Origin of the sequence: Micromonospora sp. NPDC047670 (genome assembly GCF_043204915.1) — a bacterium.
Taxonomy (GTDB): Bacteria; Actinomycetota; Actinomycetes; order Mycobacteriales; family Micromonosporaceae; genus Micromonospora.
Genome location: NZ_JBIDDA010000008.1, coordinates 55,992 through 238,642 on the forward strand (window position 1 = coordinate 55,992; position 182,651 = coordinate 238,642).

Here is a 182,651-nt window from a genome sequence, read left to right on the forward strand (position 1 = left end):
GCCAAGGTCGCGCTGCTGTGGGCCGCCCGGCACCAGCTCGGCCTGCTGTCGCTGGCCGAGCTGCGCGGGCGGTGCGCCGAGCTGCTGGGCAATCCGCTGGTGGTGCCCGCCTTCCCGCAGTACCTCAGCGGCTTCGTGCAGGCCCTGGAGCCCGCGCCGGGGCTCGCCCCGTTCGTCGTGGAGGTGATGTCGTCGGCGTTCGCGCGGCTGCCCGACCCGGTCCTGCTGCCCTGGCTGCCGACGCTGATCACCACGCTGCGCGACCACGGCCCGGAACTGGTGCCGCTGCTGGTCCGGGAGGCGGGCCGCACCTTCCCCGGGTCGCTGCCCGCGCTGGACGCCTGGGTGCCGCCGTGGGCGGCGTCGGCGGCCCCGGCGGCCCCGGCGCTCCCCGCCGTCGCGTCCGGGCCGGTGACCGCCCTGCTGTGCGGCCACCCGGAGCCGGTCGACGCCGTCGCCGCGCTGCTGGGCTGCGACGGCGGATGGCGTTCGCCGGACGACGCCGGCACCGCCGTCCCGGCGGGGCTGACCGCGCTGCTGTCCGCCCACCCGGAGACCGCCGGAGCGGTGGCCGCCCTGCTCAGGGCCGGGTCGTGACGGCGCGCGAACGACCCGGCGAGGCGTCGGGGGTGCCGCGTCGTGAGGATCGGCGAACTGGCGCGGGCGACCGGCGTCAGCGTCCGCGCGCTGCGCCACTACGAGCAGGAGGGGCTGATCCGGCCCGCGCGCGGCGGCAACGGCTACCGCGACTTCGACGACGGTGCGGTCGAGGCGGTCCGGCCGATCCGCGGCCTGATCGAGGCCGGCCTGCCGACCCGGCTCATCCGCGAGATCCTGCCCTACCTCGACAGCCCGACGGACCTGCCGCCGCAGGTGCCCTGCACGCACATGATCTAGCAGGTGACCCGGCAGCGGGACCAGCTCGACCGCCGTATCGGGTGCCTGACCCGCGACCGCGACGCCCTGGGCGCCTACCTGCGGGTCGCCCGGACGGCCGCCGGCCTCGCCGGGGACTGTGCGGACGCCGGATGCGCCGCACCGGCCGGCGAGCCGGTCCCGGCCCGGTCGGAGGTGAGCGTTCGACCCTGAGCCGGATGGAGGAGGCGGCCCGGGCATACCGGACAGTCGCCGAGCGGACGTGCAACGCGGCCGAACGCGCCTTCCTGTCCGGGCGGGCGGCCTCGGCGTACCCCGGCGGATAGCGCCCCAACGGCGGCGAGGGCCCGCGGGGGACGTCCGGTCCGGCGCACGACGTTCCGGCGGCCCGCGGTCCGGCGCGTTTCCGGTGCGGCGGGCCGGGAACGCGGGTTGCCCGCCAGTGCGACGCCCGGCGCGTCGCCCGAGGAACGGACGCCGACCGCCCATGACGTACCGTCCGGCAGTTGCCACCACGGTGCCCGACCTGGCCGCCCTCACCCTCGGTGTGGAGGAGGAGTACCTGCTGCTCGACCCGCGCACCGGGGAGAGCCTCCCGGTCGCCGACCGGGTGCTCGCCGCCCTGTCCGGCGCCGCCCGGGACCAGAGCCGCCAGGAGTTCCGGCACAGCATGGTGGAGATGGTCACGCCGGTCACCGCCGACCTGGCGGAGTTGCGCGCCCACCTCGTGGCGCTGCGCCGCTCTGCCGCCGACGCGGCCCGCGGCGCCGGGGCCCGGCTCGTCGCCGTGGGCGCCACGCCAGTGCACGAGCCGCACCGGACGGTGCCGGACAAACCGCGCTACCACGCCATGTCCCGGCGTTTCGGCCCGGTCGCGCACGATCCGGCCGTCTGCGGCTGCCACGTCCACGTCGGGATGCCCGACCGGGAACTGGCCGTCCAGGTCTGCAACCACCTGCGTCCCTGGCTGCCGGTGGTGCAGGCGATCACCGCGAACTCGCCGCTGCACGACGGCCGCGACACGGGGCACGCCAGTTGGCGTTCGATGCAGCTGGAACGCTGGCCCAGCATCGGCCCGACCCCGCACTTCGAGTCGGCCGCCGACTACGACGCGACGGTCGACGAACTGATCGGCGCGGGGATCATGCTCGACGCGGCGATGGTCTACTGGTACGCGCGCCCGTCGGCCGCGTACCCCACCGTCGAGATCCGGGTGGGCGACGTGTGCCCGGGGGTGGACGACGCGGTGCTGGTCGCGGGGCTGGTCCGGGCGCTCGTCGCGACGCTGGCCGACGACGTCCGGGCCGGGGTCGCCGCTCCCCGCATCCGGGACTGCCTGGTCTCCGCCGCGCACTGGCGGGCCGCCCACGACGGCCTGGAGGGCGACCTGATCGACCTGCGCTCGGGCGGTGCCCGCCGGGCCTGGGACCTGGTCGACGATCTCGTCGCCACCGTCTCGCCGGCCCTGGCGCGCCACGGCGACCTGGACTACGTACGCGACCAACTGGCCCGGGTGCGCCGGGACGGCAACGGCGCCACCCGACAGCGCCGCGTCATGGCGAGCACCGACAACGACGTGCGCGCCGTCCTGGACCACCTCGCCGTCGAGACCCTCGCCTGCTGAGCACCCCGCGCCCCGCCCGGGCGGCCCCAGGTCGGTCCGGGCGCCCTCGGGCGGAGGCGGCGGTCCGGGCGGGGCCGGTCGGCGGATGCCGGGGGCCGGAGCAGGGGCGGGTCAGCGGATGTCGTGGGACTGGAGCCAGAGTTCCAGCAGGCCGAGCTGCCAGAGCTTGTTGCTGCCGGCGGCGGCCTGGGCCCGGTCCGGCTCGGCGAGCAGCTCGTCGACGTACTCGCGGCGGAACAGGGCGCGCTCGCGCGCGGCGGGCGCGGCGAGGGCCTCGGTGACGAGCCGCCGGACCGGGCCGTCGACGTTGCGCAGCGCCGGCACCGGGAAGTAGCCCTTCGGCCGGTCGACCACCTCGGCCGGCAGCACCTCCCGGGCGATCTCCTTGAGCACGCCCTTGCCGCCGTCGGCCACCTTGTGCCCGGGCGGGCAGGCCGCGGCGAGGGCGACCAGGTCCTGGTCCAGGAACGGGGTGCGCACCTCCAGCCCCCACGCCATGCTCATGCTGTCCACCCGCTTCACCGGGTCGTCGGGGAGCATCAGGTGGGTGTCCAGGCGCAGCACCGCGTCCAGCGCGGTGTCCGCGCCGGGCCCGGCCAGGTGCGCGGCGAGCAGCTCCCGGCTGGCGTCGCGGTCGCAGGCGTACGCGGGGCTGACCACCCGGCTCAGCTCGGCGTGGTCCCGGTCGAAGAACGCTTCGGCGAAGGCGTCCGCCGCGCCGTCGCGGGGCACCCGGGCCAGCGGTTGGTGGTAGCCGTAGCCGGCGAAGACCTCGTCGGCGCCCTGGCCGGACTGGGCCACCTTGACGTGCCGGGCCACCTGCTCGGACAGCAGGTGGAAGGCGACCACGTCGTGGCTGCCCATCGGCTCGGTCATCGCCTGGACGGTCCGGCGTACCGCCGGGACGAGGTCGTCGTCGGGGAGCTGGATGCGGTGGTGGTCGGTGCCGAAGGCGCGCGCCACCAGGTCGGAGTAGTGGAACTCGTCGCCGGCCTCGTCGCCGCGGCTGTCGAAGCCGATGCTGAACGTCTGCAGGTGGTGCTGCCCGGCCTCGGCGAGCAGCGCCACGATCATGCTGGAGTCCAGGCCGCCGGAGAGCAGGACCCCGACGGGGACGTCGGCGACGAGCCGCCGCCGTACCGCCGTGCGCAGCGCGTCCCCGACCGCGGCCCGCCAGTCCCGCGCGTCCATGCCGGCGTGGGCGGGGTCCCGGACGTAGTCCGGCTGCCAGTAGACGTGCTCGCGGCTGCGCCCGTCCGCCTCGACGACGCGCAGGGTGGCCGGGGGCAGTTTGCGCACGCCGCGCAGGACGGTCCGGGGCGCCGGCACGATCGAGTGCCAGGAGAGGTAGTGGTGCAGCGCCACCGGGTCGATCGAGGTGTCGACGTCGCCGGCGCGCAGCAGCGCCGGCAGGGTGGAGGCGAACCGGAGCCGGCCGGGCGACTCCGCGAGGTAGAGCGGCTTGATGCCGAGCCGGTCCCGGGCCAGCACCAGGCGTCGCCGCGGCCGGTCCACCAGCACGACGGCGAACATGCCGACCAGGTGGTCGACGAAGCGCTCGCCCCACTGCGCGTACGCCACCAGGATCACCTCGGTGTCGCTGGTGGAGTGGAACGTGTGCCCGGCCTCCCGCAGCTCCTCGCGGAGCTGGGGGTAGTTGTAGACGCAGCCGTTGAAGACCAGCGCCAGGCCGAGGTCCTCGCGCAGCATGGGCTGCGAGCCCGCCTCGGACAGGTCGATGATGGTGAGCCGGCGGTGCCCGAGGGTCACCCAGCCGTCGCTCCAGAGGCCCTCGCCGTCCGGGCCCCGGGACCGCATCGCCTCGGCCATCCGGGTCACCGCGTCGGCGTCCGGCGTCGCCCCGTCGAACCTCGCCTCGCCACTGATGCCGCACATCGTCAGCGACCACCCGACTTGCGGCGTACCGGACCCACCGTCACCACTCCCGTCGGCCTCACAGGTGCCGGACCACCCGCTCGCGGGGGCCCGGTCCCGTCCGCAGGACGGGGCGGCTCGGCTACCCGGCGCCGGCCGCGTCAAACCCGGACGGCGCCCCGGTTGCGGGCGTCGGCCGGTGCCGGGTCGTGGGCGGCCGGTCAGTCGCGCAGCGTACGCAGGATGCGGGCGAGTTGTTCCCGGTCGGCCGGTGCGAGGCTCCCGAAGAGGTCCTCGGCGGCGCCGCGGCGGGCGGCGTCGATGGCCGCGCCGGTGCGCGTACCGTGCTCGGTCGGCGCGACCAGGGTGGCGCGCCGGTCCGCCGGGTCGGGCCGGCGCCGCACCAGACCGCGCGCCTCGAGGTCGTCCACGACCTCGGTGGCTGAGCGCGGGGCGATGCGGAGGTGCTCGGCGAGCGCGCTGAGCCGCAGCTCGCCGTGCCGGATCAGCACCTGGAGCGCCCGGGACTGGCCGGGTGTGACCTCCCAGGGCGCGAGCGCCTCCCGGGTGCGGTGGCGCAGCCGCCGGGTCACCGCCCAGAACGCGTCGGCGAGCCCGTCCGCCACGCCCTCCGCGTCTCCGGTCACGGGAATACGGTAGCAGCAGGTGCCGTTGTTTCCTCATGTTGAGGCAACCTCAGCATCCCTACGTGAGGAATCGACTCTTGGAACCCACCCCCGTCGGCCGCGACCGCGGCCCCCGCAAGGTCAGCGCTGCCGAGAAGGCCCAGGCCCGTCAGGTGTCGCTGCGGCGCGTCGGCGCGCTCTTCACCCGGCACCGTGGCCCGCTCGCCGCGGTCACCGCGATCATCGTGGTGTCCTCGGTGCTCGCCATGGCATCGCCCTTCCTGCTCCGCGCGGTGATCGACCGGGCCCTGCCGGAGCGCGACCTGGCCCTGCTGGTCTGGCTCGTGGCCGGCATGGTCGCGGTCGCCGCCGTCACCTCGGTGCTCGGCGTGGCGCAGACCTGGATCTCGACCCGGGTCGGGCAGCAGGTCATGCACCGGCTGCGCACCGACGTCTTCACCCACCTGCAACGGCAGTCGCTGGCGTTCTTCACCCGCACCCGCACCGGCGAGGTGCAGTCCCGGATCACCAACGACATCGGCGGCATGCAGAGCGTCGTCACCTCGACCGCGACCTCGATCGCGTCCAACCTGACCACCGTGGTGGCCACGGCGGTGGCGATGGTCGTCCTTTCCTGGCGGCTCTCGCTGGTCTCCCTCGTGGTGCTGCCACCGGCCATCTGGCTGACCCGCCGGGTCGCCCACCTGCGCCGCGAGATCACCGCGCGCCGCCAGCGCGAGCTCGCCGACCTCAACGTCACCGTCGAGGAGGGGCTGTTGGTCAGCGGCGTGCACCTGGCCAAGACCCTCGGCACCGGCCCGGTGCTCGCCGCGCGTTTCGCCGCCTCGTCGGCCCGCCTGGTCGACCTGGAGCTGCGCTCCGAGTTGGCCGGCCGCTGGCGGATGGCCTCGATGAACGTCGTCTTCGCCGCCATCCCGGCGGTCATCTACCTCAGCGCCGGCCTGCCCGGCGCCGCCGGCACGCTCAGCATCGGCACCCTGGTCGCCTTCACCGCGTTGCAGGGCGGCCTGTTCCGGCCGCTGATGGGCCTGCTCAACGTGGGCGTCTCCGTGACCGCCTCGCTGGCCCTGTTCGCGCGGATCTTCGAGTACCTCGACCTGCCCGTCGAGGTGGCCGACCCCGCCGACCCGGTCGACGTCGACCCCCGCCGGGTCCGCGGCGACCTGCGCTTCACGGACGTCACCTTCAGCTACCCGGGCAGCGACACCGCCGCCGTCGCCGGGATCACCCTCGACGTGCCGGCCGGCACCGGGCTGGCCCTGGTCGGCGAGACCGGCTCCGGCAAGAGCACCCTGGCCGCGCTGGTCAGCCGCCTGTACGACCCGACCAGCGGCCGGATCACCGTCGACGGCGTCGACCTGCGCGACCTGCGCCTGGCCGACCTGGCGGCGATCGTCGGCGTGGTCAGCCAGGAGACCTACCTGCTGCACACCACCGTGCGGGAGAACCTGCGCTACGCCCGCCCCGAGGCCACCGACGCCGAGATCGAGGCCGCGGCCCGCGCCGCCCAGATCCACGACCTGATCGCCGGCCTGCCCGACGGGTACGACACGGTCGTCGGCTCGCGGGGCCACCGCTTCTCCGGCGGCGAGAAGCAGCGCCTCGCCATCGCCCGTACGCTGCTGCGCGACCCGCGCGTCCTGATCCTCGACGAGGCCACGAGCGCGCTGGACACCGACACCGAGCGTGCCGTGCAGCGGGCGTTCGACGAGGTGGCCCGCGGCCGGACCACCATCACCATCGCCCACCGGCTCTCCACCGTGCGGGGCGCGGACCAGATCGCCGTGCTCGACCACGGCCGGATTGTCGAGTCGGGCGACCACGACAGTCTGCTGGAGCGCGCCGGCCGCTACGCCACCCTCGCCGCCTGACGGCGGTCGCCGCGATCCTCGCCGCGTGACGGCAGTCGCCGCCATTTTCACCGCCCGACCGCGGCCGACGCCGGCGGCGGTGTGCCAGCCACCCTCCCCGGGCTGCCGGACCGACGCGCGGACGATCACAATCATCCGGTGCAGCGGCGGGGGTGGAGACGGGGCCTGCTCGTCGTCGTGGCCGCCGTCGCGACGGGCGGGACCGCCTGGGTCTGGCTGCGGTACGACTTCGAGAAGGTCAACTGGACCTGGGGCGTGATCGCGGGCGTCATCGGCGTCTACGTGGTGCTCGACCAGATCCTCACCAACCGGCAGGCCGCCTCGGGCGCGGCGGCGGTGCACCGCCGGGCGGCCGCGGACGAGCTCCTCGAACTGGTGCGGCGCGAGCCGACCGACGAGGCCCTGCTGCGGGCGGTCGACGAGCCGTACCCGCTCCCGGTGACCTGGCACACCGCCCCGGAACGGCTGCTGCGTCCTGGCGGGCCATCGGCCGGTCCAGCGACGCCGGCCCGATGGACCTCTCCGGCCGCCACGGGGCACTGTGGAGCCGCTACCGCGGCATCCCGTCCGGACGCCTGCTGGTGCTGGGGCCGCCCGGATCCGGCAAGTCCATCATCGCGCTGCGGATGGCGCGGGAGCTGCCGCCGCACCGGGACGCCGACGCGCCCGTACCCGTGCTGCTGCCCGTCGGCTCGTGGGATCCGACCGCCGAGACGTTCCACGACTGGCTGGTGGACCGGCTCGCCCGGCGCTACACACCGCTCGCGCCCAGTCATCCGCGCCGGGTGGCGGTGCTGCGGGACCTCGTGGAGACGGATCTCGTCGTGCCGGTCCTCGACGGGCTGGACGAGGTGCCCGAGGAGCAGGTGACCGCCTGTCTGGAGGAACTCAACCAGCTGCCGACGCAACGCTTCGTGCTGACCTGCCGGACCTCGGTCTACGAGAAGCACCTCGTCCAGGGTGAGAAGGTGCGTGGCGCGGCGGTGGTGGTCATCGACCCGTTGGCCCCGGACGACGTGGCGGAGTACCTCGTCGACGCCGCGCCCCTGCACCAGGCCGAGAGCTGGACCACCGTGGCGGCGCGGATCGGCGGCGACGCGGAGCTGAGCGGGGCGCTGTCCACGCCGCTGATGGTGGCGATGGCCCGGAGCGCGTTCGACCAGCCGGGCACCGATCCGCGCGACCTCGTGCCACTGGCGGCCAGCCGGGGACGCGGCTCCGTGGAGGACGAGTTGCTGTCCCGTGCGGTCGACGCCGCGCTGCGGTCCCGCCGGGGCGCCCAGGGACTGCGCCGGTGGGAGCCGGCGAGGGCCCGCCGGTACCTGGCCTTCCTCGCCGCGCACCTGGAGTCGCTGGACGTGCGGGAGTTCCGCTGGTGGCAGTTGCCGTCGGCGCTGCCCCGGCTGTTCTGGGCCGCCGTCGACGGTCTGCGTACCGGCCTGGCGGTCTGGCTGACCCTCGCCCTGGCGGGGGAGGGGCTCAGGTCGGTGGCCGCGGTGGTGACCGATCCGAGGACCGACGAGCTGCTCACCGCGCTCGCGGCGCATCCCGCGGACCTGGCGGTGGCGGCCGCGGCCGTGGCCGTGGCGGCCGCCGCGCTGGGCATTGGCGGCCGGGAGCCGGGCAGCCGCCCGTCCCGGGCGGTGTTCGTCGGCGGGTGGGGCGCGCTCCGCGAGGGGGCGCTCGACGGGCTGTTCCGGGGCGTGTTCTGGGGCTTCCTGACCTGGTTCGTGCTGTGGCTGTTCACCCCGCCGCCCGCGCTGGCCGCCCAGCTCGACCGGCTGCCCGGGCTGACGGGGTGGCCGGTCGAGGTGCGGGCCGCGGTCGTGCTCGGCGTCGCCTGGCTCGTCCTCGTCGCGCTCCGGTCCGCCCTGCGGATCGACTTCGCGGCCCCGGCCGCGGAACTCGGGGCCACCGGCGTGGTCGAGACCGTCCGGGCCGACCGCGCGGCGACGATCGCGTCGGTGGTGCCGGCCGTCGTCACCGCGCTCGCCGGAGTGCTGGGCGGCGTCGCGGTCCTGTGGGTGACCGGTCTGCTGCCCCGGATGCCACCGCCGCGGGCCCTCGGCTACGCCGGGGTGGGCCTGGGGGTGGGCTGGTGGGTGCACACGCGCGGGGGCGGCGCGTGGGTGCGGTTCTGCGTGGCCCGGCTCGTGCTCGCGGCGCGCGGGCACCTGCCGCACCGCCTGCTGGCGTTCCTCGACCATGCCGAGACGGTCGGCCTGGTGCGGCACGGCGCCGGCGCGTACCGGTTCCGGCACGGCCGCGTGCAGGGCAGGCTGGCGGCCGGCTCGCTGGCGGGGCGGCGGGGCAGCCGGCTGCGGGAGGAGTTCGGCGTCGAGCTGGCCCGGGCCGGGTACTGGTCGGAGGCGCTCGGCGTGTTCGCCGCCGTCACGCGGGCCCGCGCGGCGAGCGTCGGGCCGGCCGACGACCGGACGCTGACGTCGCTGCGCAGGGCGTTGCTGGTGGGCGCGGCGGCCCGTGAGTGGGCCGGCTGGCGGAGCTGCTGGCCCCGGTGCCGGTGCCGCTCGCGCCCGTCGAGGGAACCCCGCTGTGGGAGCAGCGCCGGCGGATCGCCGACCTGGTCGCCGGCGGGGCGCCGCTGGCGGAGCTGCGGACCGCCGGCGACGAGTTGGTCCGCGCCGAGGACCGGGCGGGCCGGCCGGTGGTCGCCACGAGGGAGTTCCTGGCGGTCGTCCGCTACGCCGAGGGCGACGTCGACGCGGCCCGGGCGGACCTGGGGCGACTGGTCGTGGCGGACAGCGCCGGCGACGCCCAGGGCCACCCGGCGCCTGTCGGCGCGGGGCTGCTGGCCCGGACCATCCTCGACGCGGACGGAGACGTGGCCGCGGTCGTCGCCATCTGCCACGAGCAACTGCTGTTGGCCGACGACCGCGGCGACCCGACCGACCCGCTGGTGCTCGCGCAGACCTGGGGCTGGTCGGTGGCGGTGATGCGGCGGGTCGTCGACGAGCGGGCGGAGCTGCGCGACCGGGTCCGTGCCGCGCTCGCCGCGCAGCGGGCCCGCGCCCGGCGCATCCAGCTGACCCGGCGGGAGCTGGCGGAGATCGGCTTGCAGGCCTGCCACGCGGTGATCGGCCATCCGACGCTGGGGGCGCTCGCGGTGGCTGCGGCCCGCAGGCTCGCCGACGTGCTGGACGCCCCGGAGATCGTGGCGCGGACGGTGCGCCGCGGCGCACCGATGTGGCACGACGACTGAGCCGCCGGCGCCGGCCCTATCGTCTCAAAATCATCTCGTAATCCGTCTCATTATTGCGCCGACGCGGCGTCGAGGTGGCGGTAGACGGTGGCCCGCGAGACGCCCAGGGCGGCCGCGATCTCGTCCGCCGAGTGGCTGCCCTCGGCATGCATCCGCCGGGCCGTCTCCACCTGCTCCGGGCTCATCGCCCGCGGCCGGCCGGGCCGGCGCCGGCCCCTCGACGCGCCACCGTCCGCGGGCGCGCCGGCGCCCGACGGCGGCACGCCGTCCAGCAGGCGGTGCATGCCGTCGAGCATGTCGGCGCGCAGCACCTCGTCCGGCACGTCGGTGAAGAAGACCACCGGGTCGCTGCACGCCGCGACCGCCTGCACCGCCCGGACCCGCTCCCGCCGGCCGGCGTCCGGCCCGGCGATGAGGTCGTTGGCCCGCATCGCGATCCCCATCAGACGGTGGTACGTGTCCCCGCGCGTGATGAGGGCGATGTCGTGGAAGAGCATGCCGAGCGGGCGGCGGTGGGCCAGCATGGTGTCCACCCAGCCCTCCAGCACCACCCGGCGGGCCCGCTCGGCCGGTAGCCCGCCGGCCCGGTCCAGAAGCGCCTCCAGGTCGGCGAGCAGCGGCTCGACCAGGGCCGCGAGCAGGTGCTCCTTGGCGGGGAAGTGGTAGAGGATCGCGGCCTTGGTCAGCCGCAGCCGCTCACCGATCTGGCGCAGCGAGGTGCGCTGGTAGCCGTGTTCGGCGAACAGGTCGAGCGCGGCGCGCAGGATCCGGGTCCGCGTGTCGTCGGGTGCGTCGACGGTCATGCCGGCAAGGGTAGCCGCGTCTGACCGGTGGGAGGCAGCACTGTTGATCCGCCTGACCGGCGGTCAGTACAGTGGGGGTGGTCTGCACCGCCAGCGGCAGGAGGGGTCATGCCCGTCATCTCCATCGACAACCTGGTCAAGACGTTCGGCAGCGTCCGGGCGCTCGACGGACTGGACCTGCGGGTCGAGGCGGGGGAGGTGCACGGCTTCCTCGGCCCCAACGGCTCCGGCAAGTCCACCACCATCCGCATCCTGCTCGGCCTGCTGCGCCGCGACGCGGGCGACGTGCGGGTCTTCGACGCCGACCCGTGGCGGGAGGCGGTCGCCCTGCACCGCCGGCTGGCGTACGTCCCCGGCGACGTGAACCTGTGGCCGAACCTCTCCGGCGGCGAGGCCATCGACCTGTTCGGCGAGCTGCGCGGCGGGCTCGACCGGCGCCGCCGCGCCGCCCTGCTGGAGCGCTTCGACCTCGACCCGACACGCAAGTGCCGCACCTACTCCAAGGGCAACCGGCAGAAGGTGGCCATCGTCGCGGCCTTCGCCTCGAACGTCGAGTTCTACGTGCTCGACGAGCCCACCTCCGGGCTCGACCCGCTGATGGAGGCCGTGTTCCAGGACGAGGTCCGCCAGCTCAAGCGCGACGGCGCCACAGTGCTGCTCTCCAGCCACGTGCTGGCCGAGGTCGAGGCGCTCTGCGACCGGGTCAGCATCATCCGCGAGGGCCGCACCGTCGAGTCCGGCACCCTCACCGAGCTGCGCCACCTCACGCGTACGGCGGTGACGGTGGAGACCGCCCGGCCGGCGACCGGCCTGGCGGACCTGCCCGGCGTCCACGAGGTGCGCGAGGTCGACGGGCGCACCCACCTGGAGGTCGAGCCCGCCCACCTCGACGAGCTGCTCGGGCACCTCGTCCGCTTCGGGGTCCGCGCCCTCACCAGCGCCCCGCCCACCCTGGAGGAGCTGTTCCTGCGCCACTACGGCGACGAGCGCGCCGCCGTCGCCGCGCGACCGTCCGGACCACTGACGGACCGGGACGACCACCACCGGGCGGGCGCCGACCGGCAGGCGGACGCCCGATGAGCGCGTTCACCGGCACCGGGCGGCTCGCCCGGCTCGTGCTGCGCCGCGACCGGGTCCGGCTCGCCGTCTGGGTGCTCGGCACGCCCCTGCTCGGCTACGCCCTCGCCGGCAGCGTCAAGGGCTTCTACCCGGACGGGGCGGCCCGGGTCGGGTACGCCACCACGTCGGCGTCCAGCCTGGTCGCCCGCGCGTTCAACGGGCCGATCGCCGGCACCGACCTCGGCGCGGTGGTGGTCGCCGAGTCGTACGTCACGCTGGCCCTGCTCGCCGCGCTGCTGAGCACCTTCGCGGTGGTCCGGCACACCCGGCAGAACGAGGAGACCGGCCGGGCGGAGCTGCTCGGCGCCTCCGCCGTCGGCCGGTACGCGCTGCTCACCGCCGCCCTGCTGGTCGTCGTCGCGGCGAACGTGCTGGCCGCGGCCCTGCTCGCCGTCGCCCTGGCCGGCGCCGGGCTGCCGCTCGCCGGGTCCGTCGCCGCGGCGGCCGCCGTCGGCGGGGTCGGCGTGGCCTTCACCGGGGTCGCCGCCGTCACCGCCCAGATCCCCGTCACGTCCCGGGGCGCGAACGCGCTGGCCGCCGCCGCCGTCGGGATCGCCTTCCTGCTCCGCGCCGCGGGCGACGTGCTGGGCGAGCAGACCGACGGCGGCACGCGGGTGGTCAGCGCCTGGCCGTCCTGGCTCTCCCCGCTCGGCTGGGGCAACCAGGTCCGCGCGTTCGGCGGCGAACGGTGGTGGACGCTGGCGCTGCCCGTCGCGCTGCTGGCCGCCGGCGTGGCGCTCGCCTACGCCCTCGCCGAGCGGCGGGACGTCGGCGCCGGGCTGGTCGCGCCCCGGCGGGGGCCGGCGACGGCCGCGCCCCGGCTGCTCAGCCCCGCCGGGCTGGCCTGGCGGTTGCAGCGCGGCGCGCTGCTCGGCTGGGCGATCGGGGTGGCGGTGCTCGGGTTCTCGATGGGCATCGCCGGCGACGAGTTCAACGCCATGATCGAGGAGAACCCGGCCGCCGCCGAGGCGATCAGCGCGATGGGCGGCGGCGCGAGACTGATCGACGCGTACCTGGCGGCGATGCTGGGGCTGTTCGCGCTGACCATCGGGGCGTACGTCGTGCAGGCGCTGCTGCGCACGCGCGGCGACGAAACCGACGGCGTGTTGGAGGCGGTGCTGGCCACGGCGGTGAGTCGCACCCGCTGGCTGACCACCCAGGTGGTCGCCGCGACGCTCGGCGCGCTCGCCCTGGTGTTGCTGGGCGGCCTCGCCACCGGGCTGGGCTACGGCGTCGTGACCGGGGACCCCCTCGGCCAGGCGGCGGAGCTGGGCGGGGCGGCGCTGGTGCGACTGCCGGCCCTGCTGGTGGTGGCCGGGGTGGTGACGGCGCTGTTCGGGCTGCTGCCGCGTTGGTCGGTGGCGCTGTCCTGGGTGGCGCTGATCGGGTTCCTGCTGCTCGGGCAGCTCGGCGCGGTGCTCGACCTGCCGCAGGCGGCGCTGAACCTGTCGCCGTACACCCACGTGCCCTCGGCGCCGGCGGTCGACCCGGCGGCGCTGCCGCTCGTCGTGCTGACCGCGATCGCGGCGGCGCTGCTCGCGGCCGGCCTGACCGGCTTCCGCCGCCGCGACGTCCCGAGCTGACCCGGCCGCGCCCGCGCTGCGCGGCCCACCCGGCCGACGCCGCGCGTCGGGCACCGGCGGGTCGCGTCGGGTCGCGTCGGGTACGCGTCGGGGTCCGCAACTTCGGGGAAATAGTTGTCTCGCGGGCTGTCGGAGGCCGCTATCTCCCCGAAGTTGCGCGCAGCACGGGATGGACGCGGATCACCAGCACATGCGTCGTCCGTCCTGGCCGCCACTTCTGATCGAGGCCGTTCCGAGGGTCGCAGGAAGGCGGTCGGACGTCCTTCGGCGGCCCGCGCTCCACGGCCGACCTGCGGTCGATCCGGCGTGACGGGTAGCCGACAGTGGCGACGTACGTGCACCGTGTGTGTCACACCGGCGCGGGAAGCTGGGTGCCCGACCCCTGGGAGGTGCCCCATGCCGCATGTGAGGTCGCACGTCCGCCGCAACGGAGCCCGGGTGCGGGCCCACTACCGCAGGCGGCGGCCCGCCCGCGGCGCAAGGCCCGCGCGGCGTGGCCGTTGGGGGAGCCACTCGGGGAACGGCTGGGTTCTCGCCCTCGGCGGGGCGGCCGTCGTCGCCGTCGTCCTGATCGTCGAGTTCGTCGAGCAGCACCCCTACTGGTCGGCTCTCTCGGCCGTCGTCGCCGTCGGGGTCGCCGCCGTCCTGGTGTCGGTCCGGGCCAGGCAGGTGGCACGTCGGCGGGCCCAGCAGGCCGAGCGTGACCGGGCCGTCGCGGTGACCGACGCGATGACCGGGGCGGAGTTCGAGCAGTGGTTCGCGAGGCTGCTCGAAGCGTCCGGGTTCCGGCACGTCCGGGTGCGGGGCGGCGCCGGGGACCGGGGAGCGGACGTCACGGCGATCGCTCCGGACGGCCGGCGCGCCGTGGTGCAGTGCAAGCGGCAGAGCCCCACGAACCGGGTGGGCAGCGCCGCCATCCAGCGGTTCGCCGGCACCTGCCGCCAGGTGCACGGCGGCGAGCTGTGCATGATCGTCACCAACGGGTTCTTCACCGCCGGTGACGGCGTGCGGCTCGCTCGACAGCTCGGCATCGTGCTGGTCGACCGGCGCGTGCTGGAGACCTGGGCCTGGACGCGTACGCCGCCCCCCATCCTGGGCGGGTGAGCGGGACGGGCGGCCCGGGCCCCGCACCCGAGGCGGGCGGGCCCCCCGGCCCTTGCCACCGGCTGGCAGGCTCGCAGCCATGGGAAGCGTCACCGCGCAGTTGCCCGCCCTCATCGGCGTGCTGATCGGCACCATCGGCACGATCGTCGCCACCTCCGTCGCCGACCGCACCCGGTGGAAGCGGAACCAGTCCGTTCGCTGGGACGACCGGCGGCTCGACGCCTACATCGAGTTCGCGCGGGTGATCAAGGAGATCCACGCCGTCGCCGTGCGCATGCTCGCCGATGAGCGACCCCACTCGCGCGGGCACCGGATGGACCGGGAGGAAGGCCTTGCCCGCCTGGCCGACGCGGACGTCCGGCACACGCTGGCCTGGGAGAGCGTCCTGCTACTCGGGGACGCCTCGACGGTGTCGGCGGCCCGCGACTGGCGGGACGCCGTGTGGCGGATCGAGCGGGCGGCCCGCGGGCTCACCGAGGGAGACGACCACGCCGACCTGCTGCACCGGGCCAACGAGGCGCGCGACCACTTCTACCGCGCCGCCCGGTCCGGCCTCGGCGTCCGTGGCGGTTCTGTCGCCCAGGCGACGGTGCTGGAAGCGAGGCTTGACGAGATCCGGGCGAGCGGGGCGTCGCGGCGGACGCCGGAGACCTCCGCACAGGCTTGACCCTCGGGGTTTGCCTTGGTGCGAAGGGCGAGCGGCGGGTCGGCGCCCGCTGTTCGGTGCCGGCCTGATCCCTGGGCGGCACGGCGACCGGCGGCGGCGCTGGCGGCGGCCGGTCCCGCCGTGGCCCGCCCGAACGGGTGGCGGGTACGGCAACGGCCGCCCCGCCGCCGGCCACGGGATCACCTTCACCCGACGTCAGCCGGGGTAGCGGGTCCGCCAGTAGGGATCGGTCGGGGGGAAGTACTCGCCTCCCGAAGGGCTGTCCACCAGCTCGGTGACGAGGTCGCGGGCCAGTGTGTCAGCCGTCCAGGCCAACTCCAACCGGGACAGCCAGTCGACGGGGAGCGCGTCCGGCCCGTGCGCCGTACCCAGCAGGGCGCCGGCCACCGTCGCGGCGTGGCCGCCGTCACCGGCCGAGGCGGCGAACGACAGGGCCTCGCGCACCGTCTCCCGCCCCGGGAAGCAGGCGACGGCATAGACCCCACCGGCCAGCGCGGAAGCCGCCCTCGCGTCGGGTGCGAGGCGGGTCAGCTCGCCCAGCGCGGCGGGGCCCGACCCGGCGGCGGCCAGGGCAGGAGCCAGGGACCGCTCCGCCGTCTCGGGCCAATCCCCGGGGTCACGCACCACGCTCTCCAGGGCCGCCACGAGTTGACCTCCCGCGGCGAGGAGACGAACCACCGCCCCAGCCAGCCCGGCCGCGCCCACGGCGTCACCCGCGTGCGTGAGGGCGGCCATCTCCGCCGCATCGCACGGGTAGAGGCTGACCGGTAGGGTCCGGGTGAGTGCGTGCGCCCCGGTGCTCGTGCCGTTGGGATCGTCGATCGTGCCGATCTTCCGCCGTTGCAGTGCCGCCACCGTCGCCGGCGCCGATCCGCGCCGCTCCGCCAGCGCCGGCACCTTCGCCAGCCAGCCCGCCGGCCGATGGCCTTCGCCGCTGACCTCGAAGCCGGGGATGCCCTGGATCGCAGCCCAGCCCCGGTACGACTCCCACACCATGCTCGGCGGGTGACAGATGCCCCGGTGCCTGTGGCGGACGTGGGCGCGGATCAGGCCGTCGACGGTGAAGCAGGCGAGCTGCCCGGCGCTGGTCGCCCGCAGCGGCCCGGACGCCGGCACCCTGCCGCCCGTCGCGCCGACGGCATCACCGAGCATCAGCCCGAGGACGCAGCCCCGAGCGGTCGCGAACTGCTTTGCCTTCACCTTGGTCACTTCGGGAAGCATAGGAGCGGGTGTCACGGTCTGCCGCAGCCTGGCATCTCACGGCACCGCTTGACCTTGACACAGTGACAAGGCCTTCACTGTGACCGAGGAGGTGGTCCGACAACCATGTCGAAACAGGACACGGATGCGATTCGAGCTCTCCAGGCGCTGGAGCACAGCAGCTCGTCAGTGCGGCTGCGGGCAGCGCTGGCGGTCGGCACGACCCCAGACCCGCGGTTCATCGACAAGCTCATCGAACGATGCGCGATCGAACCCGAATTCTACGTGCGCGAAATGCTCACGTGGGCACTCACCCGGCACCCGGCATCCATGACGGTTCCCAAGCTCGTCGACGAACTTCGCTCGGAGCGGGCGCGGGCACGAAGCCAGGCGTTGCACACGCTGTCCAAGATCGGGGATCGGCAGGCGTGGCCGGCGATCACCCGGGCGCTGCTGGCCGACGCCGACGACGAGGTGGCGCGGAGCGCGTGGCGAGCAGCGACCGTACTCGTGCCCGAGGGTGAGGAACCGGAGTTGGCCGGAGTGCTGGCGACACAGCTCGGGCGCGGCGAGCGTGAGACGCAGTTGAGCCTCAGCCGGGCGCTGATCGCGCTCGGTGAGGTGATCATGCCGATCCTGCGCGCCGCGACGACGGATCCCGACCCGCATGTGCGTCAGCACGCGATCGCCACCGAACGGCTGTTGCGCGACCCGGATGCCGGATTCGAGTTCGCCATCGAGGAGGCCAAGCGCATCGTGGCCCTCGGCAGGACCAGCCAGGAGGGATGAGAGGCAGTGTTGATCGGTGAGGTGGCACGACGGTCCGGGGTCAGCGCCCGCATGCTCAGGCACTACGACTCCCTCGGCCTGGTGCGACCGACGGGCCGTACCAGTGCCGGCTATCGCGAGTACTCCAGCGAGGACATCCAGCGAATCTTCCATATCGAGAGCCTGCGGTCGCTGGGGCTGTCGCTGCGTGACGTCAGGCGCGCGCTCGATGATCCCGGCTTCACGCCCTCGGAACTCGTCGACGACCTCATCCGCCGGACGCGAGAGCGCATTGCGGCTGAGACGGAGTTGCTCACCCGACTCCGTCGGATCGGTGCCGCGGAACCCGCCGCCTGGGAGGACGTCCTCCAGATCGTCGCGCTACTGCAGGCGTTGGGGTCGGAGAGCGCCGGGAAGCGTCAGCGCGCGGCCCTGTCCTCGGTCGAAGAGGTTCCGGTGCCGGTGGAAGCACTGGTCGATGCGGCGTTGAGCGAGACGGACCCGAACGTCGCCGGAGCCCTTCGATGGGCTCTGGCGCGATCGGGCGACGGCGGACTGGCGCTGCTGGCCGAGGGCCTCCGCTCAGCCGCGGCCGAGGTGCGGAAACGTGCCGTCCAGGCCATCGCCGAGATCCCGAACGGGCAGGCGACCGCACTGCTGCAGGAGGCCCTCGCGAACTCCGACATCGTGGTCCGCAGGCATGCGGCTCTGGCGCTCGGGGCACGTGGCGAAGCCGACGCGATCCCGACGCTCATCGACATGGTCGTCGAGGAGGCGAATGACGTCGACGCAGCCGATGCGTTGAGCGCGCTGGCGAGTGATCCCGCGTTGGCGGACCAGATCGCTACCAGGCTCGTCGACCGCCTCGCCCACAGCGCCGTTCACCCGTCTGCACGTCGACGGCTGACACAGGCGCTCGCGGACATCCCGGGGACCACGGCGTCACGTGCCCTCGCAGATCTGTCGCGTGACGAAGACCGCGCCGTCGCGCTCACCGCGGCGTACGTCCTCAAGCTACGCAGCGCGCGGTGACGAGCTCTCGGCGGTCGGTTCCGTCGACGCGGCGAAGCTTGGCGTGGCCGCCACTCCAGGCTCCGCTCGGGCGGAGGGGCAGCGGACGGATGAGCAGGTCTTAGGATCACTGGCATGCAGGAGGGCCGGTGGACGACGATCACGCCGTCGCAGTTCGCGCACGAGCGGGAGGCGCTGGCGCACATCCAGGCGTTGCTGCCCGACACCGAGCCCTACCGCGCCTGGTCGAACTTCACCTTCACCGCCCAGACCGGCCACCCCTACGAGGTGGACCTGCTGGCGGCGGGCCCGGGTGGCCTCTACCTCATCGAGATCAAGAGTTTGACCGGCCGGCTGACCTCCAGCGGCTCCAACTGGATCCTGCACGGTCCGAGTGGCACCCGCACGTTCGACAACCCCCTGCACCTGGCGGACCTCAAGGCCAAGAAGCTCAAGTCCCTGCTCCAGGTGGCGGCGAGCCAGCGCAAGGGCCCGCCGGTCAGGATCCCGTTCGTGCAGGCGGCGGTCTTCCTGTCCAAGCCCGGTCTGATCGTCAACCTCGCCGAGCACCACCTGCACGGCATCCACGGCCCCGAGCCGCTGCCCGGCCACCAGCCGGGTCCGCTGCCGGCGATCGGCTCGCTGCTCCAGCGCCCGCCGCAGGACGAGCGGCAGCGCGTCACCAAGGAGATGTCGGCCGCACTGCCGGAGCTGCTCAAGGCCGTCGGCATCGCCCGTAGCCGCAAGCACTACCAGATCGGGTCGTGGGAGCTGGAAACCCGCCCGTTCGACCTGGGCCCGACGTGGCAGGACCACCACGCCCGCCACCGGGACCTGGAGCGCGAGCACCGGCGGATCCGGATCTACCTGGTCGAACGCAACGCCGTGCAGGCCGAGCGGGCGAGCATCGAACGCGCCGCCAAGCGCGAGATGACTGTCCTGCACGGCATCAACCACCCGGGCATCGTGCGGGTCGACTCGATGGAGTCGCACGAGGCCGGCCCGGCCCTGATCTTCCGGTACGACCCCCGCTCCATCCGGCTGGACCACTACATGGCCCAGTACGGCGACCGCCTCGACGCGCTGAGCCGGCTCGCCATGATCCGTCAGCTCGCCGAGACGGTCGCGTACGCGCACCGCCGGCGGCTGCACCACCGCGCCCTGTCGGCCCGCAGCGTGCTGGTCAGCCCAGGGCGACGGCGTCGGGGCGGCAGCGAGGACGAGGCATGGCTGGTGCCCCAGTTGCAGATCAGCGACTGGCAGGCGGCGACCCGGGGCGCCGACACCGCCGGCGGCAGCAGTGGCGACCCGGTGACCCTCTCCTCGCACGCCGCCTCACACATCGAGCGTTCCGCCGAGGCGTACCTCGCGCCCGAACTGACCGCCCCGACGCCGGACGCGGTCGCGATGGACGTGTTCGGGCTGGGCGCGCTGGCCTACCTGATCCTGACCGGCGAGCCCCCGGCGACCAAGCGTCCCGAGCTGCTCTCCCGGCTGGCCCGCGACAACGGACTGCGGGCCACCGCCGTGGCTGACGGGATCAGCCTCTTCGCCGACGAGCTGATCCAGGCGGCCACCGCCCCGGTGCCGACCCAGCGGCTCACCACCGTCGCCGAGTTCGTCGAGATGCTGCAGGTCGTCGAGGACGAGCTGACCGCCCCGCCGCCCGCCTCCGTGCACCCGGAGGAGCCGGAGCCCGAGCAGGTCGACCCGCTGGAGGCGCGCGGCGGCGACCGGGTCGGGGAGTGGACGATCAAGAAGAGCCTGGGCACCGGCTCGACCTGCCGCGCGTTCCTCGCGCACAACGATCGCACCGGCAAGGACGAGGTGCTCAAGGTAGGCCTGTCCGACGAGAAGGGCGCCCGGCTGGCCCACGAGGCCCGGGTGCTCGGCCCGCTCACCGACTCCCGGGTGATCCGACTGGCCCGGCCCGAGCCACTGCAGCTCGGCAACCGCACCGTCGTGGTGCTGGAGCACGCCGGCGACCACACCCTGGCCCGCAAGCTGCGCGACGACGGCCGCCTCACCGTCGACGAGCTGGAGACCTACAGCGACTACCTCTTCGGCGCGCTCGACTACCTGGAGGGCGAGGGCGTCTACCACCGCGACATCAAGCCCGACAACATCGCCATCCGGATCCGCCCCAACCGCACCCGGCAGCTGGTGCTCTTCGACTTCTCCCTGGCCGGAGTCTCGGTCAAGGAGATCGCCGCCGGCACCCCCCGCTACCTCGACCCCTTCCTCGGCAGCGCCACCCGGCAGGTCTACGACAAGCACGCCGAGTGGTACGCCCTCGCGGTCACCCTGCACGAGATGGCCTCCGGCGAGCTGCCGGTCTGGGGCGACGGCGGCACGGAGCCGCAGCTCACCGAGGGTCCGCCGGTGCTGGCCGTGGAGGCGTTCGACCCGGCGATCCGCGACGACCTGGTCGACTTCTTCCATCAGGCGCTGCACCGGAACCACCGCGAGCGGTTCGCCTCGCTCAAGGACATGCGCGACGCCTGGCATCAGGTGTTCCGCCGCTCCGACGCGAGCGCCCCCGTCGGCACCGACCACCCCGAGATCGAGGCCGACGAGCCGGACGAGAAGGTCGCCGAGGCGGCCCGCGACGAGGCCGCGACCAGGGCGACCCGGGCCACCGCGCTGGAGGCCGCCGGCCTCACCCCACGCGCCGTCTCGGCCGCCCACCGGCTGGAGGCCACCACCGTCGGTGAGCTGCTCACCGTGGCGAACAGGCTCGCCACCCTCCCCGGCCTCGGCGCGCGGACCCGCAAGGAGCTGCAGCGCCGGGTCAAGGAGTGGCGGGGCAGGCTGGGGGAGCGGGAGACCATCCCCACCACCCCCGCCGCCCGCAGGGCGGCCACCGCCGAGGTGGCCACGGAGACCGCCGCCGGCCACGGGGACGCCGATCTGGTACGCGTCGGCCTGGACGCGATCGCCACGCTGCTGCTGCCGGCGAAGAACGGCCGCAACGGCACCGAGATCGAGGGCACCCGACTGCTGCTGCACCTGCCCGACTCCTCCGGCGCGTTGCCGGCGCTGCCGCCCTGGCCGCAGCAGCCGCAGGTCGCCGCCGCGTTGGGCGTCACCTCCGGCCGGGTCGCGCAGATCCTCGGCAAGCAGCGCAAACGCTGGCACGACATCCCCGTCGTCGGCAGCGTGCGTACGCAGATCATCGAGCTGCTGCGCGACGGCGGTCGAGTGATGGGCGTTCCCGAGCTGGCCACCGCGCTGCTCGGCAGCCGTGGCTCGGTGCGCACCGGCGACGCGCTGCGCCGGGCGGTGGCGCTCGCCGCGGTGCGGGCCGCCGTGGAGATCGACGCCCTCGCCGACGAGCCGCGCCTGCTGCTGCGCCGGCACGGCGAGCGGCTGCTGGTGGCCCTGGAGGCGGGCGAGGACGACGCCCCGGACACCCCGGCCGCGCCGGCCCTGCTCGACTACGCCGACGCGCTCGGCAAGGCCGCCGACAAGCTCGCCGCCAGCGAGGTGCTGCCGAGCCCGGCGACGGTGCTGCGTACCCTCGCCGCGGTGTCCGCGCCCGGCGGGGCGGCCGACGCGATCGACGACCGGCGCCGGGTGCTGCTCGCCGCCGTGGCCTCCGAGCGGGCCGCCGCGACCGCGCGGCTGGAGCTCTACCCGCGCGACCTCGACCCGGTCCGGGCGCTGCGACTCGCGCAGGCGGGCGTGGTGCCCCCGGCTACCGGCCCCGACCGGCGTGGGCTGACCCCGGCGCAGGTCGCGGACCGGGTGGCCGCGCGGTTCCCGGAGCTGGAGCAGTTGCCGCCGCACCCGAAGCTGGACCGGCTGCTCGCCGAGGCCGGCTTCGAACTGCGTTGGGACCGCGACCGGTACGTTCCGCCGCCGCCCCGCAACGCCTCCTCCTCGGTGTCGATCCTGCAGCGCCGCCCGTCGGCGACGGCGGCGCCGAGCCGGTGGACGGCCGAGTCGCCGGAGCTGGCGACGGCGATGCGCGCCGAGGAGCGGCTGATGGGCGCCCGGTCCGCCGGCGGCTTCCGGGCCCTGACGGTACGTCTCAACCGGTACGCCCTGGCCCAGGAGGAACTGGTCCGGCGCTTCGACGCCCGGCCAGTGAACGTGGCGGCCCGTTTCCTGGCGCACCTGCACGCCCTGGTCGACGCCCGCCCGAAGCCGACCTGGGAGACGGTGCTCGGCGCGGACGTCGCGGAGCCGGGCTCCCGGGCGGCGATCAAGCTGGGCGAGTACGTCGAGCAGGCGTGGCAGCTCGCCGCGCCCGAGCTGCGCGCTGAGCTGCGGGCCGGTGCGGGGCCGGTGCTGCTGAACGACGCGGCGGTGCTGGCGCGGTACCGGGCGATGGATCGGCTCTACGAGCTGGCCGACGCGGCGCGCGGTGGAGCGGGCGACGTGTGGCTGCTCTGCCCGATGGAGGACCCGGCGTTGCTGCCCAAGCTGGACGGCGCGGTGGTGCGGGTGGGCGACAACGAGTGGATCGCCCTACCGGACGCCTGGGTCGTCAACGCCCACCGCAGCGCAGCCCTCGCTTGACGCCCGGGCATGCGCCGTGGGCTCGACGCTTCTGGCCACGTCGTTGCCGGGTGCCTGAAGGGTCGTGCCCGTGTAGGCGGGAGCCTCGTGGGCGAGGGCATCCATGTTCTCCGGCGCGCGGGCGACGGCGAGGGCCGGTGAGCCGTGCAGGCCCCACACGCCGGCCTCGACCCAGCAGAGCTGGCGGTATTTTCCCGGTGCCATGGACTGCGAGCCGAAGTCCCAGCCGACTGCTGACACGGGCTTGCCGGCGAACTGCCGTCGCGCCCGCTCGCGGTAGGCGTCCCTGGTGACGGTCGCGGGGTGCAGGAACGACAGGTTGAATCCGTTCTCGGCGAGCCCGAACGCGGCCAGGCCGAAGAGCATGGTGCACTCGATGCCGCTGTCGGCACAGTAGTCGGCGATGCGAGCCGCACCGTGCAGAGCGCCCGCATACGACAGCACGTACAGGCGGCGGACCGGGTGGAACCGCTGGTATTCCCGCAGCGCCGCCACGATCGTCGCGCCGGAGGCGACGGTGTCGCCGATCAGCAGCGTCGAGCCGCCGGCGTCGAACCGCGCGTAGGACACCTCGACCGTGGCGTCGTCGGAGGCGACGGCCACCCTGCTTGTGGAGACCAGATTCGCCGGCAGGTTCCGGCCCGCCTCTAGAGCGACCGCCTCCGCGAGCTGGTAGACGAGGCCCTTGCTCAGGACGATCAGCTCGGCGATGTCGGCGCCGTCGAGCTCGTCCCGGATGTGCCGGACGAACTCCCGGCTGCTGGCGAGGCACGCCCGCCGAAACGGCAGGTCCGTCAGGTTGCGGTCGAACAGCAGCGTTTCCAGGTGCCGGTTGTGCACCAGGTGGAGACCGGTGACACCCGTCCTGGTGCCGATCGGCTCGACGGCGCTGGACCCCGTGTCGGCGATCATGCCGTCGTGCTGGGCACTCGCGGCGCGCCCGCCCTGATCCTTCTGAGCGCATCGAGCATCGGTGCGTCGATGTCGAGCACGTTGTTCTCGTACTCGTCCAGTGCGGCGGACAGCCAGGCAGGACGAGGTTGGGCCGCCTTGGGTCGGTCGGCCAGCGCCACGAGGGCGCGACCGGCGGCGGCGAAGTCGTCGACCACCTCGGTGGCGAGCGCCGCCACGTGCGGGTGCACGTAATCGGTCACCCGCACGCCGCGATATTCCAGGACGTCACTGCGGTACTGCGAGTTGCGCGGAGCGACCACGACCACGGGCGTTCCCAGCGTGACCGCTGCCGCCATCTCGACACCGATGCCGATACCGCGGCGTACCCGCGCGTCGACGATGACCGCCGTCGCCACCATCACCTGGTACATGTCCCGGCCGAACTGGCCCAGCGTGTTGCCCGCGTCCGGTATCGGATCGTCGGGGTTGAGGAAGACGACGTCGCAGGGAGCCGCCCCGCCCGCGACCTCTTCCCGCTCCACATCGGTCCAGCAGAGACGATGTTGGTCGCCCCCGCCCTTGATGATCGATCCGGAGCAGTAAACGGAGATCAGCATCATCGTGCCCTTCGGTCGGGGTCTGCCTGGTTCAACGTGACATCGAGCCTGTTGGCGACGACGGCCACCACAGTCAGTGCCTGCTGGATGGTCGCCGCGTTCTGGAACCGGAGGCGCTTCCGCCCGCGGATCACCGCCTCCCGGAGCCGGGCGCGCAGCACCGGATGCTGCGTGGCGGTGGCGACGGTGCCGAACTCGGGAGTCGAGCGCAGAGAAAGCAGATCGGGCCAGCGGGCGCTGCGGTGGACGAAGTCGTGGATGCCGAGCCATCGCAGGCCGAGGTCGAACGAGCGGGCGGACAGCACGCGGTCCGCGAGGGAGGCCCGCATCTGACGGATGCCGCAGGAGAAGTCGCCGAAGTCGAAGTCGGTGACGATGGCGGCGTCGAGGTCGCGAAGGTAGCTGGCGAGGTATTCGCGGGACAGGAACATGTCGATCCTGGCCCGCTCCTCGCCTCCCAGGGGCACCGGCACCGTGGCCCGGACGAATCGGCTGATGAACGCCTGCCCGTCGAGCCGTTCGGGCACCTCATGCAGGTGCGTCTCGACGTCACCGGCCCTCGGGGGCCAGCGGCGGGCGATGCTGGCGAGCGTCGCGGCCAGTTCGCCGTCCGGCTGCAACGCGGTGCCCCAGCTCTGGCCGATGTCGGTGGCGGTGTTCTGCGCGTAGCGGGGCCGCCAGACGAGGCCATCGGTGAGGCTGCGGTGCGGGGGCAGCTCGTAGGGGTTGCGGGCGTCGCCGCGGTATTCGAGGGCCTTGTGTTCCACGTAGGAGTCGAGGTCGGCGATGTGCGACGAATAGTGGACCACGCCGCGAACCACGAGCGACCTGATCCGGGTGAGGAAGACCGACAGGCTGGGCACCTCGAACAGGTACGACGCGGGAAGGATCAGGTGTTCGTCGGTGGCGAGCACGGCCAGCCGCGTCGCGTGCAGCACCTGGGCCAGATCCGTCTCGGTGAAACGGGCCGTCTGCGGGCGGCCGTAACAGGACCGGATCTCCGGATTCAGGTACTGCACGAAGATCGGCCGTGCGCGGTCATAGGTCAGCGGCGTCGCGAAGCGTTCCTCCGGATAGAGACTGAGCTGCTGCCCCGCCACATGCAGGTGCAGGTCCCGGCCTGCGACATAGCCGTCGCGCCGTGCGCTGACATCCTGCTGGGGCACGGTCACGCGTCACTCATGGCGCCCGGTCGAGGCGGCCCACGGTGAGGTCACGGCCTGCTGTGTACGCATCCCGGCCGGCGGTCACGTTCTGCTGCACAGTGGTCGACTGAGCGACGTTTCCGCCGGCCGCCCGGGCTGCGGCGATCAGGTCCCGTACCGCGACGGCGAAGCCCGGGTCCTCGTCGAGCCGGGCCTGCAACCGGCCCTCCCATCGGGCCGCCTCCAGGGCGGAAGCCGTATCCCTGCCGTCCGGCGAGGCGGTCAACACCCGTTCGCGCGAATCCTCCAGGACCCGCTCCGCGCGGGCCACCGACTCCGACTCGTCGCGACCGAAAATGCGTGCCGCGTGATCCTTCACGTTGAGCCACACGTCCGAGGCCATGGCCTGGATCAGAGCCGCGCTCGCTGCGGCGGCCAGGCCTGCTGCCGACAGGTCGTCCATGGATCACCGCATCTATTGCATCGTGCACGCGGGGGAACGGGCACCGCCCAGTATGCCAACGCCAAATGCCTGTCAAGCACAGCTCGAGACGATCAATTGTCTGCGGAAAGCCGCACTGCTGAGGCCGGTCGCCCATAGTTCTCCCGATAGCGGGTCAGTTGTGCTCGCGCGACACGCCGCGCGTCGGCGTGAGCCTCCGCCTTGACGAGCCGGCCGGTCGCCCACATCCTCGCGATCTTGGCTAGGGCGTCGGCACCCTCGTTCAGGGGATGTCCAGTGTGCCCTCGAACTTTCTCGACGCTTATCCGGCTGGCATTCTCTGCCACCAGCTGCGCGAGTTGCAGCATGGTGGCCTTGCGCTCGCCCGCACGCTCCAGCGTGTAGCCCGGCGGCATCTGCTCGCTCCCGGCGCGCCATTGCTCAACCACGTCGAGTGCGTCCTGAGAATCGCTCAGGATGCGGACATAGTGTGTCCTGACGAGACGCCTGAGCGACCACCATATGGGACGGAGCTCGGCTTGTAGGACCCGTTGACCGATCATGCGGTGCGGCATTCTCGCGGCACCGAGACCGTACAGCCCGTTCGACGCCAAGAAGCCCCAGCAGATTGGCCTCTGCCGGATATCAGGGCCATCGACATGTCGGTAGGAGCCGTCAGTGCCGACATGAATCGTTGCGTCGGGATCGACGAGGTAATCCTCAAGTTCGCGAATGTGGAAAAAGTCGTCCTTGCGGACGTCCGAACCCCACCCGGCTCGCACCTCCCGAGCTTTTGCGAGGCGGCCTGGCGTCGGCGTTTCGCAGTGTCGCTGTGGAAACTTCTCCAAGACCCACGCCGGATGCTGCCACCGAGATTCTGCCTCCACGAGGATGCCGTGGCAGCTCTCGCAGAGCCTGACCTCTGTTCCCGGCTGCATCAGATCCACAGGCTGCCTCCTCCGGGTTCGTCGTAACCGCATAGAAGCCGCTAACCACACTAGGAAGCGGCAGAGCAGACCTCGCTCTGGCGTCGGCATTCCGACACCATGCGGGAGACGACGCGAAGGCCGGCGAGCTGGACGTAGATCTCGCGCTTCGCCGTGGCCTGGCCGCGACGGTCTAGGACGTAGCCGGTCAGCCAGATCCAGCCGGCGTACGTCGGTTGGTCGCACACCGAGACGACGCGGAAGGTCAGCGCGCGGTCCCCGGCGAACTGCACTGAGGCGCGGCCGTCGACGACGAGCAGGTCGCCGGGGGAGGGGCGCGCGGTCACCAGCGACCGGAGTTGCGATGGTGCTCCTCCGGCGGCCGGCACTCCCGCGCGTGCATGGTCTGCCAGTCGCGAAGCGCCCGCCTGATCCGGTCGTTCTCCTGCGTGAGCAGCCGTACCGTCTCGTTGAGCATCGCCAGCTCGTCGGAGACCCGGGCCTGGAACTCGCGTACCTCATCGGGGTCGACGCCGCGCCGGCGCGCGGCGAACTCGCGGGTGCGCACCTCGTGCGGCGTCAACCGGCCCGGATAGCCGGCCGGGTAGGGCTGACCGCCCCGATACACCTGAGCCACGACGATCCTCTCTGCGGGCGGGCGGGAGCGCGCAGGCTCCGCGCGGTGGGTCTGGAAGGGCGGGTCGTCCGCGAGGGGGCCGCGGACGACCCGCCCGCTCGGCCGCCGCAGCTCGATTCAGCGGTACGACAGCAGAGCAGCCCGGCGGGTCGGGACGGGCACGGGCACCCGCCCCGACCAGGGGGATGAGCCGAACTCGTTGCCACGCGAGGAGCGGCCCGCCGCTAACACTAACGACTTACTCGTGTATGTCAACCACTGGTTGTTGTCGTTCGTGGGCGGTTCGTGATCGAATTGGCGAGCCACGCAAGGAGCGCCATGCCTACAACACCCGACTACATCCGTATCGCCGACGACATCATCGCCGGCGTCAGGGCCAAGAGGCTCAAGCCAGAGGACAAGCTGCCATCGATCGCACAGATGGCGGCGGACTACAAGGTGGGCACGTCCACCATCCAGATGGTCTACGTCCGGCTGGAAGCGCTGCGAGTGATCCGACGGCATCAGGGCAAGGGCATCTTCGTCACCGATCCGAAGACCTGGATGCGGGAGCCCTGAAAGATACTGCGGCCGGTCGGCGGCCCGCACCCAATGGGTGGCCACTAGGCTCACTGCCTGTGGCACCTGATGTTCCCTGGTGCAGCGTCGAGCCGCTGCCCGAGTTGAATGGCGATGTCGCCGAGTTGCTTTCGGCGACCGACAGCCTCCGCGCAGTGTGGGAGGACAATCTCCAGCTCGCCACGCCACAGGAAATCGAGGCGGCGCGCAAACGCAGCCTGCGCAGGCACGCCATCGAGACTGGCATCATCGAGCGGCTTTACGATCTCGACTGGGGCGTGACCGAAGCGCTCGTCGCCGAGGGCCTGACCCTCGACGTCGCTGCGGGTGAGGGTGAGCTAACCGAGGACACGCTCGCCGTGATCCGGGATCAGTACGCTGCGTTGGAATATCTCGCCGACGCGGCGCGCGGAGACTCGCCGTTGTCGCTGCACTTCATCCGGGAACTGCATGCGCTGGTAACCCGCCACCAGCCCACCTATGAGGCACAGGACCAGTTCGGACGGGTCGTCCGTGCCACCCTGCGTCACGGCGAGTGGAAGTCCCAGCCGAACTCGGTTACGCGGGAAGACGGCACCCGCATCCACTTTACGCCTCCAGAGCACGTGCAGACGGAGATGGAACGACTCCTCACCCTGCACGAGGCAATGTCCGCGACGGCGCATCCCATCGTGCGGGCGGCTTGGCTGCACCACCGGTTCATCCGAATCCATCCGTTCGCAGACGGCAACGGGCGCGTCGCGCGAGCGCTTACATTGCTCGTGCTTCTCCAAGCGCGCTACGCTCCGCTGGTCGTGGACCGGCGCCAACGCGGCGACTACATTGCGGCGCTCGAACAGGCGAACGACGGCGACATCCGGCCACTCGTGCGCTTCTTCGCGCGGTTGGAACGCCACGCCCTAACGTCGGCGCTCACTGGATCGGTGGAGATCGCACCAGCCGGAGCCGGTGCGGTGGACGTCGCCCGCGCCTACGCCGAGCGCCTTCGTTCGCTGGTGCACGGACGAGACGACCGACAGAGGCAGCAGACGCGCACGCTGGCGGATGAACTGCACGTGCGACTGGTTGAGTACCTCAGCCAGGTGCGGGACCAGTTTGTGGAGGCGTTCCGGTCAGCCGACCCGGCTGCGGAGGCCCGGGTAACGCAGGCAACGCCTCCGCACGAGAATGCGGCCTACTGGCGTGCGCAACTCATTCGGACAGCGAACGCCGTCGACTTCTATACCAATCTGCGTGAGGGAAGTTGGTGGGTCCAGTTGCGGCTCACCGTGCTGGGGCAGACCATGCGCCACGTTGTTGCCGTACAGAAGGTGGGCCGGGGTGAGACCGGCGTTCTTGCCGTCACGGTGTTCGCCGAATCGGTGGAGAACCATGTAGCGGGCGAGCCGACTCGGCACGTACCGCTGCTCAATCCCGGCCCCGATGACAGCGTCACCCTCATCTACACCGACTCGGCAACGGACCGCTGGCAGGAAGTCTGCGAGTTCGTGGACCGAACCTTGGCAGCGAGCATCGCCGGCTTCAGCAACAGCCTGGGCTGATCCGTCCGGCGCTTGCCACGGCGTGGCTATCCGGTGCAGATAACCGACACCCTCGTTGGCTGAACGTCCACCCCCGTCCCGCGGGCGGGACGGCTAGAGTCGTCGGGTGATCGACCGGAAGCTGCTCTTGTCCGACCTGCAGAAGCAGGTCAAGAACCTGGAAAAGGACCTGCGGGAGCAGGCCGAGTCGGTCGAGGAGGTGCGCCTCAAGCTGCGTGGCGAGTACGACCACGCCTTCAAGGTCGGGCGTACCGCCGCCACTTGGGCGGCCTGGCGCGACGAGCGCGTCACCCAGGTCGCGGTTGCCTGGGTGCTCGGCACCGTCTTCGTACGCTTCTGCGAGGACAACGGGCTGCTGCCCGACCCCTACCTGGCAGGTCCGGGCGACCGGCTGGTGCTGGCGGAGGAGGCCGAGGCGCAGTTCTTCCGCGACCAGCCTGACAAGACGCTGCGCGACTGGCTGCACCAAGGCTTCGACGCCATCGCCAGCACCCAGGCCGGCAAGTCGCTCTTCGACAAGCGGCACAACCCGCTCTACCAGATCCCGCTGTCCCACGACGAGGCCAAGAACCTGATCGGCTTTTGGCACAGGCGCGGCGAGACCGGTGGCCTGGTTCACGACTTCACCGACCCGGAGTGGGACACCCGCTTCCTCGGCGACCTCTACCAGGACCTATCCGAGGCGGCCCGCAAGACCTACGCCCTGCTCCAGACGCCGGAGTTCGTCGAGGAGTTCATTCTCGACCTGACTCTGACCCCGGCGATCGAAGAGTTCGGCCACGACGTGGTCAAGATGATCGACCCCACCTGTGGCTCGGGCCACTTCGTCCTCGGCGCGTTCCACCGCCTGCTGAAGGAGTGGGAGCAGCACGCCCCCAACCGCGACCCCCACGAGCGAGTACGCCTCACCCTCGACGCCGTCCACGGCGTCGACATCAACCCCTTCGCGGTAGCCATCGCCCGCTTCCGCCTCCTCGTCGCCGCCCTCCGCGCCTGCGGGGTCAAGACGTTGGCTGATTCAGCCCCCTACGTGTTCCGGACGCACCTTGCTGTTGGGGACTCTCTCGACAGGGAGGAGCAGTTGGCGATGATCAGCGAGACCGGCGAAGTGATTGACCGGAATTACTCGACGGAGGACGTGCAGGAGCACATAGGGATCTTGGATGCGGGTCGCTGGCACGTTGTCGTCGGTAACCCGCCCTACATCACGCCGAACGATGATGCGGCCAACCGGCGCTACCGGCAGGCGTATCCAGAGGTGTGCCATCGGCAGTATGCGCTGTCCGTGCCTTTCGCTCAGCGCTTCTTCGACTTGGCGAAGTACCCCACCCCAGATGGTCGCGGCGCTGGCTATGTCGGTCAGATTACCGCAAATTCGTTTATGAAGCGGGAATTTGGCAAGAAGCTGATCGAGCACTTTTTCGCTAACAAGGTAGACCTTACTCACGTCATTGACACCTCTGGGGCATACATCCCCGGACATGGCACGCCGACAGTCTTGTTGATTGGTCGAAACACGGCCAAAAATCGGAGAGACACGGTCAGGGCTGTGTTGGGTATCCGAGGAGAGCCGGGTGCTCCCATTGACCCTGCGCATGGGTTCGTTTGGAGCGCCATCCGCGACCAGGTGGGGGCACCGGGGTCCGATAGCGAATGGGTGAGTTGCCGCGACCTTCCTCGGGATGCTCTAGCTAAGTTCCCATGGAGCTTGTCGGGGGGTGGGGCGAGTGGACTGCTCGCGGCACTCGACGCTATGTCCGCGAAACTCGATGTGATGGTCGAGGTGATTGGTCGGACGACGCATACAGGGCTTGACGAGGCCTTTTACATGCCTAAGGTCTCGGCGCGTGCGCGCGGCATGGATCCCTCCATCGTGCCAGTTGTTCGTGGGGAGGATGTCCGTGACTACTTGCTTGACTCGCCCATCTGGACGGCATTCCCGTATGATCCTGATGCGAATGCACGGGTGATCGACCTTGCCGAGGAGCGATTCTATTGGAGGACCAGGGCTGCTCTTTCTCGTCGCGTCGACTTTGGGCAGACGCCCGAGCAGAGAGGGCTTCGCTGGTTCGACCATAGTATGTTTTTTCCGAAGAGGTACGCGGAACCTCGCTCTATCGGTTTCTCTTTCGTCGCGACCCATAATCAATTCGCGCTTGACCGCGGCGGTAAAGTGTTCAACCGCACTGCGCCGGCAATCAAACTTCCGAAGGGATCGTCCGAAGATGATTACCTGCGGCTGCTCGGTCTACTCAACAGTTCCACCGCCTGCTTCTGGCTCAAGCAGGTTAGCCATAACAAGGGCAGCACGGTGGACTCTAGGGGGGCACGCCAGACAACGATTCCGTGGGAGGACTTCTACGAGTTCACGGGAACCAAGCTGCAGGAGTTTCCGCTGCCGTCGGCGTACCCCCTTGAGTTGAGCCGGCAGATTGACGGCGCGGCGCAGCGGCTTGCCACCGTGAGCCCGGCGGCGGTCGCGGGCTCCGGGGTGCCGACCCGCGACCGGCTGGATGCCGCCAGCTACGAGTGGCACTACCTGCGTGGCGCGATGATCTGCTTGCAGGAGGAGTTGGACTGGCAGGTCTATTCGCTCTACGGGCTGCTGGACGAGGACCAGACCGCCCCGGAGAGCGTCCGGCCGCCGATGCTGCAGCTCGGGCAGCGGGCGTTCGAGATCGTGCTGGCCCGCAAGATGCGCGACGAGGGCCTGGAGACGCAGTGGTTCGCCCGGCACGGGTCGACGCCGATCACGGAGCTGCCGGCGTCCTGGTCGGCGGAGTACAAGGCGGTCGTGGAGCGGCGGATCGCGCTCATCGAGTCGAACCGCAACATCGGGCTGATCGAGCGGCCGGAGTGCAAGCGGCGCTGGGCCACCGAGGGCTGGGACGCGATGCAGCGCAAGGCGTTGCGCGACTGGCTGCTGGACCGGTGCGAGGCGCGTGAGCTGTGGTACCACCACGTCGACGGGCTGGAGCAGCCGCGCCCGCTGACCACCGCCCAGCTCGCCGACGAGCTGCGCCGCGACGCCGACGTGCTCGCTGTCGCCAGCCTCTACGCGCCCGGCCAGGATCTCGGCAAGGTGATCGCCGACCTGGTCGCCGACGAGCACGTGCCGCACCTGGCCGCGCTGCGCTACAAGGACTCGGGGCTGGCCAAGCGCGCCGACTGGGAGCACGTGTGGGACCTGCAGCGGCAGGAGGACGCGCTGCCCGACGAGGCGGCGAAGCGGGAGTTCCGCAAGCAGATTCCGGTGCCGCCGAAGTACACCTCGGCGGACTTCCTGAAGGGCAGCTACTGGAAGCACCGAGGCAAGCTCGACGTGCCCAAGGAACGGTTCGTGTCGTACCCGGGTGCCAGCCGCGACGGTGACCCGTCGCTGCTGGTCGGCTGGGCCGGCTGGGACCACCGCGAGCAGGCCCAGGCCCTGGCCACCCTGATCGTGGCCCGCGAGCAGGAGGACGGCTGGGCCGCCGACCGGCTGCTTCCGCTGGTCGCGGGGCTGCGCGAGATCCTGCCTTGGGTACGCCAGTGGCACGGCGAGTTCGACCCGGAGTGGGGCACCTCGCCGGCGGACATCTACGACGGCTTCCTCGCCGAGACCACCAACCGCCTCCACCTCACCGACGAGGCGCTCACGTCGTGGCGCCCGCCCAAGGCCACCCGCGGTCGCAAGGCCAAGGCATGACGACGGGCGTCGAGCCAACCGGTTGGTGGAACACGGCTGATGTCAGCGAGTTGACCGATCTGCTGGCCGGGCGAATGCGGTCTCGACTGTGGCATCACACCGAACCCGCCGAGTTGGCCGCATGGGTGTTCGACACCCCGAAGCCTGCCCCGCTGGCTCCGGCGCCGGCCGTCGTTGAAGGTGACTGGCGCGACGGACTGGACCAGCGGCAGCAGTTGTCCTGGGCGCTGGCGGGCTGGGTTCTGCGGATGGCAGTGCCGGAGGTGCTGGCAACGGCGGGTAATCACTGGCTGCTGTCCCGGGTGCAGGAGGCGGGGCGGCAACGGCTGCGCTTGACGGTCGGCCCGGTGGCCTTCCTCCGGCTGAACGAGCGCGGCGACGAGGTGCGACTCAGGCTGGCCCTGGCTCCTCTCTACGCCGCACGGGAGGCTGGAGCGCTGGACGACGAGGAGTGGGAAGAGCGCGGCATCGAGCTGCCGGACGACACGACCAGGACGTTCGAGGAGGAGAAGATCCTGCTCCGCTGCCCGGACGTGGAGACTGCCCTCTGGCTTCTGAAACAGCCGCCGATCATGGTGGCCGCGCGGATGCTGGCCGCGCGGTTGGCCACCAGGAATTTCCCCTTTCACGAGGACTATCGGCCCGAGGTGGCGGCACGGGCGTGGGTCGCCGCCGAGGCGCTGCTCGACGGTGAGGCCGCCACTGCCGTCGGCCCCGGTGGCCAGCGCAGCTTCGATCGGCCGTACACCCAACCGACTGTCGCTGCCGGCCTGCCGATGCAGCGGTCGTTCGACGCGGACGCTTACCGCGCAGGGGTCAGCGAACACGATCGGCTCTGCCGGACTCTGATCGACCACCTCGCCAGAGATGGCATACGAGCCGGGTCAGGACTACACGGCGTGCCAGTGGACTTGGCCTGGCGGGACGCCGACGGGCGGCAGTTCATCGCCGAGGTGAAGAGCGTGGTCGGAGATAACGAGGTCGAGCAGCTCCGGCTCGGCCTCGGCCAGATCCTCGAATACCGCCACCGCCTCGCGGTGCGCGGAATCGTTGCGACGCCCGTCCTGGTCGTATCGAGATGCACGGACGAGGCTTGGCCGGCCATCTGCGGTGACAACCACGTCATCCTGCTGCAGGGTCGGGGCACTTCGGATTGGACGGCTGCGCTGACGAAAGGCGGCCAGCCCGACGCCGGTGGCGGTACCACCGCCTATGGGGTGGATGTAAGTTCGCGGAGGGGATAAGGCGTGACCATCGATAACAACGCTCCCGTGCCAGTATGGCCACTCGCCACGGAGGCCGTGAGCGTGCCGAACCTGCTGGGCGATGAGGGCATGACACCGGCCCGGCTCGCAGAACTGAGAACAGCCCTGGCAACACTTGCAGATTCCCCCATCGCGACGCTGGAAGCGCATCCGATATCAACCAAGCGCGAGCGGAACGGCGGGATTACGCTTCATGCAGCCAGTCCGCTCGCTCAGCAGTTGTCGCAACTCGTGGCTCAGACAGCGAAGTCGGCGCCTCCGACGCTGAACGTCGCCGCCACCGGTGACGTGCTCTACCGAATGGTGGTACCGGCAAAGGTCGCCGCACAGGTCGGTAAAGGACTTGTCCGGCCGATGGTTGCCAAGGCATCTGCAGGCGGTATTCGCGGCGCGCTGGTCAACTCCACCGGCGGCATCGCAGCCCAGGCCACGTTTGTGCCCGTTGCTGGCAAGGCCGCTGTCGCGGGTGCGGCAACCGGCTCGGCCACCACAGCCGGTGTGGCCGCGGCCAGCGCCGGAGCGTTGACAGTGGCCGCGCCACTTGTGCTGATGGCCGTCGCGGTCGGCGTCAGCGCCTACGCTGATCACCAACGCCAGAAAGCAATCGAGCGGATCACCGACCTCCTGGAGCAGTTGAACGAAGACAAACTCGAGAACGAACACAGCGAGTTGGACGGTTGTCGGGACGCGATCGACAAGGCAACGTCGGTACTCCTCGACCAGGGTAGGATCGGCCTGTCGCTAGGGCTGGATTCTTCGTCGTACGCGATCAACACGGCGATCGAACGAACCAAGCGTCGGCTCCTCAAATGGCAGGATGCGCTAGCTGCGCTGCCCGACGGCCCGGTTGAGATCGGCGCGTTGACGAAAGCCTTCCCCGGCATCGACGAGGAAGGCGGAGCATTCCGCGCGCACCTGGAGTTTGCCCGGCTCGCCATCGCTCTCAAACGCCGAGTGCTCGTCCTTCAAGCAGTTGAACACGCTCAACTGGTGGAGACGAACAATCCGTTCAAGAGCTTCATCGGAACCTTGCAGGACGACGAGCGTCGCGTCGAAGAGTTGGAATCAGGCCTCAACTCGGTCCTCCTCCGACTGTCGACTCTCGAGCTCAGGCGTCCCGGCGGTTTCCGAAGCATCATGTTCACGCAGGGCGAGGTCGACGACCTGCTCAAAGCCGTATATCGCCTGCGTGCCTTGGGTGATGGCCTCAACGTGGGGAACCACCAGGCTGACGTTGCGATTGAGATCGAACGGAGCAGTGACGGGTCGCTCGTAGTGTTCCCTGCACTCGCTGCCTAACCGGACGCGGCGCGCAAAGTGACTGACCACCGCGATCTCAGCAAGCGCCGCCGCGAGGCCGAGGCTCCCTCGACCCTAAAGGGGCCTCGTGCCGTACGTCAGGTCACCCACCAGGAAGAGGTGCCGCGCGCCAGCCAACTCGTACCACGACAGTGGTTCATTCCGATCACTGATGGCGCTGCTTGCCTTCGCAGCAAATAGACGGCGCACGTGGGCGGCGATAACCCTTTGGTACCGCGGTCCTAGCACGACAGCTGCTGAGTACGCCGCGAGGCAGCCTCTACCGAGATCCGTGTGCAGAGCCATTACGAGATGCTGACGACTCTCCAGGCGTCGCCCGCCCTTGGGTCTTCAGATGTTCGGCGAGAATGTCGAACGAGGTGGCCTGCTCGTAGGCATCGCCGTTGCGCAGTCTCTCACCGAGCAGATCCTCCAGCCGCTGCGCGGCGGCCTGCTGCTCCGCGATGAGATCCTGAACCACGGCGGCAAGTCTTTCGTTGGTCAATCGTGCCGCGCCGCCCGCGACAGGGCTTTCGACCAATTTCTCGAGAATGGACAACCACTGCCGGCTGAGCCGCTCGGCATGCTGTGCCCGCTTCACATCCACGTCGTACTCGCAGTCGAGCTTGATGAGTTGTTCCCAGTACGGTCGGATAGTCTGCTTCACGCGGTCATCGAGCTCTACCCAGACGTACGGCTGGCAGATCACCTGTACGCCACCGCGCTCGTACCGCCACGGCCCCGTCTCCGTGAGCGCACGTTGCAGTTCCACCTCCAGCTCCCTGGCCCGGTGCGCGGCGAAGTTGCGGGCGCGGGAGGCGGCGAGGCGGGTCAGCACGCGAATGGCATACGGCATGAAGTACTGGGCGGAGCCGCTCAGGATCTCTCGGGGGATCCCGTCGGACGACCAGACGAACGCGGCGCGGATGTGAAAGGTGAACACGTATCCCCGCGCGGGGACGACGATCGGTGCCGCGACGTCGCGGCGCTCGGTCAAGCGTCCCGGTGGAGGCGGAGGCGGGGAAGATAGCGGGGGCGGATCTGGGATGGGCTCCGGCCCCCGCAGCGTCGCCAGCAGGCGGTGCCACAGCATCAGCAGCCACGATCCGAGCCGGCGCCACGGTTTGAAGGGGGGGCGTCCCGTGCTGGCGGTGTCTGTCATGTCACCACTTCCTCATCGCGGATTCGAGCCACATCGGCAATCCGTCTTCGAATTCGGCCAGCCGCACGAGGTGGAACCGCAGCCGGCGCCGTAGGGCTGGCACGGCGGCAAGTTCGTTGAGCAGCGCCTCGATGGGCTTGCGGAACAACTCCTCCGAGTCGGCTTGGCGTAGCCAGTGGCCGAGGACGAACCAGGCGTGTCGAGACAGTTCGGTGGCGAGCAGCGACACCCGCCAGAGGCGGACGAGGTCCCCACCGTCGACATCGTTCGTCGCAAGGCGTGTCACCAGGTCGGGCGGGCCGCCAGGAGAATCGTCAACCGGCCTCATAGCCAGGTTGAGCAGGGCGCTGCCAGCGTGTCGCTGCAACTGGCGGTCATCCGACCACTGAGCCAACTCAAAAATGATCTGATGTGCTCTGTGTGGCGTGTAGAGCTGGTAGATGCCCTCGGCCACCGTGGACGTGTGCTGTTGCATCTGGTCCTCGGCGATACGACGCAGGTCCGCCAAACTCCAGCTCAGGTCCGGCTGTTGCAATCCGCTGGCGTAGACGCGGGCGGCTGCGTCGCGCTGATAGTTCCGGCGACCGCCTGCCCATTCCCGTACCTGCCTGCGGACAAGATGGTCCACCTGGCCGCCCATGTCTGCCGCGACCATCGCCCAGGCCGCTGCCTGACGCACCCGAGCCTTGGGTGACGATGCCCAGTCGTCGACTAGGTCCGCGCAGACCCGCTCGAAGTCGTGGTGGGCGAGCAACCCGGCAACCTCGGCGGCCGCTCGTTGCACCGGCTCCTCGTTATCCGACACCAACGTGTCAAGCCACTTGAGCAGCGCGGGTCTGGTGCTGTCGAACTCGTGCCAGGCCTCGTCGATGATGACGCCGCGCATCGCGCCGTCGTGCAGCCAGGCCGAGCGCGACGAGGACCCGTGCGATCGAGCGGCTTCACGGCCTTCCTGCCAGTCGACGTCGAGGGGCCCGAGTAACTCCGACACCGGATGCTGCAACGCCAGCCGGCCCCAGTCCGGTCGCTTGGCTTGACCGTCGATCTCTTCGAGCAGGAGGCCCGCCGCCTCGAAGACGTAGTGCAGCGGTTGTCGGGCGAAGACGGCGTACGCGATCCTGAATGCCCGCTCGTGCTGGTCGGCCCGGCGGGGCCGTCGTGCGTCGCCCCCTGCGTCGGAACGGAGAATCGCTGCCGCGTACGCCCGTCGCCTCGGTTGAGAGATCCGTAGGATTCCGGCGAGGACGTCGTCGTCAGCGGGATGCCGATCCACGACAGCCTTCGCGATCGGCACGACCTCTCGAGGTCCGTACGTGTTCCGCAGTGCCTGAACAAGATCGCCATGCTGGAGGTAGCTATCAGCGTGCAGGCCGCTCTCTTCTGCAGTCAGCTTCCGCTGGGCGCGCAGGCCGTACTTGAGATGAGCACGGAAAACGGCCAGCGGGTCAGGACGTCGGTGCTGCACCTCCGCACTGTGCCGACCACCGGCGCGCGAGTCGTCGTCCCTGATCAGGAGCAGGCTCGCTGCACGTCGCCGGAAGGTATCCGTCAGCAGCCGCATCGCCTGGCCGTGTCCGTTGCCAGGTAACCGCAGGATGTAGCCGTGGCCTTCCAGGAGACTTTCGGCCGCCCGATGAAGAACCTCCGGTCCAACGCCGGCGGGCAGCATGACCTCGTGTACGCGATCTGCGCCGTGGCGTCGGGCCAAGGCGACGCACGCGGTGCTGAACCGGCCCGTGTTCGAACGGCCAGCCAGGCATGCGGTCGGCCTGTCGCCTAGCTTCGTTTCGAGCTCGGCGTCCGCGCTCGCTCCGGCGTACACCCGCAGAAGCTCCGGTACTTCCACAAGGTCCCTGATGATGGGCTTGGCGGGTGGCTGGCCCTTGTAGTTGATGACATGGATGGTGTTGTTGTTGCCGAGGGCGTTCACCCCTCGGGCGTTCACACGAGAGTAGGTGGCCGAGAACTGGGCGCCGTACAGTTCTTCGCCGACCCGTGGATCCATGCGGAGCGAATCCGGCCGAATCTCGTCTTTTTGGTCGCTATCCGACGCGGTGCCCTCTGGCTCGGTCGCCGGTTCGCCGGGCCCCGGTTCGGCCAACGCAACGACCTTGTGCTCAACGTCGTCCACGGAAAAGGAAGCGGGCGGCGTCGTAGCGCCGGTGGGCTGCTCCTCACTCATCAGTACGCCCGCCATGAATCACCGGCATCGTGTGAGCCTGTCGTTGAGATGACATTTCCGTTGCCGTACGCGTTGACCCCATGCGACGTGATGTTGTGGAACACCTGCCCGTCGCCGCTCGGTCGCAGGCTGGTGGCAGGTCTGCGCTGGGCAGAGCCGTCGCCATCGTCGTGGCCGGTAAGAGGATCGGCACCGTCACAACCGACATCGGTGCGGAGTCCATCCCCGGCGACGTCCTCGCCGGGTACGTAGATCCAGGCCACGGCCTCGAAGGACTTTTCCGGCAGCCTGGCTGCGACGCGTCGGAAGTGTTCCGGTCGGAGGTCGTGGTATTGACGAACGATATCCTGGTAGATCCGGTCTGAAACGATCAGCGCGACCGCGGCGCCGGGGAACTGCTGCAGCGCCGCCTTCAACTGCGGTGAGTCGACCAGCCGGCAGACCGTCACGACAGCGTCCCCGGGGTATCCGTTCGCGCCGTCGAGATGTACCAGCCCTTCGTGTACGCCAATGCGCAACCGTATTCGTGCCTCCGGACTGAGGCCACGGTTGTGCTCTCGCAGCAACCGGTCGACCGTGGGCGTCAGCCGGGTAACGACGGCCCGTTCGCTCGTCCCCTGCGGCAGGATGGCGAGTTCGCCGTCGCCGCCCTGTTGGATCAGCCAATTGACACGGTCGAAGCCCAGTTCGTCACAGGCCTCTCCCATGATCTTCTGAAAGGCGAGTTGAGCCCGATACTGCAGGACGTTGTCCCGTCCGCTGTACCGTTCCATGTCCACGGCGACAAGGACCCGCCGGTCCGGATCTGCGAAGTCAGGCACGCGCTCCATCCCTTCGATGGCAAGGTGAATCAGTCAGGTCATCTCTACCGGTCGGGTGCACTGGAAATTCCATACAAGTACGGGTTGTGGCCCACCGTCGGATGGCTGACAACCCGTACTTCGACTCCATGCAGGTAGTGGCATCAGCCTTCACTTCATGCATGGGAGGAACACGGCGAACGAGCAGACGATCACACCTCGACCCTTGGCGCGACCTTCAAGTCGGCCTGGCCGCAGCTGCCTCGGTGCAGACTTCGATACGCCACGCGGACACCAAGGCGACCGCGCTGCTGACGATCAACGGGGCGGTGGCCACAGCGATTGTGGACAGGGTCCTGCCACTGGCGGTGGGTGGTGGCGAACAGTTCGCCCTCTCCCTCGCTGCGATCTTGGTCACCTGTTTCGTAATCGGCCTGGTAACGGGGAGTTGGCAGCTTGTGCTGGCGCTTCAACCCCGCCTCGACGGACCGAGTGGTCCCAACCGCTTCGGGTTCCCGAACCTTGTGAGGATGGGGCGGCCGTCAGTCGCATCACCTCGACGGCACAGGGACGAAGCGTGGGACCTCGTCACCGCGTTGGCTCGCATCGCGATGGCGAAGCACCTGCGGATACGCCGGAGCATGCCATGGTTCATCGTGACGATGACATCTGCCAGCGCTTTGATGATCGTCACGACCCTCAGCATGCCGGCGACATCTTGACCGCCACAGCAACCAGTAGCGAGATCGACGCCCGACGTGAATGATGATCTCGTGTGGAGGACCGGAGGTGGTGCGTGGAGGACGTGACCTGGCTACCGGGAACCTTCCTCGGTCGCCTCGGGAAGGCGGCGCGAGATCAACTACTGGCCGTCGGGGTTCGTCGATCAGTGAGGGAGTCCCAGGTCGTACTGCGGGAAGGTGCCCTCGAGTCCCACGTCATCGTGCTCGACGACGCGCTGGCCAAGGTCACCGTCGCCATGGCTGACGGTAGACAAGCGCTCTTGGCGATCCGCATGTCCGGCGACATCATCGGCGAAATCTCAGCTCTCAACGGCACACCGAGGACCGCTACCGTCACGGCCTGCCGGCCCTCGATCATTCGGATCATCCACCGCAATGCGTTCCGTGCCTTTCTCCGCTCCAACCCGGATGCCGCCATGGAGGTCGCGGGCATCGTCGCGGACCGTCTGCGCTGGGCAAATCGCCGACGGGTCGACTTCGCCTCCTACCCAGTGAAGGTCCGCTTGGCGCGCGTGCTGTGGGAAATCGCGAACGCTTACGGCAGGCGAACTCCCCGCGGTCTTGTCATAAGCGTCAGGCTCACCCAGAGCGAACTGGCGACCCTGTGCGGTGCAGCGGAGATCAGTCTGCAGAAGGCGCTCGGCAGTCTGCGCGGTGCCGGCATCATCGCAACGGGCTATCGCGAGATCGTGGTCCGGGACACCGATGGGCTGCTTTCCGTCGCTGATCTCGCCGAGGTTTGAACGTCCGGCCCTCGTAGTGCACCGACCCGACCTGGCGGGAGATCTGCGCAGGCAGCGGAGTCCAGCTCTGGACAGGCCAGGGCTTGGATCAGCTCGGGTTGCTGGTGGGTCAGGCCCCGGGGACGCCCTGAAGGTCGACCTTGAACATGAACGGTCGACAGGACGAGCGGGCGGTTTCGGCGTCCACGATCAACAGCTCCGGGTCCGTGAGGGCCTTGGTGACCACTGCGAGGCGCCATCCGCTCTCTACTCGTGCCGCCCGCTCCTCGTTCGGCGTGAGCAGAATGGCGGGGCGCAGGCCGCTGACGCCCTTGACCTCGATCTTCTCCACGTCACCGTCCGGCGACGTGCACGTCAGATCCCAGCCGAGGTTGTCCTTGCTGACATCCTTGACCACCCAGCCGCGACCCTCGTAGTCACGGGTCACGGCCTCCATGGCGGCCGCCTCCACCTGAGCGTTGGTGACGGGATTACCGAAGCCGGCGCCGGAGGCGGTCACCGTCACCTTGACGGGCTGTGGCGGCAGGTGCTCGTCAAGAGCGGCCAGTTCTTCCTTGGTGACGAAGAGCGGGTTGCCCATCTGGGGTTGGCGGAAGACCTCCATGCCGCTGAGGCGCGAGTCGGCCTTCAGCACGTGCCGTGGCACCGGGCTCGTTATGAGCTGCACGTCCATCGGCGCGAAGTGCCTCGTCCTTTGCTGCTGATCCTCGTCGAGCCAGTAACCGGTATCGCCGTCGGCCTTCGCTTCGTAGACGGGGCCGACGATGACGCCCGAACCCCACAAGCCCGGCTCCAGGTATGCCCCCTCCTTGCCGGTGACCCAGAACAGGATCCGCTGGCCCGGACGGATCAAACCAGCTCGGTAGTTCGGGACCACCGACCAACTGGTGATCGTCTCTCCACCGTCCGCAAGGAAGCTGACCAGGTCCCAGACCTCGGGGTTGCATTTGACCAGCCAGGCGCCCAGATTGTCGGAGGTCACGAGGTTTCTGGCCGTGCTGCCGTGGGCCGCAGCGGATCGCGTCTCCGATTCACCTGTCGCGTTCTCGGCACGCAGTCGGCGTACCTCGCTCCACCAGATGCTGAAGTCGTCGCCAGAGCGGTTAAAGGGCCGCCGGCGCGCCATCCGGTGGAAGCCGCGGGAGGGTTCGGTTGGCTTGCCGTCAGGTCCTTGCTTGACGACCAGAGCGGAGATCATCCCTCGGTTCTCCGCGTCTTCGCGCTTCGACGCCTCTTCGAGGATGTACGGCATCGGCCCGCCGTGGTACGGAACCTGTAGGTCCTGTTGCGCCAGCAGTTCGCTGAGCTGTCGATAGGTGATCAGGGCATCTGTTTCGTCACGTGAGTCCCGCGCGATCCCTCGCAGGATCTCCGTCGCCGCCTCGACGGCCCGATCGAACTCCGGCTCCCCAGCTCGCATTCGCTCATCCTGCCGTCTCGGGCTCGACGACGGCTGATCGCGCAATGACGGCTATCTGACTCGGCGGTCAGATCAACGACCCTGCGAGAACCGATAGTGTCACCGTGAGCGTTGCTCTGATTTCGCGACGTGATCGCGGGCGGATCATCGTATGGGGGTTCCGGATGGCACCGAGCAGACGGCGGGCGGTCCTGATCGGGGTGAACCAGGGCGGGCACGACGTGCATCTGCCCGCGCTGCGCTACGCGGAGCGCGACGCCCAGGCGATCCGGGGCGTGCTGCTCGACGAGACAATCGGGACCTTCGACGACGGCGACGTCACCATGTACATCGGCGCCGACGCGAACTGGCGCGGCATCAAGACCAAGCTTCGCGAGCTGGCGCTGGATTCGGGTCCTTCCGACGTGCTGCTGGTGTACTTCGCCGGTCACGCGTTGGTGCCTGAATGGAGCAACCAGCTCGACGCGTATCTCGTCACGGCGGACCTCGACCCGGACGGCCTCCGACGTGAGCCGGACAACGGCCTGCGGATGGCCTTCCTCAAACGCGACGTCTTCGAGACCTTCGCCGGCGCGTCCTTCCTCATTCTCGACTGCTGTCAGGCGGGGGCCTACCTCGACGCCGACCTGCGCCACACGGAGGCGATGCAGACCTACCGCACCCAGGTCGACCGGCACAGCGCCCTGCTCGCCTGCCGTAGTGGCTCGGCCGCTCGGGAGAGCGAGGAGTACGCCCATGGGGTCCTGACCCATCATCTGCTGCGTGCGCTCCGCGGTGCGGCCGCGGACGACAGCGGGCGCGTGTCGTTCGGGCAGATGGCGACCTTTGTGGCCGAGCAGGGGATCGAGCCGCCGCCGGTCCAGCTCGTACAAATGTGGGGTCCGACCACCGTGCTGGCACAGCCGCCGGTTTCCCGACACGACCGCCAATCGCTCAGTTCGCCGGCCAACCCGGGCACCACGCGGCCCTGCAAGAGTCCGCTCGAAGACCAGTCCAGTTCCATCCTGCAGCTTCTCGGCCGGGTGTTCCGGTCGGAGACCCGCCCGACCCAGCCGCCGCAGCAGACCGGCTACGCGGACCGGGTCGAAATCATGCGGTACGCCCTGGGGGCGGAGTCGGTGGCGGCGGTGGAGTTCTCCGGCACGGCCATCCGTGTGGTCAATGCGACGCCGCGCTTCGACAAGGAGGAGCTGCGGCCGTTGTTGGAGCTCAGCTCCGCCGATGCCATGAAGTATCGGACCGGGATGCCTGGACACATCGTCTCCAACGACGAGGGCCGGCGGATCCTCTGCGTCCCGCTCCTTCACGAGGACGACAAGGTGCTGGCGTTGACCCTGGTCGACCCGGCCCCCGCGTTGCTCGACATGGGGGAGCCACTCGCCGTGATGCTGCGGGCGATGTGCGACGCCAACTTCCTCGGCGACCCGCTCCAGGCCGAGATGCGGGTGATGACCGCGCTACGTACCGCCTTCGGCCGGCTGCCGCTGAGCCTCTACGAGTACGCCTTCAGCCTCTACCAGAAGCTGGTCGGCTCCATGTTCATGGTGTTCCAGCCCGTCGTCGAGCTGGCCCTGCGGCCGACGGGAGTGAGCATCCAGAGTTTCGAGGCCCTAGCGCGCCGCGGAGACCACGAGACCCGCGCTCCGCTCGGCGCCCTGCAGATGGCGTACGCCTGGGGAGATCGCTTCATCATCGAACGGGACGCCCTTCTGCTCACCAAGGCGATCCACTCCTACGCCGCTGCGGACGCCGCCACGTCGTATCAAGGCACGAAGCCGCTGTCGGTCAACGTCGCGGTCCGCTCGCTGCTCAGCGACGCGTACCTGGCCCAGGTGAGCAAGGCCCTCATCGAGGCCGACATGAATCCACGGACCCTCACGCTGGAGATTTCCGAACAAGACGCGATCGAGCCCGGGCCGGGTGAGCGATGGCTGCAGGAGCCGCTTGTCTACTTCCACCGCCGGCTGACCACCCTGGCGCGGGACCTCCGGATCACCTTCGCCGTCGATGACTTCGGCGTCGGGTACGCCTCGCTGGCCCGGATGGCGGAGCTGCCGCTGACTCAGATCAAAGTCGACCGGGCGGTGCTCCACCATCCCCTGGTCATGGAGGAGCTCGCGCTGGTGGCACGGGTGGCCCGGCATGCTGCCGACCTCGGACACGCGCACACCCCACGGCCCGTCATCGTCGAGGGCTACGACGACGCCGCGCCGGTCAGCCTCAGGCAGATCTACGACCTGGGAATCCACCACGTGCAGGGCTTCTTCTGCGGGAACACGGCGTCGACGTCGCTGCATGACCTGGATGAGTCGGTCCGTGAGCGAATCGCCAGCCTGGTGAGAGGTGAGAAATGACGAGCATCAAACTGATGTTGCCGGCCGAGGTCTTCGACGAACTCGACCTGCCCTACGAGGGTGTCCGGGACGTCTCGGCGGTGACCCTCGCCATCGAGGGCGTCAGCGTACTGGCGAACCTCGCCACCCTCGCGACGCTGCAGCCGCAGTTGGGGGCCCTGGCCGCCGCGATCCGCAACTGGCGGCTGCGGGAGCCTCGGCCCTCGGTTGTCCTGACGGTCAAGGGGCCGGGCATCGACCTGAAAATCGACCTGCCGCGCAACGTCAGTCGGGCGCACGTGCTCGATCAGCTTCGCCCGCTTCTCGACGCCGATGATTGACCACATCCGCAGGGGATCGTTCTGCGTCGCTTCCTTTCGGTAGGGTGGCGCCTCCATAACGTACGAGAGGATGCGACGTGGACAAGCCCGGCAGTGTTTTCTGTGTAGAGGGGCAGTGGGGCGACGACCTGGCTGAGCGCGGTTCGGTGCTGCCGACGTTGGAGCTGTTGGAGCGACTGCGCAAAATCCGCTTCATCCATCGGGACGTGGCAACGCCTGACGAGCTGCGCTTCTACCTCGAACAGTGGTTGTCCCGGAAGTACACCGCCTACAACGTCGGCATCTTCGCCATAGACGGAGGACCCGGCCGCCTCTGCCTGTCAGGGCGGCATGAGCTCGATCTCGCCGAGATCGTGGGATGGCTGCGGGGCCGATGCGGGGGCAAGCGGCTTTACTTCGACTGCGGCTCGATCCTGCGGATTTCTGAGGCCACCCTCGTTGAGATCCTGGAGGAGACGGGAGCGTCGATGGTGTGTGGTTTCACCAAGACCATCGACTGGATCGAATCGTCCGCGTTCGACACCGTTCTCGTCGACCGGCTGGCCAACGGCCGTAAAACCAACAGCGTCGAACAGTTGGTCCGGTCCGCCCGCTGGGCGCCCTTGGTACAGCATCTCGGATTCCGCATGGTCTACCAGCACTCTCAAGGGCCACGCGTACCCGCGATGAGGCGACCGGAGCCGGCCGTGCCTGCCTGAACGTCGAATAGGCGCGGTCCGCTCAGCTTGAATCGGGCGCAGGGACGAAGCGGACCCGCCTGTGGGCGAGGTCGGGGTGTGCGGTGTATCCGGCATCTCCCCACGACCGGCTGTGTGAATGTGTGCTGTCACCGTTAGCCCACCAGGCGGAGTGCCGGTAGGCGGAGGGCGGTAGCCCTCCGGGCACCAATTCGTCGAGCTGCTCAAGGCTGTAAGTCACCTCACCGCTTCGTCGGCGGAGGTGATCACGCAGCGCGTTGTACTTCGACATGTCGTCCTCCGGCGACTACCGGTGAAGCTGCCGTACACGGGCGTGCCGATCCGCGTGGCGAAGCTCCGCAGACCCGGCAGCGGCTGACGGCGGTCAGCCTCACCCAGCGGCGGGCTCGGGCGTGTTGAGGACGTCCAAGATCGCGGCGGCGACCTGCTCGATGTAATCGATCGTCTGCGTGGCGCCGGCCCCATCGATCGGGCGCTTCCGATTGGGACCCTCAAGGTCCTCGTCGTACTCGTGGGCGATCTTGTGGCGGCGCTGCACGATCTGCCGGAGCTGCTCCTGCACGTCCTTGCCGGTGAAGGCAACTCCGTCACCGCTCTGCTCCGTGAGCACCCGAGCCACCCGATCCCAGAAACCTTTCACGTCGTGGACGAGACCGAAGCCTTCGCGAATCTTGTCCGGGTTCTGGTAGACGAGGTGGCCCTGATCGCGCAACTGCTGATCGAGGGCTTCCACGAGCGTCTTCGTGCCGAGGTTAACCTGCTCGACCAGGCCGAGCGAGATCTGGAAAGCCATGAACGCTTTGGGCTTCTGGGCGTTGGGCTGCGCAGCCAACTTCAGCATCCGTGCCCGGATCTCCTGTCGGACCCAGTGGTCGAGGGCCGCGACGCTCTGTACCCAGGCTGCCCGGAACACGTCCGAGACCTCGAATGCCCCTACCTTGAGCTGGTCTAGGTGCTGGCCTGCGGTGGCGAGGCTACGTGCGTAGTCCAGGTTCCGCCGCAGGTTCGTGAACGGCCCGGAGCCGTCGTCGGAGCTGACCGGCGTGGCGGTGACGGGCTCGTCGGCAAGCACCGCCGCCGGTGTATTGAAGCCCAGAAGTCGCTCGAGTCGGGCGACGCTGTCGGCCTGGTTGATCCGGTAGACGGTCGTCAGCGACGGCAGGGCGAGTACCTCCCGCTCCACCGATGCCCGAGGGATGTCCGTGCGGGACCACCGGACCGACCGCGCGTGGCGGATTCCCGAGGGTAGGTCGGTCCGGTACTCGTAGGGCCCGGTAACCCGGCCGACGGCGACGTCAGGGCTGGTCCGTCGGAGGAAGAGCACGATGTCGCCCTCGGACATCTTCGTTCGAAACGCGACCAGTTGGATGGCGTAGTTCTCCACCGCGCGTCGCTCGACCTCCGGGTAGGCGGCCCGGACACGCTCGCGGATCTCGGTGGCGGACGTGGTTTCCGTGAGATCTCCCGCAGTCGACCAGCCGACCGCGATAAGACTCTTGTCGAGGGCCAGTGCGTCGTAGCTGTCGTCACGGCCGGCCCGTACGATCCATGCCTTCGTCATCAGATCTCCCATTGAGAGGCGCGTGCCGGTCAGTCCGTGCTGGTGATCGGGAACTTGATCGGCTCCCCGTCCCACTGCTTCGCTTCGATCGAGGGCAGCCCGGAAAGCGGCTGGGACGTCTCGAGCTCCCGGTCGAAGACCGTGCGCCACTCCTCGGGCGTTCCGGTGACCAAGAATGGACCGATTTGCACCTGCAATGAATCCTCGATCATCTCGACCGGAACGGACTCACCGGCGATCGTCACGTCGCTGTCGATGCCCGCGACGCGCGCGGACTCGATGGCGCTGTCCAGCTCGGCCATGCTGGCCCAGCCCGCCCAGGAGATACCGTCACCGGACGCCGTGAAGACGATCCTGCCGCCGTCGCGGAGGCTGCCATAGAGTGCCAGGTCGAGTGACAGGCCGGCGCTCGGGTCGGCGTTCTCGGATGGCACCTCGTCGAGGAAGGACGGCCGGAAACGGTCCAAGAGCGCGTTCATGGCCTCCGCGAGGAGTGCTCGGCGGTTGTTGAGGAACCGCTGGTAGCCGTCTGCGTTTCGCAACGATTCGTCGAGCGGCACAAGATGTGCCCGCAGCTCGTCCTCGCCCAGGGTGGGGAAGTACTCGGCCGGACTCCGACCGTTGATCTTCTTGTTTGCCTGGGCGGAGATGAACACCAGGTTGGCCAGATCGTTGACCATGCCCTTGTCGAACCGACGATCGTCGAGGGTCGACGGCGGGTGAACGTGGTGGTGCTCGAGCTTAGGCGCGTCCTCGGTGTCGGGAAGGATGTCGGAGCCGTACCACCAGTCGCGGGCATCCCTTGCCATGGCCACGAGCAGGCTGAGGAAGAAGTAGGGACTCTCCTTCGTGCGGCCCCGCAACGCACGCTCGGTCACTTCGGCGCGGGAGTTCTCGACGTTGAGGCCCTCGAGCAGCGCGCGGACCGGATCTGCCTGCCGAGCGGCACGAATGTCCTGGCTCAGCCGTGTGTCGGTGGAGCCGCTGTAGCGGGTCCGGATCGTGGCGAGCAGGAGCCAGTAGATGATTCCGTTCGAAGTCTCCTGGTCGACGGTGTCGTCGGTGCGCTCACCGAGAAGCACGACCAGCGGGATCAGCACGATCATCGAGGGCAGCGGATCCGATCGGGTCAACTTGAGGTGTGTCTGCAGCAGCGGAACCAACCGGCGAAGACCGCGCTTGACCACCTCCCAACCCCGCTCGAGTTCCGTGTCGCCGGTCTGCCGCAGCTTGCTGTGGGACCACACCGACAGGCCTCGGCCCAGCACGACACCTGCCAGCGCCCGGGAGAGGAAGTTGACGTCGATGTGCCCGTAACCATGGCGGAGCCAGTGCTCCGACTCGCTCTGCAGCTTGGTCAGCACCCCCGTCCACCGCGTCGACAGGGTCGCCATCGCCAGGTCGAGGGTGCCCAGACGGCGGCCGCCGCTGTTGACCCGGACGAAGATCTCCGCGACCTCCTCGTACGGGAAGCCCTTGAGAACCTCCATGACGAACCGCCGGTTGCGCAGCTCCTTGATCTTGCTGAGTCGCTCCTCGATCTCGTGGTCCTCAAGGGTGGAGCCCGCGTCGAGCAGCCGCTGGGTCAGGCGCAGCATGCTGGCTTTCGGATCGAGCACATCCGCCACCTTGACCCATTTCGGGTCGCGCTGGGTGGCTGCGCTCTGGTTCTGGAACTTCTGGTTCTCCACGTGGAAGACGACCTGCGCCTCGGGGTGATCGGTGAACACCCGATGCAGTGACGTGAGGCGTTGCTGGCCGTCGAGAAGAAACAGCGGCGGCTTCGACGGGGTCGGGTCCGGCCCGTTGACGGACATCTCCCGGGTCTCTGGGGCTTCGTCGGTTTCCCAGAACAGGAGTGAGCCGAACGGGTAGCCCCGGTATATGGAGTCCATCAGCTTGGCGACCTGTGTCGGCTTCCAGACATATTCACGCTGAATCTCGGGAAGCAGGATCTCGGCATCTGAGATCTCGTCGATCAGTTTCCCAATGGACCGTTCGATCCTGTCGACGTGCATCAACTCAACCTCTTCGTTGCCGCTGGTGTCCGGGAATGCCGAGCAGGGCCCATACGTAGAGGACGGGGGCGACACATTTCGACCCCTGCGGGTGGGCGAGGGGATGGGTGCGACGCGGGTGGGCCCGACTGATGTCCTACCGCTGTCCTACCGCGTGGCGTATGGCCCTGTCCACCCCATGATCGGCTGTTCCTGTCTGCCATGCGCTGACTGGGTGCTTTATCCGGTTGCACCGCACCCAGCCGAGGGGTCGAGCCCTTTGCTCAGGATGCGCGCCTGCTCCAACGTGGCCGGCGCCGATCGGTACGGTGTGCAGCATGTCTTCGCCCACCCCCGCGCCGCTGCTCCGGGAGTTCATCGACATCCCGGAGCGCACGAGCACGAGCGACTTCGTGCTCAAGCTCGCCGACAGCGTCGCCGACGCCGACGCCACCCTCCGCGACTACGTGGTCACGGATCGGCTGCTCGGCAACTTCGACGAGGCGCTCGGGCTGATCCGCTCCGCGGTCGAGGGGCACGCGTCGAAGGCCGCCTACCTGCACGGCTCCTTCGGCTCCGGTAAGTCGCACTTCATGGCGGTGCTGCACGCGCTGCTGCGCGGCGAGTCCGTCGCCCGGGGGCGCGACGAGTTCGCGCCGCTGGTCGCCAAGCACAGCGTCTGGCTCGACGGCCGCAAGTTCCTGCTGGTGCCGTACCACCTGCTCGACGCCCGCTCCCTGGAGCAGCGGGTGCTGGGCGGCTACGTCGACCGGGTCCGCGCGCTGCACCCCGAGGCGCCCATCCCGGCGGTGCACCGCACCGACGCGCTGCTGGACCAGGCCGCCTCGCTGCGGGAGAAGATCGGCGACAAGCAGTTCATCGACGGACTGCCGGGCGGGGACGTCGAGGACGAGTGGGGCGAGAGCGAGACCTTCTGGACGCCCGAGCGGCTCGACCAGGCGTTCGCCGGCGCGTACTCCGACGAGCTGCGCCGCAAGCTGGTCAACGACCTGCTGACCAGCTGGAACAAGGGCTTCTTCAGCAACGCGCGCGAGGACGCCGAGGCGTTCGTCTCCCTCGACCGGGGTCTGACCGAGATCAGCCGGCACGCCAAGGAACTCGGCTACCACGGCCTGATCCTCTTCCTCGACGAGCTGATCCTCTGGCTGGCCAACTCGATCGGCGACCAGCAGTTCGTCTCCCGCGAGATCCAGAAGATCACCAACTTCGTGGAGGGCGGCGACACCCGCCGGCCCATCCCGGTGATCAGCTTCATCGCCCGCCAGCGTGACCTGCGCGAACTCGTCGGCGAGGAGGTCACCGGCGCCAACGAGCTGAGCTACCAGGACACCCTCAACCTGGCCAGCGGCCGGTTCGACGTGATCAAGCTGGAGGACCGAAACCTTCCGGAGATCGCCCGCCGCCGGCTGCTCAAGCCCCGCGACGCCACGGCCGGCGAGGCCATCGCCCGGGCCTTCGACGCCACCACGAAGGTACGCCGGGAGGTCTTCGACACCCTGCTCGGCACCGACTCGGGCAGCGGCGCCGACATCGACGCCTTCCGGTCGACGTACCCGTTCAGCCCCGCGTTCCTCTCCACGCTCGTGCACGTCTCCAGCGCGCTGCAGCGCTCCCGGACCGCGCTGAAGCTGATGCGGCAGCTGCTGGTCGACCGCCGTGACACGCTGCGCCTCGGCCAGCTCGTTCCGCTCGGCGACCTCTACGACGTGATCAGCAGCGGGGGCGACCAGCCCTTCACCGAGAAGCTCAAGGCCGAGTTCGAGATGGCCCAGAAGCTCTACGACCTGAAGCTGCGTCCCTACCTCCTCGGCCAGTACGACCTCACCGACGACGACCTCGACGCGGCCCGCCGCGGCGACCCCCAGCCCGCCGAGTCGACCGGCCGGATCCGGGCCTTCACCGGCGACGACCGGCTGATCAAGACGCTGCTGCTGGCGGCCCTCGCGCCCAGCGTGCCGGCGCTGCGGAACCTGACCGCCCGGCGGCTGTCCGCGCTCAACCACGGCAGCATCACCAGCCCGATCCCTGGCGGCGAGGTCGCCCAGGTCAGCCGCAAGCTCGCCGACTGGGCGGGCCGGTTCGCCGAGATCCGTATCGGCGAGGGCGACGACCCGGTGGTCTCCCTGGAACTGGTCGGCGTCGACGTCGACAGCGTGCTCGCCACCGCCAAGCACTACGACAACGAGGGCGCCCGCAAGCACATGGTCCAGCGGCTGCTCTGGCAGCAGCTCGGCGTGCCGTGGAGCGACTCGTTCTTCGCCGAGGCGGGGCTGACGTGGCGGGGGAGCCGCCGCACCATCGAGCTGGTCTACGGCAACGTCCGCGACCCGCACGACATCCGGGACGAGGCGTTCCACCCGAACGACCCGGCCGGCTGGCGCATAATCATCGACTATCCGTTCGACGACGGCAGCCACGGCCCCGCCGACGACCGGCAGCGGGTGCAGGAACTCATCGGCCGGACGAGCTCCCGCACCGTCTGCTGGATCCCGGCCGCCCTCACCGTCGAGCGCCGCACCGAGCTGGGCAAGCTGGTCATCATCGACAAGCTGCTCGAGGGCCAACGCTTCGAGAGCCACGCCGAGCACCTCAACCCCGACGACCGGCGCCGTGCCCACGCCGCGCTGACCAACCAGCGCAGCGCGCTGCTGAACAAGATGCAGGCCGTGCTGCGCCAGGCGTACGGGCTGGCCGGTAAGCAGCCCACCGACGTGCAGCTCGGGTTCGACGACCACCTCCAGTCGCTCACCCGCGCCCTGGAGCCGAAGCTGCCCATGGGTGCGACCTTCAACGACGCGCTGCGCAGCCTCGGCGACCAGATGCTCAGCCAGCAGTTCCCCGCGCACCCGGACTTCGATCCCGACCGCAAGGGCGAGGCGGTCCGCCTGCCCGACGTCAAGGTCGTCCTCGACCACGTCCGGCGAGCGGTCGAGTCGCCCGAGGGCCGCGTCGAGGTGGAGCGGGCACACCGGCAGACGCTGCGCCGCATCGCCAACCCGCTCGGGCTCGGCACGATGCACGAGGCGGCGTTCGTCATCGAGGGGCAGTGGACCCAGCACTTCCAGCACAAGGCCGCCACCGAGGGCATCAAGGGCGAGCTGCGGGTGGCCGACCTGCTGCGCTGGACCGACGAGCCGCAGGCGCGCGGCCTCGACCCGATCGTGGCGCAGCTCGTCGTCGCCACCTTCGCCGAGCAGACCGACCGTGCCTTCTACCTCCACGGCAGCGAGGTCGTCCCGGCCCCGGAGGTCGGCAAGATCGGGGCGGACCACACCCTGCGCGAGGAGCGGCTGCCCAGCCAGGAAGACTGGGACACCGCGCGCGCCCGGTCCGCCGCCATCTTCGGCTTCCAACCGATCGCGTTGCGGCGGGGACGGCTGGTGGCGATGTTCGGCCGCGACCTGACCACCCAGGCGAACCGGTATCGCGAGGCGGCACACGGTCTGGTCGCCCGGCTCGACCAGCACGCGAAGTGGCTGGGAATCGACAAGGATTCGGCCAGCGGTCGACTGGGCACCGCCCGCGCCGCCGCCGATCTGCTGGAGGGGCTGGCCAACGCACGATCGGCGGTGGACACCGTGGAGCGCCTCGCCCGGGCCGAGCTCGGTGGGCCGGCCGACCGGACCGGGAAGAGCATCAAGAGCGCGGCCCAGGTGTCGGCCGACCTGGCCGGCGTTTCGTGGGACAACTTCGAGATCATTGGCGGCCTCGGCGCGCCGTACGCCACCGAGGCGGCGGCGATCCTCACCGAGTTGCGCCGGGTCGGCCAGGCCGACGAGCTGACCGCCCCACTGTCCCCGGCCCTGCGCCGGGCCCAGTCCGACGCGGTGGCGCTCATCCGCCGAGTGACACGCAGCCGTGAGCTGATCGACGACCGGTCTCGTGACGCCGTGATCCGCGATCCCGCTGAGAAGGTCCAGCCGGGCGGCGGCGACACGATGGTCGCCCCGAGGAGCGAGGTGGCTGTTCCTGCGGCCGACGTCGACCGGGCGGTCGAGAAGCTCCGCTCCTTCGCGGCGGACCACCCGGACGCCATGCTCGAGGTGAGCTGGAGAATCGTGCCGTGACTCAGGCACCCGCCCCTGCCCAGGCGCTGCGGATCAGCCCGGTGGCGTTGCGTCAGAAGGTGGCGCAACAGCTCGACCGGCACCGCAACGGCGACGCGTACCCCGTGCTGGTGGTGCGCGCCGAACCGGCGTGGCCGCACGATCCGACGATGCTGTTGCCCGACGGCCGGCGCGCCCGGATCGTGCCGTGCGTGTCGCCGCTCGCCGTATGGGAGCACCTCGTCGCGGATCGCGGCGACGAGGTGCTGGTGCTGCTGACCGACATCCCGGAGTCCGTCCTGCACCACGGCGTCCGGAGCCGGATCTTCCGGCAGCGGGTCCTCACCGTCGAGCCGTGGGACCTCGTCGTGGACGCGTTCGGCGCGCAACTGCCGGACACCGCTCTGGAGCGGGAGTCGTGGGCCGGCCTGGCGTTGCTCGACGCGATGCCGGCTGCGGGCTGGCCCAAGCTGGCCACCGCCGTGCTGACCCGCGATGTCGCGCTGCGACACCTGGCCGCCGTGCGTCTCGGCCTCGACCGGCGGGGCGAGGGCCCCGACGACCTCGACGTCGCCGCGCTGCTGCGGTGGAGCGCCCAACCGGGCGCGGTCGAGGCGTACGGGCTGCTGCGCGAGGAGGAACAGGACGGGCTGGCCCGGTGGCTCGTGGAGCAGTTCGGCCGGCCGGCGAAGGCCCTGTTCGCGCTGATCGCCGCCGGTCACGGCATGGAGGCGCTGCCCCTCGGCCTGGTCTGTGACGCGTTGTGGAGCACCGACAGCGCCGACGCGGTACGCGCCCAGGGCCGGGTCGACCAGTACTTCGGCAGCCTCAACGACGACGCGACCGTCCGAGGCTTCGCCGAGGCGGCCGTGCAGGTCGTCACCGGCCTGCTCGCCGCCTCGAAAACCGACGTGCGGCGCCAGGGGCACGCGGTGCTCGACCGCGCCGAGGAACTGCTCGTCCAGTTCAACGCGGCCGGCAGCGCCGGGCACAGCCCGATCCTGCGCACAGGTTTCAACCAGCGGATCGGCGTCGCGGCCCGGGCCCTGCTCGCCGGGCTTCACGACGCGGCGGACACCGCGCTGGAGCGTTCGGTCGAACGCCTCGCCGAGCACCGGCTGGCGGAGGCGGAGACCGAGCGGATCACGCGGATCCGGATGGCGCAGCGCCTCGTCCGCTGGCTCGGCACGGACGTGCCGCCGCCCGAGAGCGTCGCGGACGGAGTGGAACGGCAGATCGCTGAGTGGGGCTGGGTCGACCTGGCGCTCAACCACGTCTGGGCCGGCGAGGACGCCCACCCCGAGCTACAGCAGGCGTTCCGGGCGATCCACGATCGCGCGCAGGCACGTCGCCGCGAACTCGACGGCGCCTTCGCCGGACGCCTCGGCGCCTGGGCGACCGCCGGGCCGGGCAACGACGGCGGGCTGCTCACCGTGGAGAACCTCCTCCCGCGCGTGGTCGAGCCGCTGATCCGCGCCGACCGGCCGGTGCTGCTCGTCGTCCTCGACGGCATGAGCGCCGCCGTCGCGGTGCAACTCGCCGACGAGCTGTCCCAGCACTGGGTCGAGTACGACCCGCTCGCCGGGCCCGGCGCCGGACGCCGGCGGGGCGTCGTGGCGGCGCTGCCCACGCTGACCGCCGTCTCCCGCACCTCGCTCTTCGCCGGCGCGCTGCGCAGCGGTAACCAGGAGCACGAGAAGAAGCTCTTCGCCGACGGTCGATGGGGCAGGGGCTCGCAGATCTTCCACAAGGGTCCGGCCCGGGGCGGCGCGGGCGAGGTGTTCGCCGGCGAGCTGTCGGCGGCGGTCGCCGGCCCGGCCCCCGTGGTCGCGGTGGTGATCAACACGGTGGACGAGTCGCTGGCCCACGGCCGGGAGGGCGGCGAGGCCGGGTGGCAGCTCGACGACGTCGGGTTCCTGCGCAGCCTGCTCGACCAGGCGCGGTCCTCCGGCCGCGCGATCGTCGTCACCAGCGACCACGGGCACGTGCTGGAACGCGGCGGTCAGCACGTCAAGGCCGCCGACGCCGCCTCGGCGCGGCACCGGACCGGCCCCGGCCCGACCGCGCCCGGCGAGATCGAACTGTCCGGCCCCCGCGTCGTCGCCGACGGCAAGCGAATCATCGCGCTGTGGGACCCGCTGCTGCGGTACCGACCCAGCAAGGCGGGCTACCACGGCGGCGCCTCGCTCGCCGAGGTCACCATCCCGCTGCTGGCCTTCCTGCTGCCGAACGTCGCCGAGCCGCCGGCCGGCTGGGCACCCGTCGAGACCCGCGAACCGGAGTGGTGGCGGGCGAGCGCACCCGCCGCGTCGCCACCCGCTGCCGTGGCGTCGGCACCCGTGCCCAAGCCGCGCCGGAAGGCCCCCGCTGCCACCGGGGACGCGCTGTTCGACGTACCGGAGGCGACGCCCGCGACCGCGGCGGCGCCGGCGGCTGGCGACGGCGACCTGGTGGCGGCGCTGCTCGCCACAGAGTTGTTCGAGGCGCAGCACGGTCTGACGCCGCGTCGGGTGGAGCTGCGGAAGATCGAGGCGGCGATGCGTGCGTTGGTCGACGCCAAGGGTGTGCTGCCGGCGGCGGTGCTGGCCCAGCGGGCCGGCGAGGTGCCGGCACGCGTGACCGGCTTCGTCAACGCCCTGCAGCGGATCTTCAACGTGGACAACTACCCGGTGCTCTCGCTGACCGACAACGGTCGCACGGTACGGCTGGACCTGCGGCTGCTGCGCGAGCAGTTCCGCCTACCGGCAGGCCCCTCGTGAGCGGCGTCAGCCCGGCCCGCCGTCGGGAAGTCATCGACGCTCTGCGGCGAGGCGCCGTGCCCTCGGCCGGCCTCGACCTCTTCGCGGTCGGGCTCGACCGGTTCGGCGCCGCGATCGGCGAGGATCTCGACACCGTCGCCGCCGGCGGGTCCGTCTTCAAGGCCGTCCGCGGCGAGTACGGCTCCGGCAAGACGTTCTTCACCCGGTGGATAGCCGAACGCGCCCGACGGGCCAACCTCGCCACGGCGGAGGTGCAGGTCTCGGAGAACGAGACCCCGCTGCACCGGTTGGAGACCGTCTACCGGCGGCTTACGGAGCGGCTGAGCACCTCGACGTTCCCGCCGAGCGCGCTGCGGCCCGTCGTCGACGGCTGGTTCTACGCGCTCGAGGAGGACGTCCTCGCTGCCGGCGAGATCGCGCCCGACGAGGTCGACGCCCTCGACCGGGCGGTCGCCGCGCTGCTGGACCAGCGGCTCGCCGCCGTCAGCCGGAGCGCCCCCGCCTTCGCCGCCGCCCTGCGCGGCTACCGCCGCGCGACCCTTGACGGGGACCCGGCGACGGCCGACGCGGTGCTCGCCTGGCTCGGAGGCCAGCCGCACGTCGCCGCGGCCGCCCGCCGGGTCGCCGGCGTCAAGGGCGATCTGGACCACTTCGCCGCGCTGAGCTTCCTGCAGGGGCTGCTCGCCGTGCTGCGCGACAGCGGCCATCCCGGCCTGCTGCTCGTGCTCGACGAGGTGGAGACGTTGCAACGCGTCCGCTCCGACGCCCGGGACAAGGCCCTTAACGCCTTGCGTCAGCTCATCGACGAGGTGCACTCGGGGCGGTTCCCCGGGCTGTACCTGGTCATCACCGGCACGCCGGCCTTCTACGAGGGGCCGCAGGGCGTGCAGCGGCTCGCGCCGCTGGCGCAGCGGCTCGCCGTCGACTTCACCACCGACGCGCGGTTCGACAACCCGCGCGCGGTACAGATCCGGCTGCCCGGCTTCACCGTCGACTCCCTGGTCGAGCTGGGCGGACGGGTGCGCGACCTGTACGCGGACGGGGCGGCGGCCCCGGACCGGGTGCGCCACCTCGTCGACGAGGGGTATCTCAGCGACCTGGCCCGCGCGGTCGCCGGCGGGCTCGGTGGCAAGGTCGGGGTGGCCCCGCGCCTGTTCCTCAAGAAGCTCGTGGGGGAGGTGCTCGACCGGGTGGACCAGTTCCCTGAGTTCGACCCCCGCCAGCACTACGCGCCGACCCTCACCGCCACCGAGATGACCGACGTAGAGCGCAACGCGAGCAGCGCCGACGCGGTCCCGCTCGAGCTGTAGGAACACATCCGGTCATGACGAGTGGTGCCGAGCTGCTGCATCCGGTCGTGCTGCACCACGTGGTCAACACGCTGCAGTGGCCGGCGTTGCGGCCCCTGCAGGACGCGGCCGTGCGTCCGCTGCTGGACGGCGAGGACGCCCTGCTCCTCGCGCCCACGGCCGGCGGCAAGACCGAGGCGGCCGTGTTTCCGCTGCTGTCCCGGATGGCGCAGGAGAACTGGTCGGGCACCTCCGTGCTCTACGTGTGCCCGCTGAAGGCGCTGCTCAACAACCTCCTGCCCCGCCTGGAGGCCTACACCGGTTGGCTCGGTCGCCGCGCCGCGCTCTGGCACGGCGACGTGACGATGGGACGGCGCCGGACGATCCTCCGGGAGCGGCCTGACGTCCTGCTCACCACGCCGGAGTCCCTGGAGTCGATGCTGGTCAGCACCGCCGTGGACCACGACGAGTTCTTCGGGCAGCTTCGGGCGATCGTGGTCGACGAGGTGCACGCGTTCGCCGGGGACGACCGCGGCTGGCACCTGCTGGCCGTCCTGGAGCGCCTCTCCAGGGTGGCCGGTCGCCCGGTGCAGCGGGTGGGGCTGTCCGCGACGGTGGGGAACCCCGACGAGCTGCTGGGCTGGCTGCAGGGTTCTGGACGCGACCTTCGGCCGGCGCGGGTGGTGGCGCCCGGCATCGGCGCGCCGGCCCGCGCCACGACGGCGGCACCGGCTCCCGCCGGCGAGGTCGAGCTGGACTACGTCGGGTCCGTGCACAACGCTGCCAAGGTGATCGCGGCCCTGCACCGGGGCGAGAAGCGGCTGGTGTTCTGCGACTCGCGGGCTTTGGTCGAGGAACTCGGCCAGCGGCTACGCGCGCTCGACGTGACGACGTTCCTTTCCCACGCCTCGCTCTCCGTCGACGAGCGTCGGCGGGCCGAGGAGGCGTTCGCGCAGGAGCGGGACTGCGTCATCGTCGCCACGAGCACCCTGGAACTGGGCATCGACGTCGGCGACCTCGACCGGGTGATCCAGATCGACGCCCCGCGTACCGTCGCCGCGTTCCTGCAGCGCATCGGCCGGACCGGACGGCGACCTGGCAGCAGCCGGAACTGTCTCTTCCTCGCGTTGGACGGCGAGGGGCTGTTGCACGCCGCCGGACTGCTCCACCTCTGGTCGCAGGGCTGGGTCGAGGCCGTCGTGCCGCCGCCGGAGCCTCGGCACATCGTGGCCCAGCAGATGCTGGCGCTGTCGCTGCAGCGGCACCGCGTCGGCGACCAGGTGTGGCCGGGGGAGTGGAACGGGCTGGCGCCCTTCGACAAGAGCGCCGAGGTGATCGTGCGGCACCTCGTCGATCGTGGTTACCTCGACGTCGACTCCGGGATGCTCTTCATCGGGCCGGAGGCGGAGCTGCGGTTCGGTCGCCGGCACTTCATGGACATGCTGGCGGTCTTCACCGCCCCGCCCCAGTTCACCGTGCTCTCCGGCCGTACCGAGATCGGTCGCACCGACCCGGCGCTGCTCACCGCGAAGGTGCATGGCCCCCGGCTGCTGCTGCTCGCCGGGCGCAGCTGGCGGGTCACCTACATCGACTGGAAGCGCCAGCGCTGCTTCGTGGAGCCCGCCGACGGCGGCGGCAAGGCGGTCTGGATGACCGGCGGCTCGCCGCAGGGGCTGTCGTACCGGATGGTGCGGTCGATGCGCGACGTGCTCCTCGGCGCCGACCCGCCGGTTGCCCTCACCGGCCGGGCCAGCACCAGGCTCGCCCAGTTGCGAGAGGACGCCACCCCACTCGTCCATCCCGGCGGCACGGTGGTCGCCCGCGACGGCGACGGCGAGATGCGGTGGTGGACGTGGGCAGGCTATCGCGCCAACGCCACTCTGATCGCCACTCTCAGCGACCTGGCTGACCCGACACAGCGGTACGACGATGCCTCGATCCGGCTGCGGCCGGACGCGGACCGCGAAATGGTGCGAGCCGCCATGGCCGATGCGGTGGATCGGATCTGCCTACCGGACGTGACCGAGAAGGCTCTCGCCGGTCTCAAGTTCAGTGTTGCACTGCCGGAGCGGCTCGCCGTGGCGACCCTGGCCGCCCGGCTCGCCGACGTGCCCGCAGCTCGTTCGGTGCTCTCCGAACCCACCCGAGTGACGTACCTGCCACCGGTGTGAACCACCGCCAGACCGGCCGGCGGTCTCGTCCGCGTCGTCCTCGCCGAACAGTCCCCACGTCAGGAACGGTCCGGCATTGCCGATGAGCTGCGGGAACTCTGGCCCATAGCACGGCCAGCCCGTCCCGCGGAGCCTGTCCACAGGCGGCCGCGTCGTCCACACCTGGCACCGGCCGGGCTGGTGGGGGAGCGGACGGCACGGCACCGTCGGGGCATGGACTCCGTCATTCAGGCGCTGGTCGACCGTGGTGGTGGGCTGGTGACCCGGGAGGACGTGCTCCGATGCCGACCGCGCTCGACGCTGGAGAGCGCCTGCCGCTCGGGACGCCTGCTCCGACTGCTGCCCGGCGTCTACGTCGACGCCGCCCTCGTCGACAATCCGCAGAGCACCTCACCGCCCACCCAGCCGACTGCGCCGCCGCTCGCCCGGGTCACTCCGGCTCTGGCCCGACGAGCGGCGCTGGCGTACGTCGATGGGCGGGGCGCGCTGAGCCACCTCACCGCGCTCGACGTGTGGGGCCTGCGGCGGCAACCCCCCGGCGAGCCGCTGCACATCGACGTGCCGATCGCGTCCGGGCTGCGCGACCGTCCGCACCTGCTCGTGCATCATCGGCGCTGCTTCGCCCCGCAACCACCCCACGTGCTGGTCCGAAACGGCGCGCCGGTGACCCGGCTGGACCGGTCGCTGGTCGTCGCCTGGCCACTGCTGCCCGCGGTCGATCGCGCCGGCACGGTCATCCGCGCCGTCAACGACCGGCTGACCACACCGGAACGGATCGTCGCGGCGCTGGAGGGCGTACCGAGACTGACGGACCGGGCCGCCCTGCGTGGGCTGCTGGACCGGCTCGCCGCAGGCTGCCGCAGCCCGCTGGAGATCTGGGGCCACGACCGGGTCTTCACGGGCCCCGGCATGCCGGCGTTCCGCCGCCAGACGCGAGTGCGGTTGGGAGACCGCGTCGTCTACCTCGACCTGTACGCCGAGGCGGAGCAGGTGAACATCGAGCTGGACGGCGCAACGACCCACGGCAACCCGCGCGAGCGCGAGATCGACCTGCGTCGGGACGCTCTGCTCGCCACCCGCGGCATCCTCGTGGTCCGCTTCACCCACCGCCGCTTGCTGCACCACCCTGACGACGTCCGCCGCGAAACCCTCGCCATCCTGGCCACCCGACGCCAGGCTCCCATGATCAGTTGATCGGAAGCCGTTCGAATGCATGCATCGGCGGCGGTTTTCCATCAACTGATACATGGGCGGCGCAGGTCCCGCGCCGTGCCGCAGTGGGCCGCGCAGCGTGGCGGGACTGGTCAGTTCGGTTGCGCCGGCTGGTCGAGGATGGCGCTGAAGCGTTCCTCGGCCAGGTCGAGTTGGTCGAGGATGTGCCGCTTCACCGGCGCCGACAAAGGAGTGTCCGGCCGGGTGACGAGGTCGCGGTAGACCGGCACCAGCGGCCGGTACTTGCGGGCGGACGAGGTCACCTTCGGCCCGACGGTGTGGATGACGCCCACCCCGTTGTCGGTGAAGTCGGAGATCTTGATGACCCGCGCCCACGGCTCCCGGTCCAGGCTGGCCGCCACGTGCTCCCGGTACTGGGCGTGCTTGTCGCGCGCCGGGTCGTACGCCGGATTGGTGACCGCCGCGACCAGGCGCGCCACCCGCGGACCGAAGCGCTCGGCGAGGACGGCCAGCGCCACGGCGGTGGCGTCGCCGGCGGGCGCCCCGGCCGTCTCGCCGCAGGACGAGGCAGCCAGCTCGTCGGGGTGGTCCTCCACGGCGTCGTGCAGCAGGCCGGCGACGATCACGTCGACGTCGCGGACCTGGTAGTGGTGCATCATCCGGATCGCCACCCGCAGCAGGTGGTTGAGGTAGGGCTCGCGCACCCGCCGGTCCTCGCGGTGCAGCTCGGCGGCGAGGTCGAGGGCCTCGGTGAGCCGCCCCCGGGCGGCCTCGTCGAACGCGCGTACCTCCAGCCGGAACCGGGCCAGCAGGCCGGGCTCGCCGTGGATCTCGGTGATCGCGTGCATCGGCATGGTGGCCAGGTAGGCGGGAAACTCCATGCGCCACTTATAGCCGATCTTCACCATGCCGCGGGCCCCTGGCGTCGCCCACCCGACGCGCCGGCCCCGGGCGACACCCATCCGACGCGCCAGCCCTGGCCGCCACCCACCCGACGCGCCGGCCGCGGTCGGCGCCCACCCGACGCGCCGCCCCGGCCGTCGCCCACCCGACGCGCCGGCGCCGGGCGGCACCCGCCCGACGGGCCGCGCCCTGCGGGAGCGTCAGGCGGCCGAGACACGCTTGACCAGGCGTACCGTGGTGCCGTCGGCGCTGCCGTCGACGGTCGCCTCGTCCATCAGGCGGCCCATGATGAGCCGGCCGCGGCCGCGGTCGCTGTCGCCCGGGGTGGCCTCCCGCCAGCCGCCGGTGTCGCTCACCACCACCTCCAGCCGGTCGGCGCGCAGCCGCCCGTGGACCGTGACCGACGCGCCCGGGGCGAACCGGTAGCCGTGCTCGATCGCGTTGGCGCACGCCTCGCCGGCCGCGATCAGCACCGCGTCGACGTCCGCCGCGCCGATGCCGAGGCCGCCCAGCCACTCCCGCAGGGCCTGCCGCGTCGGCGCGAGCTGTCCGGGGTCGGCCGTCAGCGCCGCGGCGAAGGCCGAGGGCTCGCGGTGCCGGTAGACCAGCACCGCCACGTCGTCGTTGCGGGTGTCGGGCAGCAGGTCCCGGACCATCCGGTCGGCCAGCTTCCCCTCGGGCAGCTCGCGGCCCTGGGTGAGCGCGGCGACCGCCCGGGAGATGCCGGCGTCGATCAGCTCCCGCCGCCGCTCGATCAGGCCGTCGGTGTAGAGCAGCAGCGTCGAACCGGGCCGCAGCCGCGCGCCGGCCTCCGGCCGCCCGGGCACGGCGACGCTGGCCAGCGGCACCGAGCCGGCACGGGTCAGCAGGTCGGCGGAGCCGTCCGGGTGCACCAGGATGCCCGGCGGGTGACCCGCCGACGAGTAGCGCAGTACGCCCAGCGCGCGGTCGATGATCGCGCAGAAGACGGTGGTGCAGGCGCCGCCGGGCACCATGCGGGCGAAGTCGTCCAGCGCGGACAGCACCTCCGCGGGGCTCTTGGCCTGCAACAGCAGGGCACGGGAGGCGCTGCGGAGCTGGCCCATCACCGTGGCGGCGGGCAGACCGCGCCCCACCACGTCGCCCACCACCACGCCCACCAGGTCGCCGGGGAGCTGGACCACGTCGTACCAGTCTCCGCCGACCTCCAGCGGCGCCACCGCCGGCTGGTAGCGGGTCGCGAAACCGGCCGGCAGGTCGACCGGGCCGAGCATCGCCCGCTGCATGGCCAGGGCCACCGTCCGCTGCGTCTCGAACGCCCGCGCGCGGACCAGCGCCTGGGCCAGCGCGGCGCAGAGCTGGCGCACCAGCGGCCGGTCCACCGTGGGCACCGGCCGGGGCGGGTCCAGCTCCAGCCACACCCCGCCGGGCGCGCCGCCCGGCTCGATGCGGGCGCCGAGCGCGCTCACCCGGCCCGCGTCGTCGAGGACCAGCCGCGGTTCGCCCTCGGCGGCCAGCCCGTCGAGGGCCCGCTGGACGGGCTCGGTCAGCGTCAGCCCCTCGGTCACCACCAGCGGGGTGCCGGCGGCGTCGGCGCAGACGGCCAGGCCACGGGTGCCGGCCAGCAGCGTGCACAGCTCGGACAGGCCGGCCTCGAGCACCTCGGCCACGTCGGTGGCGCGGGCGAGCCGGCCGGAGAGCGCGGCCAGCGCGGACTGCCGCGCGGTGGCCTCCACCTCGGCGGTCACGTCGCGCAGCGTGGCGACGTAGAGGCGACGGCCGCTGCGCGGCTCCCGCAGCGAGTTGTAGACCGCCTCGGCCCAGACCCGGTGCCCGTCGGCGTGCCGCAGCGGCAGGGTGACCCGCCCCCGCTCGGTGTCCCGGGCGGCGCGCAGCACGCCGGTGAGGCGCCGACGGTCGGCCGGCTCGGCGTCGGCCTCCGGCCACCAGGGGTGCGGCGGTGCGACCGGCGTCGCCAGCCGGGCGACGCCGACCAGGCGGCAGAACGCGTCGTTCGCCTCGATCAGGGTGCCGTCGGCGTCGATGACGGCGAACGCGTCCTGCAACGACTCGATCAGCGCGGCCCGCCAGCTCGCCTCCTCGGTGCGCAGCCGGGCCAGCTCCAGGTGCGCGCCGACCCGGGCCAGCAGTTCGTCCGAGAAGAACGGCTTGGCCAGGTAGTCGTCGGCCCCGGCCCGCAGCCCCTCCACCGCGGCCTCCTCGCCGGCCCGGGCGGAGAGCATGAGGATCGGCAGCCCGGCGGTGCGCCGGTCGTCGCGCAGGGCGCGGACCAGCCCGAAGCCGTCCAGCCGGGGCATCATCACGTCCGTCAGCACCAGGTCCGGCACCCGCTCGGCGATCCGGTCGAGCGCCTCCCGGCCGTCGGCGGCGGCGACCACCCGGTGGTGTGGCGCGAGCAGGCTCGTCAGGAACGCGCGCACGTCCGCGTTGTCGTCCACCACCAGGACGGTGGCGGCGTCCCGAGGCCCGTCGCCGGCCGCGTCGGCGCCCGCGGGCGCGGCCTCGGGAAGCCAGCGCAGGGCCCCGGCGAGGTACGGCTCGCGGGCCGGCTCGTCGGCCGTCGAGGCCCCGCCGGCGGTTGCGTCGCCACCCGCGCCGGCGGCCCCGACGGCGGTGGCCCGGCCGTACGGCAGCCGGACGGTGAACGTCGAGCCCTCGCCCTCCACGGAGCGCACACCCACCTCGCCGCCGTGCAGCCGGACTAACTCCTGCACCAGGGCCAGCCCGATGCCGGTGCCCTCGTGCGACCGGCCGCCGGCGCCGCGCACCCGGTGGAACCGGCGGAACAGCAGCGGCTGCTGGTCGGCCGGGATGCCGACACCGGTGTCCTCGACGGTCAGCGTGACGTGCCGGTCGTCGCCGCGCAGCCGCAGCCGCACCGCCCCGGCGAGGGTGTACTTCAGCGCGTTGGAGAGCAGGTTGACCACGACCTTCTCCCACATGTCGCGGTCCACGTACGCGGTGCGCGGCAGCGCCGCCGCGTCCACCTCGTAGCCCAGCCCGGCCTGGCGCATGGCGTACGCGAACGACTCGGCGACGCCGACGGTGAGCGCCGGCAGGTCGGTCTCCACCCGCTCCGGGTCCAACCGGCCGCCCTCGATGCGGGCGAAGTCGAGCATGTCGTCGACCAGCTTGCGCAGCCGGCCCGTGTTGCGGTGCACCAGCTCCAGCCGTTCGCGCTGTGCCGGGGGAAGCGGCTCCCGCCGGTCGGCCAGGCTCTCCCGCACCGGACCGGCGATCAGGGTCAGCGGGGTGCGCAGTTCGTGGCTGACGTCGGTGAAGAACTCGGTCTTCGCCGCGTCCAGCTCGGCCAGCGCCGCGGCCCGCCGCCGCTGCGCCTCGTACGCCAGCACGTCGCTCAGCGCCGTCGAGACCCGGTTGGCCACCAGGTCGAGGAAGTGTCGGTACGGCTCGTCGAGCGCCAGGTAGGGGCTGACGCCGACCACGAGCACACCGACCGGCCGGTCACGCCCCGTCGCCAGCAGTGGCAACGCCAGCGCCTGCTGCACCGGCTCCGGGCCGCCCGTCCCGCCGGGGTGCGGCGCGTCACCCGCCCGACCCGCCAAGCCGGTGACCATGCGCGGCCGTCCGGCACGCAGCGCCTCCGCCACCTCGGGCAGCCCGTCCAGGGCGGCCGGCCGTCCGGCCGGGCCCGACGCCCCGAAGCCGGCCACCGGGCTCGCCTCGTCGCTGGTCAGGAGCAGGCCGCCCTCCGCCCCGTCCGGCGGCCGCTCGTCGCGCAGCAGGATCGCGCCGACCGGGATGTCGGTGGGGCTGCCGGTGAGCACCCGGACGACCGCCCGGGCCGCGTCCCGGGCGCTGTCGGCCTCGGCGACCGACAGCTCGCCCAGCTCGCGCAGCAGGGCCAGCCGCCGCTCGCCGACCACCCGGGCGGTCACGTCGGAGGTGGCGACGAAGACGCCGACGACCCGCCCGTCGCCGGCGTGGATCGGGCTGTAGGAGAAGGTCCAGTACGACTCCTCGAGGTAGCCGTGCCGGAGCATCAGCAACAGCTGGTCCCGTGAGTAGACGGGCTCGCCGGCGGACGCCCGCTCGGTCATCGGGCCGACCACGTCCCAGATCTCCGCCCAGCACTCCCGGGCGGCCTGCCCGATCGCCTCCGGGTACTTGTCGCCGAGCAGCGGCGTGTACGCGTGGTTGAAGATCTGCACCAGCTCCGTGCCCCACCACAGCAGCATCGGGATCTTCGACGGCAGCACGGTGCGCACGGCGGCGCACAGCTCCGCCGGCCAGCCCGCCACCGGCCCGAGCGGGGTGGCCGCCCAGTCGGTGGCCCGGTGCGCGGCGCTGGTGGGATCGTCGCCGGGGAACAGGTCGTGGACGGACGCCCCGTCGACCGGTCCGACGCGCTGCTCGAAGTCCACGTCCGGCCCCCTGCCCCCTGCTGATTCCCGGGTCGCAAGCAGCCGCACCGTGCCCCTCACCGTCCCGCCGGAGGCACATTTCCCCACCGGGGCACCGGTTGAACCGTCCACCGACGTGACCCGACCCGCACCCGGGGACGCGTTCACGCCGTTCGTTTCCCGGCGTACCGGATCGGGCGGACCCTGCCCCGCGCGGACCCGGTAACGCCGCCGCGTGGGCGGGGTCAGCCGCCGGAGCCTTCGACGGCGGCGCCGGTGACGCGGACCGCCTTCACGACGGCCGGAATCGACCCGATGAGCAGCACCAGCCCCCAGACGAGGGCGACCACGGCGAAGAGCAGCGCCCCGAGGTCGTCGACGACGCTGACCAGGATCACCGGCACCAGCCGGTGCAGGAACTCCAGCACGACGGTGCACAGCAGCGTGGTGAGGGCGAGCAGCACCAGTCCCTTGTTCTGGGCGAAGCGGGGCTGGGCCGCCACGAGCAGCCCGGCCCAGGCGAGCTTGAGCAGCAGCACCAGCCCGAGCAGGACCGAGGCGTCACCGACCGGGAAGAACCCCCACAGCGCCAGGTAGGCCAGCGTGCCGAACGGCGGGGCCAGGAACAGCGACACCATGACGGTGAGCTCGACGAAGGCGACCAGCAGCGCGACGAACGCCACGACGATCAGCACGATCGAGAAGACGAGCGTGGCGGCGCCCTGCACCCGGCCCTGGACCCGGTCGGGCAGCACCAGGCTCAGGCAGAACAGCCCGGTGGTCCAGACGGCGACCGCGTCGACCAGCGCCAGGTAGCCGGTGCCCCGGCCGGACGGCTCGCGGACCCCGGACACGTCGGTGACCTCCACGCCGAGCGCCCCGGCGCTGTCCCGCAGCGCCGCGCCGGCGTCCCCGCCGCCGGTGAGCAGCCCGGCGCTCAGCTCGACGCCGAACGCCAGGCCGACGGCGAGCATCGCCAGCAGCAGGAACGGCTTCCGCAGCTCATCCATGTCGCGCCTCTCGATGGTCAGGACGTGGCGACCGTGACCGTGCAGGTGCCGAGGCCGGGGCAGCGCAGCAGCACGTCGGTGGCGCGGTCGACGGCGATCCGGGCGACCGCCCCGGTGCCGTCCCCGGCCGGCGTGACCTCGTCGCGCACGGTGAACTCGGCGTCGCCGGGCGCCGGCGCCTCGACCGTGAACGACGCCGCGCTGCGCAGGACCAGCGTCCGCAGCTCGCCCGGGTCGGCGACGCGCAGCACGCAGCCGCCGGCGAAGACCAGCCGCCCGCCCTCGGCGCAGTCGGCGCCGACCGTCGCCGGGTCCACCGCGGCGCGCTCGCCGCCGAGCCGGCCGAGCCGCTCCACCAGGGCGGAGCGGGCGACGGGATCGCCCCGGTCGTCCCGGCCGGCGCCGACGGCGACCGCGAACAGCGCCACCAGCAGCACACCCAGCGCCGCGAGCAGCGCCTTCTGCCCGCCGCTCATCGGGCGTCGGCCGGCGCGACGACCTCGGTGAACCGGATCGCGTCGACGCCGGCGAAGTAGCGGTCCGTGCCCTGGGTCTTGCCGACCACGACGAGGGTGACCCGGTGCGGTCCCCTGGTCAGGGCGACGGTGCCGACGTCCAGCCAGTCCGTCCTCGTCACCGTTGGGGTGAAGCCGAGAAACGCGCCGCCGACCTGCGCGCCGTCGACGGTGAAGACCGTGTTGGCGTAGTCGAACGACGTGGTCCGGATCGCGGCGAGCCGCCAGGTGCCGTCGGCGGGGATGTCCACCGTCACGGTCACCTGGTCGCCGATGGCGAGACCCAGGAAGAACAGTTGCGCGTCCTCCGACCAGGTCACCCCGCAGCAGTTCGGCTGCACCACCGCCTTCGCCGCCGAGCCCTGCGGCGAGCGCACCTCGGCGCCGGGCACCAGCCGCTCCGCCTCGACCGTGACCACCCGTGGCTCGGCCGGCGCCGGCTCCCCGTCGCGGGCAACCAGCCACACCACCGCCGCGCCGACGACGAGGACGAGCGCCGCCGCCGCGGCGATCCACGGCCACGGCGTACGCCGGGGCGGGGCGACCGCCCGGACCTCGTAGGTGACCCGCCCGCTGGAGCGGGAACTCTCCTCCGGCGCGGTGTTCGCCGAGTACGCGAACCCGGTCATGTCGTAGCGCCGCGGCGCGGTGCCGGGCGGCACGGCCAGCCGGACCAGGAACGAGACGGAGCCCTGCCCGGGCACGACCCGCTGCGGTTCGGTGACGGTGAACCAGGACCGCTGCGAGCCCTCGCCGGGCGCCACGTCGAAGACGACGGTGTCCGGGGCCGGGCCGGGGTTGGAGACGGTGAAGGTCAGCTCGCCGGTGTTGCGGGCGTCCAGGGTGAACTGCTCGGCGGCGGCGACGACCGCCCACTCGGTGGTCATGGTGGCTCCTCTGCGACGACGATCTCGGCGGTGGTCGACGCGGGCTTCTCCGCCTCGACGACGCGGGTGATCACGGCGAGCTGCCCGGCGGCGGCCGGCGGCACGGTGACCACGACGTGGAACGGCCGGTCGGCCGGCTCCTCCAGCGCGAAGCCGGTCAGCCCGGTGGCGACCTCCAGGGCCCTGCGCATGCCGTACGGGGTGCCCCGCCAGCGGGCCAGCAGCGCGCCGTGGGCCACCAGGTCCCGCAGCCGGCCCGGCGGCAGCGGCGCCGGGGCGTCCGGCCGGGGCGCGGCGGCCACGTGGTCCATCGCCACCCAGCGGGCCAGGTACGCGACCATCCCGTCCGGCGCCCGGTACGGGTCGAACAGCGCGTCGACGTCGGCGAGCACCGCCTCGTCCGGGGCGTGCAGCGCCTCCATGACGTCCAGCAGCGCCCACAGCACGCTGCCCGGCACGCTGGCCCGCTGGTACGCCGCGGGCAGCAGCCGCTCAATCGCCGCGCGTCGCATCCTGGCGCACCACCTCGATGTCGTGCTCGCCGGAGCAGAGCAGCCAGGTGTCGGGGACGGTCACCACGTCGGCGGTGGCCTGGTTGGCGCTGGCCGCCCAGTCGACCCCGTCGGCGCTGCGGTGCACGCCGCGCTCGCCGCCGGCCAGGATCAGCCGGTCCGGCCCGCCGGTCGCGGCGACGGCGTCCACCGGCACGAACCGGGAGCGGTCCCGCAGCGGCAGCCCGCAGTTGACCATCACCGGCGCCCACTGCGGCACGGCGGCGAGGGTGTCCAGCCGCAGCACCCCGCCGCTCTGCGTCGCGGCGAGCGCGAGCGGGCCGGCGAACGCGAGGTCCCGGCAGGTGCCGCCGACCCAGCCGGCCTGCACCGCCTGCCACCGCACGTCGGATTCGAAGAGCCGGGCCCGCCAGCAGCCCTGCCCGGGCTTCTTCGGGTCCGGCTCGCCCGCGCCGCTCCACAGCAGGGTGGCCGGGCCGTCGTACTGGACGGCGAGCACCCGGTTGTCGACGTTGGCCAGCCCGACGTGGGCGAAGCTGCCCGGGCGGCCGGCCTGCGTGGACAGGTAGACCCCGAACCCGGCCTGCGCGGCGACCGCCACCCCCGGCGCGCCCCGCTCCGAGACGAACGCGCGGACGGCGTAGAAGCCCCGGTCGGCGTCGCCGGGGTCGACCAGGATCTGCAACGGCACCGCGCCGGGCAGCAGGGAGACCTCGTACAGGCCGGTGTCGGTGGCGACCAGCAGCGCGCCCGCGCCGTCCCGGTCGATCCAGGCGAGGTCGGTGATCCGCGAGTCCAGATCGGTCAGCAGCGACCAGGTCTCGCCCAGGTCGGTGCTCAGATGCACCCGGGACCCGCCACCGGCGCGAACGGTGGCCACCGCCACCGAGCCCGGCCGGGGGACGACGCCGGGACGCGTCGGGGCGGGGGCGGGCGTCACCCGCAGCACCGTCTCGCCGTCGTCGAACCGGCCGGCCGGCTCCCAGCCGGCGCCGGCGTTGGTGGAGCGGAACAACACCGGCCCGCGCCCGGCGTACCAGGTCCGGGGCTGGTACTGGTCCACGGCGAGGGTACGCACCTCCGCGTCGGGCGCCTCGTCGACGACGAAGCGGACCGACTCGACGTAGCGCACTCCCGGCTCGGCGTGCTCCAGCAGCCGGTACACGTTGGACGCGCGCAGCGGCTCACCGAACGCCCAGCCGGCCGGGTTGACCGGGTTCGGCAGCGGGTTGAGCGTGGAGTGCAGCCGGTCGTGGATGCGCCGGCGGACCGCCTCGACGTCCTCCTCCCGCCGCACCACCACCCGGGCCCGGACCGACACCGCCTTGTAGCGGGCCCACGTCGCCCGGCACGAGGTGCCCAGGGCGCGGCGGCGCTCCAGGTCCGCCTCGACCCGGGCGCGGGCCTGCTCCACCTCGTGCTCCCGCAGCACCGCCACCGGCAGCCGCCCGCCGGGGCGGGCCGCCTCCGGCACGTACGGCACCAGCACCACCTCCACCTCGCCGGGCCGGGCGAAGCTGTAGACGGCGGCGCGGGTGAAGGCCCGGGCCCGGGCGACCGCACCGGAGCCGGTGGCGAGCACCTCGAAGTCCCGGGCGGTGACCGCCCGCTGCTGCGTGAAGAACTCGTACGGGCCGCGCAGCAGCGCCGACTCCATGGACTCCATCTCCCGTCCACCGGCCGCCGGCGCGGGGTTGTCGACCCGGACGCCGGGCAGCGGGTCGCGCAGGCTCGTCAGCGTCCCGGCCGCCACGTTGCCCGCCGGCCCGCCGCCCGCCCGGTACCAGAGCCGGACCTGCCGGCCGGCCGGCGGCACGGCGGCCACGGTCACCGGGCCGTCGGCGGCGGGGGCGGCCGGGTCGCGCAGGTCCAGGGCGGGTGCGAAGGTGACCGTCCCCGAGCAGCGGTCGACCAGGTAGACCCGGTCCTGTGGGCCGAGCCCGGCGAAGCTGTCCACCGGCCGCCAGATCTCGAAGGTGCGGCCGTCGTGCTCCCGGGCCGCCGCGCCCAACTGGACCGTCCCGGCCGGCACCTCGACGCCGAGCAGCAGGTCGAGCGGCTCGGCCGTGCGCGCCAGCGGCGCCCGGGCGGCGCGCAGCACCTGACCGGGCTGCCCGGTGCCGACCCCGAGCAGCTCCGCCGCCACCGGCTCACAGTGGTGCATCCGGACGGTGACCTCGTGCTGCCCGGCCGCCAGCAGCGCCGGCTCGGTGGTGACGAAGACGACCGGCCGCGGGTCGGCCCCGCGCGCGGCGGCCACCCGGGTGCCGGCGGGAATCGGGACCGGCCCGCGGTCACCGCCGCCGGCCCGCGTGAACCGCACGTCCGCCCAGGCCACCGTGGGGGCGTGCCGGGCCACCCCGAGCAGGTTGAGGAACGCCACGTACGCCTTCTCGGGCAACTGGTTGAGCCGGTAGATCATCACCTCGGTGAGGTGCGCGAACGCCTCCAGCAGGGCGACGCCCGGGTCGTGCGCGGACAGGTCCGTCCAGTCCGGGCAGGACTGCCGGATCCGCTCCCGGGCCTCGGTGACCAGGTCCAGGAAGGCGCGGTCGTCCAGGTGCGGCACGGGCAGCGTCATGACGCCCCTCCCTCCGGTGGCACGCGACCGGGCGGCGGCGGGCCGTACGCGGCGTCACCGGCCCCCTGGTCCGGGTCGTCGCCGGCGGGCAGCAGGTCGACGGAGAACACCAACTGCCCCGGCGCGAGGCTGGCCCGGATCCGGTAGTCGAGCCGGATCACCAGCCGCCACGGGGCGGCCGGGTCGGGACCGGCGTCGACGTCGAGGACCTCCACCCGCGGCTCCCACCGGGCGACGGCCGCCCGCACGTAGTGGATGGCCAGCCCCGCCGTGGTGTCGTCGTTCGGCGCGAAGACCAGCCGGTGCAGCCGGGAGCCGTAGCCGGGACGCATCAGCCGCTCGCCCGGGGTGGTGGAGAGCAGCAGGAACAGCGCCTGGCGTACGGTCTCGTCGCCGTCGGTCATGGCGAGGCCGCCGGCGGCCGTCAGCGCGAGCCCGCCGCCGCGACCGGGGTCGAAGCCGGCGCCGACGAACCGGAAGGCCCTCACCGGTCCGCCCCCAGGAAGCCCTGCCGGGGGTCGCGCACCCGGTGGTGGACCAGGCCGGGCGGGTTGCCGTCGGTGAACCCGTCGAGGTGCGACAGGACCACCCGGTGGCCGCCGACGCGCACCCAGTCGCTGTAGCCGACCCGCACCCGCAGCGTCTTCGCGCACGGCTTGACCGTCGGCCCGTAGTTCGGGCAGGCGGTGATCTCCCGCCCCTCCGGGTCGTCGTCCACCAGCACCGGCACGCCGGCGACCGTCACCCAGTCCTGCGAGGCCCGGTTGCCGACCCGCCCGTCGTGGTCACACCTGATCACCGAGTCGCGGTGGATCCAACGCATCAGCCGCCTCCTTCGTGGTGGGCGCGGGCCAGCGTGCGGGCCCGCCGCGCGGCGGTGGCCGGATCCTCGGTCGCCTCCGCGTGCAGGAAGTCCACGCTGCGGGCCCGCACGACCATGGCCCGGCCGGGCGCGGAGAGCACCAGGTCCGTCGCCGCGTGCAGGGTGGCCAGCTCGGGGGTCAGCTCCAGCCAGCTGCCGCCCTCGGTGGCGAGCCGCAGGCTCTTCGCGGCGTCGTCGAGCACGATCGACTGGCCGCCCGCCGTCCGCAGCGACCAGCGCCGCGCCCGAGCGTCGTCGATCCCCGCGTCGTACGCCCCGGCGGCGCCGAACAGCGCGCCGAGCACGATCCCCGACGCCGGCTCGCCCCCGGGCAGCACCACCAGCACGGCGTCCTCGGGGTCCGGCAGCGCCACCAGTCCCTTGCCGGGGCCGGCCCCCGGGCAGAGCACGGCCAGCCACCCGGCGTCGAGCCCTCCGTACGCGGGCAGCTCGACCCGGGCCCGGCCCAGCCCCTCGGGGTCGGCCACGTCGGTGACCCGGCCGAGGGTGACCACGGCCGGGGCGGGCGGCTCGGCCGGCGGGGCGGGGGGAGGGGCGGTGGAGAACCGGCTCAGCTGGCCGCCGGCGTCGACGGTGTGCACCACCTCGGTGAGCACGTACGTCCCCGCCACGGCCGCGGGCACGCCGGTGAGCGCGATCCGCCGGCCGGGCCGCAGCGCCGGGTCGGCCTCGGCCACCCCCTCGGCGGTGACCAGGGCGGCGACCCGGGCGTCGAGCCGGGCCTGGGCGAGCGCGGCCAGTTCGTCGTCGCCGCGCCCGGGCTGGTCCACGGCGGTCCGTACGCCGTCCGCGCCGACGTCGGCGGGGTCCGGGTCGGCGGCGATCCGCCGGCCGCTGCGGGCGGTGGCCGCCTGCTGGCTGATCGGCTCGGCCCGCTGCGGGTGCCAACCCAGCGCCGCGCTCTCCCCGCCGGCCGCGTCCAGGTTGGTCGACAGCCGCAGCGAGTGCAGCCCCCGGCCCAACTCCAGGCCGATCGGCTCGCCGTGGCCCTCCAGGGTCAGCAGGCGCAGCCGGTCGCCGTCGGCGACCACGTGCAACCCGGCCCGGCCGGTCACCTCCCGCAGCAGCTCCAGGTCGCTGTGCCGGTGCTGGGACAGCCGCTCCAGCCGGGGGCCGTCGGCCTCGGGGTGCACGGTCAGCCCCACGTCCCCGCACAGCTCGCGGGCCAGGTCGGCGGCGGTCACCGCCTCGAACACCCGCAGCCGCTGCCGCCGGCGCAGCCGGTGCAGCGCGTCGTACGCCCGCACCCGCAGCAGCGCCGCGCCGTCGGCCGCGTACTCGACCTCGACGCAGGTGACCTCGCCGTCGAACAGCGCCTGGGGGTGGCCGTCCAGGCGGATCTCCAGCCCCGCACCGGTGGGCACCGGCGGGGTGAGCGCGGCGGCGCCGGGCGCGGTGGTCAGCGCGACCTCGCACTGCGTCGGCCGGTCCAGCCGGGCCGCCACCCGCACCGACACCAGCCGGCGGGCCGCCCCGTCCGGCAGCGGCGCGCCGTCGAGCAGCACGGCGAGCGCGCGCGGGGCGGTCACGGCGCACCCGCCCGACGGGCGGCCGACGTCGGCAGCGGCGGCACCGCCAGCGGCGTGCCGGGCGGCACGGTGAGCGGATCGGTGATCCGATTGTGCTCGGCGAGCAGCCGCCACCGGAGCGGCGAGCCGAGCGCGTCGTGGGCGAGCAGGTCGAAGCGCACGCCGGAGTGGTCGGGCCCGGTCGCGCCGTCGCCGGCGGCCACCACGGCGCTGCCCGGCGCGGCGGTCGGGGTGCTCGCCGCGGCCAGTTCCTCCGCGAAGCCCGCCCGCGCCCGGTCGGCGTCCTCCGCGACCCGGACCAGTTTCAGCCGCAGCCAGGACCGGTGCGGCGAGCCCGTCGCGGTGAACGCGTCGAAGCGCTCGGCCACCGCGACGACGACGCCCGGCACGTTCCAGGTCTTGCCCCAGACCAGCCGGACCAGCGGCGGCCGCAGCGAGCCGTGTTCGGTGGCCGAGTTCTCGGCGAGCAGCCACAGCGGCCGGGTGAGCGCCCGCACGTCGGTCGGGCGGACCTGCCCCTCGGCGAAGTCCACGTCGAAGAGCAGGTCCAGCACCAGCTCGGTGCGTCCCCCGCCGGTGAAGACCAGCGGGTCGTCGGCGAGCCCGGCGCCGGTGAGCTGTCCGCCGGCGGCGCTCCGGTGGCGCACCCCGGCCAGCCGCGTCACCTGTACGGTCTCCGGGTTGAGCAGGCAGTCCACCCGTTCGCCGGTGGCGTCGACGAGGAAGGCGACCCGTTCCATCAGCCACCCGCCTGTTCCCGGTCCAGCCGGCGGACGCGTTCGTCGTCGACGTCGGCCGCGGGCACCGTCCACAGTGGGTGCTCGTCCGGCAGCGCCGGCCACGGCCCGCCCTGCCTCGATGCGCCGGATCCCACCCCGCCGCCCGGCCCGGCCCCGTCGGCCGGCGCCGGGCCCGCCCCGCTGGCCGGTCCCGCGCCGTCGGGGCCGGGCAGCGCCGGCCAGGGCGCCGTCGCGGCCAACCGCCCCGACGGCGGTACGCCGAGCCGCCCGCCCCCGCCGTCCCACCGGCCTGCCTGGCCGTCCCACCGGTCTGTGTCGTCGTTCCACCGGCCTGTGTGGCCGTTCGACCGGCCTGCGAAAGCGTTCCACCGGATTCCGGGCCCGTCCGACTGTTCTTCGGGAGTGTCCCAGCGGTCTTCCGGGCCGTCCCACCGGACCGCGCGGCCGTCCCGGCGCTCTGCGGACCCCATCGGGCCCCGTGTCTCCGCTCCCGCTTCGGCTCCCGGCCCTGCCCCGTCGAATGCGGTCACCCCGGTCGTGCCTACCGAGGACGCCGCGGATCTCGGTACCGTACGGCCCCTCCAGGGGCCGTTTCCTGCCAAGATCTCGGGCGACAGCCCGCCCGCGCCGGTCGGCGGGGCGGGCCGGGAGTGGGCCGCCGCGGTACGGGTCGCCCACGCGTCCGGCGCGTCCGTCAAGGCGTGGGCGCGTCGGTCGCCGGCCGGCCGGGCGCCTGTGCTGCCGGCGGTCGGGTGGTGGGCAGCCAGTGTGGCGGGGCGCGTCGCGGCCCCGGACGGGGGCAGCGCCGGTCGGAGTACGGGCCAGCCGGCCGACGCCGAGGGACGGCCGACCGCCCCAGCCTCTCGTTGACCGGCCCGGCTCCCGGTCGTCGACGGGTGGCTCGGGAAGCCGCCGTCGGCCGCCACCGGGCCGCCACCCGACAGGCTCCGGCCGCCTGCGCGGGCGTCGCCACCCGGCGACCCGTGCCCGCCCGGCCCGTCGTTCCCGGCCGGTGATCCGTGCCCGCCCGGCCAGTCGTTCCCCGCCGGCGATGCGTGCCCGCCCGGCCCGTCGTTCCCGGTTGGTGATGTGTGCCCGCCCGGCCGGTCGTTCCCGGTTGGTGACGTGTGCCCGCCCGGCCGGTCGTTCCCGGTTGGTGATGTGTGCCCGCCCGGACGGTCGCCTCCGGTCGGCGATGCGTGCCCGCCCGGCCGGTCGTGTGCGGCCGGCCATCCCGATCCGACGGCTCCTACCGGTCGGACGTCCTCCTGCCGGCGGCCCGACCGTGCCGCCTGCGGGTCGGCAACGGCCGCACCCGTCGATTCCCACCCGCCCGCGTCGACGGGCGAGCGGCGGCCGGCCGTCGACGCCGGGCGGTCCAGAGACGAGTAGGTGACCGGCCGGACTCCGCCGTGGTCCGTGTCGACGTGCGGCGGGACAGCGGTGCCAACCGGGCCGAGGTCGAGGTCGCGCAGCAGACCGGGGGCGTGCGCGGAGACGATCCGCAGCCAGTGTTCCGGGGGTTGGCCGGGGCGGCGTGCCACCCCGGTCCCCGCGGCGGCGGCCGGGTCACGGTCCTCGGTCGGGTGCCGGTCGGCGGTCGGGTGCCGGTCCTCGGGCGGGGCGGCCAGCCCGGGCGCGGCGGAGGCGGCGTCCACCAGGCGGGCCAACTCGCCGACCGCCGTGGCCGTCGCGCGCAGCCGGGCCGCCAGCCAGCTACGCGGTGGTCGGCGCGGCGGCACCGCCGGTCTCCAGTTCCAGGCTCTCGTAGCGCAGGGTGAGCGCCGCGATCGCGAGTTCCTGGCCGAGCGTGTTCAGGTGCGCTCCGCGCCACCTCGTCGGCCAGGCGTTGATCAGGTTCCAGCGCAGCACCTCCGACGTGCCGGCCGCGTCCAGCAGCACGATCGAGACGTTGCGCCGGCTCGTCGTGCCCCGGGCCACCGCGTACACCCAGTCCCACAGCTCCCGCGAGGCGGTGAGCCCGAAGTGCAGGGTGACCGGCGCGTACTCCACCTGGCCGGGGACCATCCGGATCCGGTCGTTGCCCTGCTCCCGGTACGGCACCCCGGGGATGGTCATCTCCAGGCCGCTGACCTCGGTGAAGTGGCCGTTGGTCACGCCGTTGACGAGGAGCTTGAAGTTGTAGGCCCGGTACGGGTCGACCGGGACGCCCGGCTGCGGGGTGGCCGTGGTCGGCATGTCAGCCTCCGATCGTCTCGGTCTCGGTGCCGCCGGCCCACTGGCTCAGCCTGAACACCACGAACTCCGCCGGCTTGACCACCGCGATGCCGATGTGGGCGACGACCATGCCGGCGTCGCGGACGTCCGCGGGGTTGGTCTCCTCGTCGCACTTGACGAAGAACGCCTCCTCGGGCGTACGCCCCAGCAGCGCGCCGTCGCGCCAGACCCGGGTGAGGAACGCGCCGATGTCGCGGCGGATGGACCGCCAGAGGGTGAAGTCGTTCGGCTCGAAGACCATCCACCGGGTGCCGTTGGCGATCGCCTGCTCGATGGCGATGCAGAGCCGGCGCACGTTGAGGTAGCGCCACTCGCTGGCCTCGGCGGCCAGGGTGCGGGCGCCCCAGACCCGGATGCCCTCACCGGGGAAGTACCGGATCACGTTGACCCCCTTGGGGTTCAGCACGTCGTGCTCGGGCCGGGTGACCAGGTGGGCGAGGTCGACGGCGCCGCGTACGGGCTCGTTGGCCGGCGCCTTGTGCACCCCGCGCAGGGCGTCCGTGCGGGCCCAGATGCCGGCCATGTGTCCGCTCGGCGGGGTGAGCACCAGCTCGCCGGTGAGCGGGTCGCGTACCCGCAACCAGGGGTGGTAGAGGGCGCCGAAGTCGGACTGCCGCGGCCGGCAGGCCGTCGACGCCTCGTCCGCCGAACCGGACCGGGCTCCGGAGCCGCCCGAGCCGGACCCGCCCGACCCGCCGGACTCACCCGAGCCGCCCGAGCTGCCCGAGCCGGCGGAGCCCTCGGCGGGCTTGGGCGGCTTGCCGGTGGACGGGGTCGCCACCCTGGTCAGCGCCGAGATGTCCGGGACGTCCGGGGGCGGGTCGCAGATCGCCACCATCGTCCGCATCCGCTCGGCCATGCTGAGCAGCGCCTCGTGCGCGACCGCGTCGTGGAAGCCGGGCGCGGCCAGGATGGAGACCTCGTCGACGGCCTCCAGCAGTTGCAGGCCGCCGCGCCGCTGGCCGGTGCCGGTGATCTCGCCTCCCTCGCCGACGTTGACGACCCAGCAGCGGCTGCCGCCGTTGTCGAGGAAGCCGAAGACCGCCCGGGCCAGCGGGGTGCTCTCCAGGCGGTCCCCGTTGGCGTAGAGCCGCAGGAACTCCGTCCAGTTGTTGACCGCGACGGCCCTGCCGAGCTGGGCGGTGGGGTCCGGGGCGATCCCGACGAAGGCGGCCGTGCTGGTGCTGGCCGGTCCGATGGGGCGGGCGCCGCCGGGGACCTCCTCGACGTAGATGCCGGGCGAGAAGTAGGTGGGCATCGGTCCTCCCGGTGCGGTTCGCGGCCGGCGGCGTGGGACGTCCGCCGGAACGGGGGTCAGCGGGGCGGGGGTGCGCAGACGATGACGATGTCGGGCTCGGTCGGGTCGACCTCGGCGGTGAGGACGCGCCCCCGGCCGGTGAGCCGCAGCCGTACCGGCCCGGGCCGGTCGGGGTCGTGCGGCACCCCGACGACGCGGAACCGGCCGGCCGGGTCGGTCGTGGTGGCGTACGCCGTGCCGACGACCTCGATCCGCACGGCCGCGAGCGGCTGCCGCTCGGGGCCGACCACCCGGCCGTCGAAGGCCAGCAGCTCCAGCTGCCGCAGCCGCAGCGGCCGCAGCACCGGCGGCGCCGGCGGCGCCGGGTGGGCGACCTGGGCCGGTACGTCGATGAGCAGGGCCGGCCGGGGTCCGGTGCCGAACGCCGCCCAGAGCCGAGGGTCGCCGGCCTCCAGCACGACGGCGCGCTCCCCGCCGGCGGTCGCGGCGGCGAGCACCCGGTCCAGTCCGGGTAGCGCCGCCGGCCCGCCGGCGCAGAGCAGGTAGCGGACGGTGAAGCGGTACGGCTCGCGCCCGCCGCTGCCCCGGGTCTGCCGGGCCGGGCGCAGCTCCATCGGCCAGAGGGTGAGCCGGGCGGGGTCGTCGTCGGGGCGCGGTGGGCCGACCGGGACGGGTTCGCCCGCCGCCCCGGCCAGCCAGGCGGCCAGCTCGGCGGTGGCCGACTCGATCGGGCCGCGCCCCGGCGTGGTCATCGCGGCGGCGTGCCCTGGACGCGGTACGCGATGGCCTCGTTCCACACGTGCGGGTAGACGCCGATCTCGAAGTACCGGGTGAAGCGGTTGATGGGCGCGTTGGTGTGGTCGTGGTAGAGCAGCCAGACCGGGGCGATCGTGAACAGCACGTAGTTGGCGAGCACCAGCGGGATGTAGAGCGGGCCGAGGATGCGCGCCTGGAGGATGTGCACGTCCTCGTGCCGCTGGATGCCGGGCCCGGAGCCGGCGCAGACCGTGCCGATGGTGGTGGCGTACCGGGGGGACACGCCCTCGACCACGTTGACCCGGCAGCTGTGCTGCGAGGTGGCCCGGTCCAGCGAGTGCCCGAAGAGCACGTGCGCGGCGAGGTAGACCGCGCCGACGACGGTGTTGAGCAGGCTCCAGGTGTGGTCGACGACGAAGAGGAAGACGCCCTTCGCGTCCGGGCCGTAGACGCGGGCCGAGGCGACCGCCCAGCCGAAGATCCCGCCGACGAGCAGGCCGGCGACCGCCCCGATCAGCAGCCCGACCGTGCCGCCGGCCAGTTGACCGAGGACCGCGCCGGTGGCCACGTGCGCGACGGTGCTGAGGATTCCGTAGATCATGATGGCTCCCCTCATACCCAGGAGCGGAGGATGCGGGGCTCGCGTCCCTGCGCGACTCGGCTCGAGGTCGCCTGCCGATTGCGGGGCGGGAGCTGGTTGACGCCCAGCGCCGCGGAGAAGACGACCAGCCCGTTGAAGAACGCGATGATCCACTTCTCGGCGCCGGCGTCCGTGGCGAACGCCGCGGTGAGGTAGGACAGCGCGAGCGCGATGCCCAGCGCGATCCACTTGCGGGCCTTGTCGCCGTTCGGGCCGATCAGCCCGCCGATGACGTTGGTGGCGAGCAGCGTCGCGGCGCTCGCGCCGGTGAGGCTGCCCAGGGCGGCCCAGGTGAAGAGATCGTTCATGGCCGATCTCCCTTCGTTGTGCGGTGGTGCGGCCGGGGTGTGGTGGTGGTGCGGCCGGCGGCTCCGGGGAGTCTCCGACGGGCCCGGTCCGCCGCCGGGCGGCGGGCGGGAGCGGACGGGACCTCAGGCGGGCCCGGACGGGCCGGCCGCCGTGGGGTTGCCGGTCGTCGCATCCGGCGCGGTCGCCGGGCCGGTCGCCTGGCCCGGCACGACCGGGCCGCCGGCCACCGGCGCCGTTCGCCGACGCCGCAGCAGCAGTACGGCCACGGCGGCGACGAGCAGCAGGAGCGCCGCCGCGCCGGCCACCAGCAGCCAGGGGAACCCGCTGCCGTCGTCGCGGCTCGCGGCGGCGGAGGCGGACGGCCTCGGCGGGGCCTCCGCGAGCGCCCGCAGTTCGGTGGGCTTCTCCTGGTTGCTGCCGACCTGCCAACTGACCGACCGGCCGTTGACCGTGCCGTTGGTGTCGAGTACCCGGCCGGGGAAGGTCACCGATATCTCGAACGACATCAGTCGCATGAACGCCTGTTGATTCTGCGGATTCTGTTCGGCCACCTTCCCGCCGTATTTCTTCGGGTCGAGGGGCAGGGTGAACCGGTAGAGACCGTCCTCTCGGACGAGCCGCACGCTCTCGCTGTTGAAATCGCGCAGCGGAACGTTTCGATAGGTGATCTGGGAACCGAACAGCTTGCCGTCCTCGTATCGGGTCTCCTCACCCGCGGGGAGGGCCGGAATGTTCTGCCGCAGCTCGGCGAAGCCGGCCTCGACGGTGCGGTTTCCCGAGGTCAGCACGGTCTTCTGGGCGGTCAGCAGGAGTTGGCCGTTGACCGTGTCGTCGGCGCTGACGGTCAGCCCCAGATTCAGTTGCATGCAGCCGGTCAGCGCGGCCGGCAGAACGAGACACGCCGCGACGCGGAGTGCCCTGCCGCGGATGGGTCCCGAATTCATGTGGATAGTGTGTGTGATCCGGATCACTGCGAGCAGTCAGCGATCAGTCACAACGAAGTCGCCGATCTTACCGACGCACTGTCCCCTTCGGCCGAGGCCCGGAAACGCTGAAATGGATATCCTGAAGGTTTCGCCCCAGGGGTGATTCCGACCGCGGGGGCGGCCCGCCGGCTGTCCGTGCGAGCGCACCGGACGCGTCGGATCGGGGGCCCGGTCAGGGCGTCTCGGGCGCGACCCGTTCGGCGGGGGCGGGTGGGGGCTCGGGCGGCCGCCAGTCCGCGTACCGGGCCATCGAGCGGAGCGAGGCACGGGCCGGGGTGAGCCGCAGCAGGGTGTCGCGCAGCGCGACCGCCGCCGGGTGGCGCAGTTGCTGTCCGAACCGCCCGGTCCGGAAGGACGCCCGGGCGACGGCCTGGCTGCGGGGGCGCCGCTGCCGGTCGTACGCGGCCAGCGCCGCGGGCACCGTCCCGGCCCCGCCGGCGCACACCGCCCCCAGCGTCACCGCGTCCTCGATCGCCTGGCAGGCGCCCTGTCCCAGGTTCGGCGTCATCGCGTGCGCCGCGTCGCCGAGCAGCGCCACCCGCCCGCGCACGTACGACGGTAGTGGCGTGGCGAGGTGGTGGATGTCGTTGCGGAGCACCGCCTCCGGCGGGGTGGCCGCGAGCAGCGCGGGGATCGGGTCGTGCCAGGAGCCGAAGCGCTCCCGGACGGCGGCCAGCTCGTCGGGCGCGTGCCCGCCCGGCGGGGCGGTGACGGCGCCGAACCAGTAGAGCCGCCCGTCGCCGATCGGCACCGTCCCGAACTCGGCGCCCCGGCCCCAGCTGATCGCGGCCGGGACCGGCTCGGCGAAGCCGATCACCGCCCGCCAGGCGGTCGTGCCCGCGTACGCCGGGGGCGGGGTGCCGGGCCAGAGCCGGGCGCGCAGCGCGCTGCGCAGGCCGTCGGCGCCCACCACGAGGTCGGCGCGGAGGCGGGCCGGCTCGCCGTGCCGCCGGTAGCGCACCTCGCCGGCCTCCGGGTCCACGTCGGAGACCTCCGCCCCGGTGTGCACGGCCTCCGCCGGCAGCGCGTCGCGCAGGATCCCGTGCAGGGTCGCGCGGTGCACGCCCAGCGCGGTGGTGCCGAGCAGCCGGGTCATCTCGTCGGCGTCCAGGCGAGACAGCCAGCGCCCGCGCGCCGTGCGGATGCCACCCGCCGTCCCGGTGTCCGAGCGCGCCCGGACCGCCGCCCCGACGCCGAGCGCGTCGAGGCCGCGCACCGCGTTCGCCATCAGGGTCAGCCCGGCGCCGACCTCGCGCAGCTCGGCGGCGCGTTCCAGCACGGTGACCCGCCAACCCCGTCGGTGCAGCGCCAGCGCCGCGGCGAGGCCGCCGATCCCGCCCCCGACCACGACCGCGTGCGACTCGCCCATGACAGCCCGCCCTTCTACGCCTGTAGAAGGGCATACTACATCCGTAGAAACGACGCGGGGGAGGGCGTGTGGCCGGGCGGACGAACCGGGTGGCGCTGCTGGCCGACGCGGCCATCGAGCTGCTCGCCGAGGGCGGCATGCGGGCGCTGACCCACCGGGCGGTGGACACCCGCGCCGGCCTGCCGCTCGGCAGCACGTCGGCGTACCTGCGGACCCGGCAGGCGCTGATCGAGGCCGTGGTCCAGCGGCTCGCCGACCTCGACCGGGCCGACCTGGCCGGGCACGAGCTGCCCACCGGGGCGCCGCCGCCCGCTCCGGGCCCGGCGCTCAGCGGGGAGGACCTCGACCGGCTCGCGGCCGGGGTGGGCGACCTGCTGGACCGCTGGCTCACCGTCGGGCGCAGCCGCACCCTCGCCCGGTACGTTTGCCTGCTGGAGGCGGTGCACCGCCCCGAGCTGCGGCGGATCCTGGGGCACGGCACCCTGCTCCGGGTCCAGGCGCGCGACCTGCTCGCCCGCGCCGGCGCCCCGGAGCCCGACCGGCGGGGCGACCAGCTCGTCGCGTTCGTCGACGGGCTCCTCTTCGACCGCCTCGTCGGCGCCGGCGCCCTCACCGCCCCCGCGCCCGGCACCCCGGCCAGCCGCGCCGACCTGGCCGCCGCCGTCCGGGTCCTGCTGCGCGCCCTCACGGCCGCCTGACCCCGCCGCCCCGGCCGCACGGCCGACCACGCGTCTCGGGCAGGGTGGGGAGGCGGGCGGTCAGGAGGCGGCGAGGCGGTGGTCGCGCGGGGTGACCCCGCGGACCCGGCGGAACGCCGTACTGAGCGCGAAGGGGCTGCCGTAGCCGACCTTGCGGGCGACCGCGCCCAGGGTGGCGTCCGGCTCGCGGAGCAGGTCGGCGGCGAGCGCCAGCCGCCACCCGGTGAGGAACGTCATCGGCGGTTCACCGACCAGCTCGGTGAACCGGCGGGCCAGCGCCGCCCGGGAGACGCCCACCTCGGCCGCGAGGGAGGCGACCGTCCACTGCCGCGCCGGGTCGTTCTGCAGCAGCCGCAGCGCCGGGCCGACCACCGGATCGGCGGCGGCGACGTACCAGGCGGGGGCGGCGCCGGGGCGGGCGAACCAGGTGCGCAGCGCGGCGATCAGCACCAGGTCGAGCAGCCGGTCGAGGACCGCCTCCTGGCCGGGCGCGTCCCGGGTGACCTCCTCGGCGAGCAGGGGCACCAGCGGGCTGCGCCACTCCTCGCCGCCGACGACGAGCAGCGGCGGCAGAGCGGTGAGCAGTCGCCGGCTCAGCTCCCCCGGGAGCTGGTAGGTGCCGGTCAGCAGCACGGTCGCGCCGTCCGTGCCGGTGCCCCAGGTGCGTACGCCCAGCGCCATCGTCTCGGCCAGCGGCTCCCCGCGCAGGGTGGTGCACCGCTGCCCGGGGTGGATGACCACCTGCGGCGGGGTGGCCGGGTCGTCCGCCACGAGGTAGCCGTCGGGCCCGCGTAGCACCGCCACGTCCCCCGGCCCCAGCCGGTGCGGCGCGCCGTCGTCGGGGACCACCCAGGCCGCCCCGCGGACCAGGGCGACCACGGTCAGCGGGGCGCGGTCCTCGATGCGCAGCGCGAACGGCGGATCCAGCAGCGACCGGAGCAGGAAGGCGCCCCGGGCGCGGGGCCCGTCGAGCAGCCCGGTGAGCGGATCCATGCCGCGAGCGTAGACGATCGCGCATGGCTCCAGGCGCGTGCGCCATCCAGCGTCTCGATCACGACCGCTCCGACGTCAGTGGGAGGCCGTGGACCGGGGCGCCGACGGCGCGGCGCTCGCCGTCGAACAGCGAACGTCTCGACGACCCGAGGTCAGGCACGGGGTCCGAGGAACAGCCCACCGCTCGCGTCGATGACCTGCCCGGTGATCCAGCGCGCGGCGTCGGAGGCGAGGAACGCGACGACCTCGGCGACGTCGTCGGGGCCGCCGAGGCGATCGAGCGCCGTCATTCCGGCGATGAGTTCGGCCAGGCCCGGAGCTTCGAAGGCCGATCCGTTGGTCGCCGTCCGGGTGGCGCCGGGAGCAACCGCGTTCACCGTGATCTGCCGGGCCCCGAGCTGGTTGGCCAGGGTCCTGCTCATCGTCTCGACCGCGCCCTTCGTCATGGCGAAGGACGTCTGGGTGGGATTGGCCATCCGGGTCGCCACGGACGAGATCGTGACGATGCGGCCACCGTCGCGGAGCAGTGGCAGTGCTCGCTGGATGATGAAGTACGGCGCTCGCACGTTCACCGCGAAGAGGTGGTCGAACTCCGTCCGTGTCGTGGCTCCGAGCGGGCCGGCGGGCGCAGCCGCCGCGTTGTTGACGAGAATGTCGAGTGGCCGCCCGGCCAGGCCGTCCTCGACTCCCGCGAAGAGGGTCTCGACGTCGTCGTCCACGCCCAACTCGGCCCTGACGGCGAGCGCGGTCCCACCGGCGCGTTCGATCTCGTCGACCGTCGCCGTCGCGCCGTCCCTGTCCGTGCCGAAGTGCACGAAGACCGCCGCCCCCGCTGCCGCCAGCCGGGCCGCGATCGCCCGCCCGATGCCGCGCGACGCTCCGGTCACGAGAGCTGTCCTGCCGGTCAGGTCGCCCATGCCAACCACCTCCACGATGTGAGTCACTACCGAACTGGTAGTGACTACCAATGAGGTAGTGTCTATCACATGTCCGATCAGCACTCGACCCTGCGTGCGCACCGGCGAGCCGAGACACAGCGGGCGATCCAGGCGCACGCGGTGCGACTCTTCGCCGAGCGTGGATACGACGACACGACCGTGGCCGACATCGCCGCAGCCGCGGGCGTATCCCCGATGACCGTCTACCGGCACTTCCCCACCAAAGAGGACCTCGTGCTCATCGACCAGCACGGCCGGCTTGTCGCCGAGCGGGTCGCCGCGTCACCCGCCGCGCAACCCCTGGTCCGTCGCATCGGCGGCGCGCTCGTCGACTCGGCCGCGGCGTTGACCGGTGGCCGCCGGGGAACCGACCTGACCGCGAACGAGCAGTTCCTGCTCGCCCGCCTCCGGCTCATGATCTCGACGCCGGCCCTGCGGGCCCGGCACCTGGACAACCACTACGCCCTCCAGCAGGCCATCGTCGACGCCCTCGCGCCCGGCGGCACCGATCCGGACACGGCGTTCCGCGTCCGAGCGGCGGCCAGCGCCTGCCTGGCCGCCATGCACACGGCACTGGTGCGCTGGGCCGAGGACGACGGACGGACCGAGCTACCCGACCTGATCGCCAGGGCGCTCGCTGCCGCCTTCGGCGACGACACCGTCGGCGCCGGCCCGAACGCGTGAGAAGGCCCCGCCGGGGTGCCGTGACGTCCCCTCCGCGCACTGTCCCAGGCGTGGGCCGGCGGGGTCACTCGGCGACCGTCAGCCAGTCCGCGGCGCGGTGCCGGATGTCGGCGGGCACCTCGTGCGGGCCCGGGAACTCGTCGTAGGTGACGTCGTAGCCGAGCGAACGCAGCCGGGGGACCAGGCGGCGGCTGCACACGTCGACCGGCAGGACCGGGTCCGCCGCACCGTGCGAGACGTAGACCCGGGGCCGGCCGTGCGTCATCAGCGGCGCGGCGAAACCGGGGGAGAAGGCCACCACCGCGTCGACCAGGTCGCCGTTGGTCAGGCCCAGGGAGAGCGCGTACGAGGCGCCGTCGGAGAACCCGCCGAACGCCACCTGCCCGACCGGGTAGCCGGCGAAGACCGTGGCGAGCAGCCCGTCGATCCGCCGGACGTCCACCCCGAAGCCCTCCACGATCAGGTCCCAGCTGCTCGACGCCGCCTGCGGCGCCACCAGCAGCAGCCGGTGCGCGTCGGCGACGGGCAGCAGCAGGTCCAGGCCCTGCCGGGCCGAGCCGCCGGCGCCGTGCAGGAGCAGCACCAGCCGGTACGGTCGGTCGGCGGCCGGCTCCGGGGCGTACACCATCGCCAGCGGCCCGCCCTCGGCGTCGGTCAGGGTGACCATCCCGGTGGCCGCCCGGGTGGCCGGCGGCGCCGGACGCGCGGTGAGCCGGCCGTGTCGCGGGTTCTCCTCCGGCTGCCGGTGCGGCGCGGCGGGTTCGGCCACGGGATCACCGCTCCTCGTCCTCGGCGGGCATGCGCCGGCGGTTACCCCGCTGCCCGGCGGTTAACCCCGCCGGCGGGGACGCGGCGGCGCGGCCTCCCCGGGCCGCTCAGCCGCTGACCCGGCGGACCAGCCGGGACGGGAACACCGTCGCCGGCGGCACCGGCCGCCCGGCCAGCACGGCGGTCGCCGCCGCCGTGGCGATCTGCGCCACGGGGTGGGTCGCCGTGGTCAGCGCGGGAGTGGTCATGGCGGCGAGCGGGATGTCGTCGAAGCCGGTCACCGCGACGTCCCCGGGCACCTGGACGCCGCCGCCGCGCAGCCCGTCGATCACCCCGAGCGCGGTCGCGTCGCTGCTGCCGACGATCGCGTCGGTGTCCGGCCAGCGCGCCAGCACCTCCGCGGCCGCCGCCCGGCCGCGGACCGCGCTGAAGTCTCCCCGCACCAGCCGCACCGGCAGACCCGCGGCGCGTACCACCCGCCGGTACGCGCCGACCGAACGGCCGGCGCAGGAGAGCCAGCGGGGACCGGTCACCATCGCGATACGGCGGCGACCGGTGGCGTACAGGTGCCGGACCACGGCCTCCGTGCCGCCGCCGTTGTCCACGTCGAAGGCGGGCACGAGGGCCGAGCCGATGCCGATCGAGGCCACCCGGCCGCGCAGCGCCGCCGGAACCGCGTCGAGCACCGCCTCGGTGGTGTTGACCAGGACGATCCCGCCCACGCTGCGGTCCTCGGCCAGCCGGCGGAGCCCGTCCGGCGCCCGGGTGGGCAGCCAGTGCAGCGCGACCCCGAGCCCGTACGGCGCGCACACCCGCGCGGCCGCGCCGAGCACCCGGTCGACGTACGGGTCGTCGAGGACCGTCGGGGCGGTGCCGGACACCACGACCACCAGCCGGACCCCGGTGCCCCGGACCAGCGCGCGGGCGGCCAGGTTCGGTGCGTACCCGAGCCGGTCGGCGGCGGCGGTCACCCGGTCGCGGGCGGCGGGCGAGGCGTAGCCCGTCCCCGCGATCACCCGCGAGGCGGTGGCCCGGGAGACCCCCGCCGCCAGGGCGACGTCGTTCAGGGTCGGTGGTCGGTGTGCCGTCGTCATTCCTGTCCTCCCCGTGGCCGGCCGTTCTGTGCGCGGCCGGCCGTCGCATCATCCTCCTGCCGGGCCGCCGACCGTAAGGGGCGGAACCGGGTTGTCCTGATAGCGCTCTCAGGTGTGCGATCGAGCGGCAGGCCGCCAGAGGCGAGAGGACACCACCGTGAGCCGCTCCACCGTCCCGACCACCGCGCCGACCCCGGCGGCCGTGCCTCGGGCCGTGCTGGCCGCCCGCACCGGCGTGGCCGTGGTGTTCGCGCTCAACGGCCTGGCGGTGGCCACCTGGTTCTCCCGGGTGCCCGCCGTGCGGGACGCGCTCGGGCTCAGCGCGGGGCGGCTCGGGCTGCTCCTGCTCGCCATGTCCGCCGGTTCGCTGCTCGCGATGCCCACCGCCGGCCTGGTGGCCCAGCGGCTCGGGGCGGTCCGCACGGTGGCCCTCGGCTGCGCGTTCGTCGCGGCCGGGCTCACCGTGGCCGGGGTGGCCGCCCCGGCGGGTTCCCTGGTCGGCGTCGCGGTGGGGCTGTGCGCGTTCGGCTACGGCTCCGGCATCTGCGACGTGGCGATGAACGTCGAGGGTGCGGCGGTCGAGCGGCGGCTGGGGCGCACGATCATGCCGCGCTTCCACGCCGCGTGGAGCCTCGGTTCCGTGGCCGGCGCCGGGTTGGGCGCCGCCGCCGCCCGCCTCGGCCTGCCGGTCGCCGCCCACCTCGCCGCGCTGGCGGCGGTGGTGCTCTGCGGCACGCTGCTGGCCGTCCGGTCGTTCCTGCCGGCGGCCGGGAGCGGCACCGCCGCCGCGTCGGCGGCCCCGGCCGAGCGCCGCCGCGACCTGCTCGCCGCCTGGCGGGAGCCGCGCACCCTGCTCATCGGCGTGCTGGTGCTGGTGTCGGCGTTCGCCGAGGGCAGCGCCAACGACTGGCTCGCCGTGGCCTTCATCGACGGCCACCACCTCAGCGAGGCGGCCGGGGCCGCCGTCTTCGGCGTCTTCGTCGTCGGCATGACGCTCGGCCGGACGGTGGGCACCGTCGCGCTGGACCGGTGGGGGCGGGTGCCCGTCCTGTCCGCCACGATCCTGCTCGCCACCGTGGGGGCGGGCGTGGCGGTGCTCGCCGGCTCCGGGCCGGTGGCGGTCGTCGGCGTCGCGCTCTGGGGGATCGGCGCGTCCCTGGGCTTCCCGGTCGGGATGAGCGCGGCGGCCGACGACGAGCGGCGGGCGCCGGCCCGGGTCAGTGTGGTCGCCGTGATCGGCTACACCGCCTTCCTCGCCGGCCCGCCGCTGCTCGGCCTGCTCGGCGACCGGGTCGGCACGCTGCACGCCCTGCTCGTGGTGCCGGTGCTGCTGCTGCCCACCCTCGCCCTGGTGCCGGCCACCCGCCCGCCGTCGCGCTGACGCCACGGGCACACAGGGCGCCCGCCCGCCGGCGCGCTGGCGCCACGCCCGCCGCCCACCCGCCCGCCGACGCCACGGGGCGCAGGGCACTCACACCCGGCTCGCAGCCGCCTCCCAGGCAGCGGTGCTGCACTGGGGGAGGACGCCGAGAAGAGGGGAGCGGGGGATGGGCTGGTTCAGTCGACGGTCGCGCGGCACCGAAGCGGCGCCCACGAAGCTCGACCGGGAGGCGACCCGCGAGGACCTGGCCGCGCTGGAGGCGTTCGTCACCAGCCGCCGGGGCGTCGAGTTCTACCTGGAACCGGAGACCACGGCGACCGACACCACCGTGGTGGCGATCGCCCACGACGGCGAGTGGATCCGCCGCCGCACCGGCTCGCCGCGCGCCGCCGGGTCGATCGCCCGCAAGCACGCGGTGCCGTTGTACGAGGCCGCCCGCACCGGCTACCCGGAGCGGATGCGGGCCTGGAACCGGGCCCACCCGGAGCGCCGCGCCCGCTGACACGGTCTCGGGCCCACCCGGAGCGCCGCAACCGACGACCCGGTCTCGGCACCGGTGCGCCCGGTCACGCCCCGGCGGCCACCGCCTCGCGGGCCTCGGCCAGGGCCATCGGCGGAGCGTGGCTGGAGACGTACCAGTCGACGTCGTCGGTCAGCAGACGGCGCACCAGGGCCAGGTCGGGCCGGTCGTCGGGGGTGCGCAGGTGCGCCGGCGGCGGGTAGTAGCAGTCGCCGAGCAGCAGCACGCCCGAGTCCGGCACCGCCACCACGGTCGAGTCCGGCGCGTGGGCGCCCCCGACGTGCGTCGCGGTGACGCCCACCGGGAGTTCCAGCGCGTCCGTGAACGTCCGGGTCGGCGGCAGCACCGCGAAGTCGTCCCACGAGTCGACCGCCAGCGCGCGGGCCCGGAAGCTGGGGCCGAGCCGTGGGTTCGCCCGCACCTGCTCGCGCAGGTACCGGTGGCTCCACGGCCGGGCGGCCTCCTCGCGCAGCAGCCGCTCGCCGGCGACGTGGCCGACGATCTCCACATCGGGCCAGGCGCAGGCGCCCCAGACGTGGTCCCAGTGGTGGTGGGTGTAGACCAGCCAGCGCGGCAGCGGCAGCCCGGCGGCGCGCAGGGCGGCCTGGATCTCCCGGGCGTGCGCGGGGCTCTGCCCGGCGTCGACCAGCACGCTGCCCCGCTCGTCGGCGACCAGCGCGACGCCGGCCTGCACGCTGGCCGGATCCGGGTCGCCGGGGCAGATCCAGACGCGCCCGGCCAGGTGCTGGAAAGCCATGTCGACGATGACGCGTCCCCTTCCCGTCGACGGTGGACATCCGCCCACCGTCGTCGTTGATCATAGGCCCGGCCCTCCGGCCCTCCGGATCGCGCCCTACGCTGGAGTTCCGAGACTTCCGTTCCTCGCCCGGCAAGGGGTTTGCGCGCGGTTGACCCGATCGGCCACGCTCTTGCCCGTGCCCTCCGCCTCGACCACCCGCCGCGTGCTCGCCGTGTCGGTCATCGCGTCGCTCACCCTCACCGGCTGTCAGGCCCCCGACGACGCCGACCCCGCGCTCGGGCAAGCCGACCGGGCGCTCGACCTGGCTGACGACCTGGCCTCCCTCCTGAACCGGACGATGGAGCTGACGTACTCCGCCGACTACCTGCTCGCCAGCGGCCAGACCGCCACCATCGCCCAGACGCAGGACCCGGCCCGCTCCACCTACAGCTGGCCCGGCGGCAGGCTCATCGTCACCTGGCGGGCCACGACCCACTGCGAGACCGCCGCCGGCCGGGCCACCTGCACCCTGAAGGCCCCGCCCGTGCCCGACGTGTTGAACACGAACACGCCGATGACGGTCCTGCACGCCGAGACGAAGCGACGGGGGCTCGTCGCGCCGCTGTTCGTCATGCAGATGCTGACCGATGCCGCGCTGGACCCGGACGCGGTCGTCACCCGACGCAGCACCACCCTCGCGGGCCACCGCGCCACCTGTTTCGACGTGCGGCGGTCCGCCGACGACTTCACCGCCTGCATGACCGCGGAGGGGGCGCTGGGTAGCTTCAGCGGCCAGGTCGACGGCAAGCCCGTCGAGCTGACCCTGACCCGCTACCACGAGACGGTCGACGACAGCGCGTTCGACCTGCCGGCTGGCGCAGCCGTGGTGGACGGCCGGACCGCCACGTGACCGATCGACCGGGTTCCCGTCGACGGTGGACATCCGCCCACCGCCGCCGTCAGGCGCGGCCGAGTCGCACGAGCCGCGCCACGAGCACGGCGGCGCACCCGAGCGTCGCGGTGACCAGCAGCACCATGAACGTCGGATAGATGTACGCCACCTGGACCCAGGCGACGTCGCGGCCCCGGTAGAGCCAGCCGACCACCCGGTGGACCGAGGCGAGCAGCAGCGGCGGCGCGAGCAGCGGGAGCAGCCGCACCAGCGTCCAGGGGCGCACCGTCCGGCCGGCGGCCCAGCGGCGCGACCGGCGCACGCCCCGACCGGCGAGTACGGCGGCGGCGACCGCCAGCACCAGCAGCGCCGCGTCGACGGCCACGAGCGGCGTGCCGGCCGAGGGCGCAGGCGCTCCCTCGACCATCGCGACGAGTCGCTCGGCGAGGGCCGACGCGTGGCCGTACGCCAGCCCGGTGTTCGCCATGACCGCGATGCCGTGGCCGGACGTGGGCAGCAGCGCCTGGTACGCCGTCGAGGTGAACAGGTCGCCGCCGTGCGCGACCATCGGCGCCCCCGACGCGGTCCTCTCGACGAACCAGCCGAGGGCGTAGGAGCCGGAGACCGCGGACGGGCGGTGCAGCGTGGCGAGGCCCGCGGGGGAGACGATCGCCGTGCCGTCCGGGCCGCGACCCTGGTTGCCCTGGGCGATCAGCCACGCGGCCATGTCGTGCGCCGAGCTGAGCACGCCGCCCGAACCGTTGCCGAAGGCCGGCGGTTCGGGCACGGCGACGGCCGCGCCGAGGATCATCAGGTGCCCGCGTGCGCTCGGCGGCAGCTCGCGGGCGACGTCCAGGGTGCGGCTGTCGGCCATGCCGAGCGGCGCGAAGACCCGCGTCCGCAGGTACTCGTCGAACGGCAGCCCGCTGACCACCTCCACCAGGCGCGCGGCCACCTGGAAGTTCGGGTTGTGGTACTCCCATCTCGTGCCGGGGTCGGCGGCCAGCCGCGCCGTGCGCATCCCCGCCACGGCCTCCCGCAGCGAACCCGGCTGCCGCCTGCTGAACGCGGGAAACGTCGTGTCGGACATGCCGGAGGTCTGGTCCAGCAGCTGCCGCACGGTGATCGTCGCCGCGCGGGGGTCGGCCATCGTGAACTCGGGCAGGTGCCGGTGGACCGGGCCGTCGAGCCGGATCCGCCCCGCCTCCACCAGCTGCAGCACGGCGAGGGCGGTGAACGACTTGCTCACCGACGCCACGGCCATCGGGGTGTGCGCGGTGACCGGGTCGCCGGCCGGGGTGTGGCCGTACCCGGCGGCGTGCACCACGGCCGTCCCCCGGGTGACGGCGACCGCGACGCCGGGCAGGCCGGTCTCCTCGCGGTACTCGCGGACGAGGGCGTCGACGGCGCCGGCGTCGATCCCCGCCGGAGGGTCGACCGGCGGCGCCGGGGTCGGCGCGGCGGCGAGCGCCACCGCACCCGCCAGGACGAGAAGTCGCGTGATCATGAACGGAGTCTCGGCCGCCGGGGCGTCCCCGCACGTCGGACCGCGGTCGGGCGCGGGCGTCGGACCGTGGTCCGATGCCCCGGGCCGCACCCGTGGATACGGTGTGCTGGTGGTCACCTGGGAACGGCTCGGGCCGCGGCGGCTGACGGCGCTCGACGCGCTGCCGGGGGTCGCCCTCGTGCTCCTGACGGCGGTCCGGACGCCCGCGCCGCTCGCCGTGGGCCTGGCCCTGCTGTTCGGGCCGCCGCTGGCCGTGCGCCGCCGCCGGCCGGTGCCGGTGCTCGTCGTCGTGGCGATCGCCGGGTCGGTGGCGGCCGCCGTCGGCACCGCCGGTGAGGCCGTGGTGTTCGCGATCGCGTACGCGCTCTGGCCGGTCGCCCTGTCCGCCCCCACCCGGCGGGCCGTGTCGGCGCTCGCCGGGGTCGCCGCGGCCGTCACGGCCGCGGCGGTGGTGGGCGCGACGGTCCCCGGACTGCCGGTCGTCCCGACCCCGGCGGGACAGGAGTCGTTCGCCGCCACCCCGGTGCCGGTCCTGCTCTACGCCGCGACCGTCCTCGCCGGCTCGTGGGCGCTGGCCCGCGCGGTACGCGCCCGGCGGCGGCACGCCGCCCAGGTCGCCGAGCTGCGCGCCGGCCGGGCGGTGGCCGAGGAACGGCTGCGCATCGCCCGCGACATCCACGACGTGGTCGGGCACAGCCTCAGCCTCATCGCGATGAAGGCGGCGGTCGCGAACCACCTCGCGGAGAGCCATCCCGGACAGGGCCGGGCGGCGCTGGCGGCGATCGAGCGGGTCAGCCGGACGGCCCTCGACGACGTCCGGGTCGTGCTCGGCGCCCTGCGCGACCCGGCCGACACCGCACCGAGCTTCACCGAACTCGACCGGCTGGTCGGGGACGTCCGTGCCGCCGGCGTCACCGTCGACGTCGACCGGGCGGCCGACCTGTCGCGGGTGCCGGCGGCCGTGCGGGCCTCGGCGTACCGCATCGCGCAGGAGGCGCTCACCAACGTGCTGCGCCACGCCGGCCCGGCGCGCTGCCGGCTCACCGTCGCGACCGAGCCCGGGGCGCTGAGCGTCGCCGTCGTCGACGACGGACGGGCGGGGCGCGGGTTGGGACCCGGCCACGGCCTGCGGGGGATGCGCGAACGGGCGGCGATGCACGGCGGCACCCTGGAGGCCGGCCGCGCGCCTGGCGGCGGGTTCGCCGTCCGCGCCCGGCTGCCGTTCACCCCGGCGGTGCCGGACGATGGGTGAGCCGGTGCGCGTGCTCCTGGCCGACGACGAGGCGCTGCTGCGCGGCACCCTCCGCCTGCTGGTCGACGCCACCCCCGGCATGACGGTGGTGGCCGAGGCGGGCACCGGGCGCGAGGCCGTCGAGCTCGCGAGGACACACTCGCCCGACGTGGTCCTGATGGACGTCAGGATGCCCGAAATGGACGGCATCACCGCCACCGGGCAGGTCACCGCTGGCCGGGACGCGCCCCGGGTGCTCGTCCTCACCACGTTCGACCTCGACGAGTACGTGTACCGGGCGCTGCGGGCCGGGGCGAGCGGCTTCCTGCTCAAGGACACCCCGCCCGTACGGCTGCTCGACGCGATCAGGGTGGTCGCCGCGGGCGAGGCGTTGCTGGCCCCGAGCGTCACCCGCCGGCTCATCGCCGAGTTCGTCCGCACGCCGGCGGCGCGCCGGGCGCCGGGGAGGCTCGACGGGGTGACCCCGCGGGAACGGGACGTGTTGACGTTGATCACCCGAGGGCTCTCCAACGCCGAGATCGAGCAGCACCTGCACCTCAGCCGGGGCACCGTCAAGACGCACATCGGCCGCCTGATGACGAAGCTGGCCGCCCGTGACCGGGCGCAACTGGTGATCGCGGGCTACGAATCGGGGCTCGCCGACCGGTGAGAAGTGGCATCGGCAGCCGTGAACGCCGCGACCCGTGCCGGCGGCGGGTGCCGGATCCCCGTACGCCGGAGCACCCCTGGTGGGAAGGCGGAACGACCCCGGTACGCCCGGCGCGGGCGGGGGCGGAAGGGCGCGGCGCGGGCGGGCCGTTCCCCGTTGCGCGTCGTCGGTTCCCGGCCCGACGGGAATTGCCGACCGATCGACCGACGACACTGCCTGAACGGGCGCGGTCGAACGGTTGATCGCCGTCCGTCGATCGAGTGGGGGCCTCCCGCCCGGGTGGGGTGACGTTGACCGGCTGCCCGGGGGTGTGGCAGCATTCGCGGCCTGACGGCAGTGAAGGAAGCCGGTGCGATTCCGGCGCGGTCCCGCCACTGTCACCGGGGAGCGATCCCCCCTCGTGAGTCACGGCCGTGCGTGCGCGGTTGGAAGACCGGGGGTGAGCGTCGATCCGGGAGCCAGGATACTTCGGCCGTCGGGAGTGACCCCAGGGCGTGGACACCCGAGGAGGACCCGATGACGCACCCCGTCTCCGCCGTCGACGACCATCGTCGCATCGTGCCCCGGCGCGACAGCGCGCCGCCGAGCAGCCGCAGCTCCGCAGCCCCGTCCGGCCGTCGCGCCACGCGCCCGGCCCGGCGTGGTGTGCCCACCCCCGGCCGCCGCGCCGCCCGTCCCTGACGCCCGTACCGCGCCGCCCGATCCCGCCGGCCCGCCGGTGAGCCGCGTCCCGGCCCGCCGGAACCGCTGAACCGCGCCCACCCCTCGCCTCGCCCCGGTCGTCCCCGCGCCGGCCCGGGCGTCACTCTCCGGAGCTGTCCGTGCGCATCCTGCTGTTGTCCACCGCCGACACCGACCTGCTCGCCGCCCGCGCCAGCGGCGCCGACTACCGGCTCGCCAACCCCGCCCGGGTCGCCGCCGACGACGTGCCGGCGCTGCTCGACGGCGCCGACCTCGCGGTCGTACGCCTGCTCGGCGGCCGGCAGGCGTGGCCGGACGGGCTCGCCACGGTCCTCGCCTCCGGCGTGCCGACGGTCGTGCTCAGCGGCGAGTCCCTGCCGGACGCGCAGCTGATGGCGGCCTCCACCGTCCCCGCCGGCGTGGCCACCCAGGCGCTGGCCTACCTGGTCGAGGGCGGGCCGGAGAACCTCGCCCAGCTCGCCCGCTTCCTCTCCGACACGGTGCTGCTCACCGGCGAGGGGTTCGCCCCGCCCGCGCCCACCCCGACGTACGGCGTCCACGGCGACCGCCCGGCGCATCCCGAGCGGCCGACGGTCGGGATCGTCTTCTACCGGGCGCACGCCCTCGCCGGGAACACCGGGTTCGTCGACGCCCTCGCCGACGCGGTCGACGCGGCCGGCGGCAACCCGCTGCCCATCTTCTGCGGCTCGCTGCGCGGCCTCACCGCCGGCGCGGGGCCGCTCGGGCTCTTCGCCCGCTGCGACGCCCTGCTGGTCACGGTGCTCGCCGCCGGCGGCACGGTCGCCGCGGACGCCTCGGGCGGGGGCGACGAGGACGCCTGGGACGTGGGCGCCCTCGCCGCCCTCGACGTGCCGGTGATCCAGGCGCTCTGCCTCACCAGCACCCGTGAGCAGTGGGCCGCCAGCGACGCCGGGCTGTCCCCGCTGGACGCCGCGATGCAGGTGGCCATCCCCGAGTTCGACGGCCGGATCGTCACCGTTCCGTTCTCGTTCAAGCGGATCGACGCCGACGGGCTCTCCAGCTACGTCGCCGACCCGGAACGGGCCGCCCGGGTCGCCGGCATCGCCGTGCGGCACGCCCGGCTGCGGCACGTGCCCAACGCCGACAAGCGCCTCGCCGTCGTGCTCAGCTCCTACCCGACCAAGCACTCCCGGGTCGGCAACGCCGTCGGACTGGACACCCCGGCCTCGGCGGTCCGGCTGCTCGCCGCGCTGGCCGAGGCCGGCTACCACCTCGGCGACGCCCCGGTGCCCGACGACGGCGACGCGCTCATCCACGCGCTCATCGCCGCCGGCGGACACGACGTCGAGTGGCTCACCCCCGAACAGCTCGCCGCCGCCGAGGCGCGGGTGCCCGGGGAGGTCTACCGGCGCTGGTTCGACCAGGTGCCGGCGGAGCTGCGGGAGCGGATGCTCGCCCACTGGGGGGAGCCGCCCGGCGGGCTCTACACCGACGACGGGGACATCGTGCTCGCCGGGCTGCGCTTCGGCAACGTGGTGCTGCTGATCCAGCCGCCGCGCGGCTTCGGGGAGAACCCGATCGCCATCTACCACGACCCGGACCTGCCGCCGAGCCACCACTACCTGGCCGCGTACCGCTGGCTGGCCGCGCCGGCCGCCGACGGCGGCTTCGGCGCGGACGCGGTGGTGCACCTGGGCAAGCACGGCACCCTGGAGTGGCTGCCCGGCAAGGGCCTCGGGCTGGCCGCCGACTGCGCCCCCGACGCCGTCCTCGGCGACCTGCCGCTGGTCTACCCGTTCATCGTCAACGACCCCGGCGAGGGCACCCAGGCCAAGCGCCGGGCGCACGCCGTCGTCGTCGACCACCTGGTGCCGCCGATGGCCCGCGCCGAGACGTACGGCGACCTGGCGAAGCTGGAGCAGCTCCTCGACGAGTACGCCACCGTGCAGGCGCTCGACCCGGCCAAGGTGCCCACCGTGCAGGCCCAGATCTGGCAGCTCGTCCGCGCCGCCGAGCTGCACCACGACCTGCACACCGAGGACATGCCCGCCGCCGACGACTTCGACGACTTCGTGCTGCACCTCGACGGCTACCTCTGCGAGGTCAAGGACGTGCAGATCCGCGACGGCCTGCACATCCTGGCCGCCGCGCCCACCGGCGAGCCCCGGGTCAACCTCGTCCTCGCCGTGCTGCGGGCCCCGCAGGTCTGGGGCGGCGCCCGCGCCCTGCCCGGCCTGCGCCAGGCCCTCGCCGCCGCGTACGGGCTGGACGAGCAGGCGCTGCTCGCCGAGCCGGGACAGCGACTGGCCCTGCCCGGGGCGCTGACCGAGGCCGTCGACGGGCCGGCCGGCACCGCCGCCGACGCCGTCGACCTGATCGAGGCCCTCGCGCGCCGGCTGGTCGTCGGCATGGAGACCCTCGGCTGGGACGCCGACAAGGTCGACGCGGTGGTCGAGGAGGTCACCGGCCGGGCCGTCCCGGACGCCGCCGCCGTGCTCCGCTTCGCCGCCACCGAGCTGGTGCCCCGGCTGGACCGCACGACCGACGAGATCGACCGGGTGGTGGGCGCCCTCGACGGGCGGTTCGTGCCGCCGGGCCCGTCCGGCTCGCCCACCCGGGGCCTGGTCAACGTGCTCCCCACCGGCCGGAACTTCTACTCCGTGGACCCGAAGGCCATCCCCAGCCGCAACGCCTGGGACGTCGGGGTCGCGCTCGCCGACTCGCTGCTCGCCCGGCACCTCGCCGACACCGGCGAGTACCCGCGCTCCGTCGGCCTCACCGTCTGGGGCACCAGCGCCATGCGCACCCAGGGCGACGACATCGCCGAGGTCCTGGCGCTGCTCGGCTGCCGCCCGACGTGGGACGACCGCTCCCGCCGGGTCACCGGGGTCGAGGTGGTGCCGACGGCCGAGCTGGGCCGTCCCCGCGTCGACGTGACGGTGCGCATCTCCGGCTTCTTCCGGGACGCCTTCCCGCACGTGGTCGCGCTCATCGACGACGCGGTGCGGCTGGTGGCCGCCCTGGACGAGCCCGCCGAGGAGAACTTCGTGCGCGCGCACGTCGCCGCCGACCTCGCCGAGCACGGCGACGAGCGACGGGCCACCGCCCGCGTCTTCGGCTCGAAGCCGGGCGCGTACGGGGCCGGGCTCCTGCCGCTGATCGACGCCCGCAACTGGCGCAGCGACGCCGACCTCGCCGAGGTGTACGCCGTGTGGGGCGGCTACGCCTACGGCCGGGGGCTGGACGGGCGGGAGGCGCGCGCCGACATGGAACGCTCCTTCGCCCGGATCGCGGTGGCGGTGAAGAACCAGGACACCCGCGAGCACGACATCGTCGACTCCGACGACTACTTCCAGTACCACGGCGGGATGGTGGCGATGGTCCGCCACCTCACCGGCGCGTCCCCGGCCGCGTACGTGGGGGACTCGGCGATGCCGCACGACGTGCGCACCCGCACCCTCGGCGAGGAGACCCGCCGGGTGTTCCGGGCCCGGGTGGTCAACCCGAAGTGGATCGCCGCGATGCGCCGGCACGGCTACAAGGGCGCGTTCGAGCTGGCGGCCACCGTGGACTACCTGTTCGGCTACGACGCCACCGCCGGCGTCGTCGACGACTGGATGTACGAGCACCTGGCCGCCGCGTACGTCTTCGACGAGACCACCCGGGAGTTCCTGGAGCAGTCGAACCCGTGGGCGCTGCGCGGCATCACCGAGCGGCTGCTCGAGGCGGCCGACCGGGGCCTGTGGGCCGCCCCCGACCCGACCACCCTGGACCGGCTGCGGGAGGCGTACCTGGCCAGCGAGGGCGACCTGGAGGACCGGCAGTGAGCGCGAGGAGTGAGCCGGTTCTGCGAGCCCCGCAGTCGCGAACGGAGGCGAGGCAGTGAGCACCTACCCGTTCAGCGCCGTGCTGGGCATGGACGACATGCGGCTCGCCCTGCTGCTCAACGCGGTCTCCCCGGCGATCGGCGGGGTGCTCGTCCGCGGCGAGAAGGGCACCGCCAAGTCGACGGCCGTACGGGCCCTGGCCGCGCTGCTGCCGCCCGTGGACCGGGTGGCCGGGTGCCGCTTCGCCTGCGACCCCGCCGCCCCCGACCCGTCCTGCCCGGACGGCCCGCACCCCGACGCGCCGGCCGCCGAGCGACGTCCCGCCCGGCTGGTGGAACTGCCGGTCGGCGCCGCCGAGGACCGGGTGGTCGGCTCGCTCGACCTGGAGAAGGCGCTCGGCGCGGGCGTCCGTGCCTTCGAGCCCGGCCTGCTCGCCGCCGCCCACCGCGGCGTGCTCTACGTCGACGAGGTCAACCTGCTCCACGACCACCTGGTCGACCTGCTCCTCGACGCGGCCGCGATGGGCCGCTGCCACGTGGAGCGCGAGGGCGTCTCGGTCAGCCACGCGTCGCGGTTCCTGCTGGTCGGCACGATGAACCCGGAGGAGGGGGAGCTGCGCCCGCAGCTGCTGGACCGGTTCGGGCTCACCGTGGAGGTGGGCGCCAGCCGCGACCCGGCCGTACGCGTCGAGGTGGTCCGCCGCCGGCTCGCCGCCGACGCCGACCCGGCCGGCTTCGCCGCCCGCTGGGCCGACGCCGACGCGCAGGTCGCCCGCCGGGTCGCCGCCGCCCGCCAGCGGCTGGAGCGGGTGCTGCTGCCCGACGCCGCGCTGCGCCAGATCGCCGAGGTGTGCGCCGCGTTCGACGTGGACGGGATGCGCGCCGACATCGTCACCGCCCGCACCGCGCTGGCGCACGCCGCCTGGCACGGCCGGGACGTGGTCACGGTGGAGGACGTCCGGGTCGCCGCCCGGCTGGCGCTGCCGCACCGGCGCCGCCGGGACCCGTTCGACACGCCGGGGCTGGACGAGAAGCGCCTCGACGAGGCCCTGGACCGGGCCCGCGACGACGACCCCGACGACGACCCGGGCGGTCCCGGCGGTCCCGGCGACGACCCGCGCGACCCCGGTCCGCAGGGCGGCCCCGGTGGCGCCGGTAACGCCCCCGACGACGGCGGATCCCGGGACGACGGCGGCCCCGGACCGGACGCGGCGGGCGACGCGGACGGGCCGGGTTCCCGGCGCGACGGCGACGCCGGCCGGGACCGGGCTGAGGGCAACGGGCCCCACGGCGCCCGGCCCGACCGGTCGGACAGCACGTGGCCCGACCGGTCCGGCGGCGACCAGGCAACCGGCCGGGCCGACGACGCGGCGGCCGACGCCGGCGTCGACGGCGGGACCGGCCGGACCGCACCGGCGCCCGGCCGGCCCGGCGCGGGCGGGCAGCCGGTGGCCGTACCCCGGCAGGGGCTGAGGGCGCGGCTGCTCACCGCGCCGGGGATCGGTGACGGGGTGCCCGGCCGGCGCTCCCGCGCCCGCACCGGGCGGGGCCGCACCACCGGGGCGCGGGTGCCGGCCGGCCGGGCCGGGGCGCTGCACCTGCCGGCGACCCTGCGGGCCGCCGCCCCGCACCAGGGCGCCCGGGGGCGCGTCGCCGGGCCGCTGCGGCTGCGCCCCGACGACGTCCGCGAGGCCGTCCGCGAGGGACGCGAGGGCAACCTGGTGCTCTTCGTGGTCGACGCCAGCGGCTCGATGGGCGCCCGCGCGCGGATGGCCGCCGTCAAGGGCGCCGTGCTCGCCCTGCTCACCGACGCCTACCAGCGCCGGGACAAGGTCGCGGTGGTCGCCTTCCGGGGAGCCGCCGCGCAGACCCTGCTGCCGGCCACCTCATCGGTGCTGGCGGCCTCCACGAGGCTGGCCGAGCTGCCCACCGGCGGGCGTACGCCGCTGGCCGAGGGGCTGCTCGCCGCCGCCGAACTGCTGCGCGTGGAGCGGCTGCGCGACCCCCGCCGCCGTCCCCTGGTGCTGGTCGTCACCGACGGCCGGGCCACCGCCGGGGAGCGCCCGCTCGACCGGGCGGCCCGCGCGGCGGCCGTGCTCGCCGCCACCGGCGCCCCCTGCGTCGTCGTGGACTGCGAGAGCGGCCCCGTCCGCCTCGGCCTGGCCCGCCGCCTCGCCGCCCAGCTCGGCGCCGACCACCACCGCCTCGACGAGGTGGCCACCGCCCCCCTCACCGGTCTCGCCGCCGGCCGCCCCACCCCCGCGGCCAGACCCCGTCCCACCCCGCACGCCCGGTCCGCCGCAGATCTTGGCGAGGGACGGCCCCCAGGGGGGCCCTCTCCTACCAAGATCGCCGCTGCCCCCGCCACCGCCGCCGCGACCGCCACCGCCGGTGGCGGGCAGAACAGGAGTGTTGCCTGATGCCGCAGGGGAAGCCTTCCCACGTGCCCGCCGACGGGTTGACCACGCGGCAGCGGCGCAACCGTCCGCTGCTGGTGGTCCACACCGGACAGATGAAGGGGAAGTCGACCGCCGCGTTCGGGCTGGCGCTGCGCGCCTGGACCGCCGGCCTGCCGATCGGGGTGTTCCAGTTCGTCAAGAGCGCCAAGTGGCGGGTGGGCGAGGAGAACGCCTTCCGCGCCCTCGGCGAGGTGCACGAGCGCACCGGGCAGGGCGCCCCGGTGGCCTGGCACAAGATGGGCGAGGGCTGGTCCTGGATCCAGCGCGGCGGCGAGGCCGACCACGCCGCCGACGCCCTCGAGGGCTGGCGGCAGATCCAGCGCGACCTGGCCGCCGAGCGTTACGGCCTGTACGTGCTCGACGAGTTCACCTACCCGATGAAGTGGGGCTGGGTGGACGTCGACGAGGTGGTCGACACCCTGGCGAACCGCCCCGGCTTCCAGCACGTCGTCATCACCGGCCGGGACGCCGACCCGCGCCTGGTCGACGCCGCCGACCTGGTCGCCGAGCTGACCAAGGTCAAGCACCCGATGGACGCCGGCCAGAAGGGCCAGAAGGGCATCGAATGGTGACCGGCCCGACCCGGCGTACCGACCAGCGTCGCCCAGACGGGCCCACCGGGCCGGGTGGACACCCGCCCGCCGGTCCGGCCGGTGGCGCGCCGCCGGCCGACCCGGCCGCGCCGTGGGCGCTGCCCCGGGTGGTGGTCGCCGCGCCCGCCAGCGGGCACGGCAAGACCACCGTCGCCACCGGACTGCTCGCCGCGCTGCGCCGCCGCGGCCTGACCGTCAGCCCGCACAAGGTCGGCCCCGACTACATCGACCCCGGCTACCACGCGCTCGCCGCCGGCCGACCCGGCCGCAACCTCGACCCGTGGCTGGTCGGCGAGGAGCGGATCGCGCCGCTGCTGCGGCACGGCGCCGCCACCCCGACGCCCGCCGACATCGCCGTGGTCGAGGGGGTGATGGGGCTGCACGACGGCGCGGTCGGCCGCCGCGGGTACGCCTCCACCGCGCACGTCGCCCGCCTCGTCGACGCGCCGGTGCTGCTGGTGCTCGACACCACCGCGCAGGGCCGCTCCGCCGCCGCGCTCGCCCTGGGCATGGCCGCGTTCGACCCCGGCGTGCGGATCGGCGGGGTGATCCTCAACCGGGTCGGCTCGCCCCGGCACGAGGCGCTGCTGCGCGACGCCCTCGCCGAGGTGGACGTGCCGGTGCTCGGGGCGGTGAGCCGCGCCGCCGAGGTCGCCGCCCCGGCGCGCCACCTCGGGCTGGTGCCGGTCGCCGAGCGGGCGCCGGAGTCGCTGGCCATCGTGGCCGCCCTCGCCGACCTCGTGGCGGCCACCGTGGACCTCGACGCGGTGCTCGACCTGGCCCGCACCGCCGGGCCGCTGCGCGCGCCCGCCTGGGACCCGGCCGCCGCCGTCGGCGGCCCCGCCGGCGCCGAGGGCCCGGTGGTCGCGGTCGCCGGCGGCCCGGCCTTCACCTTCTCCTACGCCGAGACCGCCGAGCTGCTCGCCGCCGCCGGCGCCACCGTCGTCCCCTTCGACCCGCTGCGCGACCCCGGCCTGCCCGCCGGCACCCGCGCGGTGGTCGTCGGCGGCGGCTTCCCCGAGGCGTACGCGCCGCAGCTCGCCGACAACGCCACGCTCCGCGCGGAGCTGGCCGACTTCGACGGTCCGGTCGTCGCCGAGTGCGCCGGCCTGCTCTACCTCGGCCGGTCGCTCGACGGCGTGCCCATGTGCGGCCGGCTCGACCTCACCGCCCGGATGACCGACCGGCTCACCCTCGGCTACCGGGACGCCGTCGCCGTCACCGAATCCCCGCTGCACCGCCCCGGCGACCCGGTACGCGGCCACGAGTTCCACCGCACCGCCACCGACCCCGGCCACGGCGACCGGCCGGCGTGGCGCTGGGACGGCGCCGACCACGGCTTCGTCGCCGGCCGGGTGCACGCCTCCTACCTGCACACCCACTGGGCCGGCCACCCGCACGCCGCCCGGCGCCTGGTCGAGGCGGCGAGCCGGTGACCGCGCGCGAGGGCGCCGCCACGCTGACCGGGGTCGGGGTCGGTCCGGGCGACCCGGAACTGCTCACCCTCCGGGCGGTCCGGGTGCTGGCCGAGGCCGACGTGGTGTTCGTACCCGTGCTGGACCGGCTCGCCGCGGACGGCGACGCGCCCCCGGGCCGGGCCGAGGCCACCGTGGCCGCGCACGTCGCGCCGGGGCGGCTGCGCCGGCTGCCGTTCGCCCTCGACGACCGGGGCGGGGTGACCACCCGCCGGGAACGCGCCTGGGACGACGCCGCCCGAGCGGTGGTCGACGCGGTCGACGGGGGCGCCCGCGCGGTCGTCTTTGCCACCATCGGCGACCCGAACGTCTACTCCACCTTCGGCTACCTCGCGCAGAGCGTGCGCGCCCTGCGCCCGGCGGTCGAGGTGCGCACGGTCCCCGGGATCACCGCGATGCAGGATCTCGCGGCGCGCAGCGGCGTGCCGCTCTGCGAGGGCCGGGAGCCGCTGACCCTGCTGCCGGCCACCGCCGGGCTGGCGCTCTTCGCCGACGCGCTCGCCGGCCCCGGCACCGTCGTGACCTACAAGGGCTGGCGGCGGCACACCGAACTGGTCGCCGAGCTGCGCCGGCAGGGCCGCCTCGGCGACGCCGTGCTGGGCCGGGGCCTCGGGCTGCCCGGCGAGCGGATCGGCCCGGTCGCCGACGCCGCCGACGACCTGCCGTACCTGTCGACGCTGCTGGTCCCGGCCCGCCGGGACCGTAGGGGAGGAAAACTGTGACCACCGCGCCGATCGCGGACCGCGCCGACGGCGGCGGGCCGACCAGCACGGGCAAGGTGTGGTTCGTCGGGGCCGGCCCCGGCGCGGCCGACCTGCTGACCCTGCGCGCCGCCCGGGTGATCGGCGCCGCCGACGTGGTGGTCTGGGCGGCCAGCCTGGTGCACGCCGACGTGCTCGCCCACGCCCGCGGTGACGCGGAGATCGTCGACTCGTCGCGGCTGCCCATCGAGGGCGTGCTGCCGCTCTACCAGCGGGCCGCCGCCGACGGGCTGACCGTGGCGCGGATCCACTCCGGCGACCCGGCGCTGTGGGGCGCGGTGCAGGAGCAGCTCGACCTGTGCCGGGCGCTCGGGCTGGCCGTGGAGATCGTCCCCGGCGTCTCCTCGTTCACCGCCGTCGCGGCGATCGTCGGCCGGGAGCTGACCATCCCCGAGGTCGCCCAGTCGGTGATCCTGACCCGGCTGGAGGGCGGGAAGACGCCGATGCCGCCCGGCGAGCGGGTCCGCGAGTTCGCCCGGCACGGCACCACGATGGCGTTGTTCCTCTCCGCCGCCCGCTCCGGGCAGGCGCAGGCCGAGCTGCTGGCCGGCGGGTACCCGCCCGACACGCCGGTCGTGGTGGCGTACCAGGCGACCTGGCCGGACGAGCTGGTGGTGCGGTGCGCCCTCGGCGACCTGGAGGCCACGGTCAAGGAGCACAAGCTCTGGAAGCACACCCTCTTCCTGGTCGGCCCGGCGCTCGCCGCCGCCGGCACCCGCTCGCACCTCTACCACCCCGGACACTTCCACACGTTCCGGCGCGCCGAGCCGGCCGCCCGTGCCGACCTGCGCCGCGCCCGGGCCGCCAGCGCGACACCGGGGGACGGGCACGCCGGATGACGTACGCCGAGCCGCCGCTGCGCGAGCCGGACCTGCCGCGTACCGCGAAGGTCCGGCCCACCGCGCTGCGCACCGGCTGGACCACCGGCGCCTGCGCGACGGCGGCGGCCAAGGCGGCGGTGACCGCCCTGGTCACGGGTGTGCCGCAGCGGGAGGTGGAGATCGGGCTGCCGGCCGGCCGGCGGGTCACCTTCCCGGTGGCCCGCTGCGAGGTCGACGCCGGCACCTCGGCGGAGGCCGTCGTCGTCAAGGATGCCGGCGACGACCCGGACGTCACGCACGGCGCCGAGCTGACCGTCACCGTCGGCTGGCGGGACGAGCCGGGGCTGCGGCTCGACGGCGGGCCGGGCGTCGGCACGGTCACCAAGCCGGGCCTAGGGCTGCCCGTCGGCGGACCGGCGATCAACGAGACGCCACGCCGGATGATCGGCCAGGCTGTCGCCGAGGTGGTCGACCTGGCCGAGGTGGGCGTCCGGGTGGTGGTGAGCGTGCCGCGCGGCGAGATCATGGCCCGCAAGACCACCAACCGGCGGCTCGGCATCGTCGGCGGCATCTCCATCCTCGGCACCACCGGCATCGTCCGCCCGTTCTCCACCGCCTCCTGGCGGGCCAGCGTGGTGCAGGCGGTGCACGTGATGGCCGCGCAGGGGGAGCGGACCGTGGTGCTGTGCACCGGCGGGCGCACCGAGCGGGCCGCCCGCGCGCTCCTGCCGGAGCTGCCCGAGGTGTGCTTCGTCGAGGTCGGCGACTTCACCGGCGCGGCGGTCACCGCCGCCGTCGGCGACGAGATGACCAGCGTGGTCTTCGTCGGGATGGCCGGCAAGCTGGCCAAGCTCGCCGCCGGCATCCTGATGACCCACTACACCCGGTCCAAGGTGGACCTGTCCCTGCTCGGGGAGGTCACCGCCGAGGCGGGCGGCGGGCCCGACCTGGTGGCGGCGGTGACCGCGGCGAACACCGGGCGGCACGCGTACGAGCTGTGGGAGGCCGCCGGGCTGCTCGGCACCGCAGGCGACCTGCTCTGCCGCCGGGTGCGGCAGGTGCTGCTCCGGTTCGCCGGCGGCGCGGTCACCGTCGACGTCGCGATGGTCGACTTCGCCGGGGACCGGGTGGTCGCGTCCTCGGGCCGGTGGGCGGCGTGACCGGCGACCAGCCGGCCGGGGGCACCGGGCCGGCGGTGACCGGGGACCTGTCCGCCGTGGACGCCGGGCCGGCGGTGACCGTGGTCGGGATCGACGCCGCCGGCGGGCCGCCGCACCCCGCCGCCGCGCCCGTGCTCGCCGGGGCCCGGCTGGTGGTCGGCGCGGCCCGGCACCTGGCCGCCGTACGTCTGCCGGCCGACGCCGAGACCGTCGCCCTCGGGCCGCTCGCGCCGGCGCTGGACCGGCTGGCCGCCGCCGTCGCCGCCGGCGCGGACGCCGTGGTGCTGGCCAGCGGGGATCCCGGGCTGTTCGGCGTCGTCCGGCGGCTGCGGGCGGCCGGGCTGCCGCTGCGGGTGCTGCCGGCGGTCTCCAGCGTCGCCGCCGCGTTCGCCCGCGCCGGGCTGCCCTGGGACGGCGCGGCCGTGGTCACCGCGCACGGCCGGGACCCCCGACCGGCGCTGAACGCCTGCCGGGCGCTGCCCGCCGTCGCCGTGCTCACCGCCCCCGGGGCCGGGGCCGCCGAGCTGGGCGCCGGCCTGGTCGGCTGGACCCGCCGGCTGGTGGTCGCCGAGCACCTCGGCACCGACGCCGAACGGCTCACCGAGACCACCCCCGAGGCGGCCGCCGCCCGCGACTGGGCCGACCCGCACGTGCTGCTCAGCCTCGCCGGCGAGCCCGGCGCGGCCGGGATGCGGGCGGACAACCAGCCGGCCGCCGCCCCGGCCGGCGGCTGGGCGCTGCCCGAGGCCGCCTACGCGTACCGCGACTCCATGATCACCAAGTCGGAGGTACGCGCCCTCGCCGTCGCCCGGCTGCGCCCCCGCCTCGGCCGGCTGGTCTGGGACGTCGGCGCGGGAAGCGGCTCGGTCGGCATCGAGTGCGCCCTGCTCGGCGCGGCCGTGGTCGCCGTCGACCGCGACCCGGCGGCGCCGGTGCGCGCCAACGCCACCCGGCACGGCGTCGACGTCCGGATGGTCGTCGGGGCCGCCCCCGCCGCGCTGACCGGGCTGCCCGATCCGGACGCCGTCTTCGTGGGGGGCGGCGGCGCCGACGTGCTCGCCGCCGTGGCGCAGCGCCGGCCGGAGCGGGTCGTGGCCACCCTCGCCGCCGTCGACCGGGTCGCCCCGGCGGTCCGGCTGCTGCGCGCCGCCGGCTACGCCGTGGAGGGCGTCCAACTCTCCGCCGCCCGCCTCGCCGACCTGCCCGGCGGGTCCATCCGACTCGCGGCCACCAACCCGGTGGTCGTCCTCACCGGGGAGCGCTCGTGAACCACCCGCCCACCGCCACGGACCAGCCGGCCCTCCGGGCCGGCTCCGGCGCCGCCGGACACCCCGGCTCGGCGACGACGACGCCCTCACCACGGCCCGCCCCGGCGACGACGCCCCCGGGCGAGGCCGGGCCGACGCCGCCCGGCGGGGACGCGGCCACCGTCGGGCTCGTCGCCGCCACCGCCGCCGGGCGGCGGCACGCCCGCATCCTCGCCGACGCCTGGCCGCACGCCCGCCTCGTCACGGCGGACACCGTCGCGGACGCGCTGCGCGCGGCCTGGGCCGGCTGCGACGCGGTGGTGGCCTTCCTGGCCACCGGGGCGGTGGTGCGTATCCTCGCGCCGCTGCTCGGCGACAAGCACACCGATCCGGCCGTGGTGGTGGTCGACGAGGCCGCCCGGCACGCGGTCGCGCTGCTCGGCGGGCACGCCGGGGGCGCGAACGACCTCGCCGCGCGGGTCGGTGCGCTGCTCGACGCGCGGCCGGTGGTCACCACCGCCACCGACGCGGCGGGCCTTCCCGGCCTGGACACCCTCGGCTGGCCCGTCGAGGGCGCGGTGGCCGCCGTCAGCCGCGCCATCCTCGACGGCGAGCCGGTCACGCTGGTCGCCGACGCCGCCTGGCCGCTGCCCGCCCTGCCCGACAACGTGCGCCCCGCCCCGGCGCCCGAGCCGACCGCGCCCGCCGCCCCGGTCGCCCCGCCCGGGGCCGGGGAACCGGCCGGCCCGACCTCGGCCGGACCACGTGTCGAGGCTGGCGCCGGAGCAGCCGGACCGCCGGCCGGCGGCGGGTACCGGCTGCTGGTCACCGACCGGCTCGTGCCGCTCGACGCCCGGACGGCCGTGCTGCGGCCCCCGTCGCTGGTCGCCGGGGTCGGGGCCAGCCGGGGCGTGCCCGCCGCCGAGGTGCGCGGCCTGCTGGACCGGGTGCTCGCCGAGGCGGGGCTCAGCCCGGCGAGCCTGCGGCACCTGGCCAGCGCCGACATCAAGGCCGACGAGGCGGGCATCCGGGCGACCGCCGACGCGCTCGGCGTACCCCTGGTGACGCATCCGGCGGCGCAGCTGGCGGCGGTCGACGTGCCGCACCCCAGCGAGGTGGTCCGCGCCGCCGTCGGCACCCCCAGCGTCGCCGAGGCGGCGGCGCTGCTCGGCGGCGACGCCGAGCTGCTGGTGCCGAAGACCGCGACCGCCATGGCCACCGTCGCCGTCGCCCGGCACGCCCCGCGCGGCCGGCTCGCGATCGTCGGCCTCGGCCCCGGCGCGCCCGACCTGCGCACCGCCCGCGCGGTGACCGAACTGCGCCGCGCCGCCGTGGTCGTCGGCCTCGACCAGTACGTCGACCAGGTCCGTGACCTGCTGCGCCCCGGCACCCGGGTGCTCGCCAGCGGGCTCGGCGCGGAGGAGGAACGGGCCCGCGCCGCCGTCGCCGAGGCCACCGCCGGCCACGCCGTCGCGCTGGTCGGCTCCGGCGACGCCGGCGTGTACGCGATGGCCAGCCCCGCCCTGGAGTACGCCGACGAGCGGATCGACGTGGTGGGGGTGCCCGGGGTGACCGCCGCGCTGGCCGCCGGCGCCCTGCTCGGCGCGCCGCTCGGCCACGACCACGCCTACCTGAGCCTGTCCGACCTGCACACCCCGTGGGAGGTCATCGCCCGCCGGGTGGCCGCCGCCGCCGAGGGCGACTTCGTGGCGCTGCTCTACAACCCGCGCAGCCGTGCCCGCGACTGGCAGCTCGGCGCGGCGCTGGGGGTCTTCGCCGCGCACCGGCCGGCGGACACCCCGGTCGGGGTGGTGCGCAACGCCAGCCGCCCCGACGAACGGGTGCACCTGGCCACCCTCGCCGATCTCGACCCCGCGCTGGTCGACATGTACAGCGTCGTGGTGGTGGGCAGCAGCCAGACCCGGATCGTCGCCGGCCGGATGGTCACCCCGCGGGGGTACCGGTGGCGGCGGTGACGATCGGCGCCTGCCAGGGCTGCGGCGCGTGCCTGCTCACCTGCCCGACACACGCCATCCGGCCGACGCCCGGCGGCCTCGCCGTCCGCGACGACCGCTGCACCGGCTGCCTCGAATGCCTGGAGATCTGCCCCGTGGACGCGATCCGCGCCACGGGCACCGACGAACGTGGAGGAAGCCGATGAGTTCGACCGCGGTCAACGCCGCACCTCCGGCCGGCCGGTGGAGCCGCGCCGAACGGGTACGCCTCGGCGGCATCGTGCTCGCCGTCGCCGTGCTGCACGTCGCCGGCTGGAGTCTCTACCTGTACTGGAACAACCAGCCCGCCGCGGCCGGCGGCCTCGCCGGGGCCGGCACGCTGGCGTACCTGCTCGGCGTGCGGCACGCCTTCGACGCCGACCACATCGCGGCGATCGACGACACCACCCGGCTGATGCTGCTGCGCGGGCGGCGCCCGGTCGGGGTCGGCTTCTTCTTCGCCCTCGGGCACAGCGGGGTGGTGCTGCTGCTGGCCCTGGTGGTCGGCCTCGCCTCGGCCAACCTCGCCGGCCCCGGCCTGGCCGACGCGCGCGAGGTGGGCGCCACCGTCGCGGTCCTCACCGCCACGATCTTCCTCGCCCTCGTCGCGGTGCTCAACGCGGCGGTGCTGGCGGGCCTGGCGCGGCTGTGGCGCCGCCTGCGCCACGGCGACCTCGACGAGCACGAGCTGGACCTGCACCTGCTCAACCGGGGGCTGGTGCAGCGCGTGCTCGGCTCCCGGGCCCGCGCGCTGGTGCGTTCCTCCTGGCACATGGCGCCGGTCGGGTTCCTCTTCGGCCTCGGCCTGGAGACCGCCAGCGAGGTGACCCTGCTCGCCCTGTCGGCCAGCACCGCCGCCGCCGGCGGGCTGCCCGTGCTCGCCCTGCTCACCCTGCCGCTGCTCTTCGCCGCCGGCATGTCCGCCATGGACACCGCCGACAGCCTGCTGATGAGCCGCGCCTACTCGTGGGCGTACCGGCACCCGGCCCGGCGGCTCTACTACAACCTGGCCACCACGGCGGTGACCGTGCTGGTCGGTGGCCTCGTCGCCAGCGTCTACGCCGCCGGCCTGCTGGTCGACCACCTCGGGGTGTCGGCGCTGGCGGGGTACGCGGGGTTCGCCGACCACTTCGAGCAGCTCGGGTACGCCGTCGTGGCCCTCTTCGTGCTCGCCTGGGTCGGCGCGGTGGCGCTGTGGAAGCTGCGCCGCTACGACGAGCGCTACGGCGCCGGGGCGGTGCGGCCGTGACCCGGGTCGTGCACCCCATCGAGCGGGAGTCGTACCGGATCCTGCGCTCCCGCGTGGACCTCGCGCACCTGCCGCCGCTGACCCGCGCCGTCACCGAGCGGGTGGTGCACGCCAGCGCCGACCTCGATTACGTCACCGACCTGGTCTGCGACGAGGCGGCCCTGGCCGGCGGGCTGGCCGCCCTGCGCGCCGGCGTGCCGGTGGTCACCGACGTGGCGATGGTGGCCGCCGGCATAACCGGGCGCGAGACGGTCTGCCCGGTCGCCGAGCCGGCCGCCGCCGACCTGGCCCGCGCGGCCGGGATCACCCGGTCGGCGGCGGCGGTGCGGATCGCCCTGGACCGGGTCGGCCCCGGCGCGGTGTGGGTGGTCGGCTGCGCGCCGACCGCGCTGGAGGAACTGATCACCCTGGACGCCCGGCCGGCGCTGGTCGTCGGGCTGCCGGTGGGCTTCGTGGGCGCCGCCGAGTCGAAGGCGGCGCTGCGGGCCAGCGGCCTGCCCGGGGTGTCCAACCGGGGCGAGAAGGGCGGCTCGGCGGTCGCCGCCGCCGCCCTCAACGCCCTGCTGTACGTGGAGGAGGAGCAGTGACCGCTCTGGTCATCGTCGGGCACGGCACGCGCAGCGCGGCCGGGGTCGACCAGTTCGTCGCGTTCGTCGAGCGGGTCCGCCGCCGCGCCGCCGGCACCCTCGGCGACGTCGAGGGCGGCTTCATCGAGCTGTCCCGGCCGCCGCTGACCGACGCGGTCGGCGCGCTCGTCGACCGGGGCCACCGGTCGCTGGTCGCGCTGCCGCTGGTGCTGACCGCCGCCGGGCACGGCAAGGGCGACATCCCGGCCGCGCTGGCCCGCGAACGGCAGCGCCACCCCGGGCTCAGCTACGTCTACGGCCGGCCGCTGGGCCCGCACCCGCTGCTGCACACCGCCCTGGAGCAGCGCATCGATGCCGCGCTGGGCGGTGACGACCGGGCCGGCACCTGGGTGGCGCTGATCGGGCGCGGCTCCACCGACCCGGACGCCAACGCCGAGGTCGCGAAGGTGGCCCGGCTGCTCTGGGAGGGGCGCGGCTACGCCGGCGTGGAGCCCGGCTTCATCTCCCTGGCGGAGCCGTCGGTGCCGGCGGTGCTGGACCGGCTGCGCCGGTTGGGCGCGCGGCGGATCGTCGTCGCGCCGTACTTCCTCTTCGCCGGGGTGCTGCCCGACCGCATCGTCGCCCAGTCGGCCGACTTCGCCGCCGCCCACCCGGACCTGGACGTGCGGGTCGCCGACCTGATCGGCGACTGCGACGCCCTCGCCGACCTCGTCCTCGAGCGGCACGCCGAGGCGCGCGGCGGCGACATCCGGATGAACTGCGACACCTGCGCGTACCGGGTCCTGATGCCGGGCTTCGCCGACAAGGTGGGCCGGCCGCAGACCCCGCACGACCACCCCGACGACCCGGTCGACGGCCACGGCCACCATCACCACGACCACCACCACGGCCAGCACGACCACGGCCAGCACGACCACGGCCAGCACGACCACGGCCAGCACGGCCACGGCCGGCACCGGCACGACGGCGGGGGTCCGCGCCGGGGGCACGTCGTGGTGGTCGGCGGGGGGCCCGGACCCGAGGATCTCATCACCGTACGGGGCAGGGCGCTGCTCGACGAGGCGGACGTGGTGGTGGTCGACCGGCTCGCCCCGCGCGGGCTGCTCGCCGGGCTGCGCCCCGGGGTGGAGGTAATCGACGCGGCGAAGGTGCCCCGTGGGCCGTCGATGGGGCAGGACGCCATCAACGCCGCCCTCGTCGCGCACGCCCGCGCGGGCCGGCGGGTGGTCCGGCTCAAGGGCGGCGACCCGTACGTCTTCGGGCGCGGCCACGAGGAGGTCCAGGCCTGCGCGGCGGCCGGGGTGGAGGTGACCGTGGTCCCGGGAGTGACCAGCGCGGTCGCCGCCGCGGCCCTGGCCGGGGTGCCGGTCACCCACCGGGGCGTCGCGCACGACGTCACCGTCGTCTCCGGGCACCTGCCGCCCGGGCACCCGGACTCGCTTGTCGACTGGGCGGCGCTGGGCCGGGCCCGGGGCACGGTGGTGCTGCTGATGGCCGTGGACACGGTCGGCAAGATCGCGACGGCGCTTGTCGAGCACGGCCGTGCCCCGGACACCCCGGTCCTCGCGGTGCAGGACGCCGGGCACCCCGGGCAGCGTACGGTGACCGCCCGGCTGGACGAGATCGGCGCGGTCGCGGCCCGGGAGGGGATCGGCCCGCCGGCCGTCTTCGTGCTCGGCCCGGTGGTCGCGCTGGCCGCCCCGGCCGCGCCCGCCTGAGCCGACCGGCGGGGGCGCCGGTGCGACCGCCCCCGCCGGTCACCCGGGCGGACGGCGCAGCGACGCCGGGTCGGCCGGTCGGTGCCGGGGCGAGGCCCGCCGGCCCGTAGGCGACCGGGGCAGGTGATGCGGGCGCCGCCGGTCAGCCGGCCACTGCCCGGGCCAGGGCGAAGCCGGCGCCGGCGGCGGCGAGCCCGGCGGCCACGCTTGCCAACGCGTTGGCCAGGGCGAGGAGCCGCCGGCCCCGCCGGGCCAGCCGCAGCGTCTCGTAGCCGAAGGTGGAGTACGTGGTCAGCGCGCCGCAGAAGCCGGTGCCGAGCAGCGCGCCGGCGGCCGGACCGACCGGCAGCCCGACCAGGAGGCCGAGCAGCAGCGACCCGAGTGCGTTGACGGTCAGCGTGCCCCACGGGAAGGCCGACCCGAGCCGCGCCTGCACGGCCCGGTCGGTGAGATAGCGCAGCGGCGCGCCGAGGGCCGCGCCGACCGCGATCAGCAGCACGGTCATCGCCCGCCCCCGCCGTCCGCCGCCCGGCCGAGCAGCCGGCCGGCGAGCGCGTCGCCGAGCCAGACCGCCGCCAGCGCGCCCAGCAGCGTCGCGGCCAGGTAGCCCAGGGCCACGGCCGGGGCGCCGGCGGCGAGCGCCCGGTGGACGTCTACCGCGTACGTCGAGAAGGTGGTGTAGCCGCCGAGCACCCCCACGCCGAGGAACGGGCGCAGCAGCGGCCGACCGCCACCGGCCCTCCCGAGCGCCGCCATCAGGACGCCGATCAGGAGGCACCCGGTCAGGTTGACGCCGAAGGTGGCCCACGGGAAGTCGGTGGGGCCGTGCGGCAGGGCGTGCTGGAGGGCGGCCCGGGCCAGGGCGCCGAGCGCGCCGCCGGCGGCGACGGCGCCGAGCACCGCCCCGGGGCGGGCGGCCAGCTCGCCCCGGTCGGCGGGGACGCTCAGGTCGACGTCGGGGTCGACGCGCGGGTCCGGTCCGGACATCTCTCCTCCCCGCCGGTGCCACGGGCGGGGACCGTCGGTGCGTGGTCGTCAGCCTAGTGCCCGCCCGCGGCGGGCGTCCGGGCGTCCCGGTGGCCCGGACGCCGTCAGCGCACCCCGGCGACGGCGGCGTCGGTGCCGCCCCGCCACACCGTGCCCACCTCGGCGAAGCCGGCGGCGGCCAGCGCGGACAGGTGCCAGAACACCGGCGGGATCCACTCCGGACTGTGCCCGGTCGGGTAGATGGCGTGCCGCTGCGCGACGAGCGGGCCCAGCGTCGGGTCGGCCGCCGCCCGCTCCCACCACTCCGCCCAGGACAGGGCGGCTCCGGCGGCGTACCGGGCCGACCGGCGGTCGCGGGCCCGGTCGAGCAGGCGCTTGCTGAGCTGCGGCAGCGCGTCGTCCGGCATGTGGTCGGCGTTGACGAGGATCCCGCCGGGGCGCAGCAGGTCGCGCAGCTCGGCGTAGAGCCGGCTGAGCCGCTCCGCCGGCAGCCAGTGCAGCGCGGTGGCGGTGAGCACGGCGTCGTAGTCGCGGTGGGGGAGCGCGGTCTGCCAGTCGGGCCGGCCGAGGTCGGCGGTGACGACGGTGACCCGGTCGCCGAGGGAGGCGCGGGCGAGGGCGAGCAGGGCCGGGTCGAGGTCCACGAGCGTCACCTCGGCGTCGGGGAAGCGGCGCAGCGTCCGGTCGGCGATGCTGCCCGTGCCGCCGGCCAGGTCGAGCAGCCGGAGCCGGTCGCCGTCGCGGACCGCGTCGACGGCGTCGAGCATCGCGGTGAACCGGTGCTCCCGGTCCGGCAGGTACGCCTCCTGCTGGCGGTCCCAGCTCTCCTGCCAGGCCGCCGTATCGGTGATGTAAGGACTCATGCCGATCAGGCTAGTTACGCGAACGGGCCGCGTCCAGAGCTTGTTGCCACTATTTTGCAACTGCGATGCTGTGGCAGTTTCGGGCTGCGCCCGGTGTCCCGGCCCGCCACGCCGGCCCGCCACGCCGGGCCGCCGTTTCGTCCCGATCGACCGGGGGCATAAGCCTCACCAGGGGATTCGTCGAGAGGGGGATCGCGATGGCCGACACGACGACGGCGTCGAGTACGCGTCCGTCCGGGTCCGCATCGAACGGCCGGCGCTCGCCCGGCCGGGCCGGGCGAGCCGGGGGGCCGCCGTTCCGCAAGCCGAGGTGGCCCAAGGCGTACGCCTTCGCGTTGGTGACCGGGGCGCTGTTCCTGGTCTCCTGGATCGGCCAGTTCGTCTTCCAGGCGACGGTGGAGAGCAACGAGGCCAGCCAGCACGGCCAGTCCTTCGCCTGGGCCGAGTTCCTGCCGCAGTTCCTCGCGTCCACCTTCGAGAACTGGCAGTCCGAGTTCCTCCAGCTGATCTGGCAGGCGGCGGGCCTGGCCCTGTTCTACTACTGGGGCTCCTCCCAGTCGCGGGAGTCCGACGAGCGGATCGAGGCCAAGCTGGACGCGCTGCTGCGCGAGCGCAACCTGGACCCGGAGAACCCGTGACGTGCCGGTGACCGGGGAGCGCGTCACGCCCGGCGCGACGCCGCGCACCGGCTGAGCGCCGGAGCCGCCGAGCGTCCGGCCCGCCGGTGGTGCGGTGCGGCCGGTCGGCGTACCGTACCAAGATCGGCGGCCGGGGCGGCCCGGCTCCGGGGCGACCCGACGGTGTCCGTACCTGCTCCCGCCGCCGCGCCACCGTGACGTGCAGGAGGCACCGATGCAGGACCGCGCCCCGCGCCCCGAGGAGCTGGAGCCGATCGAGCGGGCGAGCGTCGACGAGCTGCGCGCGGTGCAGCGGGAGCGGCTGCGATGGTCGCTGCGGCACGCGTACGACAACGTCCCGCACTACCGGAAGGCCTTCGACGCCGCCGGGGTGCACCCCGACGACTGCCGGGACCTGGCCGACCTGGCCCGCTTCCCGTTCACCGGCAAGGCGGAGCTGCGGGAGAACTACCCGTTCGGCATGTTCGCCGTGCCGCGCGAGCGGATCGCCCGGCTGCACGCCTCCTCCGGCACCACCGGCCGGCCGACCGTGGTCGGCTACACCGCCGAGGACCTGAGGACCTGGGCCCGGCTGATGGCCCGGTCGATCCGGGCCGCCGGCGGCCGCCCCGGCGACCGGGTGCACGTCGCGTACGGCTACGGGCTGTTCACCGGCGGGCTCGGCGCGCACTACGGCGCGGAGGAGCTGGGCTGCACCGTCATCCCCGTCTCCGGCGGGATGACCGAACGCCAGGCGATGCTGATCCGGGACTTCGAGCCCGACGTCATCATGGTCACCCCCAGCTACCTGCTCGCGATCGTCGACGAGCTGGAACGGCAGGGCGTCGACCCGCGCCGCACCTCGCTCCAGGTGGGGATCTTCGGCGCGGAGCCGTGGACCGAGGACATGCGCCGGGAGCTGGAGCAGCGCCTCGACATGCACGCCGTCGACATCTACGGCCTGTCCGAGGTGATGGGCCCGGGCGTGGCCAACGAGTGCGTGGAGACCAAGGACGGGCTGCACCTGTGGGAGGACCACTTCTATCCGGAGATCGTCGACCCGGTCACCGGCGAGGTGCTGCCCGACGGCGAGCGCGGCGAGCTGGTACTCACCTCGCTGACGCGGGAGGCGATGCCGGTCGTCCGCTACCGGACCCGCGACCTGACCCGGCTGCTGCCCGGCACCGCCCGCCCGATGCGACGGATCGAGAAGATCACCGGGCGCAGCGACGACATGATGATCGTGCGCGGGGTGAACGTCTTCCCCACCCAGATCGAGGAGCTGATCCTGCGCACGCCGCAGCTGTCGCCGCACTTCCAGTGCGTCCTCGGGCGGCAGGGCCGGATGGACACGCTGACCGTCCGCGTGGAGCGGCGGCCGGGGGTGGCCGCCGAGGCCGCGGAGCGGGCCGGCGTCGCGCTGGTCGGGCTGGTCAAGAACACGATCGGAGTGAGCGTGGCGGTCGAGGTGATCGCCCCCGACGGGGTGGAGCGGTCGGTGGGCAAGATGCGGCGGATCGTCGACCAGCGGCGGGGCGGCTGAGGTGGCCGGGCGCAACGCCGCGTACGACATGTTCGACGCCGACGTGGCGTCCAGGGGGCTCGGCATCGAGCTGGTCGACGCCGCCGGGGGGACGGCGGTGGCCCGGATGCGGGTGACCGGCGCGATGGTCAACGGCCACGCCATCGCCCACGGCGGCTTCGTCTTCCTGCTCGCCGACACCGCCTTCGCGCTCGCCTGCAACAGCCACGGGCCGGTCACCGTCGCCGCGGGCGGCGAGATCACCTTCGTCCGGCCCGCCCGCGAGGGCGATCTGCTGACCGCTTACGCCACCGAGCGCACCCGGTACGGGCGCAGCGGCATCTACGACGTCACCGTCACCCGCGACGGCGGCGAGGTGGTCGCCGAGTTCCGTGGCCGCAGCCGCGCCCTGCCCACGACCGCAGACTGAGCAGGGGATCGGTCCGGTCGGCACCACCACCCGCCGGCCAGCCATCCGCCAGCCGGCCCACCACCCACCGGCCAGCCGGCCCGTCGGCCTGCCCACCGGCCGACCCGGCGCGGCTAAGATCGAAACGTGCGAGTGCTGGTGGTCTCCGCGCCGTTGATCGGGCACGTCCTTCCCTTGCTGCCGCTGGCCGGCGCGCTGCGCGACGGCGGGCACGAGGTGCTCGTCGCCACCGCCGCCGACGCCCTGCGGGCGGAGCGGTCCGGGCTGCCGGTGCGCGACGTCGCGCCCGCGTTCGACTTCGGACGGATCGCCCGCGGGATGATGCTGCGCCACCCGCTGATCGCCCGCGCCGAGCTGGCCGGCACCGGCGGCACCCGGGGCGCCGGGCTGCTCTTCGGCGCGGTCAACGACCAGATCGCCGACGGGGTCGTCGCCGTCGCCGAGGAGTGGAAGCCCGATCTGGTGATCCACGAGCCGTTCGCGGTGGCCGGGGCGCTCGCGGCGGCGAAGCGTGGCGTGCCCGCCGTACGCCAGGAGAACTCCCTCTTCGACGGCCGGGAGCTGGTCCGGGCCACCCTCGCGCGGCTGGGCGCGGCCCTGCGCCGGCACGGCCTGGCGGAGCTGCCGCCCCCGGCCGCCGCGATCGCCGTCGCGCCACCCAGCCTGCTGCACCAGGACGGCTGGCCCATGCGCTACGCCGCCGACGCCGGCGGCGGCGAGCTGCCCGACTGGCTGCGCGAGCCGGGGCGGCGCCCGCGGGTGCTGGTCAGCCGCAGCACCGTCGCCGGCCCCGGCAGCGCCGGGCCGATGCCGGCGGTCGTCGCCGCCGCCGACCGGGTCGACGCCGAGTTCGTCCTGGTCCGCCCGGACGCGCGGCTGGCCCGCCGGGCGCTGCCCGGCAACGTGCGCACCGTCGACTGGATCCCGCTGCCCGAGGCGCTGCCGGCGAGCGCGGCGCTGGTCCACCACGGCGGCGCGGGCAGCGTCCTCACCGCCCTGATCGCGGGGGTGCCGCAACTGGCGACCGTCGGGCCCGGCGACCGGCGGCACAACGCCGAGCTGGTGGCCGCGCGGGGCGCCGGCCTCGCGGTGCCGGCGCGCGGCATCACCGCCGACACGCTGAGCCGGCTCGTCGACGACCCGGCGCTGCGCGACGCGGCCCGCGAGGTCAGCGCCGAGATCGCCGCCATGCCGGGGCCGGAGGACCTGGTGCGGCGGCTGGAGTCGCTGCGCTGACGCCGGATCCGCGCCCGCGCGGCGGCCCGGTCCCGCGCCGGGTGTGGGGCAGGATGCGCCCATGGGACACGTCGTGCTGTTTCACTCCGTCTACGGGCTGCGGCCCGCCGTGCTGACGGCCGCCGACCGGCTGCGCGCCGCCGGGCACACCGTCGTCACCCCCGACCTCTACGGCGAGCCGGCCGCGGAGACGGTGGAGGACGGCTTCGCCCTGCTCCGCAAGATCGGCCAGGAGGCCGTGCTGGATCGGGCCCGGTATGCCCTGCGCGAGGCGCCGGCCGACGCGGTGCTGGCCGGGTTCTCGATGGGCGCCGGGGTGGCCGGCGCGATGCTCGCCGAGCGTCCCGACGCCGCGGCGCTGCTGCTGCTCTGCGGCACCGGCGGCGAGCCGGAGACGGTCCGGCCCGGCCTGCCGGTGCAGCTGCACCTGGGCGACCCGGACGAATACGACGCGGAGCCGGAGGTCGAGCAGTGGCGGCGGGCGATGACCGAGGCCGGCGCGGAGCTCTCCGTCCACCGTTATCCCGGCGTCGGGCACCTCTACACCGACCCGGACCTGCCCGACCACGACCCGGCGGCGGCCGCGCGGACCTGGGAGCGGGCCATCGCCTTCCTCGCCGACCGCTGACGTGCGTACGCCCGGCAGCGGCACGCCGGCGCACCTGGCCTCTGACGTCCGTCGGTGGCCCACCGCGCGACGGTCGCCTCGACGTGGGCGGCGTTCAGGGTCGGGCTGTCGGCGCGGTCGGTCGGTCGGCCGGCTCCCCCGGGGCCGTGGCCGGAGTGGAGTTGGTGTCGATGGTCGTCTCGAACACCTTGAGCAGCAGCCGGTGTAGGGTCGTCCGCTGGCGCTCGGTCAGGCCGGCGAGCAGGCCATGGTCCAGCGCGACTCCGGTGTGGCGCAGTTCGTCGACTGCCGCCCGGCCGGCGGCGGTGATGACGACGGTGCGCTTGCGGCGGTCCGTCCGATCGCTGGTACGCGTGATCAGTTCGCGGGCTTCGAGCGTGTCGAAGATCGGCACGGCGTTGCGTGGATCGACGCCGATTGCCGCGCTGAGCCGCTGCTGGTGCGTCTCACCGTGTTCGTCGAGCGTCATGAGCACCCCGAAGTGGTATGGGGTCAGTCCGCGCTCGGACAGCGTCCGGGCCCACCGGCGACGTGACTCGGCACCGAGCCGGGCCAGCAGGAAGCCGGTGCTGACCCTCGACTCCGTCGGCTCACCGGCTCGCTCTTGCGCCATCGCGCGATCGTAGCCCACTATGCTCATGAGCTACGACATTCATGGATTATGACTATCAGGCCGATGGGTGCCGCTGCGACCGGGCGCGGCCTGCCCAGGTCGCGGAAGAGGAGTCGTGGTGAGCGAACCAGCTGTCCTGATGGAAGGCGTGGTGTTCGGGGAGTCGCCCCGCTGGCGCGACGGCAGGGTGTGGTTCTCCGACTGGGGCGCGAACCAGGTGATCGCGCTCGACACCGACGGCAGCCACGAGGTGGTGGCCACCGTCGCGTCGTTCCCGATGTGCATCGACTTCCTGCCGGACGGGCGGCTGCTCGTCGTCGACTCGGCCCGGCAGCGGCTGCTGCGCCGTGAGCCGGACGGGTCGTTGGTCCGCCACGCCGACCTTTCCCCGATCTCGCGGAAGCCGTGGAACGACATCGTGGTCGACGAGCACGGCAACGCCTACGTCAACAGCATCGGGTTCGACTTTCCCGGCGGCGAGTTCGCCCCGGGCCTGATCGCGCTCGTCACGCCCGACGGCGCCGTCGAGCAGGTCGCCGGCGACCTCGCCTTCCCCAACGGCATGGCGATCAGCCCGGACGGCGCCACCCTGGTCGTCGCCGAGTCCTACGCGAACCGGCTCACGGCCTACGACATCGACAGCGACGGTCGCCTCGGCAGCCCGCGCGCCTGGGCTGACACGCCCGGCGACCACCCCGACGGGATCTGCTTCGACGCCGAGGGCGCGATCTGGTACGCCGACGTCGGCAACCAGCACTGCGTCCGCGTCCGCCAGGGCGGTGACGTGCTGGCCACCGTCGACCTGGATCGCGGCGCCTTCGCCTGCACGCTCAGCCGCGACCACGACCCGCGCCTGTTCGTCGTCGGCCAGCACTGGGCCGGACCCGAGCGGTCGCGACCCAGCGGGCGGGTCGTGGCCTTCCCGGCACCCGCGCCGGGAGCCGGCAGGCCCTGACCCCGACCGCGCGTCTCGCAGCCTCCACCCGGGGAGGCGTCGCGACGGTCACGCCGCGGTCGCCGCGCCTCGATGGCCGTCGTGTTGCGCTCCGGCGCCGGTTTCCGGGAGGCCACTCCACGCTCGGAGATGCGATCTCGCGCGGCGTCGACGCGATCGAGCTCGCCGGAGCCCCGCCGGATCCGGGCGCGGGCCGGGCCGGCGTACGGTCGGCAGGGCGACGAGGACCGGGCCGGCCCCGGTCGGCACGGCGGGTGGCGCGGACGGGGCGGCGCCGGCGACTCCCGCCGGCGGCTGCCCGTCCCCGGCGGGCGCGCCGACCCGGCCGTCCGCCGCGGCGGTTCCCGACGCGGGTACGGCGGGGGTGGCGGGCGGCGGCACCGGACGGAGGTGGGCGCGCTGCCCGGCCGGTGCCACGGCGCCCGACGGCCCTCCGGCGCGGCGGGCGAACGCGGCCCGCACCGCCCTCGGCAGCCGGGCGTACGCGACCGCGTGGAGCACCGGGTCGGCGACGGCGTACCGGCCGTCGGGCCGGACGGCCAGCAGGCCCGACGCGGCGAGGGCGCGCAGCTCCGGCAGGGCCCGGGCGGGCGTCCAGCCCAGCAGGCGCGCCACCGACGACGCGGTGGCCCCCGCGCCGAGGGCCGCGGCGGCCATCAACGCGCCCCGCCGCGCGCCGTCGAGGCGGTCCAGCCGGGCGTCGACCTCGCGGCGAACCGCCTCGGGCACGGGCAGCCGTGCCGGCGGCGCCGGGTCGAGCGCCGCCACGTACGCGGCGGCCCGGCCGGGGTTGCCGTCGACCAGCGGCAGCAGGCGAGCGGCCTGCGCCGCGGGCCGGTCGGCCCGGCCCAGCAGGTGGCGCAGCAGCCGGCCGGCCTCCACCGCGCGCAGCGGCGGGACGTCCAGCCGGTGCCGGCGGCCCCGGGACCCGGGCAGCACGTCCGCCCACTCCGGACGGTGCACCGCCACCACCGCCAGCGGCAGGGACCGCGCGGTGGCCGCCGCGAAGAGCCGGTGCAGGAAGCGGTTCAGCTCGCCGGTGCCCCGGTCGAGATCGTCCACCGCCACCACCACCGGCTGCCGAGCGGCGAGCGCCAGCAGCGCCTCCCGCGCCACCTCGGCGCCCCGCGCCGCACCGCGCGAGGCGTCCGGCCCGGCCAGCAGTTCCTCCAGCGCGTACACCGCCTCGGTCAGGCCGGCCGGCGGCACCAGGCCCGCGAGGGCGGCGGTGAGCCGCCGGCGTACCGCCGCGGGCGGGTCGTCCGGGTCGAGGCCGGCGAGCCCGCGCACCAGGTCCGCGACGGGCGCCAGGGCCCGCGGGTACGGCGGGCAGGGCGCGACGCACCAGCGCACCGGCACGTCGTCCACCGTCGTCACCGCGCGCCGCAACTCGTGCAGCAGCCGGCTGCGCCCGCTACCGGCGGGGCCGACCAGCGACAGCCAGCGCGGGCTGCGGTGCCGCACGGCCCGGACGATCAGATCCCGGGCCGCGGCCAGCTCCCGCCGCCGCCCGACCAGCGGACCCTCGTGCCGGACCGGGGCCGGCCGGGCCGTGCCGGTGGCGTGCCACACGTCGACCGGCACCGCCTTGCCCGCGAGGGCCACCGGCGGGACACGGCGCTGGTCGATCAGCCCCGCGGTGGCCCGTCGGGTGGCATCGCAGAGCGCCACCCCGCCGGGCGGGGCGTACTCCTGCAATCGGGCGGCGGTGGTGATCACCGCGCCGCTGGCCGAGGCGTGCCCGCCGTCGTGCGTCGCGGCGAGGTCCACCAGCGCCTCGCCGGTGGCGATGCCGACCCGGACCCGTAGCCGCAGCGTGCCGGGCAGCCGGCGCCGGTCGAGGGCCGGCTGGATCTCCAGCGCCGCCCGCACCGCCCGGTACGCGTCGAACCCGTCGGACTCGCGGGCCCCGAACAGCGCCATGACCGCGTCGCCGATGTACTTCTCGACCACCCCGTGCCACCGGCGCAGCACCCCGGCGACGGTGTCGAAGTAGGCCCGTTGCAGGGCACGCACATCCTCGGGGTCGAGCCGGTCGACGAGCGCGGTGGACCCGACGATGTCGGCGAACAGCACGGTGACCGTGCGTCTCTCCTCCGGCACCGGCCAGTCTGCCGGCGCGACACGTCGTGGACCAGCGACGATGGTGGGCATAGGCATGGGCATGGGCATGGGCATCGCACCTGCCTTTCCCCCCGTTGGCTGACGACGCCTCGGACACTGTCACTCCGCGGCCGCCGGGGGATCCGCAGAACGACGTATGTCGGCCACACCCAACCTTTGGTCGCAATGTCGACGCGAGGAGTACCACAGGGGCGAAAGACCCGTAGAACGGTGCGGGGACGTGTGACTAGGCTGCGTGCCATGGCCAGCGATGTGGACACCGCACCGCTCGTCGGCCGGGCCGACCTGGTGACGGCGGTGCGGTCCGCGCTGCTCGGCGAGGTCGCACAGGGGCACACCGCCGCGGTCTTCCTCACCGGCGAGAGCGGGGTGGGCAAGACGCGGCTGCTGCGCGAGGTGAGCACCCGGCTGCGCGACGCGGGCGCCCTGGTGCTCACCGGGTCCTGTCTGGACATCGGCGACGCGTCGCCGCTGCACCCCCTGCTGCAGGCGCTGCGCCGCTTCGACGCCGAGCTGACCGGTGCCCAGGCCCGGACCTCCTCGGCGGTCCGCAGCCTCCTGCGGGTGTTCGCCGACGAGACCGCCGGCCCGGACGGCGCGGGGGCGCTGCTGGAGCGGGTCTCCCGGGGGCTGCACCTGATCGCCGAGGGGCGCCCGCTCGTGCTCGTCCTGGACGACCTCCAGTGGGTCGACCGCAGCACCCGCCAGTTGCTGCTCTACCTGCTCGCCGGCCTCGGTGACCTTCAACTCTCCGTGCTCGCCGCGGTACGGGCCGAGTCGTTGCAGGGCGCGCACCCGCTGCGCCGGGTGCTCACGGAGCTGCGCCGGCTGCGTACGGTGCGGGTGCTCGACCTCGCCCCGCTCGACCGGGCCGGCACCGACCAGCTCGCCGCCGCGGTGGTCGGCCGGCCGCTGGCGCCGGAGGCGGCGGAGCTGGTGTGGCAGCGCAGCGGCGGCAACCCCTTCGTGGTGGAGGAGCTGGCCCGCGACCTGCGCGACGGCCGCGACGGGCTCTCCGACACGCTGCGCGAGATCTTCCTGGCCCGGGTCGACGCGCTGCCGCAGCACGCGCACGCGGTGGTGCACGCGGTGGCGGCCGGCGTCGAGCCGGTGGCGCACTGGCTGCTGGCGCGGGTGACGCGGCTGCCCGAGGACGAGCTGATCGAGGCGGTCCGCGCCGCCGTCGCCCACCGGCTGCTGGTCGGCGCGGACGACGGCTACCGGCTGCGGCACCGGCTGGTCGCCGAGGTGCTGGAGCACGAGCTGCTGCCGGCCGAGCGCGCGGCCCTGCACCGCCGCTACGCCGAGGCGCTCACCTCGGCCCCGGCGGAGCTGCACCAGGCCCGCCTGGCGCACCACTGGCGGCTGGCCGGCGAGCCGGCGCGGGCGCTGCCGGCGGCCATGGCGGCCGCCCGCGAGGCCGAGCGGCTGCACGGCTGGGCCGAGGCGCACCGGCACTGGTCGGTCGCGTTGCAGCTGGCCGGTGGGCCCGGCACGCGCCCGCCGGACGTGGACCGGGTGACCCTGCTGGAGCACGCCGCCGAGGCCGCCCACCACTGTGGCGAGCACGCCCGCGCGCTGGCCCTGCTCGAGGAGTTGGCCGACGCCGACCGGCCGTCCTGCGCGCTGCACATCCGGCGCGCCCGCTACCTGGCCGCCGCCGGCCGGTCCGCGCTCGCCGAGGCGGAGTACCAGCGCGCCCTGGAGGCCCCCGACTGCACGCCCCGGGAACGGGCCACCGCCGCGGCGCACCTGGCGGAGCTGCTGCTGCACCTCGGCCGGTACGCCGACGCGGGCCGGCGGGCCCGGGAGGCGCTGGAGCTGTCCGCCGCGGTCGACGGCTCCACGTCGGAGGTGGTGCTGGCCAGCGCGGCGCTCGGGTTCTCCGAGGCGTACCTGGAGGACCCGGACGCGGGGCTGGCGGTGATGCGCCGGGCGCTGGAGACGGCCGAGCGTTCCGGCCGCCCCGAGGACGTGGCCTGCGCGTACCTGCACCTGGCCGAGCTGCTGACCGGGCCGCTGAACGTGCTCGAGGAGGGCGTCGTCGTCGCCCGGCGGGGCGCCGAGCGGGTGGCCGAGCTGGGCTTGGGCCGCACCTGGGAGACCCGGCTGCTGGCGATCGCCACCAACGGGCTGTTCCGGGTGGGGCAGTGGGCGGAGGCGGAGAAGGTCGTCGCGGCGGCGCTGCGGCACCGACCCTCCGGCGCGGACGCGGTCGAGCTGCTGCTGGCCCGCTGCCGGCTGTCGGTGGGCTACGGCGACATCGAGGCGGCCGACCGCGACCTGGACGCGGTGGCCACCGTGCTCGCCGGCGGCGGGGCGCGGCACGTGATCCCGCTGCTCACCCTGCGGGCGGGGCTGGCCATGTGGCAGGGGCGGCACGACCTCGCCCGGCAGGCGGTGCAGCGCGGCCTGACCGAGAGCCGCTCCGACGACGTGGGCATCCTGGCCGCGCTGGTGTGGCACGGCCTGCGGGCCGAGGCGGAGGCGCACGCCAGCCGGACGATCGCCGTGGACGAGACCGCGGTGCGCCGGCTGCGGGAGGTCGCCGAGCGGGTCGCCCGCAAGAGCGAGCACGCCGCCCGGCCGGTGCGCGACGTGGTCGACGGCTTCCTGGCGCTGTGCGCCGCCGAGGTGAGCCGCCTCGACGGCAGCGACCCGGAGCTGTGGGCCCGGTCGGTGGCGCAGTGGGACCGGCGCCACCACCCCTATCCGGCGGCCTACTCCCGGCTGCGCCAGGCCGAGGCGCTGCTGGCCCGGCGCAGCCGCAGCGCCACGGCGGGCAAGTTGCTGCGGCAGGCGTACCAGGTGGCGCAGGGGCTCGGCGCGGTGCCGTTGACCTCGGAGATCCGGACCCTCGCGGGCCGGGCGCGGGTGTCGCTGGAGGACCGGCCGGTCGCCTCCGCGCCGGCCGCCGGCCCCGAGGGAGACGAGCTGGCGGTGCTGACCGCCCGGGAGCGGGAGGTGCTCGCCGCCGTCGCCGAGGGCCTGACGAACCGGGAGATCGGCCAGCGGCTGTTCATCAGCGAGCGGACCATCGGCGTGCACGTCTCGCACATCTTCGACAAGCTCCAGGTCCGCACCCGGGTGCAGGCCAGCGCCATCTTCCTGCGTAACCGGCCCGGCTGAGGCGCGTACGGATACGTCGTTCTACTGATCCGGCCGACCGTCGTCGGCTGGCAGAGTGTGCGGCGTCGACGACGGCACGGGGTGCCCCGGACCACTGTGGAGGAGAGATGACGGAACCGGTGTGGGGGCCCGTGCATCGGGACATCGTCGACCTGCTCGCCGACCACCCCGCCGACGTGCCGGCGGTCGTCGACCACCTCACCAAGCTCCAGGACCTGCTGGTCCGGCTGCCTCCGCTGGAGGCGAGCTGCCCGTTGGCCGACTTCAACAAGCTCTACCTGACGATCACCGAGAGCGTGCTGAACGGGCTCTACGACGACCGTTTCTCCGACCCGGTGTTCCTGTCGCGCCTCGACGTGGAGTTCGCCGCCCGCTACTTCGACGCGATGCGGCTGTGGACCGACTCCAGCCCGGGCACGCCGAAGGCGTGGGCGTGCCTGTTCGAGCGGATGCGGGGGCCGGACGCCCGCCCGCTGCCGTCGGCGGCCGCCGGGGTGAACGCGCACATCAACTTCGACCTGCCGTTCGCGCTGGTGACCACGTTCGACAGCCTGGAGTCGGAGCCGGTCGACGGCACCGACCAGCACCGCGACTACCTCGAGATCAACAACATCTTCGCCGACAAGATCCCCGGCCTGCGGCGCGGCTACCTGGAGCGCTGGCAGCTGCTCATCGACATGCTCAACGGCGACATCGACGACTGGTACCAGGGGGAACTGGTCGAGTACACGCGCGACGTCGCCTGGCGCAACGCGCAGAAGATCTGGCGGTGCCGGCACGACCCGGCCGCCCACGAGTGTGAGCGCGCGCGGCTGGACGACACCGCCGCGGCGCTCGGTCGGCTGCTGCTGTCGCCCCTCGGGGCGTTCCTGCAGTAGCCGGGACGGGGGGTCCCCGCGCTCCGCACCGGCAACCAGGCGGAGCGCGGGGACGCGTCCCGGGCCGCCGTCGCCGCCCGGACCCGCCGGCCGGGGTGTCGGCGCGGCGGCCGGGCTCTGCCTCCGTCTCGCCGAGCCGGTGCACGCCCTGCCGCCGGCGGCTGGCTCCGGCACCCGGGTGCGACCGTCGCCGACCCGGCGGCCCTGGCCGCGGCGCTGCCCCCGCCGGGGCTGTCGAGCTGAATCGTCTGCGACATCAGCCGCCGCGGCGGGAGCCTTTCCTGCCTGGTGGGTGGGGCACGGGGCACCGGGTTCGCCGTTCCGGCGGGCGGCCGGCGGGAGACCGCCTACGGTCGGGTCAGGGCCGCTAGGTGGTGGGGACGGGGCATGGCTGACGAGCACGGGGCGAGACCGCGGCGCACGCGCGCCCGCCGCCCGCCGCCCGCCGGCCCCGGGCGGGACCTGCGCGCCGCACGCGACCCCACCCGCCCCGGCGGCCGCAACGGCCGCCCGGTCGCCGTTCCGGAGGTCGTGCCCAGCCCCAGCCGGCCGGCCGCCCCGCTCAGCCCGTTGCGCCGGTGGCTGTTCCTGCACCGGGTGCAGCCGGTGGGCCCGGAGGCGGCGGAGGGCCAGACCCGCTCGCACGCCTGGTGGCAGGTCATGTGCCTGACCGGGGTGGACTACTTCTCCACCCTGTCGTACCTGCCCGGGATCGCGGCGTTGGCGGCCGGGGCGCTCTCCCCGCTGGCGACCCTGCTGATCGTCGCGCTGACCCTGCTCGGGATGCTGCCGATGTACCGGCGGGTGGCCCGGGAGAGCCCGCACGGGCAGGGCTCGGTGGCGATGCTGGAGCGGCTGCTGCCGTTCTGGCGCGGCAAGGTCTTCGTGCTGGTCCTGCTCGGCTTCGTGGCCACCTCCTGGATCATCACGATCACCCTCTCCTCGGCCGACGCCACCGTGCACCTGCTGGAGAACCCGCTGGTGCCCGAGGGCGTCGGTGGCACGGCCGTCGCCGTCGGCGTCACCGTCGTGCTGCTGCTGGTCCTGGGCGGGGTCTTCCTGCTCGGCTTCCGCGAGGCGGTGGCGGTGGCCATCCCGCTCGTCGCCGTCTTCCTGGCGCTGAACGCGGTGATCGTCGCGGTCTCGGTGGCCGAGATCGCGGCGGAGCCGGGGACGCTGACGGACTGGACCGCCGCCCTGGCCGCGGGCGGCGACCCCGGTGACGTGGCGCTGACCGCCGTGCTGGCCTTCCCACTGCTGGTGCTCGGGCTCTCCGGCTTCGAGACCGGGGTAAGCATGATGCCGCTGGTGGCCGGCAAGGGCGCCGACCGCGAGGCCCGGCTGGCGGCGCGGATCCGCAACACCCGTCGGATGCTCGCCACCGCCGCGCTGGTCATGTCGGTCTACCTGGTCTCGACCTCACTGGTCACCACGGTGCTGATCCCCGCCGGTGAGTTCGCGCCGGGCGGGGCGGCCAACGGCCGGGCGTTGGCGTACCTCGCCCACGAGCACGTCGGCGAGGCATTCGGCACCGTCTACGACGTCAGCAGCGCGCTGATCCTCTGGTTCGCCGGCGCCTCGGCGATGGCCGGCCTGATCAACATCGTGCCCCGCTACCTGCCCACCTACGGCATGGCGCCGGAGTGGGCGCGGGCGGTGCGGCCGGTCGTGATCGTCTACACCCTGGTCAGCGTCGCGATCACCGTGGTCTTCCGGGCCGACGTCAACGACCAGGCCGGCGCGTACGCCACCGGGATCCTCGCCATGATGGTCTCCGCCGCCGTGGCGGTCACCATCTCCGCGATCCGCCGCCGGGAGCGCGCCGCCGCCGTCGGCTTCGCCGTGCTCACCCTCGTCCTGCTGTACGCCCTGGCCGAGAACGTGATCGCCAAGCCGGACGGCATCACCATCTCGGCCCTGTTCATCCTCGGCATCGTCGCCGTCTCGCTGATCTCGCGGGTGAGCCGGACCACCGAGCTGCGCGCGGAGCGGATCGAGTTCGACGAGCCGGCGCGGCGGTTCATCGCCGATTCGCTGGCGCACGACGGCCGGCTGCACCTCATCGCCCACAAGCGGGCCCGCGGCGCCGTGAAGGAGTACACGGTCAAGGAGCGGGCGCAGCGGGGGATGAACCCGGTCCCCGGCGAGGGCGACGTCCTCTTCCTGGAGATCGACGTGGTCGACCCGTCGAAGTTCAGTGAGGTGCTGCGGGTGCACGGCGTGGAGGTCGGCGGCTTCCGGGTGCTGCGGGCAAGCAGCCCGGCGGCGCCGAACGCGATCGCGGCGATCCTGCTGGCGCTGCGCGACGCCACCGGCGTCCGCCCGCACGCCCACTTCGAGTGGTCCGAGGGGAACCCCCTCGCGCACCTGCTGCGCTACCTCATCCTCGGCCGGGGCGACACGCCGCCGGTGGTCCGGGAGATCCTGCGCAAGTCCGAGCCGGACCCGACCCGCCGGCCGGGCATCCACGTCGGCGGCTGACGCGGCGGCGCGTGCCGGTACGGTCCGCTCGACCCGGTATACGCCTTCCCAAAGGTGAACACTACGTTTCTTCATCTTCGACTGACTTGCCCGAGTTTCGCTCGTATCGTGACCTTCGGTGGCCGACGGGATGTCCGCCACCCCGCGCCCGGATCGGGGCGGTCGTGTCGTGCACGCGAAAGGCAGGGGAAGCCTGATGTCGACGTATCGAGGGAACCGGCGACCGGCACGAGCCAGGCGGCGGTCCCGGTGGTTCTTAGCCGGTGGGCTCGTCGCGGGCAGCCTGGTGGCCGGGATGGCCGGGACGGCGGGCGCCGCCGCGGTGGCCGCGGAACTGCCCGCCGCCTCGGAGGCTCGGTCCCTGGTGCTGCGCGGCGACGACCCCGGCGCGGGGCACCGCGACGACCTCCGCGAGCAGCGCCGCGCCGACCTCGGCGCCCGGCACTCCGGCGAGCACCGCGGCGGCGGGGAGGACGGGGAGCGGCACCCGGACCGGGGGCCCCGGCCCGGGCACCGCGGGGAGGTCCCGGTGCCGTGCGACCCGGCGAAGCTGATCGCCGCGCTGGTCCGGGCCAACGCCGAGGGCGGCGCCGACCTGCGGCTCGCCCCGAAGTGCCGGTACGAGCTCACGCACGCGTTCCAGCAGCCCGACGACTACGACGGCGGGATCCGGGACGCCCGGGAGGCGGCCGACAGCGCGGAGAACCCGGGCGACGCCGAGGCGCCACCGCGCAACCCCCAGCACGACAAGGCCGGCCTGCCCGTCATCTACCACCCGATCACCATCCGGGGAGAGGGCGCCAGCATCGTCCGGGACGCGCACGCCGAGGCGTTCCGGTTCTTCACCGTCCGCGACGGCGGGGAGCTGAACCTCTCCGACGTCGTGCTGCGCAACGGCCTCTCGGCCGCCGAGGGCGGCAGCATCCACGTCGTGCACGGCGCGTCCGCCGTGGTCGAGCGCATCACGGTCGTCGACAGCACCTCCCTCTCGGCGGAGGGGGGCGGCGGCGGGATCTTCAACGACGGCAACATGGTGGTCGCCGACAGCACGTTCGTCGACAACCACGCCGCCGGCGCCGCGGGCAAGGGCGGGGGCCTGCTCAACGGCGGTGTGCTGAGCCTGCGCACGTCGGAGTTCCGGGACAACAGCGCCGTCGCGTACGGCGGGGGCCTCGGGAACTACCGGGGCGCGGCCGAGGTGCAGAAGAGCACCTTCGCGCACAACAACGCGGCGCAGGGCGGCGGCATCGCCAGCTTCTCGGCCCGGACCAGGGTGGCCGACACCAAGGTGCTCGGCAACACCGCCCAGACCGGTGGCGGCATCGCCAACTCGGACGCCCTGATCTTCCTGCGCGGCCTGCAGGTGCGCGACAACACCGCCACCGGCAACGGCGGCGGCATCTCCACCTTCCAGGGCCTGCTGCCGCTGGACGACAGCGTCGTGGCGGGCAACACCGCCCGGGGCTCCGGCGGCGGGATCCACGCCGTGAAGTCGAACCTGCTGGTGCGCCGCAGCGACGTCGACCGGAACCACGCGGTCGGCGCCGCGTCGAAGGGCGGCGGCGTGTTCGTGTCGCTGGGTCAGGTCTCGTTCTACGCCAGCCGCGTGGTCGACAACGCCGCCACGGTGAAGCCGGGCGGGCTCTTCGCCGACAAGGCGCGGGTCAAGATCGACGACGAGACCGACATCATCGACAACGAACCCACCAACTGCGAGGGCAGCCGGGTCCCGGTGACCCACTGTTTCCGCTGACGGCCTTGCCGCCGGTGGTCGGTCGGGCGCTCGCCCGGCCGACCACCGCCCGTACGGGGAGCGCGGCACACCGTCGGCGAGGGGCGCATCCCGGTCCCGCCTCCGGCGATCCTCGTGATCGTCGCGGCGGGGCGGGGTGCGCCCCTCGCCGCGTGCCCGCGTTCCGTGGTCGCCCCGGCGCCCCTCGCGCTCGCCCGCGGAAGCTCCCGGCGACGAGCGCGGGACGCGTGTCCTCGGTGTCGACGAACCGCTCGCCCGACGGCGGCTCAGCCGAGGGCGCGCAGCCGGCCGGCGAGGTCGCCGGCGAAGAAGTCGAGGAAGCCGTCCGGGTCGGGGCCGGCGTTCTGCAGCACGATGTGGTCGTAGCCCGCCTCGACGTAGGAGCGGACCTTCGCCACGTGCGCCTCCGGATCCGGGCCGACCGAGAAGAGTTCGCGGATGTGCCGCTCCTCGACGTACGCGCTGGCGGCGTCGAAGTTGACCGGGTTGGGCAGCTCGCTCATCACCTTCCACCCGGTGACCATCCAGCGGCTGGTCTCCAGCACCGCGCGTAACGCCTGCGCGTCGTCGGGGGCCCAGGCCATCGGCACCTCGGCGTAGCGGGGACCGCCGCCGCCCGCCTCGCGGTAGTGCGCGACGATCGACTCCTTCGGCTCGGTGACGAACAGGCCGTCGCCGAGTTCCGCGGCCATCGTCGCCGAGGCCCGCCCGCTGGCCGCCACCGCGATCACCGGCGGGGTGTCCGGCAGGTCGAAGACGCGGGCGTCCTCCAACTGCAGGTGCTTGCCCTCGTACGACTGGTAGCCGCCCTGCCAGAGCAGCCGGATGATCTCCAGCGCCTCGCGCAGCCGTTCGTGCCGGCCCCGCACGCTGGGGAAGCCCTGCCCGACCACGTGCTCGTTGAGTCGTTCGCCGGCTCCGACGCCGAGGGTGAACCGGCCGTCGGAGATCAGCGCCATGGTCGCCGCGGCCTGCGCGATGATCGCCGGGTGGTACCGGACGGTCGGGCAGGTGACCCCGGTGGCGAGGCCGAGGGTGTCGGTCCGCGCCGCGATCGCCGCCAGCACGCTCCAGGCGAACGACGAGTGCCCCTGCACGTCCAGCCACGGGTGGAAGTGGTCGCTCATCTCGACGAAGTCGAAGCCCGCCTGCTCGGCGCGGACCGCCTGGCGGATCATCTCCTGCGGTCCGTACCCCTCCGCGGCCAGCTTGTAGCCGATCTTCATCCCGGTGCTCCCGTCCCGTGCGGCGGTGGAGCAACGCCGGTTCCCGCCGCCCGGGCCGGCAAACGTCGCCCCTGGGCGACCCGCCGTGGCGCCGGCGCGGCCAACAACCCCAGCCTCCTAGGACGCTATACGCGTGGTGCGGGCGCTCACCGCGACCACGCGCGGTGAGCCGTCACCGCGACTCCGCGCGGCGTCGCACGGGAGGCCCTGGCGGCCGGGGCGTGCGGTCGAGGCTCCGGCGGGAGAGGCCGGCGCGCCGAGCGGCGTACGGACACGGATCGGCCCGCGCCACAGTGGGCGCGGGCCGGGGGAAGCGCCGTCCTACTCGGACGGCTGGGGCAGCTCGCAGTCGACCTTGGGGTTGGCGCCGATGTAGTTCAGCGGCCCGGCGACGATGGTCACCAGGATCGTGCCGGCCTCGGCACAGTTGGTGTCGTCACCGCTGTAGTAGCCGCGCTGGCCGGCGGCGACCGCGCCGATGATCAGCCAGATGACGACGAGGACTCCGAATATCGACGTGCCGCGCATCGCTGCCTCCGCAAAGGGTGTGGTGGTTTCGAGGTGCAGGACGTTGTACCCAGTCGCGACGAACGGCTAACGACGCCGCCGATCGACCACCCCGGATCCGTCGATCGACAGCCTCCGGGGCGGCTGTGCGGGCCGCCCGCCCGTGCCGGTGCGCTATCGGATCGGCGACCGACGGCCCCGCACGGCGGCCCGACGGGCGTAGAACTGCGTCAGGGCACGGCGCAGGAGGACACCATGAACGCCCCGCACCTGTACATCGACCGCCCCGAGGACGTCGCGGTGGCGGCCCGCGCGCTGGCCGGGGGCGCGGTGGTCGCGGTGGCCTTCGGCAACTTCTACGCCGTCGTGGCCCGCCCGGACGCGGCCACCGTGCGTCGGGTCAACGTCGCGAAGGGCCGCCCCGCCGACCAGGTCGGCAGCATCACCACCGCCTTCCGGCGGATCCCGGCGATGTTCGACTGGTCGCGGGTGCCGCGCCGGCTGCCCGGGGGCCGGGTGCGGCAGCTGATGGGCGTCCTCTACGGCGCGGGCCCGTTCGGCTTCCGCGGCCCGGCCGTCGACCGGCTGCCCGCCCACCTGACCCGGCGCGACCGGGGCGTACGCACCACGCAGGTGATCGCGCCGGGGTTGGCCTGCCCGTCGAACGCGTTCTTCGAGCGGGCGGTCGCCGAGACCGGGGTGGACCACCTCTACATCACCTCGGCGAACCGTTCCCGGCACCGCACGGGGGCCGCGGAGGAGCCGCCGCACTGGAAGGCCGAGGGCGTCGCCGAGGACTTCGCCCACCTCGACGACCTGGTGGTGCTCGCGCACCGGGACGAGGCGGCGGCGCGGGCCGCGCACCCCGGGCACCTGCCGACCTCGGTGACGCTGCTGTCGTTCCACGCCCCGGCCGGCGAGCCGGAGGAGCCGCCGGTGCTCACCGTCGACCGGCACGGCTCGCTGCACGTCGACGACGTGCGTCGGGCCGCCGCGCCGCTCGGCCTCCAGGTGCGGCTCGGCCCCGCCGCCGGCCGGCGCCTGGAGGTCCGGACGTACGCGGGAGCGCTGGTGTGACCGGGTCGCGGAGCGGGCCCGTGGTGGCCGGCCTGAGACAGCACCGGTCGTGACCGACGTCCGGGCGACGTGCTCCCCGGACGCCTGCCCGGCGGTGGTGGGAGAGGACGTGGCCGGGGCGCACGATCGGGCCGGGGCGCACGATCGGGACACGCCGGCCGGGGGTGCGGCCCGGCGCGCGGGGTTGTGTCGGCTGGGAGGCCGGACGCCCGGCGTCGCGGCCTCCCGGTGAGCGGGACGCCGCGACGCCGGGGACATCGGGGTCAGGTTGTGTCGTGGCGCCGTCCCCGGCTCGCGGGGAGGGCCACCCGGCACCGCCGCCGGCAGGGCGGCGGCCCGGGGTCAGGCGTCGTCGCCGCCCACGGCGGCCGGCAGGGCGGCGGCCGCCTCCCGCGGGGCGCCGGCGAGTACCTTCGCCTGCTGCGGCCAGGTCGCGAGGCTCGGCGCGGCCCGCAGCCCGGCCCCCCGGATCGTCTCCCGCAGCGCGGCCTCGTCCAGCTCCGCGAGCTGCCGGTACGTGCGGATGCCGGCGGCCTGCAGCGCCGCCGCCATCTTCGGGCCGACGCCCTGGATCCGGCGAAAGTCGTCGGGGGTGTCCGCGTCGTCCGTGCTCGGCGCCGGCGGGGTGGCCACCGCGCTGCGCGCCGCGGGCACGACCACCGGCCCGGCGGGCACGTCGGCCGAGGCCGGCGCCGACTCCGACTCCGGCTCGGCCGGGGCAGCCGCGACGGGCTCCGGCTTGGCGGCGGCGACGGGCTCCGGCTCGGCGGCGGCGACCGGCTCCGGCTCGGCGGCGGCGACGGGCTCCGGCTCGGCGGCGGCGACGGGCTCCGGCTCGGCGGCCGCGACCGGCTCCGCGGCGGTGGCGGGCTCCTCGGCCGGGTGGTCGACGGGGCCGGTCACCTGGGCCGCGGCCGGCAGCACGACCTCGGCGTCCGGCCGGCGGTCGGTGGCGATGTCGAGCGGCGCGGCGGTGGCCACGGGGTCGACGTCGGGCGCCGGCACCGGGTCGCCGGTGAGCGCCATGTCGGCCGGGTCGACCTCGTCGGCACGCTCGGCGTCGGTCACGAGGACGGTGACCGGGGCGGCGTCGGTGTCCGACGGGACAGGGTCGGCGGCGGGAACGGGGTCGGCGACGGCGTCGGGGGCCCGGTCGACGGTCACCTCGGGGCGCGCCTCGTCGGTGGTGGCGGTGGGCGGCGGGTCGACCACCACGGCGGTCATGCCGGCGACCGGGTCACCCTCCACCGTGGGCGCGCCGTGCCCGGCGGCCGCGTCCTGCCGGCCCCGAAAGAACCATCCGCCCGCCAGACCCACCAGCAGGGCCACGATCAGTATCAGCCAGTGCCCGAAAGACCACGCCACGGCAAACCTCCCTCTCGTTCACGTCGAAACTCCGAGAAAAACTCGCCGCAGCTTCGCACACGCTCCGTGCGGGCGACAGGCAGGACCGGTCGCTCGCGGCGTGGTGGGACGGGGGGAGCACCGGGGGTGTCCGACGGGCGACGGACCGTCGCCGCGCTGCGGTCCGGCGCGGCCGGATCGGGACGGGCACGCGGGGACCCCGGCGCCGGGCGGGCGCCGGGGGTCCGGGTCGGACGGTCAGTCCTCCTCGCCCCGGTAGGTGTAGAAGTCGTTGACGAACTTGCGCGCCAGCCGGGGCACCCGGCTGGTGACGCCGAAGTATCCGCGGGCCCCCAGCAGCGCGAGCCGGCCGACGACGGGCTTGTACATCCGGTCGTCGCCGTTGGTGCCGCTGCGGTTGAGCGAGTCGGCGACGCGGGCGAAGCCGTACGGCACCATCGCGGCCTCGTAGTCGGCCACCGCCTGGAGCAGCGTCTTGTCGCCGGTCGCGGCCAGCCGGAGCTGCCGGCTGAGCAGGGCGGCGTCGCGCAGTGCGGTGTTGGCGCCCACCCCGCGTCCCGGGGTCATGGTGTGGATGGCGTCGCCGAGCAGGGTGACGGTGCTGCTCTTCCACGGCGGCACCGGCTCGCTGGTGGACACCTTGATGGGCAGGGCGCTGCCCGGGTCGCTGCGGGCGAGCAGTTCGCGTAGGTGGGGGTGCCAGTTGCGGGTGAGTCGAAGGGCGAGCATGAGCAGGTCCTCGCCGCGGCGTTGCAGGACGTCGGGCGGGAACCGGCGGGCGGTGCTCCAGATGACGAGGTTGATGTTGTCGCGGGTGGGGTCGTGGTGGAGCCCGGGCCAGGCGCGCAGCAGTGCGGCGTCGGCGGGGTCGACGCCGGGTTTCAGCGCGCCGTCGGCGTCCCACTTGAACTCCATGACGTGCAGTACGCCCATCATCCCGCCGGTGCCGAAGATCAGGGAGATGCCCTGCTCGATGCGCGGGGGCAGCAGGCGGCGGGTGTGCGGGGTGAGCGGGATGCGGGTGGCGATGTTGACGGTGCCGGCGTCGCGGGTGACGGCGTGCGGCAGGTACTGGCGGCGTACCGCGGAGTGGGTGCCGTCGGCGGCGACGAGGAGGTCGCCGGTGGCGGTGCTGCCGTCGGCGAAGTGCGCGGTCACGGTGCCGTCGTCGCGTTGCTCGTACCGGGTGAAGGTCTTGTCGAAGTGGACCACGTCCTCCATGTCGGTGAGCAGGACCTGGCGCAGGGTCATCCGGGCCACGGACCGTTCGGTGTCGACCGGGTCGGTGTCGGGCCGCAGGGTGAACGAGGCCGTCTGGCGCATCCGTTGGGTGATGACGTTGAAGTAGCGGGGGGAGCGGGCGCAGGTGGCCAGGTAGGTGTCGAACAGCCGTGGCGGCAGGCATTCGCGCAGGGCGCGGCTGCCGGTGGGGCCGATGCCGACGCGGTAGCCGAGCAGTCCCTCGCCGCGGGTGCGGTAGCGCTCGTAGACGGCGACGCTGATCCCGGCCCGGCGCAGGCCGTGGGCCAGGCACAGGCCGCCGGTGCCGGCCCCGATGATCAGGACGTGGGGTGGTCTGGGTGACATGGCGACCGCCGTTCAGCCGGCCGCGTGCGACGACGGCGCGTCGGCGGCGTCCCAGCGGTAGAAGCAGCCGGCGATGGCGTCGCGTGGTGAGCGCCAGGTCGGCAGGTACGGGGAGGTGTGGGCGGAGAGGCGCTCGTTGACCTGGCGGTAGAGCGGGTGGTTGCGGGCGCCGGCGAGGGCGTCCGGGTCCACGTCGGCGGTCTCCATCAGGTGTACGCACAGGTCGTGCAGGCAGTACAGGGACCGGTGCCGGACCCCGGTGAGGGCGGGCAGTTCGGTGGCGTCGGACTCGGCGAAGATCTGTGCCACCCGTCCCTCCGCGCCCGGGATGATCCTGCTGACGATCAGTAGACGGCTCATGGGACCCCTCTCGCCGGTGGTGCTCCGCTCACACGGCGGAGGCCACGGACTGTTGTGCGGCCCACCCTGCCGGGGCGGCTGTCACCTGCCCGTCACGTGCGTGGTCGCGCCGGTGACGCCGTCCGGGCGGGGGTAGGTCGACATGTCCGCCGTCGGGACGCCTGGTGTCGGCGTATGACCCTCGGTCGTGGCAGGTGCCGTAGCCGGCCCTGCGAGCCAGGTGGCGAGTGGCCGGCTCTTCCGCGGCGGGGTGCGGCGGGGTGAGTGTCGATCAGCCGCGGCGGTCTTCGACAGGATGAGGTTTCGCATGGAACCTCGCGTGCGCCTCCGACGAACAACGGTGGGGCGGCAACTGTGTCGCCCTGCCCCGCCGGCTGCGGCTTCCGCTGCCCCGGCCGGGAGTCGTCCCCGACGCGAGGAGAGTTTTGTGAGGAGACGTGCGCGACATGCCGCGGTGGTGAGAGGGCTCGCCACCGCGGTCGCGGCGGTTGTCGCGGCTGGTGTCGTCGTCGGACAGTCCGACGCCGGATCGGGGGCGACGCCGGCGGTGGCTCAGGCCGCCGACCGGAGTCCCGGAAAGTGGGTGACCCTGATCACCGGCGACCGGGTCCTGCTGCGAGACGTCGGCGGCCGGACCAAGGTGCTTGTCGAGTCGGCGCCGCGGCCGGGCCTCACCCAGTTCCAGGAGTTCACCCGACGCGGCGACCGGTACGTCCTGCCCCATGACGCGGCCGGGCTGGTGCGCGACGGGGTGCTGGACCGGGAGTTGTTCAACGTCACCGGGTTGATCCGCCAGGGCTACGACGATGCCAGTGTGTCCGCTGTCCCGCTGCTGGTGCAGTACGCGGACACCAGGCGGGCCGTTCGACCCGCTCCACCGGCCGGCGCGGTGGTGCGACGGTCGCTGCCGGGTACGGCGATGGCCGCGCTCGACGCGAAGAAGAGCACCGCAAGGCAGTTCTGGGGTCAGGTGCGTTCGACCGGGCGTGGGTTCGCCGGGGACATCCGGCGGGTGTGGCTCAACGGCAGGGTGCGGGCGAGCCTGGAGCAGAGCGTGCCGAAGATCGGCGCTCCGGTCGCCTGGGGTCGTGGCCAGACGGGGGCCGGGGTGACCGTGGCGGTGTTGGACACCGGTATCGACCTGGATCATCCGGATTTCGCCGGGAAGGTCGCCACGTCGAGGGACTTCTCCGGCAAGGGCACTGTCGAGGACGGTCACGGTCACGGCACCCACGTCGCGTCGATCGTCGCCGGCTCGGGTGCCGCCGCTGACGGCAGGTACAGGGGTGTGGCGCCCGGTGCCGCGCTCGCGGTGGGGAAGGTGCTCGACGACTCCGGGTCGGGGACGTTCGACACCGTCCTCGCCGGAATGCGGTGGGCGGCGGTGGAGGCCCGCGCCCGGGTGGTGAACATGAGTCTGGGTACCGTGCCCACGGATGGCTCCGATCCCATGTCCGTGGCGCTCAACGAGCTGACCCGCGAGCACGGCACACTGTTCGTGGTCGCCGCCGGCAACCACGGCGCCGACGAAACGGTGTCCACCCCGGCTGCGGCGGACGCCGCGCTGGCGGTGGGCAGCGTGAGCATCGATGACGAGCTCAGCCGGTTCTCCAGCCGTGGTCCGCGCTACGGGGACGGGGCGGCGAAGCCGGATCTGACCGCACCCGGTGCGGACATCGTGGCGGCCCGGCCGGCGAACGTCGACCCGCTCGGCGACGCGGTGGGCGACGCGTACCAGCGGATGAGCGGGACGTCGATGGCCGCGCCCCACGTGGCGGGTTCGGCCGCGTTGCTGGCGCAGCAGCATCCCGACTGGAAGGCCACCGACCTGAAGGCGGCGTTGATGAGCACCGCGGCCGAGGTTCCCGGCGCCGGCCCGTATGCGGTCGGCACGGGCCGGGTGGACGTGGCGCGGGCCACCGGCCAGCCTGTCACCGCGACTGGCAGTACGTCGACGTTGCTGAGCTGGCCGAACCAGGGTGTGTCCAAGCGGCAGAACATCACCTGGCGCAACCACGGGGACGTTTCGGTGACGCTGGCCCTGTCGGCGGCGTTGACCGGACGAGACGGGCAGCCGGCCCCGGCCGGGCTGGTCAGGTTCTCGGCGCAGACCGTGACCGTGCCGGCCGGCGGGGCTGTGGCGGTGGAGGCCACGGTGACCGCGCAGGACGGCGCCGCGGGCCGTTACAGCGGCCTGCTCACCGGTCGCAGCGCGGACGGAACGGTGACCACGCGCACCGCGCTGTCGGTGTACCAGGAGGAGGAGCGGTACGACCTGAGCGTCAAACTCGTGGCCCGCGACGGTGCCCCGGCCGTGCCGGTCGACTATCCCAACATTCTAATCATCGACCTGGACGACCCGTTGAACGCCTTCCAGACGAAGCCCGGGGAGCGGGTGCGGCTACCGCGCGGCCGTTACTCGATCCGCGGCACGATCGAAACCCACCAGGCCGGCAGGGAGCCGTCGTACACGTTGATCACTCATCCCGAGCTGATCGTCGATCGCGACGTGGTCCAGACCCTGGATGCCAGGGACGGCAAGCCGGTTTCGGTCACGACCGACTCCCCGACCGCGCGGGGCGGTACGCAGGCGTACTACGCCATCAGCGCCGTCAGCGGCTGCGGCGGCTGCACGTGGAGCAGTGCCAGCCAGGTGGACCCGCGGTTCCACGAGCTGTACGCGGCGACGGTGCCGGGCACCGGTTCGCCCACCTTCAGCTCCGGGCTGGCTCGCCAGGCGCATGAGCCCATCGTGGAACTGTGGGCTGACGGCGACGTGCCGTTCGAAGTTCCGGTCGACTGGTTCTTCGGCTCACCGCAGCCGCCGGCGCAGGCCGCGCTACCCACTGTGCACGGCGGGAGTGGCACGGCGGAGGACCTGGCGAAGATCGACGGTCGGGGCAAGCTGGTGCTGGTCGAGATTCCCGACGGCGCCACCATCGCGGAGGTCCTCCAGCGGACCGCCACCATCAAGGCGGCCGGAGCGAAGGCGGCGCTGGTCGTGCTGACGGGCGCACTGGCGGACGACAAGCCGGGGGAGCCGGTGGCGGCGCTGCCGACGATGTACGGCACGGGCCCGACCACACAGCGGTTCGCCGCGTTGGCGAGGGCCGGCGAGGTCACGGTGTCGTTCACGAGCCGCCCGTTCCCGAGGCAGCGCTACGAGCTGGCGTACCGGGTGCCGTACAAGCTGGACACGGCACAGCTGCGCCGGGCGCGGACCGCGGATCTGGTCGCGGTGCGAACCGCGTACCACGACAACGCGGTCGGGTCCGAGCACCGCGTCACGGCGTACGAGAGCTCCGGCGCGAGCGTCGGGATCGGCCGCTTCCTGCCAGTGCGGCCCGGACAGGAACGCGTGGAGTACTTCACCCCCGGCACGTGGGAACTCTTCTGGTCCACCCGCGACACGCGCGCGTCCGAGGTGCGGATCCTGACGGCCGGGAAGTCGGATCGGGTCGTGTGGAACAAGGCGGTCGCCGGGCCGACGTTCCGCGGCCCGGGCGGGCAGGCGCCGCGGCCGTGGGCGTGGCGATCGGACAACGCGTTCGACGTGACGCTGCCCATGCACGGCGATTCGGCCGGCCGACCGCGAATGCCGGAGCCGGGTGTCGACAGCGGCTCGGTCACCCTGTACCGGGACGGGCAGCTGGTGGACACCAGTCCGGAGCCGGGTTACGGACGCTTCGACGTGCCCGAGTCGGCGGGCGCATACCGGCTGACGGCCGAGGTCCACCGGACGGCCGACTGGTGGCCGCTGTGGACGAAGGTGGCCGCGTCGTGGACGTTCGGGTCTTCGGTCGCCGACGACGGCAAGCCACTGCCGCTGCTCGCGGTGCGGCTCGACCCCGCCGTCGACCTGCGCAACCGTGCCCCGGGCGGGCAGTTCAGCTTCCCGGTTCACGTGACCCGGCAGGGCGCCGACGAGGTGCGGATCAGTTCACTCACCGTGGACGTGTCCTACGACGACGGGGGCACCTGGCGGCCGGCCACCGTCACGGTGGCCGGCGACCACTGGAACGTTGGCGTCACCCATCCCGCCAGCGGATACGCCTCACTGCGGGTCAAGGCGACCGACGCGGCCGGTAACGCCGTCGAGCAGAGTGTGGTGCGCGCGTACGCGATCGGCCGGGAGGTTCAGTAGGCCGTGCGGGAAACAGCGGGAATCAACCTGGAGACGGAGAGGAGGGCTGCCCGGGTGACCGTGCCCCTGAGGGACAGTCCGGACGCGGATCTGATGACGGGTCCGCCGGAGCGGTTCGGCGAACTGTTCGAGCGGTACTCGGATCAGCTGTACGACTATTGCGCCCGCCGCGTCGGCCGGCAGCTGGCCGAGGATCTCGTTGCCGACACGTTCGCGGCGGCGTTCGCCCACCGCGACCGGTACGACGTCACCGTCCCGAACGCACGACCGTGGCTGTTCGGCATCCTCGCCAATCTGCTGCACAAACACCGTCGGGCCGAGGCCAGGGGCTGGCGGGCGCTCGCCCGCGCGGGCCGGGATCCGCTCGACGGCGCGCGGCCGCTCGACGAGTCGTTCGCCGATGAGGTCGGCGATCGGCTCGACGCGCGGGCGGCCACCCGGTCGCTGGCGAAGGCTCTGGCGGCCATGCCACACGAACAGCGGGAGGTGCTCCTGCTGCATGTGTGGGCGTGCCTGGACTACCCGGATCTCGCTCTCGCGCTGGCTCTGCCGCCGGGCACGGTCCGGTCCAGGCTGCACCGGGCCAAGGCCAAGCTCCGGCGGGCGCTGCCCGACCACTACGCCCCATCCACCTGACCATCGGCCCGTTGTTTGAGGTTCGGGAGAACGAACTGCCATGGACGAACCAATGAACCGATTTACGCCAGCTGATGCCGGTGACCCGGGGCTGCGGATGCTCGCCCGGCTCCGGGCGGACCTCACCGGGGCGCCCGCCGACGCGAAGGATCGCATGCGGCACGCCGTGCTCAACCGGACGCTGCACGGCGGTGCCACCGGGCGGCCGGGCCCGGCCGCCCGGTGGCACCGGATCGTGGTGCGCGTTTCGGCGGCGCTGGCACTGGCCGGTCTTGTCGGCGGTGCCGCCGTAGCGACAGGTCTGCTCGATCAGGAAGACCCGACGCCGGCGGCGACCTCGCCGGGCATCGGTCCGAACACCGCGCCAGCCACCGTGTTGGAACTCGTCGCGCAACGGGCCGCCCTCGTCCCGGCCCTTCCCATCCGTCCGGGGCAGTACGTCTACGTGCGGACCGAGTCGAGTGACATCGGGACGTACGACGGAGGTCCGTGGGGCCACGAGACGGTGCGGCTGCGGGTCGAGGGGTGGGACGAGCGGTGGCTTGATCCGCAGGGAATGTTCCCGGTGCGGACGCGAGGCGAAGACAGCGACATCCGACCACTCACCGCACGGGACCGGCCGATCGCCGAGCGGGCGGGACTGCTCAGGACCCAGCCGGAGCGGTACGACCGGCGCAATGACAGATACCCCGCCCAGAAGGCGGAGCTGGCGGCGAAGGGGCCCGACCTCGCCGGGCGGCGGTCGACTCCCGAGTCGCTCGCCGGGTTGCCGACCGAACCCGACGAGCTGCTGGTCGTGTTGCGCTCGGCAGCCGCCAAGCGGGCGGGCCAGTCCGCGGCCACCGGGCCCGGGGTGGACGCCCACACCTTCGCGCTGGTCGCGGACCTGTTCCAGACGTACGACCCGATCATCTCGCCCCAACTCAGGGCCGCGCTCTACCGGGCCGTCGCCAAACTGCCCGGCATCCAACTCGTGCCGGGCAGGGTGAAGCTCGGCGGGCACACCGGAATTGCCTTCACCTATCCCATGAAGGGCAAGGAGCGCAAGGACATCGTTGTCGACCCCGCCACCTATCGATTTATCGGCATCCGATCCAACGCCGGGGGCGTCGACGAGTCCTGGACCGTCGTCACCGACACCCGCGTCGTCGATGCGGTCGGCCAGACGTGACCACCTGTCGGACCCGACAACGGTCGGTGTGGTCAGCTGCCGGCGGTCGCCCGCGCTGCCACTGACGATGCCCTCGCCGGTGCTCCGGCGAGGGCATCTCGTCACTGCACCGCCCGGCACGCCTCGCTGCGTCGACGCGGAGGAGGAACTGAGGAACGTCCTGGCCGTCCGGGTGCCGAAGCGTCACGGCGTGGGGTGGGCCGACCGGTGTCGAGGCGGCGACCGGGACTGCCGGGAGTCACCGGTGTGTGCCGGCGGCCCGGCCCGGTGCGGCCCGCCGCCGTCCTGGGGCGTCCGGGCGCGCCGTCTCAGCGGGCGCGGGGGGCGACCCGGGCGTGCGGGGTGCGGCGCGGCCGGGCGGGGGTGTCGCGGGTGGCGTCGCGGATCGGCGCGAGGGTGTCGTCGAGCAGCGCGGTCATCGCCGCGCTGGGTTCCAGCCGTAGTTCCCGCAGCAGCAGGTCGCGGTAGACGTAGAAGGCGTGCACGGCCTCGAAGGCGTTGCCCTCGGCGAGGTGGATGCGCACCACCAGCCGGTGCGGGGTCTCGCGCAGCGGCTCGGCGGCCATGGCCTCCAGCGCGGCCTCCAGGGCCTCTCCGTGCCGGCCCGCCGCGAGGTGCTGGCCGGCGAGCGCCTCCAGCATGTGCAGGCGCAGCTGACGCAGCCGCTCCCGGTCGGCCAGGACCCAGTCGTCGTACCAGCCGGGAAGCAGGTCGTGCCGGCCGGCGGCGAGTGCGGCGGCGGCGCACGGGTCGTCGCCGTCGCGCACCCTGGCGGCCGTGCCGACGAGGGCGTCGACGTCGACCTGGACGACGGGGTTGAGGCGTACGGTGTCGCCGGCGGTGGTGAGCGGGCAGCAGGGGTCCTGGCGCAGTCGCCACAGCGCGGTCCGCAGGGACGACAGGGCGCGGTCCTCGGGCGCGTCGGGCCAGAGCAGCCCGGCGAGGTGGCTGCGGGTGGCGCCGGGGCGCAGCCCGATCAGGGCGATGACCCGTTGCAGGCCGCGCGGCACCACGACCGGGGTGTCGTCGTGCAGCAGCCGGAAGCCGCCGAGCAGGTGCAGCGAGATCTCCGTGCCGGGGCGGCGCCCGGTGGTGGGCATCGACGGATCAGCGGCCACGCGGCACCCCCTGCGGAACGCTCGTCCCGACTCCTCTGCTGTCCCCGGCGCGGCTGCCCTTGACCCCACTGTCGGGTCGCTCTGCCGCGGCACGGCGTCGCGCCGCGGCCGCCGGGCTGACCGTGACGAAGATTATCAATCGTGGTCACTCTCGGTCAATGTGTCGTTCGGGGTGCGGCGCGTGGTCCTGTCTTCACGAAAACCCTTCCGAACTGCTGATAGTCCATCTCGGGCGATGAGGGCGGCGCGGTGGATGCACAGTTCGCGTCAACGCAGCGTCACAAGGTGGCGTCGCGGGTCGGCGGGCGGCGGTGACGCCGCCGTGACGGCCGTGGCCGCATCGTGTCGCCAGTCGTCCGGCTCGGCCGGCGCCGTCGTCACCGACGCCGGATGCCGTGGAGGGAGGCCCGTCCATGGACCGTTCGCTGATCGTCGCGAAGGTGGTGCCGAGCGCCGAGGCGCGCGTCGCCGAGATTTTCGCCGAGTCCGACGCGACCGAGCTGCCGCACCTGGTCGGGGTGCGGCACCGGTCGCTGTACCGGCTGGGTGACCTCTACGTGCACCTGCTGGAGACGGACGCGCCGGGCGGGGCGGCGGTCGAGGCGGCCCGGGGGCATCCCGAGTTCGCGCGGGTCAGCGCCCGGCTGCGGCCGTACGTGTCGCCGTACCTGCCGACGTGGCGGGAGCCGCGCGACGCGATGGCCCGCTGCTTCTACCGCTTCGACGCCGCGCCCGCCGGGCGGCCGTCGTGACCGCCACCGCGCCCCGCGAGGGGCAGCTCTGGTCCCGCTGCGGCGGATGCGCCACCCTGCTGTACCGCAAGCGGCTGCGCCGCAACCTCGACGTCTGTCCCGAGTGCGGGACGCACGCCCGCCTGGACGCGCCCGAGCGGCTGCTCCAGCTCGTCGACGCGGGGTCGTTCGCCGCCCTGGCGGATCGGCCGGCGGAGGTCGACCCGATCGGTTTCGTGGACCTGCTGCCGTATCCGCACCGGCTCAGCGCCGCCCGGGCCGGCACCGGGCTGGCCGAGGCGGTGGTCTGCGGCACCGCCACCGTCGGCGGGCACCCGTGCGCGCTCGCGGTGATGGACTTCCGGTTCCTCGGCGGCAGCCTGGGCTGCGCCGTGGGGGAGCTGATCACCCGGGCCGCCGAGCGGGCGTTGGAGGACGGGATCGCGCTGGTCCTGGTCACCGCCTCGGGTGGGGCGCGGATGCAGGAGGGCGCCCTGTCGCTGATGCAGATGGCCACGGTGAGCCAGGCGATCGCCGCGCTGCGGGAGGCGGGGCTGCTCACCGTCAGCGTGCTCACCGACCCGACGTACGGGGGCGTGGCCGCCTCGTTCGCCACGAACACCGACGTGGTGCTCGCCGAGAAGGGCGCGCGGATGGGCTTCGCCGGTCCCCGGGTGATCCGTCAGGTCACCGGGCGGGCGCTGCCGGAGGGCTTCCAGACCGCCGACTTCCTGCTGCGGCACGGGCAGGTCGACATGGTGGTGCCCCGGCACGCCCTGCGGGGGCGGCTGGCGGCGCTGCTGGCCGCGGCGCGCGCGGGGGGCCGGCGGGCGGCGCGTCCGGGCGTACCCCGGCAGGAGCCGTCGCCGGTCGTGGCGCGGCCGGCCGGTGGGGCCGCTGCCGTGACGGGGCCGGGCGGCGACGCCTGGGAGACGGTGCGGCTGGCGAGGCACCCGGGCCGGCCGACCACGCTGGACTATCTGGAGACGGCGTTCGACGGCTTCGTCGAGCTGCACGGCGACCGCCTCGGCGCGGACTGTCCCGCCGTGGTCGGCGGGCTGGCCCGCCTCGACGGCCGGCCCGTGATGGTGATCGGTCACCAGAAGGGTCACACCACCGCCGAGCTGGTTTCGCGCAACTTCGGCATGGCCAGCCCGGCCGGGCACCGCAAGGCGTTGCGGCTGATGCGGCTCGCCGCCCGTCTCGGTCTGCCGGTGGTCACCCTGGTGGACACGCCCGGGGCGGATCCCGGCGTGAGCGCCGAGGAGCAGGGGCAGGCGGCGGCCATCGCGGAGAACATCCTCGCCCTGACCGTGCTGCCCACCCCCGTCGTCGCGGTGATCACCGGGGAGGGGGGCAGCGGCGGCGCGTTGGCCCTCGCCGTGGCCGACCGGGTGTTGATGCTCCAGCACGCCGTGTATTCGGTGATCAGTCCCGAGGGCTGCGCGGCCATCCTGTGGCCGGACCGGGGGGCGGCGCCAGAGGCGGCCCGCGCGTTGCGGCTGACCGCGCCCGATCTGTGCCGCCTGGGGGTGGTCGACGACGTCGTGCCCGAGCCGGCCCCGGCCGCGCACCAGGATCCGGAGGCGGCTGCGCGGGCGTTGCGGGCGGCGGTGCTGGCGCACCTGCTGCCGCTGCTCGACGTGCCGGCCGCCACGCTGGTGCGGCGCCGGCGGCAGCGTTTCCGCCGCTTCGGCGCGGCCCGCCTCGGCGCGCGGGCGGGTGCCCGGTGAGCGCGGGCGGCGCCCCGGTCGACACCGTGCCGGCCGGCGTGGAGTCGGCGTCCGGCGTGGACGCGGTGCTGGCCGGGCTGCGGCGGCACGCCCGGGACCTCGTCGCCGAGCTGGCCGGCCCGGTCCGCCGGGTGCGGCTGCGCAGCGGCGACACGGTGCTGGAGGTGGAGTGGCACGGCGGCGCGCCGGTGGACGCCCCGCCCGGGGGCGGGCCGGTCGCGGCGCGGCCCGCGCCCCCGCCGGCCGGGGACGACGCGGGCCGGTACGCGGTGTGCTCGCCCATCGTCGGCACGTTCTACCGGGCGCCGGAGCCGGGCGCCGCGCCCTTCGTCGCCGTCGGTGACCTGGTGCGCCCCGGGCAGGTCATCGGCATCGTCGAGGCGATGAAGCTGATGAACGAGGTGACCGCCGAGCGGGGTGGCCGGGTCGCCGAGGTCATCGCCGCCGACGGCCAGCCGGTCGAGTACGACCAGCCGCTGCTCGCGCTGGATCCGGCCTGAGGTGGTGGGTGATGTTCGAGAAGGTGCTGATCGCCAACCGGGGTGAGATCGCCCTGCGGGTGCTGCGTGCCTGTCGCGAGCTGGGGGTGCGTACGGCGGTGGTCTACTCCACGGCCGACGCGGACTCCGCCGCGGTACGCCTGGCCGACCAGGCGGTGCGGATCGGACCGCCGGCCAGCCGGCGCAGCTACCTCAACGCCGCCGCGATCGTGGAGGCGGCCCGGCAGGTGGGCGCGCAGGCGGTGCACCCCGGCTACGGGTTCCTCTCGGAGGACGCCGACTTCGCCGAGATCTGCGCCGAGAACGGGCTGGTCTTCATCGGTCCGCCGCCGCAGGTGATGTCCGCGTTGGCGGACAAGTCCTCGGCGCGGGCGTTGATGCGCCGGGCGGGGCTGCCGCTGCCGCCGGGCAGCGTCGCGCCGGTGCCCACCGCCACGGCGGCGTCGGAGGTGGCCGCCGAGGTGGGCTATCCGGTGATCGTCAAGGCGGCGGCCGGCGGCGGGGGCCGGGGCATGACGGTGGTGGCCGGTCCGGCCGAGCTGCCCCGGGCGTACGCGCGGACGCGGGCCGCGGCGCAGGTCGCCTTCGGCGACGACCGGGTGTACGTGGAGCGGTACCTGACCGGCGCCCGGCACGTCGAGGTGCAACTGCTGTGCGACTCGCACGGCAACGGCGTGCACCTGGGCACGCGGGACTGTTCGGTGCAGCGCCGGCACCAGAAGCTGGTGGAGGAGGCGCCCGCCCCCGCGTTGTCGGCCGGCACGCTGGAGGCCATCGCGGAGTGCGCCCTGCGCGGCGCGCTGTCCGCCGGCTTCACGGGGGCCGGCACGGTGGAGTTCCTGGTCGACCCGGACGAGCGGTTCCACTTCCTGGAGATCAACTGCCGGATCCAGGTCGAGCACCCCGTCACCGAGATGGTCACGGGGATCGACCTGGTGCACGAGCAGCTGCACATCGCCGCCGGGGTGCCGTTGCGCCTGCGGCAGTCCGACGTCCGCCCGCACGGGGTGGCCATCGAGTGCCGGGTCAACGTGGAGGACCCGGACCGCGGTTTCGCCCCGACGCCCGGACGGCTGGACCGTTTCGTGCCGCCCGGTGGCCCGTTCACCCGGGTCGACACGCACGGCCACGCCGGTTACGTCTTCGGCCCGCACTACGACTCCCTGCTGGCCAAGGTGGCGGTCTGGGCGCCCGACCGGGAGTTGGCGCTCAACCGGCTGGAACGGGCCCTCGACGAGTTCGACATCGCCGGGTCCGGGGTCCGCACCACCATCCCGTTCGTCCGGCGGGTGCTCGACGACGCCGGGTTCCGCAAGGGCCGCTACTCCACCGGCCTGGTCGACCAGCTGCTCGCCGGTCCGTCCGACGCACACCACAGGAGGCTCTGTTGACCGTCACCCATGGCCGTCCGCTGACCGCCGAGATCACCGACATCCTGGTAACCAACTGCGGGTTGGACGCCGACGCGGCCGCCCGCGCCCCGGCCGCGTCCCTGGAGGAACTCGGCATGGACTCGCTGGCGCTGCTCGAACTGTCCGCCGTGGTCGCCGACCGGTGGCAGGTGCAGATCCCCGAGCAGGCGGGGCAGCTCAGCATCGCCGGCGTGGCCGAGCTGGTCGCCCGCCGCGCCGACCCGCCCGGGCACACCGAGAACAGCGTGCTCATCGCCGCGCCGCTGCCGCTGGTCTGGGACGTCACCAACGACGTCGCCGGCTGGCCCGAGCTGTTCACCGAGTACGCCCGGGCGGAGATCCTGCACCGCGACGGCGACACCGTGCGGTTCCGGCTCACCATGCACCCCGACGAGAACGGGGTGGCGTGGAGCTGGGTCAGCGAGCGCACCGCCGACCCGGCCACCCGGGAGGTCCGCGCCCGGCGGGTGGAGACCGGGCCGTTCGAGTACATGCACATCCACTGGCGCTACGCGGAGGAGCCCGGCGGTACGCGGATGACGTGGGTGCAGGACTTCGCGATGAAGCCGACCGCGCCGGTGGACAACGCCGGCATGACCGAGCGGATCAACACCAACAGCGCCGTGCAGCTCGCCGTGATCAGGGACAGGATCGAAGGGCTCGCGCGGGCCGGCGCGGCCGCCCGGGGGCCCGCCGCCACGCCCGCCGACGAGGCGACGGGAGCCGACGATGAGTGAGCAGGCCCTGCGGTTGGTCGCCGCCGCCGACGTGGCGCCGGACCGCCGCCGCGGCGGCGAGCTGCGGGTGCTGCTCGGCCCGAAGACCGTGGGCAGCACCTCCGGTTTCCTGGGGGTGGCGGCGCTGCTGCCGGGGGAGCGCATCGCCGAGCACTACCACCCCTACAGCGAGGAGTTCCTGTACGTGGCCCGGGGCGCGATCACCGTCGACCTCGACGACGAGCCGGTGCCGCTGGCGGCCGGGGAGGCCCTGTTCGTGCCGCGTTACGTGCGGCACCGGCTGCGCAACACCGGCGACGAGCCGGCCGAGGTGGTCTTCCACCTGGGGCCGCTGGCTCCCCGCCCGGAACTCGGCCACGTCGACACCGAGCTGGTCGAGCAGCGGGGCGGATCGTGACGGGGCGCCGCACGGTGGTGACCGGCGTCGGGGTGGTCGCCCCCGGCGGCGCCAGCCGGGACCGGTTCTGGAAGGCCGTCACCGAGGGGCGGACGGCGACGCGGCGGATCACCTTCTTCGACCCGTCGGCGTTCCGGTCGCAGATCGCCGCCGAGTGCGACTTCGACCCGGTCGCCGCCGGCCTCAGCGAGGCCGAGCGGCGGCGCGCCGACCGGTACGTGCAGTTCGCGCTCGCCTGCTCGGCCGAGGCGGTCGCCGACGCCGGGCTGGAGCTCACCGACGCCGAGCGGGACCGCGCCGGGGTGGTGCTCGGCACCGCCGTCGGCGGCACCATGGCCCTGGAGCAGGAGTACGTGACGGTCAGCGACACGGGCCGGCGGTGGCTGGTCGACGCGGCACGCGGCGGCCCCTACCTCTACCAGGCGCTGGTGCCCAGCAGCCTGGCCGCCGACGTGGCGTGCCGCTACGGGCTGCACGGCCCGGCCCAGGTGGTCTCCACCGGCTGTACCTCCGGCATCGACGCCATCGGGTACGCCCACCAGCTCATCGCCGACGGCGAGGCCGACGTCGTGCTGGCCGGGGCGGCCGACTCGCCGATCTCGCCGGTGACCGTCGCCTCCTTCGACGCGATCAAGGCGACCAGCCCGGACAACGACGACCCGGCGCACGCCTCGCGCCCCTTCGACGCCGACCGGCACGGCTTCGTCCTCGCCGAGGGCGCGGCGGTGCTGGTGCTGGAGGAGGCCGGGCACGCCCGGCGGCGCGGGGCCCACGTCTACTGCGAGGTCGCCGGCTACGCCAGCCGCAGCAACGGCTACCACATGACCGGGCTGCGCCCCGACGGGCTGGAGATGGGGCTGGCCATCTCGGCCGCGCTGAGGCAGGGCCGGATCGCCCCCGAGCAGGTCTCCTACATCAGCGCGCACGGTTCGGGCACCCGGCAGAACGACCGGCACGAGACGGCGGCGTTCAAGCGGGCCCTCGGGCAGGCCGCGTACCGGGTGCCGATCAGCTCGATCAAGTCGATGGTCGGGCACTCGCTGGGCGCGATCGGCGCGATCGAGATGGCCGCGTGCGCCCTGGCCGTCGAGTTCGGCGTGGTGCCGCCGACGGCCAACTGGGCCACCCGCGACCCGGAGTGCGACCTGGACTACGTGCCGAACGAGGCGCGGGAGCTGCCGGTGGACGTGGCGCTGTCGGTCGGCAGCGGGTTCGGCGGTTTCCAGTCGGCGATGGTGTTCCGCCGGCTGTCCGGGGCGGTGCTGCCGTGACCGCCCGGGCGGTGGTGACCGGCATCGGGGTGGTCGCGCCCAGCGGGATCGGCGCGGACGCGCACTGGCGGACGGTGCTGGCCGGCACCCGCCGCACCGGACCGATCACGCTGTTCGACCCCGCCGGATATCCGACGCGGCACGGCGGGGAGGTGCCCGGCTTCGACGCCGCCGCGTACGCCGACACCCGGCGGCTGGTGCAGACCGACCGGTGGACGCACCTCGGGTTCGCCGCGACCCGGTTGGCGCTGGCCGACGCCGGCCTGCCCGAGCGGGCCCCCGACCCGTACGGGTACGCGGTGGCGCTGGCCAGCTCGTCGGGCGGGAACCTGTTCGGGCAGCGGGAGCTGCAACGGCTGTGGGGCGGGCCGACCCGCACGGTCGGGGCGTACCAGTCGATCGCGTGGTTCTACGCGGCCAGCGTCGGGCAGCTCTCCATCCACCACCAGTTCAAGGGGCCCTGCGGCGTGCTGGTCGCCGAGGCGGCCGGCGGGCTGGACAGCCTGGCGCACGCGGCGCGGGCGGTGCGCCGGGGCACCCCGGTGGTGATCGCCGGGGCGACGGAGTGCCCGCTGAGCCCGTACGCCCTGGCCTGTCAGCTGCGTTCCGGGCTGCTCAGCGACGTGGCCGACCCGGAGCGGGCCTACCGGCCGTTCGACGTCGCCGCCAGCGGCTACCTGCCCGCCGAGGGCGGCGCGGTCTTCGTGGTGGAGGAGCTGGGCCACGCGCTGGCCCGGGGCGCCCGCGTGCACGGCGAGGTGACCGGCTGGGGCGCCACCCACGACGGCGCGCACACCACGGCGGACAGCGCCGGCGACCCCGTGCAGTACGCGCGGGCGATGCGGCTGGCCCTGGACCGGGCCGGCGTCGGGGCGGAGGCGGTCGACGTGGTGCTGCCCGACGCGCTCGGCGTGCCCCGCTACGACCGCAGCGAGGCCGAGGCGCTGCGCGCGGTCTTCGGCGACCGGCCGCCCCCGGTGACGACGCAGAAGCCGCTGACCGGCCGCGCGCACCAGGGCGGCTCGGCGCTGGACGTGGCCACCGCGCTGCTCGCCTTCGGGCACGACACGCTGCCCGCCTCCGCGGGCCCGGACGAGGTGGCCGACGGCTGCGAGCTGGACTTCCTGCGGGAGCACCGGCGCCCGCGCAGCCGGCTGGCCATGGTCTGCGCCCGGGGCTTCGACGGGTTCAACAGCGCGCTGGTGTTGCGGGGGGCCGCGCCGGCGAGGGGAGCGACGACGTGAGCGGGCGCAGCGAGGAGCCACATGAACGGGCGCAGCGAGGAGGCGGCATGAGCGGGCAGCGGGCGCGGGTGGTCTTCCTGGTGCGGGTGCCGGCGCCGCGCACGGAGGCGTTCCTCGCCGCGTACGAGCAGATCCGGCACCTGGTCGCCGGTGGCGTGCCGGGGCACCTGGTCGACCAGGTCTGCCGCTCGTCGGCCGATCCGGAGCAGTGGCTGATCACCAGCGAGTGGGCGAGCCTGGCCGACTTCGAGGCGTGGGAGCGCAGCCCGGAGCACCGGGAGCTGGTCCGGCCGATGCGGGAGTGCTTCACCGACGCCCGGTCGTTGCGCTTCCTGATCCACGCCCAGACCCCCACGCCGGCCCCGGCCTGACCCGGGGGTGTCGCGCCGCCGGTGCCCGTCGGGCGCCGGCGGCGTCGCCGTGCCCAGCCGCGGCGCGCGTCGCGTGCGGGTGCCGCGCACCGGCCCGACGGCCCGTTCCCGCCCGCCCGCGCCGTGCGCCACCCGCGCGGCCGGCCCGTGCGGGCGCGCGCCGGCCCCGCCCGGTCCGGTGTGGACGGGCGGTGGCGTGGTGCCGCCCGAACCGTCGCATCCGTCGCTCCCGGCCGGGATTGTCACCCCGCACGCTCCGCTGTGGACGCGCCATCGGCCGTCCGGGGGACGATGCCGACCGTACGCACGAGGTGTCATCCGGCGGTTACCCAGAGCCGGCCTACCCGCCCGATCCTGCCCGCCGAAGCGGCTGCCGGCAATCCGGCCGGCCGCTCTTTCTGATCTAGCCATTTGCATCTGGTGATGAATCCGGATGGCGTCGTAAGGTTCCCCGCAGCACCCCGATGGACGCACTTTCTGGGCAGATTTGCCCTCTTTGAGGCTGGGCGGTGAACGTCAGTGACGACAGGAAATCCTGCGGCGGAAGACCCCGGATGGGTTGACGAAGTTCTGCTCGCAGGCCGTCCGACCGACATTTGTCTCCGACTGCCCGAACCGGTCGACCGGGGCACCCTGCGCCGGCTGGTGATCGACGCGCAGGCCCGGCTGCACGCCGCCGGACTGCGTCCCGCAGGCGCCGCGGCGCTGCGGATGCCGCCGTCGCTGGCGTACGTGGTGAACCTGCTGGCGACCTGGCGCAGCGGCGCGCAGGCCGTCCTGCTCGACCACCGGCTCACCGACCACGAGGTGGCGCGGGCCCTGCGGCGGCTCACCCCCCAGGTGGTGGTGGCGCCGGTGCGCACCGGCGGCGGGGCGCTGCGGATCTTCGTCGACGTCACCGAGGGCGTCACCACGTACGCCGACCGCCCCGCGGTCAGCGGGCACGCCGTGATCCAGCTCAGCTCCGGCTCCACCGGGCCGTCCAAGGTGATCGGCCGCACCGCCGCCGACCTCGTCGCCGAGGTGCACCGCTACACCCGCATCGACGGGGTGGCGCTGCCCGGCGAGCGGATCATCCTGCTGCCCTCGATGGTGCACGTGCTCGGCCTGGTCGGCGGTCTGCTCTACGGCCTGCACGCCGGGGTGGAACTGGTGCCGCCGCAGCGGCTCAGCGGCGACGCCGTGCTGGCCGCGATCGCCGCCGGCGACTCACCGGCCACCGTCCTCGGCGTGCCGTTCCACATCGGACTGCTCGCCTCCACCCGGCCCGCCGGCCCGCTGCCGCAGTTCAAGCGGATGACCACCGGCGGCGAGCTGGTCCCGGCCGCCGTGGCCCGCGCCTTCACCGACCGCCACGGCGTGCCGCTGGGCAACATGTACGGGATGACCGAGGTCGGCGTCATCGGCACCGACCTGCACGGGCGGCACCGCCCGGCGATCGCCCCCGCCCCCGGCATCGAGGTCCGCGAGGTCGACGGCGAGCTGCGGGTCCGCTGCCCCGCCTCGCCGTACGTGGGACTCAGCGACCCGACCCGTTGGGCCGACGGTTGGCTGCACACCCGCGACGCCGGCACCGTCGACGCGGACACCGGGCTGGTCACCGTGCGCGGGCGGCTCGACTCGCAGGTCTCCGTCGGCGGCCTGAAGGTCGACCTCACCGAGGTGGAGACGACCGTCGCCGAACTGCCCGGCGTCGCCGCCGCCGTGGTCGTCTGGGACAGCGGCATCACCGCGTACGTGCAGCCGGACGGGCCGCTGTCGGAGGAGGTGCTGGACAAGCTGCTCGCCGAGCGGCTGGCCGGCTACAAGCGGCCGCGCACCCTGCACCTGCTGGATCAGCTGCCCCGCACCACGACCGGCAAGCTGGTCCGCTCGGTCGACGCGCTGCGGACGGCGGCCACGTGACCGGTCCGCTGCGCCGCCCCGATCTCCCCCTCGACCACGACCACCTCGACCGGCGGCGCGTCGGCGGCGAGCACCGCGACCGCCAGGACCAGGCCCCCGCCCACGGGCGGGTGCCCGACGCGCAGGCCCGCACCGCCGGGCACCGGCCGCAGCGGCCCGTCGCCGCCGGGCCCACCGGACTCCGGCATCGGCCGGCGCAGGCCACCGTCGCGCAGCCCCACCCCGAGCGCCTTGCCCACGGCCTCCTTCGCGGTCCACAGCCGCAGGAAGTCCGCCGCCCGGTCGTCGGCGGGCCGCCCGGCCAGCCAGGCCGCCTCGGCCGGGGCGTACCAGCGGCGGGCCAGCGCCACGGCGGGCAGCGGGCGCAACCACTCCACGTCGACCCCGACCGGGCCGCCCGGGCGGGCGGCCACCACGACCACCCCGCCGGCGCGGCTCACGCTGACCGGCAGCTCCCGCCGGGCCTCCACCCCGGACGCGGCGACGACGGGCCGCCCGTGCGGGCCGTGCCCCACCACGATCTGCGCCTGCGCGCGGCCGAGCAGCGTGGCACCCGCCCGCCGCAGCAGCCGCCCGGCCGGGGCCGGCCGACCGCCGCTCTCCCGGCCGAACCACACGTACACGGTGTCCCGACCGGGCACCGGTAACTGGCTCACGGAAAGAGGTTAACCATGCGAGCCGAGATCCGCGCCTTCGTCGTCGAGCAGCTCGAGGACATGAACTACGACGTCGAGGACATCGACGACGACACCACCCTCGGGCCGTCCGGGGTGGACCTGGAGTCGTTGGCCCTCGCCGACCTGGCCGTGCGGGTGGAGGACCGCTACGGCCTGAAGTTCGCCGACGACGAGTCGGAAAAGCTGGCCCTGATGACGGTCGGCGAGTTCACCACGATGATCGCCGACCGGGTCGCCGGGGCGACGAGCGACAACTCCTGATGGCCGGTCAGCCCGACCTGGGGCGAGCTGACCTGGTGACGATGCTCGCCGAACTCACGGAGAAGCCGGCCGCCGAGGTCGGCGACCGGATCGGCTCGATGGAGCTGGCCTGGCTGGTCCACCTGGTGGAGCAGCGCTACGGGCGGCAGCTCGACCTCACCGACGACCAGCTCGCCGGGATCCGCACCGTCGACGACGCCCTGGCGGTCTTCCGGACCTCCCTGACCGCCGCCGCCGATGGCTGAGCCGGTGGCCGTCCAGCTCACCGGCGTCCACGCGACCAGCGCGCTCGGCAGGGGCGCCGACGCGCAGCTCGCCGGCGTGCTGGCCGGGACGCCCGCGTTCCGGCCGGTGGACCGCTTCGACACGGCGCCGCGCCGGGTCGACGCCGCCGCCACCCTGCCCGACGTCGGCGACCTGGCCGACGAGCTGGCCGAGGCCGTCGACGCCGCCTGCCGGGCCGCCGGGCTCGACGCCGGCCGCCGGGCGGGCACCGCCCTGCTGCTGGCCGTGCACGGCGGTGCCGGCGTGCCGGCGCTCACCACGGCCCTGGCCGCCCGGACCGGGCTGACCGGCCCGACCCGGGCGTACACCACCGCCTGCGTCTCGGCGAGCAGCGCGGTGGCCGACGCCGCCACGCTGATCCGCCGCGGCGACGTCGACCGGGCGGTGGTCGCCGCCGGCTACCTCGTCGAGCCCGACCAGTACGCGCTGTTCGACGCCGGCCGTGCCCTCGCCACCGACGGCGCGGTGCGCCCCTTCAGCGCCGGGCGCACCGGGCTGCTGCTCGGCGACGGGATCGCCGCGGTGGTGCTCGAATCCGCGGCCGTCGCCCGGACGCCGGTCGCCGACCTGCTCGGCTGGGGCCGCGCCGGGGACGCGTTCCACCCCTGCCAGCCCGAACCCGGCGGTCGCGGCCTGGCCCGCGCGGTCACCGCGGCGCTGCGCCGGGCCGGCCTCGCGCCGGAGGCGATCGGGTACGTCAACGCCAACGCCACCGGCACCGGCTACAGCGACGCCTCCGAGGCGGCGGCGCTGGGCGCCGCGCTCGGCGCGGCGGCGCGGCGGACCCCGGTCAGCTCCACCAAGGCGCTGCACGGGCACGCCCTGGAGGCGTCCGGCCTGCTGGAACTGGTGGTCACCGTGCTCGCCCTGCGGCACGGGAAGCTGCCCGTCAACGCCGGCTGGCTCGGCCCCGACCCGGCCTGCCCGCTCGACGTCATCCGCGACGCGCCCCGGCCGGCCGCCACCGGGTACGCGCTGAGCCTCAACGCCGCCTTCGGCGGCGCGAACACCGCACTGCTGGTGGGTGCGGCATGAGCGGGCTCGACGGCCCGCACGCGGGCCGCGACGCGGTGGCGCCCGCCGCCGCTGGCCGCACCGTGCTGGCCGAGGCGGCCTGGCCCGAACCGGGCGACGCCGCGCCGCCGCCCGTGCCCGGGTTCGTGCACTCCAGCTTCCCGCCGCTGGTCGCGGCGGTCGCCGAGCGCTGCCTGAGCCGGGCGTACGGCGAGCGGCCGGCACCCGCCGGGCAGCGCACCGCCGTCGTGCTGGTCAGCGCGGCCGGGGACCGGGCCAGCGCGGCGCACGTGCGGGCGACGGTCGCCGCCGGCGGCCGGCCCGGCCCGCTGTTCTTCTTCCAGTCGGTGCCCAACAGCGTGGCCGGGCACGTGGCCGCCCGCTGGGGGCTGGGCGGGCCGGTGGTCTGCCTCGCGCCGACGGGCGACCCGCGCGACGAGGGAATCGCGGAGGTCGACCTGCTGCTGCACGACGGCGACGCCGACGAGGCGTTGCTGGTCCTGATCGAACAGGCGCCGGACGACGGCGGTGCACGGGAGCCGGGCGCCGACGGCGCGACCGGCGCCCGGGCCGTCGCGGTGCTGCTGGGGGGAGGAGACACACCATGAGGAGCAGGGGACTACGGGGAGTGCTGGCCGCCGACGAGCGGATCGGCGCCGGCAACGTGCTGGCCCGGGTGCTGGCGCACGGCGCCGACCCGGACGGGCCGGGGCTCACCTTCGACACCGCCGTGGACGGCCACCCGCCCGAGCGGCCGCTCACGCTGGGCCGGCTCGACGAGCGGGTCGCCGCCCGCGCGGCGTGGCTGCACGAGCGCGGCGTCAAGCCGCGCGACCCGGTCGCCGTCTGGGCCACCGCCGCCGCCGACATGGTGCTCAGCTTCCTCGCGCTGACCCGCCTCGGCGCGGTCCCCGCGCTGATGAACGGCAGGCTGCGCCCGGAGATCGCCGCCGAGTACATCCGCCGGCTGCGCGGCGTCGGGGTGCTCGCCGACGACGCGCACACCGCGCTGCTGGCCGGGCACGACCTCGGCGCGCCGGTGATCGGCACCCCCGCCGAGGCGGGCACGGGCGACCCGGCCGCCGCGCCGGCGCACTACCGGCACCACGCCGACGACCCGGTCGTCATCACCCACACCTCCGGCACCACCGGCGTGCCCAAGGCGGTGCTGCACTCGCACGCGAGCCTCTTCGCCGCCACCCGGCACCTGCTCACCATGCCGCAGGCGCAGGGCACCCGCCGCATCCTCAACGCGCTGCCCGCCCCGCACACCGCCACCGTGCTCATGGTCAACCAGGCCCTCGGCAACTCCGCGGAGATGTTCCTGCTGTCCGAGCAGGGCGGCGAGCGGGTGCTGGACGCGATCCAGCGCTGGCGCCCCGACGGGGTGTTCGGCTTCTCCGTGACCTGGGCGGAACTGGCCCGCTTCGACCTGTCCGCGTACGACCTGGACTCGGTGTCGCTGTGGTTCAACACCGGCGACTGCTCGCACGAGCCGCACGTGCGCCGGCTGGTCGCGGTCGGCTCCCGCGACACCGTCACCCGCGACGGCGTGGTGCGGGTGCCCGGCTCGGTCTTCATCGACGGGCTGGGCTCCAGCGAGATGGGGCACTCGATGTTCCACATCACCCACCGCGCCGACACCGACCGGTACGGCCGCTGCATCGGCCGCCCCTACCAGTTCGCCCGCGTCGCGGTGCTCGACGCCGAGGGCGAGCCGGTGCCGACCGGCGAGGTGGGCTGGCTGGGCATCGACTCGCCCTCGCTGTTCCGGGGCTACTGGAACGACTCGGTCACCACCCACCGGTTCCGCCAGCGCGGCTGGTACCTGACCGGGGACCTGGTGTACGCCGACGCGCAGGGCCGCTACTACCACATGGACCGGGCCGTCGACTCCGTCGACGCGGGCGACGGCCGGCGGTTCTACACCGCCCTGTCGGAGGAGCGGATCCTCGCCGCCTGCCCGGACGTCACCGACTGCACCGTGGTGATCGTCGCCGAGGCCGGCCGGGTGGTCACCGACGTGCTGCTGGAACTCGCCGCCGGCGCCGACGCCGCCGAGGACCGCACCGAGCGGGTCCGGGCGGCGCTCGGGGAGGACGTGGGGGCGACCCTGCGCCGGGTGGTGCCGGTCCGCCCCGCCGACATCCCGGTCACCGTCACCGGCAAGGTACGCAAGGTCGCCCTGCGGGAGCGCTATCTCACCGAGTCGCCGTCGTGACCGCCGTCATCACCGGGATGGGGCTGTTCACGCCCGTCGGGCGGGGCGTCGAGGCGACGTTCGACGCGCTCTGCGCGGGGCGGTCCGGGCTGAGCCGGCCACCGGCCGGGCACCCCGCCGCGCAGTCGCTGGAGGTCGCCGGCCTGCTCCCGGAGATCGACCCGCGCACCGTCGCCTCCGGGCCGGAGACCCGGGTGCTGGACCGGATCGTGGTGCTCGCCCTGCTCACCGCCGCCGACGCGCTCGCCGACGCCGGCATCGAGGTGGGCCGGGACGTGGACCCGGGCCGGATCGGGGTCATCGTCGGCGGGGTCGGCGGGATGGCCACCCTGGAGGCGCAGGTGCTGGCACGGGCCGAGCGGGGCCGCGCGGCGGTCAGCCCGTACCTGCTCACCGGCATCCTGCCGAACATGCCGGCGGCGCGGATCGCCATCCGGCACGGCATCCGCGGCTACACCTCCTCGGTCGGCACCGCCTGCGCCTCCGGGGCCCAGTCGGTGGCCGACGCGGTCCGGCTGATCCGGGCCGGGGAGGCCGACGTGGTGCTCTGCGGGGCCAGCGAGGCGCCGCTGTTCCCGACGTTCGCCGACACCTTCGGCAACGCCCGGGCGCTGGCGAGGGGCTGGGACGACCCGACGGCGGCGAGCCGGCCGTTCGACGCCCGCCGCAACGGGTTCGTCCTCGCCGAGGGCGCGGCCCTGCTGGTGCTCGAACGCGCCGAGCACGCCGCCGCCCGCGGCGTCACCGGCTACGCCGAGGTCGCCGGGTACGGGGCGACCACCGACGCGTACCACCCGACCGCCCCGCGCCCCGACGGCGCCGGCGCGGCGGAGTGCATGCGGCGCGCGCTGGCCAGCGGCGGCGTGCCCGCCGCCCGGGTCGGCTACGTCAACGCGCACGGCACCGGCACGAAGCTCGGCGACATCGCCGAGACCACCGCCCTGGCCGAGGTGTTCGGCATCGGCGGCGTGCCGGTCAGCTCCACCAAGGCGCTCACCGGCCACCTGCTCGGCGCCTCCGGGGTGCTGGAGACGGCGGCCACCGCGCTGGCGCTCGGCCGGGGCCTGCTCCCGCCGACGCACAACCTCGACGACCCGGACCCGGCCTGCCCGGCGGACCACATCCGCAAGGAGCCGCGGGAGACACGGGCCGGATACGCAATGACCAACTCCTTCGGCTTCGGCGGCCAGAACGTGAGCCTGCTGCTCGCACGGGCAGCGCGGCCGAGGGCCTGAGACACGCTCCACCCCGGGCGGTGCGCGCCCGGGCGGCAGACCACGGGGGACCCGTGGAAAGGGCTGAGGACATGGACATCCGTGGAATAGACCACATCGAACTCTACGTGGGGGACGCCCGGCAGGCGGCCTTCTACTTCGGCCGGGCGGTCGGCTTCCACCTCTGCGGCCAGGGCGGGCCCGAGACCGGGCTGGCCGACCAGCGGTCGCTGCTGCTGCGCCACGCCGACATCCGGATGGTGCTGACCTCCGGGCTCACCGCCGAGCATCCCGCGTCCCGGTACGTGCAGCGGCACGGCGACGGCATCGCCGTGGTCGCGCTGGAGGTCGACGACGCCGCCGCCGCGTACGCCGAACTGGTGCGCCGCGGGGCGGCGGGGGTGACGCCACCGACCACCCACACCGGCGCGGACGCGGAGGTGGTGACCGCCGAGGTGGGCGGCTTCGGCGACGTGCTGCACCGCCTGGTGTCCCGGCGCGGCGACCGGGGCGACTTCCTGCCCGGGGCGGTCGAGATGACGCCCCCGGCCGGCGGCAGCGACGACAAGCTGCTCGCCGAGATCGACCACCTGGCGGTCTGCGTGCCGCCGGGCCAGCTCGACGAGACCGTCCGGCACTACCGGGAGGTGTTCGGGTTCGCGGAGATCTTCGAGGAGCACATCGAGGTCGCCGGGCAGGCGATGAACTCCAAGGTGGTGCAGAGCCCCTCGGGGCTGGTCACCCTGGTGCTGCTGGAGCCGGACCGCAGCCGCCGGCCGGGGCAGATCGACGCCTTCCTCGACCAGCACGCCGGCGCCGGGGTGCAGCACCTCGGGCTGCGCACCGACGACATCGTCACCGCCGTCGGCGCGCTCGCCGAGCGCGGGGTGCGCTTCGCCGGCACCCCCCGCAGCTACTACGACGCCCTGGAGGCGCGGGTCGGCCGGGTGGACGCGCCGCTGGAGCGGCTGCGCGACCTCGGTGTGCTGGTCGACCGCGACCACGGCGGGCAGCTGCTGCAGATCTTCACCGAGTCCATGCACGTGCGCCGCACGCTCTTCCTGGAGCTGATCGAGCGGCGTGGGGCGCGGACGTTCGGCAGCGGCAACATCAAGGCGCTCTACGAGGCCAAGGAACGGGAACTGGCCGCGGCGGGGGCGATCCCCGCCGTCGCGGCCGCGACACCGCAGGAGGTGCGGGCGTGACCACGACCGAGTTCGAGCCGACACTGACCGCCGAGGAGGAGGCGCTGCTCCCGTCCGACGAGGACGTCGCCTTCTACGCCGAGCACGGCTGGTACCTGTCGAAGAAACTGCTCACCGACGACGAGGTGGACGCCCTCACGGCGGCCGCCGACCGCTACTACGACGGCGAGCGGGACCGCCGCCTGCCGGTGCGCCCGCCGAAGCTCGCCTACTGGGAGCCGTCGAAGGGCGCGGTGCAGCGGCACAACGACTACGTCCACCACGAGCACGACGGGCTGGGGGCCATCCTGCGCAAGCCGCTGATCGGCGCGGTCGCGGCCCGGCTCGCGCGGGCCACCGAGATCCGCGTCTTCCAGTCCACGTTGATCTACAAGCCGCCGATCTCCGGCGAGCCGTCCAACATCGTGCCCTGGCACTTCGACAAGCACTACTGGGCGTCCTCGTCGTCGGAGAACATGCTCACCGCGTTCATCCCGTTGCACGACTGCGGCGAGGAGATGGGCACCATCACCATGGTCGACGGCTCCCACCGCTGGAAGGAGATCGGCGCGGACGACACGGTGGTGCGCCACTTCGCCGAGCGCGACCGCGACCAGTTGGAGGAGATGCTCGCCGAGAACGCGGCCCACAACGGCGCCGAGATCCGCAAGGTGCCGATGGTGATCCCCAAGGGACACATGAGCTTCCACCACTGCCGCACCTACCACGGCAGCGGCGCCAACGTCAGCGGCCGCCCGCGCCGGGCGATCTCGCTGCACCTGCAGGACGGCGACAACGCCTGGCGGGAGTTCCCCCTCTCCGACGGCACGCTCGCCGCGTACAACCACGACGTGCTCGTGCGCCGCACCCCCGACGGGCGGCCGGACTACGCCGACCCCGAGTACTGCCCGGTCATCTGGCGCCACCGCGCCCCGCAGGGAGGCTGACATGTCACGCTACGACTGGGGTAGGACCCACCCGGGCATCGAGCGGCTGGAGCAGGCGGTGACCGACCGCCGCGACGTGGTGGTCCGGCACCCGCTCTACGCCAACCTCGACACCCACGAGGCGCTGGTCACCTTCATGGAGCACCACGTCTTCGCCGTCTGGGACTTCATGTCCCTGCTGAAGTCGTTGCAGCGGCAGCTCACCTGCGTCACCGTGCCGTGGATCCCGACCGGGCCGACCGGCAGCCGCCGCCTGATCAACGACATCGTGATGGTGGAGGAGAGCGACGAACTGGGCGACGGCTACCTCAGCCACTTCGAGCTGTACGTGCGGGGCATGCGGGAGGCCGGCGCCGACACCACGGCCGTGGACAAGCTTGTCGACCTGCTGCGGGCGGGCCGGCCGGTGGCCGACGCGCTGGTCGACGCGGGGGTGCCCGCGCCATCCGCGGCGTTCGCCGCCACCACCTGGCGGATCATCGAGAGCACCCCGGTGCACTGCCAGGCCGCGGCCTTCGCCTTCGGCCGGGAGGACCTGATCCCCGACATGTTCACCCAGGTCGTCGCCGTCAACGAGCGCAGCCGCAAGCTGCACACGTTCGTCGACTACCTGGAGCGGCACATCGAGGTCGACGGCGAGCAGCACACCCCGATGGCGATGCAGATGCTCGCCGACCTGTGCGGCGACGACGACACCAGGTGGCAGGAGTGCGCGGACACCGTCAACGCCGCGCTCGCCGCCCGGGCGAAGCTCTGGGACGACATCCTCGCCGCCGTCAAGGAGGGACGCGACCGGTGAACGACGCCGACCCGGTCCGGCTCTACCGGACGGTACGGCTGATCCGCCGGTTCGAGGAGCGGGCCATCGAGCTGGTCCGCTCCGGGCACATCGTCGGCGGCATCCACCCGTACCTGGGACAGGAGGGGATCGCCGCCGGGGTGTGCGCCGCGCTGGGCGCCGGTGACGTGGTCGCCGGCACCCACCGGGGGCACGGGCACGTGCTCGCCAAGGGCGCCGACCCGGCGCGGATGCTCGCCGAGCTGTGCGGCCGGGTCACCGGCCTCAACGCCGGCCGGGGCGGCTCGATGCACGCCGCCGACTTCGGTGTCGGCGTGCTCGGCGCCAACGCCATCGTCGGCGCGTCCGGGGCGATCATCACCGGCGCGGTGTGGGCGCGCCGCCGCCGCGGCGACGACGTCGTGGGGGTGAGCTTCTTCGGCGACGGCGCGGTCAACGAGGGGATGCTGCTGGAGGCGTTCAACCTGGCCGCGCTGTGGCGGGTGCCGGTGCTGTTCGTCTGCGAGAACAACGGCTACGCCACCACCATGCCCGTCGCGGGCGCGGTCGCCGGCAGCATCCCCGGCCGCGCCGCCGCGTTCGGCATCCCGGCCGCCGTCGTCGACGGCCAGGACCCGGAGGCGGTACGCGACGCCGCGTCGGCGGCCGTCGACCGGATGCGCGCCGGCGGCGGCCCCGAGCTGATCGAGGCCCGCACCTACCGGTTCGACGCCCACCACACCTTCGAGCACGCGGTACGCCTCGACTACCGCCCGCCCGACGAGGTGGCCCGGGGCCGGGCCCGCGACCCGGTCGACATCCAGGGCGGACGGCTCATTCCCGACCAGCGGGCCGAGGTCGACGCCGAGGTCGAAGCCACCCTGACGGCGGCCGTCGAGTTCGCCCTCGCCGGCGCCGAGCCGGATCCGGCCGACGCCCTGGCGCACCTGTACGCCAGCGGCCTGACCGCCCGCACCGGAGGTGGGTAGATGCCCAGACTGTCCTACCGCAAGGCGCTCACCCGGGCCCTCGCCGACGAACTGGCCCGCGACGAGTCGGTGTTCCTGCTCGGCGAGGACATCCGGGTGGCCGCCTCGAACGTCACGGCCGGGCTGTTCAAGCGGTTCGGCCCGGAGCGGGTGCTCGACACCCCGCTGTCGGAGCAGGCGTTCACCAGCTTCGCCACGGGGGCCGCTCTGGCCGGGATGCGGCCGGTGGTCGAGTTCCAGATCCCGTCGCTGCTGTTCCTGGTCTTCGAGCAGATCGTCAACCACGCGCACAAGTTCCCGCTGATGACCGGCGGGCAGTGCGCGGCGCCCGTCACCTACCTGGTGCCGGGCTCCGGCTCCCGGACGGGCTGGGCGGGGCAGCACTCCGACCACCCGTACAGCCTCTTCGCCCACGTCGGGGTGACCACGGTGGTGCCGGCCACCCCCGCCGACGCGTACGGGCTGCTGGTGTCGGCGGTGCGCTGCGACGACCCGGTGGTGGTCTTCGCCCCGGCCGGGGCGCTCGACGTCCGCGACGACGTCGACCTCGCCGCGCTCGCGCCGGTGCCGCTGGGTCGGGGCCGGGTGCGCCGCTTCGGCGACGACGTGACCGTGGTGGCGGTCGGGCACCTGGTGCACGACGCCCTCGCCGTCGCCGAGGAGGTGGCCGACCAGGTGTCGGTGGAGGTGTTCGACCCGCGCACGCTGTACCCGTTCGACTGGGACGGGCTCGCCGAGTCCGTGGCGCGCACCGGTCGGCTGGTGGTGGTGGACGACTCCAACCGCTCCTGCGGTATCGCTGGGGAGATCATCGCGACCGTGGTCGAGCGGGTGCGGCTGGTCGCGCCGCCGCGCCGGGTCACCCGCCCCGACGGCGCGGTGCTGCCGTTCGCCCCGGCGCTGGACCGGGCCGTGCAGCCGAGCCGCGAGCAACTCCTGGCCGCCATCCAACACGTCATGAAGGACGGTTGAAGTGATCGACGCCGACTACCGCTGGCCCTCCGCCGCGCAGGCGTGGCTCGACCTGCCCGCGCCGGTGCGCGCCGAGATGGTGGCCGCCGGGGCCGAGTCCTGGCGGGACACCTTCGACGGGCGGGCCACGTACAACAAGCAGTGGCGGCTGGCCCGGCCGCCGGTGATGGACGAGACCTCGCTCGGCGTGCTCAACGCCGTCTCCGACCGCCTCGCCCAGCTCATCTTCGAGGCGTGCCGGCGGCGGGCCGGCACGGCGGGGGAGCTGCGCCGGCTGCTGAACGTGCCCGACGGCGAGACCCGGCTGCTGGACGACGCCGAGCCGCTGACCGAGGCGCTGCTGGACGCGTTCCGCCCGGACGTGCTGCTCTGCGACGGGGTGCCCCGGTTCGTGGAGTACAACATTGACAGCAGCCTCGGCGGGGCGTTCGACGCGGACACCACGGTGCGCCGCTTCGTCGACGTCTACCGGCGGCGCGGCCTCACCGACCGGATCCGCCTGTCGGCGGCCCCGTCGGCCGTGGACCAGCGGTTCGCCGCGATCCGTGCCGGGCTCGGCCTGCCCGACGGGGCCCGGGTCGCCATGCTGATCGACTTCGACGCCGAGTACCCCGGCCTGGACGACCCGCAGCGCTTCTTCCGGCTGCTGTCGCCGGTGGTCGAGCGGGCCGCCGCGTCCGGCCTGGAGCTGGTCATCGCACCGGTCTCCCAGGTGACGCTGGACGACCGGCAGCGGCTCGTCGCCGGTGGCGCCCCGGTCGACGGGGTGTTCCGCCTCTTCGTGCCCAACCGGGTCACCCCGAGCGCCGGGGTGGACGCCCTGGAGGCCGGGCTGGCGGCGGGGACGGTGCCGATGTGGGTGTCGGCGGCGGCGTGGCTGATCGCCAACAAGCGGGCCTTCGCCTGGCTCTGGGAGGACGCCGACGCGCTGGCGCCGCCGGACCGGGACCTCATCCAGCGGTACGTGCCGCGGACGTGGTCGCTGACGGCGGATCTGCTCGACCGGGCGGTGGCCGACCGGCGCGACCTGGTGGCCAAGCCGGCCGACGGCTCCGCCGGGGTGGACGTGCTGATCGGCCGGGAGACCGACGCCGACGCGTGGCGCGACGGGCTGACCCGGGCCGTCGAGCGGGGCGGGTTCATCCTCCAGGAGTACGTGCGGGCCGACGACGTTCCGCTGGACTTCGTGCACATCGAGACCGGCGAGACGGTCAGCGCCGAGGTGCCGTACAGCATCGCCCCGTACCTGTTCGGCCGCCGGGCGGCGGGAGCCTGCATCCGCACCGGCTTCCCGGGCTGCGACGGTGTGCTCAACCTGGCCCGCGGGGTCCTCCTCTCCGGTCTCCTGGTGGTCGACTGACGCGGCGTGCGGGTGCTGGCGGGGCGGCGGTTCGGCCGCCCCGCCGGTGACCGGGTGGGGAGTTCTGGCGGATTCCGCGTGCCTCGCCGAGTGGACGTTGCGAGAGTCGAGGTGAGCGGTTTGGATGGGGCTCCCGACCACGATCGCCGCTCTGCTGAAGGAATCCGCATGCGTTTTGGTCATCGATGGCTGCCGCGAACCGGAGCCGTGACGCTGCTCGTCCTCGCGGGGCTGGCCGTCCCCGCCGGCCCGGCCCCGGCGGCGGGTGCGGATCCGAGGTTCACGTTCGACCTGACCGGTACGACGATGCCGTTGGGGGTCACGAAGAAGCGGGTCCACCTCAGACTCACCAACCTGACCGACAGGACGCCGAGTCAGGTGATCTTCTACGTCCGCCCCGGCGAGGCGGACTGGCCGGACAGGATCTCCCTGATGTGGCCGGAGGGCGGTGGCTCCGGCGAGTGCGACGGCGACGCCTGGGGTTGGTACTGCCGCATCGAGTCCAGCGTTCTTCCGGAGCTGCTGCCGGCAGCCGGCGAGACGGTGGACCTTCCCATCGACATCCACGTCCAGGGAAACCAGCCCTACGAAGGCAGGTTCTCCGTCGAGGCCGGCATGGCCTGGGGCGACGGACCGATGGAGACCAGCGCCCGCAGGTGGTTCACGCTCAAGGTGGTCGACGAGCCCGAGGCGGACCTGTCGGTGGTGGCGCCGGACGTGAAGCAGTCGGTGCGGGTCGGCGCGGACGGCCGGCTCGAACCCACCGGGACGTTGCAGCCGGGTGAGACGGGCGCGCTGCGGTACCGGATCGTCAACCAGGGCCGGAAGGCGGTCGGCGGCGTCAGGGTCACGCTGCGCCTGCCCGAGGCGGTGGAGTTCACCCGACCGCCGAAGGAGTGCGCGGTCGCCGACGAAGGGCGGTCGGCCGTCTGCACCTACGACACGCTCGCGCTCGTACCGGCCGGCCAGGACACCGACCCGACCGACGGCAGCCACTCCGCCGTCGAGCTGCACGACCTGGTGACGGTGGCGACCTCCAGCAGGGCACCCGGAACGTTGGCGGGCGGGACGGTGCAGGTCGAGGGCCTGGCGGAGCGGACGGATGCCCGCTCCGGCCTGCCGCGCACCGAGCTGCCGGCGAACGCCGTCGCCGTGCCGGCGGCCGACGTGGACGACAGCGACAACCGGGACGGCTTCGCGGTCCTGGTGGCCGCGCGCGGCAGTGCCGGCGGTGACGGCGGCGGGGGTGGCGGCGGTGGCGGCGGGGGTGAGCTGCCGATCACCGGGCCGCGGGCCGGACTGGTCGCGACAACCGGCCTCGCCCTGGTGGCGGGCGGCGCAATCGTGCTGCTCCTCGCCCGGCGCCGCCGCGTGGTCGCGGTGCGCGGCGGGGGCGCGACGCCCGCCGCCTGATCCGTTCCCCACCGCTGCGGGGGGCACGCCGGGCGTCACGACCGCGTGATCGACGCCGGGCCGGGCATCACCCGCCGCACGGAGAAGGGCCTCGACCGGCTGACCCTCCACGACGCTGCACCGCTGTCGCGCGGGTCGGGGCGCGACGATGGCGCCTCCGCCGGGGTCAGGCGTCGTTGAGGTAGGTGAGGACGGCGAGGACGCGCCGGTTGTCGTCGGCGGACGGGGGGAGGCGCAGCTTGTCGAAGATGCTCGCGGTGTGCTTGCCCACGGCGCTCTCGCTGAGGAACAGCCGCTGCGAGATGGCGGCGTTGGACCGCCCCTGGGCCATGAGTTCCAGCACGTCGCGTTCGCGCGGCGTGAGGCGGGCCAGGGGTGAGGCCGTGCCGCCGGCCGTCAGCAGCTTGGCGATCACCTCCGGGTCCATCGCGGTGCCGCCCGACGCGACCCGGCGGACGGCGTCGATGAACTGGTCGGCGTTCAGGACACGGTCCTTGAGCAGATAGCCGACCGCGCCTGCCCCGTCGGCCAACAGTTCCCGGGCGTAGAGCTGCTCGACGTGCTGGGACAGCACCAGCACCGGAAGACCGGGGATCTCGCGCCGGGCGGCCAGCGCCGCCTGCAGGCCCTCGTCGGTGAAGGTCGGCGGCAGCCGTACGTCGACGACGGCCACGTCGGGTCGGTGCCGGGCCAGGGCGGCGCGCAGTGCCGGCCCGTCGCCGACTGCCTCGGCGAGGGTGAAGCCGTGGCTCTCGAGGAGCAGGACCAGCCCATCCCTCAGGATGTGGAGGTCCTCGGCGAGGACGACGCGCACGGGATCTCCATGGTGACGACGGTGGGTCCACCGGGCGGACTGTGCAGGGTCATGGCACCGTCGAATGTAGCGAGCCGCCGTTGGATGCCGCGCAGCCCGGTCCCCCTGGCCGGGTCGGCCCCACCGGGACCGTCGTCCGTCACGACCGTCCGGAGCACGCCGTCGCGGTGCGACACCGACACGGAGATGTGGGCGGCGCAGCGGGCCGCGTTGGTGAGGGCCTCGCAGGTGACGAAGTAGGCAGCCGACTCCACCGGCGCCTCGAACCGACCCGGCAGGTCGACGTCCACGTCCACCGGCAGCGGGGTGTCGAGCGCGATCGCCCGGATCGCGTCGCCGAGTCCGCGTTCGGCCAGCACCGGCGGATGGATGCCGCGGACGAGGTCGCGCAACTCGGCCAGCGCGGCGGCGGACGTCTCCTGCGCCTGTTCCAGCAGTCGTCGCGCCCGCGCCGGGTCGGTCTCCATGAGCTGTGCGACGGCGGCCAGGCTGAGCCCGACGGCGATGAGCCGGGCCTGGGCGCCGTCGTGCAGGTCACGTTCGATGCGGCGCAGCTCGGCCGCCTGCACGTCGACGGCGTCGGCCCGGGTCGTGGCGAGGTGCGCGACCCGCGAGGCGAGCACGGTGGCCGCCGTGGGGGTGAGCAGGAGCTGGTCCCACCACAGCCGCAGCCTCATCACTGGGCCGGCCAGGCCGAGCCCGAGCAACGTCATGACCAGCCCGACGGGCATGCTCGCCCAGTCCGGGAACCACGGCGCGACGAGGCCGACGTGCTCGATGCCGAACCACAGGTAGAACGGGGTGACCCAGTGTCCGGTGGACAGGCCGATCGGCACCGCCCAGCCCGCCCACGTCAGGGGCTGGCAGAACAGGCCGTAGAACCCGAAGCCGACCAGGATCCCCGGGACGAACGAGAGCGGGGCCAGGACGACCGTGCCCAGCGACCACAGCTGGTCCCGCCAGGTGGCCGGGTCGCCGAGCAGCCACCGGGGCCGCTGACCCTGGACGGCCGCCACGACGTCGGTGTACAGGACCCGCCCGACCCGGTAGTTGCCGTCCTCGCCCGGGCTGGGCGGCGGCGGATACGGCCGGTACGGTGCGGGCAGGTCGGAGCCCGTCCACCGGCCGACGCGGCGCCGGTACAGCGCCACCAGTGACCGCGTGACCGGCAGGGTGTACGGCAGCAGCCCGCCCCACGACACGGCGGCGGCGAGCAGGTTGAGCAGCAGGCCGCCGAACGCGGCGAGGGACAGCCCGGCCAGGCCGGCTCCCCGCCAGGTCGTCGCCGAGGCGCGGCTGATCCACCGGCGGAAGGCCGATCGCGGCCGTTCACCGGTCCCGAGCACCGCACCGGCCCACGATCCGTACGCCCGCAGCGCGGCCGGCGCGAGCAGGAACGCGGCCACGACGGCGCCGACGGCCGCCGGCACCGACCACGCGGGAGTCCACGGAAGCGAGGCGAGCAGGAACGCCCCGGACGCGACCAGTGCGGGCGGCACCAGGAGCGGGACCGCGCCGAGGACCGGGGTGAGGATCAGCCACAGCCACTCCCGCACCATCGTCGGGTCCTTCGCGTAGTGGTCCAGCTTCAGCAGGAACGCCGGCACCCGTGGCGAGCGGTACAGCGTGTCGTCGTGGGCGTACCAGCCGTCCTCGCGCCGGTGCGGCGCGGGCGGCGGAGAGCGGACGGGGTCGGGCAGGTCGACCCCACCCCATGCCCGGGCGAGTCGGCGGCCCAGCGCGGTCAACCGGAACTGCCCGGCGACGGCGAGCGGGTAGGGGACCACCAGGGTGGCGGCGAGCACGAGGAGCTGCCCGTAGGCGAACCCGGCGACGGACAGGACCACCAGGGCGGCGCAACGTGGCAGGGCGAGCGCGAAGCGGGTCACGGCCCGAGTCTTCGCTTCATCGACCGCCGCCCGCACTGGGGGAGGGTACCGACCAGGGGTGGGGCTGGGTGCACCCCCACCGGGTGGCTGGACCCATTATCGGCGACCGGTGGAATTCCTACCGTTCTCGGCATGTCAGTCATCGAGGTGAGGAACCTCCGTAAGCACTACGCCGATCAGGTGGCCGTCGCCGACGTGTCGTTGAGCGTGGAGGAGGGCGAGATCTTCGGGCTCGTCGGCCCCAACGGCGCCGGCAAGACCACCACCGTGGAGTGCATCGAGGGGCTCCGGGCCCCGGACGCCGGGACGGTGCGGGTGCTGGGGCTGGACCCGCGCCGGGACCGCGCGGCGGTGCGCCGGAAGGTGGGCGTCCAACTCCAGGAGAGTCGGCTGCCGGATCGGATCAGGGTGCGGGAGGCGCTGGACCTGTACAGCTCGTTCTATCCACATCCGGCCGACTGGCGGGAGCTGATGGACGAGCTGGGGCTGACCCCCAAGCGGAACACCGTGTTCGCGAAGCTCTCCGGCGGCCAGAAGCAGCGGCTGTCGATCGCGCTCGCGCTGGTCGGCAACCCGTCGGTGGCGATCCTCGACGAGCTGACCACGGGGCTCGACCCGCAGGCCCGGCGGGACACGTGGGAGCTGGTCCGGCAGGTCCGGGACCGTGGCGTCACGGTTCTGCTGGTGACCCACTTCATGGACGAGGCGGAGCGGCTCTGCGACCGGCTCGCGGTCATCGCGGCCGGCCGGGTCGTCACCGTCGACACTCCCCGCAACCTGATCGCCGGTGCGCGGGTGCCCGGCGTGGAACGGCCCACCCTCGAGGACGCGGTCCTCGCCCTCACCTCTGCCAGGAGCCTCTGATGGTCACCCTTTCCAAAATCACCCGCGTCGAGGCGAAACTGTTCCTCCGGGATCCGGTCGGCGCCTTCTTCGCCGTCGCCTTCCCGGCCCTGCTGATCCTGGTGCTCGGCCTGGCCATGCCGGGGTTCCGGGAGCCGGCCGACGAGCTGGACGGCCGTCTTCCCCTGGAGGCATACCTGCCCATCACCATGATGCTGGCCATCGCGACGGTCACGCTGATGACGCTGTTGAACGTGGTGGGCAGCTACCGCGAGCGGGGCATCCTGCGCCGGCTGTCGACCACCCCGGTCTCGCCGACGGCGATGCTCGTCGCGCAGGTGGCCGTGAACGTCGCCGCGCTGCTGGTCGCGTGCGGCCTGGCCTGGCTGGTGGCGGCGACCGTCTTCGACGTCCCGCCGCCCGGCAACGCGGTCGGCTTCGTGCTGGCGTTCACGCTCGGGGCGGGCGCGATGTGCGCCCTCGCGCTGCTCGTGGCGGCGGTCACGCCGAGCGCCCGGGCCTCGATGGGAATCGGTCAGCTGATCTACTTCCCGATGATGTTCTTCGCCGGGGTGTGGACGCCGGGGCCGTTGATGCCCGACCTCGTACGCCGGATCGCCGACTTCACCCCGCTGGGGGCCGCGTCCCTGGCCGCGCAGGACGCCTGGGCGGGCTCCTGGCCCACGTCGACGCACCTGGCCGTGCTGGTGGCGTTCACCGTGGTGCTGGGCGGGTTCGCCGCCCGCTGCTTCCGCTGGGAGTGATCGTGGCGCAGTGTCACGCCGGGAGAGGGGCGGGCGTCATCCCCGGCGCGGCACCGCGCCGCGCGCGGCTCAGGAGCGGCACGGGAAGTTGGCCTTCGTGCAGGTCGTCCCGGAGTTGTAGGCATCGTTGAAGTGCGTGTAGTAGGCGTCGTAGAGCGGGCGGGTGGCCCCGCTCTCCGGCGCCATCTTGACGAAGATCTCGTCGTTCTCGTTGAGGGCGTCCTGGGTCCAGTTCTGCGAGCCGGTGTAGACCCGGTACTGGTGGGCGCTGCCGTACCTGCCGTGGGCCAGGAAGAACTTGTCGTGGACCTTGGCCCGGCTGCGCAGGGAGACGCCGGCGTCGAGCAGGGCGTCGTAGACGGACCGGCTCATCGCGATGCTGCCGTCGGTGTTCGTACCGATCACCATCCAGACCCTGCACCCGGCGGCCCGGAACCGGGTGACGAGATCGACCAGTTGCGGCCGGCCGGTGGTCACCGCCGCCATGCCCACGCGCAGCCGGCAGTCGGCGTCGGGAGTCAGGTCGTTGAGGCGGGTGACGATGGTGTCGGTCTGTCCGACGCCCTCCGGGGACGCGTACGCGTCGGCCGCGGCGGCCTGGTAGTAGCCCCGGCCGGAGGCGGAGTCGTAGTAGTCGTTGCCGCTGTAGTGCCGGCGGTTCCACATGTCGGCGAAGTTGGTGCCGAGGCCGGCGGCGAGCGCCGCGTCGCCGTAGACGGTGATGGTGTTGTTGAACGCGTCGGGGCCGGTGGCGTAGGTGAGGTTGCTGGACCCGAACCAGACGACGTTGCCGTGGGCGACGCCGTTCGGGTCGGTGGTGCGGGTGAAGGTGAACAGTTTGGTGTGCATGTCGCCGGCGGCGCTGGTGCTGATGCAGCCCCGGCCGCCGCTGCTGTTCTGGCAGAACTGGTGGTATCGCAGTTGCCTGATCGTCGCGACGGCCGGATCGGTCGAGGTCGCGTTCTTGCCGTCGACGACCACCATCACGGTGACGCCGCGGTTCTGGGCGCGCAGCAGGGCGTCGGCGACGGAGTCCACGCTGATGGAGTGCATCGCGCCCCGGATGGTGGAGCCGGCGGGCGCGGCGTCGATCAGTCGCTCCAGTTCGGCCAGGATGGTGTAGTCGCGACCGGCCGTCGGATCGCTGAAGTGTGCCCACACCGGATGGCCGGCCAGGGTCGCCGTCGCGGCGGAGACGCGGCTGGTGGCTGCCGCCGCCGGCGCCGCCCCCACCGTGAGCAGGACGGCGCCCGTCAGCGCGCACGCCAGCGCACGGCGGACCCTGAGGCTCAACCGATCAAGCATCATGAATCGCATACTTCGGCAAGAAGTTCCATGCGTCAATGCGACGAGGGTGAGAAGTTGCAATCGCCCGTGACGTGCGCCGGGTCCGGGTGGACGATCTCACCCGCTAGCACGTCAGGGGTGGGCGTCACCCCCGCTGGCGCGCCTGTCGACCGGTCAGGTGGGTGCCGAGGCGGCGGACGGTCTCGGCGGCGGCGACGGCGTCGCTGCGGGCGCTGCCGTGCCGGCCGTCGCTGCTGTAGATCGACGGGTCGGCGGTGAGCGGGTGGTCGGTGAGCCGCACGTGCAGGGTGCCGAGCCGCTCCGCGAGCGCCCCGGTGTGCGCGGAGAGCCGCCGCATCCGCTCGGCCAGACCGGCCCGGTGCCGCTCGGGCACCGCCGGGCTGTGCGAGACGTCGAACATGCCGACGGTGATCACGTCCGCGCCGGCGGCCCGCAACGCCCCGATCATCGCGGTCAGTTCCGCGTCGACCGCGTCGGCGTCGTACGCCGGGTGGAAGGCGTCGTTGCCGCCGCACACCACCAGCGCCAGGTCGGGCCGGAACGCCAGCGCCGGGGCGAGCTGGCGGGCGCGCACCTCGTGCGCCCGCAGCCCGCGCAGCCCCAGGTTCAGGTACGCCAGCTCGGGCCGCACGGCGCGCAGTTCGGCGGCGATCCGGTCCGCCCACTGCACGTCGGGGTAGCCGTCGACGGGCTCGCAGAGCCCCTCGGCCACGCTGTCGCCCAGCACCGCGAAGCGCCGCCACGGATGGTCGCGCAGCAGCGCCGCGCTCTCCCCGTCGCGCAGGCAGAACGGATCCGTCGCTTCGGTCAGCGTCAATGGCATGAGCGCACGCTAGTCGACCGGGTCGTCCCCGGCCAGCGGCCCGTCGGGCAGGGCGACCTCCGCCAGGTAGACGCTCGTGCGCTCCTCGTGCGAGGAGTAGTAGCTGACCCACAGCGTCCCGTCGTGCCAGACCAGGCCGGGGTAGCCGCAGTCGCCGCCCGACGGCAGCGGGACGAGTTCGGTCAGGCGTCCCCGCCGCGGGTCGACGGCGCAGATCGCGGTCCGCACCGCGCCGTCGTGCAGGCGTACGCCGGCGACCAGGCGGCCGTCGGGGAGCCGGCGCAGGGCCGGCCCGCCCACCCGCACCCCCAGGTCGGTCCAGGCCCAGTCGCGGTACGGCGGCCGGGCCCGGCCGAGCTGCGCAGTGGCGGTCTCCCGGTCGCGCCGCAGCAGGCAGGTGGCGGTGCCGTCGGGGTCGAAGACCAGCCCGGACTCGTTCGGGTAGCCGCCGAGGAAGAGCGTCTCCAGCACCGGGTGCAGGTCGACGCCGTCGCCGCTGCGGTAGAGCCGGACGAAGCGGGGCTCCCGGGTGGCGTAGCCGACCCCGTACATCGCCCCGGCGTGCCAGGCCGCCTGCCAGACCCAGACGCCCGGCTCGCCGACCGGGGTGGGCTCGCCCCAGCGGCGGCCGTCCGCGGAGAGCCAGCTCAGGGTCCGGAACTCCTTCGGTCCCGCGCCGGTGACCGCGGCGGCGAGCAGTTGCAGCCGGCCGTCCGGCCGGACGACGAAGCGCGGGTCGCGCAGGTCCGACCCGGGGCGGGCGAGCACCGCCGCCGGGCCCCAGGAGCGGCCGTCGGGGGAGGCGAGCAGCCGGACCACCCCGTCGTCGGAGAGGTGCGACGCGCCCTCCCGGAACGCGCAGAGCCAGCCGCCCGCGTGCCGGACCAGGTCGGTGAACGCGCTGTGCGGCGCGGTGTCGCCGATGCGTCGTACGGCGGTCACCTCGGCGGCCGCCGGGCGGGCGGTCGGGGGCGTCGTCATGCGGATCGACGCTAGGCGGCGCGGCCGACGCCCCGGCGGCTCACGGGCGAACGGCCGGCGAACAAACGCCCCGCGCGGCACCCTTTACGTGCGCGTTGACCAGTGTGAATATGTCTACATCGATCGGCAGACAGCCGGTCCAGCCCTCCCCGGGAGGTACGCGTGAGACTCACTCGACGTGGTGTGATGTCCGCCGTCACCGTCGCTCTCCTCGGCGCCACCGTGGCCGTGTCACCGGCCCACGCCGCGCCCGCCGTCCTGACCGCCGACCGGGCCGCCAGCCTCGCGGCGGGCCTCGGTCCCGACCGCACCGCCGGCTCCTACCTCGACTCCGCGTCGGGGCGTACCGTCGTTGCCGTCACCGACGAACGCGCCGCCGCCACGGTCCGCGCCGCCGGCGGCGTCGCCCGCCTCGTCACCCACAGCGCCCGCGCCCTGGAGGCCGCCCGGTCCCGGGTGGACCTGGGCGTCACGGGCACCGCCCTCTGGGTGGACCCGGTCAGCAACCAGGTGGTCGTCGGCGTGGACAGCACGGTCGGCGCCGCCCAGGTGGCGCGCATCCGCGCCGCGGTGGCCGCGGCCGGCGGCACGGCCCGGATCACCCCGCTCGCCGGCACGCTGAGCATGCGGATCTCCGGCGGCGACGCCATCTACGGCGGTGGCTACCGCTGCTCGCTCGGCTTCAACGTGCGCAGCGGCAGCACCTACTACTTCCTCACCGCCGGGCACTGCACCGACGTGGTCTCCGCCTGGTACGCCAACTCGGCGCAGAGCACCAAGCTCGGCGACCGCACCGGCACCAGCTTCCCGGGCAACGACTACGGCATCGTCCGCTACACCAACACCTCGGTCGCCATCGACGGCTCGGTGGGCTCGCAGGACATCACCGCCGCCGGGAACGCGTCCGTCGGCCAGCAGGTGACCCGGCGGGGGAGCACCACCGGCACCCACAGCGGCACCGTGACCGGCCTCAACGCCACCGTCCGCTACGCCGAGGGCACCGTGCGGGGCATGATCGCCACCAACGTCTGCGCCGAGCCCGGCGACAGCGGCGGCCCGCTCTACTCGGGCAGCACCGCGCTCGGGCTGACCTCCGGCGGCAGCGGCAACTGCCGCACCGGCGGCACGACCTTCTTCCAGCCGGTCACCGAGGCGCTCAGCCGCTACGGCGTCTCCGTCTTCTGACCCGACCACCTCGTGGCTCCCCGGCGGCATCCGCCGGGGAGCCACGGCGCGTCGGGCATCATGGCGGCATGGTGCAGGTGGCGGTGTGCGGGCCGGCGACCGCGTCGGAGGCCGAGCTGGCGCACGCCCGCCGGGTGGGCGAGCTGCTCGCCGAGCGGGGCGCGACGGTGCTCTGCGGAGGTGGCGGCGGGGTGATGGCCGCCGTCGCCGCCGGCGCCCGCTCCCGCGCCGGCCTGGTCATCGGCGTACGCCCCGACGACGGCACGGCCCCCGGCCCCGCGGCGCAGGTGTCGGCCACGGTCGTCACCAACATGGGTCAGGCGCGCAACGCGATCCTGGTGTGGAGCGCCGACGCGGTGATCGCGGTCGGCGGCTCGTGGGGAACGCTCTCCGAGGTGGCCCTGGGCCTGCGGCGCGGCGGTATCCCGGTGGTGGTGCTCGACGGGTGGCGGATCGTCGGCGCCGACGGCGCGCCGGTCGCCGGCCCGCTGCACGTGTCCACCCCGGAGGAGGCGGTCTCGGCGGCGCTGCCGGGTTGACGCCGCCCGGCGAGCCGACAGCACGTCAGGCGCGATCCGCCTGCCCGGCCCGGTACGCCGCCGCGAGCCGCTTCGGCGCCCGGTCCTGCCACGCCTCGACGACCAGCTCGGCCAGCTCGTCGGGGTCGATCCGGTCCAGGCGGACGAGGACCGCCGGGTAGCCGTCGAAGTGCGGGGTGGTGAAGTAGACGGCGGGGTCGTCGGCGAGCAGCGCCTCCTTCACGCCCAGGTCCGGCACCCGCACCCCGAGGACCGGGCCGTCGGGCGCCGCCGCCCCGAGGGCGTCGAGGTCTGCGCGGCGCAGCGGACGCTCCCAGACGAACGCCCGGTCGCGGACCTTCCACGCCGGCGCCCCCTGATAGGAGGGGTGCTCGCTCGTCTCCGGCAGAGCCAGCGCGACCCGGCGTACGTCCTCCCACGTGGCCATGCCCCGACCCTACGCCTGACCCGCGACGCGCGGTTGCCGCTCGGCCGGCGCGGCGACGGGCCGGGGGCGCAGGCCGGGCAGCAGCGGCAGCAGGGTGACCACCAGGCAGAACACGGTCATCGCCAGCAGGGCGGGGACGAGGCCGAGCGCGGTCACCGACCAGCCGCCCAGCAGCGCGCCCAGCGGCAGGCCCGCGAACGCCAGCGACCCCGCCAGCCCGATCACCCGCGTCTGCAACCCGGCCGGTACCCGTTCGTAGATCGCGACCCCCAGCAGCGGGTTGACCGCCGCGATGCCGATGCCGGAGGCGAACGTCACCGCCAGCACCACCGCCAGCTCCTCGCTGAGCGCGAGCACCAGCAGCCGCGGCGCGCCGCTGACCGCCGCCCCGACCACGAAGGCCAGGTAGCGGGGCAGCCGGGGGCCGAACGCGGTGAACAGCAGGTTCCCCAGCAGCGCGCCCGCCGAGAACGCGCCCAGCACCAGGCCCAACCCGGCCGGGCTGCGCAGCACCTCGGCCACCCAGAGCGGGATGTAGACGGCGACGCTCGCGTTGACCACCATGTTCAGCGCCGAGATCACCAGCAGCATGGTCAGCAGCATGCGGTCGTGCCCGAGGTAGCGGAAGCCACCCGCCAGCGCGCGCAGGTAGCCCTCCGGTTGCGCCGGCGCCGCCGGGGGCGCCGGCGGCCGGACGAGGAGCCCGACCAGCAGCGCGCAGACGGCGAAGCTGGCGGCGTCGATGAGGATCGCCTGGGTCACGCCGAACCACCAGATGAGCAGCCCGCCCAGCCCCGCGCCGAGTAGGGTGACCATCCGGCCGAGCCCGTCGTAGACGGAGGTCAGCCGGATCAGCCGCACCCCGGCGGCCTCCGCGGCCGGGCGGAACATGACGTGCTTGACCCGGTCGCCGACGCCCCGCAGCGTGCCCACCACGGCGACCAGCGCGACCAGCGCGCCGAAGCCCAGCCACGGGGTGAGGGCCACCGCGACCATCAGCCCCGCGCTGCCCACGTCGGTCAGGATCGAGGTGCGGCGCAGCCCGATCCGGTCCGCCCAAGGCGTGCCGAGCGCGCCGGAGAGCAGGTAGGGCAGCGTCTCGGCGGCGGCCACCACGCCCATCTTCGCGGCGCTGCCGGTGGTCTCCAGCACCAGCCACGGGATCGCCACCACCGACACCCGGCTGCCCAGGTTCGAGATCAGGTCGGCGGCGACCAGGACGGTCAGTTCCCGCCGGGGGGTCACGCCAGCGTGCCGATCGACGCCTCCGGGTGCTCCACCGCGCTGGGGTGGGCCTCGGCGTACCGGGCGCGCAGCGCGCGCTTGTCCACCTTGGCGGAGCGGTTGAGCGGCAGCCGGTCGACGAACTCCACCCCGCCTGGCGCCCAGGTGTCGCTGAGCGCGGTGGTGACCAGGTCGATCAGCTCCCGCGCGGTCACCGTCGCGCCGGGCGCCGGCACCACGTACGCGTACGGCAGCTCGCCGGCGACCTCGTCCGGCACACCGATCACCGCGGCCGCGCGGACCTGCGGATGCCCGGCCAGGACGTCCTCGATCGGGCGGGAGTAGATCGGCCAGCTGCGCCGTCGGGTGAGGATCCGGTCCTGCAACCGGTCGACGAGGTAGAGGTAGCCGTCGGCGTCGACGTGCCCGATGTCGCGGGTGCGGACCCAGCCGTCGACAAGCGTCTCGGCGGTCAGCTCGGGCTGGCCGTGGTAGCCGGCGAAGCGCAGGTCGGTGTGCACCCACACCTCGCCGTTCGCGCCGGGCGGCAGCACGGTGCCGTCCTCGGCGCGGATCTCGACGCGCACGTCGCCGTACGGCCGGCCGCAGGAGCGCAGCCGCTCCGGGTGCTCCGGATCGTCGGTCAGCCCCGGCAGGGCGGTGATCACGACGGCCTCGCTGAGGCCGTACACGATGCGCAGCACCGGGCCGAAGCGGGCGATCGCCTGGCGCAGCCGGGCGGGCGCGGCGGGCCCGGCGCCCACGTTGAACATGAACATGGCGGAGAAGTCCGCGCCGTCCAGCGCCGGGTGGTCGAGCACCTCGTAGAGCATCGGTGGGGTGACGAAGGTGGAGTTGATGCGTTCCCGCGAGACGGTGTCGATGAACCGGGCCGGGTCCCAGCCGTCGCGGGGGAAGAGCACGCCGCCGGTGAAGAGGTTGAACAGCGTGGTGATCTGGCCGCTGGCCAGCCACATCGGCGAGTGCGACAGGTGCCGCAGCAGGGGGTACCCGGCGGCGCGGAAGTCGGCGGCCAGGGCGAGGATCTGCGCGTAGAAGCTCTCCCGGTGGTGCACCAGCTTCGGGGTGCCGGTGGTGCCGCTGGTCTGTAGGAAGGACTCCGGCACCGGCGCCTCCGCCGGCAGGTCGCCCCCGGCCGCGCGGCCCGCGCCGGCGGTGAGGTCCGGGCCCGCGCCGCCCGGCCCGAGGCAGAAGACCGGCACGCCGGGCAGCCCGGCGGCCAGCTCCGGGCCCAGGCTCGCCGGGTCGCGGGCGTCGTAGACGAAGGCGTCGGGGCGGGCCAACCGGACGAACTCGGCCACCTCGCGGCGGGAGGTGACCGGCGCGATCCACATCGTCCGGCAGCCCAGCAGGTGCAGGGCGAGCTGCACCAACGGCCCCTCCACCGGGTTGCCGAGCGCGACCAGCACCGCGGCCCCCGGCCGTACGCCCTGCCCGTGCAGCGTCGCGGCCAGCCGGCGCACCTCGGCGGCGACGTCGGCGTAGCTGAGCCGGCGCCCGCCGCCGACCAGCGCCTCCCGGTCGCCGAAGCCGGCGAACAGCTCCAGCGCCCGGTGCACGTAGCCGGCCCGTCGCTCCGGTCCGTCAGTCATCCGGCGGCCCCCCATCGGCGGAGAAATCGACGTCCTCCGGGCATCCCCCGGGAACGGCGCGGCAGGTGGGCGCGCCTGCGCGACCGCACCGCCGCCGTCCGTGAGCGTAGGCACCACCGCCCGTCACGGGACAGAGCCCGAACGGCGTTCCGGTCGGACCGGAGGGCATTTGATCACGTCGATCAGGTTGATTGACGCCTGTAAAACGGGGCGGCTAGGTTTCTGGACCATCGTCCAGGCGGTGCCGTCAGTGGACGGCCCTGGGCTGCCAACGATGGAGGTTCAATGTCGACCCCGAAGAGATGGCATGTCATCGCGTCCGCGGCCACGTTGCTGGTCGCGGGCACCCCGGCGGTGGTGGCCAGCGCCGGCCCGCCGGACGCCGAGGCGGCCCGCCACCAGCGGACGGTCTGGGCGGGCAGCTGGGCGGCCGCGGTCACCCGGGGCAACGCGACCGGCCTGACCAACAACGGCCTGAACAACCAGAGCGTCCGGATGGTCGTGCACACCAGCGTGGGCGGGCCGCAGTTCCGGGTGCGGCTGAGCAACATGTACGGCGAGCAGGCCGTCCGGGTCGGCCGCGCCACCGTGGCGAAGCCGAACACCGCGACCCCCGACGACCTGTCCGACATCGACACCTCGACCCTGCGGGAGCTGACCTTCGGCGGGGCCACCTCGGCCACCATGAACCGCGGCGGCGAGCTGCTCAGCGACCCCGTCGCCCTGCCCGTCGGCGACCAGCAGGACCTGGTGCTGACCGTGCACTTCCCGACCCCGACCGGGCCGGTGACCTTCCACGGCCAGTCCCGGCAGACCAACTTCATCGGCGCCACGGACCTCACCTCCGCCGCCGACGGCGCCGGGTTCACCATCCGGCCGAACTGCTGCTGGTTCTTCCTGTCCGGCATCGACGTGCAGCGCAGGCACAGCCCCGGCTCGGTGGTGGTCTTCGGCGACTCGATCGCCGACGGCAACGGCAGCACCGTCAACGCCAACAGGCGCTGGCCGGACCTGCTCGCCGACCGGCTCATCGACGCCCGCCCCGACGTGCGCACCCCGGGCGTGCTCAACCTCAGCCTGGCCGGCAACCGGCTCAACCACGAGGGCACCGAGGCCGGCGCGGGCGGCTTCCCCGGCTACCACGAGCTCGGCCCCAACGCCCTGGCCCGCCTCGACGAGGACGTCTTCGCGCAGACCGACGCCCGGACCGTGATCACCCACCTGGGCATCAACGACATCTGGATGTCGGGCGACTCCGCCGAGAGCGTCATCGCCGCGCTGCGGCAGGTCAACCAGCAGGTGAAGGCGCGCGGCCTGCGCAGCCTCGTGTCGACGCTGACCCCGTACGAGGGGCACGGCAACCCGGGGGTGTGGACGCCCGAGAAGGAGGCCACCCGGCAGGCGGTGAACGCGTGGCTGCGCGGCAGCGACGAGTTCGACGGTCTGCTCGACTTCGACCGGGTGCTGCGCGACCCGGCCCAGCCGAGCCGGCTGCTGCCCGCGTACGACTCGGGTGACCACATCCACCCGAACGACGCCGGCAACCAGGCGATGGCCGACGCCGTACCGCTGCGGCTGCTCGGCCTGTGACATCCGGCGCGGGGGGGGGGGGGGGCCCCCCCCCCCCCCCCCCCCGGCGGGGGGGGGGCCCCCCGGCGGGGGGGGGCCCCCCCCCGGGGGGCCCCCGCCCCCCCCGGGGGGGGGGGCCCGGCCCCCGACCCCCCGCG

General features: G+C 74.1%; 150 protein-coding genes, 3 pseudogenes and 1 riboswitch (1 of these 154 only partly in view). Of the genes and pseudogenes, 91 read left to right on the forward strand and 62 right to left on the reverse strand.

What is annotated here, in order from left to right; all coding sequences use genetic code 11:
* The 4 genes from ACGF7U_RS20325 to ACGF7U_RS20340 form a co-directional block, all read left to right on the forward strand.
* Positions 1-597, forward strand: the final stretch of a protein-coding gene (locus tag ACGF7U_RS20325; protein WP_393108758.1) for a hypothetical protein. 2,232 nt of this gene lie to the left of the window's left edge; only the last 597 of its 2,829 coding nucleotides appear in the window; its start codon lies beyond the left edge, outside the window; its stop codon occupies positions 595-597.
* A gap of 42 nt (positions 598-639) precedes the next feature.
* Positions 640-897, forward strand: coding sequence for a MerR family transcriptional regulator (locus ACGF7U_RS20330; protein ID WP_393108760.1), 258 nt, complete (start codon positions 640-642; stop codon positions 895-897).
* Between the two features lie 3 nt (positions 898-900).
* Positions 901-1,089: a hypothetical protein gene (locus ACGF7U_RS20335; protein WP_393108762.1), complete on the forward strand. Its 189-nt coding sequence runs from the start codon at positions 901-903 to the stop codon at positions 1,087-1,089.
* A 274-nt stretch (positions 1,090-1,363) separates the two neighbouring features.
* Positions 1,364-2,500: a glutamate--cysteine ligase gene (locus ACGF7U_RS20340; protein ID WP_393108764.1), complete on the forward strand. Its 1,137-nt coding sequence runs from the start codon at positions 1,364-1,366 to the stop codon at positions 2,498-2,500.
* Positions 2,501-2,611: 111 nt separating this feature from the next.
* On the opposite strand, the gene ACGF7U_RS20345 is transcribed toward ACGF7U_RS20340, so the two are convergent.
* The gene (locus ACGF7U_RS20345) at positions 2,612-4,396 is read right to left on the reverse strand and encodes an N-acetylglutaminylglutamine amidotransferase (RefSeq protein WP_393108766.1); all 1,785 of its coding nucleotides are present in this window, start codon (positions 4,394-4,396) and stop codon (positions 2,612-2,614) included.
* 200 nt (positions 4,397-4,596) lie between these two features.
* Entirely contained in the window at positions 4,597-5,022 is a 426-nt protein-coding gene (locus tag ACGF7U_RS20350; RefSeq protein ID WP_393108768.1) for a MarR family winged helix-turn-helix transcriptional regulator, read from the reverse strand.
* A gap of 77 nt (positions 5,023-5,099) precedes the next feature.
* Here ACGF7U_RS20350 and ACGF7U_RS20355 point away from each other — a divergent pair, with 77 nt between their 5' ends.
* From ACGF7U_RS20355 to ACGF7U_RS20365, 3 genes are all read left to right on the forward strand, one after another.
* Positions 5,100-6,893, forward strand: a complete 1,794-nt coding sequence (locus tag ACGF7U_RS20355; RefSeq protein ID WP_393109208.1) for an ABC transporter ATP-binding protein — start codon at positions 5,100-5,102, stop codon at positions 6,891-6,893.
* Positions 6,894-7,405: 512 nt separating this feature from the next.
* A complete protein-coding gene (locus ACGF7U_RS20360) occupies positions 7,406-9,847 on the forward strand; it encodes an NACHT domain-containing protein (protein ID WP_393108770.1) in 2,442 nt (813 codons plus the stop codon).
* Complete coding sequence (locus tag ACGF7U_RS20365) at positions 9,775-10,113, forward strand: hypothetical protein (protein WP_393108772.1); 339 nt, start codon at positions 9,775-9,777, stop codon at positions 10,111-10,113. Before ACGF7U_RS20360 ends, ACGF7U_RS20365 begins: the two co-directional genes overlap by 73 nt.
* A 50-nt stretch (positions 10,114-10,163) precedes the next feature.
* Here ACGF7U_RS20365 and ACGF7U_RS20370 read toward each other — a convergent pair whose 3' ends face one another.
* Positions 10,164-10,916, reverse strand: a complete 753-nt coding sequence (locus ACGF7U_RS20370; protein ID WP_393108774.1) for a TetR family transcriptional regulator — start codon at positions 10,914-10,916, stop codon at positions 10,164-10,166.
* Between the two features lie 108 nt (positions 10,917-11,024).
* Here ACGF7U_RS20370 and ACGF7U_RS20375 point away from each other — a divergent pair, with 108 nt between their 5' ends.
* The 4 genes from ACGF7U_RS20375 to ACGF7U_RS20390 all read left to right on the forward strand — a co-directional run bounded on the left by ACGF7U_RS20375 (position 11,025) and on the right by ACGF7U_RS20390 (position 15,389).
* A complete protein-coding gene (locus tag ACGF7U_RS20375) occupies positions 11,025-11,996 on the forward strand; it encodes an ATP-binding cassette domain-containing protein (RefSeq protein ID WP_393108776.1) in 972 nt (323 codons plus the stop codon).
* Complete coding sequence (locus ACGF7U_RS20380; protein ID WP_393108778.1) at positions 11,993-13,618, forward strand: ABC transporter permease; 1,626 nt, start codon at positions 11,993-11,995, stop codon at positions 13,616-13,618. Before ACGF7U_RS20375 ends, ACGF7U_RS20380 begins: the two co-directional genes overlap by 4 nt.
* 396 nt (positions 13,619-14,014) lie before the next feature.
* Positions 14,015-14,722: a restriction endonuclease gene (locus ACGF7U_RS20385; RefSeq protein ID WP_393108780.1), complete on the forward strand. Its 708-nt coding sequence runs from the start codon at positions 14,015-14,017 to the stop codon at positions 14,720-14,722.
* 79 nt (positions 14,723-14,801) lie between these two features.
* Positions 14,802-15,389: a hypothetical protein gene (locus ACGF7U_RS20390; protein ID WP_393108782.1), complete on the forward strand. Its 588-nt coding sequence runs from the start codon at positions 14,802-14,804 to the stop codon at positions 15,387-15,389.
* 195 nt (positions 15,390-15,584) lie between these two features.
* On the opposite strand, the gene ACGF7U_RS20395 is transcribed toward ACGF7U_RS20390, so the two are convergent.
* Positions 15,585-16,598 carry an ADP-ribosylglycohydrolase family protein gene (locus ACGF7U_RS20395; protein WP_393108784.1) on the reverse strand — a complete coding sequence of 338 codons (1,014 nt, stop codon included), beginning with the start codon at positions 16,596-16,598 and terminating at the stop codon, positions 15,585-15,587.
* 117 nt (positions 16,599-16,715) lie between these two features.
* Here ACGF7U_RS20395 and ACGF7U_RS20400 point away from each other — a divergent pair, with 117 nt between their 5' ends.
* The 3 genes from ACGF7U_RS20400 to pglW all read left to right on the forward strand — a co-directional run bounded on the left by ACGF7U_RS20400 (position 16,716) and on the right by pglW (position 22,892).
* Complete coding sequence (locus ACGF7U_RS20400) at positions 16,716-17,378, forward strand: HEAT repeat domain-containing protein (RefSeq protein ID WP_393108786.1); 663 nt, start codon at positions 16,716-16,718, stop codon at positions 17,376-17,378.
* 6 nt (positions 17,379-17,384) lie between these two features.
* Complete coding sequence (locus ACGF7U_RS20405; protein WP_393108788.1) at positions 17,385-18,389, forward strand: HEAT repeat domain-containing protein; 1,005 nt, start codon at positions 17,385-17,387, stop codon at positions 18,387-18,389.
* Positions 18,390-18,503: 114 nt separating this feature from the next.
* Positions 18,504-22,892, forward strand: a complete 4,389-nt coding sequence (gene pglW, locus ACGF7U_RS20410; protein ID WP_393108790.1) for a BREX system serine/threonine kinase PglW — start codon at positions 18,504-18,506, stop codon at positions 22,890-22,892.
* Here pglW and ACGF7U_RS20415 read toward each other — a convergent pair.
* The 7 genes from ACGF7U_RS20415 to ACGF7U_RS20445 all read right to left on the reverse strand — a co-directional run bounded on the left by ACGF7U_RS20415 (position 22,842) and on the right by ACGF7U_RS20445 (position 27,553).
* Positions 22,842-23,804, reverse strand: coding sequence for a hypothetical protein (locus tag ACGF7U_RS20415; protein WP_393108792.1), 963 nt, complete (start codon positions 23,802-23,804; stop codon positions 22,842-22,844). The genes pglW and ACGF7U_RS20415 overlap by 51 nt on opposite strands.
* Positions 23,801-24,406, reverse strand: a complete 606-nt coding sequence (locus ACGF7U_RS20420; RefSeq protein WP_393108794.1) for a hypothetical protein — start codon at positions 24,404-24,406, stop codon at positions 23,801-23,803. Before ACGF7U_RS20420 ends, ACGF7U_RS20415 begins: the two co-directional genes overlap by 4 nt.
* Positions 24,403-25,575 carry a hypothetical protein gene (locus ACGF7U_RS20425; protein WP_393108796.1) on the reverse strand — a complete coding sequence of 391 codons (1,173 nt, stop codon included), beginning with the start codon at positions 25,573-25,575 and terminating at the stop codon, positions 24,403-24,405. The genes ACGF7U_RS20420 and ACGF7U_RS20425 overlap by 4 nt, the downstream gene beginning before the upstream one ends.
* Positions 25,576-25,582: 7 nt before the next feature.
* Positions 25,583-26,011: a hypothetical protein gene (locus ACGF7U_RS20430; RefSeq protein ID WP_393108798.1), complete on the reverse strand. Its 429-nt coding sequence runs from the start codon at positions 26,009-26,011 to the stop codon at positions 25,583-25,585.
* Between the two features lie 92 nt (positions 26,012-26,103).
* Positions 26,104-26,928 (reverse strand): ribonuclease HI, encoded by an 825-nt coding sequence (locus ACGF7U_RS20435; protein WP_393109210.1) that lies wholly within the window; start codon positions 26,926-26,928, stop codon positions 26,104-26,106.
* A 59-nt stretch (positions 26,929-26,987) separates the two neighbouring features.
* Positions 26,988-27,263, reverse strand: a complete 276-nt coding sequence (locus tag ACGF7U_RS20440; protein ID WP_393108800.1) for a hypothetical protein — start codon at positions 27,261-27,263, stop codon at positions 26,988-26,990.
* On the reverse strand, positions 27,260-27,553 hold the full coding sequence (locus tag ACGF7U_RS20445; protein WP_393108802.1) for a DivIVA domain-containing protein: 294 nt from the start codon (positions 27,551-27,553) through the stop codon (positions 27,260-27,262). The genes ACGF7U_RS20440 and ACGF7U_RS20445 overlap by 4 nt, the downstream gene beginning before the upstream one ends.
* 318 nt (positions 27,554-27,871) lie before the next feature.
* Between ACGF7U_RS20445 and ACGF7U_RS20450 the strand changes: the two genes are divergently transcribed.
* From ACGF7U_RS20450 to ACGF7U_RS20470, 5 genes are all read left to right on the forward strand, one after another.
* Positions 27,872-28,111 (forward strand): winged helix-turn-helix domain-containing protein, encoded by a 240-nt coding sequence (locus ACGF7U_RS20450; RefSeq protein WP_393108804.1) that lies wholly within the window; start codon positions 27,872-27,874, stop codon positions 28,109-28,111.
* A gap of 59 nt (positions 28,112-28,170) precedes the next feature.
* Positions 28,171-29,652: a Fic family protein gene (locus ACGF7U_RS20455; protein WP_393108806.1), complete on the forward strand. Its 1,482-nt coding sequence runs from the start codon at positions 28,171-28,173 to the stop codon at positions 29,650-29,652.
* A gap of 106 nt (positions 29,653-29,758) precedes the next feature.
* Complete coding sequence (gene pglX / locus ACGF7U_RS20460; RefSeq protein ID WP_393108808.1) at positions 29,759-33,340, forward strand: BREX-2 system adenine-specific DNA-methyltransferase PglX; 3,582 nt, start codon at positions 29,759-29,761, stop codon at positions 33,338-33,340.
* Entirely contained in the window at positions 33,337-34,584 is a 1,248-nt protein-coding gene (locus ACGF7U_RS20465; protein WP_393108810.1) for a hypothetical protein, read from the forward strand. Before pglX ends, ACGF7U_RS20465 begins: the two co-directional genes overlap by 4 nt.
* 3 nt (positions 34,585-34,587) lie before the next feature.
* Complete coding sequence (locus ACGF7U_RS20470; protein ID WP_393108812.1) at positions 34,588-35,904, forward strand: hypothetical protein; 1,317 nt, start codon at positions 34,588-34,590, stop codon at positions 35,902-35,904.
* Between the two features lie 280 nt (positions 35,905-36,184).
* Here the strand turns inward: ACGF7U_RS20470 and ACGF7U_RS20475 are convergent, their stop codons facing one another.
* From ACGF7U_RS20475 to ACGF7U_RS20485, 3 genes are read right to left on the reverse strand one after another with little or no spacing between them, the layout of a single operon-like run.
* Complete coding sequence (locus ACGF7U_RS20475) at positions 36,185-37,066, reverse strand: hypothetical protein (protein WP_393108814.1); 882 nt, start codon at positions 37,064-37,066, stop codon at positions 36,185-36,187.
* A gap of 1 nt (position 37,067) precedes the next feature.
* Positions 37,068-39,248 (reverse strand): hypothetical protein, encoded by a 2,181-nt coding sequence (locus ACGF7U_RS20480; RefSeq protein ID WP_393108816.1) that lies wholly within the window; start codon positions 39,246-39,248, stop codon positions 37,068-37,070.
* Positions 39,248-40,021: a hypothetical protein gene (locus ACGF7U_RS20485; RefSeq protein ID WP_393109212.1), complete on the reverse strand. Its 774-nt coding sequence runs from the start codon at positions 40,019-40,021 to the stop codon at positions 39,248-39,250. Before ACGF7U_RS20485 ends, ACGF7U_RS20480 begins: the two co-directional genes overlap by 1 nt.
* Before the next feature lie 293 nt (positions 40,022-40,314).
* Here ACGF7U_RS20485 and ACGF7U_RS20490 point away from each other — a divergent pair, with 293 nt between their 5' ends.
* Together ACGF7U_RS20490 and ACGF7U_RS20495 are read left to right on the forward strand one after the other, a co-directional pair.
* Positions 40,315-40,770 (forward strand): hypothetical protein, encoded by a 456-nt coding sequence (locus tag ACGF7U_RS20490; protein ID WP_393108818.1) that lies wholly within the window; start codon positions 40,315-40,317, stop codon positions 40,768-40,770.
* 74 nt (positions 40,771-40,844) lie between these two features.
* Complete coding sequence (locus tag ACGF7U_RS20495; RefSeq protein WP_393108820.1) at positions 40,845-41,534, forward strand: Crp/Fnr family transcriptional regulator; 690 nt, start codon at positions 40,845-40,847, stop codon at positions 41,532-41,534.
* 109 nt (positions 41,535-41,643) lie between these two features.
* On the opposite strand, the gene ACGF7U_RS20500 is transcribed toward ACGF7U_RS20495, so the two are convergent.
* Positions 41,644-42,954 carry a protein NO VEIN domain-containing protein gene (locus tag ACGF7U_RS20500; RefSeq protein WP_393108822.1) on the reverse strand — a complete coding sequence of 437 codons (1,311 nt, stop codon included), beginning with the start codon at positions 42,952-42,954 and terminating at the stop codon, positions 41,644-41,646.
* 104 nt (positions 42,955-43,058) lie between these two features.
* Between ACGF7U_RS20500 and ACGF7U_RS20505 the strand changes: the two genes are divergently transcribed.
* The 3 genes from ACGF7U_RS20505 to ACGF7U_RS20515 all read left to right on the forward strand — a co-directional run bounded on the left by ACGF7U_RS20505 (position 43,059) and on the right by ACGF7U_RS20515 (position 46,326).
* Positions 43,059-45,308 (forward strand): EAL domain-containing protein, encoded by a 2,250-nt coding sequence (locus tag ACGF7U_RS20505; RefSeq protein ID WP_393108824.1) that lies wholly within the window; start codon positions 43,059-43,061, stop codon positions 45,306-45,308.
* Between the two features lie 14 nt (positions 45,309-45,322).
* Positions 45,323-45,628 (forward strand): hypothetical protein, encoded by a 306-nt coding sequence (locus ACGF7U_RS20510; protein ID WP_393108826.1) that lies wholly within the window; start codon positions 45,323-45,325, stop codon positions 45,626-45,628.
* Between the two features lie 77 nt (positions 45,629-45,705).
* Positions 45,706-46,326, forward strand: coding sequence for a DUF6642 family protein (locus ACGF7U_RS20515; protein WP_393108828.1), 621 nt, complete (start codon positions 45,706-45,708; stop codon positions 46,324-46,326).
* Positions 46,327-46,696: 370 nt separating this feature from the next.
* Here ACGF7U_RS20515 and ACGF7U_RS20520 read toward each other — a convergent pair whose 3' ends face one another.
* Together ACGF7U_RS20520 and ACGF7U_RS20525 are read right to left on the reverse strand one after the other, a co-directional pair.
* Positions 46,697-47,887: a restriction endonuclease gene (locus ACGF7U_RS20520; RefSeq protein WP_393108830.1), complete on the reverse strand. Its 1,191-nt coding sequence runs from the start codon at positions 47,885-47,887 to the stop codon at positions 46,697-46,699.
* A 29-nt stretch (positions 47,888-47,916) separates the two neighbouring features.
* Complete coding sequence (locus ACGF7U_RS20525) at positions 47,917-49,905, reverse strand: DUF262 domain-containing protein (RefSeq protein WP_393108832.1); 1,989 nt, start codon at positions 49,903-49,905, stop codon at positions 47,917-47,919.
* A 317-nt stretch (positions 49,906-50,222) separates the two neighbouring features.
* Here ACGF7U_RS20525 and ACGF7U_RS20530 point away from each other — a divergent pair, with 317 nt between their 5' ends.
* The 5 genes from ACGF7U_RS20530 (at position 50,223) to ACGF7U_RS20550 (ending at position 61,364) form a co-directional block, all read left to right on the forward strand.
* Positions 50,223-53,972 carry a hypothetical protein gene (locus ACGF7U_RS20530; protein ID WP_393108834.1) on the forward strand — a complete coding sequence of 1,250 codons (3,750 nt, stop codon included), beginning with the start codon at positions 50,223-50,225 and terminating at the stop codon, positions 53,970-53,972.
* A complete protein-coding gene (pglZ, locus tag ACGF7U_RS20535) occupies positions 53,969-56,710 on the forward strand; it encodes a BREX-2 system phosphatase PglZ (RefSeq protein ID WP_393108836.1) in 2,742 nt (913 codons plus the stop codon). Before ACGF7U_RS20530 ends, pglZ begins: the two co-directional genes overlap by 4 nt.
* A gap of 56 nt (positions 56,711-56,766) precedes the next feature.
* Entirely contained in the window at positions 56,767-58,020 is a 1,254-nt protein-coding gene (brxD, locus tag ACGF7U_RS20540) for a BREX system ATP-binding protein BrxD (protein WP_393108838.1), read from the forward strand.
* 14 nt (positions 58,021-58,034) lie between these two features.
* A complete protein-coding gene (locus ACGF7U_RS20545; RefSeq protein ID WP_393108840.1) occupies positions 58,035-60,170 on the forward strand; it encodes a DEAD/DEAH box helicase in 2,136 nt (711 codons plus the stop codon).
* A gap of 213 nt (positions 60,171-60,383) precedes the next feature.
* Positions 60,384-61,364: a DUF559 domain-containing protein gene (locus tag ACGF7U_RS20550; protein ID WP_393108842.1), complete on the forward strand. Its 981-nt coding sequence runs from the start codon at positions 60,384-60,386 to the stop codon at positions 61,362-61,364.
* Between the two features lie 110 nt (positions 61,365-61,474).
* On the opposite strand, the gene ACGF7U_RS20555 is transcribed toward ACGF7U_RS20550, so the two are convergent.
* From ACGF7U_RS20555 to ACGF7U_RS20645, 19 genes are all read right to left on the reverse strand, one after another.
* Positions 61,475-62,224 (reverse strand): HD domain-containing protein, encoded by a 750-nt coding sequence (locus ACGF7U_RS20555; protein WP_393108844.1) that lies wholly within the window; start codon positions 62,222-62,224, stop codon positions 61,475-61,477.
* A gap of 222 nt (positions 62,225-62,446) precedes the next feature.
* Complete coding sequence (locus ACGF7U_RS20560; protein WP_393108846.1) at positions 62,447-66,631, reverse strand: SpoIIE family protein phosphatase; 4,185 nt, start codon at positions 66,629-66,631, stop codon at positions 62,447-62,449.
* Positions 66,632-66,855: 224 nt separating this feature from the next.
* Positions 66,856-67,620, reverse strand: a complete 765-nt coding sequence (locus tag ACGF7U_RS20565) for a hypothetical protein (protein ID WP_393108848.1) — start codon at positions 67,618-67,620, stop codon at positions 66,856-66,858.
* Between the two features lie 17 nt (positions 67,621-67,637).
* Entirely contained in the window at positions 67,638-68,096 is a 459-nt protein-coding gene (locus tag ACGF7U_RS20570) for a hypothetical protein (RefSeq protein WP_393108850.1), read from the reverse strand.
* Entirely contained in the window at positions 68,093-69,022 is a 930-nt protein-coding gene (locus ACGF7U_RS20575; RefSeq protein ID WP_393108852.1) for a hypothetical protein, read from the reverse strand. The genes ACGF7U_RS20570 and ACGF7U_RS20575 overlap by 4 nt, the downstream gene beginning before the upstream one ends.
* Positions 69,019-69,534, reverse strand: a complete 516-nt coding sequence (locus tag ACGF7U_RS20580) for a phage tail protein (protein ID WP_393108854.1) — start codon at positions 69,532-69,534, stop codon at positions 69,019-69,021. Before ACGF7U_RS20580 ends, ACGF7U_RS20575 begins: the two co-directional genes overlap by 4 nt.
* Positions 69,515-72,115, reverse strand: coding sequence for a putative baseplate assembly protein (locus tag ACGF7U_RS20585; protein WP_393108856.1), 2,601 nt, complete (start codon positions 72,113-72,115; stop codon positions 69,515-69,517). The genes ACGF7U_RS20580 and ACGF7U_RS20585 overlap by 20 nt, the downstream gene beginning before the upstream one ends.
* Positions 72,112-72,603, reverse strand: coding sequence for a GPW/gp25 family protein (locus ACGF7U_RS20590; protein ID WP_393108858.1), 492 nt, complete (start codon positions 72,601-72,603; stop codon positions 72,112-72,114). Before ACGF7U_RS20590 ends, ACGF7U_RS20585 begins: the two co-directional genes overlap by 4 nt.
* Entirely contained in the window at positions 72,600-72,938 is a 339-nt protein-coding gene (locus ACGF7U_RS20595; RefSeq protein WP_393108860.1) for a hypothetical protein, read from the reverse strand. Before ACGF7U_RS20595 ends, ACGF7U_RS20590 begins: the two co-directional genes overlap by 4 nt.
* The gene (locus ACGF7U_RS20600; protein ID WP_393108862.1) at positions 72,938-74,527 is read right to left on the reverse strand and encodes a contractile injection system protein, VgrG/Pvc8 family; all 1,590 of its coding nucleotides are present in this window, start codon (positions 74,525-74,527) and stop codon (positions 72,938-72,940) included. The genes ACGF7U_RS20595 and ACGF7U_RS20600 overlap by 1 nt, the downstream gene beginning before the upstream one ends.
* The gene (locus ACGF7U_RS20605) at positions 74,524-75,267 is read right to left on the reverse strand and encodes a hypothetical protein (RefSeq protein WP_393108864.1); all 744 of its coding nucleotides are present in this window, start codon (positions 75,265-75,267) and stop codon (positions 74,524-74,526) included. The genes ACGF7U_RS20600 and ACGF7U_RS20605 overlap by 4 nt, the downstream gene beginning before the upstream one ends.
* On the reverse strand, positions 75,267-75,506 hold the full coding sequence (locus ACGF7U_RS20610) for a hypothetical protein (protein WP_393108866.1): 240 nt from the start codon (positions 75,504-75,506) through the stop codon (positions 75,267-75,269). The genes ACGF7U_RS20605 and ACGF7U_RS20610 overlap by 1 nt, the downstream gene beginning before the upstream one ends.
* Positions 75,507-76,983: 1,477 nt before the next feature.
* Positions 76,984-77,466, reverse strand: coding sequence for a phage tail protein (locus ACGF7U_RS20615; RefSeq protein WP_393108868.1), 483 nt, complete (start codon positions 77,464-77,466; stop codon positions 76,984-76,986).
* A 1-nt stretch (position 77,467) separates the two neighbouring features.
* Entirely contained in the window at positions 77,468-78,763 is a 1,296-nt protein-coding gene (locus ACGF7U_RS20620) for a phage tail sheath family protein (RefSeq protein ID WP_393108870.1), read from the reverse strand.
* A gap of 56 nt (positions 78,764-78,819) precedes the next feature.
* A complete protein-coding gene (locus ACGF7U_RS20625) occupies positions 78,820-79,515 on the reverse strand; it encodes a carboxypeptidase-like regulatory domain-containing protein (RefSeq protein ID WP_393108872.1) in 696 nt (231 codons plus the stop codon).
* Positions 79,512-80,120, reverse strand: coding sequence for a glycine zipper family protein (locus tag ACGF7U_RS20630; RefSeq protein WP_393108874.1), 609 nt, complete (start codon positions 80,118-80,120; stop codon positions 79,512-79,514). The genes ACGF7U_RS20625 and ACGF7U_RS20630 overlap by 4 nt, the downstream gene beginning before the upstream one ends.
* Positions 80,121-80,131: 11 nt before the next feature.
* A complete protein-coding gene (locus tag ACGF7U_RS20635) occupies positions 80,132-80,467 on the reverse strand; it encodes a hypothetical protein (RefSeq protein ID WP_393108876.1) in 336 nt (111 codons plus the stop codon).
* A 123-nt stretch (positions 80,468-80,590) separates the two neighbouring features.
* A complete protein-coding gene (locus ACGF7U_RS20640; RefSeq protein WP_393108878.1) occupies positions 80,591-81,412 on the reverse strand; it encodes an LppM family (lipo)protein in 822 nt (273 codons plus the stop codon).
* A 214-nt stretch (positions 81,413-81,626) separates the two neighbouring features.
* Entirely contained in the window at positions 81,627-82,823 is a 1,197-nt protein-coding gene (locus tag ACGF7U_RS20645; protein ID WP_393108880.1) for an FAD-dependent oxidoreductase, read from the reverse strand.
* Between the two features lie 68 nt (positions 82,824-82,891).
* On the opposite strand from ACGF7U_RS20645, the gene ACGF7U_RS20650 reads away from it, so the two are divergent.
* Positions 82,892-83,521, forward strand: coding sequence for a TetR/AcrR family transcriptional regulator (locus ACGF7U_RS20650; protein WP_393108882.1), 630 nt, complete (start codon positions 82,892-82,894; stop codon positions 83,519-83,521).
* 60 nt (positions 83,522-83,581) lie between these two features.
* Here the strand turns inward: ACGF7U_RS20650 and ACGF7U_RS20655 are convergent, their stop codons facing one another.
* Together ACGF7U_RS20655 and ACGF7U_RS20660 are read right to left on the reverse strand one after the other, a co-directional pair.
* The gene (locus ACGF7U_RS20655; protein ID WP_393108884.1) at positions 83,582-84,514 is read right to left on the reverse strand and encodes an AraC family transcriptional regulator; all 933 of its coding nucleotides are present in this window, start codon (positions 84,512-84,514) and stop codon (positions 83,582-83,584) included.
* A gap of 152 nt (positions 84,515-84,666) precedes the next feature.
* Positions 84,667-85,515, reverse strand: a complete 849-nt coding sequence (locus tag ACGF7U_RS20660; protein WP_393108886.1) for an SDR family oxidoreductase — start codon at positions 85,513-85,515, stop codon at positions 84,667-84,669.
* Between ACGF7U_RS20660 and ACGF7U_RS20665 the strand changes: the two genes are divergently transcribed.
* Positions 85,501-86,136, forward strand: a complete 636-nt coding sequence (locus ACGF7U_RS20665) for a TetR/AcrR family transcriptional regulator (protein WP_393108888.1) — start codon at positions 85,501-85,503, stop codon at positions 86,134-86,136. The two genes, ACGF7U_RS20660 and ACGF7U_RS20665, sit on opposite strands and share 15 nt — an antisense overlap.
* A 64-nt stretch (positions 86,137-86,200) precedes the next feature.
* Here the strand turns inward: ACGF7U_RS20665 and ACGF7U_RS20670 are convergent, their stop codons facing one another.
* A complete protein-coding gene (locus ACGF7U_RS20670; protein WP_393108890.1) occupies positions 86,201-86,905 on the reverse strand; it encodes an alpha/beta hydrolase in 705 nt (234 codons plus the stop codon).
* Between the two features lie 106 nt (positions 86,906-87,011).
* On the reverse strand, positions 87,012-87,998 hold the full coding sequence (locus ACGF7U_RS20675; RefSeq protein WP_393108891.1) for a LacI family DNA-binding transcriptional regulator: 987 nt from the start codon (positions 87,996-87,998) through the stop codon (positions 87,012-87,014).
* A 157-nt stretch (positions 87,999-88,155) separates the two neighbouring features.
* Here ACGF7U_RS20675 and ACGF7U_RS20680 point away from each other — a divergent pair, with 157 nt between their 5' ends.
* The gene (locus ACGF7U_RS20680) at positions 88,156-89,379 is read left to right on the forward strand and encodes an MFS transporter (protein WP_393108893.1); all 1,224 of its coding nucleotides are present in this window, start codon (positions 88,156-88,158) and stop codon (positions 89,377-89,379) included.
* A 166-nt stretch (positions 89,380-89,545) separates the two neighbouring features.
* Complete coding sequence (locus ACGF7U_RS20685) at positions 89,546-89,881, forward strand: hypothetical protein (RefSeq protein WP_393108895.1); 336 nt, start codon at positions 89,546-89,548, stop codon at positions 89,879-89,881.
* Positions 89,882-89,945: 64 nt separating this feature from the next.
* Here the strand turns inward: ACGF7U_RS20685 and ACGF7U_RS20690 are convergent, their stop codons facing one another.
* Complete coding sequence (locus ACGF7U_RS20690; protein WP_393108897.1) at positions 89,946-90,656, reverse strand: MBL fold metallo-hydrolase; 711 nt, start codon at positions 90,654-90,656, stop codon at positions 89,946-89,948.
* Positions 90,657-90,834: 178 nt separating this feature from the next.
* Between ACGF7U_RS20690 and ACGF7U_RS20695 the strand changes: the two genes are divergently transcribed.
* On the forward strand, positions 90,835-91,548 hold the full coding sequence (locus tag ACGF7U_RS20695) for a hypothetical protein (protein ID WP_393108899.1): 714 nt from the start codon (positions 90,835-90,837) through the stop codon (positions 91,546-91,548).
* Positions 91,549-91,597: 49 nt separating this feature from the next.
* On the opposite strand, the gene ACGF7U_RS20700 is transcribed toward ACGF7U_RS20695, so the two are convergent.
* Positions 91,598-93,037, reverse strand: a complete 1,440-nt coding sequence (locus ACGF7U_RS20700) for a serine hydrolase domain-containing protein (RefSeq protein ID WP_393108901.1) — start codon at positions 93,035-93,037, stop codon at positions 91,598-91,600.
* A 109-nt stretch (positions 93,038-93,146) separates the two neighbouring features.
* Between ACGF7U_RS20700 and ACGF7U_RS20705 the strand changes: the two genes are divergently transcribed.
* The 15 genes and pseudogenes from ACGF7U_RS20705 to cobA all read left to right on the forward strand — a co-directional run bounded on the left by ACGF7U_RS20705 (position 93,147) and on the right by cobA (position 113,491).
* Positions 93,147-94,289: a sensor histidine kinase gene (locus ACGF7U_RS20705; RefSeq protein WP_393108903.1), complete on the forward strand. Its 1,143-nt coding sequence runs from the start codon at positions 93,147-93,149 to the stop codon at positions 94,287-94,289.
* On the forward strand, positions 94,282-94,938 hold the full coding sequence (locus tag ACGF7U_RS20710) for a response regulator (protein ID WP_393108905.1): 657 nt from the start codon (positions 94,282-94,284) through the stop codon (positions 94,936-94,938). Before ACGF7U_RS20705 ends, ACGF7U_RS20710 begins: the two co-directional genes overlap by 8 nt.
* Positions 94,939-95,277: 339 nt before the next feature.
* Positions 95,278-95,407: riboswitch (cobalamin riboswitch) on the forward strand.
* 352 nt (positions 95,408-95,759) lie between these two features.
* A complete protein-coding gene (gene cobN / locus ACGF7U_RS20715; protein WP_393108907.1) occupies positions 95,760-99,428 on the forward strand; it encodes a cobaltochelatase subunit CobN in 3,669 nt (1,222 codons plus the stop codon).
* Between the two features lie 88 nt (positions 99,429-99,516).
* Positions 99,517-101,670, forward strand: a pseudogene (locus ACGF7U_RS20720) (VWA domain-containing protein); the annotation flags it as partial.
* A gap of 176 nt (positions 101,671-101,846) precedes the next feature.
* Positions 101,847-102,458: a cob(I)yrinic acid a,c-diamide adenosyltransferase gene (cobO, locus tag ACGF7U_RS20725; RefSeq protein WP_091095266.1), complete on the forward strand. Its 612-nt coding sequence runs from the start codon at positions 101,847-101,849 to the stop codon at positions 102,456-102,458.
* Positions 102,452-103,915 carry a cobyrinate a,c-diamide synthase gene (locus tag ACGF7U_RS20730; RefSeq protein ID WP_393108909.1) on the forward strand — a complete coding sequence of 488 codons (1,464 nt, stop codon included), beginning with the start codon at positions 102,452-102,454 and terminating at the stop codon, positions 103,913-103,915. Before cobO ends, ACGF7U_RS20730 begins: the two co-directional genes overlap by 7 nt.
* Complete coding sequence (gene cobI, locus ACGF7U_RS20735) at positions 103,912-104,676, forward strand: precorrin-2 C(20)-methyltransferase (RefSeq protein ID WP_393108911.1); 765 nt, start codon at positions 103,912-103,914, stop codon at positions 104,674-104,676. Before ACGF7U_RS20730 ends, cobI begins: the two co-directional genes overlap by 4 nt.
* Positions 104,673-105,554: a precorrin-4 C(11)-methyltransferase gene (gene cobM / locus ACGF7U_RS20740; RefSeq protein WP_393108913.1), complete on the forward strand. Its 882-nt coding sequence runs from the start codon at positions 104,673-104,675 to the stop codon at positions 105,552-105,554. The genes cobI and cobM overlap by 4 nt, the downstream gene beginning before the upstream one ends.
* Complete coding sequence (locus ACGF7U_RS20745) at positions 105,551-106,696, forward strand: cobalt-precorrin-5B (C(1))-methyltransferase (RefSeq protein ID WP_393108915.1); 1,146 nt, start codon at positions 105,551-105,553, stop codon at positions 106,694-106,696. Before cobM ends, ACGF7U_RS20745 begins: the two co-directional genes overlap by 4 nt.
* On the forward strand, positions 106,693-107,964 hold the full coding sequence (cbiE, locus tag ACGF7U_RS20750) for a precorrin-6y C5,15-methyltransferase (decarboxylating) subunit CbiE (protein WP_393108917.1): 1,272 nt from the start codon (positions 106,693-106,695) through the stop codon (positions 107,962-107,964). Before ACGF7U_RS20745 ends, cbiE begins: the two co-directional genes overlap by 4 nt.
* 206 nt (positions 107,965-108,170) lie before the next feature.
* The gene (cobJ, locus tag ACGF7U_RS20755; RefSeq protein WP_393109214.1) at positions 108,171-109,919 is read left to right on the forward strand and encodes a precorrin-3B C(17)-methyltransferase; all 1,749 of its coding nucleotides are present in this window, start codon (positions 108,171-108,173) and stop codon (positions 109,917-109,919) included.
* Positions 109,907-110,130: pseudogene (locus tag ACGF7U_RS20760) on the forward strand (4Fe-4S binding protein); the annotation flags it as partial. The gene cobJ and the pseudogene ACGF7U_RS20760, both read left to right, overlap by 13 nt.
* A 63-nt stretch (positions 110,131-110,193) precedes the next feature.
* Positions 110,194-111,186 (forward strand): HoxN/HupN/NixA family nickel/cobalt transporter, encoded by a 993-nt coding sequence (locus ACGF7U_RS20765; RefSeq protein WP_393109216.1) that lies wholly within the window; start codon positions 110,194-110,196, stop codon positions 111,184-111,186.
* Entirely contained in the window at positions 111,183-111,773 is a 591-nt protein-coding gene (locus ACGF7U_RS20770; RefSeq protein ID WP_393108919.1) for a precorrin-8X methylmutase, read from the forward strand. The genes ACGF7U_RS20765 and ACGF7U_RS20770 overlap by 4 nt, the downstream gene beginning before the upstream one ends.
* Complete coding sequence (gene cobA / locus ACGF7U_RS20775) at positions 111,770-113,491, forward strand: uroporphyrinogen-III C-methyltransferase (protein ID WP_393108921.1); 1,722 nt, start codon at positions 111,770-111,772, stop codon at positions 113,489-113,491. The genes ACGF7U_RS20770 and cobA overlap by 4 nt, the downstream gene beginning before the upstream one ends.
* 142 nt (positions 113,492-113,633) lie before the next feature.
* On the opposite strand, the gene crcB is transcribed toward cobA, so the two are convergent.
* From crcB to ACGF7U_RS20790, 3 genes are all read right to left on the reverse strand, one after another.
* Positions 113,634-113,996: a fluoride efflux transporter CrcB gene (gene crcB, locus ACGF7U_RS20780; RefSeq protein ID WP_393108923.1), complete on the reverse strand. Its 363-nt coding sequence runs from the start codon at positions 113,994-113,996 to the stop codon at positions 113,634-113,636.
* A complete protein-coding gene (locus tag ACGF7U_RS20785) occupies positions 113,993-114,478 on the reverse strand; it encodes a fluoride efflux transporter FluC (RefSeq protein ID WP_393108925.1) in 486 nt (161 codons plus the stop codon). The genes crcB and ACGF7U_RS20785 overlap by 4 nt, the downstream gene beginning before the upstream one ends.
* A 104-nt stretch (positions 114,479-114,582) precedes the next feature.
* Entirely contained in the window at positions 114,583-115,341 is a 759-nt protein-coding gene (locus ACGF7U_RS20790; RefSeq protein ID WP_393108927.1) for a class I SAM-dependent methyltransferase, read from the reverse strand.
* Between the two features lie 197 nt (positions 115,342-115,538).
* Here ACGF7U_RS20790 and ACGF7U_RS20795 point away from each other — a divergent pair, with 197 nt between their 5' ends.
* From ACGF7U_RS20795 to ACGF7U_RS20815, 5 genes are all read left to right on the forward strand, one after another.
* Positions 115,539-115,979, forward strand: a complete 441-nt coding sequence (locus ACGF7U_RS20795) for a DUF6766 family protein (RefSeq protein ID WP_393108929.1) — start codon at positions 115,539-115,541, stop codon at positions 115,977-115,979.
* A gap of 214 nt (positions 115,980-116,193) precedes the next feature.
* Entirely contained in the window at positions 116,194-117,501 is a 1,308-nt protein-coding gene (paaK, locus tag ACGF7U_RS20800; protein WP_393108931.1) for a phenylacetate--CoA ligase PaaK, read from the forward strand.
* Between the two features lie 28 nt (positions 117,502-117,529).
* Positions 117,530-117,910 carry a hydroxyphenylacetyl-CoA thioesterase PaaI gene (gene paaI / locus ACGF7U_RS20805; protein ID WP_393109218.1) on the forward strand — a complete coding sequence of 127 codons (381 nt, stop codon included), beginning with the start codon at positions 117,530-117,532 and terminating at the stop codon, positions 117,908-117,910.
* 126 nt (positions 117,911-118,036) lie between these two features.
* Positions 118,037-119,146: a nucleotide disphospho-sugar-binding domain-containing protein gene (locus ACGF7U_RS20810; protein WP_393108933.1), complete on the forward strand. Its 1,110-nt coding sequence runs from the start codon at positions 118,037-118,039 to the stop codon at positions 119,144-119,146.
* A 61-nt stretch (positions 119,147-119,207) separates the two neighbouring features.
* Positions 119,208-119,774 (forward strand): dienelactone hydrolase family protein, encoded by a 567-nt coding sequence (locus tag ACGF7U_RS20815; protein ID WP_393108935.1) that lies wholly within the window; start codon positions 119,208-119,210, stop codon positions 119,772-119,774.
* A gap of 94 nt (positions 119,775-119,868) precedes the next feature.
* Here the strand turns inward: ACGF7U_RS20815 and ACGF7U_RS20820 are convergent, their stop codons facing one another.
* Complete coding sequence (locus tag ACGF7U_RS20820) at positions 119,869-120,387, reverse strand: MarR family winged helix-turn-helix transcriptional regulator (RefSeq protein WP_393108937.1); 519 nt, start codon at positions 120,385-120,387, stop codon at positions 119,869-119,871.
* Between the two features lie 118 nt (positions 120,388-120,505).
* Here ACGF7U_RS20820 and ACGF7U_RS20825 point away from each other — a divergent pair, with 118 nt between their 5' ends.
* Positions 120,506-121,342, forward strand: a complete 837-nt coding sequence (locus tag ACGF7U_RS20825; RefSeq protein ID WP_393108939.1) for an SMP-30/gluconolactonase/LRE family protein — start codon at positions 120,506-120,508, stop codon at positions 121,340-121,342.
* Between the two features lie 48 nt (positions 121,343-121,390).
* Here the strand turns inward: ACGF7U_RS20825 and ACGF7U_RS20830 are convergent, their stop codons facing one another.
* The gene (locus tag ACGF7U_RS20830; protein ID WP_393108941.1) at positions 121,391-123,445 is read right to left on the reverse strand and encodes an adenylate/guanylate cyclase domain-containing protein; all 2,055 of its coding nucleotides are present in this window, start codon (positions 123,443-123,445) and stop codon (positions 121,391-121,393) included.
* Between the two features lie 261 nt (positions 123,446-123,706).
* Here ACGF7U_RS20830 and ACGF7U_RS20835 point away from each other — a divergent pair, with 261 nt between their 5' ends.
* From ACGF7U_RS20835 to ACGF7U_RS20850, 4 genes are all read left to right on the forward strand, one after another.
* Positions 123,707-126,595, forward strand: coding sequence for a helix-turn-helix transcriptional regulator (locus ACGF7U_RS20835; protein ID WP_393108943.1), 2,889 nt, complete (start codon positions 123,707-123,709; stop codon positions 126,593-126,595).
* Positions 126,596-126,702: 107 nt separating this feature from the next.
* Positions 126,703-127,473 (forward strand): DUF5995 family protein, encoded by a 771-nt coding sequence (locus ACGF7U_RS20840; RefSeq protein ID WP_393108945.1) that lies wholly within the window; start codon positions 126,703-126,705, stop codon positions 127,471-127,473.
* A 387-nt stretch (positions 127,474-127,860) separates the two neighbouring features.
* A complete protein-coding gene (locus ACGF7U_RS20845) occupies positions 127,861-129,954 on the forward strand; it encodes an amino acid transporter (protein ID WP_393108947.1) in 2,094 nt (697 codons plus the stop codon).
* A gap of 196 nt (positions 129,955-130,150) precedes the next feature.
* A complete protein-coding gene (locus tag ACGF7U_RS20850) occupies positions 130,151-131,707 on the forward strand; it encodes a hypothetical protein (RefSeq protein WP_393109220.1) in 1,557 nt (518 codons plus the stop codon).
* A gap of 266 nt (positions 131,708-131,973) precedes the next feature.
* Here ACGF7U_RS20850 and ACGF7U_RS20855 read toward each other — a convergent pair whose 3' ends face one another.
* Positions 131,974-132,933, reverse strand: coding sequence for a TIGR03557 family F420-dependent LLM class oxidoreductase (locus tag ACGF7U_RS20855; RefSeq protein ID WP_393108949.1), 960 nt, complete (start codon positions 132,931-132,933; stop codon positions 131,974-131,976).
* 321 nt (positions 132,934-133,254) lie between these two features.
* The gene (locus ACGF7U_RS20860; protein WP_091095227.1) at positions 133,255-133,461 is read right to left on the reverse strand and encodes a hypothetical protein; all 207 of its coding nucleotides are present in this window, start codon (positions 133,459-133,461) and stop codon (positions 133,255-133,257) included.
* 234 nt (positions 133,462-133,695) lie between these two features.
* Here ACGF7U_RS20860 and ACGF7U_RS20865 point away from each other — a divergent pair, with 234 nt between their 5' ends.
* Positions 133,696-134,517 (forward strand): hypothetical protein, encoded by an 822-nt coding sequence (locus tag ACGF7U_RS20865; RefSeq protein ID WP_393108951.1) that lies wholly within the window; start codon positions 133,696-133,698, stop codon positions 134,515-134,517.
* Positions 134,518-134,859: 342 nt separating this feature from the next.
* Here the strand turns inward: ACGF7U_RS20865 and ACGF7U_RS20870 are convergent, their stop codons facing one another.
* The 3 genes from ACGF7U_RS20870 to ACGF7U_RS20880 form a co-directional block, all read right to left on the reverse strand.
* The gene (locus ACGF7U_RS20870) at positions 134,860-135,882 is read right to left on the reverse strand and encodes a helix-hairpin-helix domain-containing protein (protein ID WP_393108953.1); all 1,023 of its coding nucleotides are present in this window, start codon (positions 135,880-135,882) and stop codon (positions 134,860-134,862) included.
* Between the two features lie 237 nt (positions 135,883-136,119).
* Positions 136,120-137,469: an FAD-dependent oxidoreductase gene (locus ACGF7U_RS20875; RefSeq protein ID WP_393108955.1), complete on the reverse strand. Its 1,350-nt coding sequence runs from the start codon at positions 137,467-137,469 to the stop codon at positions 136,120-136,122.
* A 12-nt stretch (positions 137,470-137,481) separates the two neighbouring features.
* On the reverse strand, positions 137,482-137,829 hold the full coding sequence (locus ACGF7U_RS20880; RefSeq protein ID WP_393108957.1) for a TcmI family type II polyketide cyclase: 348 nt from the start codon (positions 137,827-137,829) through the stop codon (positions 137,482-137,484).
* Between the two features lie 583 nt (positions 137,830-138,412).
* Between ACGF7U_RS20880 and ACGF7U_RS20885 the strand changes: the two genes are divergently transcribed.
* Genes ACGF7U_RS20885 through ACGF7U_RS20895 form a run of 3 tightly spaced genes read left to right on the forward strand, consistent with a single transcriptional unit; the run spans position 138,413 to position 143,780 of the window.
* Entirely contained in the window at positions 138,413-141,973 is a 3,561-nt protein-coding gene (locus ACGF7U_RS20885) for a S8 family serine peptidase (protein ID WP_393108959.1), read from the forward strand.
* A 54-nt stretch (positions 141,974-142,027) separates the two neighbouring features.
* Entirely contained in the window at positions 142,028-142,609 is a 582-nt protein-coding gene (locus ACGF7U_RS20890) for an RNA polymerase sigma factor (protein WP_393108961.1), read from the forward strand.
* Positions 142,610-142,649: 40 nt separating this feature from the next.
* Positions 142,650-143,780, forward strand: coding sequence for a CU044_5270 family protein (locus ACGF7U_RS20895; RefSeq protein WP_393108963.1), 1,131 nt, complete (start codon positions 142,650-142,652; stop codon positions 143,778-143,780).
* A 308-nt stretch (positions 143,781-144,088) separates the two neighbouring features.
* Here the strand turns inward: ACGF7U_RS20895 and ACGF7U_RS20900 are convergent, their stop codons facing one another.
* Positions 144,089-144,898, reverse strand: a complete 810-nt coding sequence (locus tag ACGF7U_RS20900; protein ID WP_393108965.1) for a BTAD domain-containing putative transcriptional regulator — start codon at positions 144,896-144,898, stop codon at positions 144,089-144,091.
* Between the two features lie 413 nt (positions 144,899-145,311).
* Between ACGF7U_RS20900 and ACGF7U_RS20905 the strand changes: the two genes are divergently transcribed.
* From ACGF7U_RS20905 to ACGF7U_RS20950, 10 genes are all read left to right on the forward strand, one after another.
* Complete coding sequence (locus ACGF7U_RS20905; protein ID WP_393108967.1) at positions 145,312-145,650, forward strand: TcmI family type II polyketide cyclase; 339 nt, start codon at positions 145,312-145,314, stop codon at positions 145,648-145,650.
* Entirely contained in the window at positions 145,647-147,362 is a 1,716-nt protein-coding gene (locus tag ACGF7U_RS20910; protein ID WP_393108969.1) for an acetyl-CoA carboxylase carboxyltransferase subunit alpha, read from the forward strand. The genes ACGF7U_RS20905 and ACGF7U_RS20910 overlap by 4 nt, the downstream gene beginning before the upstream one ends.
* A complete protein-coding gene (locus ACGF7U_RS20915) occupies positions 147,359-147,862 on the forward strand; it encodes an acetyl-CoA carboxylase biotin carboxyl carrier protein (RefSeq protein ID WP_393108971.1) in 504 nt (167 codons plus the stop codon). Before ACGF7U_RS20910 ends, ACGF7U_RS20915 begins: the two co-directional genes overlap by 4 nt.
* Before the next feature lie 11 nt (positions 147,863-147,873).
* A complete protein-coding gene (locus ACGF7U_RS20920; RefSeq protein ID WP_393108973.1) occupies positions 147,874-149,253 on the forward strand; it encodes an acetyl/propionyl/methylcrotonyl-CoA carboxylase subunit alpha in 1,380 nt (459 codons plus the stop codon).
* On the forward strand, positions 149,250-150,011 hold the full coding sequence (locus ACGF7U_RS20925) for an SRPBCC family protein (protein ID WP_393108975.1): 762 nt from the start codon (positions 149,250-149,252) through the stop codon (positions 150,009-150,011). Before ACGF7U_RS20920 ends, ACGF7U_RS20925 begins: the two co-directional genes overlap by 4 nt.
* The gene (locus ACGF7U_RS20930; protein WP_393108977.1) at positions 150,004-150,408 is read left to right on the forward strand and encodes a cupin domain-containing protein; all 405 of its coding nucleotides are present in this window, start codon (positions 150,004-150,006) and stop codon (positions 150,406-150,408) included. Before ACGF7U_RS20925 ends, ACGF7U_RS20930 begins: the two co-directional genes overlap by 8 nt.
* A complete protein-coding gene (locus ACGF7U_RS20935) occupies positions 150,405-151,679 on the forward strand; it encodes a beta-ketoacyl-[acyl-carrier-protein] synthase family protein (RefSeq protein WP_393108979.1) in 1,275 nt (424 codons plus the stop codon). The genes ACGF7U_RS20930 and ACGF7U_RS20935 overlap by 4 nt, the downstream gene beginning before the upstream one ends.
* Positions 151,676-152,923, forward strand: a complete 1,248-nt coding sequence (locus ACGF7U_RS20940; protein WP_393108981.1) for a beta-ketoacyl synthase N-terminal-like domain-containing protein — start codon at positions 151,676-151,678, stop codon at positions 152,921-152,923. Before ACGF7U_RS20935 ends, ACGF7U_RS20940 begins: the two co-directional genes overlap by 4 nt.
* Positions 152,924-152,970: 47 nt before the next feature.
* Entirely contained in the window at positions 152,971-153,294 is a 324-nt protein-coding gene (locus tag ACGF7U_RS20945) for an antibiotic biosynthesis monooxygenase family protein (RefSeq protein WP_393108983.1), read from the forward strand.
* 519 nt (positions 153,295-153,813) lie between these two features.
* Positions 153,814-155,199, forward strand: a complete 1,386-nt coding sequence (locus tag ACGF7U_RS20950; protein ID WP_393108985.1) for a class I adenylate-forming enzyme family protein — start codon at positions 153,814-153,816, stop codon at positions 155,197-155,199.
* Here the strand turns inward: ACGF7U_RS20950 and ACGF7U_RS20955 are convergent.
* Complete coding sequence (locus ACGF7U_RS20955; RefSeq protein ID WP_393108987.1) at positions 155,130-155,855, reverse strand: 4'-phosphopantetheinyl transferase family protein; 726 nt, start codon at positions 155,853-155,855, stop codon at positions 155,130-155,132. The two genes, ACGF7U_RS20950 and ACGF7U_RS20955, sit on opposite strands and share 70 nt — an antisense overlap.
* Positions 155,856-155,870: 15 nt before the next feature.
* On the opposite strand from ACGF7U_RS20955, the gene ACGF7U_RS20960 reads away from it, so the two are divergent.
* The 13 genes from ACGF7U_RS20960 (at position 155,871) to ACGF7U_RS21020 (ending at position 168,514) form a co-directional block, all read left to right on the forward strand.
* Positions 155,871-156,137, forward strand: coding sequence for an acyl carrier protein (locus ACGF7U_RS20960; protein ID WP_393108989.1), 267 nt, complete (start codon positions 155,871-155,873; stop codon positions 156,135-156,137).
* The gene (locus ACGF7U_RS20965) at positions 156,137-156,382 is read left to right on the forward strand and encodes an acyl carrier protein (RefSeq protein ID WP_393108991.1); all 246 of its coding nucleotides are present in this window, start codon (positions 156,137-156,139) and stop codon (positions 156,380-156,382) included. Before ACGF7U_RS20960 ends, ACGF7U_RS20965 begins: the two co-directional genes overlap by 1 nt.
* Positions 156,375-157,457 (forward strand): beta-ketoacyl-[acyl-carrier-protein] synthase family protein, encoded by a 1,083-nt coding sequence (locus tag ACGF7U_RS20970; RefSeq protein WP_393108993.1) that lies wholly within the window; start codon positions 156,375-156,377, stop codon positions 157,455-157,457. Before ACGF7U_RS20965 ends, ACGF7U_RS20970 begins: the two co-directional genes overlap by 8 nt.
* Positions 157,454-158,044: a beta-ketoacyl synthase chain length factor gene (locus tag ACGF7U_RS20975; RefSeq protein ID WP_393108995.1), complete on the forward strand. Its 591-nt coding sequence runs from the start codon at positions 157,454-157,456 to the stop codon at positions 158,042-158,044. Before ACGF7U_RS20970 ends, ACGF7U_RS20975 begins: the two co-directional genes overlap by 4 nt.
* Positions 158,041-159,657, forward strand: coding sequence for a class I adenylate-forming enzyme family protein (locus ACGF7U_RS20980; protein ID WP_393108997.1), 1,617 nt, complete (start codon positions 158,041-158,043; stop codon positions 159,655-159,657). Before ACGF7U_RS20975 ends, ACGF7U_RS20980 begins: the two co-directional genes overlap by 4 nt.
* A complete protein-coding gene (locus ACGF7U_RS20985; protein WP_393108999.1) occupies positions 159,654-160,892 on the forward strand; it encodes a beta-ketoacyl-[acyl-carrier-protein] synthase family protein in 1,239 nt (412 codons plus the stop codon). The genes ACGF7U_RS20980 and ACGF7U_RS20985 overlap by 4 nt, the downstream gene beginning before the upstream one ends.
* Positions 160,893-160,963: 71 nt before the next feature.
* The gene (gene hppD, locus ACGF7U_RS20990) at positions 160,964-162,076 is read left to right on the forward strand and encodes a 4-hydroxyphenylpyruvate dioxygenase (protein ID WP_393109001.1); all 1,113 of its coding nucleotides are present in this window, start codon (positions 160,964-160,966) and stop codon (positions 162,074-162,076) included.
* Positions 162,073-163,002 carry a phytanoyl-CoA dioxygenase family protein gene (locus tag ACGF7U_RS20995; RefSeq protein WP_393109003.1) on the forward strand — a complete coding sequence of 310 codons (930 nt, stop codon included), beginning with the start codon at positions 162,073-162,075 and terminating at the stop codon, positions 163,000-163,002. Before hppD ends, ACGF7U_RS20995 begins: the two co-directional genes overlap by 4 nt.
* A gap of 1 nt (position 163,003) precedes the next feature.
* Complete coding sequence (locus ACGF7U_RS21000; RefSeq protein WP_393109005.1) at positions 163,004-163,801, forward strand: DUF3050 domain-containing protein; 798 nt, start codon at positions 163,004-163,006, stop codon at positions 163,799-163,801.
* Positions 163,798-164,769: a thiamine pyrophosphate-dependent dehydrogenase E1 component subunit alpha gene (locus ACGF7U_RS21005; protein WP_393109007.1), complete on the forward strand. Its 972-nt coding sequence runs from the start codon at positions 163,798-163,800 to the stop codon at positions 164,767-164,769. The genes ACGF7U_RS21000 and ACGF7U_RS21005 overlap by 4 nt, the downstream gene beginning before the upstream one ends.
* Positions 164,770-165,741 (forward strand): alpha-ketoacid dehydrogenase subunit beta, encoded by a 972-nt coding sequence (locus ACGF7U_RS21010; RefSeq protein WP_393109009.1) that lies wholly within the window; start codon positions 164,770-164,772, stop codon positions 165,739-165,741.
* A gap of 1 nt (position 165,742) precedes the next feature.
* A complete protein-coding gene (locus tag ACGF7U_RS21015) occupies positions 165,743-167,101 on the forward strand; it encodes a hypothetical protein (RefSeq protein WP_393109011.1) in 1,359 nt (452 codons plus the stop codon).
* Between the two features lie 168 nt (positions 167,102-167,269).
* On the forward strand, positions 167,270-168,514 hold the full coding sequence (locus ACGF7U_RS21020) for a hypothetical protein (protein WP_393109013.1): 1,245 nt from the start codon (positions 167,270-167,272) through the stop codon (positions 168,512-168,514).
* 166 nt (positions 168,515-168,680) lie between these two features.
* On the opposite strand, the gene ACGF7U_RS21025 is transcribed toward ACGF7U_RS21020, so the two are convergent.
* Complete coding sequence (locus ACGF7U_RS21025; RefSeq protein WP_393109015.1) at positions 168,681-169,328, reverse strand: LuxR C-terminal-related transcriptional regulator; 648 nt, start codon at positions 169,326-169,328, stop codon at positions 168,681-168,683.
* Positions 169,292-171,217 (reverse strand): sensor histidine kinase, encoded by a 1,926-nt coding sequence (locus ACGF7U_RS21030; RefSeq protein ID WP_393109017.1) that lies wholly within the window; start codon positions 171,215-171,217, stop codon positions 169,292-169,294. The genes ACGF7U_RS21025 and ACGF7U_RS21030 overlap by 37 nt, the downstream gene beginning before the upstream one ends.
* A 132-nt stretch (positions 171,218-171,349) precedes the next feature.
* Here ACGF7U_RS21030 and ACGF7U_RS21035 point away from each other — a divergent pair.
* Positions 171,350-172,030, forward strand: a pseudogene (locus ACGF7U_RS21035) (ABC transporter ATP-binding protein); the annotation flags it as partial.
* Positions 172,031-172,080: 50 nt separating this feature from the next.
* Positions 172,081-172,824 carry an ABC transporter permease gene (locus ACGF7U_RS21040; RefSeq protein ID WP_393109019.1) on the forward strand — a complete coding sequence of 248 codons (744 nt, stop codon included), beginning with the start codon at positions 172,081-172,083 and terminating at the stop codon, positions 172,822-172,824.
* A gap of 69 nt (positions 172,825-172,893) precedes the next feature.
* Here ACGF7U_RS21040 and ACGF7U_RS21045 read toward each other — a convergent pair whose 3' ends face one another.
* The 3 genes from ACGF7U_RS21045 to ACGF7U_RS21055 all read right to left on the reverse strand — a co-directional run bounded on the left by ACGF7U_RS21045 (position 172,894) and on the right by ACGF7U_RS21055 (position 175,936).
* The gene (locus ACGF7U_RS21045) at positions 172,894-174,132 is read right to left on the reverse strand and encodes a phosphatidylserine/phosphatidylglycerophosphate/cardiolipin synthase family protein (RefSeq protein ID WP_393109021.1); all 1,239 of its coding nucleotides are present in this window, start codon (positions 174,130-174,132) and stop codon (positions 172,894-172,896) included.
* A 124-nt stretch (positions 174,133-174,256) separates the two neighbouring features.
* A complete protein-coding gene (locus ACGF7U_RS21050) occupies positions 174,257-174,955 on the reverse strand; it encodes an SGNH/GDSL hydrolase family protein (RefSeq protein ID WP_393109023.1) in 699 nt (232 codons plus the stop codon).
* Between the two features lie 9 nt (positions 174,956-174,964).
* Complete coding sequence (locus tag ACGF7U_RS21055; RefSeq protein WP_393109025.1) at positions 174,965-175,936, reverse strand: exo-alpha-sialidase; 972 nt, start codon at positions 175,934-175,936, stop codon at positions 174,965-174,967.
* 186 nt (positions 175,937-176,122) lie between these two features.
* Here ACGF7U_RS21055 and ACGF7U_RS21060 point away from each other — a divergent pair, with 186 nt between their 5' ends.
* A complete protein-coding gene (locus ACGF7U_RS21060; RefSeq protein ID WP_393109027.1) occupies positions 176,123-177,121 on the forward strand; it encodes a trypsin-like serine protease in 999 nt (332 codons plus the stop codon).
* 68 nt (positions 177,122-177,189) lie between these two features.
* Complete coding sequence (locus ACGF7U_RS21065; RefSeq protein WP_393109029.1) at positions 177,190-177,660, forward strand: dethiobiotin synthetase; 471 nt, start codon at positions 177,190-177,192, stop codon at positions 177,658-177,660.
* Between the two features lie 25 nt (positions 177,661-177,685).
* On the opposite strand, the gene ACGF7U_RS21070 is transcribed toward ACGF7U_RS21065, so the two are convergent.
* From ACGF7U_RS21070 to ACGF7U_RS21080, 3 genes are read right to left on the reverse strand one after another with little or no spacing between them, the layout of a single operon-like run.
* Positions 177,686-178,087 (reverse strand): MmcQ/YjbR family DNA-binding protein, encoded by a 402-nt coding sequence (locus ACGF7U_RS21070; protein ID WP_393109031.1) that lies wholly within the window; start codon positions 178,085-178,087, stop codon positions 177,686-177,688.
* A 9-nt stretch (positions 178,088-178,096) separates the two neighbouring features.
* Entirely contained in the window at positions 178,097-179,332 is a 1,236-nt protein-coding gene (locus ACGF7U_RS21075; RefSeq protein WP_393109033.1) for an MFS transporter, read from the reverse strand.
* A complete protein-coding gene (locus ACGF7U_RS21080; RefSeq protein ID WP_393109035.1) occupies positions 179,329-180,924 on the reverse strand; it encodes a class I adenylate-forming enzyme family protein in 1,596 nt (531 codons plus the stop codon). The genes ACGF7U_RS21075 and ACGF7U_RS21080 overlap by 4 nt, the downstream gene beginning before the upstream one ends.
* A gap of 312 nt (positions 180,925-181,236) precedes the next feature.
* Between ACGF7U_RS21080 and ACGF7U_RS21085 the strand changes: the two genes are divergently transcribed.
* A complete protein-coding gene (locus ACGF7U_RS21085; protein ID WP_393109222.1) occupies positions 181,237-182,514 on the forward strand; it encodes an SGNH/GDSL hydrolase family protein in 1,278 nt (425 codons plus the stop codon).
* The last annotated feature ends 137 nt before the right edge of the window (positions 182,515-182,651 follow it).

Coding starts and splice junctions, on each gene's coding strand:
- ACGF7U_RS20435 (WP_393109210.1), bottom strand. CDS start 26,928: ATGCAGCCGGGAACAGAGGTCAGGCTCTGCGAGAGCTGCCACGGCATC.
- ACGF7U_RS20545 (WP_393108840.1), top strand. CDS start 58,035: ATGACGAGTGGTGCCGAGCTGCTGCATCCGGTCGTGCTGCACCACGTG.
- ACGF7U_RS20865 (WP_393108951.1), top strand. CDS start 133,696: ATGAACGCCCCGCACCTGTACATCGACCGCCCCGAGGACGTCGCGGTG.
- ACGF7U_RS20880 (WP_393108957.1), bottom strand. CDS start 137,829: ATGAGCCGTCTACTGATCGTCAGCAGGATCATCCCGGGCGCGGAGGGA.
- ACGF7U_RS21050 (WP_393109023.1), bottom strand. CDS start 174,955: ATGCCATTGACGCTGACCGAAGCGACGGATCCGTTCTGCCTGCGCGAC.
- ACGF7U_RS20340 (WP_393108764.1), top strand. CDS start 1,364: ATGACGTACCGTCCGGCAGTTGCCACCACGGTGCCCGACCTGGCCGCC.
- ACGF7U_RS20530 (WP_393108834.1), top strand. CDS start 50,223: ATGTCTTCGCCCACCCCCGCGCCGCTGCTCCGGGAGTTCATCGACATC.
- ACGF7U_RS20710 (WP_393108905.1), top strand. CDS start 94,282: ATGGGTGAGCCGGTGCGCGTGCTCCTGGCCGACGACGAGGCGCTGCTG.
- ACGF7U_RS20960 (WP_393108989.1), top strand. CDS start 155,871: ATGCGAGCCGAGATCCGCGCCTTCGTCGTCGAGCAGCTCGAGGACATG.
- ACGF7U_RS21040 (WP_393109019.1), top strand. CDS start 172,081: ATGGTCACCCTTTCCAAAATCACCCGCGTCGAGGCGAAACTGTTCCTC.
- ACGF7U_RS20965 (WP_393108991.1), top strand. CDS start 156,137: ATGGCCGGTCAGCCCGACCTGGGGCGAGCTGACCTGGTGACGATGCTC.
- ACGF7U_RS20625 (WP_393108872.1), bottom strand. CDS start 79,515: ATGACCACGCCGGGGCGCGGCCCGATCGAGTCGGCCACCGCCGAGCTG.
- ACGF7U_RS20970 (WP_393108993.1), top strand. CDS start 156,375: ATGGCTGAGCCGGTGGCCGTCCAGCTCACCGGCGTCCACGCGACCAGC.
- ACGF7U_RS20605 (WP_393108864.1), bottom strand. CDS start 75,267: ATGGAACGGGTCGCCTTCCTCGTCGACGCCACCGGCGAACGGGTGGAC.
- ACGF7U_RS20525 (WP_393108832.1), bottom strand. CDS start 49,905: ATGCACGTCGACAGGATCGAACGGTCCATTGGGAAACTGATCGACGAG.
- ACGF7U_RS20840 (WP_393108945.1), top strand. CDS start 126,703: ATGACGGAACCGGTGTGGGGGCCCGTGCATCGGGACATCGTCGACCTG.
- ACGF7U_RS20635 (WP_393108876.1), bottom strand. CDS start 80,467: ATGAACGATCTCTTCACCTGGGCCGCCCTGGGCAGCCTCACCGGCGCG.
- ACGF7U_RS21020 (WP_393109013.1), top strand. CDS start 167,270: ATGCGTTTTGGTCATCGATGGCTGCCGCGAACCGGAGCCGTGACGCTG.
- ACGF7U_RS20820 (WP_393108937.1), bottom strand. CDS start 120,387: ATGGCGCAAGAGCGAGCCGGTGAGCCGACGGAGTCGAGGGTCAGCACC.
- ACGF7U_RS20360 (WP_393108770.1), top strand. CDS start 7,406: ATGGACCTCTCCGGCCGCCACGGGGCACTGTGGAGCCGCTACCGCGGC.
- ACGF7U_RS20920 (WP_393108973.1), top strand. CDS start 147,874: ATGTTCGAGAAGGTGCTGATCGCCAACCGGGGTGAGATCGCCCTGCGG.
- cobO (WP_091095266.1), top strand. CDS start 101,847: ATGCCGCAGGGGAAGCCTTCCCACGTGCCCGCCGACGGGTTGACCACG.
- ACGF7U_RS20420 (WP_393108794.1), bottom strand. CDS start 24,406: ATGATGCTGATCTCCGTTTACTGCTCCGGATCGATCATCAAGGGCGGG.
- ACGF7U_RS20745 (WP_393108915.1), top strand. CDS start 105,551: ATGACGTACGCCGAGCCGCCGCTGCGCGAGCCGGACCTGCCGCGTACC.
- ACGF7U_RS20375 (WP_393108776.1), top strand. CDS start 11,025: ATGCCCGTCATCTCCATCGACAACCTGGTCAAGACGTTCGGCAGCGTC.
- ACGF7U_RS20480 (WP_393108816.1), bottom strand. CDS start 39,248: ATGAGTGAGGAGCAGCCCACCGGCGCTACGACGCCGCCCGCTTCCTTT.
- ACGF7U_RS20580 (WP_393108854.1), bottom strand. CDS start 69,534: ATGCGACGCGCGGCGATTGAGCGGCTGCTGCCCGCGGCGTACCAGCGG.
- ACGF7U_RS20380 (WP_393108778.1), top strand. CDS start 11,993: ATGAGCGCGTTCACCGGCACCGGGCGGCTCGCCCGGCTCGTGCTGCGC.
- ACGF7U_RS20615 (WP_393108868.1), bottom strand. CDS start 77,466: ATGCCGACCACGGCCACCCCGCAGCCGGGCGTCCCGGTCGACCCGTAC.
- ACGF7U_RS21000 (WP_393109005.1), top strand. CDS start 163,004: ATGTCACGCTACGACTGGGGTAGGACCCACCCGGGCATCGAGCGGCTG.
- ACGF7U_RS20585 (WP_393108856.1), bottom strand. CDS start 72,115: ATGACGCTGCCCGTGCCGCACCTGGACGACCGCGCCTTCCTGGACCTG.
- ACGF7U_RS20465 (WP_393108810.1), top strand. CDS start 33,337: ATGACGACGGGCGTCGAGCCAACCGGTTGGTGGAACACGGCTGATGTC.
- ACGF7U_RS20665 (WP_393108888.1), top strand. CDS start 85,501: ATGTCCGATCAGCACTCGACCCTGCGTGCGCACCGGCGAGCCGAGACA.
- ACGF7U_RS20980 (WP_393108997.1), top strand. CDS start 158,041: ATGAGGAGCAGGGGACTACGGGGAGTGCTGGCCGCCGACGAGCGGATC.
- ACGF7U_RS20700 (WP_393108901.1), bottom strand. CDS start 93,037: ATGATCACGCGACTTCTCGTCCTGGCGGGTGCGGTGGCGCTCGCCGCC.
- ACGF7U_RS21045 (WP_393109021.1), bottom strand. CDS start 174,132: ATGATGCTTGATCGGTTGAGCCTCAGGGTCCGCCGTGCGCTGGCGTGC.
- paaI (WP_393109218.1), top strand. CDS start 117,530: ATGTTCGACGCCGACGTGGCGTCCAGGGGGCTCGGCATCGAGCTGGTC.
- ACGF7U_RS20430 (WP_393108798.1), bottom strand. CDS start 26,011: ATGGACGACCTGTCGGCAGCAGGCCTGGCCGCCGCAGCGAGCGCGGCT.
- ACGF7U_RS20835 (WP_393108943.1), top strand. CDS start 123,707: ATGGCCAGCGATGTGGACACCGCACCGCTCGTCGGCCGGGCCGACCTG.
- ACGF7U_RS20640 (WP_393108878.1), bottom strand. CDS start 81,412: ATGAATTCGGGACCCATCCGCGGCAGGGCACTCCGCGTCGCGGCGTGT.
- hppD (WP_393109001.1), top strand. CDS start 160,964: ATGGACATCCGTGGAATAGACCACATCGAACTCTACGTGGGGGACGCC.
- ACGF7U_RS20485 (WP_393109212.1), bottom strand. CDS start 40,021: ATGGAACGGTACAGCGGACGGGACAACGTCCTGCAGTATCGGGCTCAA.
- ACGF7U_RS20510 (WP_393108826.1), top strand. CDS start 45,323: ATGTTGCCGGCCGAGGTCTTCGACGAACTCGACCTGCCCTACGAGGGT.
- ACGF7U_RS20930 (WP_393108977.1), top strand. CDS start 150,004: ATGAGTGAGCAGGCCCTGCGGTTGGTCGCCGCCGCCGACGTGGCGCCG.
- ACGF7U_RS21060 (WP_393109027.1), top strand. CDS start 176,123: ATGTCCGCCGTCACCGTCGCTCTCCTCGGCGCCACCGTGGCCGTGTCA.
- ACGF7U_RS20655 (WP_393108884.1), bottom strand. CDS start 84,514: ATGGATCCGCTCACCGGGCTGCTCGACGGGCCCCGCGCCCGGGGCGCC.
- ACGF7U_RS20785 (WP_393108925.1), bottom strand. CDS start 114,478: ATGTCCGGACCGGACCCGCGCGTCGACCCCGACGTCGACCTGAGCGTC.
- ACGF7U_RS20570 (WP_393108850.1), bottom strand. CDS start 68,096: ATGAGCGGCGGGCAGAAGGCGCTGCTCGCGGCGCTGGGTGTGCTGCTG.
- ACGF7U_RS20855 (WP_393108949.1), bottom strand. CDS start 132,933: ATGAAGATCGGCTACAAGCTGGCCGCGGAGGGGTACGGACCGCAGGAG.
- ACGF7U_RS20390 (WP_393108782.1), top strand. CDS start 14,802: ATGGGAAGCGTCACCGCGCAGTTGCCCGCCCTCATCGGCGTGCTGATC.
- ACGF7U_RS20575 (WP_393108852.1), bottom strand. CDS start 69,022: ATGACCACCGAGTGGGCGGTCGTCGCCGCCGCCGAGCAGTTCACCCTG.
- ACGF7U_RS20685 (WP_393108895.1), top strand. CDS start 89,546: ATGGGCTGGTTCAGTCGACGGTCGCGCGGCACCGAAGCGGCGCCCACG.
- paaK (WP_393108931.1), top strand. CDS start 116,194: ATGCAGGACCGCGCCCCGCGCCCCGAGGAGCTGGAGCCGATCGAGCGG.
- ACGF7U_RS20475 (WP_393108814.1), bottom strand. CDS start 37,066: ATGACAGACACCGCCAGCACGGGACGCCCCCCCTTCAAACCGTGGCGC.
- ACGF7U_RS20400 (WP_393108786.1), top strand. CDS start 16,716: ATGTCGAAACAGGACACGGATGCGATTCGAGCTCTCCAGGCGCTGGAG.
- ACGF7U_RS20370 (WP_393108774.1), bottom strand. CDS start 10,916: ATGACCGTCGACGCACCCGACGACACGCGGACCCGGATCCTGCGCGCC.
- ACGF7U_RS20790 (WP_393108927.1), bottom strand. CDS start 115,341: ATGAGTCCTTACATCACCGATACGGCGGCCTGGCAGGAGAGCTGGGAC.
- ACGF7U_RS20850 (WP_393109220.1), top strand. CDS start 130,151: ATGTCGACGTATCGAGGGAACCGGCGACCGGCACGAGCCAGGCGGCGG.
- ACGF7U_RS20555 (WP_393108844.1), bottom strand. CDS start 62,224: ATGGAGTTTCCCGCCTACCTGGCCACCATGCCGATGCACGCGATCACC.
- ACGF7U_RS21055 (WP_393109025.1), bottom strand. CDS start 175,936: ATGACGACGCCCCCGACCGCCCGCCCGGCGGCCGCCGAGGTGACCGCC.
- ACGF7U_RS20595 (WP_393108860.1), bottom strand. CDS start 72,938: ATGCGTTGGATCCACCGCGACTCGGTGATCAGGTGTGACCACGACGGG.
- ACGF7U_RS21080 (WP_393109035.1), bottom strand. CDS start 180,924: ATGACTGACGGACCGGAGCGACGGGCCGGCTACGTGCACCGGGCGCTG.
- ACGF7U_RS20550 (WP_393108842.1), top strand. CDS start 60,384: ATGGACTCCGTCATTCAGGCGCTGGTCGACCGTGGTGGTGGGCTGGTG.
- ACGF7U_RS20845 (WP_393108947.1), top strand. CDS start 127,861: ATGGCTGACGAGCACGGGGCGAGACCGCGGCGCACGCGCGCCCGCCGC.
- ACGF7U_RS20905 (WP_393108967.1), top strand. CDS start 145,312: ATGGACCGTTCGCTGATCGTCGCGAAGGTGGTGCCGAGCGCCGAGGCG.
- ACGF7U_RS20875 (WP_393108955.1), bottom strand. CDS start 137,469: ATGTCACCCAGACCACCCCACGTCCTGATCATCGGGGCCGGCACCGGC.
- ACGF7U_RS20795 (WP_393108929.1), top strand. CDS start 115,539: ATGGCCGACACGACGACGGCGTCGAGTACGCGTCCGTCCGGGTCCGCA.
- ACGF7U_RS20895 (WP_393108963.1), top strand. CDS start 142,650: ATGGACGAACCAATGAACCGATTTACGCCAGCTGATGCCGGTGACCCG.
- ACGF7U_RS20450 (WP_393108804.1), top strand. CDS start 27,872: ATGCCTACAACACCCGACTACATCCGTATCGCCGACGACATCATCGCC.
- ACGF7U_RS21010 (WP_393109009.1), top strand. CDS start 164,770: ATGCCCAGACTGTCCTACCGCAAGGCGCTCACCCGGGCCCTCGCCGAC.
- ACGF7U_RS20815 (WP_393108935.1), top strand. CDS start 119,208: ATGGGACACGTCGTGCTGTTTCACTCCGTCTACGGGCTGCGGCCCGCC.
- ACGF7U_RS20520 (WP_393108830.1), bottom strand. CDS start 47,887: ATGACGAAGGCATGGATCGTACGGGCCGGCCGTGACGACAGCTACGAC.
- ACGF7U_RS21065 (WP_393109029.1), top strand. CDS start 177,190: ATGGTGCAGGTGGCGGTGTGCGGGCCGGCGACCGCGTCGGAGGCCGAG.
- ACGF7U_RS20415 (WP_393108792.1), bottom strand. CDS start 23,804: ATGATCGCCGACACGGGGTCCAGCGCCGTCGAGCCGATCGGCACCAGG.
- ACGF7U_RS20945 (WP_393108983.1), top strand. CDS start 152,971: ATGAGCGGGCAGCGGGCGCGGGTGGTCTTCCTGGTGCGGGTGCCGGCG.
- ACGF7U_RS20385 (WP_393108780.1), top strand. CDS start 14,015: ATGCCGCATGTGAGGTCGCACGTCCGCCGCAACGGAGCCCGGGTGCGG.
- ACGF7U_RS21070 (WP_393109031.1), bottom strand. CDS start 178,087: ATGGCCACGTGGGAGGACGTACGCCGGGTCGCGCTGGCTCTGCCGGAG.
- ACGF7U_RS20630 (WP_393108874.1), bottom strand. CDS start 80,120: ATGATCTACGGAATCCTCAGCACCGTCGCGCACGTGGCCACCGGCGCG.
- ACGF7U_RS20500 (WP_393108822.1), bottom strand. CDS start 42,954: ATGCGAGCTGGGGAGCCGGAGTTCGATCGGGCCGTCGAGGCGGCGACG.
- ACGF7U_RS20620 (WP_393108870.1), bottom strand. CDS start 78,763: ATGCCCACCTACTTCTCGCCCGGCATCTACGTCGAGGAGGTCCCCGGC.
- ACGF7U_RS20345 (WP_393108766.1), bottom strand. CDS start 4,396: ATGTGCGGCATCAGTGGCGAGGCGAGGTTCGACGGGGCGACGCCGGAC.
- ACGF7U_RS20860 (WP_091095227.1), bottom strand. CDS start 133,461: ATGCGCGGCACGTCGATATTCGGAGTCCTCGTCGTCATCTGGCTGATC.
- crcB (WP_393108923.1), bottom strand. CDS start 113,996: ATGACCGTGCTGCTGATCGCGGTCGGCGCGGCCCTCGGCGCGCCGCTG.
- ACGF7U_RS20675 (WP_393108891.1), bottom strand. CDS start 87,998: ATGACGACGGCACACCGACCACCGACCCTGAACGACGTCGCCCTGGCG.
- ACGF7U_RS20730 (WP_393108909.1), top strand. CDS start 102,452: ATGGTGACCGGCCCGACCCGGCGTACCGACCAGCGTCGCCCAGACGGG.
- ACGF7U_RS20565 (WP_393108848.1), bottom strand. CDS start 67,620: ATGGATGAGCTGCGGAAGCCGTTCCTGCTGCTGGCGATGCTCGCCGTC.
- ACGF7U_RS20690 (WP_393108897.1), bottom strand. CDS start 90,656: ATGGCTTTCCAGCACCTGGCCGGGCGCGTCTGGATCTGCCCCGGCGAC.
- ACGF7U_RS20975 (WP_393108995.1), top strand. CDS start 157,454: ATGAGCGGGCTCGACGGCCCGCACGCGGGCCGCGACGCGGTGGCGCCC.
- ACGF7U_RS20645 (WP_393108880.1), bottom strand. CDS start 82,823: ATGGGCGAGTCGCACGCGGTCGTGGTCGGGGGCGGGATCGGCGGCCTC.
- pglW (WP_393108790.1), top strand. CDS start 18,504: ATGCAGGAGGGCCGGTGGACGACGATCACGCCGTCGCAGTTCGCGCAC.